This is a genomic window from Bacteroides helcogenes P 36-108, from assembly GCF_000186225.1.
Taxonomy (GTDB): domain Bacteria; phylum Bacteroidota; class Bacteroidia; order Bacteroidales; family Bacteroidaceae; genus Bacteroides; species Bacteroides helcogenes.
In genome coordinates this window covers 2,133,842-2,364,527 of the sequence record NC_014933.1, presented here as the reverse complement: position 1 = coordinate 2,364,527, position 230,686 = coordinate 2,133,842, and the positions used below count along the sequence as shown (strand labels likewise).

The 230,686-nt window shown below is 43.2% G+C and carries 199 protein-coding genes, 6 tRNA genes, 12 pseudogenes and 1 riboswitch (2 of these 218 cut by a window edge); of the genes and pseudogenes, 81 read left to right on the top strand and 136 right to left on the bottom strand.

Annotation, left to right across the window (positions count from 1 at the left end):
- The 4 genes from BACHE_RS09535 to BACHE_RS09515 all read left to right on the top strand — a co-directional run.
- Positions 1-324 carry the 3' portion of a FimB/Mfa2 family fimbrial subunit gene (locus tag BACHE_RS09535; protein ID WP_013547486.1) on the top strand. 699 nt of this gene lie to the left of the window's left edge, so 324 of the gene's 1,023 nt are visible here — the last part of the coding sequence; its start codon lies off the left edge, out of view; its stop codon occupies positions 322-324.
- Positions 325-346: 22 nt separating this feature from the next.
- Positions 347-3,166: a DUF4906 domain-containing protein gene (locus BACHE_RS09530; protein ID WP_013547485.1), complete on the top strand. Its 2,820-nt coding sequence runs from the start codon at positions 347-349 to the stop codon at positions 3,164-3,166.
- Between the two features lie 35 nt (positions 3,167-3,201).
- Positions 3,202-3,459 (top strand): hypothetical protein, encoded by a 258-nt coding sequence (locus tag BACHE_RS09525; protein WP_013547484.1) that lies wholly within the window; start codon positions 3,202-3,204, stop codon positions 3,457-3,459.
- Positions 3,460-3,729: 270 nt separating this feature from the next.
- A complete protein-coding gene (locus BACHE_RS09515; RefSeq protein WP_013547483.1) occupies positions 3,730-4,608 on the top strand; it encodes an Rpn family recombination-promoting nuclease/putative transposase in 879 nt (292 codons plus the stop codon).
- A gap of 362 nt (positions 4,609-4,970) precedes the next feature.
- On the opposite strand, the gene phoU is transcribed toward BACHE_RS09515, so the two are convergent.
- Genes phoU through pstC form a run of 4 tightly spaced genes read right to left on the bottom strand, consistent with a single transcriptional unit; the run spans position 4,971 to position 8,537 of the window.
- Complete coding sequence (phoU, locus tag BACHE_RS09510; RefSeq protein WP_013547482.1) at positions 4,971-5,666, bottom strand: phosphate signaling complex protein PhoU; 696 nt, start codon at positions 5,664-5,666, stop codon at positions 4,971-4,973.
- Between the two features lie 55 nt (positions 5,667-5,721).
- Positions 5,722-6,471: a phosphate ABC transporter ATP-binding protein PstB gene (gene pstB / locus BACHE_RS09505; RefSeq protein WP_041579309.1), complete on the bottom strand. Its 750-nt coding sequence runs from the start codon at positions 6,469-6,471 to the stop codon at positions 5,722-5,724.
- A gap of 18 nt (positions 6,472-6,489) precedes the next feature.
- Complete coding sequence (gene pstA / locus BACHE_RS09500; protein WP_041579307.1) at positions 6,490-7,350, bottom strand: phosphate ABC transporter permease PstA; 861 nt, start codon at positions 7,348-7,350, stop codon at positions 6,490-6,492.
- A 2-nt stretch (positions 7,351-7,352) separates the two neighbouring features.
- Entirely contained in the window at positions 7,353-8,537 is a 1,185-nt protein-coding gene (pstC, locus tag BACHE_RS09495; RefSeq protein ID WP_013547479.1) for a phosphate ABC transporter permease subunit PstC, read from the bottom strand.
- 205 nt (positions 8,538-8,742) lie between these two features.
- Here pstC and BACHE_RS09490 point away from each other — a divergent pair, with 205 nt between their 5' ends.
- The 4 genes from BACHE_RS09490 to BACHE_RS09475 are packed head-to-tail and all read left to right on the top strand — an operon-like array spanning position 8,743 to position 13,456.
- Positions 8,743-9,561: a PstS family phosphate ABC transporter substrate-binding protein gene (locus BACHE_RS09490; RefSeq protein ID WP_013547478.1), complete on the top strand. Its 819-nt coding sequence runs from the start codon at positions 8,743-8,745 to the stop codon at positions 9,559-9,561.
- A 56-nt stretch (positions 9,562-9,617) separates the two neighbouring features.
- Positions 9,618-11,357: a glutamine--tRNA ligase/YqeY domain fusion protein gene (locus BACHE_RS09485; RefSeq protein ID WP_013547477.1), complete on the top strand. Its 1,740-nt coding sequence runs from the start codon at positions 9,618-9,620 to the stop codon at positions 11,355-11,357.
- A gap of 16 nt (positions 11,358-11,373) precedes the next feature.
- Complete coding sequence (locus tag BACHE_RS09480; protein WP_013547476.1) at positions 11,374-12,789, top strand: tetratricopeptide repeat protein; 1,416 nt, start codon at positions 11,374-11,376, stop codon at positions 12,787-12,789.
- A 25-nt stretch (positions 12,790-12,814) separates the two neighbouring features.
- The gene (locus BACHE_RS09475; RefSeq protein ID WP_013547475.1) at positions 12,815-13,456 is read left to right on the top strand and encodes a DedA family protein; all 642 of its coding nucleotides are present in this window, start codon (positions 12,815-12,817) and stop codon (positions 13,454-13,456) included.
- Positions 13,457-13,545: 89 nt separating this feature from the next.
- Here BACHE_RS09475 and tpx read toward each other — a convergent pair whose 3' ends face one another.
- Positions 13,546-14,049, bottom strand: a complete 504-nt coding sequence (gene tpx, locus BACHE_RS09470; protein ID WP_013547474.1) for a thiol peroxidase — start codon at positions 14,047-14,049, stop codon at positions 13,546-13,548.
- A gap of 79 nt (positions 14,050-14,128) precedes the next feature.
- Positions 14,129-14,719 carry a master DNA invertase Mpi family serine-type recombinase gene (locus BACHE_RS09465; protein WP_013547473.1) on the bottom strand — a complete coding sequence of 197 codons (591 nt, stop codon included), beginning with the start codon at positions 14,717-14,719 and terminating at the stop codon, positions 14,129-14,131.
- Between the two features lie 249 nt (positions 14,720-14,968).
- On the opposite strand from BACHE_RS09465, the gene BACHE_RS09460 reads away from it, so the two are divergent.
- The 3 genes from BACHE_RS09460 to BACHE_RS09450 all read left to right on the top strand — a co-directional run bounded on the left by BACHE_RS09460 (position 14,969) and on the right by BACHE_RS09450 (position 17,352).
- Positions 14,969-15,433 carry a DUF4494 domain-containing protein gene (locus BACHE_RS09460; protein WP_013547472.1) on the top strand — a complete coding sequence of 155 codons (465 nt, stop codon included), beginning with the start codon at positions 14,969-14,971 and terminating at the stop codon, positions 15,431-15,433.
- Between the two features lie 257 nt (positions 15,434-15,690).
- Positions 15,691-16,362, top strand: coding sequence for a YggS family pyridoxal phosphate-dependent enzyme (locus BACHE_RS09455; RefSeq protein ID WP_041579306.1), 672 nt, complete (start codon positions 15,691-15,693; stop codon positions 16,360-16,362).
- A gap of 12 nt (positions 16,363-16,374) precedes the next feature.
- Positions 16,375-17,352, top strand: coding sequence for a dihydroorotate dehydrogenase-like protein (locus tag BACHE_RS09450; RefSeq protein WP_013547470.1), 978 nt, complete (start codon positions 16,375-16,377; stop codon positions 17,350-17,352).
- A gap of 52 nt (positions 17,353-17,404) precedes the next feature.
- Here the strand turns inward: BACHE_RS09450 and BACHE_RS09445 are convergent, their stop codons facing one another.
- Entirely contained in the window at positions 17,405-19,306 is a 1,902-nt protein-coding gene (locus BACHE_RS09445; RefSeq protein ID WP_013547469.1) for a polysaccharide biosynthesis protein, read from the bottom strand.
- 182 nt (positions 19,307-19,488) lie between these two features.
- Positions 19,489-20,814 carry a PhoH family protein gene (locus tag BACHE_RS09440; RefSeq protein ID WP_013547468.1) on the bottom strand — a complete coding sequence of 442 codons (1,326 nt, stop codon included), beginning with the start codon at positions 20,812-20,814 and terminating at the stop codon, positions 19,489-19,491.
- A gap of 127 nt (positions 20,815-20,941) precedes the next feature.
- Between BACHE_RS09440 and BACHE_RS09435 the strand changes: the two genes are divergently transcribed.
- Complete coding sequence (locus BACHE_RS09435; protein WP_013547467.1) at positions 20,942-22,195, top strand: bifunctional folylpolyglutamate synthase/dihydrofolate synthase; 1,254 nt, start codon at positions 20,942-20,944, stop codon at positions 22,193-22,195.
- Here the strand turns inward: BACHE_RS09435 and BACHE_RS09430 are convergent.
- The 7 genes from BACHE_RS09430 to dnaN form a co-directional block, all read right to left on the bottom strand.
- Positions 22,163-22,537 carry a RidA family protein gene (locus BACHE_RS09430; RefSeq protein ID WP_013547466.1) on the bottom strand — a complete coding sequence of 125 codons (375 nt, stop codon included), beginning with the start codon at positions 22,535-22,537 and terminating at the stop codon, positions 22,163-22,165. The genes BACHE_RS09435 and BACHE_RS09430 overlap by 33 nt on opposite strands.
- A gap of 235 nt (positions 22,538-22,772) precedes the next feature.
- Positions 22,773-24,473, bottom strand: a complete 1,701-nt coding sequence (locus BACHE_RS09425) for a S1 family peptidase (RefSeq protein ID WP_041579305.1) — start codon at positions 24,471-24,473, stop codon at positions 22,773-22,775.
- 3 nt (positions 24,474-24,476) lie between these two features.
- On the bottom strand, positions 24,477-25,217 hold the full coding sequence (gene rlmB, locus BACHE_RS09420) for a 23S rRNA (guanosine(2251)-2'-O)-methyltransferase RlmB (RefSeq protein WP_013547464.1): 741 nt from the start codon (positions 25,215-25,217) through the stop codon (positions 24,477-24,479).
- A gap of 49 nt (positions 25,218-25,266) precedes the next feature.
- The gene (gene recN, locus BACHE_RS09415) at positions 25,267-26,925 is read right to left on the bottom strand and encodes a DNA repair protein RecN (protein ID WP_041579304.1); all 1,659 of its coding nucleotides are present in this window, start codon (positions 26,923-26,925) and stop codon (positions 25,267-25,269) included.
- Between the two features lies 1 nt (position 26,926).
- A complete protein-coding gene (gene coaBC, locus BACHE_RS09410) occupies positions 26,927-28,156 on the bottom strand; it encodes a bifunctional phosphopantothenoylcysteine decarboxylase/phosphopantothenate--cysteine ligase CoaBC (protein WP_013547462.1) in 1,230 nt (409 codons plus the stop codon).
- Between the two features lie 10 nt (positions 28,157-28,166).
- Positions 28,167-28,937 carry a 3'-5' exonuclease gene (locus BACHE_RS09405; RefSeq protein ID WP_013547461.1) on the bottom strand — a complete coding sequence of 257 codons (771 nt, stop codon included), beginning with the start codon at positions 28,935-28,937 and terminating at the stop codon, positions 28,167-28,169.
- 153 nt (positions 28,938-29,090) lie between these two features.
- Positions 29,091-30,215, bottom strand: a complete 1,125-nt coding sequence (gene dnaN / locus BACHE_RS09400; RefSeq protein ID WP_013547460.1) for a DNA polymerase III subunit beta — start codon at positions 30,213-30,215, stop codon at positions 29,091-29,093.
- A gap of 164 nt (positions 30,216-30,379) precedes the next feature.
- On the opposite strand from dnaN, the gene BACHE_RS09395 reads away from it, so the two are divergent.
- Positions 30,380-30,748, top strand: coding sequence for a DUF3127 domain-containing protein (locus tag BACHE_RS09395; protein ID WP_013547459.1), 369 nt, complete (start codon positions 30,380-30,382; stop codon positions 30,746-30,748).
- A 99-nt stretch (positions 30,749-30,847) separates the two neighbouring features.
- Here BACHE_RS09395 and BACHE_RS09390 read toward each other — a convergent pair whose 3' ends face one another.
- The 5 genes from BACHE_RS09390 to BACHE_RS09370 form a co-directional block, all read right to left on the bottom strand.
- The gene (locus tag BACHE_RS09390) at positions 30,848-32,491 is read right to left on the bottom strand and encodes a hypothetical protein (protein ID WP_013547458.1); all 1,644 of its coding nucleotides are present in this window, start codon (positions 32,489-32,491) and stop codon (positions 30,848-30,850) included.
- 72 nt (positions 32,492-32,563) lie between these two features.
- Positions 32,564-33,328 carry an MBL fold metallo-hydrolase gene (locus BACHE_RS09385; RefSeq protein ID WP_013547457.1) on the bottom strand — a complete coding sequence of 255 codons (765 nt, stop codon included), beginning with the start codon at positions 33,326-33,328 and terminating at the stop codon, positions 32,564-32,566.
- Between the two features lie 16 nt (positions 33,329-33,344).
- Positions 33,345-34,328, bottom strand: a complete 984-nt coding sequence (murB, locus tag BACHE_RS09380; RefSeq protein WP_013547456.1) for a UDP-N-acetylmuramate dehydrogenase — start codon at positions 34,326-34,328, stop codon at positions 33,345-33,347.
- 18 nt (positions 34,329-34,346) lie between these two features.
- Entirely contained in the window at positions 34,347-35,195 is an 849-nt protein-coding gene (locus BACHE_RS09375; RefSeq protein WP_013547455.1) for a DUF4348 domain-containing protein, read from the bottom strand.
- 19 nt (positions 35,196-35,214) lie between these two features.
- Positions 35,215-36,171, bottom strand: coding sequence for an NAD-dependent epimerase/dehydratase family protein (locus BACHE_RS09370; protein WP_013547454.1), 957 nt, complete (start codon positions 36,169-36,171; stop codon positions 35,215-35,217).
- A gap of 156 nt (positions 36,172-36,327) precedes the next feature.
- Between BACHE_RS09370 and kbl the strand changes: the two genes are divergently transcribed.
- Positions 36,328-37,515 carry a glycine C-acetyltransferase gene (gene kbl / locus BACHE_RS09365; protein ID WP_013547453.1) on the top strand — a complete coding sequence of 396 codons (1,188 nt, stop codon included), beginning with the start codon at positions 36,328-36,330 and terminating at the stop codon, positions 37,513-37,515.
- Positions 37,516-37,595: 80 nt separating this feature from the next.
- On the opposite strand, the gene BACHE_RS09360 is transcribed toward kbl, so the two are convergent.
- The 9 genes from BACHE_RS09360 to purU all read right to left on the bottom strand — a co-directional run bounded on the left by BACHE_RS09360 (position 37,596) and on the right by purU (position 45,328).
- Entirely contained in the window at positions 37,596-38,078 is a 483-nt protein-coding gene (locus BACHE_RS09360) for a ferritin (protein WP_013547452.1), read from the bottom strand.
- 189 nt (positions 38,079-38,267) lie between these two features.
- Positions 38,268-39,428, bottom strand: a complete 1,161-nt coding sequence (gene lysA, locus BACHE_RS09355; protein WP_013547451.1) for a diaminopimelate decarboxylase — start codon at positions 39,426-39,428, stop codon at positions 38,268-38,270.
- 127 nt (positions 39,429-39,555) lie between these two features.
- Entirely contained in the window at positions 39,556-40,875 is a 1,320-nt protein-coding gene (locus BACHE_RS09350; RefSeq protein ID WP_013547450.1) for an aspartate kinase, read from the bottom strand.
- Between the two features lie 36 nt (positions 40,876-40,911).
- Positions 40,912-41,622, bottom strand: a complete 711-nt coding sequence (locus BACHE_RS09345) for a cell division ATP-binding protein FtsE (RefSeq protein ID WP_041579303.1) — start codon at positions 41,620-41,622, stop codon at positions 40,912-40,914.
- Positions 41,623-41,659: 37 nt separating this feature from the next.
- Complete coding sequence (hisIE, locus tag BACHE_RS09340; protein ID WP_013547448.1) at positions 41,660-42,268, bottom strand: bifunctional phosphoribosyl-AMP cyclohydrolase/phosphoribosyl-ATP diphosphatase HisIE; 609 nt, start codon at positions 42,266-42,268, stop codon at positions 41,660-41,662.
- A 28-nt stretch (positions 42,269-42,296) separates the two neighbouring features.
- Positions 42,297-43,058, bottom strand: coding sequence for an imidazole glycerol phosphate synthase subunit HisF (gene hisF / locus BACHE_RS09335; protein ID WP_013547447.1), 762 nt, complete (start codon positions 43,056-43,058; stop codon positions 42,297-42,299).
- Between the two features lie 18 nt (positions 43,059-43,076).
- Positions 43,077-43,799 carry a 1-(5-phosphoribosyl)-5-[(5-phosphoribosylamino)methylideneamino]imidazole-4-carboxamide isomerase gene (locus BACHE_RS09330; protein ID WP_013547446.1) on the bottom strand — a complete coding sequence of 241 codons (723 nt, stop codon included), beginning with the start codon at positions 43,797-43,799 and terminating at the stop codon, positions 43,077-43,079.
- A 36-nt stretch (positions 43,800-43,835) separates the two neighbouring features.
- On the bottom strand, positions 43,836-44,426 hold the full coding sequence (hisH, locus tag BACHE_RS09325) for an imidazole glycerol phosphate synthase subunit HisH (RefSeq protein WP_013547445.1): 591 nt from the start codon (positions 44,424-44,426) through the stop codon (positions 43,836-43,838).
- Between the two features lie 44 nt (positions 44,427-44,470).
- Positions 44,471-45,328, bottom strand: coding sequence for a formyltetrahydrofolate deformylase (purU, locus tag BACHE_RS09320; protein WP_013547444.1), 858 nt, complete (start codon positions 45,326-45,328; stop codon positions 44,471-44,473).
- A 370-nt stretch (positions 45,329-45,698) separates the two neighbouring features.
- On the opposite strand from purU, the gene BACHE_RS09315 reads away from it, so the two are divergent.
- Positions 45,699-45,772, top strand: a tRNA-Asp gene (locus BACHE_RS09315).
- A 560-nt stretch (positions 45,773-46,332) separates the two neighbouring features.
- On the opposite strand, the gene BACHE_RS09310 is transcribed toward BACHE_RS09315, so the two are convergent.
- The 7 genes from BACHE_RS09310 to BACHE_RS09280 form a co-directional block, all read right to left on the bottom strand.
- Positions 46,333-47,712, bottom strand: a complete 1,380-nt coding sequence (locus BACHE_RS09310; protein WP_013547442.1) for a discoidin domain-containing protein — start codon at positions 47,710-47,712, stop codon at positions 46,333-46,335.
- A 17-nt stretch (positions 47,713-47,729) separates the two neighbouring features.
- Positions 47,730-48,872, bottom strand: a complete 1,143-nt coding sequence (locus BACHE_RS09305) for a DUF1735 and LamG domain-containing protein (protein ID WP_013547441.1) — start codon at positions 48,870-48,872, stop codon at positions 47,730-47,732.
- 19 nt (positions 48,873-48,891) lie between these two features.
- Entirely contained in the window at positions 48,892-50,037 is a 1,146-nt protein-coding gene (locus tag BACHE_RS09300; RefSeq protein ID WP_013547440.1) for a glycoside hydrolase family 18, read from the bottom strand.
- A gap of 18 nt (positions 50,038-50,055) precedes the next feature.
- A complete protein-coding gene (locus BACHE_RS09295) occupies positions 50,056-51,648 on the bottom strand; it encodes a SusD/RagB family nutrient-binding outer membrane lipoprotein (RefSeq protein ID WP_013547439.1) in 1,593 nt (530 codons plus the stop codon).
- A 12-nt stretch (positions 51,649-51,660) separates the two neighbouring features.
- Positions 51,661-54,957: a SusC/RagA family TonB-linked outer membrane protein gene (locus BACHE_RS09290; RefSeq protein WP_013547438.1), complete on the bottom strand. Its 3,297-nt coding sequence runs from the start codon at positions 54,955-54,957 to the stop codon at positions 51,661-51,663.
- Positions 54,958-55,130: 173 nt separating this feature from the next.
- Positions 55,131-56,123, bottom strand: coding sequence for a FecR family protein (locus BACHE_RS09285; RefSeq protein ID WP_013547437.1), 993 nt, complete (start codon positions 56,121-56,123; stop codon positions 55,131-55,133).
- A 47-nt stretch (positions 56,124-56,170) separates the two neighbouring features.
- A complete protein-coding gene (locus tag BACHE_RS09280) occupies positions 56,171-56,710 on the bottom strand; it encodes an RNA polymerase sigma-70 factor (RefSeq protein WP_013547436.1) in 540 nt (179 codons plus the stop codon).
- Positions 56,711-56,982: 272 nt separating this feature from the next.
- Here BACHE_RS09280 and BACHE_RS09275 point away from each other — a divergent pair, with 272 nt between their 5' ends.
- The gene (locus tag BACHE_RS09275; protein ID WP_013547434.1) at positions 56,983-58,761 is read left to right on the top strand and encodes a 1-deoxy-D-xylulose-5-phosphate synthase; all 1,779 of its coding nucleotides are present in this window, start codon (positions 56,983-56,985) and stop codon (positions 58,759-58,761) included.
- Positions 58,762-58,865: 104 nt separating this feature from the next.
- Here the strand turns inward: BACHE_RS09275 and BACHE_RS09270 are convergent, their stop codons facing one another.
- Both BACHE_RS09270 and BACHE_RS09265 read right to left on the bottom strand, forming a co-directional pair.
- Complete coding sequence (locus BACHE_RS09270) at positions 58,866-59,384, bottom strand: hypothetical protein (protein WP_013547433.1); 519 nt, start codon at positions 59,382-59,384, stop codon at positions 58,866-58,868.
- 138 nt (positions 59,385-59,522) lie between these two features.
- On the bottom strand, positions 59,523-60,605 hold the full coding sequence (locus BACHE_RS09265; protein WP_013547432.1) for an MBL fold metallo-hydrolase: 1,083 nt from the start codon (positions 60,603-60,605) through the stop codon (positions 59,523-59,525).
- 155 nt (positions 60,606-60,760) lie between these two features.
- Here BACHE_RS09265 and BACHE_RS09260 point away from each other — a divergent pair, with 155 nt between their 5' ends.
- A complete protein-coding gene (locus BACHE_RS09260) occupies positions 60,761-61,639 on the top strand; it encodes a PfkB family carbohydrate kinase (RefSeq protein ID WP_013547431.1) in 879 nt (292 codons plus the stop codon).
- Between the two features lie 46 nt (positions 61,640-61,685).
- Here the strand turns inward: BACHE_RS09260 and hcp are convergent, their stop codons facing one another.
- Positions 61,686-63,341 (bottom strand): hydroxylamine reductase, encoded by a 1,656-nt coding sequence (gene hcp, locus BACHE_RS09255; protein ID WP_013547430.1) that lies wholly within the window; start codon positions 63,339-63,341, stop codon positions 61,686-61,688.
- 152 nt (positions 63,342-63,493) lie between these two features.
- Between hcp and BACHE_RS09250 the strand changes: the two genes are divergently transcribed.
- The 17 genes from BACHE_RS09250 to eno all read left to right on the top strand — a co-directional run bounded on the left by BACHE_RS09250 (position 63,494) and on the right by eno (position 86,274).
- Positions 63,494-64,132 carry a Crp/Fnr family transcriptional regulator gene (locus tag BACHE_RS09250; protein WP_013547429.1) on the top strand — a complete coding sequence of 213 codons (639 nt, stop codon included), beginning with the start codon at positions 63,494-63,496 and terminating at the stop codon, positions 64,130-64,132.
- Between the two features lie 414 nt (positions 64,133-64,546).
- Complete coding sequence (locus BACHE_RS09245; protein WP_013547427.1) at positions 64,547-66,913, top strand: efflux RND transporter permease subunit; 2,367 nt, start codon at positions 64,547-64,549, stop codon at positions 66,911-66,913.
- Positions 66,910-67,683 carry an outer membrane lipoprotein-sorting protein gene (locus BACHE_RS09240; RefSeq protein WP_013547426.1) on the top strand — a complete coding sequence of 258 codons (774 nt, stop codon included), beginning with the start codon at positions 66,910-66,912 and terminating at the stop codon, positions 67,681-67,683. Before BACHE_RS09245 ends, BACHE_RS09240 begins: the two co-directional genes overlap by 4 nt.
- Positions 67,680-68,918 (top strand): DUF1302 domain-containing protein, encoded by a 1,239-nt coding sequence (locus BACHE_RS09235; RefSeq protein ID WP_013547425.1) that lies wholly within the window; start codon positions 67,680-67,682, stop codon positions 68,916-68,918. The genes BACHE_RS09240 and BACHE_RS09235 overlap by 4 nt, the downstream gene beginning before the upstream one ends.
- Positions 68,919-68,932: 14 nt before the next feature.
- Positions 68,933-70,747 carry an ABC transporter ATP-binding protein gene (locus BACHE_RS09230; RefSeq protein WP_013547424.1) on the top strand — a complete coding sequence of 605 codons (1,815 nt, stop codon included), beginning with the start codon at positions 68,933-68,935 and terminating at the stop codon, positions 70,745-70,747.
- A 2-nt stretch (positions 70,748-70,749) separates the two neighbouring features.
- Positions 70,750-71,382, top strand: a complete 633-nt coding sequence (locus BACHE_RS09225; protein ID WP_041579778.1) for a class I SAM-dependent methyltransferase — start codon at positions 70,750-70,752, stop codon at positions 71,380-71,382.
- A 3-nt stretch (positions 71,383-71,385) separates the two neighbouring features.
- Positions 71,386-73,119, top strand: coding sequence for an ABC transporter ATP-binding protein (locus BACHE_RS09220; protein WP_013547422.1), 1,734 nt, complete (start codon positions 71,386-71,388; stop codon positions 73,117-73,119).
- Between the two features lie 88 nt (positions 73,120-73,207).
- Entirely contained in the window at positions 73,208-75,973 is a 2,766-nt protein-coding gene (locus BACHE_RS09215) for an outer membrane beta-barrel protein (RefSeq protein ID WP_041579299.1), read from the top strand.
- Between the two features lie 232 nt (positions 75,974-76,205).
- Positions 76,206-77,603, top strand: a complete 1,398-nt coding sequence (locus BACHE_RS09210) for a hypothetical protein (protein WP_013547420.1) — start codon at positions 76,206-76,208, stop codon at positions 77,601-77,603.
- A 53-nt stretch (positions 77,604-77,656) separates the two neighbouring features.
- Positions 77,657-78,151, top strand: coding sequence for a calycin-like domain-containing protein (locus tag BACHE_RS09205; RefSeq protein ID WP_013547419.1), 495 nt, complete (start codon positions 77,657-77,659; stop codon positions 78,149-78,151).
- A gap of 117 nt (positions 78,152-78,268) precedes the next feature.
- Positions 78,269-78,910: a DUF4903 domain-containing protein gene (locus BACHE_RS09200; protein ID WP_013547418.1), complete on the top strand. Its 642-nt coding sequence runs from the start codon at positions 78,269-78,271 to the stop codon at positions 78,908-78,910.
- A 15-nt stretch (positions 78,911-78,925) separates the two neighbouring features.
- A complete protein-coding gene (locus tag BACHE_RS09195) occupies positions 78,926-81,277 on the top strand; it encodes a TonB-dependent receptor (RefSeq protein WP_148229895.1) in 2,352 nt (783 codons plus the stop codon).
- Positions 81,274-82,035: an HmuY family protein gene (locus tag BACHE_RS09190; protein WP_013547416.1), complete on the top strand. Its 762-nt coding sequence runs from the start codon at positions 81,274-81,276 to the stop codon at positions 82,033-82,035. The genes BACHE_RS09195 and BACHE_RS09190 overlap by 4 nt, the downstream gene beginning before the upstream one ends.
- A gap of 54 nt (positions 82,036-82,089) precedes the next feature.
- Positions 82,090-82,989, top strand: coding sequence for a hypothetical protein (locus BACHE_RS09185; protein ID WP_013547415.1), 900 nt, complete (start codon positions 82,090-82,092; stop codon positions 82,987-82,989).
- A gap of 15 nt (positions 82,990-83,004) precedes the next feature.
- The gene (locus BACHE_RS09180; RefSeq protein WP_013547414.1) at positions 83,005-84,495 is read left to right on the top strand and encodes a PepSY-associated TM helix domain-containing protein; all 1,491 of its coding nucleotides are present in this window, start codon (positions 83,005-83,007) and stop codon (positions 84,493-84,495) included.
- 141 nt (positions 84,496-84,636) lie between these two features.
- Complete coding sequence (locus BACHE_RS17990; protein WP_013547413.1) at positions 84,637-84,975, top strand: DUF6686 family protein; 339 nt, start codon at positions 84,637-84,639, stop codon at positions 84,973-84,975.
- 18 nt (positions 84,976-84,993) lie between these two features.
- Entirely contained in the window at positions 84,994-86,274 is a 1,281-nt protein-coding gene (gene eno, locus BACHE_RS09170; protein ID WP_013547412.1) for a phosphopyruvate hydratase, read from the top strand.
- Positions 86,275-86,365: 91 nt separating this feature from the next.
- Here the strand turns inward: eno and queF are convergent, their stop codons facing one another.
- From queF to BACHE_RS09150, 4 genes are all read right to left on the bottom strand, one after another.
- A complete protein-coding gene (gene queF / locus BACHE_RS09165; RefSeq protein WP_013547411.1) occupies positions 86,366-86,821 on the bottom strand; it encodes a preQ(1) synthase in 456 nt (151 codons plus the stop codon).
- 20 nt (positions 86,822-86,841) lie between these two features.
- A complete protein-coding gene (gene queC / locus BACHE_RS09160) occupies positions 86,842-87,507 on the bottom strand; it encodes a 7-cyano-7-deazaguanine synthase QueC (RefSeq protein WP_013547410.1) in 666 nt (221 codons plus the stop codon).
- A gap of 35 nt (positions 87,508-87,542) precedes the next feature.
- Positions 87,543-88,223 carry a queuosine precursor transporter gene (locus BACHE_RS09155; protein WP_013547409.1) on the bottom strand — a complete coding sequence of 227 codons (681 nt, stop codon included), beginning with the start codon at positions 88,221-88,223 and terminating at the stop codon, positions 87,543-87,545.
- Positions 88,224-88,472: 249 nt separating this feature from the next.
- Positions 88,473-89,840, bottom strand: a complete 1,368-nt coding sequence (locus BACHE_RS09150; protein WP_013547408.1) for an OmpP1/FadL family transporter — start codon at positions 89,838-89,840, stop codon at positions 88,473-88,475.
- Between the two features lie 471 nt (positions 89,841-90,311).
- Between BACHE_RS09150 and BACHE_RS09145 the strand changes: the two genes are divergently transcribed.
- The 6 genes from BACHE_RS09145 (at position 90,312) to BACHE_RS09120 (ending at position 94,643) form a co-directional block, all read left to right on the top strand.
- The gene (locus BACHE_RS09145) at positions 90,312-91,316 is read left to right on the top strand and encodes a 2-hydroxyacid dehydrogenase (RefSeq protein WP_013547407.1); all 1,005 of its coding nucleotides are present in this window, start codon (positions 90,312-90,314) and stop codon (positions 91,314-91,316) included.
- Between the two features lie 86 nt (positions 91,317-91,402).
- Complete coding sequence (locus tag BACHE_RS09140; protein ID WP_013547406.1) at positions 91,403-92,134, top strand: MBL fold metallo-hydrolase; 732 nt, start codon at positions 91,403-91,405, stop codon at positions 92,132-92,134.
- A gap of 17 nt (positions 92,135-92,151) precedes the next feature.
- Positions 92,152-93,255, top strand: coding sequence for a DUF4468 domain-containing protein (locus BACHE_RS09135; protein ID WP_013547405.1), 1,104 nt, complete (start codon positions 92,152-92,154; stop codon positions 93,253-93,255).
- Between the two features lie 28 nt (positions 93,256-93,283).
- The gene (locus BACHE_RS09130; RefSeq protein ID WP_013547404.1) at positions 93,284-93,661 is read left to right on the top strand and encodes a VOC family protein; all 378 of its coding nucleotides are present in this window, start codon (positions 93,284-93,286) and stop codon (positions 93,659-93,661) included.
- Positions 93,662-93,717: 56 nt separating this feature from the next.
- Positions 93,718-93,903 (top strand): hypothetical protein, encoded by a 186-nt coding sequence (locus BACHE_RS09125; RefSeq protein WP_013547403.1) that lies wholly within the window; start codon positions 93,718-93,720, stop codon positions 93,901-93,903.
- Positions 93,904-93,911: 8 nt separating this feature from the next.
- Positions 93,912-94,643, top strand: coding sequence for a class I SAM-dependent methyltransferase (locus BACHE_RS09120; RefSeq protein ID WP_187289302.1), 732 nt, complete (start codon positions 93,912-93,914; stop codon positions 94,641-94,643).
- 12 nt (positions 94,644-94,655) lie between these two features.
- On the opposite strand, the gene BACHE_RS09115 is transcribed toward BACHE_RS09120, so the two are convergent.
- The 4 genes from BACHE_RS09115 to feoB form a co-directional block, all read right to left on the bottom strand.
- Positions 94,656-95,177 carry a TlpA family protein disulfide reductase gene (locus tag BACHE_RS09115; protein WP_483458382.1) on the bottom strand — a complete coding sequence of 174 codons (522 nt, stop codon included), beginning with the start codon at positions 95,175-95,177 and terminating at the stop codon, positions 94,656-94,658.
- 87 nt (positions 95,178-95,264) lie between these two features.
- Positions 95,265-95,336 (bottom strand) — tRNA-Cys (locus BACHE_RS09110).
- Positions 95,323-95,457, bottom strand: coding sequence for a hypothetical protein (locus tag BACHE_RS17930; protein WP_280956468.1), 135 nt, complete (start codon positions 95,455-95,457; stop codon positions 95,323-95,325). The genes BACHE_RS09110 and BACHE_RS17930 overlap by 14 nt, the downstream gene beginning before the upstream one ends.
- 147 nt (positions 95,458-95,604) lie before the next feature.
- The gene (gene feoB / locus BACHE_RS09105; protein ID WP_013547400.1) at positions 95,605-98,076 is read right to left on the bottom strand and encodes a ferrous iron transport protein B; all 2,472 of its coding nucleotides are present in this window, start codon (positions 98,074-98,076) and stop codon (positions 95,605-95,607) included.
- A gap of 155 nt (positions 98,077-98,231) precedes the next feature.
- Between feoB and tilS the strand changes: the two genes are divergently transcribed.
- On the top strand, positions 98,232-99,503 hold the full coding sequence (gene tilS, locus BACHE_RS09100) for a tRNA lysidine(34) synthetase TilS (RefSeq protein ID WP_013547399.1): 1,272 nt from the start codon (positions 98,232-98,234) through the stop codon (positions 99,501-99,503).
- A gap of 42 nt (positions 99,504-99,545) precedes the next feature.
- On the opposite strand, the gene BACHE_RS09095 is transcribed toward tilS, so the two are convergent.
- Positions 99,546-100,379, bottom strand: a complete 834-nt coding sequence (locus BACHE_RS09095) for a 4Fe-4S dicluster domain-containing protein (protein WP_041579297.1) — start codon at positions 100,377-100,379, stop codon at positions 99,546-99,548.
- A gap of 280 nt (positions 100,380-100,659) precedes the next feature.
- Between BACHE_RS09095 and rho the strand changes: the two genes are divergently transcribed.
- The 5 genes from rho to BACHE_RS09070 all read left to right on the top strand — a co-directional run bounded on the left by rho (position 100,660) and on the right by BACHE_RS09070 (position 106,350).
- On the top strand, positions 100,660-102,663 hold the full coding sequence (gene rho / locus BACHE_RS09090) for a transcription termination factor Rho (RefSeq protein ID WP_013547398.1): 2,004 nt from the start codon (positions 100,660-100,662) through the stop codon (positions 102,661-102,663).
- Between the two features lie 39 nt (positions 102,664-102,702).
- Positions 102,703-104,025, top strand: a complete 1,323-nt coding sequence (gene ffh / locus BACHE_RS09085) for a signal recognition particle protein (RefSeq protein ID WP_013547397.1) — start codon at positions 102,703-102,705, stop codon at positions 104,023-104,025.
- 128 nt (positions 104,026-104,153) lie between these two features.
- Entirely contained in the window at positions 104,154-105,035 is an 882-nt protein-coding gene (gene folD, locus BACHE_RS09080; protein WP_013547396.1) for a bifunctional methylenetetrahydrofolate dehydrogenase/methenyltetrahydrofolate cyclohydrolase FolD, read from the top strand.
- Positions 105,036-105,043: 8 nt separating this feature from the next.
- Positions 105,044-106,186, top strand: coding sequence for a CapA family protein (locus BACHE_RS09075; protein WP_013547395.1), 1,143 nt, complete (start codon positions 105,044-105,046; stop codon positions 106,184-106,186).
- Positions 106,187-106,276: 90 nt separating this feature from the next.
- Positions 106,277-106,350, top strand: a tRNA-His gene (locus BACHE_RS09070).
- A gap of 371 nt (positions 106,351-106,721) precedes the next feature.
- On the opposite strand, the gene BACHE_RS09065 is transcribed toward BACHE_RS09070, so the two are convergent.
- The 14 genes and pseudogenes from BACHE_RS09065 to BACHE_RS09010 form a co-directional block, all read right to left on the bottom strand.
- On the bottom strand, positions 106,722-108,476 hold the full coding sequence (locus BACHE_RS09065) for a DNA-methyltransferase (RefSeq protein WP_013547394.1): 1,755 nt from the start codon (positions 108,474-108,476) through the stop codon (positions 106,722-106,724).
- Positions 108,477-108,608 (bottom strand): hypothetical protein, encoded by a 132-nt coding sequence (locus BACHE_RS18075; protein WP_425358250.1) that lies wholly within the window; start codon positions 108,606-108,608, stop codon positions 108,477-108,479.
- 27 nt (positions 108,609-108,635) lie between these two features.
- On the bottom strand, positions 108,636-109,688 hold the full coding sequence (locus BACHE_RS09060) for a PDDEXK nuclease domain-containing protein (protein WP_013547393.1): 1,053 nt from the start codon (positions 109,686-109,688) through the stop codon (positions 108,636-108,638).
- A 97-nt stretch (positions 109,689-109,785) separates the two neighbouring features.
- Entirely contained in the window at positions 109,786-110,433 is a 648-nt protein-coding gene (locus BACHE_RS16665; RefSeq protein ID WP_013547392.1) for an RteC domain-containing protein, read from the bottom strand.
- 402 nt (positions 110,434-110,835) lie between these two features.
- Positions 110,836-112,290 (bottom strand): fimbrillin family protein, encoded by a 1,455-nt coding sequence (locus tag BACHE_RS09050; protein WP_013547390.1) that lies wholly within the window; start codon positions 112,288-112,290, stop codon positions 110,836-110,838.
- A gap of 137 nt (positions 112,291-112,427) precedes the next feature.
- A complete protein-coding gene (locus BACHE_RS09045) occupies positions 112,428-112,985 on the bottom strand; it encodes a protease inhibitor I42 family protein (protein ID WP_013547389.1) in 558 nt (185 codons plus the stop codon).
- 188 nt (positions 112,986-113,173) lie between these two features.
- A complete protein-coding gene (locus BACHE_RS09040) occupies positions 113,174-113,638 on the bottom strand; it encodes an HU family DNA-binding protein (protein WP_013547388.1) in 465 nt (154 codons plus the stop codon).
- A gap of 224 nt (positions 113,639-113,862) precedes the next feature.
- Positions 113,863-114,762, bottom strand: a complete 900-nt coding sequence (locus tag BACHE_RS09035) for a fimbrillin family protein (protein WP_013547387.1) — start codon at positions 114,760-114,762, stop codon at positions 113,863-113,865.
- A 45-nt stretch (positions 114,763-114,807) separates the two neighbouring features.
- A complete protein-coding gene (locus BACHE_RS09030) occupies positions 114,808-115,734 on the bottom strand; it encodes a fimbrillin family protein (RefSeq protein WP_013547386.1) in 927 nt (308 codons plus the stop codon).
- A gap of 89 nt (positions 115,735-115,823) precedes the next feature.
- Positions 115,824-116,789, bottom strand: a complete 966-nt coding sequence (locus tag BACHE_RS09025) for a FimB/Mfa2 family fimbrial subunit (protein ID WP_013547385.1) — start codon at positions 116,787-116,789, stop codon at positions 115,824-115,826.
- A gap of 14 nt (positions 116,790-116,803) precedes the next feature.
- Positions 116,804-117,835 carry a DUF3575 domain-containing protein gene (locus tag BACHE_RS09020; protein ID WP_013547384.1) on the bottom strand — a complete coding sequence of 344 codons (1,032 nt, stop codon included), beginning with the start codon at positions 117,833-117,835 and terminating at the stop codon, positions 116,804-116,806.
- Positions 117,836-118,701: 866 nt separating this feature from the next.
- Positions 118,702-118,818: pseudogene (locus tag BACHE_RS18070) on the bottom strand (site-specific integrase); the annotation flags it as partial.
- Positions 118,799-118,990 carry an Arm DNA-binding domain-containing protein gene (locus tag BACHE_RS17785; protein ID WP_041579296.1) on the bottom strand — a complete coding sequence of 64 codons (192 nt, stop codon included), beginning with the start codon at positions 118,988-118,990 and terminating at the stop codon, positions 118,799-118,801. The gene BACHE_RS17785 and the pseudogene BACHE_RS18070, both read right to left, overlap by 20 nt.
- 59 nt (positions 118,991-119,049) lie before the next feature.
- Positions 119,050-119,134 (bottom strand) — tRNA-Ser (locus BACHE_RS09010).
- Between the two features lie 273 nt (positions 119,135-119,407).
- Here BACHE_RS09010 and pflB point away from each other — a divergent pair.
- On the top strand, positions 119,408-121,636 hold the full coding sequence (gene pflB, locus BACHE_RS09005) for a formate C-acetyltransferase (protein WP_041579295.1): 2,229 nt from the start codon (positions 119,408-119,410) through the stop codon (positions 121,634-121,636).
- 113 nt (positions 121,637-121,749) lie between these two features.
- Complete coding sequence (gene pflA / locus BACHE_RS09000) at positions 121,750-122,475, top strand: pyruvate formate-lyase-activating protein (RefSeq protein ID WP_013547381.1); 726 nt, start codon at positions 121,750-121,752, stop codon at positions 122,473-122,475.
- 86 nt (positions 122,476-122,561) lie between these two features.
- Here the strand turns inward: pflA and BACHE_RS08995 are convergent, their stop codons facing one another.
- Both BACHE_RS08995 and BACHE_RS08990 read right to left on the bottom strand, forming a co-directional pair.
- Positions 122,562-123,833 (bottom strand): porin family protein, encoded by a 1,272-nt coding sequence (locus tag BACHE_RS08995; RefSeq protein WP_013547380.1) that lies wholly within the window; start codon positions 123,831-123,833, stop codon positions 122,562-122,564.
- Positions 123,834-123,845: 12 nt separating this feature from the next.
- On the bottom strand, positions 123,846-124,394 hold the full coding sequence (locus BACHE_RS08990; protein ID WP_013547379.1) for an RNA polymerase sigma factor: 549 nt from the start codon (positions 124,392-124,394) through the stop codon (positions 123,846-123,848).
- 170 nt (positions 124,395-124,564) lie between these two features.
- Here BACHE_RS08990 and BACHE_RS08985 point away from each other — a divergent pair, with 170 nt between their 5' ends.
- The gene (locus BACHE_RS08985; protein ID WP_041579772.1) at positions 124,565-125,269 is read left to right on the top strand and encodes a NigD1/NigD2 family lipoprotein; all 705 of its coding nucleotides are present in this window, start codon (positions 124,565-124,567) and stop codon (positions 125,267-125,269) included.
- Between the two features lie 927 nt (positions 125,270-126,196).
- Here the strand turns inward: BACHE_RS08985 and BACHE_RS08975 are convergent.
- The 10 genes from BACHE_RS08975 to BACHE_RS08930 all read right to left on the bottom strand — a co-directional run bounded on the left by BACHE_RS08975 (position 126,197) and on the right by BACHE_RS08930 (position 133,935).
- Positions 126,197-126,442, bottom strand: coding sequence for a hypothetical protein (locus tag BACHE_RS08975; protein WP_013547377.1), 246 nt, complete (start codon positions 126,440-126,442; stop codon positions 126,197-126,199).
- Entirely contained in the window at positions 126,439-126,657 is a 219-nt protein-coding gene (locus tag BACHE_RS08970; protein ID WP_041579293.1) for a hypothetical protein, read from the bottom strand. Before BACHE_RS08970 ends, BACHE_RS08975 begins: the two co-directional genes overlap by 4 nt.
- The gene (locus BACHE_RS08965) at positions 126,650-126,898 is read right to left on the bottom strand and encodes a hypothetical protein (RefSeq protein WP_013547376.1); all 249 of its coding nucleotides are present in this window, start codon (positions 126,896-126,898) and stop codon (positions 126,650-126,652) included. The genes BACHE_RS08970 and BACHE_RS08965 overlap by 8 nt, the downstream gene beginning before the upstream one ends.
- Before the next feature lie 42 nt (positions 126,899-126,940).
- Positions 126,941-127,348 (bottom strand): hypothetical protein, encoded by a 408-nt coding sequence (locus BACHE_RS08960; RefSeq protein WP_013547375.1) that lies wholly within the window; start codon positions 127,346-127,348, stop codon positions 126,941-126,943.
- A 60-nt stretch (positions 127,349-127,408) separates the two neighbouring features.
- Positions 127,409-127,777: a hypothetical protein gene (locus BACHE_RS08955; protein ID WP_187289262.1), complete on the bottom strand. Its 369-nt coding sequence runs from the start codon at positions 127,775-127,777 to the stop codon at positions 127,409-127,411.
- Between the two features lie 626 nt (positions 127,778-128,403).
- A complete protein-coding gene (locus BACHE_RS08950) occupies positions 128,404-130,173 on the bottom strand; it encodes an HsdM family class I SAM-dependent methyltransferase (protein ID WP_013547374.1) in 1,770 nt (589 codons plus the stop codon).
- 3 nt (positions 130,174-130,176) lie between these two features.
- On the bottom strand, positions 130,177-130,761 hold the full coding sequence (locus BACHE_RS08945; RefSeq protein ID WP_013547373.1) for an HNH endonuclease signature motif containing protein: 585 nt from the start codon (positions 130,759-130,761) through the stop codon (positions 130,177-130,179).
- A 3-nt stretch (positions 130,762-130,764) separates the two neighbouring features.
- The gene (locus BACHE_RS08940) at positions 130,765-131,397 is read right to left on the bottom strand and encodes a hypothetical protein (protein ID WP_013547372.1); all 633 of its coding nucleotides are present in this window, start codon (positions 131,395-131,397) and stop codon (positions 130,765-130,767) included.
- A 2-nt stretch (positions 131,398-131,399) separates the two neighbouring features.
- On the bottom strand, positions 131,400-133,703 hold the full coding sequence (locus tag BACHE_RS08935; protein WP_013547371.1) for an ATP-binding protein: 2,304 nt from the start codon (positions 133,701-133,703) through the stop codon (positions 131,400-131,402).
- A gap of 34 nt (positions 133,704-133,737) precedes the next feature.
- Entirely contained in the window at positions 133,738-133,935 is a 198-nt protein-coding gene (locus BACHE_RS08930) for a helix-turn-helix transcriptional regulator (protein WP_013547370.1), read from the bottom strand.
- Positions 133,936-134,654: 719 nt separating this feature from the next.
- Between BACHE_RS08930 and BACHE_RS08925 the strand changes: the two genes are divergently transcribed.
- The 5 genes from BACHE_RS08925 (at position 134,655) to BACHE_RS08905 (ending at position 136,977) form a co-directional block, all read left to right on the top strand.
- Positions 134,655-134,918, top strand: coding sequence for a hypothetical protein (locus tag BACHE_RS08925; protein ID WP_041579291.1), 264 nt, complete (start codon positions 134,655-134,657; stop codon positions 134,916-134,918).
- 11 nt (positions 134,919-134,929) lie between these two features.
- Entirely contained in the window at positions 134,930-135,421 is a 492-nt protein-coding gene (locus BACHE_RS08920; protein WP_013547368.1) for an SLOG family protein, read from the top strand.
- Between the two features lie 8 nt (positions 135,422-135,429).
- Positions 135,430-135,651, top strand: coding sequence for a hypothetical protein (locus BACHE_RS08915; protein WP_013547367.1), 222 nt, complete (start codon positions 135,430-135,432; stop codon positions 135,649-135,651).
- Between the two features lie 21 nt (positions 135,652-135,672).
- Complete coding sequence (locus BACHE_RS08910; protein ID WP_013547366.1) at positions 135,673-136,083, top strand: PcfK-like family protein; 411 nt, start codon at positions 135,673-135,675, stop codon at positions 136,081-136,083.
- Between the two features lie 378 nt (positions 136,084-136,461).
- Complete coding sequence (locus tag BACHE_RS08905; protein ID WP_013547364.1) at positions 136,462-136,977, top strand: HU family DNA-binding protein; 516 nt, start codon at positions 136,462-136,464, stop codon at positions 136,975-136,977.
- Between the two features lie 123 nt (positions 136,978-137,100).
- Here BACHE_RS08905 and BACHE_RS08900 read toward each other — a convergent pair.
- The 3 genes and pseudogenes from BACHE_RS08900 to BACHE_RS08890 all read right to left on the bottom strand — a co-directional run.
- Positions 137,101-137,310 (bottom strand): annotated as a pseudogene (locus BACHE_RS08900) (DUF4099 domain-containing protein); the annotation flags it as partial.
- Positions 137,311-137,430: 120 nt separating this feature from the next.
- Positions 137,431-137,763 carry a helix-turn-helix domain-containing protein gene (locus BACHE_RS08895; protein WP_013547362.1) on the bottom strand — a complete coding sequence of 111 codons (333 nt, stop codon included), beginning with the start codon at positions 137,761-137,763 and terminating at the stop codon, positions 137,431-137,433.
- Entirely contained in the window at positions 137,760-138,101 is a 342-nt protein-coding gene (locus tag BACHE_RS08890) for a helix-turn-helix domain-containing protein (protein ID WP_041579769.1), read from the bottom strand. Before BACHE_RS08890 ends, BACHE_RS08895 begins: the two co-directional genes overlap by 4 nt.
- 207 nt (positions 138,102-138,308) lie before the next feature.
- Here BACHE_RS08890 and BACHE_RS08885 point away from each other — a divergent pair, with 207 nt between their 5' ends.
- Entirely contained in the window at positions 138,309-139,496 is a 1,188-nt protein-coding gene (locus BACHE_RS08885; RefSeq protein ID WP_013547360.1) for a GIY-YIG nuclease family protein, read from the top strand.
- 21 nt (positions 139,497-139,517) lie between these two features.
- Here BACHE_RS08885 and BACHE_RS08880 read toward each other — a convergent pair whose 3' ends face one another.
- The 5 genes from BACHE_RS08880 to BACHE_RS08860 form a co-directional block, all read right to left on the bottom strand.
- Positions 139,518-140,471, bottom strand: a complete 954-nt coding sequence (locus BACHE_RS08880) for a ComF family protein (RefSeq protein ID WP_013547359.1) — start codon at positions 140,469-140,471, stop codon at positions 139,518-139,520.
- Positions 140,472-140,655: 184 nt separating this feature from the next.
- A complete protein-coding gene (locus BACHE_RS08875; RefSeq protein WP_013547358.1) occupies positions 140,656-141,057 on the bottom strand; it encodes a virulence RhuM family protein in 402 nt (133 codons plus the stop codon).
- 18 nt (positions 141,058-141,075) lie between these two features.
- Positions 141,076-142,299 (bottom strand): site-specific integrase, encoded by a 1,224-nt coding sequence (locus tag BACHE_RS08870; protein WP_013547357.1) that lies wholly within the window; start codon positions 142,297-142,299, stop codon positions 141,076-141,078.
- A 302-nt stretch (positions 142,300-142,601) separates the two neighbouring features.
- A tRNA-Ser gene (locus BACHE_RS08865) sits at positions 142,602-142,689 on the bottom strand.
- A 166-nt stretch (positions 142,690-142,855) separates the two neighbouring features.
- Positions 142,856-142,940, bottom strand: a tRNA-Ser gene (locus tag BACHE_RS08860).
- A 130-nt stretch (positions 142,941-143,070) separates the two neighbouring features.
- Between BACHE_RS08860 and BACHE_RS08855 the strand changes: the two genes are divergently transcribed.
- Together BACHE_RS08855 and BACHE_RS08850 are read left to right on the top strand one after the other, a co-directional pair.
- Positions 143,071-145,590, top strand: a complete 2,520-nt coding sequence (locus tag BACHE_RS08855) for an endonuclease MutS2 (RefSeq protein ID WP_013547356.1) — start codon at positions 143,071-143,073, stop codon at positions 145,588-145,590.
- Between the two features lie 54 nt (positions 145,591-145,644).
- Positions 145,645-146,856 carry an L-serine ammonia-lyase gene (locus tag BACHE_RS08850; protein WP_013547355.1) on the top strand — a complete coding sequence of 404 codons (1,212 nt, stop codon included), beginning with the start codon at positions 145,645-145,647 and terminating at the stop codon, positions 146,854-146,856.
- A gap of 216 nt (positions 146,857-147,072) precedes the next feature.
- Here BACHE_RS08850 and BACHE_RS08845 read toward each other — a convergent pair whose 3' ends face one another.
- The 6 genes from BACHE_RS08845 to BACHE_RS08820 all read right to left on the bottom strand — a co-directional run bounded on the left by BACHE_RS08845 (position 147,073) and on the right by BACHE_RS08820 (position 152,744).
- Positions 147,073-147,618: a DUF4738 domain-containing protein gene (locus BACHE_RS08845; protein WP_013547354.1), complete on the bottom strand. Its 546-nt coding sequence runs from the start codon at positions 147,616-147,618 to the stop codon at positions 147,073-147,075.
- Positions 147,619-147,778: 160 nt separating this feature from the next.
- Positions 147,779-148,252: a DUF4890 domain-containing protein gene (locus BACHE_RS08840; protein WP_013547352.1), complete on the bottom strand. Its 474-nt coding sequence runs from the start codon at positions 148,250-148,252 to the stop codon at positions 147,779-147,781.
- Positions 148,253-148,397: 145 nt separating this feature from the next.
- The gene (locus tag BACHE_RS08835; protein WP_013547351.1) at positions 148,398-148,883 is read right to left on the bottom strand and encodes an HU family DNA-binding protein; all 486 of its coding nucleotides are present in this window, start codon (positions 148,881-148,883) and stop codon (positions 148,398-148,400) included.
- Between the two features lie 386 nt (positions 148,884-149,269).
- Positions 149,270-149,881 (bottom strand): HU family DNA-binding protein, encoded by a 612-nt coding sequence (locus BACHE_RS08830; RefSeq protein WP_013547350.1) that lies wholly within the window; start codon positions 149,879-149,881, stop codon positions 149,270-149,272.
- A 330-nt stretch (positions 149,882-150,211) separates the two neighbouring features.
- The gene (locus tag BACHE_RS08825) at positions 150,212-150,898 is read right to left on the bottom strand and encodes a potassium channel family protein (RefSeq protein ID WP_013547349.1); all 687 of its coding nucleotides are present in this window, start codon (positions 150,896-150,898) and stop codon (positions 150,212-150,214) included.
- A gap of 16 nt (positions 150,899-150,914) precedes the next feature.
- Positions 150,915-152,744, bottom strand: coding sequence for a TrkH family potassium uptake protein (locus BACHE_RS08820; protein WP_013547348.1), 1,830 nt, complete (start codon positions 152,742-152,744; stop codon positions 150,915-150,917).
- Positions 152,745-152,877: 133 nt separating this feature from the next.
- On the opposite strand from BACHE_RS08820, the gene BACHE_RS08815 reads away from it, so the two are divergent.
- Positions 152,878-154,245: a TrpB-like pyridoxal phosphate-dependent enzyme gene (locus BACHE_RS08815; RefSeq protein ID WP_013547347.1), complete on the top strand. Its 1,368-nt coding sequence runs from the start codon at positions 152,878-152,880 to the stop codon at positions 154,243-154,245.
- A gap of 87 nt (positions 154,246-154,332) precedes the next feature.
- Here BACHE_RS08815 and BACHE_RS08810 read toward each other — a convergent pair whose 3' ends face one another.
- The 15 genes and pseudogenes from BACHE_RS08810 to BACHE_RS16645 form a co-directional block, all read right to left on the bottom strand.
- Entirely contained in the window at positions 154,333-154,509 is a 177-nt protein-coding gene (locus tag BACHE_RS08810) for a DUF4250 domain-containing protein (RefSeq protein WP_013547346.1), read from the bottom strand.
- 120 nt (positions 154,510-154,629) lie between these two features.
- Positions 154,630-156,177: a carboxypeptidase-like regulatory domain-containing protein gene (locus BACHE_RS08805; protein ID WP_013547345.1), complete on the bottom strand. Its 1,548-nt coding sequence runs from the start codon at positions 156,175-156,177 to the stop codon at positions 154,630-154,632.
- A 24-nt stretch (positions 156,178-156,201) separates the two neighbouring features.
- Entirely contained in the window at positions 156,202-157,062 is an 861-nt protein-coding gene (locus tag BACHE_RS08800) for a FecR family protein (RefSeq protein ID WP_013547344.1), read from the bottom strand.
- A 1-nt stretch (position 157,063) separates the two neighbouring features.
- Positions 157,064-157,615: an RNA polymerase sigma-70 factor gene (locus BACHE_RS08795; RefSeq protein ID WP_013547343.1), complete on the bottom strand. Its 552-nt coding sequence runs from the start codon at positions 157,613-157,615 to the stop codon at positions 157,064-157,066.
- Between the two features lie 50 nt (positions 157,616-157,665).
- Positions 157,666-158,925, bottom strand: coding sequence for a carboxypeptidase-like regulatory domain-containing protein (locus BACHE_RS08790; protein ID WP_013547342.1), 1,260 nt, complete (start codon positions 158,923-158,925; stop codon positions 157,666-157,668).
- Positions 158,926-158,991: 66 nt separating this feature from the next.
- Positions 158,992-159,303 carry a hypothetical protein gene (locus BACHE_RS17675; RefSeq protein ID WP_013547341.1) on the bottom strand — a complete coding sequence of 104 codons (312 nt, stop codon included), beginning with the start codon at positions 159,301-159,303 and terminating at the stop codon, positions 158,992-158,994.
- A 439-nt stretch (positions 159,304-159,742) separates the two neighbouring features.
- Positions 159,743-161,695, bottom strand: a complete 1,953-nt coding sequence (locus BACHE_RS16655; RefSeq protein WP_245530867.1) for a hypothetical protein — start codon at positions 161,693-161,695, stop codon at positions 159,743-159,745.
- A 44-nt stretch (positions 161,696-161,739) separates the two neighbouring features.
- The gene (locus tag BACHE_RS08770; protein WP_321074747.1) at positions 161,740-161,916 is read right to left on the bottom strand and encodes a hypothetical protein; all 177 of its coding nucleotides are present in this window, start codon (positions 161,914-161,916) and stop codon (positions 161,740-161,742) included.
- Between the two features lie 414 nt (positions 161,917-162,330).
- Positions 162,331-163,380 carry a tyrosine-type recombinase/integrase gene (locus tag BACHE_RS08765; protein WP_013547339.1) on the bottom strand — a complete coding sequence of 350 codons (1,050 nt, stop codon included), beginning with the start codon at positions 163,378-163,380 and terminating at the stop codon, positions 162,331-162,333.
- Positions 163,381-163,518: 138 nt separating this feature from the next.
- Positions 163,519-164,550, bottom strand: a complete 1,032-nt coding sequence (locus BACHE_RS08760) for an iron ABC transporter permease (protein WP_013547338.1) — start codon at positions 164,548-164,550, stop codon at positions 163,519-163,521.
- Positions 164,551-164,602: 52 nt separating this feature from the next.
- Positions 164,603-165,745 carry an ABC transporter substrate-binding protein gene (locus BACHE_RS08755; protein ID WP_013547337.1) on the bottom strand — a complete coding sequence of 381 codons (1,143 nt, stop codon included), beginning with the start codon at positions 165,743-165,745 and terminating at the stop codon, positions 164,603-164,605.
- A 6-nt stretch (positions 165,746-165,751) separates the two neighbouring features.
- Positions 165,752-166,834 (bottom strand): DUF5074 domain-containing protein, encoded by a 1,083-nt coding sequence (locus BACHE_RS08750; protein WP_013547336.1) that lies wholly within the window; start codon positions 166,832-166,834, stop codon positions 165,752-165,754.
- A gap of 13 nt (positions 166,835-166,847) precedes the next feature.
- On the bottom strand, positions 166,848-168,845 hold the full coding sequence (locus tag BACHE_RS08745) for a TonB-dependent receptor plug domain-containing protein (RefSeq protein WP_013547335.1): 1,998 nt from the start codon (positions 168,843-168,845) through the stop codon (positions 166,848-166,850).
- 64 nt (positions 168,846-168,909) lie between these two features.
- Positions 168,910-169,112, bottom strand: a riboswitch (cobalamin riboswitch).
- 42 nt (positions 169,113-169,154) lie between these two features.
- Positions 169,155-169,844: pseudogene (locus BACHE_RS18065) on the bottom strand (sensor histidine kinase); the annotation flags it as partial.
- On the bottom strand, positions 169,817-170,161 hold the full coding sequence (locus tag BACHE_RS16645; RefSeq protein ID WP_148229827.1) for a hypothetical protein: 345 nt from the start codon (positions 170,159-170,161) through the stop codon (positions 169,817-169,819). The pseudogene BACHE_RS18065 and the gene BACHE_RS16645, both read right to left, overlap by 28 nt.
- A gap of 177 nt (positions 170,162-170,338) precedes the next feature.
- On the opposite strand from BACHE_RS16645, the gene BACHE_RS08735 reads away from it, so the two are divergent.
- Together BACHE_RS08735 and BACHE_RS08730 are read left to right on the top strand one after the other, a co-directional pair.
- Positions 170,339-171,571 carry a Cof-type HAD-IIB family hydrolase gene (locus BACHE_RS08735; RefSeq protein ID WP_013547333.1) on the top strand — a complete coding sequence of 411 codons (1,233 nt, stop codon included), beginning with the start codon at positions 170,339-170,341 and terminating at the stop codon, positions 171,569-171,571.
- A 367-nt stretch (positions 171,572-171,938) separates the two neighbouring features.
- A pseudogene (locus tag BACHE_RS08730) lies at positions 171,939-172,238 on the top strand (AlbA family DNA-binding domain-containing protein); the annotation flags it as partial.
- Between the two features lie 208 nt (positions 172,239-172,446).
- Here the strand turns inward: BACHE_RS08730 and BACHE_RS08725 are convergent.
- The 3 genes and pseudogenes from BACHE_RS08725 to BACHE_RS08715 form a co-directional block, all read right to left on the bottom strand.
- Positions 172,447-172,659: a hypothetical protein gene (locus BACHE_RS08725; RefSeq protein ID WP_049778922.1), complete on the bottom strand. Its 213-nt coding sequence runs from the start codon at positions 172,657-172,659 to the stop codon at positions 172,447-172,449.
- 15 nt (positions 172,660-172,674) lie between these two features.
- A complete protein-coding gene (locus BACHE_RS08720) occupies positions 172,675-172,950 on the bottom strand; it encodes a hypothetical protein (protein ID WP_013547332.1) in 276 nt (91 codons plus the stop codon).
- A 460-nt stretch (positions 172,951-173,410) separates the two neighbouring features.
- Positions 173,411-175,127, bottom strand: a pseudogene (locus BACHE_RS08715) (ParB/RepB/Spo0J family partition protein).
- 552 nt (positions 175,128-175,679) lie between these two features.
- Here BACHE_RS08715 and BACHE_RS08705 point away from each other — a divergent pair.
- On the top strand, positions 175,680-176,999 hold the full coding sequence (locus tag BACHE_RS08705) for an ATP-binding protein (RefSeq protein ID WP_013547331.1): 1,320 nt from the start codon (positions 175,680-175,682) through the stop codon (positions 176,997-176,999).
- Positions 177,000-177,106: 107 nt separating this feature from the next.
- Here BACHE_RS08705 and BACHE_RS16995 read toward each other — a convergent pair.
- The 5 genes and pseudogenes from BACHE_RS16995 to BACHE_RS08685 form a co-directional block, all read right to left on the bottom strand.
- Positions 177,107-177,425, bottom strand: a pseudogene (locus BACHE_RS16995) (single stranded DNA-binding domain-containing protein).
- A gap of 673 nt (positions 177,426-178,098) precedes the next feature.
- Positions 178,099-178,838, bottom strand: a pseudogene (locus BACHE_RS08700) (TetR/AcrR family transcriptional regulator).
- A 444-nt stretch (positions 178,839-179,282) separates the two neighbouring features.
- Positions 179,283-179,741, bottom strand: a pseudogene (locus tag BACHE_RS17985) (hypothetical protein).
- A 180-nt stretch (positions 179,742-179,921) separates the two neighbouring features.
- Positions 179,922-180,503: pseudogene (locus tag BACHE_RS08690) on the bottom strand (hypothetical protein).
- Between the two features lie 12 nt (positions 180,504-180,515).
- Positions 180,516-180,737, bottom strand: coding sequence for a DUF7688 family protein (locus tag BACHE_RS08685; RefSeq protein ID WP_013547330.1), 222 nt, complete (start codon positions 180,735-180,737; stop codon positions 180,516-180,518).
- Between the two features lie 737 nt (positions 180,738-181,474).
- Between BACHE_RS08685 and BACHE_RS17765 the strand changes: the two genes are divergently transcribed.
- The 3 genes from BACHE_RS17765 (at position 181,475) to BACHE_RS08660 (ending at position 188,999) form a co-directional block, all read left to right on the top strand.
- Positions 181,475-181,951, top strand: coding sequence for a helix-turn-helix domain-containing protein (locus BACHE_RS17765; protein ID WP_049778921.1), 477 nt, complete (start codon positions 181,475-181,477; stop codon positions 181,949-181,951).
- Positions 181,952-182,282: 331 nt separating this feature from the next.
- Positions 182,283-184,922, top strand: coding sequence for a fimbrillin family protein (locus BACHE_RS08670; RefSeq protein WP_013547329.1), 2,640 nt, complete (start codon positions 182,283-182,285; stop codon positions 184,920-184,922).
- A gap of 2,874 nt (positions 184,923-187,796) precedes the next feature.
- A complete protein-coding gene (locus BACHE_RS08660) occupies positions 187,797-188,999 on the top strand; it encodes a site-specific integrase (RefSeq protein WP_013547326.1) in 1,203 nt (400 codons plus the stop codon).
- 215 nt (positions 189,000-189,214) lie between these two features.
- On the opposite strand, the gene BACHE_RS08655 is transcribed toward BACHE_RS08660, so the two are convergent.
- On the bottom strand, positions 189,215-190,096 hold the full coding sequence (locus BACHE_RS08655; RefSeq protein WP_013547325.1) for a helix-turn-helix domain-containing protein: 882 nt from the start codon (positions 190,094-190,096) through the stop codon (positions 189,215-189,217).
- Between the two features lie 260 nt (positions 190,097-190,356).
- Between BACHE_RS08655 and BACHE_RS08650 the strand changes: the two genes are divergently transcribed.
- The 3 genes from BACHE_RS08650 to BACHE_RS08640 all read left to right on the top strand — a co-directional run bounded on the left by BACHE_RS08650 (position 190,357) and on the right by BACHE_RS08640 (position 193,919).
- Positions 190,357-191,721: a DUF3575 domain-containing protein gene (locus BACHE_RS08650; RefSeq protein ID WP_013547324.1), complete on the top strand. Its 1,365-nt coding sequence runs from the start codon at positions 190,357-190,359 to the stop codon at positions 191,719-191,721.
- Positions 191,722-191,744: 23 nt separating this feature from the next.
- Complete coding sequence (locus BACHE_RS08645) at positions 191,745-192,677, top strand: DUF5119 domain-containing protein (protein WP_013547323.1); 933 nt, start codon at positions 191,745-191,747, stop codon at positions 192,675-192,677.
- A 72-nt stretch (positions 192,678-192,749) separates the two neighbouring features.
- Entirely contained in the window at positions 192,750-193,919 is a 1,170-nt protein-coding gene (locus tag BACHE_RS08640) for a fimbrillin family protein (RefSeq protein ID WP_013547322.1), read from the top strand.
- Between the two features lie 561 nt (positions 193,920-194,480).
- Here BACHE_RS08640 and BACHE_RS17980 read toward each other — a convergent pair.
- From BACHE_RS17980 to BACHE_RS08600, 8 genes and pseudogenes are all read right to left on the bottom strand, one after another.
- Positions 194,481-195,435, bottom strand: a pseudogene (locus BACHE_RS17980) (DDE transposase); the annotation flags it as partial.
- 299 nt (positions 195,436-195,734) lie between these two features.
- On the bottom strand, positions 195,735-196,877 hold the full coding sequence (locus BACHE_RS08630; protein ID WP_013547320.1) for a DUF1735 and LamG domain-containing protein: 1,143 nt from the start codon (positions 196,875-196,877) through the stop codon (positions 195,735-195,737).
- A gap of 32 nt (positions 196,878-196,909) precedes the next feature.
- Positions 196,910-198,031 (bottom strand): glycoside hydrolase family 18, encoded by a 1,122-nt coding sequence (locus tag BACHE_RS08625; RefSeq protein ID WP_013547319.1) that lies wholly within the window; start codon positions 198,029-198,031, stop codon positions 196,910-196,912.
- Positions 198,032-198,064: 33 nt separating this feature from the next.
- Complete coding sequence (locus BACHE_RS08620; RefSeq protein ID WP_013547318.1) at positions 198,065-199,705, bottom strand: SusD/RagB family nutrient-binding outer membrane lipoprotein; 1,641 nt, start codon at positions 199,703-199,705, stop codon at positions 198,065-198,067.
- Positions 199,706-199,720: 15 nt separating this feature from the next.
- The gene (locus BACHE_RS08615) at positions 199,721-203,044 is read right to left on the bottom strand and encodes a TonB-dependent receptor (RefSeq protein ID WP_013547317.1); all 3,324 of its coding nucleotides are present in this window, start codon (positions 203,042-203,044) and stop codon (positions 199,721-199,723) included.
- A gap of 162 nt (positions 203,045-203,206) precedes the next feature.
- The gene (locus BACHE_RS08610; RefSeq protein WP_041579763.1) at positions 203,207-204,193 is read right to left on the bottom strand and encodes a FecR family protein; all 987 of its coding nucleotides are present in this window, start codon (positions 204,191-204,193) and stop codon (positions 203,207-203,209) included.
- Positions 204,194-204,328: 135 nt separating this feature from the next.
- Positions 204,329-204,616: an IS110 family transposase gene (locus BACHE_RS08605; protein ID WP_013547315.1), complete on the bottom strand. Its 288-nt coding sequence runs from the start codon at positions 204,614-204,616 to the stop codon at positions 204,329-204,331.
- Positions 204,617-204,764: 148 nt separating this feature from the next.
- Positions 204,765-205,316 carry an RNA polymerase sigma-70 factor gene (locus tag BACHE_RS08600; RefSeq protein ID WP_013547314.1) on the bottom strand — a complete coding sequence of 184 codons (552 nt, stop codon included), beginning with the start codon at positions 205,314-205,316 and terminating at the stop codon, positions 204,765-204,767.
- Positions 205,317-205,390: 74 nt separating this feature from the next.
- On the opposite strand from BACHE_RS08600, the pseudogene BACHE_RS17760 reads away from it, so the two are divergent.
- Positions 205,391-205,665: pseudogene (locus BACHE_RS17760) on the top strand (transposase); the annotation flags it as partial.
- A gap of 45 nt (positions 205,666-205,710) precedes the next feature.
- Here the strand turns inward: BACHE_RS17760 and BACHE_RS08590 are convergent.
- The 3 genes and pseudogenes from BACHE_RS08590 to dnaK all read right to left on the bottom strand — a co-directional run.
- Positions 205,711-206,157: pseudogene (locus tag BACHE_RS08590) on the bottom strand (Arm DNA-binding domain-containing protein); the annotation flags it as partial.
- Positions 206,154-206,699 (bottom strand): helix-turn-helix domain-containing protein, encoded by a 546-nt coding sequence (locus BACHE_RS08585; protein WP_013547313.1) that lies wholly within the window; start codon positions 206,697-206,699, stop codon positions 206,154-206,156. The gene BACHE_RS08585 and the pseudogene BACHE_RS08590, both read right to left, overlap by 4 nt.
- Before the next feature lie 203 nt (positions 206,700-206,902).
- Entirely contained in the window at positions 206,903-208,822 is a 1,920-nt protein-coding gene (dnaK, locus tag BACHE_RS08580; RefSeq protein WP_013547312.1) for a molecular chaperone DnaK, read from the bottom strand.
- A 476-nt stretch (positions 208,823-209,298) separates the two neighbouring features.
- On the opposite strand from dnaK, the gene BACHE_RS08575 reads away from it, so the two are divergent.
- Both BACHE_RS08575 and BACHE_RS08570 read left to right on the top strand, forming a co-directional pair.
- Positions 209,299-210,714 carry an MATE family efflux transporter gene (locus tag BACHE_RS08575; RefSeq protein WP_013547311.1) on the top strand — a complete coding sequence of 472 codons (1,416 nt, stop codon included), beginning with the start codon at positions 209,299-209,301 and terminating at the stop codon, positions 210,712-210,714.
- Positions 210,677-211,252 carry a Crp/Fnr family transcriptional regulator gene (locus BACHE_RS08570; RefSeq protein ID WP_041579280.1) on the top strand — a complete coding sequence of 192 codons (576 nt, stop codon included), beginning with the start codon at positions 210,677-210,679 and terminating at the stop codon, positions 211,250-211,252. Before BACHE_RS08575 ends, BACHE_RS08570 begins: the two co-directional genes overlap by 38 nt.
- A gap of 6 nt (positions 211,253-211,258) precedes the next feature.
- Here BACHE_RS08570 and BACHE_RS08565 read toward each other — a convergent pair whose 3' ends face one another.
- Positions 211,259-212,050, bottom strand: coding sequence for an META domain-containing protein (locus tag BACHE_RS08565; RefSeq protein ID WP_013547309.1), 792 nt, complete (start codon positions 212,048-212,050; stop codon positions 211,259-211,261).
- 204 nt (positions 212,051-212,254) lie between these two features.
- On the opposite strand from BACHE_RS08565, the gene BACHE_RS08560 reads away from it, so the two are divergent.
- The 3 genes from BACHE_RS08560 to recA all read left to right on the top strand — a co-directional run bounded on the left by BACHE_RS08560 (position 212,255) and on the right by recA (position 215,043).
- Complete coding sequence (locus BACHE_RS08560; RefSeq protein ID WP_013547308.1) at positions 212,255-213,448, top strand: saccharopine dehydrogenase family protein; 1,194 nt, start codon at positions 212,255-212,257, stop codon at positions 213,446-213,448.
- A 78-nt stretch (positions 213,449-213,526) separates the two neighbouring features.
- On the top strand, positions 213,527-213,973 hold the full coding sequence (bcp, locus tag BACHE_RS08555; protein ID WP_013547307.1) for a thioredoxin-dependent thiol peroxidase: 447 nt from the start codon (positions 213,527-213,529) through the stop codon (positions 213,971-213,973).
- Positions 213,974-214,005: 32 nt separating this feature from the next.
- Positions 214,006-215,043: a recombinase RecA gene (gene recA / locus BACHE_RS08550; protein ID WP_013547306.1), complete on the top strand. Its 1,038-nt coding sequence runs from the start codon at positions 214,006-214,008 to the stop codon at positions 215,041-215,043.
- A 75-nt stretch (positions 215,044-215,118) separates the two neighbouring features.
- Here the strand turns inward: recA and BACHE_RS08545 are convergent, their stop codons facing one another.
- The 4 genes from BACHE_RS08545 to BACHE_RS08530 form a co-directional block, all read right to left on the bottom strand.
- Positions 215,119-215,784 (bottom strand): DUF4252 domain-containing protein, encoded by a 666-nt coding sequence (locus BACHE_RS08545; protein WP_041579278.1) that lies wholly within the window; start codon positions 215,782-215,784, stop codon positions 215,119-215,121.
- Between the two features lie 6 nt (positions 215,785-215,790).
- On the bottom strand, positions 215,791-216,321 hold the full coding sequence (locus BACHE_RS08540; protein ID WP_013547304.1) for a hypothetical protein: 531 nt from the start codon (positions 216,319-216,321) through the stop codon (positions 215,791-215,793).
- The gene (locus tag BACHE_RS08535; RefSeq protein ID WP_013547303.1) at positions 216,311-216,817 is read right to left on the bottom strand and encodes an RNA polymerase sigma factor; all 507 of its coding nucleotides are present in this window, start codon (positions 216,815-216,817) and stop codon (positions 216,311-216,313) included. The genes BACHE_RS08540 and BACHE_RS08535 overlap by 11 nt, the downstream gene beginning before the upstream one ends.
- 126 nt (positions 216,818-216,943) lie before the next feature.
- Entirely contained in the window at positions 216,944-217,288 is a 345-nt protein-coding gene (locus BACHE_RS08530; protein ID WP_041579759.1) for a helix-turn-helix domain-containing protein, read from the bottom strand.
- A 158-nt stretch (positions 217,289-217,446) separates the two neighbouring features.
- On the opposite strand from BACHE_RS08530, the gene BACHE_RS08525 reads away from it, so the two are divergent.
- Both BACHE_RS08525 and BACHE_RS08520 read left to right on the top strand, forming a co-directional pair.
- Entirely contained in the window at positions 217,447-218,043 is a 597-nt protein-coding gene (locus BACHE_RS08525) for a hypothetical protein (protein WP_013547301.1), read from the top strand.
- On the top strand, positions 218,040-218,342 hold the full coding sequence (locus BACHE_RS08520; RefSeq protein WP_013547300.1) for a UpxY family transcription antiterminator: 303 nt from the start codon (positions 218,040-218,042) through the stop codon (positions 218,340-218,342). The genes BACHE_RS08525 and BACHE_RS08520 overlap by 4 nt, the downstream gene beginning before the upstream one ends.
- On the opposite strand, the gene BACHE_RS08515 is transcribed toward BACHE_RS08520, so the two are convergent.
- The 3 genes from BACHE_RS08515 to BACHE_RS08505 form a co-directional block, all read right to left on the bottom strand.
- A complete protein-coding gene (locus BACHE_RS08515; RefSeq protein ID WP_013547299.1) occupies positions 218,327-219,352 on the bottom strand; it encodes a YeiH family protein in 1,026 nt (341 codons plus the stop codon). The two genes, BACHE_RS08520 and BACHE_RS08515, sit on opposite strands and share 16 nt — an antisense overlap.
- Positions 219,353-219,452: 100 nt before the next feature.
- The gene (locus BACHE_RS08510; protein ID WP_013547298.1) at positions 219,453-220,349 is read right to left on the bottom strand and encodes a LysR family transcriptional regulator; all 897 of its coding nucleotides are present in this window, start codon (positions 220,347-220,349) and stop codon (positions 219,453-219,455) included.
- A 7-nt stretch (positions 220,350-220,356) separates the two neighbouring features.
- Complete coding sequence (locus BACHE_RS08505; RefSeq protein WP_013547297.1) at positions 220,357-220,953, bottom strand: DUF6621 family protein; 597 nt, start codon at positions 220,951-220,953, stop codon at positions 220,357-220,359.
- Positions 220,954-221,383: 430 nt separating this feature from the next.
- Between BACHE_RS08505 and clpB the strand changes: the two genes are divergently transcribed.
- Complete coding sequence (gene clpB / locus BACHE_RS08500) at positions 221,384-223,978, top strand: ATP-dependent chaperone ClpB (RefSeq protein ID WP_013547296.1); 2,595 nt, start codon at positions 221,384-221,386, stop codon at positions 223,976-223,978.
- 109 nt (positions 223,979-224,087) lie between these two features.
- On the opposite strand, the gene BACHE_RS08495 is transcribed toward clpB, so the two are convergent.
- The 5 genes from BACHE_RS08495 to nusB form a co-directional block, all read right to left on the bottom strand.
- The gene (locus tag BACHE_RS08495) at positions 224,088-224,516 is read right to left on the bottom strand and encodes a DUF5606 family protein (protein WP_013547295.1); all 429 of its coding nucleotides are present in this window, start codon (positions 224,514-224,516) and stop codon (positions 224,088-224,090) included.
- Between the two features lie 109 nt (positions 224,517-224,625).
- A complete protein-coding gene (coaE, locus tag BACHE_RS08490) occupies positions 224,626-225,234 on the bottom strand; it encodes a dephospho-CoA kinase (protein ID WP_013547294.1) in 609 nt (202 codons plus the stop codon).
- Positions 225,224-226,240: a CdaR family protein gene (locus BACHE_RS08485; RefSeq protein WP_013547293.1), complete on the bottom strand. Its 1,017-nt coding sequence runs from the start codon at positions 226,238-226,240 to the stop codon at positions 225,224-225,226. Before BACHE_RS08485 ends, coaE begins: the two co-directional genes overlap by 11 nt.
- 15 nt (positions 226,241-226,255) lie before the next feature.
- Positions 226,256-226,585, bottom strand: a complete 330-nt coding sequence (gene yajC, locus BACHE_RS08480; RefSeq protein WP_013547292.1) for a preprotein translocase subunit YajC — start codon at positions 226,583-226,585, stop codon at positions 226,256-226,258.
- 39 nt (positions 226,586-226,624) lie between these two features.
- On the bottom strand, positions 226,625-227,551 hold the full coding sequence (nusB, locus tag BACHE_RS08475; protein ID WP_013547291.1) for a transcription antitermination factor NusB: 927 nt from the start codon (positions 227,549-227,551) through the stop codon (positions 226,625-226,627).
- Between the two features lie 173 nt (positions 227,552-227,724).
- Between nusB and BACHE_RS08470 the strand changes: the two genes are divergently transcribed.
- From BACHE_RS08470 to BACHE_RS08450, 5 genes are all read left to right on the top strand, one after another.
- On the top strand, positions 227,725-228,129 hold the full coding sequence (locus BACHE_RS08470; protein WP_013547289.1) for a PUR family DNA/RNA-binding protein: 405 nt from the start codon (positions 227,725-227,727) through the stop codon (positions 228,127-228,129).
- A gap of 139 nt (positions 228,130-228,268) precedes the next feature.
- The gene (locus BACHE_RS08465) at positions 228,269-228,859 is read left to right on the top strand and encodes a 50S ribosomal protein L25/general stress protein Ctc (protein ID WP_013547288.1); all 591 of its coding nucleotides are present in this window, start codon (positions 228,269-228,271) and stop codon (positions 228,857-228,859) included.
- 188 nt (positions 228,860-229,047) lie between these two features.
- A complete protein-coding gene (gene pth / locus BACHE_RS08460; protein WP_013547287.1) occupies positions 229,048-229,611 on the top strand; it encodes an aminoacyl-tRNA hydrolase in 564 nt (187 codons plus the stop codon).
- A gap of 9 nt (positions 229,612-229,620) precedes the next feature.
- On the top strand, positions 229,621-230,043 hold the full coding sequence (locus BACHE_RS08455; RefSeq protein ID WP_013547286.1) for an RNA-binding S4 domain-containing protein: 423 nt from the start codon (positions 229,621-229,623) through the stop codon (positions 230,041-230,043).
- Positions 230,044-230,067: 24 nt separating this feature from the next.
- Positions 230,068-230,686: the 5' portion of a Gfo/Idh/MocA family protein gene (locus BACHE_RS08450; protein ID WP_013547285.1), read on the top strand. It continues 368 nt past the right edge of the window; 619 of the gene's 987 nt are visible here — the first part of the coding sequence; it begins with the start codon at positions 230,068-230,070; its stop codon lies off the right edge, out of view.

The window sequence follows — 230,686 nt, the reverse complement described above, 5'->3', positions numbered from 1 at the left end:
ACAAACGCTGCTGCCCTGTTCCGACCGGATTATTCAACGCAGTTATACAGAATCTATATCCCGGAATTCGACAATTCGGGGGCGGAACATGCTCAAATAGAGTTGACCGGAAACCTGAAGGCGGCCGGCGACGCGACAGCGATCTCAAAGACTTATTATATGAACTTCAAATTCAACGACAAAGAGAATACTGATATAGTACGCAATAATCTGTACCGCTTTTTAATTACTAAGATTAATGATGAGATAACGGTAAACCAGTCACTTGTATATGAAGTAGAGAAATGGGGAACAGTAAGCGTAAATGTACCATCGTTTAACTAACGGATAAGAGGAGGAATTTTTCATGAAGAAACAAAACAACATATCAAGATTCATAAAGAAAGCATGCTATGCCACAATAGCCATACTTGGCTTTGCGGCCTGTGCCGATGATACATACCAGACAAATGAGGTAGAAGAAGGGACACCGGTAAGCGTAAGCTTCCAGTTTAACACCTCTGTCCTTGACGAAGTTGTGACACGCAGTCTGACCGATGCCGGGGAATTTCAGATGAATGACTTATATCTGCTCATTTTTGACTCCAAAGGAGACAGAAAAAAAGGATGTCAATATTATGACACAGATGCTTTAGCCGCATTCAATCACAAGAACGGTACACAAGATAATCCTACAAATGGTACTATCACGGACATCGAGACAACCAGTGGACAAAGCTACATTTACGGCATAGCCAATGTAGTGGGAAACGAACTGGACAATAAGAGTGATTTGAAAACCAAGCTGGACGGAGTAAAGAACGTTACCGAACTGAAAGCACTGGCGGCCACATTGAACAATCCGGGCAACATAGCCCGCAGCGTGGCATCCCTGCTTATGAGTGGTACTTTTCAGGCAACAAGTGCAACCGACGAACAAAAAGCGGAAGGATATTGTGTAATACCCGCCACAAACAGCACAATCAGTGGAAAATTGTATTTGAGACGCTTGGACTCTCACATTACATTCAAGATTCTATTAGGTTCCAAAATCAATAGTTTTGAATTCAAAAGCTGGCAGGTGTACAATATCCCCAACCAGTCTTACTTGATAGATCGGAGCACACAATATGCAGCAGCTACATACGACAATAGCGAGTTGCAAGCTACTTATACCAAGAGCGACAACACTTACTCCTTTGACTTCTATATGCAAGAGAATCTGAAAAAGGCGATAACGGCCGCTGACGGTACAGCACTCACCGCCTATAAAGACAGAGAAAAAGAGCTGAAAAACAGTGACTATACAAATACAGGAATCTATAAATACGTAGAGCCCTATGCCACTTTCGTAGAATTAAAAGCCAAAATGGAGATAAAGTTGGATGATGTTACCAGAATTGCCGACGTAAGATATGTCATTCATTTGGGTGGAGGAAAAGACGACTTTACGAACTTCAACAGCTTGCGCAACAAGAAATATACCTATAACGTGACGATTGAGGATGTAAACAGCATAATAGTAGAGGTGCAAAAGAGCGAAGATGACGCAGATGCCCGCCCCGGAGCAGAAGGCGATGTTGTAGATACTAACACGGAGGTTATAAACCTGGATGCACACTACAATTGCTTCAACATAGGTATTACAAAAGACGCAATGACGGATTTTTCTTTCATTATCCAGTCTCCTTTTGCCCCAGATGCCATTTATAACGTAAACGGAAAGATTGGAGGTATAAACAATACAGAGCAGGAGAATGGAGATTATAAATGGATAAAGCTACGCAGAACTACAAACGCCACTGCATTGGCACAATATAATTCTAAAAATACAATCACTCTATATGATTTGGCGGATGACATGAAGAAGTACGCTACCAGCACAAAGAAGAAAACTTATTATTACACCGTCTTCATCAATGAATACTTCTATGATGAAGCTCCTACTGCCGCCACAAAGAGTAGTTGGAAAACTCCGCTATGGCGAAACTTCGTAAACAAAGAAAACCGCAAGCTATTGCTATTCTTAGGCACACAATACAGTGCGGATAAAGAAAGCAGCTATTCCAATGCTAAATATCTGATCAGCCAAAAGTCTATACAGACATATTACAGTACAGAGACATTCAATAAACCACAGAATGCCTTGGGTATGGAACATGCCAATGAAACAGGAGCTCCTGCTTGGAAAGATATAACAGCAGATGACTGGGATACCGGCAACGGCTTTTATAACACCTACCGATATTTCTTTGATATTCTCGAAAGTGATAGAACATGGGGAAATTTTGTAAACTACACTGTTTCATCTTCTTTCCCCTATACATATAGCATGAAAGACGTGACTGCCATTGCCGAATGCTTGTCACGCAATAGAGACGAGAATGGAGACGGTACTATCGACCAAGAGGAATTGAAATGGTATTTGCCTTCCAGAGACCAACTTGTATCCATGTTTTTAGGAGCAAAGAGCCTGCCCACCCCGATGTTCGATGACAAATCCATTACACATGTAGATTATAATGACGGAGGAAATCATTATATCACCAGCGACAAGAATAAGATATGGGCAGAAGAAGGGTGCTCGTTCGGTTCTACTGATGATGTTGAAAAATTCCCTCGGCTGTTGAGATGCGTACGCAATCTGAACATCACCAATAAGGGAGTTAATACAGTGGCAGCTTCTCCCGCTTACGAATATTACTCAAGCAATAGAGTGTTTGCCATGAACCAATTGACAAGCCAAAACAAGAGAGCCGGAAAAGTAACGAGTGAGTTGGATTTCCATGATAACTTTAGTGATACGAATAGACCGTATAAAGCTTTCCAAATGGCCAATGAATTTATTACTGGAAGAAAGTGGACTTCTGATTGGAAAGATCTGTTTACTGTCAATAGCAGCAATGAGTCTTTATGCAAAGACTACACAGAAAATGGAAAGAAATGGAGAGCACCCAATCAGCGCGAATTCATGATAATGTTTCTTCAAAATGAAAGTAATGTAAAGGATGGCGGTTATGCCGCATTTTCAAGGACTCATTGGAAATATGATTCAGACAGACACTTCGGTCTGGACAGTAGACAGTTATTCTTAGATTGTCACGATAAAAATACAAAGTACAATCGTACCATCCGTTGTGTACGTGATGTTGACGTAGATGCCAACGGTAATATAATAAATGAGTAAAAAAATAAATATATAAAAAAACATACATATAAGTTATGAAAACGTCTAATTATGCCTCCGATACATCGGACAATGCACAGCAAATATGCATTTACGAAGAAAATGATTGTTGGTATGCCGACAAGCGTTCAGCAGATATTATAAAACAGGCCGCCGAAAAGGAAGTCGTGAAGAAGAGAACACAAAGATTCTTCGGCCTCCTCACCGACCGTGTGGAAGTAGATTTCAAAGCAATGATAGAAAAATTCAATGTTAAGATCTGCTCCGACAAAAAGATAATCTTGACTCTGTAAAACATAAAAACGGAACAGTCTTCACCAAGAAAGACGTCCGGAAGAATTATAAGAGAAAAACAAGATTTTCTTTTTAATAAGAAGATATTGTTTGTTTTGTTTGTGTTCCTCTTTCTGCTTATCAATGCCGTCTGTGAAGATAGCGATAAGCAGAAGGGGATTTTCTGCTCTATTACAATAAGATAAAAAAGGAATAAACAGAAACAGTTCCAATTAAAAATATTATCTTTGTAAACTGAAGAACCAAATAATCTTAGAGCAAGAATTATCATGAGCAGATTCATCAACCCATACTCAGACTACGGATTCAAACTTCTATTCGGACGGGAAGTGTCAAAAGACTTACTTATCGATTTCCTCAACGGATTGTTAGTAGGCGAGCGTGTAATTACAGACTTGACTTTTCTGAACAATGAACAACTACCCGAATATCAAGAAGGGCGCGGCATAATCTACGATGTATATTGCACCACAGATACCGGCGAAAAAATTATCGTAGAAATGCAGAACCGTTCGCAAGTAAACTTCAAAGACCGTGCGCTGTTCTATCTGAGTAAAGCGGTAGTGAACCAAGGGCTCACCGGTTCGGACTGGATGTTCGGAGTAAAAGCTGTCTATGGCGTGTTTTTTATGAATTTCTTGCTCGACGGCGAAGAACAAAAACTCCGTACAGACGTTATTCTTGCAGACCGTGAAACGGGAAAAATATTCTCGGACAAACTGAGGCAAATCTTCATCGCCCTCCCATTGTTCGACAAGGACGAGGAAGAATGCGAAAATGATTTTGAACGTTGGATTTATGTATTGAAGAATATGGAAACTCTGGAAAGAATGCCATTCAAGGCAAGAAAAGCTGTCTTCGAAAGACTCGAAGAATTGGCCGACGTGGGCGCCCTCTCCAAACATGAACGAGAGGTGTATGACAACAGCCTGAAAGTCTATCGTGACTATCTGGTAACTATGGAAGCCGCCAAAATAGAAGGACGTGAAGAAGGACGGGTAGAAGGACGGGTAGAAGGAATCGAGATAGGCATAAAAAAAAGTCAAACAGATACTGCACTCCGAATGAAATCGAAGGGAATGTCGGTAAGTGAAATTGCCGACATTACAGGTCTGACCCTGACGGAAATAGAAGCGTTGCAGGCTTAAAATAAGACTCGAAGAATTGCGGTATGGCCCCATAGGTGTGCATACCGCTAAAAGATTTATTCATAATGTCACTACGAACAAAAGAAAAATAAAAAAGGCAGCTTTTCACAAAGCCGCCTTTTTCAGTTTTCAATAGGTATTAGTTTTTTTTAAGGTAAAAAGATTGTTTTCAGGATAACGCTGCAAAGATAGCCGCTTTTCGTGATATCAACCAAATTAAAAAACATGTCTTATAACATCTTTTCGAGAATTCTTTTGGATTCGTTATCATTTCGAAGCACTTTTCTACACCTGCAATCGTTTTCAACGGACAAATATAAGGCAATTTTCCTTGAAACACTAAAATTATCCTAAATATTTACTCATTTGTTGTCATTTGGGTAGTGTTCGTCTATCCTACCGCCATGTTTCAGCACTTTTGCATCAATAAAGAACACTATTTCCTCGGCTATATTTGTGATATGATCGCCCGAACGCTCCAGCTTGCGGAAAACACTGACCATATTCAGGCAAGAAAGCGCACTCTCCGGATGTGCATTGATGTGCCCGGCAAGAATGGAGGTGGCTTCGGCATTTATCTCATCCAGCAGATTGTCTTTGGCAAATACAGCCGTAGCCTGTTCCAGATTCTCTTCTTTGAGGGCATTCTTAGTCAACTCAAGCATGGAGAGTACCTGCGAAATCATCTCTTCCAGACGAAGCTTCTTTATCAAGTCGGCATCCAAAGCCGGTTCAGTACAATTGATGACAAAACGGGCAATTCCCTCGGCAAAGTCACCCAAACGCTCCAGATTCGTGTTTATCTTCAGCATGGCAAGGACAAAACGCAAGTCGATGGCAACAGGATTATAAAGAGCTATGATATCCTCCACGTCACTGTCAATCTTCAGTTCAAAAGCATTGACACGACGCTCGCGCACCAGCACTTGCTGGGCCAGTTCACGGTCCAAAGTCAGCACAGCATCTCCTGCACGGTCGATCTGATTATAAACCAAGGTCCACATTTCGTCTATTTCCTTTTTCAGCAAGACGAGTTCCGATTCGATAAACTTTACCATAATATTGTTGTTTTCAAATTAATAATTACTTTTTCCGGGAATGACAAACAAAAACTCAGCCGAAACGCCCCGTGATATAATTCTGCGTCTCCACCTTTTCGGGATTGGTAAATATCTTTTTGGTATCACCGACCTCTATCATCTCACCCATATAGAAGAAGGCGGTACTGTCACTGACACGCGCCGCCTGCTGCATGTTGTGCGTCACGATAACGATGGTATATTGCTTCTTCAGCTCATGGATAAGCTCCTCTACCTTAGCGGTGGAAATAGGATCGAGGGCAGAAGCCGGCTCATCCATCAGCAATACGGAGGGAGACACGGCCATCGCACGGGCAATGCACAGGCGTTGCTGCTGTCCGCCCGAAAGAGCGTATGCGGAAACTTTCAGTTTGTCTTTCACTTCATCCCAAAGGGCTGCGCCTTTCAAGGTTTCTTCCACCCGCCGGCGGATAAAGGCGCTGTCGGTCACACCGTTTACACGGAGCCCGTAAGCCACATTCTCAAAAATGCTTTTCGGAAAAGGATTGGGGCGCTGGAATACCATACCCACATTCTTGCGAAGCTCATCCACCCGGACACCTTTTCCATAGATGTTTTGCCCGTCAATGCAAATTTCGCCGGACAACCGGGTAGCCGGTATCAAATCATTCATCCTGTTCAACAAACGGAGAAAAGTGGATTTTCCGCATCCCGAAGGACCGATAAAAGCCACAACCGACTTTTCTTCAATATCCATACTGATGCCCTTCAATGCATGGAAATCACCATACCAAAAGTTTACATCACGCGTCTCTATCTTCATGTGCACAATCTTTCAAAATTAGTTTGTCTTTATTCTTTTCTCAAAATATTTCCTCAAGGCGTTTGCCAGAAGGTTTACCAAAAGGATAATTACTATCAGCACCAATGCAGTGCCATAAGCTATGGGAAGCTGGGCTTCCATGTCAGTTCCGCTGGTAGAGATGACATACAAATGATAGGGCAATGCCATGCACTGGTCCAGAATGCCGGCAGGCAACTGCGGCAGAAAGTATGCGGCGCAGGTAAAGAGAATAGGCGCCGTCTCGCCGGAAACACGTCCCAAAGCCAGGATCAGCCCGGTGATGATATTGGGCATGCCCATAGGAAGGACAACATGCCAGATGGTCTGGAGCTTGGTTGCTCCCAAAGCACGGCTGCCCTCACGCAGACTGTCGGGAATGGTTTTCAGGGCCTCTTCCGTGGTGCGGATAACCAACGGCAGACTGAGCAGCCCCAAAGTAAGCGAACCTGCAAGAATACTGTCACCAAAATCCATGTAGTTGACAAACAGCGCCATGCCGAACAAACCGAACACAATGGAAGGGATGCCACTCAGATTGTTCGTCATCACACGGATAAGGCGTACAATCCAGCCCTTCGGAGCATACTCGTTCATATAGATACCACTCATCACTCCTACCGGAAAAGCGAACAGGGCACTGCCAGCCATCAGACAGAATGTTCCCACAATAGCGGGGAAAATGCCCCCGGCCGTCATACCGTCGGCAGGAGCAGTAGTAAGGAATTCCCAACTGATGACTCCTATGCCCTTATAGACTATAAAACCGAGAATAGCGAAAAGTATTACCACTACACCCAGACTGAGCATACGGAACAACCCGAATGCCATGTTCTGTGAAAATTGTTTCCTGTTCATCATATCTATTTCCGTCTCGCCGATACAGCTTCTACCGTAAAGTTTATCAATAAACTAATAAAGAACAAAACCACCCCTAAAAGAAACAGGGCCTCATAATGGGAACCGCCTGCAGGGGCTTCACCCAACTCGGCCGCAATGGTGGCCGGGATGGTACGCAAAGGCTCCAGAATGGTATGGGGAATAACAGCAGCATTGCCCGTCACCATCAGCACCGCCATCGTTTCGCCCACCGCACGGCCTATGCCCAGCACCACGCCCGATGTGATGCCCGATATGGAATAGGGTATCACCACCTTGTATATAGTCTGCCACTGCGAAGCGCCAAGTGCCAGACTTGCCTCACGCATGGCACGCGGGCAGTTGCGCAACGCATCTTCCGTAACCGTGATGATGGTAGGCAATGCCATTATCGCCAGTACAATGCTTCCCGCCAACCCACTTTCGCCCACAGGCAAATCGAATGTTTTCTGGATAAAGGGAACAATGACTATCAATCCGAAAAAGCCATATACCACGGAAGGAATTCCACTCAGCAGCTCTATCACCGGCTTCATCAGGTTACGAATCCCGGAGTTTGCCACTTCGGACATATATATAGCCACTGCCAGCCCGAACGGCAGTGCCATGAGTATGGCAAACAAACTTACCCACAAGGTCCCGGTTATCAACGGCAGAAAACCAAACTGCGGAGCAGGAGTTGCCGTAGGAAACCATTCGGAACCGGCAAATACATCTTTTACCGAAATAGTATTGTCTTTCAGCAAATGTACAGAGTCCGGATGCACGATAAACTGCGCGGGAACAAAAGCGATGATGCCCGGAGTATGCTCCACCAATTCGGTAATGCAGACACCTGCATTTTCATAGGCGCTCCCCAACTGCTCCTCGGTATAATATTTCGTGATATCCTCCAGACGGAAAAGGCGGATGGGAAGATCTTCCCCACCCACTTCGTCCCAATTCGTGATCTCCTCATCGAAGACGTCCTTTATCTGGGCAGGAGTAAGCCCTTTCACCCTGTTGGCTTTGTTCAGGGCCAGCACATATCCTTCTTCGATCACCTTGCCGCCAAAAAGCCCCAAGGCTTCAGAAAAGAGAAACAAGACGATAAGCACAATGGTGAGGCTTGTTACAAAACCGCTACAAGCCAATACACCTTCCACTATCTTTTCAAAAACCTTCTTCATATCACCCGTTGATTTTCCTGACGCAAAGAAACGTGCTGCGTATTAAGAGGATGTGACTAACGTTTGAAAGAAATGTTTCAAACCTGTTACAAAAGCGTTACAATAGACGGAAGCCGCACGCGTGTAACGGGATTGTAACATGCGTTGCTTTAATTTGCAGCAAAAGCAAATGGGGCTTTATCATTCTTAAACCAGTTTGAACATAATGAAAACCAAGAATCTCTTTCTAATCATTTCTTTCCTGCAATTTGCCGCAACAGGCATGCAGGCACAGCGCATCAAAGGCAGTGACACCGTGCTACCCATAGCACAACAAACTGCCGAACACTTCATGACATTGGTTCCCGGAGCCCGGATAACCGTCACCGGCGGCGGAACAGGAGTAGGCATTTCGGCACTGCTGGACGAAACGACAGATATTGCCATGGCTTCACGGGCCATCAAATTCAGCGAAAAGATGAAAGCGAAAGCCGCCGGCGAAGAACTGGAAGAAATACCCATAGCCTATGACGCCCTCGCCGTTGTGGTACACCCTTCCAATCCGGTGAAACAACTGACACGACGGCAACTGGAAGATATCTTCCGTGGCAAAATCACCAACTGGAAACAAGTGGGCGGAGATGACCGGAAAATCGTGGTTTACTCACGCGAAACGTCTTCGGGAACCTATGAATTCTTCAAAGAAAGCGTCTTGAAAAACAAGAATTATATGAGCAGCAGTCTTTCCATGCCCGCCACGGGAGCCATCATACAGTCTGTGAGCCAGACACGCGGCGCCATAGGATATGTAGGGCTTGCCTACGTATCGCCCCGCATCAAGACGCTTTCCGTATCTTACGACGGCAGACACTTCGCCACCCCCACCCTCGAAAATGCCGTCAACAAATCATACCCCATCGTACGTCCGCTATTCTACTACTACAATAAGAAAAACGCTGAAAAAATAGCTCCTCTACTGCAATTCATGCTATCACCCGCAGGGCAAGGAATCATTAAAAAGAGTGGATATATTCCCGTGAAATAACGATATACGGAAAAATAGTCGTATTTTTGCGCCACGATACGAAAATAGACAGCATTATGGCAGAAATGAAAAGCGAAGAAACAGGCGAAAAGAAGGGCCTGAACTTCATAGAGCAAATAGTAGAGAACGATTTGAAAGAAGGCAAAAACGGCGGAAAAGTACAGACACGTTTCCCGCCGGAACCCAACGGTTACCTCCATATCGGACATGCCAAGGCCATCTGCCTTGATTTCGGTATTGCCGCAGCACACGGTGGTGTCTGCAACCTGCGTTTCGACGACACCAACCCCACAAAAGAAGATGTGGAATATGTGGAAGCCATCAAGGAAGACATCAGATGGCTGGGCTATCAATGGGGTAACGAATATTATGCATCCGACTACTTCCAGCAACTCTGGGACTTCGCCATCCGCCTCATCAAAGAGGGCAAAGCGTATATAGACGAGCAGAGCGCCGAACAGATTGCCGCCCAAAAAGGCACTCCCACCCAACCGGGCGTGGAAAGCCCCTACCGCAACCGTTCCGTCGAAGAAAGCCTTGAACTGTTCATGAAGATGAACAGCGGTGAAATAGAAGAAGGAGCCATGGTGCTCCGTGCCAAGATAGATATGGCGAACCCCAACATGCACTTCCGCGACCCGATCATCTATCGTGTGGTGAAACATCCGCACCACCGTACAGGCACTGCATGGAAGGCTTATCCGATGTATGACTTCGCCCACGGAGAAAGTGATTTCTTTGAAGGCGTGACACACTCTTTATGTACGCTGGAATTTGTGGTTCACCGCCCGCTTTACGATCTCTTCATCGACTGGCTGAAGGAAGGCAAGGATCTGAACGACAACCGTCCGCGCCAGTACGAATTCAATAAACTGAACCTCAGCTACACACTGATGAGCAAACGTAACCTGCTTACACTGGTCAAGGAAGGGCTCGTCAATGGCTGGGACGATCCGCGTATGCCTACCATCTGCGGCTTCCGCCGTCGCGGTTATTCTCCGGAATCCATTCATAAGTTCATCGATAAAATCGGTTATACCACCTACGATGCACTCAACGAATTCGCACTGTTGGAAAGTGCCGTGCGCGAAGACCTGAACGGCCGTGCCACCCGCATCTCTGCTGTCCTGAACCCTGTAAAACTAATCATAACCAATTACCCAGAAGGACAGGTGGAGGAACTGGAGGCGGTCAACAATCCCGAAAGACCTGAGGACGGCAGCCACACCATTGAATTCAGCCGCGAATTGTGGATGGAGCGTGACGACTTCATGGAGGACGCCCCGAAGAAATACTTCCGCATGACACCCGGACAGGAGGTGCGTCTGAAGAGTGCATACATCGTAAAATGTACCGGTTGCAAGAAAAACGACGCCGGTGAAGTAGTGGAAGTATATTGTGAATATGATGCCAATACCAAAAGCGGAATGCCGGAAGCTAACCGCAAGGTTAAGGGCACACTCCACTGGGTAAGCTGCGGCCACTGCATTGAGGCCGAAGTACGCCTCTATGACCGCTTGTGGAAGGTGGAGAACCCCCGCGACGAACTTGCTGCCATCCGTGAAGAAAAGAACTGTGATGCACTGACAGCCATGAAGGAAATCATCAACCCCGACTCCCTTCACGTGTTGCCTTGCTGTTACATCGAAAAGTATGCGGCCGGCATGCAGCCCCTCACCTACCTGCAATTTCAGCGCATCGGCTACTTCAATGTAGATCGTGACTCCACACCTGAAAAAATGGTGTTCAACCGCACCGTAGGGCTGAAGGACAATTGGGGGAAAATCAACAAATAACAAGAGACCAAATGCAATGAGCAAAAAGAATCTCCTATCCGGAAGGGACAAAGAACTGCAACAACTGGCGGAACAATATGAGGCTGCGCAAGCTGAAAACAAGTCAATCTATATGGATGCGGATGACTTGGCCGACCTTGCAGACTGGTACGCCGTCCGTCATAAATACGAGATGGCTAACGAGGTGGTGGAACATGGCTTAAGCCTGCATCCCGAAAACACTGCCTTGCTGGTAGAGCAGGCCTACCTGTGCATGGATACCCGGAACAGAGAAAAAGCCCAGAAGATAGCAGAGAAAATCAGTGACAATTCTCCGGAAGTAAAAGTGCTGAAAGCCAGCCTCCTGCTGGAAGAAGGCAAATTAGACGATGCAGAGTTATTGATTGACAGCATAGAGGACAAGGAAGACCTTGCCAATATCGTCGATGTGGCCTACATGTATATTGACATGGACTATCCGGAAAAAGCATCGGTATGGATAGCACGCGGACTCGAACAATATGCCGAAGAAGAAGCATTTCTTGCCGTTACCGGTGACTGCCAATATGCCCAAGGCTTATATGAACAAGCTGCAACGATTTATAACAGACTGATAGACAAGAATCCATATTCAGCATCTTACTGGTTCGGACTGGCCCGTTGCCACTTTGACCGGCAAATGTTTGACAAAGCCATTGAAGCCTGCGACTTTGCCATCGTAGCCGATGAGGAATTTACCGATGCCTATATCATGAAAGGGCATGCTTTCTTCCAACTTGGCAATGAAGAAGGAGCTATGGAATGCTACCGACAGGCTGAAAAACTCGACGCCATCACTCCGGGATTCATACATACCTTCATCGGGCTGAATTGTGTCTCCAAAGAAGAATGGGCGGAAGGTTTGGAACATCTGGAACAGGCTATAAAGTCCAAAGACGAGGACGACATGCTGACCTTGACCTCTCTCTATGCCAATGCAGCGCTTTGCCTTCATAAATTGGGCAAAAAACGCAAAGCCCACCAGTATTGCAAAAAAGCATATACCCTGAATCCCAAAGACATAGATCCTTATCTCGTTGAAGGACGCATTTACATGGAAGAAGAAGAATACGAGAAGGGGATCAAACAGTGGGCCAAAGCCCTGGAATATGCCCCGTATGCCGAAACCTGGCACGAGATAGGTTTATGCAGCATGGAGATAGGCCAGTTGAGCTATGCCAAGCTTGCCTTTGAACGTGTCAAGGAGATGGAACCCGATTATGAAGGTATAAACGAGAAGTTGGTCTCCATATACATGCTGCTAAAAGATAAAGAAAACTTCATGAAATACAACCGGCTTTGTAAACAGCCTTTCAATCTGGATGAACTGGAAAAACTACAGCAAATGCTGGAAGATGAAAATCAGGATGACCTGGCCAAAGTAATGAAGAATATTTTTGAATCACTTAAATAACGTACGGTAAACCGCAAATCAAAAAATGGAATCATCTGCAGAACTCATCAAATGGGTATTAGAGAACCTGAACTACTGGGTAGTCACCATATTCATGGCTATTGAAAGTTCGTTCATCCCTTTCCCGTCGGAAGTCATTGTTCCGCCGGCCGCATGGAAATCCATGGCGGACGAAAGCATGAACATCTTCCTTGTCGTTGTCATTGCAACCGTCGGAGCAGATATAGGTGCATTAATCAACTACTATCTGGCACGCTGGCTGGGACGCCCCATCGTATATAAGTTTGCCAATAGCCGTTTCGGTCACATGTGCCTCATTGATGAAGAAAAAGTGCATCATGCAGAAGAATACTTCAGACAGCACGGTGCAGCGTCCACATTCTTCGGACGCCTCATTCCTGCCGTACGGCAGCTTATCAGCATTCCCGCAGGCTTGGCAGGCATGAAGCTGGGGCCGTTCCTGCTTTACACCACACTTGGCGCCGGAATATGGAACTCCATCCTTGCTCTGCTCGGTTACCTGATCTATCGCTTTACGGACATCAAGACTACGAATGACGTATATGTGATGGCTACAAAATACAGCCATGAAATCGGTTATGTCATTATGACAGTCGCTGTACTGGTGGCAGCTTTCCTTATTTATAAAGGCATGAAGAAAAAATAGGACGGTGTGTCCTGTTACGAATGGAAAGGCGGCGGACAAGTCCTTGACTTTGTCCGCCGCCTTTTTACCTGCATTTGCCCGAATCAGGCTCAATGCTTCACCGCTTCAATCGCTTTATCATAATCAGGTTCTTGGGTGATTTCAGGAACAAGTTCCGTATAGGCAATCTTTCCATCTTTGCCGATAACCACTATCGCACGTGCCAGCAAGCCCGCAAGCGGACCGTCTGCCATACGGACTCCATAATTCTCATCAAAATCAGAAAAACGAAAATCAGATAACGGGATTACATTCTCAATCCCTTCAGTGGTACAGAAACGTGCGTGTGCAAAGGGCAAATCCTTGGAAACGGCCAGCACTACCGTATCGGGCAAGCCGGCAGCCAACTTATTGAATTTGCGCACAGAAGCCGCGCATACACCGGTATCCAGACTTGGAAAGATGTTCAACACCACATGCTTTCCATTCAAATCTTTCAAAGAAAACGAGGATAAATCCGTCTTTACCAATTCAAAATCAGGGGCAACTGAACCCACTTTTATAAATTCACCGATAATCCTGACCGGTTGACCTTTAAAATTTGTTGTAGCCATAGTTTTATCAAATTATATATAGGCATAACAAATCAGATGTCGGAAAAGTTCAATGTCGGAAATATAAACCTCAGATGTGTCAACGATTTAAAAAGCGGGACATCGTGGTGCGTGAGACTCCCATTTCCCTGGCAAGCGATGCACAGGAAGCCCCTTTCTTGTGCGCCTTTAAAAGCTGCCTCTTATTTTCACAAAGCAGTTTGGTCTTAGGCATATCCCCCTTCTTACGTCCTAAATGTTTCCCCTCCTGCCTTCTCCTCGCAAGCGCTTCTTTTGTACGCATGGAAATCAGATTACGCTCAATCTCAGCCATCAGCCCAAAAGCAAACCCCAGCACTTTGCTGTTAATGTCATTTTGAAATACATATCCTTCTTTGGTGCTGTACAACACAACTTCTTTCTTGATGCATGAGTTAAGGATAGTCATAATCTCCAGCAAGGTACGGCTAAGGCGGGAGATTTCTGTCACAATCAGTGAATCTCCCGGCCTCATCCTCTCCAATAATCCCGACAACTTCCTTTCCTTTGTACTCACTTTTCCACTGACCGTTTCCATATACCACCGGTCAATTTTTAAACCATTTTTTTCAGCAAAGCGTACAATCTCCTCACGCTGATTTTCTAAAAACTGCTTTTCCGTACTCACTCTTAAATAAGCTACTACTGCCATAATTATTAAATGTTTATTAATTGGTTACGCCGCCAAAGAACGGCTATTCAAATAAGAGTGGCAACATACCGGTATGTCTCCCCGGAAATATACGCTTTATCTTCTGTCAGAAAAATCCCTTATTGCAGATTTATTCTACCACTTTTTGGTTATCTTTGTACTGCTTTTGAAAACTCCTCTATATGCAAAAATAGAAGAGGAATATAAATAACCAACAGTAATAACCACTAACTAAAAAATTGGAAAATTATGGCAATGCATACATGGTTTGAGTGCAAAATCCGTTACGAAAAGACAATGGATAACGGAATGAATAAGAAAGTGACCGAACCCTACCTTGTAGATGCACTCAGCTTTACAGAGGCGGAAGCACGCATCATTGAGGAAATGACTCCTTTTATTTCGGGAGAGTTTACCGTATCGGATATCAAACGAGCCAATTACAGCGAATTATTCCCAAGTGAGGAAGAAGCCGCCGACCGTTGGTTTAAATGCAAACTGGTATTCATCACGCTTGACGAAAAAAGCGGTGCTGAAAAGAAAACCTCCACTCAAGTATTGGTGCAGGCGGCAGACTTGCGAGACGCTGTGAAGAAACTGGACGAAGGCATGAAGGGAACAATGGCTGATTATCAGATTGCATCGGTAGCAGAAACAGCCATCATGGATGTATATCCGTATAGTGCAGAACCGAATGACAAACCGGAAGTATAAATATTTACAAACATTTCACAAGTCACGAGAATGCGATTAAAAAAGAATTGTCCTTCCCGCCCCAATAGTTTCTGAACGGGAAAAGAGATTCAGTATAACATCTTAGGATTTTTACTAAAACTTCGGGAGATTTTTAGTAAAAATCCTAAGAAGTTTTAGTAAAAACCTTAAGGCCATTTTCTCAATAACAAGGCAATGATTAATTATAATTCATAAGCCTTTTACAGAATGTGCGAAACTTCTTATTAAATGTTCAAATGATGATTGCAAAAAATTTAAAACAAATACTGAGCGAACTGCCAGAAGGAGTACAACTGGTAGCTGTTTCCAAATTTCACCCCAATGAGGCGATAGAAGAAGCATATCGCGCCGGCCAACGTGTGTTCGGAGAAAGTAAGGTGCAGGAGATGACCGCCAAGTATGAAAGCCTTCCTAAAGATATAGAATGGCATTTCATCGGACATCTGCAAAGCAATAAAATAAAATACATTGTTCCGTACGTAGCATTGATTCATGGGATAGACTCTTATAAACTGCTTGCTGAAGTCAACAAACAGGCAGCCAAGATGAACAGAACCGTGGATTGCCTGCTGCAACTGCACATTGCACGCGAAGAAACCAAGTTCGGATTCAGCTTTGACGAGTGCCGGGAGATGCTGTCATCCGGCGGATGGAAAAAACTGGGAAATATACGGATCTGCGGACTGATGGGAATGGCCACCAACACTGATAATGCCGAACAAATCAAAGCTGAATTTTGTTCATTAGAAAGCTTCTTCCATGAAGTGAAGTCCACTTGGTTTCCCGATGAAGGATCATTCCGGGAACTGTCCATGGGAATGTCTCATGACTATCATGAAGCCATTGCCGCCGGAAGTACCCTGATACGTGTGGGAAGCAAAATTTTTGGAGAGAGAAACTATCAATAAATAATCATTATCATGACAACATTAGAAACGAGTTTTGCCGGGTTAAAACTGAAAAACCCGATTATCGTCAGCAGTTCCGGACTGACAGACAGCGCCGCCAAAAACCAGAAATTGGCCGAATCAGGTGCAGGAGCCATTGTGCTCAAATCTCTTTTTGAAGAACAAATCATGATGGAGGCCGACTGGCTGGGAGATCCCAACATGTATCCCGAAGGCAGCGACTACCTTGTAGGCTACATCCGCCAACATAAATTGGGTGAATACTTGAACCTGATCAGAGACAGCAAGAAAAGCTGTAATATTCCGGTCATCGCCAGCATAAACTGTTATCAAAACGCGGATTGGGTTGACTTTGCAAAGCAAATAGAAGAAGCGGGTGCAGATGCACTGGAAATTAACATTCTTGCCCTGCAAACAGATGTGGAATATACTTATGGCTCCTTTGAACAACGGCACATTGACATCCTGAGCCATATTAAAAAAACTGTCAATATTCCGGTTATCATGAAGTTAGGTGATAATCTGACCAATCCCGTCGCTCTTATCAATCAATTATATGCCAATGGAGCCGCCGCAATAGTGCTGTTCAACCGTTTCTACCAGCCGGACATCAATATCGAGAAAATGACACAGGTTTCCGGCAATGTATTCAGTAGCGAGGCAGATCTGTCCAAAGCCTTACGATGGATCGGCATTGCTTCCGCATCCGTAGGCAATCTGGATTATGCGGCATCAGGCGGCATACATTCACCGGAAGGTGTTGTCAAGGCTATATTGGCGGGCGCTTCTGCCGTAGAAATATGCAGTGTACTTTACCAGAACTCCTATTCGACAATTGCCGAATTCACCCGTTTCCTTAACTCGTGGATGGATTTCAAGGGAATGAAAAGCATCAATCAGTTTAAAGGTATTCTGAATGTAAATGATCCGAAAGGCATCAACACATTTGAACGTACTCAGTTCTTGAAATACTTCACTTCACGCGATTAAACTTCCGCAGAATCATAAGAAATAGAAACGGGGTTCCTTATGAACCCCGTTTCTATTTCTTATCCAAAGCCTCAAAGCAAGAATTCTTGCTGACAAACTCCGGAACAATGTCCTTCATGGCGGCTACTATCTTCATCTGATCATAGGTATAGCTTACATCAATCAACTTCCGGATGCGTTCTTTCACATCATCATAATCATATTCGCGGACAGTGGCAATCATAATCTTCTCATGATAAGTAGGCTTTGTCAGCTCTTTTACATTCAAAAGTTCTTCATAAAGCTTTTCACCATGACGCAGACCTGTAAACTCGATCTTCACATCCGTACGGCCGGAAAGGCTGATCATACGCTTGGCAAGGTCAACAATCTTCACCGGCTTGCCCATATCGAAAATGTATATTTCTCCGCCATTACCCATACTTCCGGCTTCAAGCACCAGACGGCAGGCTTCAGGAATAGTCATGAAATAGCGTATAATTTCAGGATGGGTCACAGTAACAGGGCCTCCCCGCTGAATCTGGTCACGAAAGCGGGGAATCACAGAACCGTTGGAGCCTAAGACATTGCCAAAGCGGGTAGTAATAAATTGGGTAACATGCCCTCCCTCCTTTTGCAACTTCTTAGCCAAAGACTGTACATAAATCTCACAAATACGCTTGGAACAGCCCATCACATTGGTTGGGTTGACAGCTTTATCGGTAGAAATCATGACAAACTTCTCAGCACCGTATTTCACAGCCAGATCGGCCACCGTACGTGTTCCAAAGATGTTGACCTGAATGGATTCGGACACGTTATCTTCCATCATAGGCACATGCTTATAAGCAGCGGCATGGAAAATATACTGAGGCTTGAATTCCTGAAAAATAGCCTCCATACGGGTGACATTGGAAATATCGGCAATGATGGTCTCGGCATCTATATCACGCCAACGATCCTGAAGTTCCAAACGGATGTCATGCAAAGGAGTCTCCGCCTGATCTACCAAAATCAGCTTATAGGGATTGAAAGAAGCGACCTGACGCATTATTTCACTACCAATGGAACCGGCAGCACCGGTAATCATTACACGTTTGCCTTCCAAATGGGAAGCTACCTTATGAATATCAATCTCAATGGGATTTCGCTGCAGCAGGTCTTCAATCTGTATTTCCTTCAACTGGGTGCGGTTCAGCGTCTGTCCGTCCCACTCACTCAAGGGGGGAGCCGTCATCAGCTTAACGTTATGCGCCAGCAAGCGGTCAGTCATATCAGACTTTTTCAGTTCCTCCATCTTGGCAGGAGAAATGATGATGGTCTGTACATCACGGTCATTTAGAACGTCAATCAATGTATCGTCATTGGGGAATACTCTGACACCCATCATCACTTTGTTTATCAATTCAGGTTCATCCGCAATGAATCCGCGCAAACGGTAATGATTGCGCAAATTTACACGTAAGGCTTTAGCGATATTTACACCGGCTTCTTTAGCACCATAAATAAAAACATTTGCACTATGCGTGCCGTCAAAATTCAAGGCTTCAAAAAATGTCTTGACAACTACACGAGAACAGGACATCATGGCAAAACTGATAATATAAGACATGAACAACACACTGACCGGAGCCAGATTAAAGTTCATATAATTGCCGACCAGGACACTCGTAACCATCAACACCGCATACGATACCGTCAACGAAACAAAGATACGCATTATATCGACAAAGGAAGAAAAACGCAACACATTGGAATAGGTACGGAAAACCCTGAAAAACACAAGATTTACAATAACCGTCCATAAAATAGTCTTATCAATGGTAGATGATTCCAGAAAAACGCTCCTGAAGTCATATCGGAGTGCATAGGCCAAAAGACTGGATATGATGATGATAAACACATCAATCAACAGAATAGTCCATATCGGCAGTACTTTCGCGGAAAGATACCGATGAAAAAATTTTCGCTTCATTTCGCTTGACAGTTTTTGTTTTAGGCGAGGCAAAGATACACTATTTTAGCAAAAGGGAGTAACAAATAGATAAAAAAATGTTATAATTTAAAATTATCGTTCATTATAAAATTACCTCGCCTCCCTCCCAAAATATGGAAAGAGGCGAGATAAAAGCCTTCATGCCGCAAATTATATTTTGCCTACATCAAATTGCTTGCCAATTCACTTAACTGGCTGCGTTCGCCTTTAACCAAGTTGACATGGGCAAACAAACTTTGGTCACGCATACGATCTATCATATAAACAAGCCCGTTGGACTGGCTATCCAAATAAGGCTGGTCTATCTGCTGGATATCACCGGTAAATACCATTTTCGTGCCCTCTCCCGCACGGGTAATAACCGTCTTTATTTCATGAGGAGTCAAATTCTGAGCCTCATCGATAATACAATATGTCTCACTCAAGCTACGCCCGCGAATAAAAGCCAGAGCCTCGATTACCAACTGTTCACTTTTCTGCATGTCCTCAAGGCGTTTCACTTCACTGGAATTGGAAGCAAACTGATGCTTGATTACATTCAGATTATCAAACAAAGGCTGCATGTAGGGAGCCACCTTTTCATTCGCATCACCGGGAAGGAAGCCCAAATCCTTATTGGAGAGAGCCACGATAGGACGTGCCAGCAAAATCTGTTTATAGTCGGTCAGTTTGCCCAATGCAGCAGCCAATGCCAGCAGTGTTTTACCGGTTCCAGCCTTACCGGTCAAAGCAACCAGTTTGATGTTAGGATCGTTTAATACCTCGAACGCAAAGCTTTGTTCGGCATTACGCGGTTCAATGCCATAATTTTTAGTCTTATTTACCCGGCAGACAGAATGCGTGAAAGGATTATAACGCGCGAGCACACTGCTCCGGTCACTTTTCAAAACAAAGCAATCATTGGGATGGATAACATCCTTGAAATCGAATTCACTGATATCCAAGCCCTCTTTTGAAGAATAAATACGGTCTATCAGAGCAGGATCAATTCCTTCAAATATCTCATTTGATTTTTCGAATATATCTACGTTCAGCACTTTGTCGTTGATGTAATCTTCACACAACAAGCCGATAGAACGTGCTTTCATGCGCAGGTTAACGTCCTTCGTGACAAGAATGGATTTCACCTTCGGTTGCTTTTCAGTCAGCCAATCTGCAACCGATAAAATCTGGTGATCAGGGATACGTTCGGGAAAAGAATCTTGCACCCGCTTAGAATCAATTTTACCGGCTACCACAAACAAACGCCCCAAACCTTCACCCAACGGTGCACCCTTTGTGAAAAGATCGTCATCGGTAATTAAGTCAAGTTCACGGACAAACTCACGGGCATTAAAATTAATTTGTTCATTGCCTTTCTTGAATTTATCCAATTCCTCAAGAACCACAATGGGAAGATAGATGTCATTCTCTTGAAAATTCTTCAAACATTTATAATCGTGAAGGATTACATTCGTATCAATCACAAAGTTTTTCTTAGCTCCCATACTCGTTAGATTTAAATTGTTCATATCATTGACAAGACAAGCCGAATTTTACGCTATCTTTGTCGTCACTAAAGATAAACAAATAAACGGGTCGAAAGGATCGTTCCCTTGTTAAATATTATAAAAGATGGATTATCAGGACACTTTAACTTACTTATATAACAGCGCACCCATGTTCCAGCAAGTAGGCAGTTCGGCATATAAAGAAGGGCTGGAAAACACGTTAGCCTTGGATGAACACTTCGGGCATCCGCACCGGTCATTCCGCAGCATACACGTAGCCGGCACAAACGGAAAGGGGTCTTGCTCCCATACTCTTGCCGCCATATTGCAGGAAGCAGGCTATCGAGTCGGACTATATACTTCCCCACACCTGATAGATTTCCGTGAACGCATCCGCGTGAACGGCCGGCCTATACCAGAAGAATATGTCATTCATTTTGTGGAGAAAGAGCGCAATTTCTTCGAACCACTGCATCCCTCCTTCTTCGAACTGACCACTGCTATGGCATTCCGCTACTTTGCCGATGAAAAAGTAGATGTAGCTGTGATTGAGGTCGGCTTGGGAGGACGGTTGGATTGCACCAACATCATCCATCCGGACTTATGCCTCATAACTAATATAAGTTTTGACCACACTCAGTTTCTGGGGGATACATTAGCCAAAATAGCGGAAGAGAAAGCAGGCATAATAAAGAAAGATATCCCCGTTGTCATCGGAGAAACCATTCCTGAAACCAAACCCGTTTTTCTGAAAAAAGCATTGGAAACAGGAGCACCCGTCTATTTTGCGGAAGAAAATGACCGAGAGGATTATCCCGGAATAGAATGTGAACTGGAAGGAATCTATCAGAAAAAAAACACCCGCACTATCCTCACCGTTCTCCCGCTTTTGCAAGAAGCCGGATTTCGCTTGGACGAACAGTCCGTGCGCAGTGGCTTTGCCCATGTCACCGAATTGACGGGGCTGATGGGACGCTGGCAGAAATTACAGGATGCTCCTACCCTGATCTGTGACACCGGGCACAATGTAGGGGGCATCACTTACATTGTCAAACAACTTAAACAGCAAACATACCGCCGGCTGCATATTGTAATAGGCATGGTAAACGATAAGGATATCCGGGGGGTACTGGCATTACTGCCTCAAGAGGCTACTTACTATTTTACCAAAGCCAGCGTAAAGCGTGCATTGCCTGAAAGCGAATTAAAGGAACTTGCCTCCACTGCCGGCCTCCAAGGCTCTTGTTATCCTGATGTACCCAGTGCCGTGAGGGCCGCACAGAAAAAAAGCCTCCCGGAAGATTTCATCTTCGTAGGAGGCAGCAATTTCATTGTGGCGGATTTATTAGCGAACCGCAATGCACTCAATCTCCACTAAAGCATCTTTAGGCAGTGCTTTCACAGCAACAGCCGAACGTGCAGGAAAAGCACCGTCAAAATAAGTGGCATACACTTTATTCATGTCGGCAAACAGTGACATATCTTCCAGGAAAACCGTAGTTTTCACAACGTTTGCCATACTCACTCCCGCTTCTTCCAGAACATGTTTCACATTCTCCAATGATTGTCGGGTTTGGGCTTCAGTACCTTCTGCCATTGCTCCCGTAACAGCATCAATCGGCAATTGACCTGAAACAAATACTATCCCATTTGCTTCGATAGCCTGACTATAAGGCCCTATAGCTCCCGGAGCTTTTGGGCTGCAAATTACTTTTTTCATTGATTTACTATTTTATTAAATTAATAACCAGTATTCTATAACATCCGACACAAAAAATATCAGAAAACATGCAGTATTTCAAACTCCGATGCATTTATTCAATAAACAAATACACGAGAAAGAAATTCACTCATAACCTGTTTGTACCTAGACTTAACTTTAATTTTAACACGGAGGGGGAGATTTCCCCAAACAAGGGCTCTGCTTGGGAAAACAGAGCTCTTGTTTTTTATTTCTACTTACAATGTTTTTCAATCAATGCATCAGCATTCGGATCGCCCAATTCCTTAGCCTTGGCGAAACTGGCGCACGCCTCATTCTTCTTTTTCATCTGAACTTGTGCAATCCCCATCAAACGATAAGCTTCCGCATACTTCGGATCTATCTCCAAAGCTGCTTTCAATACATTGATAGCTTCTTCGTTCCGACCGACACGGATATTAACCACTGCCAACTCGGCACGGTAAGTCAAATCTTTATGATTCAGTTCAATAGCCTTTGCTAAATCATCAAGCGCACGTTGATACTGCTTCGCTTTCAAAGCTGCCTGTTCACGATAATAATAAAACACATCATTCACGTTGCCATTGACAGCCTTGAAATAGGCATCATAATCAAGCATGGCATTACGTGCCTGATTCGCATTCATCCGTACTTGGGCGCGTTCCAGCAGATAAGGAGCAGCCTCTTCCGTATAGGGCTCCGGAAAACGGGCCATGCAACTATCCATCAAAGCCAATATTTCTTCCACGGGTGACTGCATCATTTCTTTGGTTTTGGCAGCACTGAAAAAGGTTGCCGCAGACGCCAAGTTCGTTCTGTTCACCTTGTCGTAGCATGCATACGCAGCCGGATAATCCTGTTTGGCAAACAATATATCACCTTCCATTTGTACATAAACCGGTAATTCTTCAATGGAAATAGCCTTTTTTATTTCTTCCAAAGCCTTGTCAAAAGTCCAATCTTTATAAACCTTTTCCGGCTTTCCCAGTCGATAACCATAAATAATTTTGGCGCGGTTGAAGTAAGTATCGTCTTTTTTGGAAGCAACAGACAACGCTTTATCCATATCTGCCACAACCTTATCCATAGAGGCATCATCCGTTGACAGAGACAGCAGCAGAGAAGCACGACGGAGATAACCATCAGCACTGTTGGGATATCGGGATATGAAATCATTCAGAACTTCCATATATTTCTCGGATGAAAGCTGGGAAGAAACCATATAGAGGAACACCAATGCCTGTTCCTCTGTATCCGGCAATGCTTTCTTGATATCAATGCCTTTCAATGCCATATTTCCATAAGACAATGCACTGATATTTTGTTTTTGAGCAAAATTAGCATCAACCGCATAGCAAATGGTAGCCGTATCCTGACCGGATGATTTCTGTGCCAAACCAAATACCTGCCCATCCGCAGTCATTACAGGACAACTTACCATCTTGTCTTTCAAATGCATACCGAGGGTATAATATGAATATTCACCAGCAATCGCGGTAACCTCTTTCACCTTTCCTGCTGTATAGGAACGATCTTTCTGAGTGGAATATGGCAACAGATACACTTCATCACCTGCTGCAAGAGAGGTGGCAGATAAAGAAAGAGCAGGAACTTTTTTCCCGGAGATTCCTACACGGAACTTTACCACATCATACATATCATCGGCTCCCATAATAGCTTCAACCGGCATCTGCACACCATCAGAACTCATTATAACGGCACGCTTTGCACCCTTAAACAGACCATAGTCAGATAAGGCAATCCCGTCTTCGGTTATAAAAAAGCCATTTCCGGTATTCAGTATCTTATCGCTCTGATCATATGTTACCACTGAAAAGACAGCACGTTTGGCTTTTTCCACCCACTTGGGCGCTTGAGCTACACTCCACTGAGCCAACAAACAGAGAGTAAGCGTCAAAAGCATCTTTTTCATATTTTAGTTGTTTCTTTGTTTCACAGCTTCATAAATCAAAACCCCTGCGGCAACAGATACATTAAGTGATTCAATAGTCCCCAACATCGGAATTTTCACCCATTCGTCACACAAAGCCAGATTATCATAAGACACTCCCTTATCTTCAGCTCCCATAATGATACACATCGGCCCGGTATAATCGGCTTTAGTGTAGTCGTAATCTCCCTTCTCCGTAGCAGCTACAATATGGAAGCCACTGTTTTTGAGAAACTGCAAAGTTTCTTTCAGGTTCTGCTCCCGGCAAACGGGCAAGGTATGCAAAGCACCTGCAGAAGTCTTAACCGCATCGGCATTGACCGACACACTGTTTTTGGCAGGAATAATCACCGCATCTACAGCCGCACATTCACAAGTACGGGCAATAGCACCGAAATTGCGGACATCAGTTATGCCATCCAACATTACAAACAAGGGATTCTTTCCCTGCTCAAAAAGAAATGGCGTCAGATCCTCAGTCTTTTGGTATGTCACCGCCGAAACAAAGGCGATTACCCCCTGATGATTTTTACGTGTCATACGGTTGATCCGTTCTACCGGAACACGCTGCACAGGAATCAACGTCCCTTTCAAGGCAGCAAACAACTCCTTGGACAAGTCACTTTGGATATCCTTCTTCACCAGTATCTTGTCTATTTCCTTTCCTGCCTGAATGGCTTCTATCACGGCACGAACACCGAAAATCATTTCACTTTTATCAACCATATGTCTATTTACTGTTTTTACTATTCATTATTTTATTATTACCACCTAATCATCTCCCAAGCAATGCTTTTGCATTGTTCAAAGCCGCCTCAGTCAAGGTAGATCCACTCAGCATATGCGCTATCTCCTCTATCCTTTCATCATCTGTCAAACAACGGATATGGCTATTCGTCTCTGTTTCATTATCTTGTTTATAAACCTTATAATGAGCACATCCGCGAGCTGCGATCTGAGGTAAATGAGTGATACTGATAACTTGACGGTTGCTCTCCCCCATCTCCTGCATGATATCAGCCATCCGGTCCGCTATCTCACCGGAAACTCCGGTATCTATTTCATCGAACACAATGGTGGGAAGCTTCACTGCACCTGCTATCATTGCCTTGACAGACAGCATGACACGGGCAATTTCACCACCGGAAGCTACTGAGGATATGCTTTGTAAAGTTCCGTTTTTATTAGCGGAAAACAGGAAGTTGACCGTATCAGTACCATGTATGCCCGGCTCCTTACGAACTCCCATTTCCACCAGAAAACGCACATTGGGCATACCAAGCGGCATCAGGCGTGAGGCCATCTGCTTCTCCACCTCACGCGCTGCCGCAGTACGCGCCTTCGTAAGTACATCGGCCTGCTTTTTCACAGCATTATATAAGGTTTCACAACGCACCTTCAATTCTTCAATATTCTCTTCCGATGAAGTTATAGCCGAAAGCTTTTCAGAATACTCATTCTCAAGCGCCAAAAGCTCGTCAACCGTAGAGACACGATGCTTTTGCTGAAGTGTGTAAATTAAATTCAAGCGCCCGTTCACTTCTTTCAAACGAACAGGGTTAAACTCCACTCCCTCTTCTTTCCCGGAAATCTCCTGCGAAATATCTTTCAGTTCTATATAAGCACTTTCCAGACGTTCGGCAAGCTCACCGGCAACAGGAAAGACACTCTGCAATCCAAGCATGGTATTCAGACAATCTTTGAGTTCGGAAAGCAAACCACCTTCATCCGCATACAAAGTCTGTCCGGCACGATACAGCCCCGCTTTGATTTCCTCCGCATGACTCAAAGTCTCCGCTTCCTGCTCCAGTTCTTCCTGTTCGCCTGCCGACAAACGGGCATCTTCCAATTGCTCCAATTGGAAGCGGATATAATCTTCATCAGCTTTATCCTGTTTCGCACAGGCTATGAGGTGTTCCAAATCATGCGATGCCTGCCTCCATTCCTGATAAATTGTCCGATACGATGCCAGATTATCTTCATTGTGTGACAGGATATCCAGTACATTGAGCTGGAAACCTTCCTTATTCAATAGTAAATTTTGATGCTGGGAATGTACGTCGATCAATAATTCGCCCAATTCTTTCATTTGAGCCAATGAAGCAGGAGTATCATTAATAAATGCCCGGCTTTTGCCGGAAGCATACACTTCACGGCGTAGGATGCATTCGTCATCATATTCAAGCTCATTTTCTTCAAAAAAAGGCTGCATGCCGTAAGCGGATATGTCAAAACGAGCCTCAATAATACATTTTGACGCTCCTGTACGTATAGACTTCACGTCAGCACGCTGTCCGAGCAGCAAGCCTATTGCCCCCAGAATAATAGATTTTCCAGCGCCTGTCTCACCTGTTATCACGGAGAAACCACTACCAAACTTGATGTCAAGTTTCTCAATCAGCGCATAATTCTGTATATAAAGTGAACGCAACATACTAATTGACAATTGATAATATCTTTACCAGACGATCTACAATGTCTTTGGCAACTTCAACCTTGGACTTCAACGGATAATCAGTCGTTCCCTCCCGGTCGATAATACAGATTTTGTTCGTATCACAACGAAAGCCGGCCCCTTCATCATTCAAGGAATTCAGCACAATGAAATCCAGGTTCTTCCGATTAAGTTTACTCTCTGCATTATGCCGTTCATCATTGGTTTCAAGAGCAAAGCCCGCCAATATTTTCCGCTTTTCCGTAGCGTCCTTCAATTTCCCCAAAGCGGCAGCAATATCCTGCGTAGGTTTCAACCGCAAAGTCATGCCTCCTGTCTTTTCCCGTTTGATTTTCTCATCTGCTACTTCCTCCGGAGTATAATCGGCAACTGCAGCGGACAAGATTGCAGCATCTGCCTCTTTAAAGAGTGCATAGGCGACATCATACATCTGCCGGGCCGATTCCACCTCATGATATCGGTACATAGGAAAATGTGTAGTTTGCTGTACCGGTCCCGTAACCAATATTACCTTAGCTCCCCGACCGGCACATTCATCGGCAAGTGCAAATCCCATCTTTCCTGAAGAATAGTTACCGATAAAACGCACCGGATCTATCTTCTCGTAAGTAGGTCCTGTCGTTATCATAATGGTTTTGCCAACTAAGTCACCCTCCTTGAAAGCAAAATATTGTTCCAGATGAAGAATGATCTTTTCCGGTTCCTCCATGCGTCCCTTGCCTATCAGATGACTGGCAAGCTCTCCCGCACCAGGTTCTATAACATGATTGCCGTAAGAACGCAAAATCTCAAGATTCTTTTGGGTAGAAGGATGGGCATACATATCCAAGTCCATAGCAGGAGCTATAAACACAGGGGCTTTTGCCGAAAGATAAGTGGTTATCAGCATATTGTCAGCTATTCCATTTGCCATCTTGCCAATAGAAGAAGCTGTAGCCGGAGCTATCAGCATGGCATCAGCCCACAATCCCAAATCAACATGGCTGTTCCATGTTCCGTCACGCTGTGCAAAGAACTCACTGATGACCGGTTTTCCTGTCAATGCAGACAAAGTGATGGGAGTAATAAATTCTTTACCGGCAGGAGTTATGACCACCTGTACTTCGGCGTCCCGTTTTATCAAGCCACGGATGATATGGCATGCCTTATAAGCAGCGATGCTTCCAGTAATGCCTAATATTATTTTTTTCCCTTTCAGAATATTCGCCATTTTGCACTTGCTATTTCTGAGTCATTTCACGCAGGCGTATCTTTGTCAGCATAGCCTTGGTATTCAAGGTAAAATCACTGTTCAAAATCCAGCTATAATAACCCGGATCACGCTTCAGCACTTCCGAGACAGACATGCCTTTATACTTGCCGAAATTAAAAATCTCCACTCCATGCTCATCATAAACCATGCGCCCTGCAAAGTCCACATTTTTGTTGAAGCTGGAATAATCGGCAAGAAAAGCGACATCATTCTGCAAATCTTCATAACGATCCAACTGAGCCATCAGCACCTCGTACGTAGCACGGGTGTCAGCCTCGGCTGTATGTGCATCTTCCAGATTCTTACCGCAATAGAATTTATAAGCTGCGGACAAAGTACGCTGTTCCATCTTGTGAAAAATAACTTGTACATCCACGAATTTACGACGACTCATATCAATATCCACTCCAGCGCGCAGGAATTCTTCCGCCAGAACAGGTATATCAAAACGGTTGGAGTTAAAGCCAGCAAGATCACTTCCTTCAATATCATTGGCTATGTTACGAGCAACCTCCTTAAAAGTAGGGCATTTTGCCACATCTTCATCGTAAATGCCGTGAACAGCCGAAGCCTCGGCAGGAATATGCATTTCAGGATTGATACGCATTGTTTTCGCTTCTTCATTTCCGTTAGGATAAACCTTCAAATAACAGATTTCGACAATTCTATCCGAATTGATATTTGTACCGGTTGTCTCCAAATCGAAGAAAACAATCGGATTTTTCAAATTTAGTTTCATTGAATTTTATATTTACTATATTTTTCACAAATAGCCTGCCCCAGATTTATCTTTTTAGGCACGGATCACACGGATTGACACAGTTTATTTAACCTGAATCGTAAAATCCGCGTAATCCGTGCCTAAATCACAGATGACAGATTACTATTTCTTTCAGTCATTCAGCATCATCGGCATCAGCAACATCAGTAAATCTTCATTTTCTTCCTGCTCTACTGGAATGATGACACCGGCACGAGATGGATCAGCCAACTCAATAATCACCTCATCAGCAGAAATATTATTCAGAATGTCAATCAGAAAAGTAGATTTAAAACCAATGCTCATCGGATTACCGGCATATTGGCAAACCAGATTTTCTTCCGCAGAAGTGGAGAAATCTATATCCTGAGCAGAAATTACAATAAGATTCTCCTGCATACGCAACTTGATAAGGCTGCTTGCCTGTGATGAAAATATGGAAACACGGCGCAATGCACCGATCAACTGTTGGCGATCTACAGTAACCTTATACGGATTATTCTGCGGAATTACTGAGTTATAATTCGGATAACGCCCTTCGATCAGGCGGCATACCATACGGTAACTCTCCAAAGTAAACACCGCGTTACGCTCATCAAACTCGATGACAACATTGCCTTGTTCCTTTGGCAACAAATTTTTCATCAGAGAAGCCGGTTTTTTGGGCAGAATAAATGCAGCGCGTTCATTGCCTTTTGCAGCCAACGTCTTGCAACGTACCAGCTTATGACCGTCGGATGCGACCATCGTAATATCTTCGGTTGTGATGTCAAAATAGATACCGTTCATTACAGGACGAAGCTCATCATCGGCTGTCGCAAACACAGCACGGTTAATGCCACCAAGTAATACCTGCGCATCCATTTCCACCCGCACAGCATTATCGCCCAACATAGCCGACTGGGGAAACTCATCTGCGTTCTGCCCCACCAGACTGTATTTACCGTTCTGATACTGTACCGTAATCTCCAAAGAATCCGTATTAATCTCAAATGTCAGCGGTTGTTCCGGAATTTCTTTCAATGCGTCCAACAAAGTTTTGGCAATCACAGCAAAACGTCCGTCCATATCACTTTCATTTACTTCAACGGTAGTAACCATAGTCGTTTCACTGTCAGACACAGTTACAGTTAAAGTTCCGTCTTGCAGTTCAAAAAGGAAACAATCCAAAATAGGCAGCGCATTTTTCGAATTAATCACTCGACTGATAGCCTGCAAATGGCTTGAGAGCGCAGTGCTTGAAACGATAAATTTCATATAATCTATATATTTAAGTTTTTATTTTGTCTTCTTATTTAAGCAACGGACAAAGTTAAAAAAAGAATTCCCTACAACAAAGAAATAGAAAGAAAAAACGCCCGAATATTCGTCTCGTATTACTAAAAAATTGTAACTTCGCAGCATCATTTAAAAAGAGAACAATGGAATTTACAGGAAAAATCATCGCTATACTCCAGCCCAGAGGCGGAGTTTCTAAGTCCGGCAACGAATGGAAATCACAAGAATATGTGATCGAAGACCATGGCCAATATCCTCGCAAAATGTGCTTCGACGTTTTTGGAGCAGATAAAATAGAACAATTCAACATTCAAATGGGCGAGGAACTGACCGTTTCTTTCGATGTAGATGCACGCCAGTGGCAAGATCGCTGGTTCAACAGTATCCGTGCTTGGAAAGTAGAACGCGTGAGTGCTGCCGCATCTGCGCCGGGCGCCCCCGTACCCCCTCCCGCACCCAGCGCCGCACCGGAATTCCTTGCAGGAGACGCAAAGGATGACCTGCCTTTCTGAACAAAAATCATCAGGCTCGGATTATGCAGACATTAATATTCAAAATAAAGAATATTAATGTCTGCATAATTCGTGTCCGATATATATTAAGTATTTCTTTTAATTGGCTTTCTCGCCCTTATAAAGCAGTACAATATTGGGATATATCACTCCTTCCGCACATGTGAATTGTATAGCAAGCATAAAATTACGGAAAAATTTTGCCTGACGAAAAAAGAAATTTGGAATTAACCGTACATACGTTTCAGGCTGATTCAACATTTCCTCCATGTCCACCATCATTACAAAATTGTATATAGGAGATAAACTTCCTATCCCTTCTTCATATATCGGCATACCATCCAGCACATCTGCATTCTCCACCGCATCTATATATGCAGAAAGACTGGAAGCATCGGGGGCCAACAACAAGCTTCCCCGATAAAAACTGGCGTAAGTGTAAAGCGCAGACTCGGTAATGCCTGTAATCTGAGTAAGCAAAGTATTGCGGGGTAATATATATTGCCTGAACCTTCTTGCCTTAGGATATCGGGCATAATCGGGAGACAATCGCGGAACAGGTGGAGCGTCTTCTTCCCTCGGAGTGGCATGCAACAATGCTTGCAACCGACTTTCAGCAGCCAACTCATCTTTCACGGGAACACTCATTACAGCGCACGGCAACGTGTTTAGCGTATCTTTAGAATAAAAAAGACAAGACATCACACTTTCTCCTCCACAATCATTCAGATAAGCAATCCATTCTTCATCGCGCCTCTTGATATAGTCGGAATAGGTAGCCTTGGCATATTCCTGCCGGGCAGTAAAGCGGAATACTGCCTTTCTGTCTGAAAGTGCCCAACGGTCATAAAAAAATGTAGTGGACGGTAGGAATGCGCTCGGGAAACCTTCCACCGGTTTCTGATTACGTAAGACATTGATGAATGTCTGTGCAGAATCTGGCTCATGACTAAGACCTGAACAATAAATGGCATTTTCATTAAATTTCATATCAAACTCCACCCAGCTTCCCAAATGGGTCTGAGAACGGATGCCATCCGTAGGCTTTCCCATATCCACATTCTTCATACGCACATAAAGCGTAGCAGAGACTTTTTCGTGTTTATCGACATGCATTCGGGGAAAAGACCGGAGACTCATCAAGGATTTTTTTTCGCGGTATGCATCGATGACATGCTCAACAAGCCGTTTCTGAAAACTGACAACCAAAAAATCCGGAGTAAAGTAAACGGCCAGAAAGCGTCCGTCCTTCATCGGGTAAATTCTTATTTCCTCTCCCTTATAATCGAAGAATTTAGAAGGAAAGTTGCTGGAACAATATTTATGCACAAAAGATTCCACCAGTTCATAATCACCGGAGCCCAAGCTACAATATAACACCTGATTCATCGGAGTGTCTGGCTCATGAAAACTAATCAACATTTTATTCATCTGTTTGCTCAGTCCATGGGGAGTGTCTTCCACTAATGTATATAGGTACTTCTTGAGACAAACAAAAAGATCGGATATGTATAAAAAATGATTATCCTTACTGCAATCCAGTTGATTGACATCCTCCACCAAATCAGCCATGCGGTCTGTTTCAAGTACCGAGACAGCATCTTGAGGAACCAGCGCATAAAGATTGAAATCCTGCTGATTCTCCACTGCATTCAGGCGCAGAAAAGAGTACACGCCGAACCCCGTACATAGCATCACTACGGACAGAACAACAGCTATTCGTATAAGAAGTCGAGGCTTCATGGCATTCATTTATCAACTCTTGGCAAAAATAGTATTTCCTACTAATAAAACAAAACAAATGTTTCAAAAAGTTTAGAAAAGAATTTCTTGGCCGTCGTAAGCCAAATGCACATGTGGAGGAAGTTGTTCGCTGACTTCGGCATGCAGACCGATATGATGACTCATGTGAATGAGATAAGTTTCCTTAGCTCCGATACGGTTCGCTACTTTCAGTGCTTCGGAAAGGTTCTGATGAGTGGCATGAGGCTGTAAACGCAAAGCATTCATCACCAGAACATCTACCCCCTCCAACTGTTCATAAGAGGCTTCAGGCATTGTGAGCATATCCGTGACATATCCCAAACGTTGCCCGATGCGGTAGCCCAAAATCGGTAATTTTCCATGCATAATCCGGACTGGCATTATTTCGGTATGATGAACATAAAAAGGAATACCGGCTTCCACTTCCCAAAGGTAAATGCGGGGTACTCCCGGATAAACTTTATCCACAAAACAGTAAGGCATCCGTGCCCGCAAATGAGTAGCGGTATAAGTATCCGAATAAACAGGTATTTCGCCAAAACGGCAAAAAGGCCGCAAGTCGTCCAATCCCCCCACATGGTCATAATGCTCATGAGTTATCAGAACACCGTCAATCTTCTCAAAAGAAAGCATACGCAACATCTGCTCCCTGAAGTCAGGACCGCAGTCAATCAATATCACCGCATCGTCCGTATGTAGCAAAGATGACGCGCGCAGCCGATTGTCACGCGGATCGGCAGAAGCGCAGACAGAACAAGTACAACCAATTTCCGGCACTCCCGTGGAGGTTCCACTTCCCAATATCCTTAATTTCATATCTGTTTCCGCTTAATCATATAAAATTCACTTCCGGATGAATGTCAATACCAAACTTCTCAAAAACAGATGCTCTTACCGCATCGGACAGGGCGACAATGTCCGTTCCAGTAGCCCCTCCCAGATTGACCAGCACCAAGGCTTGCTTGTCGTACACGGCAGCGGCTCCCAATGCCTTACCTTTCCATCCACATTGGTCTATCATCCATCCGGCAGGTATCTTCACGCTGTCCGTATCCATGTCATAATGAGGAATAGAAGGATATTTGTCCTGCAACTCCTCAAACTTCACACGCGACACTACGGGGTTCATGAAGAAGCTTCCGGCGTTTCCCAATATATGGGGATCGGGTAACTTGCTTTCACGGATTTCGACGATCACCCGCCTCAAGGTTCTTAAATCCACCACCGGATATTTCATCAGTTCATTGCGTATAGAGCCATAGTCCAATGTAAAATGTTCTTTCTTGGACAGACAGAAGTTTACATAAGTCACAAACACAGACTTCATTTCCGGCAGTTTGAATATACTCTTCCGATAGACATAGCTGCACTCGTCAACCCTGAAAACTCGTTTCTCTCCCCGGATATTCATGGTTTCCACAGAAGAAACCAGATCTTTCACTTCCACTCCGTATGCCCCTATGTTCTGCACGGCACTTGCCCCGACTTCACCGGGTATCAATGAAAGGTTCTCGGCTCCATACCAGTTCCGTTCCACACAATATGCCGCAAAATCATCCCACACCACACCGGCTCCCACGCGAACCGAAACTTTATCCTCATCTTCCGCCGTCACCTCTATCCCGGTTATACGGGAATGAAGCACCGTACCTTCATAATCTTTGGTGAACAACAAGTTACTGCCGCTACCCATGTGCAGATAAGGCACAGTAATACCTCCCGCCATAATCAATTCCAGCAGCTCAGCTTCCGAGCCATACTCCAAGAACTTTGCAGCAGAGACATCAAGGCCGAATGTGTTAGAAATCTTTTTCACTTTCTACTAATCATAAAATCAAATACTGGTATCCTCATATTTGTACAGTTCCCACTCTCCTCCCCGTTTCCGGAAATAAAAGACATTTGAATATCCATTGCCAATGCCATTTACTTTCAGGATTTTAGAGTTCGACAAGTCTTCATTTTTCTGTCCGTAATTGATATTAGACAATTTATCTACAGGCAATACCGGACGGAAAGCATTCCACTGATTCACGTCAAGGGTCGTTTCCAGAATGGAAAATTCATCATCCGGATCAATAGTGATAAACTGCAACGGATTGCAAACATGACGGTTCTGATACAGACTGTCTGTAGCAAAACGGGTATAGAAGCTTACAAAGTCTTCATTTTCTCCCTTTTCAATATGCCTCAAATTAATGGCTTCGAGCATCCACATGCCTCTCCTACGCTCAAAATAATATTTTTTCACCATACGGGTTTTCAAGTAAATCCACTCCACCTGTACGGATTTCAGGGTAGTGTCCCCTACCATATCCATATCCTCCTCTTTGTCAAAAAGCAGAGTATAGTAACTCTGCTTAGTGAACAAATAATCATGTCTCCAAAACTTTTCTTCTATTTTAGAAGAAGTATCTCCGTTGTAATAAGGCAACGGAAATACTGTCCTTTGCTTCTGTAAGGCATCGTCCGAGGCATAATTGAAGATGAAATCATCAAATAGCTCGTCGGCTTCGGTCGGCTTCGGTTCTTCTTTTATCCCGGTCTGTTCCAGCGTATCCGCCTTATAACCGACCGAATCCACCATCTCGGTGATGGTAGCAAAGGGATCTATTTTCTTTTTCTTATTTCCACATGAAACAAAAAAAACAAGTAACAAGAATCCCAATAATAGCTTTTTCATCCTTTACGGACCCTTACGGTCACTTATTTAATTTAGCTCTTAACTTCTCAAGCATATCCACGGTCATGGATTCCAAATCATACTGAGGTTTCCAATCCCATTCTTCACGAGCACAAGTGTCATCCAAGGAATCAGGCCAGCTATCGGCAATGGCCTGCTTCAGCGGATCAATCTCATACAGCATTTCAAAGTCGGGCACATGCTTCTTTATTTCCCTGTAAATTTCTTCCGGATCAAAACTCATGGAAGCCACATTGAACGCGTTGCGGTGCTTCAGTCTTGCCGGGACTGCTTCCATTAGCGAAATGGCCGCATTCAGTGCATCAGGCATGTACATCATATCCATATATGTACCCGCTTTCACCGGGCAGACAAACTTTTCACCCTTTACCGCAGAGTAGTAGATATCTACTGCATAATCCGTTGTGCCGCCACCCGGAGGGGTTACATTAGAGATAATGCCAGGGAAACGTACGGCACGGGTATCCACTCCATATTTCGTATAATAATAGTCACTCAACAATTCAGTGGTCACTTTTGTCACGCCATACATCGTACGTGGACGCTGAATAGTGTCTTGCGGAGTTTTCACGTGAGGGGTGGCCTCTCCGAAAGAACCGATAGAACTCGGAGTGAACACAGCGCAATTATATTCGCGTGCCACCTCCAGCACATTCCACAATCCATCGATACCGATTTTCCAAGCCATCGCCGGACGGCTTTCGGCAACAACCGAAAGCAGGGCTGCAAGATTATAAATCGTATCAATCTTGAACTGGCGTACCACCACTTCAATAGACTGACGGTCGGTCACATCGGCAATAGCCGAAGGTCCTGACGCTTTCAGTTCACCCTTAGGCATAGCACTCGGAATGTATCCGGCTACAACATGGTCAGCACCATAACGTTTACGCAACTCCAATGTTAGTTCCGAACCAATCTGTCCGGTAGCTCCGATTACCAAAATATTCTTCATAAGACTTAATTATAAGGTGTTTGTTAATATTTAGGCGCAAATATACATACTTTTTTTTCATATTTCTATCATTTTGTTCTTGTTTATTCCAAGAAAAATTGTGTCCTTTGCAGAGCATGCCGTAGGGCATGCATCACCATTAAATATTAAATCGCTATGTACGGTAAAATGAAAGACCATCTCAGCCAGACTATCGCTGAGATTAAAGAAGCAGGACTCTACAAAGAGGAGCGCTTGATTGAAAGCGCGCAACAAGCTGCTATCACAGTAAAAGGCAAGGAAGTGCTGAACTTCTGCGCCAACAATTATTTGGGACTGTCCAATCACCCCCGGTTGATTACCGCCTCCCAAAAGATGATGGAACGCCGCGGCTACGGCATGTCATCCGTCCGCTTCATCTGCGGGACGCAGGATATACACAAAGAACTGGAAGTTGCCATCTCAGACTACTTCAAGACAGAGGACACTATCCTTTACGCGGCTTGCTTCGACGCCAATGGCGGTGTATTCGAGCCTTTGTTCACTGAAGAAGATGCCATCATCTCCGACTCTCTGAATCACGCTTCAATCATTGACGGCGTACGTCTCTGCAAAGCCAAACGTTACCGCTATGCAAATGCCGACATGGCCGATCTTGAAAGATGTTTGCAGGAAGCTCAGGCACAACGTTTCCGCATCATCGTTACAGACGGCGTCTTCTCCATGGATGGTAATGTAGCCCCGATGGACAAGATTTGTGACCTCGCCGAGAAGTACGATGCACTGGTCATGGTGGATGAATCGCACTCTGCCGGTGTGGTAGGTCCTACGGGGCATGGGGTAAGCGAACAATATAATACTTACGGACGCGTAGATATTTATACCGGCACTTTGGGCAAAGCCTTCGGAGGTGCATTGGGAGGTTTCACTACAGGACGTAAGGAAATCATCGACCTGCTCCGCCAGCGCAGTCGCCCATATTTGTTTTCCAATTCATTGGCTCCAGGCATCATTGGCGCCAGCCTTGAAGTATTCAGTATACTGAAAGAAAGCAATGCGCTGCACGACAAATTAGTGGACAACGTGAATTATTTCCGCAATAAGATGACCGCCGCCGGTTTCGACATTAAGCCAACGCAAAGTGCCATCTGTGCCGTGATGCTATACGATGCAAAGTTATCTCAGATTTATGCAGCCCGCATGCAGGAAGAAGGCATTTATGTAACTGGATTCTATTATCCCGTAGTTCCGAAAGACCAGGCTCGCATTCGCGTACAAATTTCAGCAGGACATGAAAAAGAGCATCTTGACAAATGCATCACCGCATTCATCAAGGTAGGAAAAGAACTTGATGTACTGAAATGATTTTAACAGCAAGTTATGAAATAAGAAAAGCCTTGTGGTAATTATCACAAGGCTTTTCTTATTTCATAACTTGCATTTTTCTATTTGCGCTCTCCCATTTTTGCATCCACAAAAAAGATTCCAGCATTGCCAGCTTTCTTAATCATATCCACAATGCCGGCAGAGGTCGCCTCTTCTTCTACCTGTTCGCGTACAAATCCCCATAAAAAATCCTGAGAAGCCTTATCCTTTTCGGAAGCAGCCACATCGACCAATTCGTCAACCATCTTGGATACCCGGCATTCATGCTCATATACCTGCTCGAACAGTTCCAACGGAGTGCCGAAGTCATTGGGAACAACATCGACTTTATCTAATTTAGCTTTTCCGCCACGCTTAATGACATAAGACGCCAATTCACAAGCATGTGCTTTCTCTTCAAAAGATTGTTTTTTCAACCAAGAAGCCATACCGCAATAGCCTTCTTTCTCCATATAGAAAGACATTGCCAAATAAAGGTTTGCAGACCACATTTCAGCCGTAATCTGTCCATTAATTGCATTTTGTAATTTTTCTGTTATCATAATCACATTTGTTAGTTAAATTGAAATTATTATAAATGTAACAAAAGCACATTTATTTTGTTCATCCAATAAAATTCTTTTCAGAATAAATCACAAGCAATACGAATTCAACAATAACAAATTTCTCCTTACTACATCAGCAAACAGACAGACACACATAAATAAAGCAATTAATCAAAAAAACATTTATCACGCCAGTTCTTCTGAGATATATCCCTGCGGCAATTCCCGGCAATTGTAACTTGACGCCATTATCTCACCATAAGCACCGGCAGAGCGGAGAGCGATGAAGTCACCGCGTTTTACGGTATTCAGGTCGATGGCCTTACCGAAGACATCAGAAGACTCGCAGATAGGTCCCACTACATCGTAAGTCTGCATGGGAGCATCCGAAGTTATGTTCTCTATCTTGTGGAACGCCTGATAAAGCGCCGGACGAATAAGGTCTGTCATACCAGCATCCAAGATAGCGAATTGTTTATTAGTACCTTGCTTCACATAAAGCACGCGCGAAATAAGAGAGCCACACTGTCCTACCACCGAACGTCCCAACTCGAAATGAAGCGTTTGGTAAGAGCGCAACTTCAGGTGTTCATCATAAGTAGTGAAGTACTTTTTGAAATCGGGAATAGCCTGGCGGTTGGGATGAGCATAGTCAATGCCCAGACCACCGCCCACATTGATGTGCTCGATACAAATACGGCGTGCTTCGAGCTTATCCTGCAATTCGTTGATGCGATTACACAATGCCACGAAATCTCCCATGTCCAGAATTTGCGAACCGATGTGGAAGTGCAGACCTATAAATTTGACATTCTTCATCTCCTGAGCAACATCAATCACATAATCCATATCCTGCATACTGATACCGAACTTGTTTTCTGCCAGTCCGGTAGTGATGTTGGCATGGGTATGTGCACCCACATTGGGGTTGATGCGGAAAGCTACATTAGCAACCTTGCCTTTGACAGCAGCCAATTCGTTGATGACTTCCAGCTCAGGAACGGACTCCACATTAAAACAGAAAATATTGTAATCCAATCCTATATTTATCTCCCAATCTGCCTTACCCACTCCAGCAAACACAATCCTGCCAGCGGGGAAACCGGCTTTGACGGCGGCACGAATTTCTCCACCGCTTACACAATCGGCTCCCAGACCATTCTCACGAATAATAGCGAGCACCTTGGGATTAGCGTTGGCTTTTACGGCATAATGCACCGAATAGTTGTCATACTTGGACACTTCGGTACGAATACCGGAAAGCGTGTCACGCAATACCTGTGTATCATAATAATAAAAAGGAGTGCGCAATTCGCTGAATTTATTAATAGGGAATATTCCTTTCATATAACAGTATATAATCTTTGTTTAGTGAAAAATGCGAAGAAAGTTCTTTTTATTTTACAGGCACGTACTTCACGGGTTCTCTATTCTTTAATCCGTGAAGTACGTGCCTGAAATTATCGAAAGTATTTTATTGCCCGTTGAACAGTTCATTGCTGAGGGCTTGCAATGCCGCTTTTTTATCACATTCACGGATAAGGAAAGAGATATTGTAATTACTACCACCGAATGAAATCATACGTACGGGAATATTACGCATGGCATCCAGAGCCTTTGCTTCAAAGCCCACATTCTCCCATTCGAGGTCGCCCACCACACAAATGATACACATATCCCTGTCCACTGTCACCGTACCGTATTTCTTCAAATCATCCAGAATTTCGTTCAGGTGCTTTACGTTGTCAATAGAGACAGATACTCCTACCTCAGAGGTACAAATCATGTCGATAGAGGTCTGATAGCTTTCAAATATCTCGAATACCTTACGCAAAAAGCCATGTGCAAGCAACATGCGGCTGGACTTAATCTTGATAGCCGTAATATTGTCTTTGGCAGCCACAGCCTTTATTTTCCCTTTCTCCGTATCATTGGAAATCAACGTACCCGGAGCATCAGGATCCATCGTATTGAGCAAACGTACGGGGATATTGGCATATTTGGCCGGCTGAATGCAAGTGGGGTGCAAAATCTTTGCACCAAAATATGCCAACTCAGCAGCTTCCTCAAAATGAAGATGACGCACCGGATCTGTTTTATCCACAATACGGGGATCATTATTATGCATACCGTCAATATCCGTCCAAATCTGAATCTCGGAAGCGTTGACAGCAGCGCCAATCAATGAAGCTGTATAATCGCTGCCGCCACGCTGCAAATTATCGATTTCTCCATAAGCATTGCGACAGATATATCCTTGTGTAATATAAATGTCAGCGCCGGGATGGAGTTCCAACTGCACCTGAAGCTTGTCTTTAATATAAACAGGATCGGGTTCGGCGTTCTTGTCCGTACGCATGTATTCCAAAGCAGGCAACAGAACTGAATTCACGCCACACTCCTGCAGATAATAATTCATCATGCCGGTGGAAATCAGTTCGCCTTGTGCCAATACGACCTTCTCCTCAAATAAAGTGAAAAGGTCTTTCGTGTAAGAACGGATATAGTCGAAGTGGGATTTGATAAGTTCCCCCCCCTTTTGTTTATACTCCGGCGTAGCAAAAAGTTCATCAATATGCTGACGGTATTTACGCTCCAGCTTGTTGATAATCTCGTTGGCCCCTTCCGGATTCTTCTTGTACAGATAGTCAGAAATCTCCACCAAAGTGTTTGTAGTACCCGACATGGCAGAAAGAACCACAATTTTACGTTCACCATCAGTGATTAATTTGGCCACCTCCTTTATCCGTTGAGCCGAACCTACTGAAGTACCTCCAAACTTTAAAACTTTCATTTTCGTTCCTGTATTAAGTTTATTATATAATTTTATTTATTTCACTTCTATAAGTGATGACGGCGTTGTGTATTCAACTGTAACGTCCGTCATGTGATGATCGGCGCAACGGTACACTCTTCCCGGAAACTCACGGAGCAATTGCAAGTTGTGCGTTGTCATTACCACCAAAGAGCCAGCTTCGCTGATATCATGCAAAAGTCCTGTAATAGCATGCCCTGTCTCTACATCCAGATTTCCCGTAGGCTCATCCGCCAGAATAATTTCTGGTGAATTGAGCATAGCACGCGCAATCACAATACGCTGCTGTTCCCCCCCCGACAATTCATTAGGCAATTTATATCCTTTATTGCTCATGCCCACCAATTTCAAGACTTCTTCTATACGATCTTTAATCTCTCCCTTGTTTTTCCATCCGGTAGCCCGAAGTACAAACTCAAGGTTATTATAAACCGTACGGTCAGTGAGCAACTGAAAATCCTGGAAGATAATTCCCAACTTACGACGCAACGGTGGAATATACTTGCGTCTGATATGGAGCATGTCATACCCCAGTACATCGGCTTCTCCCGCTGCAATATCCAACTCACCATAGAAAGTTTTCAGAAGGCTGGTTTTGCCTGAGCCTACCTTACCCACCAAATAGACGAACTCACTTTTATGAAGTTCCAGATTCACGTCATTCAATACGCACAACTCCTGCTGGTGTATTTCTACGTCTTTATATCGTATCAACGCCTCGCCCACTTTAACTTCTAATATTTAATTATTAATATTCAATTGCTTAGTGCTTCTTCCAGTTCACACTGTGGCGTTCTTCCAATTCACGGGCAAGATCCTCAATACGATATCCTTTGGAAGTAAGCAGCACAATAAGATGATACAACAAATCAGCTCCCTCATAGATCAGACGCTCGTCCACGCCGTTGCAGGCTTCAATAACAGTTTCCACTGCTTCTTCCCCTACCTTCTGAGCCATTTTATTAACGCCAGACTCAAATAAACTGGTTGTATAAGAACCTTCCGGCATTTCTGCATAACGTTTATCGATGAAGTCTTGAAGAAGCTTCAGGAACATGATCGGCTGCTCATTTTTCTCACCCCAGCAAGTGTCCATGCCGGTATGACAAACCGGACCTACAGGGTGAACCTGAACAAGTAGAGTATCTTTATCACAATCTTCTTTGACAGAAACCACATTCAGGAAATTGCCGCTTTCCTCACCTTTCGTCCAGAGACGTTTTTTAGTACGGCTGAAGAAAGTCACTTTTCCTGTTTCCAAAGTTTTGTCATACGCTTCCCGATTCATGAAGCCCAGCATCAATACCTTAGCGGTATCAGCATCCTGTATAATTGCCGGAACAAGTCCGTTCATCTTATCAAAATCCAACATCTTAATATTATTTATTAGGTACTAAATATTATCGCATCAAACGCATAGAAATTCCTTGGGCACAAAGATACGATTTTAAATCGGGAATTTTAACCTCCCCAAAGTGAAAAACACTGGCAGCCAATGCGGCATCCGCTTTTCCTTCCAAAAACACATCGCGAAAATGTTCTTTGGAACCTGCACCACCTGACGCAATGACGGGTATCGAAAGTTTATCTGCAAGGATGGCAAGAGCTTCATTGGCATACCCATTTTTCACACCATCATGATTCATACTGGTAAAAAGAATTTCCCCAGCCCCTCGTTCCCCGGCCTCTCTGGTCCATGAAAACAGTTCTCTATCCGTCTCCACACGACCACCGTTCAGATAGCACCACCATCCCTTTTCCGTGCGTTTGGCATCTACCGCCAACACGCACACTTGCGAGCCGAAATGCTTAGCTATCTCGTCTATCAACTCAGGACGGCGTATAGCTGAGGAATTGACGGAAATCTTATCTGCACCTGCATTCAGAAGGCGATCCACATCAGTCAACTCATGAATACCTCCACCCACTGTGAAAGGAATACTGATATTGGCAGCAATACGCTTCACTAATTCAACAAAGGTTTTCCGCCCTTCAAAACTGGCCGTAATATCCAAAAACACCAATTCATCAGCACCTTGCTCACTGTAAGCACGAGCCAACTCAACCGGATCACCGGCTTGACGCAGATTCACGAAATTGGTTCCTTTCACCGTCTGCCCGTCTTTGATATCAAGACAAGGAATAATTCTTTTCGCTAACACAATTATTTATTCTGAATTTTAAACAATGAATTTCTCCAAATCTTTAAGTGCAATGCGTCCTTCATAAAGCGCCTTTCCAAAAATAACGGCAGGCACACTGACAGACTCCAGCAAATAGACATCTTCAATACAACTTACCCCTCCACTGGCTATCAGATAAAGATCCGGATGCCGTTCCAATATTTCTTTGTATAAAGAGACCGAAGGTCCTTGCAACATTCCATCACATGTGATATCCGTACAAATCACCTTCCGAATACCATTCTTCACATATTCCTTGAGAAAAGGGAACAATTCGCAAGCACTCTCATCCTTCCAACCATTAACGGAAATCTTATAATCTTTCACATCTGCACCAAGAATGATCTTGCCCGGACCATACATCCCAAGCCAACGGCAAAACTGTTTAGGATTACTTACAGCAATGCTGCCCCCTGTCACCATCTGCGCGCCATTTTCAAAAGCGATGACCAAATCTTCATCGCTCTTTACTCCACCGCCAAAATCTATTATCAGGGAAGTGCGCGAAGCAATCTGTTCCAAGACACGGTAATTCACCACATGATGTGACGCCGCCCCATCCAGATCGACCACATGAAGCCTCCGGATGCCATGAGCCTCCAACTCTCTGGCAACTTCCACAGGATTCTCATTATATACTTTCTTACTGCCATAATCACCTTGAGAAAGGCGCACGCATTTTCCATCAATAATATCAATAGCGGGTATCAACTCAATCATAAAACCAATAATTTAAGTTATCAGGAAACATTTCCATCATAAATCCAAGAAGTTCTGCAAAATACGCTCTCCCACACTCCCACTCTTTTCCGGATGAAACTGGGTTGCATAATAATTATCTTTATGTAAAGCTGCGCTGAACGGAAAAATATAATCTGTTACAGCAGCAGTACAGTCATTAAGCGGTACATAGTAACTATGCACAAAATACACAAACTCTTCTTTCGTAAAGCCTTTGAATAAGGCACTTCCAGTATGCATAATCGTGTTCCAGCCCATGTGCGGAACTTTATCTTCATGCCTGCGGGAAACAAAGCGCTTCACATCGACATCAAAGATACCAAGACAATCTGTATTTCCTTCTTTCGAATGACGGCACATTAACTGCATACCCAAACAAATGCCCAGTACCGGTTGCCGCAGCTCTTTTATCAGCCTATCCATGCCTCCGACACGCAGAAAATCCATAGTGGTTTCAGCTTCGCCCACACCAGGAAAGATTACTTTATCAGCAGCACGCAGCACTGTCTCATCTGCCGTTATGACGGCCTCCACTCCTAAGCGTCTTAATGCATAATCCACAGAACGGATATTACCCGCATTATATTTAATGACTGCAACATTCATATTATCAACCTCTTATTACAAAATTACCAACCACGGAATATCCGTCAATTAAAAATTACCGTCTTATTCTTATAAGCCAGCACCTTACGTTCAATATGCTTTTGAACTGCACGAGAAAGAACAATTTTTTCCAGATCCTTACCCTTATTCACTAGATCAGTCACCGTATCCTTATGGGTGATACGGACTACATCCTGCTCTATAATGGGACCGGCATCCAGTTCGGTAGTGACATAATGGCTGGTAGCACCAATAATCTTCACTCCACGTTCAAACGCTGCATGATAAGGCTTTGCACCTACAAATGCCGGAAGAAAAGAATGGTGAATATTGATAATACGGTTAGGATAAGCATCAATCATCTGCTCGGAAATGACTTGCATATAACGCGCCAACACAATAAAATTCACTTTATGCTTGGCCAATAACTCCAATTCCCTTTCTTCTTGTCCCACCTTTGCCTCCTTTGTAATCGGAAAAAGATAAAAAGGAATGCCAAAGCGTTCAGCCACATGTTGCAAATCGGGATGGTTACTGATAATAAGAGGTATCTCCACATTCCATTCTCCCGCAGTATAACGCGCCAGCAAATCAAACAGGCAATGCGACATCTTTGAAACAAAGATAGCCATACGAGGCTTTACATCCGAGAAGTACAGACGGAAAACCATTTCATACTTTTGCGCATATAGAGTAGCAAAATAATCCTCTATTTTTTCTTGAGGCACTAAAAAATATGTCAACTCCCACTCAATACGCATAAAAAAAATATTCTCCACATGATCCACATATTGATCCAGATAGATAATATTGCCTTTATTCACCGTTATAAAGTCCGTTACTTCTGCCAAAATCCCCGGCTTATCGGGGCAGTGAAGCAACAGCTTGGCTGTTTTCATCATCCTAAAATATAGTTTTTACCATTATCTAATTTACAACATTCTCATTTTGACTTCGCAAAAATAACGATTTATTGCAAAATAACGAACTTTTCGAGCAAGAAGTTTAAAAGTAGGCTCAAAAAGTTTCGTTTTCTCCAGGATTTGCGTTTCAAACAGATACGAAAATCCAGATAAATGCTACACAATCACTTTTCTAAATTGTTGTTAAATTGAAACAATCCTGTTTTTTACAATATTCTCACTATGAGGATATAAAGCCGACGCATCCCAAAGCTCTCAAAAAAAGTTTATCACAGCTATTGCAGTTTTAAAAAAAACATCTACCTTTGCAACCGCAATCGAGAGAGACAGCTACAGAAAATGAAATTATGGTGCGTTAGTTCAGTTGGTTAGAATACATGCCTGTCACGCATGGGGTCACGGGTTCGAGTCCCGTACGCACCGCTTCTCAAAAAAGCAAAAATTAGTAAAAGTTTTGATTCCAAACAGAATCAAAACTTTTTTCTTGTTGGAAATGAAGCAAAATATAGCATTTTCTGCGAAGTATGACAATGCAAATAAGGTTACATCGATCATAGCTATGTCCGGTCACTTTGCAGAAGGCTGGTGATGACCTTTGCTATCTGATGCTTGAACGTGAACTTTTTCCGTTTGATCTGTATAAGCAGTTAGAAACTGGCCAGTTTTCAGTACATCACAATTCACGTATTTATCACTGCTGCTTTGGTCTTTCATTGACAGTTCTTACCTGATAAAAATAAACATCTGATTTTTAATTGAAAGAAACCAAAAGCATGTAATGCAGCCTGAAGAACTGGCAGGCTGCAATGGAATGTACAAAAAGAAAATATTCCGGTGGCTTGACTTTCTTATAACAACCGCTGCAAGACTGCATTACCCATTAAACATAATGAGTTCGGTACACAAATACCGAACTCATTACCAAGAGAATTTATAGTGTTATTATCAACCTACAACTTTCAAAAATATATCATCCGAACCTCCTATTTACCATAGACAGTTATTTCGGTAAGTCCCACGTAACTACCAGAAGAAGTAAGTTCGAACATCACATAACGAACACCATATTCATTTAAAATTTTAAATAAATAAGAGCCCTTGTCTGTCTTTGCCTTGATAATACCTGATATAGAAGTCCATTCCTTTCCGTCCTTACTGATGAAAAAACGATACGAGGAAGGTGAAGGATCCGCATATGATGTCGGCATATTGCAGAGCTTAAAACCTTGAATCAAGTGGTTCTTTTTCATGTCAACCACAATATTCATTTTTTTGCCGTTCGGAATATAAGCATACCAAGCACTTCCTTGCTCCACACCATCCAACAAAAGTGAAGTGCTATATGAATTAGGTATTGTACTGACGCTCCATCCCGACTTAGGCAAAGGAAGCCCCAACTCCTCTCCATTCCACACCGGCATTACATTGGATTCATAATACTCTATTTGTACAAGTACATCGCCTTTATTTTTCAACAATTCTATTTGCTTTCCAGTTTTATCGACAAGAACAATCTTTAAAGGGAGTACCACTTTTTTACCAGTTTTAAACTGACCGACATTTTGTATTTGAAATGATAAGTCAACCTTTTCAAGATTATCGAAAGAATGTGCCTCAAATTTAGGGAACATATTGTCCGGAGCTATTTCATAGCCTTTCAAACGATCGGAATAGTCTTTCACTATCTCGTCATCACGCACGATCTTCACTTGATAACCACTAAAAAGAAGTGAAGACAAAGCAGAAACTTCAATTTTCCCTTCTCCTTCCATCTTCACCCCCTCTTTGGTTATGGCAGCACTAAGCTCGAATATCTGTCGATTGGGGCTAACAATTTGCTGACCTTCCATTTTCACTATCTGCAAAGACCTGTTACTACTTACACGAACTTGAGAAGCTTCGTTTTGTCTGATTTTGACAGGTAAAATAGCATCATGTTTCAACCCATCCGTATTAATGAGCAATTTGGAAGTATTCATACTCTTTCCGGCAGCCAAAATCAAAGAAGATTCTTCGAACGACACTTTATCCGTGGCAACGAAGTCCATTTCTTTATAGGCTTCTAAGAGTTTATCATTTCTATCCGCCACTTCAAAAAATATTTTTTCATCATGAGACACTTCACGAGTTGCACGTACGGCCATTGAAATCTCCGCCTTCTCTTCCAGACAAACATTCCCGATAAAAGGAAGTGTAACAGTCTGCGTATTCTTATCAAACGAAAGAAGATTATCACGCGGATCAGAACCATTATAATAATTTTTGATATCATACTCACCTGTGTAGTCCAAATCCTGGCTACATGATATAACAAACATAGCACCAACAGCAGGAAGGATATATAATAATGTTTTTCTATTCATGATATTCTATTTTATTATTACTTTTCAGGGAAATAAAGCGGATATTCCCATTGGATTTTTTCTAAAGGATATGATTCTTCTCCACCTGTCTTATAAGCCTTAAAATCATACCCGTGTCCTGTCACATCTTTCAACGCCGATTCTTTTGTTAACGGGGCATAAACAATCAAATCCGGATTGGCAGGATCTTCTACATACAAGTTCTCGGTGATTTGAAATTCCGTCAATGCTTTTTTATACAAACGGATATCACGGAAGTGTCCTCTAAAGTTTCCAAAGCTGGCCTGTATCTTATAATATTCTTCATTTTGTGTAGGGACATCAAATTCAAACTCAAGCACTCCATTAATATACGCCTTCACATGCTGATTTTTATATGTATAAGTTACATGATACCACTTACCCGGCTGGATAGGCTGTTTTGAGAATCCTTTTGGATCATCCGAGCCTCCGGGTTTGTATTGCAATTTACCATTGGCTGTAATACGCGAATAGAACGACCCCATCACAGGCTGCTGATTTGCAAACCAAGATTCAATTTTCATACCATAATGCAGCGTCCATTCTTTCAATACCATAGGATTCTTATTATGAGGAAGTGGTACAAGATCACAGCGCATATAGAAACCATCTTGATGCATAGCAGAAGTTTCCAGCACGCGATCAAGTGCAAAAATCTCATAAGAATTAGAATCTAATATAGATAAAGGCGAAGTTGTATTGATTTTGACAGGAATGGCATATTTAAAAGAAGGATTTACTGTCAATGCATTCTTTTTAAGCACAAGGTTGACAGGCTCCGCACTTATAGTTCCCGATTTAATAGTCACTGCCATTTTTTCAATGTCATAATACTCAGTAGGAAGCACTCTATAAGAAGTGCCGTACTCTTTGTTGTAAAGAGCCAATGAAGCCGAATCAACCGTAATGTCAACAGTGACATCAGAAGTCAGCAGATTGGCTGCACGAGGTAAGAAAGTGGCTTCACCACCATTTGCATCTACAACGATTTTTTTCATCGGAGAAGATTGAACCCCATCAAGATAAATAGCATTCGGCAGATCGGTTTGGGCATTTACATCATCCACATCTACGCTAGTGCAGCTTGCTATAAAAAAAGCAAGCGCACCCGTCAACAAATATTTGAATGTCTTTTCCATATAAAAAACAAGTTAATGATTAATAAGTGGCAGGGTTCATAATTTGAATACCTTGCCTTAAGTATTTATACACTGGATTTGCGGCAAAATCTCTTTGCATGTGATAAGAGCCTATACCTCCTTTACGATATTTACCGCCCATGGGCTTCCATTCAGCCATGCCTATATAAGAAGGCACAACTTTTCCATTAGGTAAACTGAAATTGACACCGCCGGTAGTTCCAAACTGCTCAAACTCTTCAGTCACTATAAATTTATTTGCCACTTCTTCTTCGGTATGCACAGAAGCAAAATGCTTGACTAATCTCTGCAATCGGCCATCGAGAACAGCAAAAGAAGAACTTCTATATGCCTGATGTATAAAATAGTTCATATAAGGTCCATATTCAGCAGGAAACCATTCCGGCTCACCATCTACGACCAACAATTTCTTACGTCCTTCTTCTGTTTCAGCTTTAGGGCCGATGCGTTTAGCCATCGTCTCCAAAAATGTGTAAATACGTGAACGCTTTGTCCACAATTCTTTTTTGGTTTGGAATGGCTGCGGATAGCTGGGTTCGGCATCAAGGTCGAATCCATCATATCCAAATTTAAAAATAGTATCACAAAGGGCATTAGCATATTTCTCCACAGACTTAGTGATAGCCTCTTCATCACCATCAATCCAGCCCCAGTAACCCTTTGACCACGTTTCCCAATGTTTATCAGCAGGTATATCAGGGTTTTTCTCACCATAATCCGCAGGAATCGGCGGAGTAATGCCTTTTCCTATATCAAACAACAAGCAAGCAATCACTACTTTAGTCCCTTTCTTCTCTTGTACATTTTTTAAATCGGCTAGCATTTCCTGCGTTGGATGCGCCCAAAGGTTTTCTCCCCATAAAGCTACCAAATCAGTACTGTCGGGCAGTTGGGAAAGGAAAGTAGAACCTGATCCGTTTGCTGTCCATGCTGCAAACCATCCGAAAGTAATAGCATGATCAGACTTTTTATAAGCACGCAGGTTCTCAAGATACTTATTATGGGCATCTGCCATAGCACTATCAGCGCCTGCCAACAACTTATCTATGTTCTCATGCTCTACTTCAGTCCAATCCGAACATGAAGTTTGAAAGCATGCCAATACGCCGAACAAAAATAAAATCAATATATTTTTCTGTTTCATATCATAATCCTTTAAATATTATTTCTTGGATTTCTTATCCCACCATAAACGTGTAGCACCATTATCAGTACCACCCAACATTTCTACTGCTTTTTGGATATTTTCAAGATTATCAGTGTACTCTTTATTAGAATATGGTACTCGGGTCGGTCCTATCCTGCCATCTACATCACAGTCTGTTCTTACAAACTTAGCCTCGAAAATACGAGGATAACCGGTACGGCGGTATTCGCTCCATGCTTCCTGCCCGTCCGGATAAAGGGCGATGTACTTCTGTGTAATGATTCTTTCCAGCGAATTCTCAAAATCACTTCCTTCCCATTTCACTGTAATGGTACTCACTGGTTCAAGGTTGTTAGCAGTGTTGGCATTGTCTATAAACTTTACAGGCTTTCCTTCTCCATTCATATATGTATTCAACTTACTGTCTGCTACACCGTTTTCTTTGAATGACAATGATATGCCATCTTTATAGTATTGTTCTGCTGTCCTTCCTCCCATTTCCCATCCACGCAAAACTCCTTCCGCACGCAAGAAAGCCACTTCAGAAGCTTTTAAGATATAGATGGGAGTTTCATTCTCTACTTTCAACACTGAAAACATATTTCTATCCAAATAAGAATCAACTTTGTCAAGGCTCTTGAAAACAGGATAGAAATCCTGTACATCTCCTTGTTTTCCTTTGAGAAAATAAGTTTCAATGCGCGGATCATTGTATCCTTTCATGTATGAATAAATTTCCGCACCCATACGCACATCATTATAGGAACCATTGATAATGACCAAAGGATTGTTCAGAGTAATACCCGCACCACGACTCAACTGTGCAATATCCTCAGTACTTTCAATTACACCAAAAGGATTTTTGATAGCCTTTTCGGCATACTGTCTGGCCAAATCCGGAGCAGCATATACTACCCGCATGGCAAGGCGTAACATTAAAGAATTAGCTAATCTACCCCATTTCATATAATTACCACCATAAATCATGTCATAATTGGGCAAAATATCATGGCTCTGTCTGTAGAGAGCATCAACCGCCTCATCCAGTTCTTTGAGCATGGAACGATATACACTTTCTTGTGAATCGTATATCGCTTGTATCGAACCTTCACCAGACTGCTGTGAATAGGGAATGGGACCAAAAGTATCGGTAGCCTTATGCACAGTGGCTATCTTAATGATATTGATCATTGCATATGCGGACAGATCACCTTCGGTTCTTTGTTTCAACTCCATATAATTTCCGAAAGCTTTCTTATACATAATGTTAAATGTATAATCACTCCATCCTTTCAGTGCATATGAAGGAAAACCTCTGCCTACCCACTTATTTTGTGCAGGTGACATATAACCTATCCAACAAGCACCTGCCAGCGTATAGGGAATTTGGTAATCATTCACGTAATCTGTTCCTGTTGTACCCACAGGAAAGATATTCTGCTGGAAACTGGTTAAAAAGCCTCCCACTTTCAATCCATCTAATCGCAAGTGTTCTTCTTTCGGATGGCGGAAATCTGTGTTGATTTTCTCAAAATCCGTTTGGCAAGCAGTGAAACCTACCATTCCTGCCGACAACAATATGATATATTTGATAAATATTTTTTTCATTTCTGTGCTGATTTAAAACTGTACTTTTAAACTGAATCCGATATTACGCAGGCTAGGTGCGCCGAAGTACTCGCTTCCTTGCCCATAAGTACCTGTCGTAGCCGTCAGTTCGGGATCAAATGGCGCTTTGTTATAAATCATCCAAAGGTTACGTCCTATAAACGACAAGGAAATATCCGGCCACTTCATACCCAACATATTTTTAGGAAACTTGTAGCCAAGAGTCAGCTCTTGCAGCCGTACGTTTGTTGCACTGTAATAATAATAAGCACCCAATTGCTGCCCCCCCACTACGGAATAGTATTCTTTGGCATCAACAATTTTACCGCCTGCCACCATGACACCACCTCTATCACGAGCCTCAGCCGATGCCTTAGATACACCGTACTGATCCATCAACGCTTGTGTATTCGAAGTAACAATACCACCTACACGGGCATTGATAAGAAACGACAGGCTGAAATTTTTGTAAACGACATCATTTCTCCAGCCCATAGTAAAATCTGGATTAGCACTGCCTATTTTCAAACGTTGCCCATTCGGAAGCTCCATTGTGGATATTTTGCCTTCAGCATCCACTTCTACATTTCCCGACTTGTCACGTTTAAGTATTTTAGTAACATATACGTCACCAATAGCATCGCCTTCGCGAATATACCCGCCACCAGCAGTTGTTTCCTTAAAGCTGACAGTTTTACCGTCCTCACCCGTAGAATAGTCGTGCACAAGTTCTTTTACTCGGTTCACATTACGCGAATAAGTCAGGTTAGATGAAAAATCCACAGTTCCAAACTTATTACGATATCCCAATGCCACTTCAAAGCCATAGTTGCGGATATTACCCGCTTGGATAATGAAATGTGAATAAGGCGAAGAAGCCGGAAGCGAGTTGAGGAATGTTTGATTGTATGTGTTAGACAAATAGTATGTAAAGTCAAAATTCAACTTGCTATCAAACATGCGTAAATTCAATCCCAACTCATATGAACGGGTACGTTCCGCTTTAAAATCGTAAAACGGACGAATAGTTTTTGTAGACGGTAATCCGTTTTTCATCGGAAATGTGACAGTGCCACGTGTCATACCACGGTATCTGTCGGGGATAGGTGATCCGACCTCCGTGTATGAACCTCTTACTTTCAGGAAAGTAATAGCTTCAGGCAGTTTCACCATATTGGAAATGATACCGGAAAGTCCCACTGAAGGATAGAAAAATGAAGGTTCCTCTGCATTCACCAATAGTGAACTCCAATCATTACGCCCTGTAAGTGTCAGATAAATCGTACTCCTCCAGCCCAACTCGGTGCTTGCAAAAATAGCTGTACTACGTTTCCGAAAATTACTATCACTACCATGATTGAAATTAGGATCAAGAGCATCTGACGAAAAAATATTCGGTACTTTCAATATCGGACCGGAAAAGGCCACACTGCTTGTGTAATAATCCTCCATACTGGTTCCTAAATTACCTGTAAGAATGAAATCTCCGAATGTTTTGTTTACTCCGAAAATAAGATCCATATAGGCTTGCTGTTCCAGCGACTGTGAATGTCCATAAATACCATTACCATGCGTATTGGCATAGAGCATCCCCTGCCCTGAAGCATGGTAGCGATTTTCGCTCTCTGTGTTGGTATTATCCACACGCACACGCCCGGTGACATTCAGCCAATCCCAAATGTCATACTTCAGGCTCGCCATGAACATGTAGCGTTTACGGTGCTGAGGAGTAATCATGTCATTTACTATAAAATAAGGATTCTGCATCTGCATGCCATTGTCACCATAAGCCCAATTCTGTACAGGAAATTTACGAACCGGATCATAACGTTTATAGAGTTTTACAGTCTCCCAATCCTCACCTCTCGGAAAGAGATAAACAGCAGGAATCGGGTTATAATATTCGCCCGGACGATACATGTTCTGAGTCTTTTGAATGATGTAATTACCACTTACGTCAAAATGCAGTCTGTCATCGCAGAAACTGGCAGTATTACGTACCGTAAAGTTGTAGCGATCATACTTATTGTTGGGGATTATGCCCTTTGAATTGGTAGTTGCCACAGATACGAATGTCTGGTTAGTCTTTGTTCCTGTAGTCAAGGTCAGCGAATTCATAATATTATGTCCCGTTTGAAAAAAGCTCATCGGATCGAAAGAAGATGGGGTATTCATCTTTTCTCCCCAACTTTCGAAAGAGCCTTTTACATTTCCATACGTATTTTGAAACTCAGGTTTCACAAAGGGAGAAGAAAAATCAACACTTGAGGAAAAGCCCACTTTAACCTTTCCTTCCTGTCCTTTTTTCGTATTGATAAGGATAACGCCATTAGCTGCCGAAGACCCGTAGAGAGCTGCTGCCGAAGGACCGGTCAAAACAGAAAGACTTTCGATGTCTTCAGGATTAACATCAGCAATGCTTTCTCCTCTCGGTTGTGCAGCAAAACGAAGATCAGTACCTATGTCTCCACCATTAATATTGTTCATCGGCACACCATCAATGACATACAATACATTATTTCCTCCAGTGATGGATTTCGCACCACGCATTACTACGCGTGTAGCACCTCCCACTCCGGCTGAGGATGCATTGATATTCACACCTGCAACCTTACCGCTGAGCGAATTTACAAAATTGATATCCTTTACTGAAGTCAGTTCTTTATTATCAACTTTCTGTACATTATAACTTAATGCCTTCTCAGAGCGCTTGATACCAAGTGCAGTAACTACCACCTCGTCCAATGTTTTGGAATCTTCTTGGAGTACAACATCCAATACTGTTACATCGCCCAAGGTTATGGTCTTGGGCATATAACCTATATATGAGAACTCTAAAACTTCACCTTTGATAGCCTCCAAAGAAAAGCAACCCTCCATATCAGTAATTGCTCCAGCAGAACGGCCTTTCACAGAAACATTTACTCCAATAAGTTCTTCCCCTTTCTCATCTTTTACCGTGCCGATCACCTTTTTCTTCTCACCTACAGATTTACTTTTGGGAACAATCATTATGTAATTGTCTTTGATTTTATAAGAAAATCCTGTTCCGGCCAATATGACGGAAAGAGCTTTATCAAGTGGTTCTGCATTAATGTCCAAGTCAATCCGTTTCATTTTTTCCAACTTGGATTCATTAAAAGCGATCAAATAAGTAGATTGTTTTTCTATTTGTTGTAAAGCCTCCTGCAACAAAATTTTCCTCTTTTTTATAGTTATTTTGGTGTTGCTTTGGGCTAAAAGCACTGTTTGCATAAGAAAACAGCTAAAAAAAACAAAAATAAAAGCTTTAAATCGATAATAATTCATAGATTAGAGCAGTTTTTTTAGTGTTAAATCATAATTTTTCTATCTCACAAAGGATTAAGCATTTGTTTTTAATGCTAAAAATACGATTTCACATCCGGAACAAGAGTGTCGCCTTGTTCCGGATATTTTTTTTCATACACGTTTCTATTAAAAGGTTAACAAATCATTTATATTTATTTTTTTCTGGTACTTTTTATATAACAAATATCTCCTTCTATTTTATAAGTAAATCCTCCAACGACAGCTTCAATAATTGTCATAACATCGGTAATCTCTGACTTTTCACGAAAGCGAAAATTATATTTATCCTCATTGAAAGAACTTGCATTGTACTGGAACGTAACTGCATAGCGCCGTTCCAAAGCTGAAAAAATGTCTTTAATAGTGCTTCCTCTAAATACATACATCCCCCTTTGCCAAGCTGTTACATCCTCCAAATCCGTTTCCCCCAATGTGCTCTGTTTACTTCCCAAATGATATATCACCTGCTGGGCCGGATTCAGGATATAGCTTTCTGCTCCATTATTGCAATCAACCTTTACCTTTCCATGAATCAATGTGGCAATCATTTTATCATTTTCGGGATAGGCAAAGATATTAAACTCTGTTCCCAATGCGGTTACTGCCATCGTACCAGACCTCACAATAAAAGGTTGCCTCGAATTCTTCTTGACCTTAAAATTCGCTTCTCCCATCAGATATACAGTACGCGTATCTCCTTTAAAAGTTTCGGGATAGAGCAACAAAGTTCCCGAATTAGTCTGCACAATACTTCCATCAGGCAGTTCTATTGTTTTCATATCACCAGCCGATGTAAAACACTCCACCATTGCAACTTCGGAATACGCATTTTTAGTTAGGAAAAACGTAGTCGAAACAGAAACAATCAACAACACAACAGCCGCGGCATATTTCCAAAGTCTCCTCAAGACAGGAGCCGCAGTATGACGTTTTTTATATTCCAACCGTCCATATACTTTAGAAAGAGAGAGCCAAGTACTCTCATCCGCTTTTTCTTCTGTTTTCTCCCATAAATCGGACAAAGCCGCTTCTTTTTCATCCGCATGCCTCGCATCCACCAACCACCAGTGAATCTCCTCATTCAACTTCCGGCCGTGCCGGGAAGCAGCAAACAAATATATTATTTTCCGAACGTAATCTTTCATTTTTAATTTGTTCTACAATATAAAGACAACTATCCAAAAACAACTACTCAACGAAAAAATAAAAAAAGTGCTATTAAAATGATTTTCTTCAAATCCTGAAGCGCCAAATAAATATGGCGTTCTACCGTGCGCACAGAAAGTTTAAGTCGTTCAGCTATCTCCTGATTGCTCATTCCACCTTTCCGGCTCATAACAAAAACCCTTTTCCGTTGTCTGGGCATATCATTTAAAGCTAACTTAACGAGAAGCCCTATCTCTTTTGCATATATCTGCTCATGAATATCTATTTCAAAAATAGAAATATTTTCCTGTGCTACCAGTTCCCGATAGTTGCATTCTACTGACTTATGCTTTAAAAAATTAAAAATGGCATTACGAACCATCGCATAAACATAACTGCTCCACAATTCTCGATGCTCCCATATCTCCGGATTATCCCATAGCTTGACGAACACATCTTGTACGATATCTTCCGCATCTTCCTCAGACTTCAGAATTTTCCACGCAAATGCTTTAGCTTTCGGAAAATTAGCAATAAAGAACTGTTCGAATTTCTTTTTCTTTTCTTGTTCGTTAAGAGAGTTCATTAGAAAATTATGAAATTATTTTGTTGAAATGAAAGGCAAATATATTTTTTATAAATATAAAAATCAAAAAAAAGAGGTAAAATCACCTTGCGACACCTCATACTTACTTTCAATATCTCCTTTCTCCTCCAAATTATCTCTCAAACAGCTTTTCCTCATAATCATAAAAAGTAATATGGGTTATACAATCAGTAATACATATACAAGCCAGTTGCCCAATCGACTGTATCTTTGCAACTATAATCAAAAATAATCATTAAAAAACAATTAATATGTATTTGGAAAATATTTACTCACCTGCCGACGTAAAGAAACTATCGTTTGGAGAATTAAATGAACTAAGTTGTGAAATCCGCACATTCCTGCTACAAAAATTAAGCAAACATGGCGGACACTTCGGCCCAAACTTTGGAATGGTAGAAGCAACTATCGCTCTACATTATGTATTCGATTCACCAAATGATAAAATAGTATTCGATGTTTCGCACCAAAGCTATGTGCACAAAATGCTGACCGGGCGTAAAGATGCATTCATCTACCCCAATAGATACGATGAAGTATCCGGATACTCCGAACCGCAAGAAAGCGAACACGACTTCTTTGTCATCGGACATACTTCCACTTCTGTCAGTCTGGCAAGCGGATTGGCCAAGGGACGAGATCTAAATGGAGAAAATGAAAATATCATAGCCGTGATAGGTGACGGCTCACTAAGTGGCGGTGAAGCATTTGAAGCTCTGGACTATGTAGCAGAACTCGGCACGAATATGATTATCATCATCAATGACAATCAAATGTCCATTGCCGAAAATCACGGCGGCTTATATCGCAATTTGCAAGAATTGCGCGAAAGTAACGGAAAGTGTGAATGCAACTTTTTCCGTGCCATGGGGCTGGATTATATGTATGTGGCAGAAGGGAACAATGTGGAAACTTTAGTCAAAGCTTTTTCTGCCGTAAAAGACATCAGTCATCCCATAGTAGTGCACATCAATACACTGAAAGGCAAGGGATATAAACCTGCTGAGAAGGATAAAGAGGCTTATCACTGGCGCGCTCCGTTCAATACAGAAACAGGAAAGCTAAAGGAAGATTATGGTGATGTGGAAGACTATGCAGATATAACAGCCCGTTACTTATTGGAAAAGATGCAAGAAGACCGGCGTATTGTAGGCATCACCTCCGGCACTCCCACCGTTATGGGCTTCACGCTCGACCGTCGCCAAAAAGCAGGTAAACAGTTCGTTGATGTCGGCATTGCCGAAGAACATGCCGTGGCACTGGCTTCTGGTATCGCTGCCAATGGAGGAAAGCCTGTTTATGGGGTATATAGCACTTTTATCCAGCGCGCATACGATCAGCTTTCACAAGATCTTTGCATCAACAACAACCCGGCAGTTCTATTGATTTTTTGGGGCTCTTTATCTTCCATGAATGATGTCACTCACCTCTGCTTCTTCGATATTCCACTCATAAGCAACATCCCCAATATGGTTTATCTGGCGCCGACCTGCAAAGAAGAATATCTTGCCATGCTGGAATGGAGTATCCGGCAAAATGAGCACCCTGTTGCCATCCGTGTACCTGCTATGGAGGTTATCTTCTGCAACGAGCCAGTGGACACTGATTATAGTGAACTCAACCGTTACAAAGTAGTTCATCGCGGTTCCAAAGTGGCCGTCGTAGCTTTAGGTTCATTCTTTGGATTAGGGCAATCTGTCATATCGCTGCTGAAGGAAAAAACAGGCATTGACGCTACACTCATTAACCCGCGCTACATTACTGGAGTAGACAATGAACTCATGGACAGATTGAAGACAGATCATCAACTGGTCATCACTTTGGAAGACGGTGTGTTGGATGGAGGCTTCGGCGAAAAGATTGCCCGCCATTATGCCGCCACTGACATGAAAGTTCTCAATTACGGGGCCAGTAAAAAGTTTGTAGACCGCTATGATGTACAAGAATTACTCCGTGCCAACAGACTGACAGACGAGCAAATAGTAGAAGATATTCGGAAAATTGGGAACTTCGCACAAATCGTGCAATAAGATACAGTCACAAAGAAATATACAAAGCAATTAGGCCCTGGAATCTTTAGGACTTCAGAGCCTGATTGCTTTTTTATTACCGGCAAGACAAAAAAGAAATCAAATCACTCTTCAGAAGCCGGTATAATATAATCTTCTTTAATGAACTCGTCATACACCTTTTTGGGGTGATCAAACGAAGCCACTCCGGTACGGTTTTCATTAAAATTCTCACGACGGAATTTCTTCAGTTTCACATTATCCTCTGCATATTCCCTAAGCTTTTTCTTTTCATGACCGTATAATGAACTGTCCAGCACTTCGGAGTTCAATAAACTTTCTTTCGGAGTAATGGCAGGCAACAGCTTTTGTTCCAACAATCCACGATAAGCACCATTATATTCGCACCAAACGCTGTCTCCTACTATAAACAACCGATAAGAATAACTGGACCATGCCGTTTTAATGCTAACTTCACGAGCATAAATTTCTATCGTTGCTTCCGAATCATAATTCCGGTCACGAATCACAACCAACTTTCTACCTGATATGTCTTCCTTGACAATAGTCACCCACCTCTCACTATTCAAGATTTCACTGATAATCTCTGATAAGTTTTCTTTAATTTCAAATTGTATTCTCATATTCTTTGCCTGTGGGTCAGGACTTATTACTACCCCAATTAGAATTACGATTCTAAGATAGCAAATATGAGGAGAAAAAGCAACTAAAAAGAAATATTTTCAAAGTGCTCCGATAGAATTCACCATATTGGACTTAACTTACAGATGAACCACCTCTCCTATCATTGGCATCAAAATATCAAGTGAATTTTTACCTCTCAATTTCTTTACATTCTCTAATGGCTCATTCCAAAGATGTTTTGCCAATGCATATTTAGAATGATGGACCGTCAGATACCTGCTTGCACGTAAATCTTTGACAACCTGTTCCAAGTACATGGGCATGGTATGAATATATTTCCAATCTTCATCATATTGCCCGTTTTCCAGAATAGCCAAATCTATCTGCGGATAATCTCTGCCAATTTTAGAGAAATGTGTATCATATCCGCCATCACCTCCCATGAATATATTCTGCGAAGGAGCCTCAATAAGGAAAGATGCCCAAAGCGACTGATTGCCATTCAGAAAACGTCCGGAAAAATGGCGGGCTGGCAAGCAATGAATCACAAAAACTTCATCCAACAAAGCATCTTCAAACCAGTCCAATTCCACCAAACGCCTTTTATCAAATCCCCAATATTCAAAATGCTCGCCCACTCCTAAAGGACAAATGACTTTGCCAATCCTATCCTTTAGTTGTACAACAGTCTGATAATCCAAATGATCCCAATGGTCATGCGTAATCACGAGATAATCAACATCCGGCATATCCTCCGGTTTGTAAACTTCCGTTCCCCTAAACGGTTTGTTGACAAATGAAACCGGAGAGGCCATGCAAAACACGGGATCTACCAAAATACGTTTTCCATCCAACTGAATGAAGTATGAAGAATGACCAAACCACACCAACACATTTTCGTGCCTTTTTATATCCTTCAGATTCGTTTTTATGACCGGCATTTCCTTTTCAGGGCGTAAACCTTCCCGTTTCTCAAACAGAAAATCCCACAGTGCCATCAACCGACCTTTCCTGGCAGTCATCGTCAATGTATTATGCAGGTTGTGAAACTGTCCGTCTCTATAATTAGGTGATTTTTTGATACGTTCCAGACGTTCTCCACGAGGCGTCCTCCCAAAATCAGGCCGATTGATAAATATAATTCCCACAATAGCCGCGACGGCTATAACACTCACTACAATACCTGTTACCACAACTATTCTTCTCCTTTTCAAATTCATTGTCACACATTATATTAATTTATGCGAAGATACCACATTCTTCTCAACTTAAACTTATACGAATTACAGATATTATTACCTCAACCACAGTTTCAAATTAAATGACTATCTTTGCAGCAAATATCAAGAATTTACAAACGAATATATAATAAAATATGAGTACGCATAGCTTATGTTGCATCGGATACATCACTCAAGATAAAATAGTCACCCCTCACAATTCCGTATATATGCCTGGAGGCACATCTTTTTATTTCGCCCATGCCATCAAGCATTTGAATGCCGACGGCTTTCTGTTGGTAACGGCTTTGGCTGATTCCGACATGAATGTTGTAGAAGAAATAAGAAAAGAAGGTATTGATGTAAAAGTGCTGCCAAGTGCCCGTTCCGTCTGCTTTGAAAACATTTACGGGGAAAACCAGAATGAACGGATACAGCGTGTCACAGCAAAAGCCGATCCATTCACTATAGAAGGATTGCGAGACATCGATGCACGGATAATCCATTTGGGCAGCTTGCTTGCCGATGATTTCTCTTTGGATATTATTAAGTATCTGTCCGGTAAAGCACTCCTTTCCGTAGATGTGCAGGGATTTCTCAGAAAAGTAGATAATGAGCAGGTATTGCCGATAGATTGGCAAGAAAAAAGAGAGGCATTGAAATACATCCACATACTGAAAGCCAATGAAGCAGAGATGGAAGTTCTCACCGGATGTACAGAACCGTATGAAGCCGCACTTCTGATCGCGGACTGGGGAGTAAAAGAAGTGCTTTTGACATTGGGAGACAAAGGTTCGCTGATTTACTCAAAAGGACAATTCCATGAAATTCCCGCCTATCCTGCACTCCAGATTGTGGATGCTACCGGATGTGGTGATACTTATATGGTAGGATACCTGTACATGCGCAACCAAGGCGCTTCTTACCGGGAAGCCGGATGTTATGCGGCCGCCATGTGCACCATCAAGCTGCAATTGCACGGACCTTTCTGCGGAACGAAAGAAACCATAAAAGAAGTAATCGGCAATTTGTGAAAGCACAAACTGCCGATTACATACTCTAAAGGATATTTCTGTCAGTTCAGGAAGCAAGCCCGAATTTCTTCAAGTCATCTTCTACACTGCCGATACCGGCAATATGGAATGTTTCGACCAATACTTTGGCCACATTGGGAGATAGAAAGGCAGGCAATGTGGGACCTAAATGAATTTCCTTCACCCCCAGGCTTAACAGAGCCAGCAAAACAATCACAGCCTTCTGCTCATACCAGGCAATGTTATATACGATGGGCAACTCATTTATATCATTCAAACGGAATACTTCTTTCAGTTTCAAAGCAATCACCGCCAATGAATAACTGTCATTGCACTGTCCGGCATCCAGCACACGCGGAATACCATTGATATCTCCCAGTCCAAGTTTGTTATAGCGGTATTTGGCACAGCCGGCAGTCAGTATTACAGTATCATGAGGCAATTTCCTCGCAAATTCCGCATAATAGTCACGGTTCTTCATCCGCCCATCGCAGCCCGCCATTACGATAAAACGGCTGATAGCCCCGGTTTTCACCGCATCGACAATCTTATCGGCAAGCAGCAAAACCTGATTGTGCGCAAAACCACCGACAATTTCCCCACGTTCAATTTCCGTAGGCGGCTGGCATTGTCTGGCCATTTCTATGATTCCGGAAAAATCTTTTTTACCTTCCGCATCCTTTTCAATATGCTTACATCCCGGATAGCCGGCAGAGTTTGTAGTGAACATTCTTTCTTTATATACGGCATTTGTCAAAGGAGGAACAATGCAATTGGTTGTAAACAGGATAGGGCCATTGAAAGAAGTAAATTCTTCACGCTGTTTCCACCAGGCATTGCCATAGTTACCCACGAAATGGGGATACTTCTTGAATGCGGGATAATAGTGAGCGGGCAGCATCTCACCATGTGTATAGACATCCACTCCCGTACCTTCCGTTTGTTTCAGCAGTTCCTCCATATCTTTCAAGTCGTGTCCGCTAATCAAAATACCCGGGCGATTTTTCACACCTATGTTTACTTTCGTAATCTCAGGATTGCCATAAGTCCGAGTATTCGCAGCATCCAGTAATGACATAGTCTTTACGCCATACTCTCCGGTTTCAAGTACCAGCCGCACCCACTCATCTGCGGAGAGGGAGCCACAAGCAACAGCAGCCAATGCATGCTGTACAAATGCATGGATACCGTCATCATTGAATCCCAGCCGCATGGCATGTTCCAGATAGGCCGCCAAACCTTTCAACCCATAAGTCAACAATTCTTTCAATGACCTGAGGTCTTCATCCGGCTCGCGCATTATCCCCACAGTCGCAGCTTTTTCGGCATATTCATCACGTGTACCCTGCCAAACCAGTTCATCCGATTCAGGCAGAAATATCCGGTTCTTTTTCGCCTCTTCAATTAACCGGTTGCGCAGAACAATGCCTTTATCCACCCGCTTCAAAATGCTTTCATCATCAAAATTGGCATTTGTAATGGTGCAGAACAATGCGTCAACCACAAAGCCGTTCACCTCCTCCGGAACCGGATAGTCCGCTTTGCGCATGGCATCGGCTACGACGGAAATTCCCCTCACTACAAACAATAACAAGTCCATGGCTTGTGCCGTATGACTTTCTTTTCCACATACTCCCTTCAGCGTACAGCCTATTCCCTTTGCCGTTTCCTGACATTGATAACAAAACATGTTCTTTTCCATATTCATTTCCATTTATAAAGTTTATATTTGTCTGCTGTCAACCTTTTTAGCCCTATCCAGGTTATATAAAAAGTGTTTGTGCAAAGGTGGAAGTTCTGCGCTGTGCAAACTGTCACGTATGTTACACCGAATCGAAAAAAAACAAAAAGAGAATGGAAATCCACGTATTACTGAAAATGCCTCCCTTCCGGGGGATTACCGAACAAGAATTATTGCCCCTCATTCTAACACCGGAGCATGCGTGCAGACTATACAAACCTTCGGACTTGATAGCTTTACAAGGAGAAGTATATCGTTCTTTATTCATATTATGCAGTGGAAGTGTCCGCACTCAGATGGTGAATGCCGAAGGCAAACAGTTGACCATCGAGACACTGAAAGCTCCCGAACTGCTTGCACCTGCATTCGTGTTCTCATCCGAGAACCGTTTTCCTGTCAACATCGAGGCCAAAGAGAGATGCGAGATTCTGGTTATAAACAAAAAGGGTTTTCTGGAATTCCTGCACCAACATCCCGTTGTGATGCATAATTTTCTGCAACTGGTATCAGACAGAACTCTGTTTCTTTCCAAGAAGCTGAATTCTTTTGCTCTACAAAGCTTAAAATCACGCATATTAAATTATCTGCGCATACATGGCGCCATAGTCAACCAGCAAGAAGTAGCGCAGATTCTCGGAGTGGCCCGCCCATCATTGGCACGTGCCCTGTCGGAACTAATAAACGAAAACTGCATCCGGACGGAAGGGAAAGAAATACGGATTGACGAAGCCAATTCCAAAAGATATCTGTAACGCAAGATATTGACAATACGCAGGCAAGACATTAACAGAAGCATCGATATACATATACATTCCTCATTCGGGACAATATTTATAGTGAGGAACTAAATGGCACAAAGCGTTTCAGAAACATCATTGTTTTCCGGAAAATCATCATTTTTAGGTATTGACGATTTTACATGAATACCCTTACTTTGCAAACAGAAAACATCGTTCATCATGAAACAATATATCCAACAGAAATACATGGATAAAAAAGATAATTAGGTATATGATAAGATTCAGGAAGACAGAAAACTCATATCGGTCACACAGATCGGTTGGCAAGCGGAAATCTATAACGGATTTCCGCTTTTTTTATGAACGATTCGAAACATCGTTCTCTTTTCAAAGCTCAAGACCATATCCATTAAATAGAAACAAAATATGAAAATAGAAAAAATCAATGCCCGCTTCAGAACATTTTCCGGGCATCTGTTGCAGAACCGTTGGCCGGTTCTGCTGGTCATTGCAACAGCCATAGGGCTGTCCGTATTCGGAATCAGAAAATTGGTTGTACAAACCTCTTTCGATGATTATTTCATCGAAGGAGATCCGATGCTGGTAAAGACCAATGAATTCAAGTCCCATTTCGGAAACGATTATTTTGTGGGCGTGCTTACCCGCTGTGACAATCTTTTTTCCAAAAAGAATCTGGAAACCCTTCGCAACCTGTCCAATGAACTGCTCGACAGCCTTTCATACGCTGACAAGATTACTTCGCTGACCGACATCGAGTTCCTGGCCGGGAACAACGAGGGGATGACCATCGAACAAATCGTTCCCGAAGATATACCCGGTGATGCGGCAGGAATGGATTCCATCCGTACACGTGCATACAGCAAACCGGAGGTGGCACGGAAGTTAGTATCAAAAGACGGAACCCTTTCATGGATTGTCGTCAAACTGCGTCCATTCCCTGCCGACTCGGTATGGAAAAAGACAACGACCGTCTCTCCCGACATACAGACCGGAACGGAAGTGGAACGCATTATTTCCAAACCGCAATATGCCTCGCTGCATCCCGAAGCTACGGGCATGCCGTTCGTCAGCCAGCAGAAAGTAAAGTATATAAGTACGGAAATGTCCCGGTTGGTAAAGTTCGCCATTCTGATTTCCATTGTGGTGATGTGGCTGATGACCCGATCCGTCAAAGGAGTGATTGCACCGTTTATAGCCACATTCGGGGGACTTTTGTTTACCTACGGCATTGCCGGGCAATTTAATCTGTATGTAGATTCCGCCACTTCCATCATTCCTGTGATTATGGCATTCGCCGTATCTATCGCCTACAATATCCACCTATTCGCGTTCTTCAACAAGAGAATGCTGATTCACGGGAGGCGGCAGCAGGCAATTATAGAAACCGTTTCGGAAACAGGCTGGCCCATCCTTTTCTGCGGGCTGACGACCATTGTCTCTCTACTTTCCTTTTTAGCGGTTGCCATACGTCCTGTGGCATTCATCGGCATCAATACCTCCCTTTGCGTTTTCTTCGTACTGCTTACCACACTGGTTGTCACTCCTATCATCCTCTCTTTCGGCAAGGACAAGAAACCGCGTGATGGATTTACGGAAAACAGCGACACACGCTGGTCACACATCATGGTGCGGCTGGGTGAATTCGACCGCCATCACCCCAAGGGAATATGCACAGTGTTCATCCTCCTTTGCATTCCACTCGTCATAGGCATCTCCAAGGTGGAACCGGCTTTTGACATGGAGCGCACAATGGGCAGCAAAGTTCCTTACGTCAACCGACTGCTGAACGTAAGCCGTTCCGAACTGGGCTCTCTCTACTCCTATGACATTATGATAGACTTCCCCGAGGACGGACAGGCAAAACTCCCAGCCAACCTGAAAAAGCTGGAAGAAATGACGCACATAGCCAAAGAATACGAACAGACCAAACGCACCACCTCTATTCTCGACATTCTGAAGGACCTGAACCAGACACTCAACGGCAATGATGCCCGTTTCTACCGCATCCCCGATAAAGAAGAAGAGGTGGCGCAACTGCTCTTGCTTTACGAGAATGCCGGTGGAACGGAATCGGAATACTGGATGGATTATGACTATAAACGTTTGAGGCTGATGGTGGAAATGGGCTATTACAACTCTGCCGAAGCAGAACGGGAACTTGCCGATATAGAGCAGAGGGCGGCACAACTGTTTCCTGGAGCCAAAGTGACGGCGGTAGGTAACGTGCCACAGTTCACCACCATGATGCAATACTTAGTGCGCGGACAAATGCAATCATTCCTCATCTCCGTACTGATTATCGGCATTATTCTGATGATCGTGTTCCAAAGCGTCCGTGTAGGACTGATAGGATTAATCCCCAACATTTTTCCTGCATTGGTCGTTGGCGGATATATGGGCTGGACCGGTATTCCACTGGATATGATGACCGCCACCATTATCCCCATGATGCTGGGAATGGCAGTGGACGATACCATTCATTTCATTGCACATGCCAATCTGGAGTACGATCGCACTTCACATTACCACACTGCCATCCGCCGTACTTTCCGTGTTGTCGGGGTGGCAATAGTGACGACTTCCATCATCACCATCGCCGTGTTTGCCGAATTTATGAGTTCGGGAAGCCTGCAACTCTTCAATTTTGGCCTGCTTGCCATCATCGGCATTTTTTCAGCTCTGTTGGCCGACTTATTCATCACTCCCATACTGGTGACAAAATGCAAAGTGTTTGGAAAAAAACTGATCAATAAAACAAATAGAAACAAATGAAAAAGACTTTATTCTTGCTGGTGGGGTTAGTAATCTCGGCAGCAGTCAATGCACAAGCTTTGACAGGACGCACCATTATGCAACAAGTAAAAGACCGCCCCGACGGTGATACCCGCTACGCACAGATAGAACTGACACTCCGGAAGAAGAACGGTACTACCCGCCAGCGAAAGCTTGACTCGTGGGCAATGGATATAGGAAAAGATGTAAAGAAACTGATGTATTTCACCTATCCGGGCGATGTGAAAGGCACGGGCTTCCTCACTTGGGATTATGATGCCGTGGGCAAGGACGATGACAAATGGCTCTACCTGCCCGCTATGAAGAAAACGCGCCGCATCAGTGGTTCGTCCTCCAAGGCGGATTACTTCATGGGTACGGACTTCACCTACGACGATATGGGAGACCGCAATGTGGATGAGGACAAACACAACCTGCTGCGTGAAGAAACCTACGACGGGCACAGATGCTGGGTAGTGGAATCTGTTCCGGTGGACAAACGGGAAATCTATTCGCGCAAGATGACATGGATACGTCAAGACTGCCTGACGGGTGTCAAGGTGGAATACTACGACAAGCTGAATGTTCTTCACCGTGTACTGAAAATTTCCGAAATCTCCCAAGTACAGGGCTTCTGGACAAAGCACCGCATGGAAATGGAAAACGTGCAAACCGGACACAAAACCATCTTACTCATTAAAAACCCGAAATATGACGTAAAGATTGATGCCAACCTGTTTACCGTTGCCAAATTGGAGAAAGGATTATGAGAAAATACTCTTTGACCCTTACGCTTCTTTACTGCATCCTCTCCGCCACCTTTGCGCAAGGCGACGGAGACGGAAAACCAACAATCCGCATCAAAGGCTTTGTAGATACCTATCATGCCATACGAACAGAAAAGTCCAATGACTGGATGTCGTCACGTTCCCGTGTACGTGGCGAACTGACGCTTGAAAAGGGAAACGCCGGAATGTTTGTTTCTATGAATGCGGTCTATAACTCTATCCTCAACAACCAAAGCGGATTGTACCTGCGTGAATCGTATGCCTATTATGCGCCCGAAGGCTGGGACATCCGTGCCGGAAGACAAATCATTACATGGGGCGTGGCGGACGCCATGCGGCTGACGGACATCATTTCACCGATGGACTATACAGAATTTCTGGCACAGGACTATGATGATATCCGCATTCCCGTAAACGGACTGCGCCTGCGGTATATCCGCCCGAAGTGGAGCATGGAAGCCGTAATAATTCCCGTCAGTTCCTTTTACGAACTGACGGTGGACAAAGACAATCCGTGGGCAATATCACTGCCGGGTGTCGGCCTTCCTTATACCATAAATCTGGGCAGGAAGCCGGGACAGACACTCACCAATATTGAATACGGAGGGCGCATTGGCTTCTATCTGTCTGGCGTAGACTTCTCCGTTTCCGCCTTACAGACTTGGAACAAAATGCCGGTTTTCCGCAAGAGGATCGGCCAGAACGGAAATCTGCTGTGCGAAGGAGAATATGCACGGATGACGATGCTCGGAACCGATTTGTCTGTCCCCATAGGCAAATTTGTGATACGTGCGGAGATGGCTGAATATTTTAACGAGGCACAAGAACCTGTAGTGGGAGGAGATGTGCGGCGGTGTAATTCCACCAATGCTTTGGTGGGCATCGACTTTTATCCCGGCAACGACTGGACATTAGGCGTGCAGTATTTCCACAAGTACATCAACCGTTGTGACAGCAGTATTTCCTCTTACCGGAACGCCGGAATATCCACGCTCCGCATATCGAAAGATCTGCTACACAATACATTGAATATATCCACCTTTGCCTATATCGATGTGTCCAATGGAGCAATTTACAACCGCCTGAGCGCCGATTATGCCATAACCGACCAAATACATGCCATGCTGGGCTATGACCTCTTCCATGCCGATGCAGGCATGTTTGCCATGTACAAGCAAAATTCGGAGATGTGGATGAAGCTAAAATATAGTTTTTAATAATACATAGAACAATGAAAGAAAAACAAAAGAAGAAAGGCATTGCCCGCCTGTTTCAGATAGCGGGTGAACGTAAAGGACTTCTTGTACTGGCAAGTACGTTGTCTGCGTTGAGTGCTGCATGCATGCTGGTTCCCTATTGGGCAATCTACGAAATTCTGAAAGAACTGCTTTGCCACAGCTCCGACCTGTCTGCCGTGGACGGCACGTGGATGATTCATTGGGGATGGATGGCTTTCATCGGACTGATTGGTGGACTGCTGTTTCTGTACGCCGCCCTGATGTCCTCGCACGTGGCAGCATTCCGCATTCTCTACGGGCTGCGCGTCCGCCTGTCCGAACACATCGGCAAACTGCCTCTCGGCTACCTGAACGGAACATCTACCGGAGCCATCAAGAAGACGATGGAACAAAACATCGAGAAAATAGAAACATTCATAGCCCACACCATTCCCGACTTGGTGAATGTGGTGGCAACCGTAGTCGTCACATTTGTCATTTTCTTCTCGCTCAACGGCTGGCTGGCAGTAGTCTGTCTGACTGTGGTGGCGGTGAGCCTCTTCCTACAATTCACCAACTTCATGGGGAAGAAAGCACAAGAGTTCACCCGTATCTACTTCGATGCGCAGGAGCAGATGAGCGCTTCGGCGGTGCAGTATGTGCGCGGAATGCCTGTGGTCAAGATATTCGGGCAGAGCGTCCGTTCTTTCCGCCGCTTTAATGCCGAGATTGAGGCGTACAAAACCTACGCACTGAAAGTATGCGACACCTACCAGTCCGGCATGATGATGTTCACCGTGCTACTCAATTCAATGGTAACATTCATTCTTCCCGTCGGCATACTGATGATACAGGGCACGTCCGGAAGCATTGCGCTGGCAGTAGTATGGCTGTTCTTCATCATTCTCGGTCCGGGCATGGCGTCTCCTGTTTATAAACTGATGTATTTAGGGGGAAGCACACGGGAGATAGACGAAGGAGTGGAACGCATCGACCGCATTTTCGACCGTGAGCCGATACCCGAACCCACCTGTCCGAAAATCCCCGAAAAATATGACATCGAGTTCCGCAACGTGTCGTTTGCTTACAAAGATTCGAAGGCAACTACCCGCACCGAAGCCCTCCGTAATGTTTCGTTCACCGCCGGGCAGAGAGAAATTACCGCCCTTGTAGGTCCTTCGGGCAGCGGCAAGTCCACGGTGGCAAACCTTATTCCCCGCTTTTGGGACATTGACAGCGGAGAAATACGGATTGGCGGCATCAACATTAAGGACATCGCCACGGAGCAACTGATGAATCTGGTATCTTTCGTGTTTCAGGACACATTCTTGTTTTACGATACGCTCTATGAGAACATTGCCGTGGGCAATCCCTCAGCCACCCGTGAAGACGTGACGGCTGCCGCACGTGCCGCCCAGTGCCACGACTTTATCAGCAACCTGCCCGACGGTTACAATACCCGTATCGGAGATAAGGGCATATACTTGTCAGGTGGCGAGGCACAGCGGGTATGCGTGGCGCGTGCCATCCTGAAGAATGCGCCTATTCTGGTCTTGGATGAGGCTACCGCCTTTGCCGACCCCGAAAACGAGTACAAGATGCAGCAGGCATTGCAGCAGCTCATCAAGGACAAGACGGTCATCATCATCGCCCATCGCCTATCGTCCATCATTTCCGCCAATCAGATTATCGTGCTGAAAGAGGGCGAAATCGTGCAGCGTGGCAGGCATGAGACGCTCAGCACCACGGAGGGAGTTTATAAGAAGATGTGGGATGCCTATACCAGTGCATTCCGCTGGCAGTTGAATACTAAAAATAAGGAGGTATGATTATGGGAAAGAAAGGTCTTATAGACAGGATATTTCAGAATACAAGTCACCCGAAAGGCTTTTGGGGACGTATGATTCTGCGTGGAATGAATCGGTTTCATGCACCACTGGCACAGTGGGCAATGTCCTATCTGATGTGGAAACCGGACGGAAATGTATTGGATATAGGGTGTGGCGGCGGAGCCAACCTTGCCTGTATGCTGCAAAAATGTCCGCATGGAAAGGTTTACGGTATCGACATCTCAGAGGAAAGTGTGACCTTTGCCTGCAAGAGAAACCGAAAACAGATGAATACACGTTGCTTCATACGTCAGGGCGACGTTACAGAACTTCCCTATAATGACGGACAGTTTGATGCAGTAACGGCCTTCGAGACTATCTACTTCTGGAAAGATCTGCCCGCCGCATTCGCCGAAATAAAGAGAGTGCTGCACCAAAACGGAAGTCTGCTGATATGCTGTGAGGCAAGTGATCCCGGCAACACGAAATGGACAAGCAGAATAGAAGGAATGACCGTTTACCCCGCCAATCAACTGGAAGCCCTGCTTGCAGCAGCCGGCTTCGGAGAAATAGAGATTCATCAGCGCAAGAAAGAGAACCTATGCATCATAGCGCATAATAATAAAGAAAAATAAATCATGGATAATACAATCAAAAATATCACCATCGGGCATACCGAACGCCTGAACAAGCCGGTGGGCTATACCATGCTCGCCAATCTGGTGAACATTGTCCCCTTCTGCCTCTCCATCGAGGCGATCAACATCATCTTCCGTTCTTTCGACGGCAGCGGAACAGCATTGGACACTTCACGCTTATGGCTGTTATCCGCCGTACTCGTCGTCTATATGGCAGTTATGGCAGTGGCAGAACGTGCCGCTTATCGTGCTAACTTCCGAGGAGCCTACGAAATGAGTGCCGCCGGACGTATCAGCCTTGCCGAACATCTGCGCAAGCTGTCACTCGGCTTCCTCTCCCGCCACGATCCCGGCGACCTCTCATCCATGCTCATCACGGACTTCACGATGGCAGAGACCGGTATCTCCCACCATCTGCCACAACTGATGGGCGCATTGGTCATGCCTGTTCTCGCCTTTCTGTCACTACTGTTTATCGACTGGCGGATGTCCATAGCCATGTTTGTGGCATTGCCGATGGCGGTGCTGATACTGTGGTGCAGTACCTACGTGCAGACAAGGTTGAGTGGCAAGCAGATAGCAGCGAAAATCAATGCTGGAAACCGGTTGGAAGAATACCTTCAGGGCATCCGTGTGATGAAAGCCTACAATCTGCTGGGCCCCCGCTTCGTCCGTCTGCGCAATGCTTTCGCCGACTTACGCCGAGCATGTATCCGTCAAGAAACGTTGCTCGGTCCTTTCGTCCTGCTCAGCATTACATTGGTGCGTGCCGGACTGACGCTGATGGTGCTGTGCGGCACTTACTTACTGCTGGGCGGCAATCTTTCCGTGCTGACGTTTGTCATGTTTCTGGTGGTAGGCTCCCGCGTGTTCGACCCGCTGACTTCCGCACTGACCAACTTCGCCGAGTTCCGCTACTTCTCCATTGCCGGAGGACGCATCCTCTCCCTGATGAACATACCCGAAATGAGAGGCAGCCGCAAGGCTCCACAAAGCGGTGACATTATTTTCGAGCATGTGTCGTTCGGATATCAGGACAAGATGGTGCTGAATGACATCTCTCTGACGCTTTCCTGCAACTCACTCACAGCATTGGTCGGGCCTTCAGGCAGTGGAAAAAGTACGTTGATGAAACTTTGCGCCCGTTTCTACGACCCTTACAAGGGACGTGTGCTGTTTGACGGTGTACCGATGTCAGAGATAGAGCCGGAGTTACTGATGGAACGCATCTCAATGGTTTTTCAGGACGTCTATCTATTTCAAGATACCATCCGCAACAATATCCGTTTCGGACGTTCCGATGCCACAGATGAAGATATTGTAACCGCTGCCCAAAAAGCCTGCTGCCACGACTTCATCATGCGCCTGCCCAACGGCTATGATAGCATGGTGGGTGAAGGTGGATGCACTTTATCCGGGGGTGAGAAGCAACGTCTTTCCATTGCCCGTGCCATACTGAAAAATGCACAAATTGTATTGCTGGACGAAGCCACTGCCTCCCTTGACCCAGAAAACGAAGTGGAAGTGCAACAAGCCATCGATATGCTAATAAAAGGACGTACTGTCATCGTGATAGCCCACCGCCTGAAGACCGTCTGCAATGCCGACAATATCGTGGTGCTGAATGGTGGAAGCATTGTCGAACAAGGGAGACATGAGGCACTGCTGGCCAATGAAGGACTTTATGCACGTTTGTGGAACATTCAGCAAGAAACCGCCGGATGGACCTTATAGCGGCAAAACGAAAAATATACCTACTATTAGCTATTGTGCATTCCACCTAAACGACTTAATTTTGCCTTCACCCTTTAGTGCAGTGCGAATGAATATCATACAGATTTTTTTCATTCTTATTTTAGTTGTGTTCCCTGCGCTCTTGCCTGCCCAACAACAGGCAAGAGTTGTCAGTGGACATATCTGTATTGTAACGGAAACTTCCGTAGGCTGGCAATCCTTACCTTATGCCAGTATTGTGCTGCTTTGCGAACAGGACTCCACTTTCGTCAAGGGAGTGGTGAGTGACACAAAAGGAAACTTCAAACTGAGATACACTCCGCAAAGCTCCACTGCCTATTTGCTGAAAGTGTCCTATACAGGAATGCGAACCTTTTACTGCAAATTAAATGGCAATGCACCGGAAATCAATTTGGGAAATATTCTGTTAGAAGACGGCGTGGAGCTGGATGAAGTCGTGGTAACTGCCGTCATGCCCGACGTGGAACAGAAGGGTGATACCACCGTTATCAACGCCGAAGCCTACCATACCCCCGAAGGTTCTTATCTTGAAACACTCGTCAAGCGAATTCCGGGACTAGAATATGACATGCAGAACAAGCTACTCACCTACAACGGGCAACCCATCAACGAAATTAACGTGAACGGAGAAACCTACTTCGGAGGTAATATCAATATGGCCTTGGAGAACCTGCCCGTGGAGCTGATAAGCAAGATAAAGGTCTATAACAAAAAGAGTGAGCTGGAAAAGATAACCGGTGTAGGCTCCGGACACGATAACTTCGTACTCGACCTTCGGACAAAGCAGGAATTCAACGGAACCATTCTTGCATCGGGCAAGGTAGGACGAGGAAATCATGGAAAAAAAGAGTTGGAACTAATAGGAAACTACTTCAAGACAGAAGGAGAGAACTTTTCGCTGATAGCTCGTTCGAATAACCGAGATATGACGACTGACTACAAAGGCAATACACAGGACAACATTTCACTGAATATCACGAAAAAACTCGGTAAGAGACTCACATTGAACGGAAACATAATGTATAACAATAATAATACAGGCAACGAATCAAGCGGGTATTACGAACAATACCTCACCACAGGCAACCGTTATCAATATTCCGACGGAAGCACTGTAAACCGAAACCGCATGACGGCAGCAATGCTGATGTCACGCTGGCAGATAACCCCCGATACTTATCTGAACTTTTCGGGCAACCTGAGCTTTACACAAGGAGAAAATACCCGTAACAACCGTCAGGCAACTTACAGCAGCAATCCCGGCTTGGATATACTGCATCCCTTCGACAAAACAGAAGACATAGCGGACAGCATACGGGTAAATTCCACCTCGATGAATTCATTTACCTCCGACCACCGCCATCAATACTCCTTCAATACCGACTTCACACGCCTACTGAATGACAAAGGAACGAGTCTCACTCTCACCGCCCGATACAGCGATGGTGAAGGCAAGGGCAAGAGTTTTTCCCTTTCTTCCACTACCTACCATCAGATATCCTCCGATGTGGGCACAGACTCAATACTTCAACGCAACCAATACTTGTCCACACCTATAAAAAACCGTGACATGGGAGTAGGATTGATATTCACTCATCCCTTCACCCCGAAACTACGTCTGCAACTATCTTACAATCTAAATTACACCTATATGCGGAATGACCGCAGTACCTATGACCTTTCCCCTTTCGCTACCAAAGGGGAAGAAAAACCTTCCGGTAATCTACCCGCAGGTTACGAAACCGGCTATACCGACAGCCTGAGCAACCATAGCCACAGTAGCACCGTAGGGCACGAAATGGCGTTGCGGCTGAATTATAGCAGCAAAGCATGGAACATCAATGCCGGACTTTCCGTACAGCCCGACCGCCGCAGACTCGATCAAAAGACAGGACTGGTGAAAGCAGATACACTGTTGCGATCAATCAATTTCCATCCCTCGCTCATAGCGATATGGCGCAAAGGCAAGACACTTGTCCGCTTCCATTATCAAGGCAGCACACGCCAGCCTAATTTGCAGGACCTACTCTCACTGATGGACAACAGCAATCCATTGAACATCACCCGTGGCAATCCTAACCTGACGCCCTCCTACAACCAATCTGCACGCTTAGAGATACAAAACACCCGAGCAGGTATCTTCGCTGCCGCCGACTGGCGTAATGAACTGAACAGCACCACCCGTGCCGTCATCTATCACCCGCAAACAGGATCGCGCGAAAGTTACCCCGTGAACATCAATGGGAACTGGAGTGCACGTACCACTCTACGCTATCAAAAACGCATCTGCCAGTTTGGTATCTCCGCCAAATCCGGCGGTTCTTTCACCCGCAACGTAGGCCTCATCAACGAAGGACAAAGTGAACGCCTCAACCGCAGTGTCACCTATAACATTTGGTGGGACAGTGAGCTGAACCTGAGCTGGCAACCCCAATGGGGAGCTTTCGATCTATCAGGGAAATACCGCTTAGCCCATTCTTCTAACTCTCTACGACATACCGACACCTATACACGAGACTATACTCTCGGTGTGAATGCTTACGCCGACTTGCCCTACGGATTGCAACTAAGAAGTGAGACCACCTATACTTTCCGCAACGGAACCAACATCATTCCCGGTGAAGACGACCAAATGGTGTGGAACACAGGTATCAACTGGCACTTCCTAAAAAAAAAGAAAGCCGAGCTGTCTGCCTATTGGGCAGACATACTCAACCAGAAAAAAAATTATATCCGCACCACCACCTCCAGTGGATTCAGCGAACGACACACAAGACAGATAGGAGGCTATTTTATGATATCAGTGAAATATAAATTCAATAAGCAGAGATAAGCAACATACCTACTTATGCTGAGTAATATATCTTCCTCTTCTCCCTCTAAATACCGCATAGCATAATGAATAAGCCTCTCTTTACGAAAAAAAAGATGTGATGCAGACTGTTTAAACAGAGTAATTCAGACAGCAAAAACCATAATTAATAGGTATTGTGAAACTTAAACAACATCGGTAACTTTGCAACAAAAGACAATATTATTAATAATTTCAAAAAAAGAACAGAACAATGAACAAGACTCAACGTTTCGCGGTAATAGCAATCATTGCGGCAGGAATATGTTCCGCATCATGCAGCAATGAGGACAGCGTATCATACAGCAAGACAGTCCTGACTAACACCGAGCTGAAAACTATTTTAACAAATAAAGGATATACTTTCAACGAACAGGGCAATCTGGAACTTAATGACTTTGCCAACAACACGACAACTCTTGACCTTTCGGGAACAAAACTCCCTGACTTATCAGGACTCAATATTTTCCCAAACCTCAAAGAAGTGAAACTTTCCAACAACGGTTATGGTCCCATATTCGATTTTTCTAAACTACCTTCACAAATTACAGGTGTGGATCTGACGGGAAATGAAATCTATGATTTTGAAGGACTGGTAAATGTTACAATCAAGAATGACGAACGCCAAACCACCATTCTGCATACTTTCACAAAACTCTATCTACCCGTTACTGCCAAATATAATATAGAAGACCTGATGCCTTATTATGAAAAGGCAGGAAGCAGTACCGACATGCAGATGCAGAATGCAAGCGGAACTTTGGAGAAATACACGACTTTAAGAGAAATTCCCGATAAATATTTTCTTAAATTTTTAAAATATAAATTTGCAAGCCTTTTTCCGAATGACGGTAACCAAATGGATATCAGTAAGCAAATGGCATTAAAAGAACAGGGAGAACATGTAATGATGGGATATATGACACCTTATGAAGATATTGACAAGGTGCTGTCTGTGGAAGGGGTGGAGTATTTCATCAATAATCCATTCTATAAGCCTTTCATTGTAGCTCTAAATTGCAGCAATGCCTGTAACATTTCTTACCTTACTCCACGAAATAACATTAAAGCTGTTATACTGAAAAATGCAGCCACTCCTGCCGGAATTGATTTTTCTAAAGCCACAGCCTTGTCTCACTTACAGTTATCCAATAATAGCGGAGTAACAATGTTAAATTTGTCAAACACACTGATTGCAAATCAAGAGATTAAGGATTTTGATGTATTGGTAAAAAATGGCTTATCAATCAACCATTGCAAAAATCTAAAAGAAATACAGTTTCCTTTATCCAATAAAGGATATCTTAGCATATTGAACTTGGCAGATTTGCCTGCACTAACCTCTTTAGACATAAGCTTTATAGCAGGTATTTCAGACTTGTCATTATTACAATTGAATAATTGCAAGATAACCTATCCTATGGAAAAGTTGAAATACTCTTTTGACGGCGAAACATTGTCTGAACTATCTAAAAGTGACTGTATATACTTTTCCGTTTCAAAAGATGTTTTTGATATGAAATCAACAACTGAATTCATATCAAAATTCAAAACTTACATGGAAGATTCGTACAGTGATTATGAGGAATTCGGAGGATATAGGTGGAAATAAAATAAGACCGCGTTTTTTAAAATCATTATTAACTTCAAATTAATCAATCAACTATGTTAAGAAAATTATTTTTTATTACTTTGGCTTTGTTCGGAATGACAGCCATTTCAAGCAGTGTATCTGCCAATGAAGCAACCGATATCTATGAATCTGTTATGACTGATTCTTATGCAGGGATTTACAATGGCTCATTGATTCGGGTTTATATGAACGGAGAGAAGAATCCTGTCTCTGGCATAAACACTATCGTTACAGATAACGGTGATGGAACAGTAAACCTCTTAATCAATGCTTTCCAGGTTGGAAAAATGCCCGGTACTATTACCGTTGACGCAAAAAATGTGGCAGTAGATGAAAATGGACATTTTGATATGCCGAAAATGGCAAAGATTGTTATTCTTAGAATTCTGGGTATTCCAAGTCGTTTCAATGCAAACCTCAACGGAGACTTTTCCGGTAATTCGTTGACTTTCTCTGTAGAGACTGTCGGTGCAAAATATCTTGGAATTGGCTTTGAAGCAGCCGTAACCTTTCAGGGTACAAAATAGTTAAAAGCATGCATTAGGCATGCTTAAAGCATCAGAGCTATATTAGGTTCTTTTCTGTTCTTCCGAAACATGAAAAGAACCTATATTTACATATATAATATATTCAAACTCACAATTATGATAAAAACATTAAGACTTATATACCTCCTATTATTGTTCTGCATCGGTATGTGTATCACTTCTTGCTCTTCGGATGAGAAAATCACTAAGGCAGGAGCATCTGACGAACTTGTGGCAAGTGCCAAAAGTTATCTGAACGGTGAAATTGTTCTAAGTACCCAAGCCACTATGAACGGAGTGAACAAAACACTGCTCGAAACAGGATGTCCCACTAAATTCAAGTTTGAATGGAGCAATACCGACACGCAGACATTCACCGTAGCATTGCTTAACTTCACCGTAGGCAAGATGGGCATGATCATCAACTTCAAATGTGACGTGAAGACCATGCAACTCAACACGTGGGAGAAGGATGAGTACAAGGGAGACAGTTGGATTAAGTTCTATGGCGAGAATGGTTCATGCTGGGGAGTGGACACCACCGATGGTACTGCCTCTACTGCGCAAGGCAGCAGTGTGAAAGGCTACTACAATGTGGCAACTCATGAAATAAACTTCATTGTAGATTATAACATGATGAATGTTCGCTCTGAATGCTTCCTACAAACCATAGACAAGAGCCGACTTGACAATTACGAAGCAGAAAAGGCGCAGTATGAGAAAGATTTGGCTGCCTATAAAAAAGAACATGGACTATAATAGAATAAGGTGAAAATAAAAAGATCGACAGTAGCAATATTATGCTTATTGCTACTCCTTTCGGTTGACACCTCAGCTCAAAGGAGATTGGTGTTCTCCGTCCTCGAAAAAGGGACGGAGCAACCTATGATAGCGGCTAACATTAAATATGCCGACAACGAGAGAATGGAAAAGCCCGGACACGTCATTACAGACATCAATGGTCGGGCAGTGATTAACCTGCCACATGGCAGAACAATATGCTACTATTATATTACTTCAATGGGGTATATTCCTTTGCAAGGGAAAATATCCATATCCAGCGGAATACAAACCACCACCCTATACATGGAGGAGGATATAATGAAAATGAATGAAGTAGTAATCACCGGAAGCCGTGCCGCACGCCCCATAAAGCTGAGTCCTGTCACCACTCAGGTACTGGGTGGAAAAGCACTGGTAGATGCCGGATATGGCAACCTACAGCAAGCCTTGCAGCAAGAAACTCCTGGGCTGAATATCCAAAAAGTGGGCTTCGGCAATGAAATCTCCATGCAGGGACTTGACGCACGCCATGTCCTCTTCCTGATGGATGGTGAACGCCTCACGGGAGATATGGCAGGAAACCTCGACTACGAGCGTTTCAATCTTCATGCCATAGACCGCATCGAGATAGTAAAAGGAGCCAGCAGCACACTCTACGGAAGCCGTGCCGCAGGTGCAGTAATCAACCTTATTACCAAGAAGACCACCAAACCCATAGATATACAGGCAGGCATACGCTGGGGACAAATGAATGAACGCAATTACAAAAATCCTTCAAAAAGTGACTTCCTATACATGTTTGAAAAAAACTCTGACCGCCCCAACTTGCAAGGGTGGGTATCTGCCGGAACAAAAATGGGGAAAGTGACTTCGCAGACTGATGTATGGTACAGTGAAAGTGACGCTTTCTACATGTATCAGGCAGAAAATGACAAAAAAGTATATACCGCCGAAGCGAATCCTTTCCTAAAAGAAAACGTAACTGTGACCAGCATAGCCTCACGACCACCAATGGGTATAGAAGGCACAGAACACTTATCCGCTTCGCAGAAGTTTTTTTATGATCCCAACAAGAACCTCTCCGTCCTGGTTTACGGAAGCGCATTCTTCATGAACACCTACGATCTTATCCAGGACATGACTTTCAGCCAGGCACGTGACTGGACAACGGGGATGAAGGTGACATATCATGTAAAAAACTGGTTCAGCGTGACAGGAAGCATGCATGGTGATTTCTACGACCGGTTCAAACGCCATGAGCGTCGAGACGAACGGCAAAAGGTCTATAAAAGCCGCATCCTGCAACCCCGCCTTACGGTCAGCAGCAACTATTTCAAGGGACACAGCCTCATCTTCGGGGTAGAACATATCAGTGACGATTTGACAAGTGACCGCTTCGTGAACCGTAAGATGACCACCCGGTCGCTGAAGGAGACAGAATACTTCTTGCAGGATGAATGGACGGTCAATTCCCAATGGATGCTGTCGGCAGGTCTGCGTACCAATTTCTCGCACGCTTTCGGTTTCATGGGTATGCCCAAAGTAGCCGCCAAATATTCGCCTGACGAGCATTGGAGCTTTCGTGCCAACTACTCCATGGGCTACCGTTCCCCCAGCATCAAGGAACTCTTCTTCAATTGGGACCACCTCGGCATGTTCCAAATAAAAGGCAATGAATATCTGCAACCGGAAAAGAATAACTATGTGTCAATAGGAGCCGAATACTCCAACGACCGCTTGTTCCTGTCCGGCACGGCTTACGGTAACTTTTTCAGAAATAAGATAGAAGGTGTATGGAAGATATACGACATGCAATATAACTTTGAATATACTAACCTCAGCAGCCAGACCTTGCTTGGCCTGGAGGCATTGGCGCGCTGGCGATTCACCGATCGCTTCACACTGAATGCCACATACAGTTACGTGAATGTGAGCAAACTGGAAGGTGTGCAGATCAACACCACATCACCCCATGCCGCCACAGGCAGTTTGGAATACAAATGGATCCGAAAAAACTATCGTTTGAATACTGTCTTCAGCACTTCCTTCATGGGCAGCAAGAAGTTTGACGTGCAAGACCGCCTCTCAGTGGATGGAAAAAGCTATGATGCTTACTTTCGTTGCAACCTCCCTGCTTATGTGCTGTGCAATCTTTCCCTGTCACAAACCTTTTATAACAAGGTGAAGATAACACTCGGCATAGACAATCTCTTCAACTATGTCCCAAGAACTCTCGGCTCCGGTATCACCATGTTCAACGTACCTGCCACAGCAGGTACACGCGGGCACGTGCAAGTAGAGTTCCTGATAGATGACATTATTAATTCTTTAAAGAAGAAATGATGAAAAAGCTCAATATAAAACAAATTGGAAAAGGACTGGAGAACTATATACTATTTCGTTCGGTCTGCATATTTACCCTTTTATTCTGCATATCATGCCTCTCGTCCTGCGTGGATTACGATGCAGAACCTTTCACGGGCAAAACTCTGCCCCGAGTAACAGGCTACAGCACCGGAGTAACTAATGACTGGCTTTACTTCAACCTCCGTACAGGCGAACGTTTTAACGTAGATTCTCCCAATCAAGATATTTCCGAAGGAAAACAAAAGAACCGTATCGACTGGGATCTGGCATTTTGCGGCTATCGCTTGCGTACCAACTGCGGTACAAGCGGCATAGGTATAGGCGGTGCAGCCGACCTTGGCTACGGCAACTATGACAAATGGACGAGCTTCTCACAATTACCGTCCGACTTGAACTGGGTGGTGGATGACTCGGCTTCGGTCTATGTCACCATGTCGCAAAATGATTGGAACAAGTATCTGATAGCACACAATCTGGACTTCAACCAGCATCCCTGGTTCGACCCCAACAAAGGCCCTGCCAAGCAAGTGGTCAGTGCCAATCCCGTGTTGGCGAATGCCATGAGCTTCGCCGGGCCACCACCTGTTTACACACCATCTTTCCACACCTATGTGGTGCGCACAGCCGATGGAAAGCGTTACTTCAAGCTGCAAATTATCAGTTGGTATAATGCTGACGTAGAAATAGGAGGCAACGGCGGTGAAGTAAGCTATTACATTGACGAGCTGAATTAAGGAGATAATATGATATGCAATAGCTATTGACAAATAACAAAAGATAAAGCAGAAATGGAACAAAAAATAAAAAAATATTGGTGGAAGACGATTGCATCTTTCCTGGTGGTACTATTTACCATGCCATTGGGACATGCGTTAATGATAGTCATGGAGCATCTGATGAGCCCCACAGCACTCCACTATTCGGCATTCATTATGGGAGCCGTCGGTTTGGTAATGGTTATCATAGGTGTATTTGCCAAAGGAGACACAAAACAAACTCTTTGGGGACTTTTCGGAGGATTACTCTTTTGGACAGGATGGGTAGAGTTTCTTTTCATGTACTATGCTAACCGCTACGGCACACAGCCGGAATTGAGCGTATCGGGCGAAGTGGTAACGAAACCGGAATATCTGATACTGCCCGCCACCTTCGGACTATGGGCCATGATGATGGTAGTCTATCTGTTCTGTACCAAAACCGGATGCAACTTCATCAACTGGTGGCAGAATGTACTGCTACGTGACAAGAAAGATGCCATTACCGTCCGCCCCATGACGCGTCATACCTCAATAACCACCTTCATGGAACTGAATATGATGTTATGGACATGCTATCTGGTTCTGATGTTCTGCTATGACAAGAATTTCCTGGGCGACCACCATCCAGTGACATTCCTTGTCGGGCTGGGCTGTCTCATAGGAGCATTCTTCATGTTTCTGCGCCAACTGAAACTCGCAGCATGGGGAGCAAACATACGCATGGCAATAGCCACAGTAATTGTATTCTGGACTCCTGTCGAAATATTGGGACGGATGGACCTTTTTAGTGAAATATGGATAGCCCCGATGGAGCACAAAGCGGAAATGCTGATTACACTGGGGGTATTTATCGTACTTGCCGTCTATCTGTGGTACGTGGCATACAAGAAAAAGAGCAAATCAGCAATTGTTTCCGACAAGACATCTTAAAAAACACGTACACTGATGAAGAAAATCACTTGGAGAAAACATCATAAATGGCTGGGATTACTGTTCTGCTTCTTCATGCTGATGTTTTGTCTGTCCGGCATTGTGCTGAACCACCGTTCCACGGTAGCGGAAATGAACATCAGCCGAAAGTGGCTGCCCGCAAGCTACCATTTCAAAAACTGGAACGGAGGGTTGTTGCGTGGTACACTCTGCTACCGGGAAACGAATTCCAGATCCGGCATATTGCTTTACGGAAATAGCGGAATCTGGAAAACAGATTCTTGTGCCTCTACCTTTACAGACTTCAACAACGGCTTGCCCGAAGGTATGGACTTCCGCAATATACGAGGAATTGTACAGACACCTACAGGTGAATTGTTTGCAGCAGGAGCTTTCGGGCTTTTCCGTTATGGCATGCACAACAGTTGGCAAGCAATCCCTCTCGCATTGGAAGAAGGCGAACGGCTGACAGACATCATCTGCAAAGGAGACACACTGATAGTGGCAGGACGTTCCCGCCTTTACTCTGCCATGCCACCTTACAATAACTTCTGTCCGCTGCAAATAAAAGCTCCTGAAGGCTACAGCGGCAAGGTGTCGCTCTTCCGTACTATCTGGATGCTGCATAGTGGTGAATTATTCGGCATTTTCGGTAAGTTGCTGATGGACACCGTAGCTGTGATACTCATCATGCTCTGCCTCACGGGTGTACTCTATTGGCTGCTCCCCAGATATATCCACAGACTCCGGAAAGCCGGGTACAATGTGACCGGAAGTATGCATCTTTTAAGGTCCTCACTTGCATGGCACGATAAGATAGGACGAACCACTATTATCCTAACTCTTTTCATCTGCATTACAGGTTGGTGTCTGCGCCCACCCCTGCTGATAGCATTGGCACAAAGCAGTATCCCCGCCATTCCGGGCACTTCAATCCACAGCTCCAATGCATGGCATGATAAACTCCGTATGTTGCGGTATGACGACCTTCAGGGAGACTGGCTACTCTCCACCTCAGAGGGTTTCTATGCACTGAATACACTTAACAGTATTCCCGTCAAAGTGAAGAAAGCCCCTCCGGTCAGCGTAATGGGCATGAATGTATGGCAACGGGATGCCCGCGGCAACTGGCTGTGCGGTTCATTCAGCGGTATGTACGTATGGAACAGGCAATCAGCCTCCTCTACCGATTACTTCACCGGAGCGCCTGCACCCGAAAAAGCGGGAGCACCCTTCGGACAAAAAGCAATTACGGGATATAGTGCTGATTTCCCCCTCAGAGAGTGCATTGCCGAATACTATACCGGTACACCGTTTGCCCCCATGCCGAAGCAACTGTCATATCTACCCATGTCTCTCTGGAATCTGGCTTTGGAAATACACACGGGACGCATTTACACTTTCTTGGGACAAGGTACGTTGATATTCATCTTCTTTGCAGGAGGGCTTGCGGTGTGGTGTCTGTGGAGTGGATACAAGATAAGAAAGCGCAAATTTGCCAACTGACTCAAAGAATCTTATAAAAAAGAATGCACAATCACTTTATGTAGGTAGCAGCGCACCTCCTTTTCCTGACAATACTCCTATTTGTAGGTATTGCCTGCCATCACAAATAACGCGATCTTTGCAACAACCAAAGATGAAACAATGGATAGCATATTGAAACAAACCTCGAACGGCTTTATCTCTTTTTGCAGCAAATGCAATGCCTACAATCTGGAATTCGGGAATTTATTCTTCAGGTTTACCGAAGACGAATTCCAACATTTCTGTCGGTATATCTCATCCATAGACGGTGAATATTATCAAAGGATGAATCAGAATATGAGGAATGCTCGCAAAATTTTCTTACGGATGCCCTTACAAGGTTTTTATTGCGCCCTTCATCGAGAAGAATTAGAAGAATTGAAACGTTTGGTAGATTATACAAATATAGAGGAGGAAGTAAATTCTTTCCAGAATTTAGAACATTACTCTTTAAACTAAATGAATTATTGATCAAGTATGAAAATTGAAAAAATCGTAGCCCGTGAGATTCTTGATTCACGCGGCAACCCCACAGTAGAGGTGGACGTAATTTTGGAATGTGGCATTATGGGGCGCGCAGCAGTACCTTCCGGAGCTTCAACCGGTGAGCATGAGGCATTGGAACTCCGTGACGGTGACAAGAAACGCTACGGTGGAAAAGGTACACTGAAAGCCGTAGAAAATGTAAATAAGATTATCGCTCCCACCCTAATCGGCCGGTCGGTTTTGGAGCAACGTGGCATTGACCACAAAATGCTGGAGCTGGATGGCACGCCTACCAAGTCCCAATTAGGCGCCAATGCCATTCTGGGAGTTTCATTGGCAGTAGCCAAGGCAGCGGCCGCTTATCTCGACATACCTTTATACAGATACATCGGGGGTGTAAACACATATGTGATGCCTGTCCCTATGATGAACATCATCAACGGAGGTTCCCACAGTGATGCGCCCATCGCTTTTCAAGAATTCATGATTCGCCCTGTGGGTGCTTCTTCTTTCCGCGAGGGATTACGCATGGGAGCCGAAGTTTTCCATGCTTTGAAGAAAGTGTTGCATGACCGTGGCCTCAGCACTGCTGTAGGCGATGAAGGCGGCTTTGCTCCCGCATTGGCAGGCACAGAAGACGCTTTGGACTCTATCATGAGCGCCATCAAGGCCGCCGGCTATGAACCGGGCAAAGATGTAAAAATCGGCATGGATTGCGCTTCATCCGAATTCTTCAGAAACGGTATCTATGACTATACAATCTTTGAAGGTGAAAACGGAAAGAAACGTACTGCCGACGAACAGATAACTTATCTGGAGGAATTAATCAACAAATACCCGATTGATTCTATCGAAGACGGTATGAGTGAAAACGATTGGGAAGGCTGGAAGAAGTTGACTGAGCGCATAGGTAATCGTTGCCAACTGGTTGGAGATGATCTGTTTGTGACCAATGTGGAATTCCTTGAAAAAGGTATCGCCATGGGTTGTGCCAACTCGATCCTTATCAAAGTCAACCAAATCGGTTCACTCAGTGAAACACTGGATGCCATTGAAATGGCACATCGTCACGGTTACACCACCGTAACCTCACATCGTTCCGGTGAAACCGAAGATGCCACTATCGCAGACATTGCCGTTGCTACCAACAGCGGTCAGATCAAAACCGGCTCATTAAGCCGTTCCGACCGTATGGCCAAGTATAATCAATTGCTACGCATCGAAGAAGAATTGGGAGAACTTGCTGTCTATGGCTACAAAAGAATAAAATAACCATTTGTAGTGAATAAGTCATAAAAGGAAATAGCGTCTTTGGGAAAAGGCGCTATTTTTTCTTTATATTCACTTCATAAACAAGAAAGTATCATCCACGAGTCATAAGACGATGTCCGGCCATTTTTTCATATTTCGTACCGGGACGGCCATAGTTGGCATAAGGATAGATAGAGATACCGCCACGGGGAGTAAAGATACCTGTCACTTCAATATATTTGGGGTTCATCAAGTGAATGAGATCTTTCATTATGATGTTCACACAATCTTCATGAAAAGCTCCATGATTACGGAAGCTGAAAAGATACAGCTTCAAACTCTTACTTTCCACCATTTTGATATCAGGAATGTAACTGATTCGTATTTCCGCAAAATCGGGCTGTCCGGTAATGGGACAAAGGCTGGTGAACTCAGGACAGTTGAAACGCACCCAATAATCATTGTCCGGATGTTTATTGTCAAAAGCCTCCAACACCTCAGGAGCATAGTCCTGTTTGTACTCCGTCCGTCTTCCCAATAAGGAAAGCTGGTCTTTTAATTCTGTCATCACTTTATAGTTTTTATGATTTATGATTTGCCTGCCAAATATTTATCCAATCCTTCCTTGCGCAATTTACAAGCGGGACAATGCCCACAGCCATCACCCTGAACACCATTATAGCACGTAAGTGTTTCATGGCGAACCAAGTCAAGCACTCCCAATTCATCGGCCAACGCCCAAGTTTCAGCCTTGTCAATCCACATCAACGGAGTATGAAGTACGAACTGTTCGTCCATCGCAAGGTTTAACGTTACATTAAGTGACTTGACAAAGACATCCCTACAATCTGGATAGCCACTAAAGTCTGTCTGTGAAACTCCGGTCACAATATGGCTAATGCCCCGTTCGCGGGCATAAACAGCAGCCACACTCAGAAAAAAAAGATTACGCCCCGGCACAAAAGTATTCGGAAAACCATCCTTCGGCTTCTCCTGATCCATTGCCATATTCATATCTGTCAGTGAATTATGCCCCAACTTACCAATAAAAGACACATCCATCACTTCAAATTCCACTTTGGCCCTATGGGCTATCTCACGCGCCAGCTCCACCTCTTTCTGATGCTTCTGACCATATAGAAAACTCAACGCATACACCTTCTTGAACTCACGTTTTGCCCAGAACAGGCAGGTGGTTGAATCCTGTCCGCCACTGAAAACCACCAAGGCGGCATCTTTATTTACTTTATTCATATATCAAGTGTTTATCGATTTACAATTGAGGCTGCTCAAAGATCTCCAATCTTCCATATTTTATAAGAGATCCCGTCATCATAGACATCGCTCCCGTCTATCCGTTTGATGGCCTTTACCACGCGGATCGTCACAGGCAGAATCACTACCTCATACATGGATTTCAGTATCACCTGCACGCACATCATCAGCAGCAACTCTCTCCAGGCTATAATGCCACCAAAGGCCACCGGGAAGAATATCAGAGAATCTGCCGTCTCTCCCACCACCGTTGACCAAATGGCACGAGCGGAAAAGTTACGTCCTCCGCTTGCCAGCTTCATCCGGCTCATCACATAGGCATTAAGGAAGGAGCCGGCCAGAAATGCCATCAGGCTGGCTGCCACGATACGAGGCGCCATACCGAACACAAAGTTGAAATGGGGGGCTCCTTCCCAAAACGGGGCGGCCGGCAAAGCCACGGCTATCAGCCCCAGCATCACTACAAAGAAATTCATGGCAAAGCCACTCCAGATGATCAGACGGGCTTTACGGAAGCCCCAGACTTCGGCTATGCAATCATTGATAATATAAGAAATAGGAAAAACCAATAGTCCTGCGGTTACGGTAATGCCGTAAACCTGAATGACTTTTGTTTCAAGAAGATTGGCTGCAATCAGGCAGACATTAAACAGAATGCCCAGCAGCATAAAGGGTACAGATACTTTTTGCTTCATACTCCTGTTTTTTACGTGGTGTTCTGGAATACACGACCGCTATTCACGGCATCATACATAATTAAGTTAATGATTTCACTCCAGTTAAATCGGGGACAAAGATACGCTTTCTTTCGCTTTCTTCAAAACCATTATTTGATTAAGTTGCCAAGTTTGCCCACCGACTGCAAGCTTCCATTGACATCAGAAAACTATAAATCCGTCCCAATGCTACGTTTGGGACGGATTTATAGCATGTGACGACAAGAATCAGAACTTATAGTCAAGACTCACTCCAAACACCTTATTGGTGCGGCTATACACATTTGTACCACTCAATCCAGTACCGTTATAGCTTTGGGAAGTCTTGGTATAATCTTCATAGTTGGTCCACATATAGCCGATATTCAGATTGGCTTTCGCAGTCAGCTTCAACTTCGCCCCTACACCCAAAGTATAAGAATCGCAAGAGAAGCTGGTATCGCCCTGATAATTGTCAGACAATCCATAGTCCGTAATCTGACCTCCGCAACTCAGCGTCAACTGCTTGGTTACGTCCCATTCGATACCCGCCAGATATTCGTTCGTTCCTTTTGTCAGATATTTCTGTTTGCCACCCGCCATGCCAGCACTCTTATCATCGTAGAAGTGATACTCCACAGATGCGCGCAGCACAGGAAGGAACTCGTATGCAGCCGCCACGGAAAGCATTGAAGGTATGTCATTCGGAGTATTCACACCGTGCTTGAAGGCGGCCAGCGCACCATCCTGATCCGAATTCTCTTTCGTATTGTTTTCAATATTCAGGCTGGTCATAAACTCATATTTGGCTCCGAAATTAAATTTGCCTAATTTGGCATCCACACCGATGACCGGTGTAAATCCCCAGCCGGTCTGGTCACAATCCAATGCCAGGTGCATCAATTCAGCACCACCGAACTGCTCTTTCAGATCAGCATTCACATAGCCCTTATATCCGCCTGTGAAATAATTCATACGGCCACCCGCAAATGCCGAAAGCCATTCATTGACCTTATAGGTCAGCCCCAACTGCACGGAGTAAATGTATTGCTTGCCATCCATGGCACTATTGATGTTGTACATGCCGGGAGTGACAACAGGAGTCTTTCCATTGTTGGCAATATACCTATCCAAAGAGGACTTAAAAATACCTGCCATAACCTGTGATTCGAACATAGGCAGACCATCGTCGAACGATGCCTTTCCGCCTCCACCCGTGATTGCAAAGAACCCGGAAATGGTCCAATCACCTTTCTTATAAGCCGCAAACACACTGGGAATGACAGGCGCAGCGGCCTTTCCCTCATAATATTTGGAAAAAGGTGCAACAGAAGGCTTACCTGTGGCAGCATCAATGCCACTGTATGTCAAATAGTCGGCATTAATATTTCTCGTTTGAAATGCACTCTGAATGCTCAGCGACATATAGAAGCCGTCTTTCGGCAAAAAGGCCAGACCGGCGGGATTGGATAAAGCGCCGTCTATTTCGGTAGTAGCACCACGAGACAGCATACGAAGAAAAGCAGCATGTTGATTTGTATTAGTCAGGAGACCTCCTGCAAAAGTTGAAATTGAAACGATCAGCATCACAATGCCAATCAATAAGAATTTTCTCATCTAAATCTTTTTTAATTGTTTTCGGGCGCAAAGGTACAACAATATGGCACAAAAAAAAGCTTTTTGTGCAGAAATCATAAAGCAGAAATGTTTTAATTGAGAAAATCAATTGTTTCTATTGAAACAAAATCCGGCAGATGCCCCATCCCAAGGGAGAAGCTTATTATAAGCGATTTCACTGCTATCCCTAAGTTTCCTCCTTGCCACGATTAAGAAAAAAGGCAGGCAACCTTTATTCTTTCCGCCATGGTGTTCTTTGCTTTCCACCACGGTGGAAAGCAAAGAACACCATGGCGGAAAGAAAAGAACTCCACGGTGGAAAGAGTAACCACCGGGCAGCAAACAAATTAATGTTCGGCAAGAAAAACAATAATCCATGCCATGACAAAGCTTATCTTGCACCTCAAGTGAACTTTATAAGCCCTGCACTTGTTTTTCATTCATCCAGCAATACTTTAAAATTATTTATTTATGGCATCATATACCATCGCATTTTTTGGAAGCAAACCCTATGACGAAGCATCATTCAACGAAAAAAACAAAGAATTCGATTTTGAGCTCCGGTATTATAAAGGTCATCTCAACAAGCATAACGTCATATTGACTCAAGGTGTACATGCCGTTTGCATCTTCGTAAACGATACGGCCGACGCTGAAGTAATCCGGCTTATGGCGGCCAACGGTGTGAAACTTCTGGCACTGCGATGTGCAGGATATAATAATGTAGATCTGAAAGCAGCAGCCGAAAACGGCATCACCGTGGTCCGTGTTCCGGCCTATTCTCCCTATGCCGTAGCAGAATATACCGTCGCCCTGATGCTGTCACTCAACCGGAAGATTCCACGTGCCACATGGAGAACCCGTGACGGAAATTTCTCACTTCACGGATTATCAGGCTTTGACATGCATGGTAAAACAGCAGGCATCATCGGAACCGGAAAAATAGCCAAGAAACTAATCAGCATCCTGAGGGGATTCGGAATGAACATCCTGGCCTACGACTTATATCCGGACTATAATTTTGCCCGCGAGCACCAAGTGGTTTACACCAGCCTCGACGAACTTTACCATAATTCGGACATCATATCCCTGCACTGCCCGCTGACCGAACAGACCAAATACCTGATCAATGACTATTCCATCGGAAAAATGAAGGACGGTGTAATGATCATCAATACCGGACGAGGACAGCTTATTCACACCAATGCCTTGATAGAGGGACTGAAAAACAAAAAAATCGGATCGGCAGGATTGGACGTGTACGAGGAAGAAAGCGAATACTTCTACGAAGACCAGTCAGATAAAATCATTGATGACGACACATTGGCACGCCTGCTTTCATTCAATAATGTGATTGTCACATCCCATCAGGCTTTCTTTACGCAAGAAGCATTGAGCAATATCGCTCAGACAACATTGCAAAACATCAAAGATTTCATAAATCACAAGCCATTGGATAATGAAGTGAAGCTATGAGTATGACACTTTTACATAAAATAACAACCTGAACCGAAGCTTTGTGCTGCGTTTTTCGTAATATTGCGCTATAATTGAACTCATGCATGAAACTTGATTACATTTATCACAGTGGCTTCGCCATTGAAACGGACGGGGTGACAGTTATCATCGACTATTACAAAGACTCTTCGGAAGAAAGCTATAATAAAGGTATCGTCCACGATCGCCTCTTGGAAAGACCGGGTGTAATCTATGTGCTTTGCTCACATTTCCATCCCGACCACTTTAACCGCGAGATTCTTTCATGGAAAACAGCGCGCCCCGACCTCCGTTACGTTTTTTCCAAAGATATTCTGAAACACCGGCGCGCTTCGGCCGAAGATGCCACATACCTCAACAAAGGTGATATTTATGAAGACGAGAATATCCGCATCGAGGCTTTCGGCTCCACCGACGTCGGCATTTCATTTCTGATAGACCTGCAGGGCAAACGTTTTTTCCATGCCGGCGATTTAAACAATTGGCATTGGAGCGAAGAATCAACCCCGCAGGAAATACGCAAGGCCGAAGGAGATTTTCTTGCCGAAATAAACAAACTGCAGCAAGCCACCTCTTCGATAGATGTAACCATGTTTCCGGTGGACAGCCGTATAGGAAAAGATTACATGCGAGGAGCAGAACAATTCGTAGAACGAATAAAAACCACTATCTTTGCGCCCATGCACTTCAGTGAAGATTATCAGGGCGGCAACGCTTTCAGGCAGTTTGCCGAACGCAAAGGATGCCGATTCCTGACCATCACGCACCGAGGACAAAGATTTGATATTGAAAATTAAAACAAACAGATACTATTATGAGAAATTTCGCACAACTTCTTTTTACGTTATTCTGCTTCTGTCTTCCGGCAATCTTAAATGCACAAGACAAAGACGACAGTAAATATCTGGCCGGAGCCGTTCCTGAAGTTGACGGCAAAGTCGTATTCACCAAAGAATTCAGCATTCCGGGAATGTCTCAGGATGAAATCTTTGACCGCATGTCCAATTGGATGGATGCCCGTTTAAAGAAGAACGGCAATAATAGCCGAATCGTTCTTGCAAACAAGGAAAAAGGGCAGATTGTAGGTATAGGCGATGAATGGATTGTGTTCAGCTCAAGTGCCTTGTCATTAGACCGTACCAAGATCTTTTATCAACTGATAGTGACCTGCCAACCGGAAAAATGTACGTTTGGTGTAGAAAAAATACGATTCAACTACCGCGAAGGCAAAGAAAAATACACCGCTGAAGAATGGATTACCGACAAGTATGCAATGAACAAGTCGCAGACCAAGTTAGTGCGCGGACTTGCCAAATGGCGCAGAAAGACAGTGGACTTCGTCGATGACCTTTGCTCAGGCGTGGCCGAATCACTCAGTGCCGCCGATGGTGCTCAAGAGAAAAAGGAAGAAAAGAAAGAGGAAAAAAGCGTGGCCAACACCGGGCCAATGATTATTATGCCCAAGAAACAGGTAATACCCGCCACCCCATCGGCTCCGCAAACTTCCGTTACTCCGGCAGAATCTGCTACTCAGCCTGCTGCCACTTCAGCATCAGGCCAAGCATCGGACTATAAGGAAATAGCTCCAAGTCAACTGCAAGCCGATGCCATCCAGACCGGAGCCGGCAGACTGGTTATCGTCATAGGAGAAGACCCTTTCAATATGACTATGATGACAGCAAATTCCGGCGGTTCATTAGGTAAAGTAAATGGCAAGCCTGTCATATTCAGTATCTTGTCGCCCGACCAACCTTATGAACAAGTGGAAAAAGCAAAGAATTATATAATCCGCTTCTACCCCATGGGCAAAACAGAACCTACCGTTATATTAGAATGCAAAAAACTGCCTTCGCCTGCAACAATGGAAGGTATGCCACGTACATACATAGGAGAAATTTTAAAAGCAATGATTAAATAAGTCAAATGATAAAACCATATAAACAGAAATGGAAATAAAAAGTAAATTCGATCACTTCAATATCAATGTCACCAACCTGGAACGTAGCATCGCATTCTATGAAAAGGCATTAGGACTGAAAGAGCATCACAGGAAAGAGTCGTCTGACGGCTCTTTCACTTTGGTGTATCTCACAGATGGAAGCACAGGTTTTCTGTTGGAACTGACTTGCCTGAAAGAACATCCGCAAGCCTATGAACTCGGAGAAAATGAAAGCCACCTTTGTTTCCGTGTGACCGGTGACTATGATGCCATACGCCAGTATCACAAGGAAAACGGCTGGGTATGCTTCGAAAACACAGCAATGGGGTTGTATTTCATCAACGATCCTGATGATTATTGGATTGAAGTACTTCCGGTAAAATGATATTTTCCCCTATTTTAATTCTCCATTGAGTATAAACACCCCAAAATAACAGCATCATGAGTATAGAAGAAGCAATGATGGGCGGTATTGTTTTCAAAGGCAAGAAAGACAAGCCCAAAGAAGAAAACAAAGTAAAAACCAAAGCCAAAAAGAAAACTTATATTACCGGACTGCATGGTTCCGGTGCAGCAAAAATGAAAGCAGATATCCGCCGTAAACGTGCCAACAGGCATAAGAAATAAAAACAATGATCAATACCAATCTCCTGTCCGCCGGCAAAGATCCGATGGGCGCAGCCATAGCCGATTATCACAAACACCACAAGGCCGGACGCTTACGTGTATTTTCCTCGCTGTTCGATGAAGATGAAATCCCTGTAAAAGAATTATTCCGTACAGAGAAACAAATGCCAATACTGGAACGCACAGCTCTGGAGATGGCAAGTGGCAAGATTCTGGATGTAGGCGCAGGAAGTGGATGTCACAGTCTGGCTTTGCAAGAAGCCGGAAAAAACGTACATGCCATAGACATCTCTCCGCTTTCCGTAGAAGTGATGCAACAACGTGGAGTACACACTGTTACACAAACCAACTTATTTGACAAGTGCTTTTGCAATTCGTATGACACCATCCTGATGCTGATGAACGGTTCGGGTATTATCGGAAAATTAGAAAATCTGCCGGAATTCTTTCTGAAAATGAAGCTATTGCTCCACCCTGATGGTTGCATACTCATGGACTCCAGTGACCTAAGGTATCTGTTTGAAGAAGAAGACGGAAGTATTGTAATAGACCTTGCCGGAGATTATTATGGTGAAATAGATTTTCGGATGCAATACAAAGACATACAAGGAGATTCATTCGACTGGTTGTACATCGACTTCGAGACTCTCAGCCATTATGCAGCAGAAAACGGCTTCAAAACAGAACTCATCAAAGAGGGCAAGCACTATGATTATCTCGCCAGATTATCTTTCCAATAAAACAAATATGGATTACATGGAAAGCATCTCATCAATCTTTGCCACCAAAGAGGAAAACTCTTCCGGATTGTATAAACGCGTCAACATCACGATACGCCCTTCCCTATCAATCAATACATTACGAGTAATTCCTGCCTGACGAAACGCATAATTGGCAAAAATATCCGCACCGGGATCTAATCCCAAAGGGTAAGTAATCCCTATTGACTTGCCGAAAGCAATCACTTTATCCAAAGGTTCATCACGATCAATACCGATCAATATAAATTCCGGATCGGACTTATGTTTCGACCAGATATCCCTTTCTATGAAAGGCATTTCCTTGCGGCACACGCCACACCAACTCGCTGTAAACTGCAACATCACCACTTTGCCACGAAGTTCCGACAAAGTGACACTCTTTCCATCCGTCAACCGTACCGTAAAATCGGGAGCCACATCCCCCACTTTCACTATGTAACCGGTATCATCAGCCGCAACATCCTGTGCCCTGCCTGCCACAAAACAGACCATAAACAGGCAGAAAAACAACATTTTTACTTTTTTCATCTTATTCAGTCTTAATAATGCATATAAATTGAAAAAGCTCCGACCATTGCTGACCGAAGCTTTTATGCTGCGAGGTACCTGGCAGATTCGAACTGCCGTACACGGTTTTGCAGACCGCTGACTAAGCCACTCATCCAAGGTACCAATTGTTTTCTCTTGATTGCGGATGCAAAGGTAGTACATTTTTTGAAACTACCAAACTATCCACAGCAACTTTTCTTCTTTTTTTTCCCTGTACAACTGCATCCACCATGCTTTTCATCATACAACTTCTTTAATTCACAGCCATTTGTACAACCATTACACGGATTGGAATTTTCTTTGATCCGATGAAAAAAAGAATAGATATTCATGCCAATCCGTATGGAACAAAACAATAATAATAGAGCTACTACCCATTCCTGCCAATTATTCATACAAACAAACCTCCTATCTGATAAATAACAAAAGATATACCCCATGCCAAGACTGTGGTATAAAATGCCGCAAACCAAGCCCATTTCCAGCTACCTGACTCCGATTTGATAGCTGCCAACGTAGCAATACATGGAAAGTATATCAGTACAAATATCATGTAACCGAAAGCAACTAAAGGCGTAATCGGAATGCGCTCCCCCAAACTTACAGCGTCTGCATCAGCATCATCAGCATACAGTACCCCCAAAGTACTCACCACTAATTCTTTAGCACCTACACCTGAGAGAATGCCAATGCCCAGCTTCCAATCAAATCCCAAAGGCGCAATAATCGGTTCCATCGCTTTGCCAATCCGTCCGATATAAGAATTTTCCTGTTGTTCCGTTACACTTTTGTAGGCATTATGATCAGGATAATATCCTAAAGCCCATATCACGATGGAGGCGACCATAATAATCCCCCCCATCTTACGTAGATACTGCGCCCCTTTCTCCCAAGTATGACGAAAAATAGTTTTTGTTGTCGGCATGCGATAAGGCGGAAGCTCCATAACAAACGGGGTGTCGTCTCCTTTCACCAGGAAACGACAGAAAAGACGCGCCATAACCACCGCCAACAATATACCGGTAACATAAATCAGTAACAATACAAGGCTGGCATTATTAGGAAAAAAAGCTCCTACCAACAATAAATAAATAGGCAGCCGAGCACTGCATGACATCAAAGGATTAATAAGCATGGTAACCAAACGACTCTTACGATTTTCAATAGTACGTGAAGCCATGATTGCCGGAACATTGCAGCCGAATCCCATAATCAATGGAATGAAAGATTTTCCATGCAAACCCATCTTGTGCATAATCTTATCCATAATAAAAGCGGCACGTGCCATATAACCGGAATCTTCCATCAAGGAAATGAAGAAATAAAGCAAAAGAATATTCGGAAGAAAAACAATGACACCTCCCACACCACCGATAATCCCATCTATCAACAGATCTTTCAGAGGTCCTTCACCCATATTATTGCGTATCAGGTCGCCTAAAATCCCAACCATCCACTCAATACCCTGCATAGGATAGTCTCCCAACACAAAGGTTCCTTCAAACATCAGATATAAAAACAGGAAAAAAATAGGGTATCCCCAGACACGATGAGTCACAATCGAATCTATGATATGAGTAGCACGCGATGTATCCTCGTGGTTATCCACATAAGTCTCACGCAATGCACCGGCAATAAAACCATATTTAGCATCGGTTATCGCCTGTTCACTCTCCTCATTGACCACATCACGAATGCGTTGTTCTTCCCGGTCACGTACCTCAAGTATTTCCTTACCATTGGGAAGCTCCCGAACAATTCTTTCCAAGTCGTTATCATTCTCCAATAATTTGATAGCCAAAAAACGCGTAGAATATTTATGACGGATATTTTCATTGGTACTGATAACATGCTTCACCTCTTCAATACTCCGTTCCAATTCCGGACCATGGTTAATATGAATGTGGCGATAGAAACCATGCGGACGTTCACCTTCCTCCTTGTGGCTACCGAATCCATGATCAGAAACGTGCTCCTCATGCCAATTACGCAAATCATTCAAAATATCGGCATGTATCTTACCTTTTTTATCAAGGAAATCTCCCCCCTCATAGATATTAATGATGAGATGGAACAATTGCTCAATGCCCTTTCCTGAACGACTGACAGTAGGAAGCATCGGAACGCCGAAAAGTTGTCCCAACTTCATATAATCGAGTGTATTGCCACTGGCTTCCAATTCATCGTACATATTAAGTGCAATTACCATACGCACATTCATATCTATCAATTGTGTCGTAAGATAAAGATTACGCTCCAAATTGGAAGAATCCACTACATTAACAATAATATCAGGTGTCTCATTAATAATATGCCGACGGACATATATTTCTTCAGGCGAATAGGCTGAAAGAGAATAAGTACCGGGAAGATCAACGATGCGAAAATGATATCCTTGAAAATCAAAATATCCTTCTTTAGCATCTACAGTCACGCCACTATAGTTTCCTACATGCTCATGCGACCCGGAAGCGATATTAAAAAGAGATGTCTTACCGCAATTGGGATTTCCTACTAAAGCCACGTTTATGGTGCGGCGCTTGCCAAGAGCGAGGCGCTTCAGACATTCTTCATCCAAATGAATATCTTCACTCAGACCTTTATGAAAATCAGGCTGTATCTGCCGTTCCCCTACTTCTTGCTCACCGATAATCTCTATCATCTCGGCTTCCTGTCTCCGCAAGGAAATGTCATACCCCATCACTTTGTATTTAATCGGATCTTTCAATGGGGCATTCAGCAAAACTTCTACCGTCTTTCCTTTTATAAATCCCATTTCCACAATCCGCTTACGGAAACCGCCGTGTCCCAACACTTTTACGATTACCCCTTTTTCACCGGTCTTCAACTCGGACAAACGCATAGTCTCTGCCTTTCTTTGTTATTTTGGGTACAAAGATAACGTTTATGGCCACACGTCACAAACAATTTAGAATGTTTTTAAATAAGAGAACATCAAAGCCTGTATTTGCTTCAATAAATCAATGGAAAAAAAGAAACTTATCGTATCTTTGCATCATGAACATGCAGAAGATAACACAATTCATCAACCGTAACAAGCTCTTCTCCCAGAAAGACAAGATACTTGTAGCATTAAGCGGTGGAGCTGATTCTGTAGCTTTGTTGCGTTTGCTCCTGGCTTTAGGTTACACTTGCGAAGCCGCCCACTGCAACTTTCATCTCCGCGGTACGGAATCCGATCGGGATGAAACATTTGTTCGCAATCTATGCAAAACACTTCAGATTCCCTTATATATCATTCATTTTTCTACGGAAAAAGAAGCTAAAAAGAGACATGTTTCCATCGAAATGGCAGCACGAACACTGCGGTACGAATGGTTTGAAAAAATGCGTAAAGAATGCGATGCCGGTGTTATTGCCATTGCACACCATCAAGATGATAGCGTGGAGACACTCTTACTTAACCTGATCAGGGGAACCGGTATCAATGGTTTACAGGGAATACGCCCCATAAACGGGAAAATAGTACGCCCCCTACTCTGCCTTGGCCGGAAAGAAATCATAGAATATCTTGAAAGCATAGGACAAGAATATGTCACGGACAGCACTAATTTCCAAGATGAATACACCCGGAATAAAATACGGCTGAATCTTTTGCCAATGATGCAGGAAATCAATCCTTCCATAAAAGAGAGTATCCTCAGGACAGCCGGATACCTGAATGATGTATCTATCATATACAACAAGGGAATAGAAGAAGCCAAACGCCACATATTGACAGAGAAAGGAATAGATATCAACTTACTATTACAGGAACCCGCACCGGAAACTTTATTGTTTGAAATATTATATCCATTAGGATTCAATACTTCCCAAATAAAAGACATATATCAGGCATTGGACAGCCAATCCGGAAAAATATTCACCAGTGCCGAATGGCGGATTGCTAAAGATAGAAAGTTGCTGTTGATACAATCAAAACAAGAACCTCACAAACCAATATTGGAAATGAGAGAATATAACTATACTCCTGAATTCATTATCCCTCAAGATAAAAAGACTGCTTGTTTTGACGCAGATAAGATAAGCAATCCACTGTCTTTACGCCTTTGGAAACAAGGGGATTCATTTATTCCTTTCGGCATGACAGGAAGAAAAAAGATAAGCGATTATCTGACCAACTGCAAATACTCGATTTTCCAAAAAGAGGAGCAATGGGTATTATGCTGTGGTGAAGACATTATCTGGTTGGTAGAAGAAAGGACTGATAACCGCTTTCGAATAGATGAAAAAACCAAAAAAGTTCTGATAGTAACCTGCAAACGATGACAGTGTACTCACTACAAATAGTCCAGATTAACAGACCTTTCGCTAAATGATGATTCTATTTTCTTTTTGTTTCTGAAAACAATCGGCAAGCAATGCAGCAAAAGGCGTATTGTAAGAACGCGCTTTCTGTGGGCAACCTTTCACACAGGCACAGCACTTAATACATTTCTCTACAATCGTATCACATTCATTCCCTTTCAATATAGCCTCTGCCGGACAGTGGCTCGCACAATATCCACAATGTGTACAATGTTCTGCATCAACCTCCGGAACATACGGTAAAGAAACACCATTTTTTTTCAGCTTAACAAGCCGCCGCAAGAATCGAAGTAATGGAAGTAAAGGCTGGTGCGGACGCTGAATTCGCGTAACATCCACACCATACACTTTCTCCATATCGATTGCAGCAAGAATCTTAGCATAAATTTTCTCACCAAAAAATTCTGCGAACTTCAAATCCCTCGCATCCGGACGTCCAACAGCTATGGGATTACTCTCGTTACTATAAGAATGCTCACCAATAAAAGTACCTCCGGCAACCACTTTGAATCCCAATTCTGAAACAAAAACATCTAAATCAGTCAAAGCCTTTTCATAAGCCCGATTCCCATAAACAACCACAACGACTGCCGGTGAGCCATTCGCACGAATATTTTTCATACGTTCCAAAGCTAATGGAGATACATGTCCTCTGTAAACCGGAACCGTAATAACCACCAATGTTTTTTGTGGGATTTCGAACTTTTCAGCAGTATGTAACGTTAAATCTGTAATTGTCACTCTTGAACAACCTGTACCTCGAACAATCGCTTCACCTACTTGCTTGGAGGTATGAGTAGGTGAAAAAGTAATCAGATGTGCATCATATATATCCATAATCTATATCTATAATAAAGCAAAGATAAAGTTTTAATTTCAAAAAAAAGACAATTTATTCATGAAACCAAAAATATTTATTACCTTTGCACGGTTGAAACATTCTGAGACTCCTTATTGAGGTGAGGATAGTAAATCAGATTTCCGGTTCAATAATAAATATCCCAATTAAATCATAAATTACAAGGTAAACTTGCCAAAGTTGCTTCAGCCAACAATTGCAACAATGCATTTGTGCCTTTTCAATAAACAAATATTAAACCATTCACACATATACTGTATGTATAACATCATTCAATTAAACGACAAAAATCTGTCGGAGTTGCAAACTATTGCCCAAGAACTGGGTATAAAAAAAACAGACTCTCTCAAGAAAGAGGAACTTGTTTATAAAATACTTGATGAACAAGCCATAGCCGGTGCTACCAAAAAAGTAGCCGCAGAAAAATTAAAGGATGAACGTAAGGGAGACAGACAAAAACGCTCGCGCGTTACCCTCAAAACAGAAAGTTCCGACAAAGTTTTCACTGCCAACAAAAATGGTAACCTCACAAAGCCTAAAACAGAAGCAGTGCCCACAACCAAAGAACAACCGAAAGCAGCCGAAACGGTAAAACCGGCAACCACGCCTGCTGCCACGACATCACCTGTTGAAACTTCCACCACTCCCAAACGCAAACCGGGACGCCCTCGCAAGGTAAAGGAAGACACAATTGCCCCCCAAACGACAGAAACAGTAAAAGATTCCCAAACAGCAGAAGCGAAACCGAGTTTCGAACCGAAAGCACCTGCTGCCGAAACAAAAGTTGAGAAAAAAAATGTACCGGATGAAAATCCTATTCTGGCAGAAGCAGAAGATGACTTCATCCCCATAGAAGATCTCCCCACAGAAAAAATAGAATTACCTTCTGAACTTATCGGGAAATTTGAAGCAACCAAGGCAGAGATTTCTGTTCTTGCAGAGCAACCACAACAACCACAGCCACAGCGTCCACGTCTTCGCCCCCGCGACAATAATAATCCCCCCTACAGCAACAATAATAATCGTAACGGTTCTCAACAACGTCCCGTACAGCAACAGCGTTCTGTACAACAACCATACAACAACAGTGACTATGCAGTTCCCGAACGGAAGCCTGTGGAACGTGAAAAAGCCTACGAATTTGATGATATCCTTACCGGAACCGGTGTACTGGAAATCATGCAAGATGGTTACGGTTTCCTCCGTTCTTCCGATTACAACTACCTTTCTTCACCGGACGACATTTATGTTTCACAATCCCAGATCAAACTTTTCGGTCTAAAAACCGGTGATGTAGTAGAAGGCGTAATCCGTCCGCCCAAAGAAGGAGAAAAATATTTCCCGTTGGTAAAAGTTTCCAAAATCAACGGGCGCGATCCAGCTTTCGTACGTGATCGTGTGCCATTCGAACATCTCACTCCACTATTTCCGGATGAGAAATTCAGACTCTGCAAAGGAGGATATTCCGATTCCATGTCAGCACGCGTTGTCGATCTTTTTGCTCCTATCGGTAAAGGCCAACGCGCACTGATTGTGGCACAACCCAAAACAGGTAAGACTATTTTGATGAAAGATATAGCCAATGCCATTGCCGCCAATCACCCGGAAGTTTACATGATTATGCTACTTATAGACGAACGTCCTGAGGAAGTGACCGACATGGCACGCACAGTTAATGCCGAAGTGATAGCTTCAACTTTCGACGAACCGGCAGAACGTCACGTAAAGATTGCCGGCATCGTTCTGGAAAAAGCAAAGCGCATGGTAGAATGCGGACATGACGTTGTTATCTTCCTCGACTCTATCACCCGCCTGGCTCGTGCTTACAACACAGTATCCCCCGCATCAGGCAAGGTCCTTTCCGGTGGCGTGGACGCCAATGCGCTCCACAAGCCCAAACGTTTCTTCGGTGCTGCCCGAAACATCGAAGGAGGTGGTTCACTGACTATTCTGGCTACCGCATTGATAGATACTGGTTCCAAAATGGACGAAGTGATCTTCGAAGAATTTAAGGGTACTGGCAACATGGAGTTACAACTTGACCGCAACCTATCCAACAAGCGTATTTTCCCTGCTGTCAATATTGTTGCTTCCAGTACTCGCCGCGATGACCTGTTGCAAGATAAGCAGACTTTAGATCGCATGTGGATTCTCCGTAAATATTTGTCCGACATGAATCCGATAGAAGCCATGGACTTCGTGAAAGATCGTCTGGAAAAAACCAAAGATAACGATGAGTTTCTGCTGAGTATGAACAGCTAAACAGAATAAAATTAATTTAGTAATTGTAAATTAGATACTATGTTTGATAATTTAAGCGAAAGACTTGAGAGGTCGTTTAAAATTCTAAAAGGTGAAGGAAAAATCACCGAAATCAATGTAGCAGAAACCTTGAAAGATGTACGTAAAGCACTTTTAGATGCTGACGTGAATTACAAGGTTGCCAAAAATTTTACAGATACCGTTAAAGAAAAGGCATTGGGGCAAAATGTGCTGACAGCCGTAAAGCCCAGCCAATTGATGGTAAAGATTGTGCATGATGAGTTAACCCAACTCATGGGGGGAGAGACAGCCGAGATCAACATTGATTCCAAGCCTTCGGTTATCCTAATGTCCGGATTACAAGGTTCGGGTAAGACCACATTCTCCGGAAAATTGGCACGTATGCTGAAAGCCAAGAAAAACCGTAAGCCTCTATTGGTAGCTTGTGACGTTTACCGTCCTGCCGCCATTGAGCAATTACGTGTATTGGCAGAGCAGATTGAAGTGCCAATGTACTCCGAACCGGACAGCAAAGATCCGGTAACCATTGCCCAAAATGCCATTCAAGAAGCCAAAGAGAAAGGATATGACCTCGTAATCGTCGATACAGCCGGTCGTCTGGCCGTGGACGAAGAGATGATGAATGAAATCGCTGCTATCAAAAAAGCCATCGACCCGAATGAGATTCTGTTCGTAGTGGATTCCATGACCGGTCAAGATGCTGTAAATACCGCCAAAGAATTTAACGAACGTCTTGATTTCAACGGCGTAATATTGACAAAGCTGGATGGTGACACTCGTGGAGGTGCAGCTCTTTCCATTCGTTCGGTGGTCAATAAACCTATCAAATTTGTGGGTACAGGTGAAAAGTTGGACGCCATCGACCAGTTCCACCCTGCCCGTATGGCCGACCGTATTCTTGGAATGGGCGATATCGTATCATTGGTAGAGCGTGCACAAGAACAATATGACGAAGAAGAAGCCAAACGCCTACAAAAGAAAATCGCCAAGAATCAGTTTGACTTCAACGATTTCTTGAACCAGATTGCCCAAATCAAAAAAATGGGTAATTTGAAAGAACTTGCATCCATGATACCAGGGGTAGGTAAAGCAATTAAGGATATTGATATTGATGATAATGCTTTCAAAAGTATTGAAGCCATCATCCATTCAATGACTCCTGCTGAACGCTCTAACCCCGAAATTCTGAACGGTTCACGCCGCCAGCGTATTGCCAAAGGTAGCGGTACAAACATTCAGGAAGTAAACCGCCTCTTGAAACAGTTTGACCAGACTCGCAAAATGATGAAGATGGTGACAGGCAGTAAAATGGGCAAGATGATGCCTAAAATGAAGAAATAAAGAATTTAAATATAAATCCCGCTAATTTCATGAATGGAATGAAGTCAGCGGGATTTTTGCTTTATTCGGTTATTTGCTCTACATTTGTCAACTACGTACGATAATAATAACTTAAAATAATACTGAATATGACATTAATTGACGGAAAAGCAATCTCAGAACAAGTGAAACAGGAGATTGCAGCAGAAGTGTCTGAGATTGTGGCTCGTGGCGGTAAACGTCCGCATTTGGCAGCCATTCTTGTAGGACATGACGGTGGTAGCGAAACATACGTTGCAGCCAAAGTAAAAGCATGCGAAGTTTGTGGATTCAAATCATCCCTTATCCGCTATGAAGCGGATGTAACGGAAGAAGAACTGCTTGCCAAAGTACGTGAGTTGAATGAGGATGCAGACGTTGATGGCTTTATTGTACAATTACCTTTGCCTAAACACATCTCGGAGCAGAAAGTGATTGAAACAATTGATTATCGCAAAGATGTTGATGGTTTCCACCCTATCAATGTAGGTCGAATGTCTATCGGACTCCCTTGCTATGCATCTGCTACTCCCAATGGTATTCTTGAGCTATTGAAGCGCTACCAAATAGAAACCTCCGGAAAGAAGTGCGTTGTGTTGGGACGCAGTAATATCGTTGGTAAGCCTATGGCAGCCTTAATGATGCAAAAAGCATATCCTGGTGACGCAACTGTAACCGTTTGTCATAGCCGTAGCAGGGACTTGGTTAAAGAATGCCAAGAAGCAGACATCATCATCGCAGCTTTGGGACAACCCAATTTTGTAAAAGAAGAAATGGTGAAAGAGGGTGCCGTTGTTATCGACGTAGGTACTACTCGCGTACCGGATGCCAGCAAAAAGTCAGGCTTCAAGTTAACCGGTGATGTGAAATTTGACGAAGTTGCTCCGAAGTGTTCATTTATCACTCCTGTACCGGGCGGCGTAGGTCCAATGACTATTGTTTCTTTAATGAAGAACACCTTGTTAGCCGGCAAAAAAGCTATTTATCAATAACAAATGTAATGAAAACGCTCATTGCATTTATCACCTTATTATATAGCGTAAACCTTTCCGCTCAGGAAAGGATTACGCTATTATTTGTTGGTGACTTAATGCAACATCAAGCCCAAATAGATGCGGCACGTACACCTGATGGCAAATATGATTATTCCCCCTGCTTTTCGCTTGTCAAAAAGCAAATAGCCCGTGCTGATATTGCTATCGGTAACTTAGAAGTAACGTTAGGCGGCAAACCTTATCAAGGCTATCCGGCTTTCAGTGCCCCCGATGAATATCTTCAATCTATCAAAAACGCAGGTTTCGATGTATTACTGACTGCGAATAATCATTGTTTGGATCGCGGCAAAAAAGGATTAGAGCGTACAATATTAATGTTAGATTCCTTATCAATTCCTCATGCCGGTACTTATAGAAATATCACCGAACGTAAACAACACTATCCTCTATTCATCCATAAGAACGGATTCAGAATTGCATTACTTAACTATACTTACGGCACAAATGGTATAAAACCGAGTTCTGCTAATATTGTAAACTACATTGATAAAGACATCATTTCGCAAGATATTCTCAGTGCTAAAGCCCGCCGTCCCGATGCTATCATTGCTTGTATGCATTGGGGTATAGAATATCAATCATTGCCCAATAAGGAACAACGCGAACTTGCAGATTGGCTGCTTCAACAGGGAGTGACGCATATTATCGGCTCACACCCTCATGTCATACAACCAATGGAATTGCGTAAAGAAGGTAACCAGAAACATGTTGTGATATATTCTTTAGGTAATTTCATCTCCAATATGCAATTACCCAATACGGATGGCGGACTCATCTTCACTTTACAACTGGAGAAATCACCTTTACCCAAACCTATTCCTCCGAGATTTCATAGCTACAGTTACTCCCCATCATTTGAACCATCTACTATCCTCTCACCTTATTGCCATATATTCGATTGCAGCTATAATCTTATATGGACTGCACGCCCTGATCTGACCGGAGAAAAAAATTACATTATTCATCCCGTCTCACATCCATCGGATAGTATACCTCCAAATGCCTATAACCGTCTGAATATCTTTACTAAAAACTCACGAAAGTTCCTTCAACAGTATAATATAAGTATCTTTGAGAATAAAAAATAATGCAGAAATCACAAAAATATTCACCCGATTCTTTGCTATATCAAAGATTATCCATATCTTTGCACCGCATTTAAGAAATGCATAAACATGGTGACTGTAGTTCAGTTGGTTAGAGCGTCAGATTGTGGTTCTGAATGTCGAGGGTTCGAGTCCCTTCAGTCACCCTAATAAATCCTTATAGGTCAAGAACTTATGAGGATTTTCTCTTTATATAAGTCTATTGTATTACTACTAAATTTTGAGATAAATCCCTCCTAAATCTGTAGTTGTTGGCCTAATGTTGTTCCCAAACACAGGAGTTGACATGCTGACATTCAAAGTAGAAATATTAAAAAGCAAACAAAAATCTGATAAATGAGGATAAAATGAAATTTGATATATTATGTGTAAGAATAGTTACTGTAGCGTTGGTATAGTGTGTTAGAAAATAAACATGTTTTTTTACATCGGCTTAAATCGCAGTAATCTTGATACACTTTACATATATTGAATTATAAAGAAACAGGGAGTGAATAAATATTCACTCCCTGTTTCTTTATAATGTCTTTTTATTAATAATAAAGTCATAATCTTTTTTATTTTCGACATTTTGCATACCTGTAGTTCGTATCGCAGCAGTAACTTCTCCCCAATTAATAAAATAATCATCATAATATTTTATAGGATAGTCACTATAAGTTATTACACCATCTCTTGTAGGTGTCCTGTTTACCAATTGTGATATGCGTTTAACTTCTAATTGGAGAGTTTTTTTCTCCACTTCATATTTTTGTTTTTTTAATCGTTTGACTAAACTATTTTTTGCTTTTGGAGTTTCGGAATGTTTCCCGAAAGGATTGATACCGGCTTGTAAATCAACATGTCTTTTAATTGCTATATCGTAGTATTTTGATGACAATTCAATGCCAAAATATTTACGTCCCAGCATTTCTGCACATAAAGAAGTAGTTCCTGAACCATTAAAAGGATCAAGAACCAAATCACCTTCATTTGTGAAAATAGAAATTAATCTTTCCATGAACATAGGGGGAAGTTGGGTTGGGTGATCTACTCTTTGGCTATTATGTTTTAGCCGATGAATATCCCACCATAAATTTGTTACTTGTACTTTATCAATTATATTTTCTTTTGCTCGTTTTTTTATACATGAATTTCTTATACAATAAAATTCTTTATACGTGTTAATACTATTAATCTCTAAAGGTGAATGCTTTAAGTGGTAAAAAGGTAAATCATTAGCTTCTCCTTTAGTAAAACATATAACAGAGTAGTGAGCAGGCATAATCATTCTTACTGGGACACTTAATCCTTCCCAAATAATCCAATCTTGGAATTTTAATAATTTATTTAAGCATTGGAAATGCCTGATAGCCCATTGAGGTATATTTAAGATAGCGACAGTCTTACCCGGCTTAATGATACGAGCTAATTCCATAATCCACTTATCACACCATTGGAAATATTCAATAATATCTATGTCATCATTGCAGTTGTCGTATTTTTTATTAACATTGTATGGTGGATCTGCAAAGCAAAAATCCACACTGTTTGATGGTAATTCTTTTAGAATTTTCAAACAGTCATCGTTGATTATGACAGAATTAGTATTCCCTTTATAATTAAATGTTTCTATTTCACCAACAGGAATATTTATACTTTTATCAATAGTACAATCTGTATGCAAATATTTATTTGTCAGATCAAGGTATTTTAAATTTTTATATGGTGAAATACCAAAAATGTCTCTTAATCTATCTATAATTAATGTGTCATTTTCGTAATCTATTGCAATGTCACGCCATACATCAGACATTATCGTCCCATATTCATGATAAAGGTGCTTTTTACCACCATAATCCTTTGTTGTTTTTTCACAAAATGGACAAAACGTATAAGCAATACGTGTTTTAGCATGCTTTAACATTCCCTTATAACGTGTTATAACAGCTAATGCAGCGTGATGTTGTGGTAATTGTCCTTTCGTTGTATTAACTGGCTTTATCAATTTAACCCCTACCCATAATTTAATATAGGCTTTATTTGTTAGTTTAGACAAAAACTCTGCTATAAATAAAGGAGATGATAATATTGATATAGTGGCATTTTCTCCTAAATGTTCAATAAAAAAATTCAAGTCACTTATCATAGTATCCAAAGTGGAAATGTTTTTTAAAGAAGTATAATAAGGATACTTAATATAATACACATCTTCTATTGACTCAGCAGGATTGGATAAACTTTCTATAGTATTGAGAGAAAGTCTATTTTCTAATTCACTTAAATGGGACATTTATTCATCAAGGCTTTTTAAAAATTCAATCAATTTATCTAACTCACTGTCACGAAATGAAACGGTACAATCACTGTATTGACAAATAGTTTTTAGCGCAGATTGTCGAGCAAAGTTTCCTGCGCCATCCAAATAAAGAATTACTGCCGTTGCTATTTATTATTTAATCTCCTTCTCCGTATGTTGCAGCCGGTAAAACTCTTTCTGCCTTTCAATTTCATTGCGCAACTCCTCCTCCGTAGGCATATACAGCATATATTTGGAAGCGAAAAGTTGGTTATTGTCATGCAGCACGGAATATCGGGCAATATCCTCGTCCGTTTCGGAGCAGAGAACGATGCCGATGGTCGGATTGTCACCTTCACCACGCACACGCTCGTCGTACATCCGCACGTACATATCCATTTGTCCCACGTCCTGATGGGTGATAGGATTTGTTTTGAGGTCGATTAAAACGAAACATTTCAATAAATAATTATAAAAAACAAGGTCGATAAAGTAGTCTTTCTTTTCGATACGCACCAACTTCTGGCGCGTTACATACGAGAAACCCTTTCCCAATTCAAGTAAAAAACGCTGCAAGTTATCGATAATGGCCGACTCCAATTTGGACTCGGTAAAGTCTGTATTGGGGGATAGTCCGATAAACTCCGCTACGGTCGGGTTCTTGATGAACTCCAATTTGTCCTGCTGGTACGGACGTGTGAGCGACTTCATTTCCGTTTCTACTTTCCCCTTATCATGCGAGAGTAGCAGCCGCTCGTAATACTGCGAGCCAATGTTGCGGTCGAGGGTGCGGTAACTCCACATCTGCTCCTGCGCTTCTTTCAGATACCATGCACGGGCTTCGGAGTTGGGAACCTGAATCAGTCGCTTGTAATGAGACCAACTCAATATTCGCCACGGTGTAGCGAATATCTCAGGGAAGGTGTTATAGAATTGTCTATAATAGTATAGGGAACCGGTAGAGAATCCCTTACCAAACTCCTTTGTCAATTCCGTAGAAAGTTCCTTGAGTAGTTGCGCCCCGTAATCCGCCCGTTCCTTTCCCTGCTGTTCCTCTTCCACGATGCGCTTGCCCATCTGCCAGTAGGCTTCCACCATTGCCGAGTTGATGGCGGTATAGGCTTTTTGTCGGGCTTCGGTTACAATTTGCTTGATTTCATGAATGAAATTCGCGCTATGTAAAGCTATATGGTTGTCTTTTCCCATTGTCTATAAATGATTTAACGGCAAAGTTAGAAAAAAGTGGGACAAATGCGAAACAACCTGTTTCGTATTTTAGGCTGTATCAGAAAATATTTGGATGTTATCTCTTCCGCCCCCGTTCCTTCTCATCATCCTGCTGCATCCGCTTGTTCAGCCGTTCCCGCATCTTGTCCAGAAAATACGTGCGGCTCTCGTTCTTGCGTCGTTTCATATCCGTGTAGGTGCTGTAACAATCCCGGATGTCGATGTCCAGCAGCATCCCTACAAAGGCGGCCAATTCATGTATCGGGGGTTCGCCGTTGTTGATGCTTTTCATTTCATCCAGCCCGTACACAATCTCCATCAGCTCGATGGCGCTCCCCGTCCACTTGTAGGAACCTTTGACCTTCAGCAGTTCGGGGGACAACCCGTTATCGCTGTTTAGCAGGCACGCGCGTCTCATCGACAGAAAGGCGTACAGCATCTCCATTGCGAGGATGCGGGCCACAAGGTGGTCATAGCCCGTACTGAACTCCAAGTCATCCATCACCAAGTTATTATGGGAAACCAGCGTCATTATGGGCACTTCGAGTTCACGGCCTCCAATCTGCACTCTTTTAGTGACAAGCCTGCCGTCTTTCGTCCAGAAATGGGAAAGGTTATCCATCTGCTGAGCTTGGAGCATACTTGTGGCACTGCTGACAGCTTGTTGCAGTCCTTTCAGTATTTCTGATAGTGCGTATCTCGGTTTCTTACTGAATATTCCCATTGCTTATTATTGTTATTATTTTCTTCATTTATATCTCAAAGGACTTTGCCCTGTTTGGTTTCCCATCTATCGGGGTACAAACCCTGATACCCATGACTGGCAGATTACAAATCTGCCGGGACGGGTAAAAAAACTGCATTATAAGTAGGTGGATATATCGAATTCTGCTCCATTATAATCGTTTTCACTTCTTTAATGTTAATTCCTCCAGTAATACCCGAAGAAGGCAATGGAAAATTGAAGCCATCGGGAGGAGTTGTTTGCCTACAATCTCCTGAGGATGATTGGTATAATTGTGAAAAATAGTTCTCCAGCATATTGTTATTCCTAATTTTTTATTGTTTTTTTCTATTAGTTGTCTATTTAATGAGCATTATATTCCAATTTTGATAAAAACAGTATTTATTTCAGCGTCACATCAGCTTTAGCATCAATTTCAATTGTGCCACATCTTCCTCCGACACCTGCCCCAATTGACACTTCTTGGGTGTACGGACCATTGTTGCCTCCCTTTATAGCAGTGATAGTGCCTCCCTGAATATTAATATTTCCACAAGTTGAGCCATACCCACTACCGATGCCAGGAGCTACCGTTATTGCTTTAGCAGTGATATTGCCTCCCAAAATCGTAATATTTCCACACATACCTCCTATTCCGGCACTAGGATACCCACCCCAAGTACCTGAATTGGCAATGATAGTACCGCTTTCTATGATAATATCTCCACACTTAGCATAGTATCCACCTCCGATGCCAGGAGCAGCGGTTCCCCCAGTAGCCGTCAACTTTCCACTGCCTTTAATAGTGATACATGTTGCTGCATGTACGCCTGCCATGTAGTCTCCATTACCCTCCACAGTATTCTCTCCTGCCAGAACTAAAATAGCATTACCTTCTCCAGAAATAGCATGGTTGGTTCCATTAGGCTTTATGTTTACATTATTTATAGTGACAGTTACTCCTTCTTTGATAACAATATTTTTAGCCAATTGGGTATTCGCATCTCCATTAATGGTGCAATCCCATTTGGCAGTATAGGTATCTCCGGTTATTTTTGCTAAATCAACAACAACAGGTCCTTCGTTTACCGTTATCTCATAGACATGCAGATTTCCTGCGGTTAGCGTTACTGTGGTAGTATAATAATATTCTTTTTCATTCTTAAGGAGAATACGGACAAATTTGGTTTCATTTATCTGTTGCGGTACAAGCAAGGCTTCGTAGGTAGCATCTTCTCCATTTCCTTCTTTGTAAGTTGGAAGATAACTGTTTGTTCCATTGCCGGTAATGACTCCTTCGCTGTAATTGCACATAGTGTTCCCCCAAAGGCTGACTTGGGCATCTTCCAGATTGGTTATGCTATTTGTCGTTTTCAATTTTATTTTAACCTTTGCCAAAAGGTGTTTGAAGTCCAGCGTTGCGGAGGTAAGATAGGAACAATTCTTGGCTTCCGCTTTTAGAAAGTCAATATCAGCAAATCCTCCCGATTGATTGTTTAGGGACACATTGTTTTTTGAATCTTTCGGATACCAAGCCGTAACGGTAGTCGGGGAGGTATTCAGCCAATAAACAGGCTCGATATTTTCCATTTGCTTACCATCCGTGGACTTTATTCTATATGTGCCTTTTGTCCCGGTACCTATTCTTGCGCCAATTTCATCATTTACACTCCAAGCATCTTTACCTGCGGCGCGAGTATTTGTCGCTCCATCGTCTTTGGTGGCGATAAATGTCAGCGGATACATGCCTTCGGGCAAGACTTCCACGAGGTTGTCCGTCGTGTCTTCGCTGCTGCACGAAGCGAAGAGGGATGTGCCTGCCAACAGGCAATAGATGAATAATCGTTCTATTTTCATAACTGTTCTGCTTTTATTGTTTCTTTCGTGCCACCGGCAGCGGCGAAGCTGCCCGTGTGCTACCTTTTAGGGTTGCTCGCTCCGGGCTTACGCACTGTGATGTGCCCGGCGATGGCTGTTCTCTTTCTTTATCGGAATCAATATTCCACAATACTCTCCAATACGGGCTCGCCCTTCAGCGGTGCATAAATAGTCACTTTGGCGAAGCCGAACTTCGGTTCGCGGGTGACGCTCTTTGTCATACAGAAGTAGCGGTAGTTGTATCCTGCTACCAATTGCTTGGCCACCAGCATCGGGGTGTAATCCACACCTTTCAGCGTCATGCAAGTTTGGAAGATGGACTTCTCTTCGTCCGTCAGCGGTTCGTATTCGCCCCATCCACCCACTTTGAGGGCATCGGCGGCTGCTTCTTCCGCAGTCACTACGGTGTAGGGGAACACGTCCTCATAAAGCACTTCCTTTGTGTCACGATAGTAGGCGAACTGTATTTCCGCCTGTCCCGGATTCAGGAACTGGAAAGTGAAGGACTGCACGGTCATTCCGCCGGGTTGGTTCACGTCAGCAGTTTCCACACTCTCGTCCAGCAGGGCGACTCCTCCGCTCAGGCGAACCAGAGCGTAACGATAACCTGTACCTGCGTGTGAGGTACGCTTGATGGTGATGGTATCACCTACCTTGAATGCTTTTCTAATCATAACAATACGTGTTTTAAGAATATAAAATCTGTAATGTTCTAATGACCGGGCTTTCACCACCCGACTTTGATTAAGAGAGAGTTTTCGGAAGGTTCGGCTTCCGAAAACCGTAACGGTTCAAATATATTTTCATCCATTGCCGTTTCTGCTGTGCAGAATGGCAACAGAGGATTTCACTTGATGCTGCTTTATCCTAACGGGTTCTCGTTCTCGTCGCCGTCACTGCCGCCTTGTGCGGGGTCTTGGTCTTTGGTGTCGGGCGAGAGTTCTATCCACTCCAACTGGTCGCTGTCCACGAGGGCGCGGGTGTAAGTGCCGTTACTCAGCTTGGCGCGTTCGGGCACGAACTGCACGCGCACGGCCTGCACCTGTTTGTCGAAATTGAAGTCTTCGAGCTTCGCCACGCCTTTCGTGTCGAGCACGTAGCGGAAGTAGCCCAAGCCCTTGATGTGGACGCTCTTGCCTTGCATCATGCGGGTGTGCATCACGCCGGAGATGTCGCCCAGTACGGCTTGCACGTCACTGTTACTCACTGTGGAAATCTTCGCCAGGTCTTTGGCGATGGTTTCCGTTTCTACGGGTTTGCCCTGCACGATGGCTTGGGGATAGTAAACTTCGGTTCTTTTGCTGAATGCTTTTTTCCAGAATGGCATGATGTGTTTCCTTTCTTTGTCTTTAGATTTGTTGATTATTTTAATTAGTCCGTCTCTTCTCCCCGAAGGCCGCTACAAGGGGCTGTGGAGGGGTTTCTACCTTCGGCTTGCCGAGGTAGCTACCTTTAGGGTATCGAGGTAGCTACCAAGTGGTGGTCGAGGTAGCTACCTTGACAATGCCTCGGTAGCTGGCTTTTCGGGGAAGAGTGGATTGTTTACTTTTATTATTGCATTTCAGCCGTTCCTGTGGTGGGGTCGCCTTCAATGCCTTGCCACGGTGTAATTGTGGATGTGACCGTCAGCCCGGTGGCGGTTACCGTGATTTCATATTGATAGATGTTGCCGCTATCAAACGTGGTTTTTGCTTTCGTTGTATAGTAGAATACACCGCTTCCGGCATCCGCAGAGAGTGTTATCTTAAGAAGTTGCGTACTATTGGCAATTTCTTGCGGAGCGATGATGGCACCGTATGTTCCCAATTTCACATCGCCTTTAGTAGATGTCGCGGCAGTGTTTACATCACCCGTCTTTCTGTTGAAATTCGCAGCTTTCTCTGCACTTAACACTTCTATGGTGGCTCCACCTACGGTAGATACTCCATCACCTGCTGTCAATGTACAAAAAATCTTGGCGAGCTTATGTGTAAAGGTCAGGGAATGTGCTGTTTTGCTACGTGCAATGGTAGTTTCTCCGGAATAAAGCAGGTCGGATTTATAGTAATTAGCATCTACCGATTGGTCTGCTTCTACAGTAAAATCGTATGTATCATCTGCTCCATCGTTATAAGGATGGTAGGCTTTGATTTTCACGTCCTTGCCGCTTTGCGGATAGTACATGGTGGCGCTATAAGTGCCGAAATTGCCGCTGCCGTCGGCTTTGGCGGAAACATTGGAGTAACCGTAAGTAGTAATGGGTTCACCGTCCACTCCAGATACATAGATGCCGATTAGCTCATCTGCTGCTATCTGCGTGTCGGGTGCTGTGGGTGTGTATGCACGTGTCTGCACAGACACTCCACTGCTCAGGCGGATTTCGCCCGCCCAGTTGTCTGTCTCATTGTCGTTGCTGCACGCTGCCAGCACCGTTGCGGCAGCAGCCATCATCATCATAAATTTTGCTTTCATTGTCTTTTTACATTTAAAAATTAGGGAAAATATTATTTGGTAGTATTATTCGGCACTGCCGTTTTCACCTTTTTCGCCGTTGCCGAGATTCCAGTTCTCGATGGTAGCGGTCACTTCAAGACCACTGCGGTTGATGGTGATGTTGTAGATGTTACGGTCTCCGGCTATGAAGTCTTTTTCGCCGGAAATAGTCCAGCGGAACTTCTCACCCGTTTTATCCAACGTGAAGACCAGTTCACGGTCGGTACTTGGGTTGAACTCGTCGCTGTTGGGCAGCAGGATGGCTTCGGCGGCCGTGCCGTCGGCGGCGGTGTTCAAGGTCACATCTTTCTTGTCCCCGGTTGTGAGTGCCAAAGTCTCTGTCAGCGGAGTATAGGTGGCTGCGGTGCACTGCTTGGTGATTTCCACTGTCAGCTCTGCAAGGTCGGAAGGAGTAAGTCCCGTTCCGTTTGTAATATTCAGTTCTATCTTTGTCAGCTTGTGAGAGAAATTGAAAGCTACATTTGGCTGGCTCTTGTTGTACTTCTTAGAATCTGCGCTCTGCACTTTGGCTGTCATTAAGTCTATTTTGGGCAAGCTCTCCTGACTGCTTACATCGATTGTCATACTTCCGTCGGTTAGTGTCTGCTGCGGATAGTAGGCGATGAAATCCACATCCGAGCCGTCCACAGGGAAGTAGATGGTTTGGTCGGCAGTGGCAGTGAAACCACCGTTGCTACCGTCAACGGCTGTGGTGTAGAGGCGGTTTTCAGCCGCTTCGGTGATGGTACTCGTTCCGGTTTTCAACATATAGATGCCGATGCCGTCACCTGCTTGCCAATCGCTACCGATGGCACGCGATTGGATGCCGCTGGTTACTTGCAATGCCACACGGTCGCTACCGTCCGGTGTTGCGGTCTCATTGTCGTTGCCGCAACCTGCCAACAGCAAGAGGGCGGCTGCCATAAAGATGTTCTGTCTATTCCTTCTCATATCTTTTATTATTTGGTTTCTACTCTTTGTTATTTGATTTCTATCCTTTATTATTTGATTTCTAACTATCAACTATCACCTATCAACTATCAATTAACAGTAATGTCTCCGTTGTTCACCGTGTTCCAGTTGCCGATGATGGCACTGATTCCCGCTTCGGCGGGCAGCGTCAGCGTGGCATCCAATGTCAACGGCTCTATCTCTCCGCTACCGAAGTTCTTCAGGGCTTCGGTGAGGTCGGTCTTGATGGTCTGCACCGTGCCGTTAGTCAATGCCACGGTGATGCTCAATTCCTGTTTTTCACCCGTCATCACGCCGAGCAGTCGCAGCGAAGCGGCCAATACCGGATTTCCCGTAGCGCGGGTTGCTTTGCAGGCGGCAGACGGCGATGCCGAAGTCCCTGCACGTGCCTTTCCGTAGGCGGCAGTCCCCAATGTGAATACGGGAACAACCGCCTTTCCTTCCGTTGCTGCCACGTTTCCCGTAATCAAATCCACAGACGGGGCAATGCCCGTCAGCGTGGCGGTGGTTCCGGCTATGCGCTGCTCGTCGCCGTTGTTCAGCTTCAGCGTTAATGCCAATGTGCGGATGTGCTGCATCATGGGCACGGTCACTTTCAGCGTGTCATCCTTCGGTACGTCCAGCTCTTTGGCTGCCGAGAACAGAAAGCCCGGCATGGGGTTCAATGTTCCGTCTTCCAATGTGTTCACTGTGGCAGTAGTCCCGCTGATGGTGATGCCGTCGGCTTGGTGATAGACTAACAGGCTTTGCGTGCCCGGCACGAGCAGCGACTTGAAAGCGTTGGTCTCGCTGTTTACCGTCTGTTCCTCGCCGCCCGTGCTTCTTGTGGCAGGCTCCACGCTGCCGATGCGCAGGATATAGCTTTCCGGCAGCACGGCATCCGAGGATCGTCCCGTCCAGTCGGTGGTAATCTGCACCGCACCCTTGTCGGGATGCGGGGTGTTATATAAGGTGTCTTTTACGCAACTGCCCAACATCAACGTGGAGCATAGGAAAAGACCTGTTACTATCTTGGAATAATTCTTCATTTTCATTCTTCTGTTCCTCCTTATTTAAGATTCCATACGAGGGTAATTCCTAAATCGGTAACGCCCCATACATTCTTGGTGCAATCGCCGTCTTTCACACGCACGCCGTCTGTTACATGATAGGTCTCATAGTCGGCGTGCAGACAACCTGCTCCTACATTGAAATCCAACGCAAACGATTTACCGAGTGGCAACTTGCAGCCCACTGTAATGCCTCCACCTTGCAAATCGCCCTGCTTCCCTGTGTCGGACAACTTATAGTTGAATTGACCAATTTTGTATTGTGCACCGAGATAGAATTTATTATTTTGAGCGAAGTAGTAACGCACTTCGGGCGATACTTCCCAAAGGGCATAGCGACGGTTCTTATTGTCCCAGCTCCACGAAGTCCAAGAGCCATCTACTGCAACGCTCCACTTGTTTGCAAACCGCCATTCTATACCGAGGTCGGGCGTAAGTGTAGCCCAACGAAGCAGGTTGGCACGAAGTAAAAAACTCTGTGAGGTGGTCTTATCGACTGTTTGAATGGGTGTTTCTTCGATTTGGTTAGTTGGGGCTTGCGTGGTTTCTTCTTTGGGCGTTGCAACAACAGGTTGTTCAACGATTTTTTCCTCTTTGATTTCCGGCTCGTCTTCTTCCACTTCAACGGCAACGGCAGCCGGAATAAACAGACGCACCGTCACAAAATCGCCCTTGTCGGTGTGATTCTTGGTGATGAAGCAATCTTCAGTGAGTCCGGCATTGGTAATCATATAAGATTTTACCCGGCTGGAACGTATTTTGGCAGTATTCAGTCTTGCCTGTGTGGTAGATAGTGAGTTGCAGTAACCATCCACATGGATTTTTTCCTGCGTGATAGACTCTTTGTGAAGCTCTATGCACTTCATCAGTCGAGCCAATTCCATTTCATTATCCTTGTAAGGCGAAAAGAACCGGTTATTACCTGATACGAAGCGAAACTCATACACGCTGTCCGCTTTCTCCTGCGAATAGGATGGAAGGAGCAGCATCAGTGCCGCAATGGCTGTAAAAATTCGTTTTATATTTTTCATGTTATACATATGATTTTATTGGATATAAAGGATGTCTGCAACCGTCAACCTTGAATGAGGATACGGAGGCATATTGTTGTGTCCGTAAGAAGTTAGCCTTATTACGGAATATTTTTTGTCGATAAATGGGAAGTCAGAAGAAGCGGAAATAAAATGCGGAAGATGCTTGCAGAAAGCAAAACATCTGTATATTGGCGCGTGTGTGCGTTTCTTATATATAGGTCTGGCTTGTGTGTGTGTGTGTGTGTGTGTGTGTGTGTGTGTGTTTACACAAAAAACCGAGACCGCCAAATCTTTAAGAATAAATGTTGCGATAATAGCGCAAAATAGATACTGACAAACTGCCAGATAATCTAATGTGCTATATGATAAATCGTAACCGTCCATTTATTCTTAATTTAATAGTTAAACTATACGTTCGCCAAAAATAGCAAAAAATCCGCCTTTCTGACGAACAAATTCCCAACTATTTTGTTTTTAATCTTTATTTTCTTTCCATTTTATCGAAAAATGCCATGTCTGACTGATATTTTATCCAAAATCAATCCATCCAATCCCTTTTAATTCTTCTTTTTCGTTTACTCTACTCTTTTACAAGCTTTTCGATTACGCCTCCGATTTACTCTTTTTGAATAATCTTCGGGTGCAAATATCCTATAATAATTCTTCGCAAGAAAGGAATTTGCTACGGAGTTGGTACGGAGCAAATGCGTCCCAACCCCAGTCTTGGTCTCTATCTTTATATTATATGGGGAAATGATAGAGCAGAACAAAGCGAAGTAGTAAAGTTCGCTCGTTTCTAAATCGTTACCTATCAAGCAATATTCTTTTGCAATCTATTGAAATTCTATTAATAAGAAAACTTAATAAAACTGCATGAACTTGGCGGTGGTGTTATAACCGCATTTGCAGGCTGTACGCAAATACAACCCAAAATCGGTAATGAACATCGAAGTAATCTGCTTAATGGATAGATCTGATACGGTTTATGCGGCCGGCTTCTGAAGTACGTCCGGTAGCCTTGCCCATTTTACCGTCCCAAATAGATGGCAACACGTCCAGCTTGGTGTTAAAACGGCTTGCCACACCGTCCACTGTGATGCGGGCGAAAAGGTGTACTTTAAGGCAGACACAAGGGGATAAAAAAAGTCCCACAAATCATTGAATTTGTGGGACTTGCCTGCTTGCTGCCCGGTTTTGTCCGGTTAGTTCAGCGGAGAGACAGGGATTCGAACCCCGGGTGCCTTGCAGCACAACGGTTTTCAAGACCGCCGCAATCGACCACTCTGCCACCTCTCCAAAACTTCTTTTTCAAGAAGCCTTTTCTATTAAAGCGGTGCAAAGGTATAACTTTTTTTTTATTTGCAAATAGAATGACTTATTTTAATTACAAAAACAGAAAAAGAATGCCTGAAATGTGAAAGTACATCAGAATCACTACCTAATAATAGTTATTTTATGCCGTACAACACAAAAAGGCATATATACACTATACAATTAAGGAAATAATCCCGTAATTTTGCACTCTCTAAAGGATTATAATTAGATAACCCACTTAACAAAATGAATTTTATGGAATTGAACAAAACCTTTATTGACGGGCTTTGGAGTAAAGAAATCAATGTTAGTGATTTCATTAGTAGAAACATTACCCCCTATATTGGGGATGCCTCTTTCTTACAAGGGCCTACCGAACGTACTAAGCATATTTGGAATCTTTGTCTGAAGTCACTCGAAGAAGAAAGAAATAATAATGGTGTACGTGCATTAGATAATGTTACTATATCCACAATTACCTCACATAAAGCAGGTTATATTGATAAAGAAAACGAACTTATCGTCGGTTTGCAGACAGACGAACTGCTGAAGCGTTCCATCAAGCCATTTGGTGGCATCAATGTAGTAGCTAAGGCGTGTCGTGAGAATGGTGTTGAAGTAGATGATAGGGTAAAAGATATTTTTACTCATTATCGCAAAACACATAACGACGGTGTGTTCGATGTATATACTGAGGAAATCCGTTCATTTCGTTCATTAGGTTTCCTTACCGGATTACCCGACAACTATGCACGTGGACGCATCATCGGTGATTATCGACGTTTGGCCCTTTACGGTATAGACCGTCTGGTTGAAGCCAAGATAGAAGATCTGCACAATCTCACAGGACCAATGACCGAATCCCGTATCCGGTTACGCGAGGAAGTAGCCGAACAGATCAAAGCTTTAAAGGATATCAAAACCATGGGCGAATATTATGGCCTTGATCTCAGCCATCCGGCTACAACAGCGCAAGAAGCCGTACAATGGGTGTACATGGCATATCTCGCTGCGGTCAAAGAACAGGATGGTGCAGCTATGTCATTGGGCAATGTATCCTCTTTCCTTGATATCTATATTGAATATGACTTGGCTCATGGAAATATAGATGAGACCTTTGCACAGGAATTAGTTGACCAATTTGTCATCAAGCTTCGTATGGTTCGTCACTTGCGCATGCAGTCTTACAATGATATCTTTGCCGGCGACCCGACTTGGGTTACAGAATCCATAGGCGGACGTTTCAACGATGGACGTGTAAAAGTAACCAAGACCTCTTTCCGTTTCCTTCAGACTTTATACAACCTCGGTCCTTCTCCGGAGCCAAACATGACTGTACTATGGAGTCCTGAACTGCCGGAAGGTTTCAAAGAATTCTGTGCACAAGTTTCAGTTGATACAAGTTCTATCCAATATGAAAACGATAATCTGATGCGCGAAGTACGTAATTGCGACGATTATGGCATTGCCTGCTGTGTATCTTACCAAGCCATCGGCAAACAAATTCAGTTCTTCGGTGCGCGCGCCAACCTTGCCAAAGCATTATTGCTCGCCATTAACGGCGGACGTTGCGAAAACACCGGAACTGTAATGGTAAAAGGTATTCCTGTACTGACCAGTGACACCCTGAACTTTGAGGAAGTAATGTCCAATTACAAGAAAGTTCTGACCGAAATAGCCCGTGTTTACAATGAGGCAATGAACATCATCCATTATATGCACGACAAGTATTATTATGAAAAGGCTCAAATGGCCTTCATAGATACCGATCCCCGCATCAATCTGGCGTATGGCGTTGCCGGTCTCTCTATTGCAGTGGATTCATTGTCTGCCATCAAGAATGCCAAAGTGGTTGCACGCCGCAATGAGATAGGTTTGACAGAAGGCTTTGATATTGAGGGAACTTTCCCCTGTTTTGGCAACAATGATGACCGAGTGGACCATCTTGGTGTAGATCTGGTTTATTATTTCAGTGAAGAATTGAAGAAACTGCCGGTTTACAAGAACGCCCGTCCTACCCTTTCACTTCTGACCATTACCTCTAACGTAATGTACGGCAAAAAGACCGGTGCTACCCCTGACGGACGCGCCAAAGGAGTTGCTTTTGCTCCCGGAGCCAATCCGATGCATGGCCGCGACAAAAACGGTGCTATCGCCTCTTTGAGTTCCGTTGCCAAATTGCGTTATCGAGATTCCCAAGATGGTATCAGCAATACATTCTCCGTTATTCCCAAATCATTAGGCCCTACACCGGAAGAGCGTGTAGAAAACTTAGTGACAATGATGGACGGTTATTTCACCAAAGGTGCACACCACTTGAATGTAAACGTACTGAACCGCGAAATGCTGGAAGATGCCATGGAACATCCCGAAAAGTATCCTCAGCTCACTATCCGTGTTTCCGGTTACGCCGTGAACTTTGTGAAACTGAGCCGTGAACATCAGTTGGAAGTTATCAGTCGTTCTTTCCACGAAAGAATGTAATATATTCAATTTCAAATATAATTTTCAGGCACGGATTATGCGGTTCTTGCGGATTAAACAATAACTCCGCAGCAGATCGTGTAATCTGTGTTTTTTTACTCTGTTATACAATTATGATTAATGTTCATTCTTATGAAAGTATGGGTACTTTTGATGGTCCGGGATTGCGACTTGTCGTTTTCCTCCAAGGTTGTCCCTTCCGCTGTCTTTATTGCGCCAATCCAGATACAATAGAGATAAAAGGCGGTACTCCCACCTCGTCTGAAGAAATCCTGCAAATGGCAATCAGCCAGAAAGCCTTTTTCGGCAAGAAAGGGGGAATAACCTTTTCAGGCGGAGAACCTACTTTACAGGCAGAAGCTTTAATTCCTCTTCTCAAAGACCTGAAAAAAAACGGTATTCACATCTGTTTAGATAGTAACGGTGGCATTTGGAATGAGAAAATAGAAGAGCTATTCAGTTTGACCGATCTGGTACTACTCGACATCAAGCAATTCAATCTGGAACGCCATCGCACATTGACAGGACGTAGTAACGAGCAAACATTGCGCACGGCCTTTTGGCTTGAAAAGCATGAGCAACCATTTTGGTTACGCTACGTACTGGTTCCCGGATATAGCGATTCAGAAGAAGATATCCGAAGTCTTGGTGAAAGTTTAGGAAAATATAAGAACATCGAACGCGTAGAAATTCTCCCATACCACCGCTTAGGCGTACATAAGTACGAGGCCATGGGATGGGAATACCAGTTGAAAGAGGTAAAAGAGAATACACCCGACCAATTGGTTCGGGCAGAAAGACTATTCAGAGAGTATTTTCCCAATATAGTGATTAACTAAAGAAGTTAAATCCGATTTTAAAGAAAAAACATCAAATCAAGAAGAGCGACACATCCGTTTTATCAGACAGCAATTGAGTAGAAAACTTAATATGTCAGACGTATTCCAGCCTGCAATGTAAAATTACACGGATTCTCCTTACGTATCGTCTGCACATCAGAACCGTCATCAAAGAAATAAGACACTCCAGGTTCCATATACAATCCGACTCTATTGTTCACATTATATTGTACTCCCACAGCACCCATCACTGAAAACTGCAAAGGCTTTACTGTTGCATTATCACTCCCAATCTTACCATACACACACTTCTCAACAGCACCTCCGGCAGAGACATACATCGTAAAAGGATTCTTTTCTACAAAATTCCAGTTAACGCGTACGGGAATACCGATATAATGCAATTTCTGTCCAACTTTCTCCAGACTGTCGTCAAACTTCACATCCGAAGCAAGATAAGTATAAGTCAATCCTGTTTCCAAAGAAAAGCTCTTTTTCAGATTCTTTCGTAAAGAAAGGCCAAAACTCAAGGGCTGTTTATGATTTATAGATTCTATGCTCCTTACCTGTTTTTTCAAATAAGGAAGACCATCCTTAAAGAATACCTCCTGCCCCTCAGGAATGGCAACAATACCGTCAGCCGTAGCCATCAAATCAAGTTTACCGGAATTAAATGCAGAACCGTGCTGATTTACACCATTGACAAGTCCACCGGCATTACCTACTCCCATCCCCACAGACCATCCTCTTGATCGGCTATCAGATTCACGTTCTATGGGAAGCTGCAATTTATCTTTTCCTGATGGCCAACGCTGCCCGGTTTGTGTCTTTTCACTCTCATTAACTTTCTTAGTATCAATATTTTCCTTATGCGAAACGACAGGCTCTGCTACTTGACAGATATCAGTAACATCTTCTTCCAAAGCAGCACCTTTCAATTCCTTGCGGCCAGAAGTCCCTACTTGCTGTGCAACCAATGAACGCCCCGAAATGCCAACTGCCGCAGAGTTACCATGGGGCTTATAAAAAGGCTCTGCTACGCCAGCGTGTCCCGAAGAAGCCGGCTGTTCGGGCAGAACATCCGGAACCACAGCCAAAGCAGGCACATTGGTATGCCGCACTTCATCGCCTACCGAACTTTGTAATAACCATAAACTGACGGACGACACAGCTATCAACAGTGAAGCGGCCGCAACCGCTGCCCAACGACGGAAAGAGATAGCCCGCCGCCCATCTATAACCGGAGAATCAGAAGCAGACAATTCCTTCTCCAACCGCTTCCAACCGAAAGAAGGCATCGGTTCGGAATAATCTTCCAACTGTTCCTTTATCTTTTTTATCCACAGTTCATCTTCCATATATTCTTTCGTTTACATATTTTTTTTCATCCATTCGCGCACTTTTGTAGCTAAAGCCGCTTTAGCACGTACTAATTGTGAAGCGGATGATTTTTCATTAATACCCAATATCTGAGCTATCTCTTTATGAGTCTTATCTTCTAAAACATATAAGTTAAATACAGTGCGGTAACCGACAGGCAATTCACAGATAAATTGCATCAATACCCTTTTGGGAATAACATCCATTGTTGAAGCATCCGGCTCTTCATACGTTTCAGGCATATTGTCCAATGCTGCCGACTGGCGCATAACATCATTCTTCCGTAAATACTGCAATACCGTATTCACCATTACACGCTCCATCCATGCACGCAAGGACCCTTTTCCCCACCATGTAAATTTATCAAAAGAGTTAAAAAGCTTCAGGAAACCATCGTGCATTAAATCCTGCGCAGTCTCCCTGTCTCCGGCATAACGAAGGCATACGCTAAGCATACGTCCTGCATAGTGCTCATACAGTTCTTTGCGAGCAAGATTATCTCCTAACCTGCAACGTTCTGCCAGTTCCTGTTCTTCCATTCTTCCTTTTAACACGTGTTTATCTTCTAAATGCAATTAGTGCAAAAATACTGCATCAAACAGAGATGAAAGACACTCTTTTACTTCTTTAACACTTTACTATGCAGTATATAATGCATAAATGTATTTTTTAAACAGAATTAGATAAAAAAAGAAAAATGACCTATTTTATGAAGAAACCGAGCATTACACTCATCACATCCATTCTCCTACTCCTTAATACTTTTATGTTGCAATCATGTTTGGACAATGATTGGGATAACCAATATCCCTCTTTATTTGCGACAGGCACTCTAAAACTAATTAAGGGGAACGATTATTATTTTGCATTGGATGAAGGCAGCAGACTTTATCCTGGAGATACTACCGCCCTCCATAATTATACTATAATCGACGGGCAACGTGCTTTTGTCTATTTCGACAAGCTAAATGAGAATAAAGAAGGATATGAATATAATGCCCAAATAAAACACATAGAGAATATTCTTACCAAAGATATCTATTTCATGACTGCCGACAAAATAGACAGTATAGGTAGTGATCGTATCAATATTATTGAGCCAATATGGATTACAGGAAATTATATCAATATTAAGTTCCAGATTTATAACAGTAACAACCAAGCCAAAAAGCATCTGCTGAATTTAGTCATAAATGAAAGCTCCGCCAGTGAAAAGCCCCAATCAGACTATGTCAATCTTGAATTCCGGCATAATGCCTATGATGATAATCCGATAGCGTTAGGAACCGGACTTGTTTCTTTTAAACTGGATAATATAGCAGATTTATTAAAAGATAAAAAAGGATTGAGAATTCACGTCAAGAGCCTATATGACGGTGAGAAGTATATAACCCTCGATTTTCAGAAAAAATAAAAAACATATAGAAGCAGAAGCCAGCTTAAGGAAAAAAAGTCCTACAAACGTTGAGTTTGTAGGACTTATCCATTTAACGGACTATAATCAGTCCTGCGGAGAGACAGGGTTATGAACCTTTTCTCTCCAAGTTCCTTATTTACAAGGTTATAATAATGTCAATTTTTCTCTTAGTAATGTTTTAGTAACCGAAGTTTGTCTGATTCAGTCACAAAATGTCCTTATGATGTCAATTCATACAACATTACTATACAAAGGTAGAAATATTTTTAGAAACGACAAACTCCCCCTCATTTTTTCATAATCTACATATAAAATTTAAAGTTCAATCACCTCATCAGCATTACTTTCTATCTAATGATTCATATCTTTTTGCTCTTGTTTTAAAGCCCCCCCTTCCATAACTTCGCAAATTTCATTTTTAACCTCATTTTTTCAACCGTACCTTGTGCCTGTATTTTTAGATTGTGAGTATCTGATGACATAGAAATCACATATTCGGCATCACCATTCACTGTTATGTTGGCATTATGGGTTACTATAACTACTAGCCTCGACTCCTTTATCTGTCGGATTCTATCAACGATAAGGTCATAAACAAGCCTATTATCAAGATCATCCTCTGGTTGGTCAAGAATGAGTGGATTATCACCAAACGAAAGAATGAATGTCAAGATAGCAGTAGTCTTTTATCCCGCTGATGCTACAGCTAAAGGTTTGAAATTACCATCACGATTTTATACTTCATCTCAATCTCATCTTCAGGATATAGTAAGTCTATCCTATCCATTTGGGTTGAATTGAGTTCTTGAATCATTCGAGTAAAATGTCCATCATACGCATCTCCTGTATAAACATTGTAATGTATATCATACATCGTTTTCTTGAGATCTCTCAGTCCAGCTAGTATATCTCTACTAGAATAAACTACACCAAGAACCGTTTCCATTCCTTTCTCATAACTTCCAGTTTTTGAATAATCCGACGAAACTTCTGCTCAAAATCAATTTGATCAGCATATGGCTTTATCTTGTCAGAGTTAATACGTGCATTAATAAACTCATCACGCATATCCGTTAGCTTAGTTCGCTTTTCTGCAAATTTCTTAAATGTGATACCGATACGTTCATCTATTGACTGCAATTTTGCTTCTTTTTGAGCAATCTTATTCAATTCTTCATTTTTTTCGCTATTTGTTTTGTGAATTTTTCAATATTAGATATATCCGTAACGCCTTTATCTTCAAGTTCTTTCTTTTTCTGAACAAATAATTGCTCACTAGTTTCTGCATTGAAGAACAAAGAAGTTTCTTTCAAGTTCTCAGTTGCCTTATGTAATAGAGTATTAAGTTCAACAACCTTTGCGCCAAATATTTTCCCTCTACACAATCGACTCTGTCAAAACTCCCAGTAAAGCATTAATTTCGTCTTGATAAATCTCTTCAAGGGGACTCACATCGAATGGTTGAAAATCATTAAATGTAGGCAAGATAGATTGCATATCCCCAATAGTATCATTTACAGTTTCAAGATACAATTGCAACAGATGCTTCTGACGAATAAAATTTTGTTGTTTTGATATTACATCAGAAATACCACTTTGTTTTAAAAGCTGTATTTTACTTTCCAAGTCTTTTATCTCGGTATTTAACTTACCTTTCGTTTGTATAGCTTACTGCAGAGCACGTTTATTAGCCATTAGACTTTGATAATCTTCACGTAACTGGCTACACGCTACTATAATTTCTCCAACTTCTGGCATAACATTATCTATACGATTACGCAGTGAAGTTGGTTTCTGTGCTATAGAAAATATCTGTTTCTGAGAATATTGCTCAAATCGAAAAAAATCAATAAATCCTTCGCCATTCACTTGTTCGTATTCATTCGTCTTTACATTTAGACGTTCTACAATGATATGTGGATTATTAGAATAGACATAAACAATCCTATACTCCAGTTCATCACGTACGAAGTAAACCTCTATTCGTGTATACTTGGTCAACACATCACATCCATCAGCATCAATAAGTTTGAAAAACTCTCTGTGATCTTCTGAAATATCAGACAGTTCTTTCAAATCATCCTCTTTTTCAAATACGGCACGTATAAAACGTAAAATACTTGATTTTCCACTACCTCAACCTCCTATAATGGTGGTCAGTTGTGGATTAAAGTCCATACTGAACACAAAGTCATTCTTTGTGAGTGAAGTATTCTGAATTGTAATCTTATGTATCCACAATGAGGGCAATTTGTATTGAGATAGAAGGCTCTTGAAACAATGAACTGTGCGTTCCGGCATCATGAGTGCTCGGCATAAGCTTTCGAAAGTAGGTTTTCCATCCATCTTTATCCATGTATAACGCTTGCCTATGCCAGCCAGACCATGTTTAGCTGGATTTACTGCATCTGGATTATCAGAGAATGTGAGTAGTTTCTTGTTAGTCACTTTTGCCACTGTCATACCATCGTATGCTGCTTTTATGCTATCTGCACCTATTGCCACAGGGGGATTGTTATAGTAAGCGTTTATTGCATCTACAATATCTTGATTTTCCTTCACTTTCAGCGAAGGATCAAGCAGTTCTTGATGTACAACTGTACAGCATGAATAAATGGCAAATTTAAAAACTCTTTTACAGAAGCAGAACTTGCGCAATATTCTAAACCATTGAACTCGTCAATATGTGCAGGAATAACAATAGCACCTTTTTCCTATGCAAGCTTTGCAATTTCAATGACTGTCTTTTGTGAGTGAGCTTCTGCTTTAGCAAACATGTCACGTGTGATACAACACACTAACAGAAAATCCTCTACATCTTGCTTGGTCTTATCTAAGTTGTATATTGATGACAGAGAAAATCAGAAACAGACAGGATAAAGCTACGTGACATGAAGCTATAATCTAAAATAGAAACGCCTATGGAGTGCTCTTGAAACGTCATGACAATACAGAGTTATTTGGAATATCTAAGGAAGAAAAGGATAATGGAAATAGCATGTGAAATGAAAAAATAGTCATTTCCACATGCTGCTAATTATTGAGGAGGAACATTTACTGAATATCCCTACAATAGATTGGTTATAGAAGCCTATTAGAGCTTTTTATTCTATGACACATTTTCCTTTCTTCTATTTTATAGTGGGCATACCAAAATTCTTAATATCAACTCCACTAAGCGAATAATATCCCGTTGAGTATGGTTTTGCGTTCTTGACAAGATAGTTCCAAAAGACATTACTATCAAGAATGCTTTTCAGGACTTGCAGTTTTTCAAGGTCGTCGCTAACAAATGCAACGCCATTGTATAGCATCAGGTCTGCATCGTCTCTCAAAACACAATGAAGAGGTTTGTTTGCGAACTTCGGGAAGAATAATTTATATCTTGGCATTATGAGCGACTGAGTTCTGCCGTATGCATACCATGTGGGATACTTGTCTGTCTTGCCTTTGTCACGCTCAGCGAGTTGCTTGCGCTGGGAAGAGAGGTAAGCATAAGTATAAGGGAAAGTGGTCTTCATAACTGACTCCTCAATAATTGTGGCTCGCCCTTCGTTGATGTAGTACGGAAAAATCAGTTTCTCGATAATGCTTTCAAAAGAAACTTTTGAGTTGAGTTTGTTGGAGTTGACGACATTTCTGCATATTGCCTTTTCTATAGGGAAGCGTTTATCTTTAGATTCCAGATAATAATAGTTGTCATCCTCCGCGACAGGCTTGAATATGTAAGTCTTGTTGCTGAGTGTTGCTATACCGTGACGGGACTGACAATATTCGCCAATAGGAATTCCAGCAGACTCTATTTGGCGTACTGCTTCAAAATCATTGAGACTCCATCCTTTTTTGTTATCAAGTTGGTTATATAAGATATTAGTAAATTCTAGCATTGCGTTTAAATCTCCATTCTCATTAACGGCGTAATGTAGTGTATCTGACGCTTGATTCTTTGTGAGGAAGAAAAGACATGTATATGTACTTTTCTTTTGGAAAACCTGATAGCCACGAAAATCCAATATTGAAATATCATGAATGCCACGAGAAAAATAATTCCGCACAGCTCTGCCATTAACCGAACGAATAAAGCTATTCATTGTGATGAATCCCAATCTTCCACCGTCATTCAGCATTTCAGTTGCTATTTGGAAAAAAGGAATATACAAATCGGGATGTCCTGACAGACAAACTTCATATTGCAACATCTTTTCCTTTGTGGTAGCATCTACATTGCGCGAACAGACATACGGTGGATTGCCGACAATAACATCAAAATGTTTGTAATCCTGGTTCCATTCTGCAGTGTTAAAATCTAATGTATTTGCTTGAAGAACATTGAAATCAAAGTCCAAGTCTTCTCCATGAAGCAAAGCCAAAAGTGAAAGTAGAATTTTTGTTCTTTCCACAGAATACTCTTGGATATCAATCCCATATACTGATTTTTGGTAGATGTCATAAAATGCCCTCCCTGTGTTGTTGTGCAAAAATAATGCAACATCCATCAAGAAACCACCACAACCACAAGCAATATCTGCCACACGAATATGTTGTATATGTTCATTGGGTATTGTGTTTAAGCAAGTTTCAATGATGTTCTCCCTTACGTATTTAGGTGTATAGACGGCTCCAGTCACTATGCGATCGGCCGGCGAAATGACAAATTCGAAAAGGCTAATCATGTCTTCTATTGTCATCGGTGCAGGATGGAAATGATGAATCTTTGACACAAACTCCTGCAACAAGTCAAAATCTTCATCTTCTTTGTCTATGAGTAAACTCTTAATGACATAATTATTCTCAATTTTCAAATCACTAAGCAACACAAAAGAAGACACGAACAGGCGATTTACTGTTCGTGTATCTGTAAGTTGTTTTCGTTTGAGATATGCAAAGATTTGAGAGTTCATTGATTAGGCAAAGTTTGGTTTTCCCCTAAACTGTTCTTCTAACTCGCGGTATAATCTGTTCAGTTCGTCTTTAGTTTTCAGTTCCTCTAGCGAATCAATGCTCACTTCATCTAGCTCTTTGAGCAGAATCTTGACTTCTTCCAACCTCCACTTCACACGATGGACAGGATTTCCGAAGTTAAGTGCAGACCACATCCAATCACCAAGATCAGTTGTTGAATGAATAGATCCATCTGCCAGTCTTTCAAATTGCTCTGCATAAGCAGCATCACAAGGATCTATGAAGCCTTGCTTTCCATCATTATGGATATTCTCATCCTTCGTCGGCCACTTTGCGCGTTTAGAATTATTGCAAGAACGGCATGAATAGATCAAATTAGAATACTCTGTGGGAGATATATTTACAAGATGCTTCTTGGGAACAAAGTGGTCAACTTCGTAATAAGTGTCCCTAAAGAATTCATGATCTCCGCAATAACCGCAGCGTTGATGAAAATCTTCGCACAACAATGACTTGTATTCGTTATAAGTCTTATATACCGGCACTGATGTCCGACGAGCGGGGGTTGTTTTTCTGAAATCTGTCATAGCCTACTTCTTGTGCAAATCAACAATGCTTTGTGCAACTTTCAGCAATTCCTCCAATGTATCATTTGATTTGCTTGTAATCAAATCAGAGCGAACGCTATTGTCCAAATCCAACTCGGACAAGTAAAGTTCAGCCTCAAATTTAGTTGCCGACTCTTCATTTGTCAAGTTCTCCCCCTTGGAAACTTTATCTTGGAACTTTTTGACCATATTTTCAGCCGATGCTTTACGGCTGTTATAGTTATTTACATTTGCCGTAATGATGCTTTTTAGCTTTTCGTATTGCTTTGCGTCGGTAAACAATTCTTTACCACGGATAATTTGGGCTTCTTTACACTCTATCAGTGCATTGTCCTCATACGATGTTATAATAAACATTGGTAGATGTTTATTGTGCCGATGAAGTTCACGTATAACGTCATCGCCAGTATACGATACATTGCCGGTATCATTCAAGCGATAATCAATTAATACAGCCTGAGCATCGAATTCGCATACATCCCGCCAAATGTCCTCTATATTATGAGGCATATATTGTGGAATGTGAAGTTGAAAGTCATTCTTCAGTACAGAATGGGCTTGTGATTGCCAACTTTCTTCTTCATCTAAATAGACTAATCTAATTTTATCACTCATAATCATTTGATTTTAAATATTGTTCTTATTCCAAACCCTGTCTCCACAGGCAGCAATGCAATCATAGCATCTGGATATTTGCTGATAATGCCTTTCACGATAAACAATCCCATGCCAGTACCAATCTTATTGTTCTGATTATCCACTGTAGATGTCTCAAAAGCATTAAAAATAACATCAGGATTATTCCTATATTCTTGAGAAAGCCCAATACCATTATCAACAAAGTCTATTACAGCATATCCATGGTCATTACTCACACTTACTGAAATCTTTTTTTTCTTTTCATTTGAAGTGAGGAATGCGGATATGGAATTTGTTACAAAATTGTTGAATATACTATCCAAATCCATTTCGAATCCTTTGAGTAATATGCCATCCATGTTTGTTATTTGGAGGTCTATATGTATCAATTTTCTTAATAGAATAGGTCTCCAGGATTCGATAAACAAAGTAAGGTAGTTCGACAAGTCAATATCTACCCAATCCCTTTTACTTCGACGTATTGAATTTAAAGAATAAAGAAGCCAATTATAAAGCCTCTCGTCTTCTTCTTTCATGTTTCTTAACTCCTGATAAGGATTGTCAAATCGCATTCCTTCAAACTGTTTTTCTGGTAGATATTGCAGAAGAATATTCTTAAGTAACTCGTTTCTCGGTAAAAGGCGAATCATCACGCTTCGGAGCTCATGAGTAAATGTTGCAGAAGATATTCCCATACTCGCCAGTCCGCGAAGCATTGAGAGTTCAACCTCCTTGTCATTGAGTTCTGTTTCCAAAGATTTATAGTCTGCAGCAAGAACCTTTAAATCTTCTGCTTCTTTAGACAGATTTTCTGCCTTAGAATCAAGAGCTTTATATGCAATCTCCTTTGCCCGTGTTGTCTGTGGATGTTCTCCTTTGTACAATTTCGACAGATTGTACATGACGGTATTGCGGTCAAGTTCAAAAACCGAGATTATCTGCAATAATAGGTTTTTGAACAAAGCGAAAGCCTCGTTTTCCTGAATGCCTTCTCGACTTGACTTATCCTCAAAAGCCGCATTAGTCAATCTCGAAATCTTGACGATACCAGCAATCTGATTTGGACGGATTCTATAGCCACCCATTTTCTGACCGGCACCGCCAGGACTCTTTGCCTGCCTGCGACCTAAACCTAACCAGTCATCCCCATTCTCTCCGTACGGACGGACACGGAATTCATCGCGATAGATACGCACACCGCCAAACCTGTCAAGCCAATGAGTACGGGCTGATTCGTCAAATAAATTGTATGGATATTTTTGATTTCCATCCTTGTCTCGATCATCCTTTAATGTGTTTTTTAGAAAAAAGAACGTAAATCCAAATTTTCCGACCTGTTCTAGCAAATCGGCATCAACCTTTTTGTTTATTTGAATAGTTTGAGAGACTTCTCTTTTCCGGAAATCCTCCAAACGAAACGGTGCAGCTTTCATCGCATCTCGTAGAAATACTTTGCTGTAAAGTGTTTCAAGTTTAGACAAATTCAATTCATTCCTCTCAATTTTTATCTGTATTTCGCGTCCTCCTTCATACTGAGCAGAAATTTTATAGTCATAATCCTCATACTCCATTGGATTGACCTTTCCACTCCACTGCAAGTCATGCATTTTGTACAGATATAATCCAAAAGATGTCTGCAATTCAGCAGGAATGAGCATCTCAAGATTCTTTAACAATCCATTCAGCGCATCGTCATTCCAATCGTCATTCAGATGGGATATACAAAGAATTGTTCCGTGAAAATTTTCAGATACTAATTTGTCATATATCGGCAATTTGTCAATGCCATATTCATTAAGCCTATCTACCAAATAGTCTGCAGTAATTTCTTCTAAATTTGCTTCTACATCCGAAAGCACACGCGCTTTGTCAAACTTTTTCCAATCAACACTCCATACATAACCTTTGCCAAACTCACTACTAACAAAAGACAACATCTCTGCAGAAGTCCCTAATCTGTTCAAGGCAAATCGGCCAATACCTTTTGCTCCACTTTTTACACGCTTTTTATTTGAAGAACGGGTATTGAGAAGTTTATCATCCGTACCAATCGTCATCCAATGCTTGATGATGATTTCATCAGTCATTCCTGAACCATTATCAATTATGAACAGTTTGGATTCAGCCTTATTTTCTCGGACATCTGCCACTACCACGCAAATATCTGCGTCCGCATCATAAGCATTTTTTACCAGTTCTACAATAGCCCCTTCTGCATTGGCAAAGTTCTCCATGCCAATAAGATGTGCTGTTCTTGCTGATATTGCAAATGGAATTTTCATTGTTATACGTTAAATCAACTTGAAAAGATATCTTTCAATCCACAATAAGTTCGCTCAATTTTACGTCAAGCAGGATTGCAATTTGGTTCATGGTCTGCAAATCTGGCTGCGACTTTTGAGAGCACCACTTGCTCACAGTACAAGTTGACTTGCCCAATTTCTCCGCAAGCCATTTGCTTGTCAAGTGCTTCTCCACCAAGACGACTTTAATCCTATTCAAGTCTTTATTCATAGCTGCAAATCTAATAAATTAAACTATCACGCAAATTTAATAAATTATTTTTGCTTCTCAAAGTATTACTATATTTTAACTCAATTTATTTGCTAAAGGGAGAATCTTCACTTAACACAATTCAATATAAGTTCGGGATAACCTTAAAACAATACCATTTGTTTTGTATGTTCTATGGTGTATCCTTGTAATGCTTCGAGTTTATTGTCATAAGAAACACTATACAGTCAGTATTACAATCAGATTCATCAAGAAATTATTGATAGATTCGTGCTTTGAAATTGGCGATTTCCGGATTGCAGTAAACGAACAAATGTATCACGATGCTATCTGCACCGTTGCCTGCAAAGACAGGAAAAAGAGTAGGATATTCTTCTATTCATGTCATCGGTTTCTCTTTAAATGGTTCACAAATCAATAATCCAGAGCGATTAAAAGCCCCTATTTACTTCGGAAATTTCTCTTGCTGCTTTCATCGCCATCACTCCACAATCAAAGCAAAGAAACGAATTAACCTAACTTATTCAAGTGCAAAGGTACTCCGGGCTCTTAACAGGGAAACAAGGTCAAGCCGTTCCGGTTTTGGCAAAAATCTTCCCTGTGCCATGAATGTCACGAGGTATTTTTCCCAAAAACCTTGTTTCCCCTAAGCCCTACCTTTTGATGCACATGAAATAAGTCAGCTCAACTCGTCAATGCATAAAAAAAATGTCGTGATTATGAAAACAGCAAAAGAAATAATTAATCGAAATAAGTACAGACTCAATCTGCCCCTGCATATGTTGATTGGCTGGACGGTTTGGCTCGGACTTTCGGGTATCGGTTGGGGATTGTACGGTGGTTACTTCCTTGTATGGATGATTGACTTATGGCTTGCAAAGGAGCTGATAATTAGTGTACTTTGCTTTGTATGGGGTTGCCTTGTCGCCATTTTATCTATGGCTGTTGTAATCGGCATTATCGTTTGGCTATTAACAATCTAAACTTCTTCACCATGACAACAAATTCCCCCTTCGCAGTTTCTTTCACGGGACATCGGAAAGAGCGCATCTTACAAGACAGCACCATCGAAAACGTGCGATTTCATCTGACCATGCAGGTTGCCAAGCTGTATATGCAGGGTTATAGAACCTTTTACAGCGGAATGGCTAACGGCTTCGACTTGTCGGCAGCAGCGGTCATTATGCACATGAAGCGGGTATATAATGACATTCGGTTGGTGGCGGTCGTTCCCTTTGCCAATCAGTCGGCACGGTATAGCGAGCAAGACAAACTCCAATATGCAGCCATTCTCAAACAAGCGGACGAGGTGGTCACCATCTCCCTGCATTACTACACAGGTTGTTTCCATCATCGGAATGACTATCTGATAAGCCACGCCAATGTTGTGGTGGCATATTGGGACAATGCGCCCAAAGGCGGCACTTACTACACAGTGAGCAAAGCCAAGCAAATGAATAAAGAAATTATCAACCTATATAAATAATCTATCTTATGGGAACAAGATATAGCAAATCAGCAGCGCAGCAATGCAGATATTACGAGGTGGATAACATTTACGAGTACATGGTATCAACCTACATAAACGGCAATATCAGCCAGTTCCGAGAACTATACAAGGAGTTATGCACCGATGCACGAAAAGAGTTCATAACATATCTGTTTGACGAAGTAATCCCTGCATGGCGGATAGAGATAATTCAAGCAACCATTTAACGCCCCCTAAAAACAAGAAATATGAAAGTATCAGTATCTTTTAAGAACGCTATCCAATCCTATTTGGAGCAGAGAGCCGAGTATGACGAACTATTCGCCCATTCATACCGCAACCCATTGAAGAACATAGAAGATTGTATAACCTATATTTTGAACTATGTTCAGAAAAGCGGTTGTAACGGCTTTGATGACGATGAAATATTCGGGCAAGCCGTGCACTATTACGATGAAGCCGACATAGAGGTGGGCAACCCGACAGACTGCAAGGTGGTGGTCAATCATCACGTGGAACTTACTGAAGAAGAAAAGGCGCAGGCACGCAAGGATGCTATCAAACGAGCCGAAGACGAGGCTTACAGCAGAATGACACAGCGTAAATCCGCCCCCAAGAAAGAGAGCAGCAACCATGAACAAATGACACTTTTATTCTAACGATTATGAAACCGAGAAATAAATTCCAACAGCACGTTTTAGAGTTAAGCAGACGTTTGTCCCGAATCACCGAACCCCAAAAACGCTGGGCGTATAAGCATTACTTCGACCATATCGCCAAGCGGAACGGCTCCATTTTCGAAGACGGCCCCATGTAGCTTTCAATTACATACGTATCCAGCCATTTGCTACATACGTATGTAGTCGACCGTTACATACGTATGTAGTGCCATGCTACATACGTATGTCGTGACCTGCTACATACGTATGTAGCAACCCATGAGATAGGTATGTAATATTCCGCCCGAAACCTTTGCCGTCCCGAAAGAATTGCTAACTTTGCGGATGCAGTACCAACAACCAAAAAAGGAGGTAGTTATGTATAAATACAAACTCGTCAAGAAAGTCAATCCGCAGGATAGAAAAGCAGCCAAGAAATGGTATGCAATCCCGGTCAGCGAAGTTTCCCAAACTGTGAAGGCAATGACACGTGCCGCTACGGAAAACACCACGACCGCTCCCATCGAAATGGAGGCCGCGCTGGACTTGCTGGGCAAACATGCCCGCCAACAGTTGCAACAAGGCCACACCGTCCGTGTGGGCGACCTGGGTACCATCCGTGTCACCTTTAAGAGCGAGGGCGTGGAAGATGTCACGAAGTTCAATGCCGGGGCGATGATAAAGAACCCGCGCATCATCTTCACTCCCAGCAAGGAGTTCCGCGAGAGCGTGCTTCAAGGCATCCAGTTCCAGAACGGCGGCGTGCTGGATGAAGGCGTGAGCTATGCCAGCCTTACCGACTACCGAACGGCCAAAGGCCTCTCCGGCGGCGGAAACACGGGCGGTTCGTCCGGCAGCGGCAGGGAAGGTCAGGAAGAAAACCCGTTGGGCTGAGAACGCCCCAACGCTGTTATATAAACTCCCGCCCCTCTCTCGGAAAACTTAATTCGGAACTGCTACGAGAAAGAGGCGGGACTTTATGTATAAGACTTCTTTGTAGTTATACACCTTCGGCTTCGGCTCCTTGCACTGGCGGAAGAAGTTGTCCAAGAAACTGTCCAACGGGTTGCTGTTCTTGTCGAACAGCAGAAAATCTTTCCGGTTCGCCCCGTCAGCGGCGGTGGTTTTCGGTGTGCCGTCCTTTTTCAGTCCGGCGACGACGCTGATTTCTCCCGTCTTCTCGTCCCGGACAATCAGCACGTCCTTTTTCTCTTTTTTCTGTTCCATACGTTTCTGTCTAATTAAACATGAATTTGTTTCGGGGGCGAAAATAGCTGCCCCAAGCCGTTCCGCAATGGATGGCGGGGCGCGTGGCAGCTTGTGGCATCCGTCTGGCAGCTTGTGGCTTCACGGCCTCTTCCTTTTTGCCTCGTTTTTCTCCTCGAACTCCCTGAAATGGTTTTTCAGAAAGTCCTGCACGTCCGACTCCTTGTAGTACACCTTGTGCCACAGCATCCGGTATTTCAGCGTGCCCGAACTGCGGTAACGCTGGATGGAGCGCTTGCTCGTGTTCAGCAGCTCGCACAAGTCCTGATTGTCCAGCAGCCGTTCCCCGTCGAGGTACTTGGTCTCCTTGTACTCCTTGCCCGCGAGGGAGGTGAGCAGCCGTTCGTTCCGGTCGAAACGCTCCATGATTTGCCGCATCCAATCCTCGAAGGTATCCAAGTCCAGCGTGCTCATAAAGAAAGAGTTTCATGTGTAGTCCAATAACCTTTTCTGAACTCATCCAACGTCTTTGGGTTACAGGTCACAATACGTTGAGCGATACATTTTTCCACATCCGACAGTCGGTACAAACATTTGCTGCGTATCATACAAAAAGGAATCACCCGTTCTTTCCGCATACGTTGAAGAGTCCTCGTGCTTATTTTAAGTAAGTCCGCCAGCTCTTCACTTGTCAGCCAAATTTCCGGTTCCAACAAGGGTGCGACCTCTTTTTTGAACACATAATCGGAAATCCGATTAATCTTTTCCACCAAATCCTGATAGGCTTGATGATCCATTGTTATTATTTCCATGCTTTTACGTTTTTGGATTATGTCGCAAAATTGAGAAGAGAAAAAGGGATACATCCACAGGTAGGTAACGACCTATGAAAGATTTTTATAGTATTTAGTCCACATCATGACCTTTATTCCAAATCTCCAATGCCAAAGCACAGGGCCGTGTCAATTCTTTGCCTATATTTGCAATACAAATGAAGCCAACAATTATACTTAAAGCCGATGAGCTACCTAATATACATTTATACATTAGCACTGGAGGATAATTTTTACTATGTAGGGAAAACCACCGACCCCGACAGAAGATTCAATGAACATTTCAATGATAATGGAGCCGTATGGACTAAACTACACCCTCCCGTCAGTGTCATTGAAAAAGAATCCTTTCTTGTCTCTTCACCAGAAGAAGAAGATCGTTGGGAGAATCACCAGACCATAAAAATGATGAAAGCCAAAGGTTGGCAGAGAGTCAGGGGTGGTTTCTGGTGCAATGTGGGTGAAATCGAAACGATTAAAAGCTTGCAGCATCACAGATATTTTTTAGATATAGACATGGAGGATATTTCATTTAATAAAAGAGAGCAATTCATATATCTTCTTGAATTGGAAAACGGCAAATACTATGTTGGTTATTCACGTTCTCTGCAAGCCGCCCTCAAAAAGCATGAAAAAGGCATTGCCTCCTATTGGACCCGGATTAATAAACCTATACGGTTATTAAAGTATCAGGAAGTCGTTTTTGAGAACGGTATTCCCAATATAAATAAGGTCAATGAGTGGGTACTTCAATGCGGTGCTGAACATGGCTATGAAAATGTTCGCGGAGGGAGTTTTACACTTTGGGACTCAGAACGTCATTTGGGACTCATCCAATCCTTCTTGCGTAAAAGAGGAGACCATAAACCCCTTGCCGACCTTAGCACACGTAGCAAATTCATAGAAGAATACGAAGAAAAGAATTCCATGATTGATTATGATTTACCGCTGAAAGATAGTGAGAGAGTCATGGTTGTTTATGTTCTGGCATTAGAAGACGGCTGCTTCCATGTGAGTTATAGCAGCGATCTGTCTGCGCTTATGCAAAAGTACGAGAGAGGAAAATATGGCGAATGGTGCAAGCTCCATACTCCTATAGAATTATTAGAAGTTATTCCCGTTATATGCCCCAAAGATTATTTGGAGATTATCGAAGAACTTAATCCCATTGTTGAGAAATACTTCAATAAATATGGAGCAGAGAAAGTCAGAGGTGGCAGGTTCCCTATTGTAGATGAAAATCTACACATGAAAAAGGTTTTTGAAAGGTACAAGATAGAAGGAGGCAAATATATTGAATATACCAAGAAAGAAATGAATCATCTGAAATATGAACGCAAGAAGCAGCGGAAAACGAATTTTTCAAATGAATGAATATTGACAAGAAACTCCCTATTACTCACGTAAACCAACCGTCTTGCCAAGAAAAATCCCAATCACGGATTTTGCCCCCAACTCCATCATCTTTTGTCGGAGTTGCCGGAAACTCTGTCCACTGGTCAGCACGTCATCAAATAAGATTACATTCATACCCCGAACATCCCGTTTTCTAATACTCAGATTAGACACAACCTCTTTGCGCGAGTTTCCTTTCATCTGCTCCCGTTCCTGCTCAATCCATATCGTCTGAAATCCATCCCGTACATTCAACCATTTAGATAAATGGTAACAGAGAACCGGAAACCTTTTCCGTTGCCGCTCCCGTGTCGAAGCCGGAATAGGAATTAAAATCGTTTGTTGGGGAGAATTGCAGTAGGAAATATTTTTCATGCAAAGAGAAACAATCTTTGCGACCAGCATACCGCAATGGCCGCCCTCTTTAAAGCGGAATATCAAATTACTGATACGCTTCTGATGTACATCAACTTTTTGAACTCGCGTGGGATAATAGTCATGTACATAGTAGCAAAGACTTCCATCTATCTCAAAATATCCCTTGAAAGTCGTATCATACGGATAAAAATCCGTTTCTACGCCACAGTCATAAGAAAACACCAGAATATCTTTATACATGCTCAACCGTTCGGAATGCTCCGCCCGTCCAATCCATCCGGCCGAGCCTCCGGTATTCATCATCCCGATACCGATTTCAAGTTGCTTATTGAATGGTTGATGTGAAATGACATACCAGTCATATTTTTTACAGACCTCCGTAAAGTCACAGAAATTATCCGAAAGAAAATAGAACAAGCCGCCTTCCTTCAGCACAATTACAAACTCACCTAATGGCTGCCGCTTCAAATAGAAAAACTCTTCAAAGTCCCTTAGGTCATACCCCATTGGAACCTTATAATCCTCGAATACCATTCCCGAATCATATTCGACGAGCATATCAAAAGCCTCAACCATAATCTCTTTGTTCAAATTCAATAACATGCACAAAGATAGCCACTTGACATTCAGAGGTAAAATTCAGCCATCCTCTTTTATATTCTTTTATAGATAGAAATGACAATCGGACAGAGATTGGCAAGAAAGCGGCTTAATCCGCTTCATACGATAGCAAATTAAGCCGCATTAATGGCATTGACAATCAGTTTACCCCCTGTTCCTTGCCTATCTGCAAGAAAATAGGGATTTTTTGTTCGCTGACCTTCTGTGTAAGTCGCCGGCATATCCATTCCCTGAACATGGAGCAGAACGGACTATTCATGCGAAAGGCAAGCATTATAATCATATTGAGATTATAATAATCCAGCTTTCCATATTTACCGGGAGCATATTCGATTGGCTTTTCTTTTTTCACTGCATACTCCTGTAAATCCCCTTCTGCAAAAATCTTTTTAACTTGACGTTCCACAGAAGCACCGCCAACAAAGAATATATCCGCAATTTCTGCTATACTCATCCAAATACTGCCATCCTCGGCAGGCTTGAGAGATATACGAACACCGCCGGAATCTCCGGCCTCTATAATTACCTTACCTTCTTCCATATATCAAATATTACAATTTTAATTCCATTGATCCAAATCATCCAATTTCCCAGCCAACTGTTGCATATCTTTCCGTATTTTATCATTAGTTATACGAGCATAAATCTGTGTCGTTTCAATATTCGTATGTCCCAACATTTTCGATACAGTTTCAATCGGAACACCCTTCGCAAGCGTCGTCGTTGTGGCGAAAGTATGCCGGGCAAAATGGAAGGTGATATTCTTATTTATTCCGCACAAATCGCCAATTTCTTTCAAATACGAATTTAATTTCTGATTGCTCAATACAGGCAGCAATTCTCCTTTGGGTAGCTGTCCTTCGTACTTCTTCAATATAGCCAACGGTATCTTCAGCAGAGGAACATTCACCGGAGTATCCGTTTTCTGCCGATGCTTCATAATCCACGGCTTACCATCAAAAGAAATACTAATCTCACTCGCTTTTAATGTTTTCAAATCAATATACGCCAAGCCCGTAAAACATGAAAAAATGAAAACATCCCGCACCTGTTCCAATCGTTTCGTGGGAAACTTCTTCTTCATTATCTTTTGCAGTTCCGCATCCGTCAAATATCCTCTATCCACACGCTTCAAACGAATTTTATAATTCACGAATGGATCAGTAAAAATCCAGCCATTATTTTTCGCCATAATCACAATCATCCGAAAAGTCTGCATAAATTTAGCAGTTGTATTTTCATTACATAGACTAACGGTACGTAAATACGTCTCAAAGTCCGTGATGAACATATGATTAATCTCTTTCAGAGCGATGTCCGTGATATTATACTTAGCCTTCATAAATTCCTCCATCCTACGATAACATCTATCATACTTAGCTAATGTAGCTGCACTCTTACTGATACCTACTAACTTTTGTGCATCATCATTATGTTTTCTGAATAGCTCCAATAATGTTTGTTGTTTAATAGTATATCCTAAGAAAGCATTTCTTACTTTCTCCGCAGTGACAAACGATTCATGCATTTCAATATCACGATAGTGATTTTTCAAGGAAGTACGTATATCCTCCAACAAGTCATTCAACTGGCGTGCCTTTACGGAGTTACCTGCCGCTTTACCTTGTTTAACGTCCCATGCCTTAGGATTAATATTCAATTTAGAACTAAATTGAGATACCTCACCGCTTACTGTCAGTCTGACCATTATGCAGACTGTACCATCTTTGTTCACTTGATTTTTTCTAATGTAGAAAAGAATCTTAAAAGTACTTTTGCTCATATACGTTGTTCTTTTTATGTCCGTTACAATAGGAATCTTACTTCCCGTTGCAAAGGAACGATTAACAATTCGTGTATGAACAGACATCCAAGAGACAACAAGCGACAAATCAGTAATTTACAGTTAAAATCGTTACTATTTTCATTGGCTGATTTTCAGTAACGATTTAGTAACACTACTTTGTCCAAACAGGGCATTTTCATGTCTTTCACTTGTCACAGCACAAACATAAAAAAGTCCCGTAAAACCTTGATTTTACAGGACTTGTCTTAGCTTTTCCGTCATTCGTCTTTGACGCTCAGCGGAGAGACGGGGATTCGAACCCCGGATACCCTTTAGGAGTATACACGCTTTCCAGGCGTGCCTCTTCAACCACTCGAGCATCTCTCCTCTTTTTCGGAGCGCAAAAATAGAAGAAATTTTCGGAATTACCAAATGTTTTATATAAATATTCCGACTGGCAAAAAACTTCTTTTCAATAATAAAAAACATCCGATTTTACTTGTATAAAATCGGATGTTAAATTTTCAAGCTATCAGTTTTCAATAGTTTTCAGCGGAGAGACAGGGATTCGAACCCCGGGTGCCTTGCAGCACAACGGTTTTCAAGACCGCCGCAATCGACCACTCTGCCACCTCTCCAAAAACTTCTTTTTAAGAAGCTTTTCTTCTAAAGCGGTGCAAAGTTACAAATCATTTTTAAATCTGCAAACATTTTTCTCTTTTTTCGCGAATTAATCGTACTTTTGCCCCCTGAAAACAGGCTGAACCCATGATATACCCACAAAACTTTGAACAAAAGATAGGTTTCGACCAAATTCGCCAACTACTGAAAGAGAAATGTCTCAGTACCCTTGGTGAAGAGCGAGTGACCAATATGACATTTTCTGACCGCTTCGGTGAAGTGGAAGAACGTCTGGAGCAAGTTACAGAATTTATCCGCATAATCAGGGAAGAAGATAACTTTCCCGCACAATATTTTTTTGATGTCCGTCCGTCACTCAAAAGAATACGGGTGGAAGGCATGTATTTAGACGAACAGGAGCTTTTTGATTTGCGTCGTTCGTTGGAAACGATACGGGACATTGTACGCTTTTTACAAAAGGAGAACGAAGAGGATAACAATTCTCCCTACCCTTGCCTGAAACGGCTTGCTGGAGACATCATGGCATTTCCTCAGCTTATTGGAAAAATAAATAATATCCTGTCTCCCTATGGGAAGATTAAAGACAATGCCTCAAGCGAACTGGCACGCATACGTCGAGAGTTGGCGAGTACCATGGGAAGCATTTCCCGTTCCTTGAACAATATATTGCGAAATGCACAATCAGAAGGAATTGTGGATAAAGATGTAACTCCCACGATACGTGACGGACGCTTGGTTATCCCTGTAGTACCAGCCTTGAAACGAAAGCTAAAGGGTATCGTGCACGATGAGTCGGCCAGTGGAAAAACAGTTTTCATCGAACCCGCCGAGGTAGTGGAAGCCAATAACCGCATCAGAGAACTGGAGGGGGATGAGCGACGTGAGATTATCCGCATCCTGACAGATTTCTCCGGACAACTCCGACCATCCATTCCAGATGTATTACTTTCATACGAATTTCTTGCCGAAATAGACTTCATACGTGCCAAAGCTATGTTTGCCGAGCAAATATCAGGACTGAAACCGGCTCTTGAAAACAAACAGATCTTAGACTGGACTATGGCAGTGCATCCACTGTTGCAACTGTCTCTCGCCAAACACGGGAAAAAAGTAGTACCACTTGATATCGAACTGAATGAAAAACAACGTATCCTTGTCATTTCGGGTCCGAATGCCGGTGGAAAATCAGTTTGTCTGAAAACAGTAGGAATCCTTCAATATATGCTGCAATGCGGGCTGCTTATCCCGATGCACGAACGCAGCCATGCCGGAATATTCAGTAACATCTTTATCGACATAGGTGACGAACAATCCCTCGAAGACGATTTGAGCACTTACTCTTCCCACCTCACAAACATGAAAATCATGATGAAGCATTGTAATGAATGCAGCCTCATCCTTATTGATGAATTCGGTGGAGGAACCGAACCGCAGATTGGAGGAGCCATTGCCGAAGCCGTACTGAAACGCTTCAACGAAAAGCTTACGTTTGGTATCATTACCACACATTACCAAAATCTGAAGCATTTTGCCGAAGACCATGAAGGAGTGGTAAATGGGGCTATGCTGTATGACCGCCACCTGATGCAAGCCTTGTTCCAACTTCAGATAGGCAATCCCGGAAGTTCATTTGCCGTGGAGATTGCACGTAAAATCGGTTTACCTGAGGATGTGATAGCCGATGCGTCAGAAATCGTTGGCAGCGAATACATCAATGCCGACAAATACCTGCAGGACATTGTACGTGACAAGCGGTACTGGGAAGGAAAACGCCAGACTATCCGCCAGCGTGAAAAGCAAATGGAAGAAACCATCGAACGCTATCAGACCGAAATTGAGGATCTGCGGAAATCACGCAAAGAAATCCTGCGAAAAGCTAAGGAAGATGCAGATATATTGATGCAAGAAGCCAATGCACGTATTGAAAATACCATACGGACCATCAAGGAAGTACAAGCCGAAAAAGAGAAGACACGTCAGGTACGTAAGGAATTAGCCGACTTCCGCGAATCGATGGAAACCCTTGCCAACAAGGAACAAGAAGAAAAAATAGTCCGCCAAATGGAAAGGCTGGCGGAGAAGCAAAACCGGAAAAAAGAGAAGAAAAACCGAAAAGAACAAAATCCGCAAACTTTGGCAGCACAACAAACACGGAAAGAAACCGAACGCACGGCTGTTATCACTCCCGGTTGCCATGTCAAGATGAAAGGGCAGGCTTCCGTAGGAGAAGTTATGGAAGTGAATGGAAAAAACGCTACGGTTGCCTTCGGAAATATAAAGACCACCGTCAAACTGGAGAGGCTGGAGTGTACCAATGCACAGCCCAAGCAAGCAGATACCTCTACTAAAAGCACATACATCAGCACTCAGACACAAGACAGCATGTATGAGAAAAAGCTGAACTTCAAGCAAGACATCGATGTTCGTGGCATGCGTGGCGATGAAGCTCTGCAAGCCGTCACTTATTTCATAGATGATGCCATTCTCATAGGCATGTCACGTGTACGCATTCTTCACGGAACGGGTACGGGTATTTTACGCACCTTGATCCGTCAATACCTGCAAACAGTACCGGGCGTACGCCAATTTGCCGACGAACATATCCAATTTGGAGGTGCGGGTATCACAGTAGTGGACTTGAACTGAAAATTCCAAAAACAAACAACTTCAATCGCAAATCTTTAAATCGTAAATAAACAGATGAAATCAATCAAAGAACTCTACCGTATCGGTACAGGCCCTTCAAGCAGTCACACTATGGGACCGCGCAAAGCGGCCGAGATTTTTCTGGAAAGACATCCGGAAGCTGCTGCATTCAAAGTAACATTATACGGAAGCCTGGCAGCAACTGGCAAGGGACACATGACCAATATTGCCATCACCGAAACGCTGCAGCCGGCAGCACCGGTAGAAATAATCTGGGAGCCCAAAATATTCCTGCCCTTCCATCCCAACGGTATGAAGTTTGTTTCCGTGGACAACGAAGGCAGGACGACAGACCAATGGACTGTATTCAGTGTCGGAGGCGGCGCTTTGGCTGAAGAAAATGACGGCGCTTCTTCCATAAACACCCCGGACGTATATGAAATGAACCGTATGACCGAAATTCTACAGTGGTGTGAGCGTACCGGAAAAAGCTATTGGGAATACGTCAAGGAATGTGAAGAAAGTGATATATGGGACTATCTGCAAGAAGTATGGAGAACCATGCAAGCTGCCGTCAAACGGGGGCTGGAGCAAGAAGGTGTCCTACCTGGCCCATTGAATCTGCGCCGTAAAGCATCTACCTATTACATACGTGCCAGCGGATATAAGCAATCCCTCCAGTCCCGTGGCTTGGTATTCTCGTATGCACTTGCCGTAAGTGAAGAGAATGCTTCGGGAGGTACAATCGTTACTGCCCCCACTTGCGGTTCATGCGGAGTAGTGCCTGCCGTGCTTTATCATTTGGCAAAAAGCCGTGACTTCAGTGAAATACGCATTCTTCGCGCCCTTGCCACAGCCGGACTGGTAGGAAACATAGTAAAAACCAACGCTTCTATTTCAGGAGCAGAAGCCGGATGCCAGGCAGAGGTAGGAGTGGCTTGTTCCATGGCTTCGGCTGCCGCCAATCAGTTGTTCGGAGGAAGCCCGTCACAAATAGAATATGCGGCGGAAATGGGATTGGAACATCACTTGGGCATGACCTGCGACCCGGTATGCGGACTGGTACAAATACCATGCATAGAACGTAATGCATATGCTGCGGCCCGTGCCTTGGATGCGAATCTTTATTCTTCCTTCACAGACGGCATGCACCGTGTATCCTTCGATAAGGTAGTTGAAGTGATGAAAGAAACCGGTAACGACCTGCCGTCACTTTACAAAGAAACAAGTGAAGGAGGATTGGCAAAGGATTACAAACCAATGTGATAAAACGAGAAGAGTCTCTCACTGATGCGTGAGAGACTCTCTCATAAACAATATCAATCGTCTATATATCGACCATTCTCCTCTTTAATTAAATTTCAAAGAACAATCATTTCCTACACCACTGCGCCTGCGCTCGATCTTAGTAACTATCTCTCCCTGAAAATACTGATTGAAGAAATTATGTGCAGTCAAAGGCAACCAGTTGCCAATAACCTGTCAACTGATGCTGTCTGTCCGGTAATCTTCCATCAACTCTTCTTTTGTCATGGAAATATTACCTTCGGCCGTTACAGTCAGTCTGATAGGAACGTAAAGATCCGACTGCGGATAACACACACTGGCCGCATATATCATTCCCTGAGGAGTCACCCGGTCAAATACCAATCCTTCAAGAATAGCATATTTCATAAACTTCGCATCGATCAATGAGGCAAAACTCTCTTTTGTAAATACCTTATCCACTACTTGCTTGCCACCACAGGTTATATGCAAAGTAATGTGGTTATCAACGAATTTTTCACCTTGCTCGTTCGTTACTATGGGCAGGCTCTCATCCGGTTTGCGCACTACGGACGATTCATAATCTTTTCCTTTATAAGCAAAAACCGTCTTCACATCAGATACCTGCATACGCTGCGGACCGGCACTTTCTGTGCTATCCTGCATCAATACCTGCATGTCATTTCCATTTTTACTCTTTGATGAACAAGCTGAAAGGCAGATAACAGATACACACGCCAATGCATAAACTATATTCTTCATTGTTTCGTTTTTTTGTAAGTTGGATAGCGCAAAGAAACAAAAAGAGCAGCAAAAACACAAGGAAAAGCCGGAAAACAATAAAGAGACCGATGAAAACAGGGTAAACAAAGGGGATTACCATGTTCTCGTCGGTCTCTTTTTACACCAACACCTTGAATACTCAATTCTTTGCGGCCTCTTTTCCCTTAGATTCCATTTTATCTTTTCTATCCTGCATTTTCTTATTATAAGCTGCATATTGGTCTTTTGTCAGGATCTTCTGAAGCTGTGCATCATAAGCAGAACGGGCGTCCTTCATTTCTTTATGTTTCTTTTCCATTCCAGCCTTTCTATCAGCCTGATGCCGCTTTCCTGTCCGGGCACAGCAGCATGAATCACACGCATTCTTACCTTTTCCCGCATCCGGTCTGCGGTGCATCGGTCTGCCACCCATTTTATCCACAAATACCAGGTTGGCTTCCAGCAGTTGTTTCTTCTGGGTATCATTCAAAGAGTATTCCTTTGCCATCCGTTCTGTCATGCGTTCGGCACGCACTTTCGGGTCAGGCATTCTGTCACCGCGACGGGCATGCTGCGCCATCGCCGCACTGCCCATAAAGAAGGCAGCCACTAATATCAAAATAATCTTTCTCATCATTCCATTTCTTTTTAAGTTAATACTTTATATGGTTTATACCTATTGTGTTGCAACGATTATAAGACCATAAGAAAAGCGGAAAGTTTAATCACAACTTTCCGCTTTAACATAAAAAAGGAATTAAAACCTTATTGCACTGACATTATCCTAATGGATTTTCATTTTCATCTCCACCAGTTCCTCCCGTTTCCGTTCCGTCTCCCGTGCCAGATGTGCTACCGGCAGAGCCCACGTTGTCTTTTCCAAGCACCAGTTTCTCTACGGTGGCTTTAGTCAACATATTCTTGAAATAGCTTCCCGGATAAAAGATGATTTTCCGGCGATACACCGTGTTGGCATCCACTGTTTCTGCTCCCGTCTGGCTTTTTGCATTCAATCCGGGACGGAAACAACCGAAGTCTCCCAACTGCACGGAGTACCCCTTATCCAAATCCATATTCAGTGTATCAATCAGCCCGTCAATCACCATTTTCACAACACCACGCGGCGCCATGCTCACCTTCTGCACTTCCTCGCACAACTTATCAAATTTAACCAATCCCAATACCTTTGTCTGCGCTACGTACTTTTCTGTCTTTGTCTCGTCAAAACCGAATACTTTCTTCTTTACTTCATACTTAATTGCCATAATGCTTTTAGTTTTAAATGTTACTAATGTATATATAAACCTTCTATCTTATTCTACTAAAACAAGAAGCATTTACCGTGAGGCCTCAACAGTCAAGCTTTCTGTTTTCTCAAATTCGATACCGCAAAGTTAGGGTGAGAAACAAGCGAAAGCAAGAAAACGGCATCTACAGCCAAAAGTCTTAAAACATTAATAAACAGAAAGATAGAAAAAGGCCATCTCTACAAGTGAAGAAAAAACTGAAAGGAAGAAAATACAAAAGAAAGCAGAATATGCCTGTAATCTCTACAGGCGGAGAGACTAAACGACTGATAATGAGAGATAGCGTCAGAAGCAATCTCTACAAGCAAACTTATCACTCTCTCTTGGGCAGTTTTTACCCGATTTTACTTTTTCTTGGCATACACCACACTCTTTCCCTCACCGTGCCTCATCAGCACACCATCTTCAATGAGCCGGTTCAAGTCGTTGACAGCCTGCCGCACGCTACGTCCGGTCAGACGGCTATATTGGGCACGATTGATGCAAGGGTATTGTTCAAGATAAGTTTCGAGCAGTTGGAAACGCTGTTCCTGGGACAAGGCACTTTGCGATTCATCTTTTTTGGACTGAGGTCGGCGTTCCAATTGCATTTTCTTGTCGAGTGCCCGATAAAAAGCTTTTCCCAAGCGGAAGTTCAAGCCTCGGAGACTGACGGAAGCCGCACGCAGCTCTTTCTTGTCCATCACCTCCCGACGGCAGCTCAAAGAGGGAGTAAAATAGCCAAGCTCTCCCAGTTCCACTGTCCAGCCATCGGCAAGGCAGTCGCGCAGCTCGTCCATAAAGGCTGCCATAGCGCCCTCAAGCATACTACGGCTGATGCCGGTAAAAAGGTGCACACGATCCAGAAACTCTTTCTGTTCAATGGTTCCTTTGGGGATAAAACGGGCGTAAAGAGGTTGCTGTTCACCGGTTTGGCGAACATCAGGTTTTTCAAAAAGGTCGTAATATGCACTCATCTGCTTCTGTTCTTTTTTTCGACGCTCCGCAAGATTAGTGTGAAGTGCCGGGATTAAACTGTTATATCGCTTTATTTAGCCATCTTCCTTGCGATAATTAAGGAAGAGGATGCCTAAAGTCAATTCTTTCCACCACGGTGTTCTTTGCTTTCCACCGTGGTGCTCTTTGCTTTCCACCGTGGCGTTCTTTGCTTTCCACCATGGTGGAAAGAATTAGTCTTAGGCTGCGAAGATACTAATCTTAGGCACGGAAAACAATAAAAGTACCTGAAAAGAATACTAATCCCTGACAGAAAAAAAATCCTGAGAAGTTGTCTATATAAGATTTCGTCACAGCGCCTTCCAGAATCTCTGGAAATCTCGGTAGCGTCCGTAGCACACCAACCTGTCGCCACTCTGTATCTGCTCATTGTCCGCAAATTCATTGACAACGTTGTGCTCCGTGAAGGATATGCCCAGACTGTTCGTCAAGGTTCCGGCACGCTTTAAGGCAAGCATTTTCAGCCCGAACTCCTTATCCAAGTTCAACTCGTTCACACAGTAGCCCACCAACTTTTCCGGAACGGTAAACTTGACGACATAATAATCCGGATCGACCCGGAATGTCTCCATATCAGCGCCAAACTCCAGTAAGCGAACCAGACCGTGTGCGGCATCTTCTTCCGGAGTAAGAATGCGCTCCAGCCCGAAAGCTTGAAGTACGGAACAGTGAACGGCGTCGATGGCACGGGCATAGATGCGTTTCACCTTTCTCTGTTTCAGCAGAGCCGCAACCCGAATAGATGCGCCGAAATTCTCTCCAATGGCTACAATCACCACATCCACAGTGTTCAGGGGCAGAACAGACAAAGCCTGCTCGTCCGTGGCATCGATGACAAAAGCCGTGGCGATCTTGTCTTTCAGGCTATCTACACGGCCGGAACTGATATCAGCCCCTATCACTTCGTGCCCCAAAGCAGAAAGTTCTTCGGCAAGCACGTGTCCGTAATTTCCCAAACCGATAATAATATACTTCATAATATACTGATGTTTCTTAATTTATAATGATCTGACCGCTTGGATATTGATATTTCGTATGCTTCTTCTGCCTGATGATGCCGAGCATCAGAGTAATCAGCCCCACACGGCCGATAAACATCAATGCGGCAAGCAGCAGCTTGCTGTCACCGCCCAACGTCGGGGTAAAATTGAGGCTTGAGCCTACCGTGCTCAACGCCGATACACACTCGAAGGTGATTGCCGTCAGTGAGGCCCCGGGCTCCAAAATGCTGATGACAAACACGGACAGGAACAAGATTCCGAACGACATCACCACCGTGGCATTGGAACGGCGGATGGAATCGTGCGACAGTTCACGGCCGAACGCTTCCACCCTCTCCGTACCCCGCAACACGGCCACCAGATTAAGCACCACCACCGCAAAAGCATTGACCTTGATACCACCTGCCGTAGATTGGGAGCCGCCGCCCACCCACATCAGGAAAAGATAAATCAATAGCGTCTGCACACCTAAGCCCGTCAGGTCCACACTGGAGAAACCGGCCGTACGGGGACATGCCGCATTGAAAAAAGCCTGTGTCCACTTATCCGCAACCGACATTCCGGCAAAGACGCCATTCCACTCGATAGCCGCAATGCCCACAGTGCCCCCAAGCAGAAGCATAAATGTAACGATCAGCACAATCTTCGTGTTGAGGTTGTACAGATGGGAAAAACGGTTTCTATCCCAATGCCATGTGCGCAGAAAGCCCCACAGGCGGCGCAAATGATAAAGTACGATATCCTTGAAGTTGACCAAGATGGGAAAGCCTATACCTCCTAAGATAATCAGCAGGGAAATATAGATATAGAAAGGATTGTGCCCTGCCATCACCAACGGATTTCCCAGATTTCCCGGCAATGTGGAAAATCCGGCGTTGCAGAATGCAGAAATGGAATGGAAAGCGGAAAAAGCCAGTTCTTCCTGAATATTCATGCCCATTGTTCCGTGGATATCTCCCCAGATAGCCAGTGTCCCCGCCCCTTCAATCGCCAGCGTGAAAGCCAAGATATATACCAAAGTGGAAAGCAATGAATTCAGCGAATTGGAACTGACCATATCACGCACCACCAACTGATTGTACAACGATGTATTGCCCATAAAGAACATCGCAAAGAAACTTGTAAGCGTCATTACGCCCAGCCCCCCGATCTGAATCAGCAGGATGATTACCGCGAAGCCGGTCGGAGTAAAAGTGGAAGCCACGTCCACAGAGGTCAGTCCCGTGACACATACCGCGCTCGTAGATATAAACAGTGAATCAATCCACGAAATGCCCGCCACCGTGCAGCGCGGAAGCATCAGCAGTCCCGTACCCACAAGAATGATTATCAAGAAACTGACAGCTAAAATAAGTGAAGGATTTGTCCGCCTTCCCAACAAGCGGACCATTCCGTTGGAAAGGCTCAGAAAAGAAAAGATCAGCAACAAGACAAGATGATAAGGCTTGCCATGCAAAAACTCCCAAAACTGCAGGACGGCCCCCTCTTGTTCCGGACGATGGAAAACAACCGGAACAAGAGTGAGATACAGCAAGGCGGTCAGTATCCATGCCACCCTGCCGAAAGTACGCCGGGTATCTTTGTACCGCAACAAGATACGCAGAGTGACAGCCGCCAGAAAAACAATCCATACTCCATGATACAGACGTTGAAGCTGACGGGCTTCGGCCGCCGATACTGTGAAGCCATGCTCATAAACCACTCCTGCAATCAGTAGGATGGATGCCAAATAGGTGATGAAAGCCATTACCCCTCCTGCCATCCGTACATAAGGATCAATCCATTTATTTTGATACAAAAGGAATTTATGGTAGATTTTCATAAATACATCAATTAACAAGACGCGGCAAACTTAGCTAAAGTTGCTTTTATATACAAAAAACAACTGCAAAAAGAAATTGGTTTAAAAATTATGGCTACATTTGAACCTCAAATCATTATTTTTTTTAACCACTATGAGCAACAAGACAAAAAGATTTATTCTCCCGGAAGATGAAATTCCACGTTATTGGTATAACATACAGGCCGATATGGTGAACAAACCCATGCCACCGCTTCACCCCGGCACTAAACAACCCCTGAAAGCCGAAGATTTATATCCTATCTTTGCCGAAGAACTCTGCCGCCAGGAATTGAACCAGACAGATGCCTGGATTGAAATTCCCGAAGAAGTGCGCGACATGTACAAATATTACCGCAGCACTCCTCTGGTGCGTGCCTATGGGCTGGAAAAAGCACTCGGCACTCCGGCACATATCTACTTCAAGAACGAGAGCGTCAGCCCTATGGGGTCACACAAGCTCAATTCGGCCATACCGCAGGCATATTACTGCAAGAAGGAGGGAGTTACCAACGTCACCACCGAAACCGGAGCCGGACAATGGGGTGCTTCTTTGGCCTATGCCGCACGCCTTTTCGGACTGGAAGCCGCCGTTTATCAGGTGAAAATCAGTTATGAACAGAAGCCCTACCGACGCAGTGTGATGCAGACGTTCGGTGCACAGGTCACTCCTTCACCCTCCATGTCCACCCGTGCCGGAAAAGACATCCTGACCGCGCACCCCAATCATCAGGGTTCATTGGGCACAGCCATATCCGAGGCTATCGAACTGGCACAAAACACTCCTAACTGCAAATATACCCTCGGCTCCGTGCTGAGCCATGTGACGTTGCATCAAACCGTTATCGGGCTTGAAGCTGAAAAGCAAATGGCCATGGCAGGCGAGTATCCGGATGTGGTGATAGCATGCTTCGGCGGCGGCTCCAACTTCGGCGGTATTTCTTTCCCCTTCATGCGCCATAAAATCCTTGAAGGGAAAAAGACACGCTTTGTTGCCGCCGAACCTGCCTCGTGCCCGAAACTGACGCGCGGCAAATTCCAGTACGATTTCGGTGATGAAGCCGGATATACGCCATTGCTGCCCATGTTTACATTGGGACACAATTTTGCGCCGGCCAATATACACGCCGGTGGTCTGCGCTATCATGGCGCAGGTGTCATTGTCTCGCAATTGCTGAAAGACGGCCTGATGGAAGCTGTGGACATCAAGCAACTGGAATCATTCGACGCAGGAGTTCTGTTTGCACAGGCAGAAGGCATCATCCCAGCGCCCGAATCGTGCCATGCCATTGCGGCGGCTGTGCGCGAGGCAAACGCATGCAAAGAAACCGGTGAGGAAAAGGTAATCTTGTTCAACCTATCCGGACACGGGCTTATCGATATGGCATCGTATGACAAGTATCTATCCGGCGACTTGGTGAACTATGAATTGACCGACAAGGACATTCAGGAAAATCTGGATGAAATCGGGAATCTGGCCTGAAGCCCCCTATAATAAGACAACTCCCGTCTGCTTGTGCCGTATGGCAATAAGCGGGCGGGAGTCGTTCTATAATCCTAAGACAATTGATTACCAGAATCTGTTTTTCGCAGGGTTATATTCAAACCCCACCATTTTCAACTTCTGCAAAATGTCCTCTTTTTCAACATTCATATCCTCGCAGAGAGCATCCAACGAAGGATAAAAATCACGTAGTTTCATATTGATGAAACTGTAAAGCATTACCGCATCTTCAGGCAATTTCATAGTTACAATCATTTAGTTAAAACTAATACCGGCGGCAAAAGTACGAAAATACTCCCACATATTCAATTGATATAAATCAATTCCCATGATAAAGCCCGGCGCAAACGTTGACGGAAGGGCTTATTCTTCAGTCTTTTCTATCTTTAGCGCTACTTTTTCTATGATTTTGCCCAACTCGTCTTCCAAAGGAATCACGTTGAAGTCTCCCCAGAATTTCTCATCGTATTTGAAATCCGTATCGGCAAAGACAGTACGCGTAGGCAATCTTTCCGCACGGGGAAAACGGGTGACATCCTTATCGTCAATGCGGCAAGTCACCATCTCAAACCAAGTATGCACGATAGGATTGCCGAGTGACAGAAGCTTTCTTTTCATCTTCAGATACAAGTCTCCCCGGATATGATGCATGTAATAAGTCCCGTTCCAAGGTTTATAAGAGACAGTATATACAATCTTCTGTGTAGTCAGCCTTATCTTCTGCGCCTGGCGTATCACAAAGAAACGGGTTGCTTTTTTCACATACCGGGGATTGACTTCAAAACGTGCCTGCAACAGTGCATTGTTCTCGGAATCAATGTACAATTCACCGCAAAACAATGGTTCATTCACTCCTTTTTTCTGCTCGAAATAAACCACATTGGCAGTCCGGCTGTCTATCGACACAATATCACCGGAGGTATATGTATAAAGCTCTCCACTCAAGTCAAGCAAAAGAAAGTCGGGAACATTCTTTACTATGTCCAATTGCAGGCAAGCCTCGACACCCGACCGTATTTTGGTTACCAGACTGTCCGCCCTGTCGCGTTTATCAATCCTGCTCATTTTGAGAAGTTTCACCTGATCATTGGCGTCAGGTTTCATTACAGAAGATTTATAGACTTTAAAAACAGCCTCGGTCAGACTTTGAAACTTATTTTTCAACTGTACTCCCTCCCTATAAAAAGTGGTCAGGTAAACAGGTGCGGAAGAATAGTTTCTGTTTCTGTGCTCCATCATCTCACGCAGTAATTTCTTAGGCTCCACCAACCTGATCAGTACCTCTTGCAGAGGAATGACTTTAGGCTCAAGGCTCAAGATGTTGTTACGGCCTGCCAGTGCGGGCGCTCCAATGCTTTGTCCTACATAACCCAGATGAGAAAAAGAAAGTATGCTGTTTCTTAAAGAGTCGGGCAGATGAAGCCGGAACTCCCCGTTCTGATTGGTGATGTTGCCAAGCGATGTTCCCTGCACCAGAACCGATGCATTGGTCACAGGCTCTCCCGTTTCTTTATCCAGAAGTTTGCCGGTGACCGTGCGATGCGCCTGTATGGCAACTTCCTTGGAAGCATCTCCCACAGAGACTTCCGCTACAGTCGGTGCAATCAGTATATGCTTTCCCAGAACCTTCAGTTCCAAATGCCTGTTGCCCGTTATTTCATAAATAGCCTGCCTCACCGTACAGTCTTTCTTCCTGATCTTTACAATGGAATCGTTGCTGATGACCCTGCTGTCGTAAATGAAAAGACAGCCGGATTGCTCCGATATTTTACCCAGCAAGGCATAAACCGTCCCCTTGGCATGAGGCAACCGGATTATACGTTCCAGTATATCTTCCCCGTCCGCCCTCGCTATGACAGTGGTAAGGAGAAGAAGAAAAAAAAGTAATGTCCTTATATCGGCTTTATTCATCATCTGCAGGAGAATATAGGTTTATTAATGCGTAGGAGCAGGCTCCAGTATCAACCGGTTTCCCCGACGGACACAGTTCAGGCCGTAAGTCCAGCAAATCAGTTCTGCCACAGACTCCGGTGAGTAATCGGAAAACTCAACGGTCAGCCGCTTCTTGTTCAGGACAGCAGAGTTTGTCACAACCTGCGTGCCAGCCGATTCCCGATTCACTGCACGCAGCACGTTTTCAAGAAGTTCGTCTTTGAAGCGTATATTCTTTGTATAGCGATCAAAATAACCGGAGGACACCGTTTCTCCCCGGTGAAGTTCTCCATCCTGCAAAAAGATGGTTTCACCTGCTCTTGCCAGCAAAGTATGCCCGTCCTGCCTCAACATAACCTTTACCATCCCCCTTTGCACAGACAGGCTGAAAGATGTGCTTTCATTGCTCCTCACATCGAAGGCGGTTCCCAACACTTCTACACGTACTTTCCCGGTTTCGATCAGAAAGGACTGCTCTTTTTGGGGAGCAATATCAAAGAAGGCCTCCCCCTGCAAGTTTACTTCTCGCTTATCCGCAGCAAAATGTTCAGGATAAAGCAAAGTGCTTCTTTGTGCCAAATAAACGATGGAGCCGTCTTCAAGCGTCTTTACCAAGGTGGCTTTCTCGCTGTTTTGCTGCATTATCAGATTTCGGGCATTCTTTTGCGGCGAGGGTGTCATCCACAATGCGGCACAATAAATCATTCCCAAGAAGACCGCCGCTACCGCCCCCCACTTCAGAAGCAACTTACCATGCACGATGCCGCCGTTTTCTGTCCGTGGCAACAGATGTTCTTCTTCAAGCCGGGCATGGAGACGGCTCCACGCTTCATCGGTTTTTATAGTATTCTTTTTCTGTTCCATATTATTTTGTACGGATATAATTATCTATTTCACCACGCAAGGTCCGTAGTACCTTTGTCATTTCAGCTTCCACTGTCTTGACGGACAGAGAAAGCGACCGTGCTATTTCCGCATATTTCAGTCCCTGCATACGGTGCATGTTGAATATCAGTCTCCTGCGGGCAGGCAATCGACCAAGTGCACGACTTATCAACGCATGAAGCTCTTTATATTCCATTTGCCGTTGGGGATCGGATGAGAATTCATCCCCATCCGGAGACATGAGGGAAGAGCCGTAACGTTCCTTGACTTCACGATGCTCGCAATACTGCACTGCTTCGTTTCGAACGGCCCTGTATAAATAGCTTTTGAGCGACCGGAAAACCTGTATCTTTTCCCTGTCTTTCCACAAGACATAGAACAGTTGTTCAACAATCTCCTCGGCCGCCTCCGCCTCACCCGTAATGCCTGTCGCATACCAGCAGAGAGGGGAATAATAACGGCGGAAGATTCCCTCAAACGCCTTTATGTCACCCTCTTTTATCCTTGCAAGTATGATGAGTTCGTTCAGCATGCCATATCTGTTTTTAGTAGCTTTCAAATATACGGAAAACTATTTGATAGTCAACGTGCTTGTTTCTTCAATTTATCTACGGCATGCTCCAAGGATTCCGTCGGTTCTATGATATTATAGTTTTCCCAAAAGTCCTCGTTCCAATACTCATCCACGAGGTCGTAAAATATCTGTCCGGACTTGAATGTATTCTTACCCGAAATGCCCGTCAGTGGATGTTCTGTCCTGTCTGTCACCACCATTTCCGAAAAAGCGGTATAGCCTGAGGAAAAGAGCCGCTTCTTCCAGTCACACTTGAAGCGGATAACATTTCGGATGTAGTTGAGGTAGGTCTTTGCACCTTGCTGGTGGTAGGTCACCAGATAGCTGACCTCCTGCGGTCGAAATCTCAGTCCGACCGGTTTCTTGTGGAGGATGGCCTCCACCGCTTTCACTCGGTTGGCCATATCCAGCCCAAACTCAGCGCGGGTGAAGAAAAGACGTTCGCGGTCTATGTAGAGTTTTCCAATAAACAGGGCGTACATCAGGCTGACGCGCGGACGGAAACTGACGACATATTGCATACGGTTGTCCAGATTGACAGGCTCTTCCATCCGGAAGTCGTAATAGTTGAGGTTATCCGCACTGAGCAGCGCGTCACCGTTCTTCACGATGTCAAGATAGAGGGAAAGATTGGGTCCTCCTACCACTTTCACTGACAACGTATCATTCTGCCTTTGGCTCATCAACCGACGTCCTTTAAGGAGTTGCACACGGTCACGGCCGCTGTCCCTATCGCGGTATGCAGTCTTGTAAACATCCATCACGGCCTCGGACACGCTGATGTAGCGACGGCGTTTCTGCACAGTTTCCCGATAGAAAGCAGTCAGCATATTGTCGGTTGCAGAATAGTTGTCCGGTATTTTCCGGATAGCTTCCTCCACAATGGCGCGAGGATTACCGAAAACCACTATTTCACTCAGGAGATTTGGGGCAGGTATCATCCAAACAGTCAGTTCGTCGAGCTTTTCGAGTTCTTGGAGCGAGAGACGTGTGTTGAGAAATCCGATATGCGAGAATTCCACTCCCCGGAAAGCGGCGGTAGTGGTTACTTTCAGAGAGAATGTGCCATCGGCATTGGTCACAGTACCGATGTTAGTGCCGACGATGGAAACGTTGACGTTCTCCAGCCTCTTGCGGCTATCCTTGTTCTTCACTACACCGGTAATGATGAGATCGGTCACGGCGGCATCCTGTGCCGACAGTGGGGCGATGCCTGCAAAGAGGAAAACGGCCAGGCATACAAGTGCAAATCTTGTCAAGCTTTTCATAAGGCATGTTCTTTTTTAAGGGGTTCTATTAATAAGAGCACCCGGAAAGGAAATACCCTACGGATTTCATGTTTTTTTTTGGCACAACTTCAACAAATTCCTGTCAAAACACCCCATCCATCCCCACTCGGCAGATTCGGGCTGCAACAGGCGTTTGCGAATTCTGTAAGTGGCATAATGCCCCATCAGTCCAAGCAACGAATTGACTCGTTGCCGTTTCTGCTTAGGACAGGACGCCATTCGTCGCGTTTCCTGCAAATGTACTCCTACACGCTTCAATGTAGAGTTGCGGAGGTAGATACGATGGTGTTTCGCGTCACGGCGCGGCACACGGTGTTCGTGTTCAGTCGGTTGGTCACTACGGGCGAGGCGTACCATTTGCCCGGTTCATTCTTCTTCTGAAGGTTTTTTCTTTTTACAAATTTAAATTTAGCCATGTGGTCTTAAATTTAGGGTTAATACTATGTTTTTGTTCGCTATACCCCCGTCAGAACTACTTTTAGGAGGGGTGAAAAATGGAAGCGCAAGGAGTCAAAAATGGAAGCGCAAGGAGTTGAAAATGGAAGCGCAAGGAGTTTGAACTGCATGCGCATGTATTTTTAGCTCCTTGCGCTTCTGTTTTTCAGGGCTGCCCGATGCGGCGAAAATTGTTTACTTCCGCCGCGGGCGGGGCTGCTGCCTTTCTGTTCATCAGGTTTTTTGCGTTGCTTTGCTTCTGCTTTCTGCTCATCGGGCTTGCTACACTGTTTCGCTTCTGTCTGCTGCCTTTCTGCTCATCGGGCTTGCGGGCGGGGCAGGCATCTGCCGGGGCTTCGCTTTATTCTGAGACGGAGCACACCCCAAAGCCGTGGTAACGACCGTAGTTGTACCAGATGGCGTTGCCCGTGTAGAAGTTCAAGTAGTACGCGAAGTCCGCACCGTCGGCCGTACCACTCCAGTAGTCGTCGTTACTGCCACGGTGGTACGCAGTAGCCCCGTTGCGATAGCCCGCAGCGGGAAACGAGAGCGTGTTGGAGATAGTATTGCCCGTACTGCCGGCATTGCTGATGGTGTAGGTGTAGCGGCGGCCTGTGTACGTTTCACCTGTCTTCCAGTCAATACCGTCAGGAGACAGAGAAGAAAAATCGCCATCGGCAAATGCCGCTATTTCGGTAGCTTGACTGTCACCGCCTGTGGGAAGCCGCCAACTGCCGCCAAGCTGCTTGCGGGCGATGTCGTAAGCGGCATTGCCGCAGATACTTGTACCGTTGGTAGTGGTGAGGGTGGGAGCGTAATTACTGCTGGATGTACTTGTTATCAAGCCCGTAACGTCAGCCCATCCGAACATGTTCCACTGCGTGCCTTGGGCGCAGGCCTGATAGCCGTCGGCAGCGCTTTCGCTGATACCGATGGGGGTATTATAGGGGCTTGTGGCGGATGCTTGCGCCAGGGTCTCCTCCGGCGTGGCTATATGGAAAGCGGTGGTGGTGGCGCCACTGTTGGCGGTATTGGTCTTGGTGGCGATGAGGTTGCCCGTGGCCCAATAGAGGGGCGTGGCATCGGGGGCTGTGCTTCCGCCCTTGTTGATGCCCATGTAGAGGGCCACTATCCAGTCGTTCTCATACGGATTGCCGCCTGCGGTGGGCGTGGCTTTCAGCGTGCTGCCCGCGTCCTTGTCGGGCAAGGTCAGGGTGTGGCTGCTTATCTCCTCCGCCGTCAGCGTGTGGAAGAACTTCACCACGCCGGGGATGCACACCCAGATGGGTTTGTCTGCGTAGGGCGTGAGGTCGGTTGTTATGGTAGCTTTGCCATCGGCAATGGTGGTGCTGCAGAGGGTCACCTGCTCGGCGGAGTTCGCCTCGCTGAAAGCGCCGAGTTGCAGGGGAAGGCCGTTGTAATTGTAACCGGCGGCTGTGCCGAGGGTGGTGCGGATGGTGACTGGTGGCGCTTGCCATTCGGCGGTGGAGGCGGTTCCGTCTATCGCGGCGGTGTATCGCAGGCCTGCGGCGTAGGTCTTCCCGTCGGTGGCGGTCATTTCTGCCTTATAGTTCATGTCGCCCGTCAGTGTCACGGTGAACTTGCCGCCCGCTTTCAGCGTCATGTCACCGGGGAGGAAGGCAAGGTAGGCGGTGAGGTCGCTCTTCGTGCCATCGAAGGTCACGGCGTTGTCGGCATCCGTGGCGAAGTTCAACGTCATCGTCCGGTCTCCGGCTGTGGTTTCTGCCGTCCATGTCAGGCTTTTCAGCGTGCCCACTGCGGCGGGGATGCCGCCGAGGGAGAACTTCATGATGCTGCTCTGCATCTGTAGCTCGATGTTGCCGAGGTCGGTCACTCCGGTGGCTTGCAGCAGGATGTTGCCGCGCAGGTGGGCGGTGCTGTTGTCACCCTCCTGCACCTGTGTGCCGAGGGCGAGGGTGGCTGCGCCGGTGGTGGCATCTATGCTCACCGTGGCGGGGTAATAGACGTTGAAGGTGGTGGCATCCGTTATCTCCGTGCCCGTGAAGGGGGCTTTGACCTTGCCCGCATCTTCGGCGGCTATGGTGTAGTCCTCGCTGCCTTTGTAGGCATCGGCTTCGCCAAAGCCTGCTACTTTCAGTTGGTCTCCGGCCTGCCAGGTCAGTGCGCCGTTGTCAGCAGAGCCTGCTTTGTCGTCATCGTATGCCACGCGGGTGCTTGTGCCTGCGGCAGTGCCCACGGTGATAGTCACCTGCTTGCCGGTTCCGGCGTTGCTGCCGTTGGCGGTTCCGTCCGTCAGTGCGTCGTCGGCGGCACAGCCTGCGGCGAGTGCCACCAATGCGCTCGCGAGGAGCGCGTTCATCAGTTTCGGTGTTTTCATCATTGCTCAATGGTTAGGATGTCGTTAATCAGGTCTTCAATCTCACTGCTGCCGGCGCTGTTGTAGCTGCGGGTAGAACCGCCGCGATAAGTACCGGACACTGCGTTTCCACCATCGCCCACTCCGGGCAGGATGCCGCTTGCAGCAATCACACCTTCATTCTCTACTTGTATCACTTCAATCAGAGGGGATACGTACTGTTCTTTTTCATACTCTTTACTTAATTAATTGGTAAATATTTTAGATATACAATATCCGATAAGACATTACTTAACGAGTAACGGCAAATTATTATTAGGTGCAAGCAGAAAAGGAGTTTTCCGGCTGCATCTTTTCAAGGTAGAAAGAGCTTTTCTAAAGAATAAGGCACAATAAGGATGCACTCCGCTTATGGGTAAAAAAGTGGGGATGGCATTTCTTATACCTGCAGGATAAGAGATTAAGAATAATTATATGCTTTTGTTAATCTATGTGTTGTTTTTATTTAGTCAACATGAAATTAGTTCTTGTTTTTATTAAGTATTATTTGCTTTTCTATCCGAGAAGCCATAAATTTGCACATTCAATTAGCCGTTACTCGTTAAGTAATGTCAGCCTAAAAACGTACCGTATAGCATGTTGTATTCCTGTTTCTTCCACTTTTTGCACTTTCTCACAAAAGAGATCACCTGTTTGTTTACTTTATCTATCACTTCCCGATCGAAAGGTTTCAGGTAGGCCATCGTTACTTGGATGGACGAATGCCCTAAAGATTCACTGATAAGCCCGACAGATACTCCCATATGATAAGCAGTCGTAGCCCATGTATGACGGGCGGTGTACGAACTGACCTTCACACCGGGAAGAAGCAGTCTCATCAATCCGGTCAATTCACGATTGAAACGGAGCAAGGCAACCTGATAGCACCGGTACAGTTCTTCGGCATCGTGCAGCCCGCCGTCAAGTAGTGGAAACAGATAAACGGAATCTGTCTTATCTCGGAACTTCTGTATCAGCCGGAGAGATTCGGGAAGTAAGTCCACTACCATAGGCTTGCCGGTCTTATGGCGTTGATAGACGATGCGCCCGTCCTGCAAGTCCGTTTTTCGCAGATGTGCAAGATCTATGAAAGGCATGCCACGCAACATAAACATCAGCAGAAAATAGGCAAGCGCTCGCTGGTGCTTCGGGGACAGTGAGGAAAAATCTGTAGAAGCCAGCCGACTTATCTGCTGCACGGTCAGCGCACGCTTGGTGGGCGCCTCCACCCTGGTACGGACATCTTTGAAAAGCACCGGATTATAGCCTGAGGCCCCCGGTGGCAGCCAGCGGTGGTACACCGCCTGCAAAACACGCATGTAGGTGGAAATGGTATTGGAACTGCATCGCCGGGAAACCAGCCACGATTCATATTTCTTCAGTGCACCGGAACTGAACACCTCAACCATCGGTAAAGTAGGACTTCCCAACGGTACAGATACATCTGATGCCGGCAATTCCCTGTCGCCCCAAAAACGAATAAAAGAGCACAGAGTACTGAGATAATTGTGGGCCGCCGCGTATTTCTTCTCTTCTTTCAAAGCAGCAATTACATCGGCTACATAGTCGGACAAGTCACTTGACACCACTGATTCCTTTCTATACAATGCTTTATCTTCCATTAAATCACGAATTTAAAATGTGCACAATATCATACATCAATCTACAAACGAACACAAGCACGCAAAGTTCGTAAGAACAAATTTAAAGAATATAAAGAAAAGAACATCTTAACAGGAAGACATAAAAGGAACTTTGATTCAACTGAAATGCCTGGGATTCCTCTGGCTGAGAATAACGTAAATGATGACCGGCGCTCCAATTATAGGTGTGACCGCATTCAGAGGAATAATACCTGCCTCACCGGGCAACACGCAAATCAGGTTGCAAAGCAGTGCCACCGCGCCTCCGCAGAGGATAGTGACGGGTAGCAGTGAATTGTGATTGGCCGTTCCCAAGATCATACGTGCCACATGGGGCACAGCCAGTCCGATGAAAGCCACCGGACCGCAGAAAGCCGTGGTGACGGCGGTAAGCAGCCCCGTTATCACCAACAGCCAGTTGCGCACCCGGCGCAGGTTCACGCCCAAATTCTCCGCATAGCGCTCGCCAAGCAGCAAGGCGTTCAGAGGCTTAATCAAGAGCAGTGAACCGAACAAACCGAAAACCGTGACCAATGCAAATGCAGGCATCTGCCGCAAGGACACTCCCCCGAAATTGCCCATTCCCCAAATCATATAGGACTGCACCCCCTCGGCCGTGGCGAAGAAATTGAGCAATGAGATGGCCGACGAGGCGATGTACCCTATCATAATGCCGGTAATCAGCAACATGACGTTGCTTCTTATCAAGGTGGAAAAGAAAAGAATCAGTGCCATAATCAACATGGCGCCAATGAAAGCCCCAGTCAATACGGAAAAGAAGCCAGGCAAACTGAAAGTGCCCGCCGTGATGCTTCCGCCAAAAAGAAGCATCACAAATGCCACCCCCAAACTGGCTCCGGAATTAATGCCGAGAATGGACGGCCCGGCAAGCGGATTCTTGAACGCGGTCTGCAACATCAGTCCACAGACGGAAAGCGCACCACCGCAAAGCAATGCCGTCAACGCCTGCGGAAGCCTGGATTCCCAAAGAATAAAGCTCCAGCTTGCCTTCTGTCCTTCACTGCCAAGGAGCAGGATGCGGAATACGTCAGCAGGCGGAATGGCAACAGACCCCGCCAACAGATTGGCGATGAAAAGCAGGAGGATAACTGCTCCCAAAGCGATACCGTATTTACAGCCTTTGTTCATTAATTATCAGTTTATAAATGGATATTCGGCAAAGCGGCACTTCGCCAAATCCTCATTCTTCGTTCAGCTTGCAAAAATAGCGCAAACCGCCCAAATCTCCTATTTCGGGATGCAGAATCTGTATCAGGTCCGCCAACAGGTAGTCGGGGCGGAAAGGCGTCTCTTCATAAAACGGTACTTTCGCCGTATTACAGCCGTAAATATTCCGTGTCTTGAATGCCTTGAAACCTGTATAGCCAATATAATCAGCCTGCAAATCGGAATAGGTCATATCACGGTCACGATTGTATTTGATAGTCCACACATCGGCATCGGCAGCCTTATCAAAAACTGTTTCAAACGCCAAAGGGACGGAGCCGCTATGCCTGTCCTCGGCAAAGACATAGCGTCCGCAGGCATCATTGAACAGACCTCCCATAGTGCTACGTCCACCCGGCACATACCATGCCGAACCACTTTTCAGTTCGCTGACTACGGAAAGGGATACGGACGAAAGCGCGGCACGCTTCTTCAGTTGCCCATACCGGCTATCCACCTCGGCAAAGAGGCTGTCGGCCTTCGGGACAACGCCAAACAGCAGCCCATAAAAGCGCATCCATTCGGCACGCCCCAAAGCGGATGTTTCCATGTAATCAGCACACTCTATAATGGGAACGTTCAGTTTTTCAATACGCCCGTAGCCACCACTATTCTCGAACGGAGAAAGCAGAATGGCATCGGGATGCAGGTCAATAATCTTCTCCATATCAGGATTCATGCCATCTCCACAATCGGCAATAGTGCCTTTGGCAACACCATCTTGCACGGCAGGCAGCTTGATGTACTTCAAATCGCAAACTCCGCCTATACTGCCGAAAGCACCAAGTTTATCCATCAATCCGCAATGTACGGACGAGTAGATGACTGATTTGGAAAGTGGAGTACGTACGACAGTACCTTCGGGAAGTTCTTCCGGTAAAGGGGTCTCTTTGGGTACTAATATATAAGTATGCAGAATCTTCAAGGTATCCCAGGGGTTGCGCAGAGTGGCAACGGTATAATCGGGATAAGCCACTAATGTCAGATTCTCGGCATAGCGCAAGGGAATGGTATCTCCTGTTTGGGAAGACGTACTCAAAGTTTGCCTATGAGAACAAGAAATACCTGTCAGCCACAAGGCCAACAGGTATATCAATGGACAAATGAATTTCTTCATCACAAATTATTGTTGCAAGAAACGAACACCGGCAACATAATAGCCAGCTTCCAAAGTCTTCTTTGAAACACCATTTTTATCAAATACATAAACAGATCCGGGAGCACCGGTATAATCGGGAGATGATATATAAATATCTCCATTACTCGGATCAACATTTATTTCTGCGGGATTCTGTATAGCGGATATGTTGACTGAAGATAGAGAAGTCTTCTCGCCAGTGTTCAAATCGTAAGTGAATATTGCTTGCTTGTCGGGTGTATAGTAATCTGCATAGATGCAATACATTTTATTATCATAGTAAGATATGAAACTGGCCTGGCAAATGTTTGTAACCTTATCCGTTGCCGAATCGATACATTGCAATGTTTGCAAAATACGGTTCTCAGCCGGAATATCCGGATTATCGTAAGTGCCACAAGACACAAAGTAAACCTTTCCACCCACAGTCAGTGACTGATTATAAGGATTCAGCAGCACCTCTATATCTTTGCTTTTTGTAAAAGTCACCAAATCGACTACAGCCACCTGACTGCCTTTACCATAATTGGAAATATTAATGTATAGTTTATTATTGGCAGATGTTAATGCCTCCGGATAGGGACCTACCACAACCGAGCCTTCCACAGCCAATGAAAGCGTGTCTAACTTGGACACTGTACCATCGTAAGAAGTAAAATACACCTTTCCACCGGTAGCTGTCATATAACGCGGTTTCATAGGTTGGGCCGATGCAGTAGTCAATGGAATCGTTTTGATAATCCTTCCTTTCAAGTCCAACACTTCCAGCTTGGAAGACGTAGTACATGTCACATACAGCTTCGAACCGTACACACACAAATCCTGAGTATCTCCTATCCCTTTTCCATTGGCAAGCCGATATAAGTCTTCACTCACCGCCCCCGTTTCATAGTCATAAAACTGAATGGAGCCATTATTGGCTCCCCACTTACCATTGTTCACAAAGTAAGCTCCAACACTCTTTACCTCAACCACTGCAGGTTGTTGAGGTTCATTGCTGTCATCACAAGCAGCAAACGTTCCTACCAGCACAGCCAATAGGCAAGCTTCGATTAAACTCTTTTTCATCTTTTCTTATTATTTAAAATTGATAATTAATAGTTGCTTTATAGTTACGTCCAGACATTGGATAAAAGCGGACGATTTCATAATTTTTATTACCCAAATTAAGAGCATCCAACTGGATACGCAGTTTCTGGTTATCTTTCAACATAATCTGCTTAGAGAGAGAAATTCCATGATCCACGTACGAATCAATCCTATTATCATTGCTATTATAAGTACTGCTATATCTTCTTGAAGAATACAGTATATTATATGAAACGTTCAGCCAGGGAGTAACCAGCGTACAATTTCCTGACCCTGAATGTTTCGGTGTATAGGCAATCTGATTTCTCCAAACTTTAGAATTACGATCTGTAATGTCTTCTGCCTGCATAAAATTATACGATACAGACAAGTTGGCTTTCCACTTTTCCGCCAAGTTCAAGTCCGAGGTCAGATTAACATCCATACCCACTGTTTCAACTTTACCTACATTCATCATTCTCCAGACAAACATGGTGGGAACCGCCACTATCTTGTCTTTTACAGTTCCATAATATCCATCGATGCTGAAACCTACATATTCTATCAGAGAAGACAAAGAACGGTTCCATGTGATTCCGGCATTCCATTGCTTCGTGGATTCGGGCCGTAAATTGGCATTACCAATCAACAGATAATACAAATCATTGAATGTCGGCACACGAAATATATCCTTATATGAAAACCGGAAACGCAAGTTCCCATCCCAAGGTTTCCACGACAAACTGGCGGCAGGCGACAAACGCCTAAAGCCATCCGAAGCCTCACCTGTCTTTACTCTTTCCGTAATGTAAGTATTCAGCAGGGAGGCGGTTATTACCACATTAGGTAAGGCATAATGGGCGGCCAATGACGTCAGATAACTGAACCGCTGGGGATACTGGCAATTTCTCAGAGTAGTGGACAAGTCATTATAGCTGAAATCTTGCGCTAATGAAAAAGAGAGATTGCGTATGGGGCTTGTCCATAAGGTTGCAGTCAGATATGTTTCCGTCTGGCGAAAACGGTCATCTGTAATACCGGACGCTTCATTATTGTAGTCTTTGTTCCAAGTATAATTAAACTTCCCACCCACTTTCAGCTTCCAATGATCAGAGAAACGGTTTTCATAGGCTGCTTGCGCAAAATAATTACGATCATATAACCGTTCCGCAGCATAAATATTGTCATAAACCACACCACCGGGAAGCCCTCGTTCCGAATCAAACAAATAAAGTTTCACGCTCAGATCCTGCTTAGCATTTAAACTCAGATAAGAGTTTAGTTCTGCACGCCAAGAACTTATATCGCTATTGTTGCGTTTTTCATTAATCAAAGCCGTGCCGTTCCATAATTTAAAAGGATAATTTCCATCGGCTCTCAGATAATCAACGTATGCAGACAGACTGAGCTTTCCGTTTAGACGCTGCGCATAAAGCAAAGAAGGATTGACCAATCCAAAGGAACCCGCTTTTAAATTAGTCGTCAGTTGACGTGATTTTTCGGATAGTCCGGGACGGAGTGTCTCAATATTCAAAGTACCTGCAGAAGCAAACGTTTTGGCAGATTGATATATATCATCAGATTGACCGATCGTCAAATAGAGCAAAGAAACATTGTCCAAAGAGAAACGGGATATATCAACTTGACCGGACTGACAATCGCTTATTGCCACACCGTCATAATTCACTCCCGTATGCTGTGCACCAAGACTACGCACAGAAATAGTTTTTAAGCCGCCAATCCCTCCATAATCTTTTACGCTGACTCCCGTAAAGTGCTTCACTGCTTCTGCAACTCCTTGTACACCTATTCTCTCCATCTGTTCCCTTCTCATAATCTGGATTGGAGCAGCAGTTGTCATATTGGAAATTATTTTTGGGGCACGCACAATTACTTCATCAATAGAATGTACTCTATTCGTAACTGTATCCGGAACAGCATCTTGAGCAGTAAGACAAAAGATATTCATACTACATAAGAATATGCAAGTATTCAATATTCTATATTTCATACCACAAAATACCTGTGACTATTTTAAACTATCTTACACACTGCCCGCTTTCCTCGAACGGACAATTTTTTGACTGTGTTTTGCAGGTCTTCTGACTTACTCCGGACTTTCCGCCTTCCCACCGTATAAATATCGGCAGTGGCACAGGTAGTTGGCAAATCCTTCAATATGAGTTCACAGCAGCGGGACTGTCCGGGACTTGCACCCGATTCCCTTTTCATCCTTTCCCCGAATGGAGAACACGGAACAAAACACTGGCAAATATAGGAATAATATCTAAAACAAAAATATCTTAAGCTCTGATCTCCATTATTTTTTGAATACAATTGCAGCCTTTGTGGGGATCCATGCCCAAAAGCAGGAGCCATGTCCTTCCTCTGAGGTGAAATTTATCCTTCCATCACAAACCTCAATGATGGTCTTACAGATGGAAAGTCCAAGTCCCGTGCCCTGCACAAACGGATTCAGCTTCTCAAAACGCCAGAAAACGAGATACTGTTTGTCAGTAGGAATACCTGCCCCGGCATCTTTCACATAAATGCGAATGCCGTCTCCATCCCATATATATTCCATTTTGATATACCCCTTTTGCGTGTGCTTAATGGAATTGGTCACAAAATTGGTAAGAATCTGTGCTATGCGTGACCAGTCAAGATAAATCCAGCAACTGCTGTATGGATTTTGTATGATGAACCGCACTTCCGGGCTCTACAAACGTTGCTGCAATGATACTCCTAAATAATCGAAATAACCGGCCATATCAAAATATTCGCGATGAAATGACATCGCTCCCGACTCTATGCGCGAAAGGTCAAGAATATCATTAATCAGATTCAATAGCAACTCATTGTTCGTATTGATAATCTATATTTCCTGCAGATCCTCCGTAGTTTGAAATAAACCGGAAAAACCGACAATAGCATTAAGCGGAGTACGGATTTCATGGCTCATATTAGCCAAAAACACAGATTTCATTTTGTCTGACTGTAAAGCTCGTTCTGTCTCATGCTCCAACCGATGCTGCGTGAGAATAAGGTCTGGATGTCACGCAGCAGCCCGGAGTAAGCCGTAATCTTTCCCGAATTGTTCCGTAGTGGCATTCCATTGACCATCACATATTGTGCTTCTTGGCTGCCATCTTCCAAAATAGAGAGTAACTCCCATTCCTCTGAAAAATTTTCTTCTTCTCCTGCGGACAAACGGTCAAAGGATTTATTCACACTGCCATACTTTAATGGCGGAATCCGCTTCTTCAAAAATTCATCCCTCGTCATCCGTTCTTTCAAGGCTGTGTCACTGTAATCCAATGTTATCATTTGTGTGACTATGTCATAGTCCCAAACTAAGATATTACTTTGAGAAAGCACGTAGCGCATTTTTTCGGCATACTCATTCTATATGAAAAAAATAACTCTCGCAAATAATAAACCTGATATTGCCATTTATGCTGTCATTTTTCTAACTTTGTGGCATAAACTCCAAAAATAATTGCCATGAAATATAAATTGTTAGTCCTTGACGTGGACGGAACACTACTCAACAACGCAAGGGAAGTCAGCAAACGGACATTAACCGCCATACTGAAAGTTCAACAAATGGGAGTACGCATAGTGTTGGCATCCGGTCGGCCCACATACGGATTAATCTCATTGGCCAAAACTCTTGAATTAGGCAACTACGGAGGGTTCATCATCTCCTATAACGGTTGTCAAATTATAAAAGCCCAAAACGGAGAAATCCTGTTCGAACGACGAATCAATCCTGAAATGCTGCCTTATCTGGAAATGAAAGCCCGAAAAAACGGCTGCGCCATATTCACTTATCACGATGACGAACTTATAGCGGACAATCCGGCAAATGAATATATACAAAATGAAGCGCAACTGAATAGCTTAAAAATAATCAAAGAAGAAGAGTTCTCTACCGCAATAGATTTCGCCCCTTGCAAATGCATGTTGGTAAGTGACGACAAGAAGGTACTGGCCAGTTTGGAAGAACATTGGAGAAAACGTCTGAACGGTACTCTGGATGTTTTTCGTTCTGAGCCTTATTTTCTGGAAGTAGTTCCTTGTGGAATTGATAAAGCAAACACTTTGGGAGTCTTATTGGAACATCTGAGCGTAAAACGCGAAGAAGTGATTGCCGTCGGAGATGGTGTATGCGACGTGACGATGCTCCAATTAGCGGGGTTAGGTGTAGCAATGGGACATGCCCAAAATTCAGTAAAGATCTGTGCTGACTATGTGACAACTTCCAACGAAGAAGACGGTGTCGCCCAAGCCATAGAAAAAATAATTCTGGCAGAAGTCCATGCGGGAGAAATTCCTCTTGATCTGCTGAACGAACAAGCGCGCCATGCATTGATGGGAAATTTGGGAATCCAATATACCTACGCTTCGGAGGAACGCATAGAAGCAACCATGCCCGTAGATGAACGTACCCGCCAGCCATTTGGTATCCTACATGGCGGCGCCACCCTCGCATTGGCGGAAACCGTCGCCGGACTGGGCTCCATGATTATCTGCCGTCCAGATGAGATTGTTGTAGGGATGCAAGTCAGCGGCAATCATATATCCTCTGCACATGAGGGGGATACAGTACGTGCTGTGGGAACCATTGTACACAAGGGACGCTCATCTCATGTATGGAATGTAGATGTATTTACATCAACCAATAAGTTAGTATCTTCTATACGGGTGGTGAACAGTGTCATAAAAAAAGGATAAGAAAGAAACCATTAATAAAAAAGAGGTTTCATCAGCTATACCGTTATAAAAAAAACGTTGCAGGCAATTGTGTCTGCAACGTTTTTTTATTACAATAGTTAGAAACTTACTTCACTTCCTCAAAATCAACGTGATATATCTATCAGCGACTTGCGTACACGTGTTGCAAATATAACACAAATCTGAAAATAAGCATCTATAAGCAACCACAGCTCTTGTTCACAAAAGTACGATTTTTATTCATAAATAACGAGATGTAAACGCATAAAAATCAAAAGAAAGCGATGTTTTTAACAGATTCTTCGGTTTTATCCTTACCTTTGTGTATGACATTGGGGTGTTACACCCAAACAACAATAAGGAAACTATGCAAATACATAACAATACATTGATAGCGGAATGCTCAGCTTACGATTTCAAGGAAATGCTGGAGCGTAAGAAAGTGAAGTCGTGGCTTAAATCCGTGTCGGCTTTTGCCAATACGGACGGTGGCAGTTTGTTTTATGGAGTGAATGATGACGGTGTAATTGTAGGTTTGGAGAATCCACAAGCCGATGCTGATTTTATCAGTGAAATGATAAAGGCAAGACTTGACCCTGTTCCGGAAGTTCAACTTATTCCGATAGAACACGAAGGGCATACTTTGCTTGAAATGAAAGTAAAGGCAGATCTTTGAAGATGGTGGCTGCAAACTCTGCGATACCCCATGACATGAGGACGGGCATAGGGGTAAACTGCTCTTTAATGGTCTGTGCTATTTGCATTACATACTCTTTTTCCATAACTGTGCTATTTTTAAGATGATTATTGTTTTTTTATTCGAACCATTCCGGGTTGTCCTTTTTCAGTTCGGCAACCAATTCTACGTCTTTAAGTCATAAGTTTGCCATATCGGTAAAGAAGAAAACCTCGTTGTAGATTCTTTCGGCTTCCTTGCTTGCGAAGCCTTCGTTTTCATCGTTGAAACTACCGGGCTGAAGGGCATCGAGCAAGGTAGTCGAGCCGATAAGGAGTTCTTCGCCCTCGTTGGATTCCACCACACGGCAAGGATAGTTATTGCCGCCAAATTGTACTTCTTGTGTTTTCATACGCTTGTTATTTTATTATTTTAATGGGATATGCTTTCCGTTTGTCTTGAGGTATTCCATAAGACACTTTGCTTCTTCATGTGATGCATGATTGCGGTCATCATAGCGACGTGCCTCGTCCGCCATCACAATGATGCACTCCTTAAACAACCTATAGAGGCTCTGTTGCAGTGTAGGGTGCATATCAGGTATAGCGGCTGCAAAACGCTTGGGATTGAAACTAAAACTATTCACTGCCATTTCCCATTCTTTGGCAAGTTTGTACTCTTTGCTTTCTTTGATGTTGTCCATTGTCGTGAAATTTTAATGATTTATTTTTCTTCCCTCTGTTCGGTTCTATATTCTGCCTGAACCGCTTGGGATTTACAGATGCTTTACAAGGACTGACGAATAAGCTACTTCCAACGCTTTTTTTGGAAAATTATTCTTTCGCAGAAAGGCAGAATTTTATAAAAATGCACTTCAAAGCGATGGAATCAAGCGCGGCAGTCCACCTTTGCGTCTGGAAAACCAACCGGTGAGGACAGGAATGGACCGGATAAGGAATAAGATGAAAAGATAAAAAGGAGGAAACTGATAGGTATAAATGGAATAGAAAAGGCATAATCGCGCGGATGGCGGGTTTGCCCGACAGACGCGCCGCCCGGCAACAGCTTGGAGCAGTTGTCCGTGAACATCTTCACTTTAATCTAATTAGGAACGAATAGAGGACAGATTACTCTACCCCCTATTCGTTGGTTAGTGATTATGGTTAAGCTGCAATATCTTCCTCTTGTGGCTGTTCTTCGGTCTGCATCCCTACTTCGGATTGCTGTTTGTCAGGTTGCTCCGCTTCCTGCTTTGCTTGTTCCTGCACCAAAAGAACGGCTTTTTTCTCTTCGATACGTTGATGACGCTTCTCATACACTTCATTATGTCCATTCTTGATGTCTGCCAACAGGTCAGGCATATGTTTTTGTGCGAAGTCAAGCAAGAGGGATGCAATGGCATTGTTGCCGTATGCGTTCTTGAAATTAGCAATTAGAAAATCCCTGCGGATAATCGCTTTCTGCTTGCTCGTGAGGTTGGCAATGATGTTTATCTTTTCTTCATCCGTAAGGTGGCAATAAGTTTTTTTTCTCCGATACCTACCACTTCAAAATGCTCATTGCGGAGGGATGATAGCAAAAAGAAATAAATCATCTTATCCTCGTCTTGCCCAAACTTGCACTCGGACATATCAACTTCCAAAATCCGTTTTTTGGTGTCCTCTACAGTCTTTTCAAGAACAATTTCCTTGTTACGCTTGTCTTGTTTCTCCACTTTCTCCATTGGAGAAAGTGTCTGCTCTTGATTTGTACTATTAGAGTCATAGGTGACTTTGGTCATATAACAAAGTACAATATCCTTGCTCTCAACACGGAAATAGAGAGTAATTTCACCTGCTTCACATCGGGTGCGGATTTCCTCGCATTCCTCCGTGTAATCGTTCAACTCCTGCTCGTATTCTTCGGCAGTATCGTAATCATCTTTTAGGGGTGCTTCGGGCTGTTCGGGATATGCTTTCGCATAGCAATTAAGACGTTCCACTTCGTACCCCATAGCAGTAAGGCGTTCTACTACGATTTCATTGTAGTTAGCATTTTCATGACAGAGGGGAACATCGGGACGTTCTTCCATAAGGCGCACGGCTTTCTCTGTGAGGTATGCCGCATTCATTTCAGCAAGGCAAGTACGATTGGCGCAATTTCCACAACCGCCTTCGCAGAACAGCACCATATTATTTGTATTGTGGGGACAGGACAGACAGAGGGTCTTATCAAATGCATACCGCTCCAAATCGGTGGTATATTGCCGTTCGATGTTCCGTGCGACTTCGGTAGCTTTCATCCCTCGCCAACTATGATGCAGTGCATCTTCTTTGAGGTGTTTGTCATACACATCTTTCTGAATATCTTCACCGTAACGGCAGATTTCGCTCGCTACGCTGATTGTGATTTCGTCATGCTCCAAAAGCTGTGCGATTTCGGGTATTAGGGAAACGAATTTAAGGCGTGTGCGGATATAGTTCTCGTTCTTGCCGAACTGCACTGCCAAAGACTGCACATCGTGACGACCACTATCTATGAGCTTTTGGTAAGCATTGGCTTCCTCAATCGGGGTGACATCCTTACGTTGGAGGTTTTCAGTGACAGCCATTTCTTCGGCTACCTCGTCTGAAATTTCCATAACGATAGCTGGAATTTCTTCCAATTTTGCCATTAGGGAGGCTCGGTATCGACGTTCCCAAAAATAATCTCAAAACGATTGTCTTCTATCGGGCGTACTCCAATTGGCTGTAACACACCCTGCTGACGGATGCTTTCGGAAAGCTCCACAAGACTCGTTTCGTCAAAATTCTTGCGTGGATTGTAATTGCTCGGTTGCACGTTTGCCAATGCTACCATTGTGATGTTTTTCTCTACTGATTGAATTGCTGTTGCTTCCATAATCATAAAAATTTAATTGGTTTATATTTGATTTTTTATTTTCCCTTTGTTCGGTTCTCTTTTCTGCCTGAACCGCTTGGGATTTACAGATGCTTTACAAGGACTGACGAATAAGCGATTTCCGACGCTTTTTCCGGAAAATTACTCTTTCGCAGAAAGGAAGAATTTTATAGGAAATGCACTTCAAAGCGACGGAATCAAGCGCGGTAGTCCACCTTTGCGTCTGGAAAACCAACCGGCGATGGCAGGAATGGACCGGATGAGTGGCATTAAAAGAATATAGAAAAGGAAGAATACACCGAAAGGCGGATGGTAAAACCGATGGGACTATAAAGGGATGATAAACGATACAACGGGACAAGCGGAAGGGCGTAAGACCAGACGGTGTAAAACAGGAATGGAGCTTACCAGACAAAAATCCTTTGAGCCATTTTACTAAATAAATCTGTATCAATTGCCTGTTTTACCGGAAATTTGCATTACTTTTGTAGTATCGAAACAGCCGTTTCGGAAACAGCCGTTTCGGAAACAGCAATAAAAAAGGATAAGAATATGAGATTTTTCGACAGGACAGAAGAAATAGCCTCTCTTCGCAAGATTCGCGAAATGGCCCAAGACAATGCTCAGTTTACAGTGGTAACGGGACGTCGCCGTATCGGTAAGACATCACTCGTGTGGAAGGCATACGAGGACGAACCGATTCTCTATTTTTTTGTTGCCCGGAAAGCCGAAGGCGATTTGTGTGAGGACTACCGGCTTGAGATAGAGAACAAGTTGGGTGTCCCAACCATGGGACGGGCCGAACACTTCACCGATGTGTTCGAGTTCTTGATGAAACTTTCGGCAGAACGTCCCATCACGCTCTTTATCGACGAGTTCCAGGAGTTTTTCCGTGTGAACAAATCGGTGTTCAGCGATATGCAGCGCATCTGGGACCTATACAGCCCGAAGTCCCACATCAACCTGATTGTCTGTGGTTCGATTTATTCCATGATGACAAAGATATTCAAGGATAAGAAAGAACCGTTGTATAACCGGCAGTCGCGCTTTATGACTGTGCGTCCGTTTACTCCAACTGTTCTGAAAGATATTCTTTCGGAATACAACTCCGGCTACACGGCGGAAGATCTGCTGGCCTTGTACGCTTTCACGGGCGGCGTGGCGAAGTATGTACAACTACTCGTGGATGCAGGAGCAACAACTAAAACGGCTATGCTCGACCAGATTATAAAGGCCGACTCCATATTTTTGGGGGAGGGTAAAGCGATTCTTATCGAAGAGTTCGGCAAGGATTACGGAATATATTTTTCCATACTATCGGCCATTGCACGAGGAAAAACATCCCGTTCGGAAATCGAGAATGTGGTAGGCAAGGAAATCGGCGGTTATCTTACCAAGCTGGAGAAAGAATACGAAATCATATCGAAGAAGCAACCGTTGTTCGAGAAGAGTTCCGCCAAGAATGTCCGGTATATCATCGAGGACAATTTCTTCACGTTCTGGTTCCGCTTCATCTATAAGTACAGCTATATGCTGGAGATAGAGAATTATGGGAGTGTTAAGATGATTATAGGCCGGGATTATGAAACTTTCAGCGGTCTGATGCTTGAACGTTACTTTAAGCGTGTGCTGATAGAACGGCAAGTCTATACGCGCATCGGTGGCTGGTGGGACCGCAAGGGTGAGAACGAAATAGACATAGTAGCTGAAAACGAACTGGACGATACAGCGACATTTTTCGAAGTCAAGCGCAAAGCCGAAAATATCGACATGGAAAAACTGGAAGCGAAAGCAGCCGCTTTCATGCGTGCAACGGGAGAGTTCAAAGGTTATTCCTTGTCATACAAAGGGCTGTCAATGACTGATATGTAGCAACACATATCAGCATAACGTACTAACAAAGACCACAGACTTAAAAGAACGAGAAGCGAGGAACATACCTCACTTCTCGTTTTTTTCCAAACATTATATGCACATCATCAGAAAGGCAAATCCTCCTTGTCCTCTTGCGGCATAGCTACCGATGGTACAGGTACATCGCTTGCGGCATCCGTTGGACTACCTGCTTCTGAAGTTGTTCCCTCCCGCTTTCCGGTATTGATGAACTCCAATGCGTCTGCCGTAATGGATAGTTGAATCTGGTTCTCTTTTTTTACTCCGTACCCTTATCCAAGTAGTGACGCTGTTTCCGGGTGAATAGTCATCTACCGCCATATCAAATGCGATGAATGAACCGTGTGTTCCAGTAATAACCTGGCAATCCTTGCCAATGCGACCAATTGTGTGAACGTATAACATAATAAATTCTTTTTGTGGCAGGTGGTTAGTCCTACCGTTACCTTATTTATTTTCCCTCTATTCGGCCTGTTTGCGACTTCCGGGATGATTTTTTCTGCATCCAAAGGTGGCAGGAACAATCTGGCAAGGCTGAAGAGGAAAAATACGCTCACCAGCGGAGAGGAAGATTTTTGCACTTCACTCGCAGCGGAATGCCGGTATTGACACGACTGGGACTGGCGATTACCTTTGCGGAAAAATTCAATCCACGGCAGGTTGTACGGCAGCAGAAAGCGATAAATGGAAGTATATAAAAAAGGAATAGAAAAACGCTGAAGCAGGGAATAATAAAAAAGGAGAACGGATAGCTGGACTAAGATACAAAGACTACCTTGAAACTGTGAATAGTGATATACTTATATCATTATCCGCAATTTCAAGTCTGTTCGTGTTTGTCCTTTGAAAAAACAACTTGACGCACTTTATGTAACACGCTACACAAAGCGTGTCAGATTTTTCTTGTAGCAGGCTGTCGGTCCTTATACAAAGGGATATATAGAAAAAAATTATAAAAGAACCTACAACAGCTAACGTCAAATATCCCTTGCTCTAATGATCTGATTAAACTATTAAGTCCATAATCACTTATATGTACTTTTTAGACTCTTTTGAAAGCTCTCGTGAATTTCTATGGTTATTTTGAAAGCAGTATTCTCAAGTCATTTTTATTGACACCCATGTATTTGCATATTTTAAACTCACTTATACCGTCAGATAACATTTCTTGAGCTGCTTTTCTGTTCCTTTCATACGCTTCCAGTTTGTCAAAAATGACATCTGTTAGAAAGTCTATCCATTCAAAAAAGACCTTTTCCCCTTCTTGAGTAGTAAAATCTATTGTACAAGTTTTCGCGCACCTCCTATGAAGTATCAGATAATAAATTCCGCCAATCAGATTTGCCATAATAGCTTTAATATTGATTTTCGCCGGTTTAAACAGATTGTCATAAAACGCAATCAAATTTAGATTCATAATATCCCGTGTTTCTGCTGTTCTCTTTGTCGTTTCATTGATAACCGACATTTCATAAAGCAACAACTTTTGCATTACAGTGTTATCAGACAAGCTCCTATAAAGGGGCTTGAATGTTTCCGCAAAAAACTTTTAGGTCCCAATATGTTCAGGCTGGAAACGTCAATAGCATCATTGATCTATAAATCATACTGCTTAGCAAGCCTGTCGTAAAGGTTTTCCATTGAGCCGTATCTTCTATAAAACACATTGGCTTCTATGTTTGCAGCTTTCATCAATGCACTCAAATTGACATTGCCAAAACCATATTCAGCTACAAGCTTTTCAAGTTCGGATATTACATCCTTGTCTATTTGTTCATTTGTCCTCCTATTTCGAGCTTTCTTTTCTTTCTGTTTCACTATTATATAGTATGTTATAAAAATAAATCTGCAAAAATCAGTAAAAGGGAATATTTTTATTTTAGCTTTCGATAAACTTCTTCTTTTCTGAATTGACGATAATATCCCAAGGTAGGCTGTAAGTATTTATACAGCTATTCCATTCTCTTTTATTTTGTTTTGAAATAGAGCAATTGGGACTGTTGCAAATATACATTTTTATGCTTTACAAACAATAGACAGAATATAAAAACTACGTTGCCAATAAATTTGCATTTCTATACCGGACGTATTAATTTGCTTATTTATTGCTATATTATGGGAAAAATCTCCAATTTGAAAAAAGAACACTTACTACACGAAGAAAACTTGCTGCACATCTACATCAAATCCCTGATAGTTTCCGGTTGCGATAAGAGAAGTCAATTTAAATGAGACCCTAATGATTTCATATAAAAGAAAACTTCATGTTAGATTATTCATATGAGAATTATAAGAATAAAGAAGCATTATATCAACTAATATAACTAATATGGTAGTCAACAAGAAAAGAAAAAAAATATAAAAATATTATTTTCTTTGTGGAACAGACATCAGCCTAAAGCCATGTTCCAATTTTTGATATTTTTTCTCATCATATATTTTTAAATTGATAAAAGATAATATTATCAACAATATAAGCATGGGAATAGCTATAGGTTCTGGTTTGTCATATATGCAAAGTTGAACTTGGTCATCAAATAGAGTCAACAAAATAGAAACAAAAAGCAACACATAAGAAAATTGACATACCGTAACAACTACAAAAGAACGGTCAGGAAATCCCTTTGACGGTACAGTAGTACAAATCCAATAAAATATATTATCGAAAAATGAAACTCCATTTTTTTCTTTGAAAATGTGAATCTTACAAATCGTGTAGATCCGGACGTGCTTAATGACTGGATGATAAGTCAGCGATTATTTGACTAGTTTTCCATACAGAAAAATACATAAGTCTCCAGTCGTAATTGGGAACTTATGTATTTAGTAGGTCAAATGCTGATGCCGTCCTATAAAACGACTGGAGTTATCATTGTAAGTGATAACTTCTTCAGACATCATTCATCTCCACTTTCCAATCTTATACATATTATCACGGGAGTCAAACCGCACACCGCAAAAAATGTAGTCAAATGTACGCACTGCTCTTGCCGTGTATATATCCTTGCAGTTGCATTCTTCAAGGTATCCTGCCAAACTATCCACCATAATAGCGTAACTTAACTCTGCTGTTCGATGCTTGAACCACCTGCCGTTTATTTCGACTAACACATAAGGGGCGAAAAAATCAAACGGGCTATTGCTTTCGGGGGATAAGATGCCGATGTCTATCAGTCTGACAGGATTTAATTTTTCGTCCTTTGCCTTGTCGTTGTCCTTTTCAATTTGTTCACGTAGCAAACGGAGGTAGCAATCTTTCTTCGCCCCAAAAGTATGTATCGACTTAATTCACTCACGAATCCGTTTCTCAAAGTATGCCATACCATTGGAAACAAAGAGCGTTATCCGTCCGCCTATGACAAAACCGTAATCGGTCATACCACTACTCCATTTACCCATACATTTATGGCGTACAGGCTCCCATGTCTTGCCTCCTACAAGGGCGATAAATTCATCTACTGCTGCTTTCTCTTTCCTTTTCATTGTATATAATTTTTAAAATTCAGGAATAGTTGCTTTCTCAATCAAAACGTTATAGGCATAATACTCAATCGCACCAGTCGTAACACCAATATCCCGACAAACTGTTCTGAGATAGTTTCGATACTCGTCTCCAGAAAAGTTCTTACCACATAAGTTTTTGAAAATCATCGGAATAGATATATCGTCTGTACTCGATAGTATCACTTTGCCATTCTGCCTAATTTCTGTTTTCATAATGTTATTTTTGTTTTTACTGTTACTATTTCCCTTTGTTCAACCTGTTTGCGACCACCGGGATGATTTTTTCTGCATTCAAAGGTGACAAGAGCAACCGGACAAGGCTGGGTCAGAAAAATACTCTCTCCAGCGGAGAGGAAGATTTTACGGCTCACTCACGGCGGAATGCCGGCATTGGCAAGGTTGGGACTGGCGATTACCTTTGCGGAAAAATAAGTCCACGAGGGGTCGCGAAGAAGAAGAGTAAAGAGGAATACTAAAAAAGGGAGGGAAAGACATAAGGAGGATGAAGCCTCCGAAGATATAAACGTACAGCATACCAACTAAACTGGCACATAGGTAAAACTGGTCAATACATCAGAACCAGTAGTGTACTTTGATATCACGCTATAGCTGACAAAACAGCCTTTACATGAATGGCAAAGGAGTTACCGCTACGGCTTGGAATATGCGAAAACAAGATGTCTGTTATACGATTGAGCTGCCATAGAGATTTATATAACTTTTAGCCCATCTGCTGTAGCCTTACAATAAGTATAAAACGTACCACGAGCCTTTTTTTGATAATTACAGTAATAAGATGCTCCGTGCCGGTGCTTTTTTTATATACTAATAGAAGCAGGAACGGCAGAATTTGTAGTTGACTGTCATTGCTATAGGAAAGAGGGATATGCTTCTTGCCGCTCCAAGGATGTCGGTAGAGTTAGTGAAAAAAAGTTCTGACCTCAGTTCATGTGGGCTATGCATGGAACCCTTTTTTAGACTCCCTTTCCGCAGGGAAGTATGTATACAAGCGGCTTTATAACAGCAGTTATACGACATTCGCCTTACGGTTGGATGATGATGCCGGACATATACGTAAGACACTGGAACTGACATACCACTACCTCACTTCTGACCATTCTGCGGAAATGCCCCGTTCTTTAGGAAACTTCCTGTTATTGCAAATAACAGAAATCTTCCATATCCGGAACCTACATTCTCCGGTCAGGTCAGCCGTGCCGATACGATATTCCGTCTTTTTAGAAAGTTACTGGCTGAAGATTATGATTTTTACGGTTCTGACCGTAAAGGAGATTGCGGAAAAATTAGGATTTTCGGACCAGTCATCTTTCGGAAAATTCTTCAAGAAGGAGTCAGGGACATCTCCCACAAACTTTCGTGACGGATATAAAAAGATTCCACAACTTATAAAAAAGGTTGCAATATAAATGCTATATAGAGTGCGACTAATCCACACAATATAGATAATACAAGTAAGGAGACGAATGCTGCCACGGACAGGTATGAGTTGTAAAAGGGCCTGTCGCTATACAGACTGATATGACCGGAAGTCGTTTCCGGGGAGCTTCCGCCCAGCTATATCAATATTATATGCAAGCAAAAAGACATGTATATCAGTACTGAAATTATTTATCTTGCAATAATACATAATTATAAAAAATAACCAAAAAGATAAAAAAAAGAATCGAAAAGATAATTATCTAAAATGTATTACGCTTTAACTTTGTCCTTCGAAAAATAACTTTATATTAAAATAACATGTACTTGAAATTTAGATTTTGCAGACATCTTTTAAAAGCATTATTGTGTTGTTTTTTTGGGGGAATCATATTCCTGTCCTCCTGTGATGACAGGTTTGAAGATTCTTCTTATGATAGATTATATTTCACAGCCTATGTGGATACTTTGGCATCCGGCGCACAAAGTCGTGGAGGTTTAGTTTCAGACAGCCTTTCCCATATAGTTACCGCACTTGAGGACGGGATGGAAAAAACTTTATATCTGCATACCGAATACACGGATGGCATTCCTTCCTTTCCTTTTGACGGTGAGACAGAGAATCTCGCTTCTACGCGTGGGATCCGTAGAAGTAGCAACACCATGTACGACAGTTTCGGCGTCTCCGCCTACTCGTACACCGATTCCTGGAGTGAAAGTAAAACTCCCAACTACTTCTACAATGCCACTGCCAGCAAGTCCGGCAGTAACTATACCCTTTCCTCCACTTATTATTGGCCCGGTGCTTCATACAAGATGAAGTTCTTCGCCTACGCTCCGAAAGACAACGGGAATTATGTCCTTTCGGCCAACACACAGGCTGGTTCTCCTACCATCAGCGTCACTATCCCGGACAATGTCGATGACCAAAAGGATCTTCTCGTAGCAAAGACAGATGAAGTGGATGGCAATACCAACACGGCCGTGCCACTTACTTTCAGTCATGCCCTTACCGCCATCAGATTCGTGTGCGGTGATGACATGCAGGGAGGCACAGTGAAAAGTATCAGTTTGAAAAATGTATATTCCAAGGGGACTTACAACATGGAAACAGAGTCATGGAGTTCAGTGAATACACCTGCCACTTTCTCCCAGACTTTGAATAAATCCACTGCAGGAACCGCAAATGATCCTCTTGTTACGGAAAATCAGACTTTTATGATGGTTCCGCAGACTCTTCCTGACGGTGCACAGCTTGAAGTCGTATTTACTGACAATGCCAACACCGATCACACTCTGAGTGCTGATATCAGAGGCCAAGCATGGCCTATGGGAAAGACTGTCACTTATAAAATTTCCAACAGCTCTATCAACTGGACCTACACGCTTACCGTTTCCCAGCCGGCCGACTTTACTTATACCGGCAGTACACAACAATACAATGTTACCAGCTACCGAGAGAACACTAAAGGCATTAAGGAAGCTGTCCGATGGACCACACTGTATTCCACAGATAACGGGGCATCTTGGACAGACATCCAGCCAGATTGGTTGACTGCTTTCACGGTATCAGGAAGTGGTGGAGAAGTTACACATTCATATAATGCGACTGTCGGTCCACAGATCGGTATTGACAATAGTTCCCATACAACTGCTTTACAGAATACTCCAACCAAAGGTAGTGTAAATATCCCGTATAACCTTGCCAACCAAACTAATGGTGATTCAGATAATGAAAATACTGCCAACTGTTATGTTGTCAATGCTCCGGGATACTATTCTTTCCCTTTGGTATATGGAAATGCCATCAAAAATAGTATAGCCAATGCTTCTGCATATACCTCTACTGCTTCAGGAACCAACATACTGAGTCCTTTCATCAATCATACTGGAAATGGTATCACTGATCCCTATATAAACAAGAATGCTAATTGCACTCCTTCTAAAGCCGAGCTGGTATGGCAGGACGCACAGAATTTAGTTACCGACGTTAAATACAACAGTACAGGTAACGGCAATATATCCTTCAAGGTAGACAAAAGTACGATCCGACAGGGTAATGCTGTCATCTCCATTAAGGACGCAAGTGATGAAGTGCTTTGGTCTTGGCATATCTGGGTTACCGATGAGGACATAAGCCAGACTATTGCCGTGACTAATCACCAAAAGGTACAATATAATTTAATGTCTGTCAATCTCGGCTGGTGTGATGGCAGTAACACGATTTATGCTGAACGAAGTTGCAAGGTAAAATTCACTGCTGGAAAAATAAGTCAAATAATAATCATCAGACAAGCTTCGAATTCAATCACTACGGGTGGTAACCACCCTTTCTATCAATGGGGGCGTAAAGATCCTTTCTTACCTTCGAACGGATTAAGCGACACCAACAAAACTTGGTACGGCAAAGACGGTAGCTCCGTAACTGTCAACCCTACACAAGAGAACTTTTCTGACGGTGTTAATTGTATTAAGAATTATATTCTTCATCCCAATGTGATGCAGAATCAATGGCAAGGAGATAATCGCTATTACAATCTATGGAGTGCTGATAATACCACAATCTCCCCCAATGACAATCTTGTCAAGAAAACCATTTATGATCCCTGTCCCGTTGGCTTCAAACTTCCTGCCAGTAATGCTTTCACGGGATTCACTATCACAGGAGTAAGTGTATCTACTGGTTCTCAAATAAATGGTGCTTGGAATAATTCTAAAAAAGGTTGGAATTTTTACACTGATTCCTCAAAAGGCCAAACCATCTTCTTTCCGGCATCTGGGTGGCGTAATTATTCAGGTGGTGGGATGAGTGGTTGGGGTGGCTATGGCTGCTGTTGGTCTGCACTTCCGGTCTATCCGGTTTACGGTCAGCATTTGTACTTTAACTGGTCGAATGTGAATCCGCTGAGCGACTATAATCGACCATACGGCTTTGGGGTGCGTCCTTCCCGAGACTTATAGTGGAGCATAGCTCTTTGTTTTGCAGGGATTTTCTGGAAAGTCCTGCCTATGTCTCTGTGAAGATCAAGCTTTTGAAGGCGATAAACAGGATTTAAAGTTAATCTATGGCGATGAGAATATTTTAATGAAAATATAAACATAAACAGAAATCTATCACCTTTTGCTCTTCATGGTCGGATGTCCAGTATCCCAAGTCTCTCTTACCTGAATGTTCTTATACATTCCGTTACCGTTTTTAAGGAGCTAACAAAGGATACACTATGTCTGAAATAGAAGATACAGAGGTGATATATTTTCCTAATAGGCAGAAAAGTGGAAGATTTTCATTCCAACACATGCTACCCGTATAAATAAAGTGGTGTATGTATGGTTGTTTGGAAATTTCCGCTTGCTTCCGGTTCTTGGAAGCTCCCTGATTCTTCCGGATGTTACAGTCTGTAAGTGGAAAATTAAAAACTGGAATTGCGGTCGTAGATCAAAATATGGAGACATACCTGCCAGATATTGCTTAACGCAGTGAGTGGAGGTGGATAGTGACAGGATGTTTGGAGGATTGTATTGTTTTAATGTAACATAAATATGAGCTGTTTGAACACTGATTCATCCAATGAAAAAGCCGGTATGTGGCATATGGAACCGCCAGCAGTTTTTATGCCAGTCTATAAATGTATTGTGGAGGAAATGGCCGGACTAATAGATAATGAACAAGTGCGGAAAGTCTTTTATTCTTTCATGATGGGAGAAAGATAGATGTAGTTTCCGAAAGAACTGGCATAGCGACCAAGAAACTGACATATATGTATAAAAAGGGGGTGCGCCAAGTCCTCTCAGAATGGAAATCCACTTCAGAATGGAAGCGGGAGCTATATGTTATGCAGATTAAATGTCGTAATTACGAATCACTCCTGAAGTAGCCCCAAATGTTGCCCGAATGGGATTTTAACAGTATCGTGACAGTTCTCAGTCAGCAGTGTATTCCACTTGAATATGCTGATTTGCTGGCCACTCCTTTGGGAAAGCTGGAGCTAAATTTCCGATCCCTGCATGCACTCAGAAAATATAATATTTATTCTTTGGAGGATCTCTTGCGCTTTATAAAAGTGAACGGATTGATTCTTTGTATAAAATCCCCGGAATTGGAAACAGAACCATAGAACATATATATGCCAGGCTGGAGGAAAAGGATATTCTTCTGAATAAGAATACTTGCCCGTTATTTCCTTACCTTCTGGTATGAATATTTCTCTATAGTAAATATTTTCCATAAGATACTATTGATTTTCAGGTTTCCTTACTTTGTTCTTTGATTTCCCGAACTTATTTCGTATACTGTGTAAACGGAGAATGACGTGAGGTAAGCCCATGACTGTTTTAATATGTATTTTTGAATAGTAAAAGGGATTTCTTTGTTCGCTCTGAGTCCTCAAAAAAGAAAGACATAGACTTTTACTTTTCACGCAAAATTCATAGCTATGTGCTCACCGTAAGTCAGCAATGTGGCATCCTTGGCTTTTACCACATTCCTAATTCTTCTTAATGAAAAATACTATTAAGTATCTTTCATTAAGTAATATGAATCCAATACCTTCTTTCGAGGAATAGCGATGGGGCAAGAACATGGGACTCAGAGTTAAACAAAGGTCTGAAGCGCCCAATCTAGGGTTAGGGATGCATGAGATACGTGCTTACATGTAGAGAATACTCCATTATGCGTGGACTAAATTCCATACGGTCCGACCTTTCACTCTTACTGAAACGCAGAAATAATATGCTCTGATTCACAGACAATAGTCGGATATGAACCTCAAATTGTCCGGAAGCATTTTGGGGGACAAGATATTTTATTATATGCATTTTCATAAAATGATTAATATATTGAAAACCGCTTCAAAGACACGTAACTTTCGTGAGTATTTTATTTTTTGAAAAGTCAAAGTTGTTCGAAGCAAATGGAAAATGCAGTTAGATTCAACTTCTCAGTATAGCTTTTTACCGATATGACAGATTGTCTCTAATTATTTTATACTGGTCACTTATTTTTTACTGTTTTTAATATAATTGTAATTTATGACGTTTGATATTGCTTCTGTAAATCAACAATATCCAGGCACTTAATCCTAATTCCTGCACTTTTGCCAACTTTGGTGGAATAGAGACCTGAATATTTGTTTTCTATTTGAAGTTTTATACACTTGTCAAATAATATAGTTATCATAGGATGGGAACAAGCATTGCCCACATAAAGACATATACAGAAAACGTCCGTGTGTCCCTATACTCCAGAGGAATTATTTTGTATAGTATATTAACCTATACTCTATTCTTCTTTCACAAGTTTCATCCGGATTTATCCCGTTTTTTAAAGAAAGGGGTATGATGAACCGGAACAGGCAGAATATTGTTATTTATTTGTATTATATTAAGGAATAATTATTTTTATAAAGACAAATAAGACGCATACTATCAGAATAAGAGGAGATATGCTTTGATTCGTTTGGCAAGGAAACAAGCTTTGCTGTCATAGGTATGCAGGATAAATTGTTATAAGGATTATTGGAGAAAAAGAGGATTTTCAAATCTCTTCATTCGAAGTAAGAGTATGCCATAAGGGCTGATAATTTGCCACTGTAAAGCTTCCGATAAATTTGGAGTTGTATAGGGACACAGTGTAGTTGTTCCTTGTGGTGGCTTAAGACTGATGGTTTATTGTCTGCAATATAACTATGACAAAATAAAAATAAACGTTAACAAAGCGTTAAAGGATATCAGAAAACGATCAGATACAAAAAACATTGAAGAGAAGCTCAATGAAAACTCTGTTCCGAAAGTATGCCGCCCCAGATGCTGGTATTATTTTATAACTAAATTTAGAGAATGGCAACAGTAAAGACAGTATTGGTAAAAGGTCGGTGTAACAGTCGTGGCGCTTTTCCGTTGGTCGTGCAAGTTCTTCACAGGAGGAAGAAAAAGGTCGTTTATACTGGATACAGCATTGAGCCGAGCTTGTTCGATTCCCTGAACGGCCGGGTGCTTGCTGGCGGCGCATATACGCAGGAGACTGTCCGGCGGATGAACCGTGTATGCAGGAAAATCAGTAAGGCGTTGGACAAGGCCATAGATATATTAGAAAGAAGAGGAGTTGAATACGGGATGTGTGACATATATAGGATGTATGAAACCATGACCGGCGAGAAGGGATTCTACAGTTTCTTTAAGGAAAGAATCCTCGTGCTTTCCGAAACCGGACACGAAGGGACGGCAAAAGCCTACGAGGCGACTCTGAATTCGATGCAGAAGCATCTGTGCGGGTCCGATTTTCCGTTCGCCCGTCTTTCTCCCCTCCTTGTAATCAAGTATCGGGACAGTCTTTTGGAAGCCGGAATCAGCAAGAATACTGTTGGCTTTTATCTGCACAATATGAAGACTGTGTATAGAAGAGGATGTGTCGAGTTGAATCTGTCACTTCCTTCGCCGTTTCGCAATATCAGAATAAGGACGGAAAAAACTGCCAAGCGGGGCATACCGATCAAGCTGGTGAGAACTCTTGCCCGTCTGCCGCTTCCACTCGGAACCCCTGAATGCCTGGCCAGAGATGTCTTCATGTTCAGTATCTATACTCGGGGAATGTCGTTCGTGGATATTGCACTGCTGAAAAAGGAAAATGTTTTTCAACAGGAAATCCGTTACAAGCGGCATAAGACCAGGCAATTTCTGGAAATCGGGATAAACCGTCAGATACAGAGTCTGTTGGAAAGGTACGGGAATACTCCCGGAGAGTATCTGTTCCCCCTTCTTGAAGGGATGGAAGACCCTTATTCAAGCTATAAGAAAGCTTATGGTAAGATAAGGTACGCACTAAAAAAGGTTGCGAGGAGGGTTGGACTGGAGGGGGCTTTGCGCCTGCATGCCGCGCGCCATTGCTGGGCCACAATGGCGCTTGACAACGGTACACCGATCCATACCATCAGCGAGTGTTTGGGACATTCTTCCGAAAAGGTGACCAAAATTTACCTGAAAGAACTTGACCGGTCTGTACTTGATGAAGTGAATGACCATATAGCTGATAATATTTGCTAAACAAATTGTCCATAACGGTTGTTTTATTACAAACTTAAGACTGTTTTGAATATACTTTCTTTCATTCTCTATGACAGAGAGTGAAAAAGCCTTTTCCACCCTAAGTTTAACCATATGAAAAGACAATAAATTCACCCTCTTAATTCGGCTGCAAAAATACCAAAGAACAAATTAATTTTAATTATCAATTACTGCTTTTTTTTTATCTTTTTAAGTCAATCCACCTTCTCCTCCGGCTTTTTCATATCTTTATTCTTGTTTCTCAGAAGTTTCCTCCACTCTCCGGGAGTATATCCCAAATTCTTTTTGCAGTATCTACAGAATTGAGGCTGTGAAGAAAAATTCAGTTCCATAGCTATGATTCCTATGGGTATATTTTCGTCTGCCAATTTATATTTGATCATGCCGTTTATCTGTTTCTGCAGCCAGCTACCTGCAGGCTCCCTGAATTCTTTCAGGAATCTTCTTTGGAAGGAGGAAAGCGAGCTGCCACATAAACCTGCCAATTCTTTTATGGTTCTGGCTTTCTTATAATTGTTAAAAACCTTTTTTTTGAAGTCATTGTCTTTTCCTAATATGGGATAGAAAAAAGAAACTTGCTCCATTTTTGTATAATAAAACCGTATGTTCCAGAATAATTCTCTAAGTTTTATTTCATGAAAATGGACACATCCGGCTCCATCTTCCAAATATCCGGTCAAAAGTTCAAGAAACAATTTCATGCTTTGTCTGATTTCCAGCGGACGCATCCCATCTCCAGCCTTGGAGGCCAGATCATACAACTGCGAGAATGAAATCTTCTCACACCCCTGTATCGTATTGTCAAACTGCGCAATGATTACGCTGCTTCTCACTAACGAATGTATCTTGCATACACTTCCCCTGCTGAAGCAGCCCATGTTGCCGGAAGTGAGACTAACAGCTTTCCCATTGCAAAAGATCTCCAGCTCGCCTTCCAGAATGAAGAAGATGCAGTCAGCTTCATTGGTTTCTTCATTTAATTCCCCGGCCTGGAATTGATGGTATAAAAATCCTTCCCGAACACAACTTATGTAATTATAACAGGTTGTGTGTTCTTTCAGATACAATATTCCCATAGTTTCTGTAATTATATAAAATATATTAAGGTTATATCACTGTATATCTGCAAATTCATGATCATAAATGTGTTTTTATAAAACAATTTCTGCAAGGATAGGCCGTATGAGAGCCTTTATATTCCTTTTAAGCCCTATTTCTTTATATTTTTCACTCTCTGTCATAGAGAGTGAAAAAAAACAAACCTTTCGAGGCGGTTGTATGTTTGCTTTTTTTCTTAAAAAAAAATGTATTCTAAAATCAGATTATAATAATTATAATGAAAATTAAAGCTTTGGTATTTTCCCTGTTTTTCATTTTGTTCCACTTGTTGGGCATTTCTGTCTTTGCAGGGGATGTCGTGTATAGAGTTTACTTCCCGGTTGGGCGTTCCACCGTTGATTTGTCTTACAAAGACAACAAGCCCTCTTTGGATTCGCTTTTGTCTTACATTAGGGGGATGCGTGAGAAAAAAAATATATTCCGTGTTGTCATAGAGGCCGGAGCATCACCGGAAGGCGGTACAAAGCTGAATAAGTCTCTTTCGGACCGGAGGTGTGAATCCTTGCGTTCCTATATTCAGCAACGGCTTTCGTTGCCCGATTCGATTTTCAGTCTTGTTTCCTTGGGACAGGACTGGCATGGATTGGCTTCCCTGGTCGAGGACTCGGAAATGCCGTATCGGGAAGAGGCACTTCGTATAATTCGGGACACCCCTGAATGGGTTATCCGTGGAGGTGTCGTGGTTGATTCACGTAAACGGCGGCTTATGAATCTCCATGGTGGTCGGGTATGGCATTATATGTCTGAACATTTCTTCCCATCTTTGCGTAATAGTACTGTGGTTCGGTGCGAATTGAAAACGGTTCCGGTAAAGTTATCGCAAGAAGAGAAAAATATTGTCTCAGCAGAGGTAAAGGAGATACAAAAAGAGGGAGCGCAAGCAGGAGAGTTGGCAGCAGATACGACTGTCTCAATGATTCCGTCTGCCGGTCCAGTCTTGCGTGATACCGTCGAAAGGACTGTCGCTATTTGCGACACGGTAATGTTGGGTGCTTTGGTCCCAAACCTCTCCAAACCTTTTTATATGGGGCTTAAGACGAACCTGCTCTATGATGCCCTTTTAGTCCCGAATATCGGTCTTGAGTTTTATCTGGGTGGCGGGTGGTCTGTCGGCGGCAACTGGATGTATGCATGGTGGGACAATGACAGCCGCCACCGTTATTGGCGTGTGTATGGCGGTGAGATTGACGTTCGCAGGTATTTTGGCCAACGCGCCGCAAAAAAGCCTTTGACAGGTCACCATGTAGGTGTTTACGGACAAATGATTACCTATGATTTTGAAGCGGGAGGACGCGGTTATATCGGAGGGCGTCCGGGTGGAACACTTTGGGAGAAGGCGCATTACGGTGCAGGTGTTGAGTATGGTTACTCCTTTCCTGTAGGAAAGCGGCTGAATCTTGATCTCTCCATTGGCTTGGGCTATTTGGGTGGTGTTTATTACGAGTACATCCCCTCTGGAGGACATTACGTGTGGGAACGCACCAGACACCGACATTGGTTCGGCCCTACAAAAGCGGAAGTTTCCCTCGTGTGGCTTTTGGGGCGTGGAAACTATAATAAAAAGAAAGGAGGTACACGATGAATAATATAAAGCCTTATATGAAGATGAACAATTATATACTGCAAGTTCTCATACTTTTTACATCCTGTATGCAGTTTGCTTCCTGTGAGCACAAGGATTTGTGTTATGAGCACTCGCATGCCGTCAAGGTTAAGGTGGTTTTTGACTGGAGCAAGGCTCCGGGTGTTACTCCGGAAACAATGCGCTTATATATGTTTACCCAGGATGGTAACAGGCCCGAGTTATACGAATTTACCGATTACCGTGGAGGATATATCAACATTCCTGCAGGCCGTTACAAGGCATTGTGCATTAACTCCGATACGGAGTCCATACTTTATCGAAATATAGAGAGGTTCGGCAGTTTCGAGGCTTATACACCTGACGCTATTCTTAGTGTGCGGTCATTTCGGATTTCGCGTGTCAAGGGAAGTTCGGAAGAGCACGTTGTCAACGCTCCCGACATTCTCTATAGCGACCGCCTTGATGACATCACGGTTGAATTGAAGGAAGACCAGACGATAACCATGTTTCCCGAACTGTCAGTATACCGTTACCATGTTAAAATAAAGAATGTGTCAAACCTTAAATATATCTCTCAGGATGGAATCTCAGGCGCAATTACGAGTATGTCCGGGAGTTTTCTGGTAGGGCTTAATGAACTTACGAACGTGCCTGTGACCATACCTTTTGAAGTGAATTCTGACGGGGTATCTGTCCTAAAAACAGATTTTCTTGTGTTTGGGTCCGTAGGCTCTTCCCAACAATTGGTGGTTTATGTAATCATGACCGATGGCAGCAAACTTTCCTACACCTTTGACGTAGGTGGAATAATCAAAAGTCAGCTCAATTCTGGTAATCGTGACATATATATTGAGTTGGACGGTCTTCGTCTGCCCAAGCCGATTGTGAATGGTGGAGGTTTTCATCCCGCAGTTGATGATTGGGAAAATATAGAGATAGATATTCCTATGTGACTTTTAAGATGATAATTTAATAGTCTATTCCTTAATATATGTTTTTTATTAATCATGTTTAAAATTAAATTTATGAAGAATTATTTATTGTTTGGAGCTTTGGCTTTATCAGTTTTAGGCTCTTGTTCTAACAATGATGTCGTTGATATCAACAAAGGTTCCGGTATTTCTTTCCGAGCATCCCTGGATAAGGCTGTTGCATCCCGGGCTACCGGTACCATTGACAATGTAACAACCTTGCAGAATTTGCAAGCATTTAATGTGACCGCCATTGGCAACTCTGCCAATTATTTCACAAATCTGGCAGTGACCTCTGCTGATCTTGGCGTAAATTGGACTACTGCTTCAACTTATTATTGGCCGGGTTACAGACTTAACTTTTATGCTTATGCCCCTCAAAGTATTACTGGTGCTACAGTGAATATCACCAATACTGAACAGAAAATAACATCTTTTGCTCCGGAGCAAAATGTTGCTGATCAAAAAGATCTTTTGATTGCTACCAATATAGGTGATAAACTCACCAATGAGGGTATTGGGGTATCACTCAATTTTAAGCATATACTTTCCCAAATAGCCGTACAGGCCAAATGTTCTAATGATAAAGTTAAAATAGAGGTTTTGGGTGTTAAATTGGTGAATATGGCAACAAAAGCAGATTTCACTTTTCCAACCGATGTTAGTAAGTTAGATATGGTTATCGAACAGGATAAATGGACTAATTTGAAAGATGCCAACGATCATAGCAAAGCTTACATGATTAAGGGAGATTCCCCTGTAACTCTAACAAATCAGTCTCAATCTATTATGTTTGGTTCTAAAAACTTCATGCTTATTCCCCAAAAACTGACAGCATGGGATAATAACCAGCCACAAACGGCAAATGCATATTTGGCTGTACTCTGCCGTATTTCAAGCCTCAATGGAAGTACGTCTACATTACTCTATCCTCAGCCTACAAACACCGATAAGAAGGATGGTAAATATGCATTCGCAGCTGTAGGAATTGATACGAATTGGGAACCGGGCAAGAGATACACTTATACTCTGAACTTTTGTGGTCCAAACGGAGGAGCCGGTTTTATAGATCCGAATCCATCTAATCCTAAGGATGGAAATGACCCAAAGGTTGATTCAAATCCTGTGCCTGATGGAGAAGCAGGTGATCCTATCCTCGGGCCTATCACATTTAATGTTACAGTAGATCCTTGGACTGAGGTCCCTGTAGATATAAACCTGTAAATCGGGTTATTTCATTTCTATTGTATTCCTGGATAGGATTGGGTAGGTTGACTCCTTTTACGAGGAAGTGCTTAGCCAATCCTGTCTCAAATTTTAGGGATATGAAAAGATAAATTTTATCTTTTGTCTTTTTTGATGTTATTTTTCTAATTATAATGTCATGAAACTTTATATTGAAAATTTTTCATTTGCCAGGAGGATTGTGTTCGACCTTGAATTTTGTTATTTCTTTTAGTTATCCTCTGTATCAACTCTTTTGCAGACTGAGATTGAACGTCCTTCTGCTTCTTCGGGTATCTCGTTTATAATTAGGGATATTTAGTAAATATCATAAAAAAGAAAGATAGTATATGCAGATGATTTACTACTACCATCTCATATGCCATTTTTATTGTACTTTTTCTCTCTCTGACCTAAAATCTTATCCGTTTAGGCATAATGTTCCGGAAGAAGCCTGACAACTTCCTCTAATAGACTCTTTATAATCCCTGTGCGGCTTTCTTCTGTCTGTTTTTGATTTGTCAATCATCAATATGGCGTTTGCCGTCTGTATTCCAAAGAGAAAGAGGTCTGCTCGATGAACGAGATCCCGTCTATCTGTATATTGCCCACCTTTGCACCGAACTCGACAGATTTTGTCTCCTCGCCCTTTACGATTGGCCGTACGTAATGACGGTCAATACTGATAATACGGTCACTGACCTTCCTGCTTTCAAAGAGTGCCTTTTCCTGTACAAGAACCTTTCTGATTATGGAAAGCCGTTTCTGATAATCCTGTGTATATTTGAGTAAAAAGCCGTATTCTTTGTGAATGTCATCCCGTTGTATGATGAGTTTTTCCAGAAGTCTGATCATGCGACGTCTCAGCATCCTTGTCTTCGAAACTTTCCCCTTTCTTTTCTTGCAATAGGACAGATAGGATGCCGCAACGTCCGTATATTTGTTACGGGGACGTCTTATACCAAGTTTCCTGCAATGTATGCAGATATGCCGGTAGAGCTATTCGAGACTTTTCCAAAGGAGATTCATGTTCGTAGGAAAACACATATGACTTTCATAACATGTGGCATCGGTCATACATACGTGAAGATTTTCAAGATAAGGCTTCCAGTGTGAGGCAAGAGTCTTCTGAAGGGAGTCAATTTCAAGAAGGGATGAAATCTCATTACGGATAGCACTGATAATCTTGTAGTTGGTTATAGGGAGGAACGGGTCTATCACGATACCGCAGAACAACTGATAGTTCCGTTAAGATGTTCTACCAGCAGTCTGTCAGAGAATCTGGTGCAGGCTTTCATGACCATAAAGGCTATCTTTACGGAAGAACTGAAACACTTCCTGCACCCTAGTCGGTGTTCTGACAAGCTGTCTCTCTTGCTATGCTCTCAAACGGAAACACGGAATGAAGGTTACCAAGTTCACTCTCATGAAAACTCTTACGATATTTCTCCAGAGTATCGAATTTTGTAAATCCTAAAGTATGATGAATATCTGAAATATTTTGTATCTTCTCGATATCTTGGTTTGGATATTTCCCCCGTTTTGGCCGTCAAACCTTATTTTAGGGGGAATACCTAAAGACACAAAAACAACTAATTCAAAAGACTTTAAGTACGAATTAGTTGGCTAATTTTATAGGATTTACTGAATATCCCCTTTTAAAGTTCCGGTAAAAATTTACCGAAGTATTGTCATAAAACAAACATAAATAAAGGAAACCTGCTTACCAAAAGAATATTATCTTTTCAGTAAGCAGGCTTTCACTCATATTCAAAAATGCAAAGAGCAAAAACTCTCACAGATTTGTGTGTTCCATTAATTGATAGCTATCGGAGCATCCAACGTCTTAATAGTAATTCCATTTGTAGTACCGTTTATACGCCCTGTGGCATCTTTGATAACTCCACCTTCCTGAGTCTCCGATCCGTCTAGTTTATAATAAAGTGCCAAGCCTTCTGAAGCAGGGTCAACACCCAGCATATTCTGCTTAAGTTGATTTTCCGTACGGGCTACACTCCAAACACGGACTTCACTCATTTTACCATGGAATGGACGTTCACCCCATTTGAAACCATAGATTCTACCAATATAAAAACCCACATCCGAATTCGGATCAAAACCGTCAATACCCCAATCTGAACCAGCCCATTTCTCACCATTTACATAAATGCCAGTTTTTCCTGTCGGTCGATCATAAGTCAACGCTACATGATACCAACGATTTGTTAACAACGGTTTCGTTACACGATAGTTCTGTCCTCCGGCCACTTCCAAATAATCTTTAGGAGTAATTCCTCCTCCCGCATCACCGATACGGAGAATCATCACACCTTCGGTTCCCATAATCGTATTATTATCGAGGAAATAATCCACATTAATCAATGCTTCGTAAGTGAATGACGAGAAGAAAGTACCGACAGGGAACTTCACAGAAACATAGTGATTACTGAAGTTACCAGCTTTGGTAATTTTCAACGGTTTGGAGAAAAAGAAATATGCAATGTTTGTTCCGGAAAGAGTCGACACCGAAGACGAATGCACCCGCATAGGCAAAACATATGAGTTCCCGGCTTTCAAGGCTTCTAACCCGGAAAGTTCGACTTCTACATTATCCGCATACAATTTTCCACTCGAAATAGAAGATGTCGTACTGCTTAGCTTTACCTGAGAAACATCAAGCATCTCATAATTTGTGCCATACTTTGCATTGTATTCGTCTACTACACTTGGTTCGGCTACACTATATGATACGTCTACCTGAGAGGAAGTTGCTGACGAGAGTCTTGAAACCAGATCAAATGTCATTACATCCATTTCATCTTCCACCGAGAAATTATATTCCTTGCTTTCGAAATAAACCTTAGGCTCCAACAGGTCATTCATGCTGTCGTTGCAAGCGCCCAGCAATAATGCCATACTACCTACCATCAAATAATAGAATATATGTTTATTCATCATCTTTTTACTGTTTTAGAATTTTATAAGTCCACTTATTCCTGCGGTTTATTTTCCGCTTCGTTTTGTTTCGCTTTCCATTCATTGAAAACCCGCTGATTGATTTGAATAGCCTGACGCATCCATTTATAATTTGGCGTATTGTCATAATCATTATCGAAGCGATAAGCTCCTACTCCACCTTTATAACCTTCTCGCGGCATAGCAGCAGCCTGCTTCAGCAATTGACCTCCATTAGTGGCATACTTTTCAAAGTTCTCTGTGCAGATTATTTTCTTAGGATCAACGCCATAACCATCAAAACCGGGATTGGACCTACCATAACTTTGTATAATCCAATAATCGACATACTCATCCAATTCACGGGTAAGCCCATAAATATTTCCATCAATACAGATCATTTTATGTCCTTTACCTTCCGGATCGCTTTTCGGGCCAATGTAATTGTTCATCTCTTTAACCAAATGAATCAAATGCTTATTCTGACTCAATGTGCCATCCATATCAAACACACCACTACCGATTTCCCAGTCTACATCATAACCGTCCCATTCGTTTGCATACAAAGAATCGCACAGAGCTTTGGCAAACTTCGCCAGACATGCATAATGGTTTTCACTTTCAAACTGACCTTCAAATCCCCAATATTTCCAACGGGCTTGTTTCTTCGCCGTTTCCAATTGAGCCGCCGACCAGCTTTCTTCCTCCGCTTGTTTTTCCACTTCGAGGTATACCGAACTTGGTGTCGCACCCTTACCAAGATAAGAAAGCAGACTTACCTGCAACAGTTTCGTTCCTTTCACCTTTTGCACAAACTCTTTATCTGCCTTCTCCTCCGGAGTGATTTCATAACGTCCTGGAGCGCCACTCCACATAGAAACAAAATCCATACTATCGGGCATAGCAGAGAGATATCCTCTTCGATAAGCTCCAGCAGGCGCCCAATTAGAATACCATCCGAAAGCTACGGGACGATTGTAATTCCAAGCAGTCGCCTTATAAGCGCGCAGATTGGCATAATATGCCTCACTCTCCGCATTGTTCATTGTGGCATACCCACCTATATGGTCTATCTCAATATTCTCCACATCCATGCAAGAAGTTACCATCATGCCTGTCAATGGAATAATATGTAACAATTTTCTTAATGATTTCATATTCTTCATCTGTATTAAAATGATACATGTAGGTTATCTCTTACAATCCCACCACAAACGGGTAGAAGACTTATCTTCGTCACCTGCACCGTTATTGAACAACTTCAAGGCTGCTTCATAAATAGCCTTTCCCTCGTTAGTCTGAGAAAAACTGGTGGGATAAATCATACGGCGAATGCCGCCCTCAAGAGTTGCGCCTTGCACTGCTCCTTTCAAAGTCTTAATGACATTCAACTTCGGATAACCGGTTCTTCTCCATTCCGTCCACGCTTCCTGTCCGTTAGGAAACAAAGCAATCCACTTCTGAATCATAATTTTTTCCAACTTCTGCTCAGTTGTTCCTTCAAACTTGACAGTCGTCTCACACGGAGCAGAAAGTGTTTGCCCATACTGATAATGGGAAAGAGCATATGCCCGAGGTGGCAAATTGGAATCCATATAATCATCTACAGGATAGGTCACGCCATTCTCCTGAAAAGACATATCAATGCCCTGTTTATACCATGAATCCGCACTGCCGAAACCTTCCCACACTAAAGCTGCTTCCGCACGCAAAAAATAAACTTCCGATGCACGCAGCCAATATGTAGGAGTTCCACTTTGAATATTGGGCTTTGAACAAGATTTGTAGATATCATTCTGCGCATTGGCATGCCCTGCCGGCACCGCTTGATATATTTTTCCGTCGAAAGCCTCAACACCATAAGAGGTATTACCATCCATCGGCAAAAAATAAACGCTCAAACGCGGGTCTTCATATCCCATCAGATAAGAAAAAATGGAAGAGCCCATACGAGCTTCATTATAGTTGCCTGCCAGCCATTCAATGTTGTTGCGGAAAGTCATGCCTGCTCCTTGACTCATTTGAGCCGCATCATCCTTAGCCGTCATCACACCGATAGAATGATTTACTGCTTGAGTAGCATATTTTTTCGCCAGTTCCGCATTAGCGAAGCGGACACGCATAGCCAAACGAAGCATCAGCGAATTGCCGTATTTCACCCATTTGGTAGCATCTCCGGCATATACCGCATCATAAGCCCCCATCACATTCACCCCATTTTCCGCCTTTTCTGTTAATTCTTCAATGGCAGCGGTCAATTCTTCAAACATAGCCGTATACACCTCTTTCTCCGAATCGAACGGAATGTTCATTGTAGCGTCCGCCGCATGAGAATAAGGCATCGGACCGAAACTTTCAAGTGTCTTGTGCCAAGCGGAAATCTTCAGAATTTGAGCCAAAGCAAAGACTTCGGGCGTACCATTTTTCTCAGCCGCTATTTTCAATTTCTTCCAAGGATCAAGAGCATTGGTATAGGACTGTGTATAGGTCGCTTTTATCCAATTGTCCAACAAATAATAAGTAGTATTATTACTACCTGCGTTCCAACCGTTACTGTTGTTCTCGCCAAAAAATCCACTCCAATTATCGGCCGATAGATGATAAGCTATTTGATATTCATTGATAACATCCGTATCATCAGCCTGTGTGCCTACGGGAATCACTGTCCGTTGCATAGCTGTAATCAATCCTCCGACTTCAAAACCATCCATCGCACCTTCTCCATCGCTCATCTCAAATTGGTTGGTATTGATTTCTTCAAAATTGCATGAGGCAAATAGCGCCATTGCGCATATCACCGCTAATAGTTTAAACAGATTCATTTTTCTCATAATAAAGAAGGTATATTATAATTTAAATTTAATACCGAAGCCAAAGCTACGAACACTCGGTTGCATAAAATAATCATTACCTTGTCCGTAAGTACTGGTGGAAGGAGTCAGTTCCGGGTCGAACGGAGCTTCGCAATACAACATCCAAGGATTGTTGGCTATAAACGAAACTGTAACATCTTTCAACACGTTACCAAACCACTTATTAGGCATTGTATAGCTAAAAGTAAGTTCTTGCAAACGAATATTGGTGGCACTGTATACATAGTAACCGGAGGTTTCATAATTTCCCGTACCTATCATCTGATAATAAGACTTCGCGTCTACCAGACCTTGTCCCTTCAACAATACGCCTCCCGCTTCACGAGCCTCAGCCGAACGTTTGGACACACCGAAACGATCGAGCAATGCCTCTGTAGAAGAGGTCACCACGCCACCAAAACGTCCGTTGATCTGGAATCCGAGTCCAAAGCCTTTGTATGTCAACATATTGTTCCATCCCATATTGAAATCGGGAGAAGTTTTTCCCAAATAAACGGGTTCACCCTTTTCCATTCCAAAGGTTCCATCGCTCTTTACCTCAACATATCCCAAGTGGTCTTTCTTTAAGAAAGTGTTGGCATAAATATCGTGGATACTTCCGCCTTCTTTCAAGATGACACGACCACCATCCTTCAAAACCTCCGGAATATTAATCGGCTCATCCATCAAATCTGTATGATAGTTCTCAACCATCTCCTTAATCTCATTTATATTACGAGAGAATGTCAATGTTGAAGAGATTCCCAGTCCGCATTTAAATTGATCGGAATAGCTTAATGAAGCCTCCCAACCACGATTCTCTACATTACCGGCTTGCAAATAAATCTGTTTGTATCCGGTAAACTCGGGAAGATCACCCAAGAAGGTCTGATTGTATGTATTAGAATGATAGTAAGTTACCTCCGCACTTAATTTATTCCACAACTTCAGACTTAATCCAAATTCGTATGACTTTGTACGCTCTGCCTTGAAATCAGTAAACGGATAGATACCGGTAGGATCTAATGCACCACCCACAATAGGGGTAGTTACCGTACCTGGAGTCAGTCCCGAACGGGATATAGGCGCACCGACTTCCGTATACGAACCGCGAACTTTCAAATAAGAAATAAATTCAGGCAGTTTAACCATCTCGGAAATAATTCCGGACAAACCGATAGAAGGATAGAAGAAAGATTCTTCATCGGTATTCACCAAACGTGAATTCCAGTCATTACGTCCGGTCAACGTCAAATACAGCATGCTCTTCCAACCGAGTTCCAAATTGGCAAAAACAGCATGATTACGTACACGACTATCACCACCCTTTTCTGAGATACGGCCATTAGCCGGATCGATATTGGAAGCCGCAAATTTATTAGGAACCCCTAATAATGTGCCTTTGTATCCTCTATCCAATGCCCAATAGTTAGAATAGTTCCAACCCGCATTAGCAGCAATACTGAAATCAGCTATATGCTTATTGACGTTCAACATAAAGTCAGCATATTCCTGGCGGTCTTCATAGTTATTGTATCCATACAGTCCTTTCTTTCCTTCCGCAAATTTATCGTCAGATGAAGCGTAAATCTTGCGTTCAAACAATACATGTGTGTCATCCATTCTGAAACGGGCTGCCGCATTCAACCAATCGGTAATATTATAAGTCAACCCTACGTTGAACATATAACGACTCTTTTCATTCGTAGCTACATTGCGATAAGCAGTCCAGTAAGGGTTCTGTGAAGCATATACCGGATCTGCCACCGGCCAATACTGGACCGGAAGTTGGCGGCTTTCATCGAAATGTTCGAATGACTTAATTCCATCAAAGTCTTCACCACGAGGGAACAAATAGGCGGCCATCACCGGATTCCAATATTGTCCTTGCGATACCATATTCTTGTCTTTCTGTTTCACATACGACGCACCTAAATCTAGTTGTAATTTATCATTAAGGAAAGTTGCCGTATTACGGATTGTGAAATTCAAACGTTCATATTCATTATTAGGCACAATACCTTTGGAATTGGTAGAAGAAACAGAAGCAAAAGTCTGATTCGATTTCGTACCGGTGGTCAACGTAACCGAATTAATAAAGTTTGTTCCGGTATTAAAGAAATCCTTCTTAGGATCATAACTTGTAGGAGTCAACAGTTTCTCACCCCAGCTTTCATACATATCTTTTTTGTTACCATACGTATTTTGAAACTCAGGAGTCATATAAGCTTTGCTGAACTCTGAAGAAGAAGAGAACTGCACTGAAAGTTTTCCTTCTTTTCCTTTTTTAGTGGTAATCAAAATTACACCGTTAGCGGCACTACTACCATACAACGCAGCAGCCGAAGGACCACTCAAAACAGAAAGACTTTCAATATCTTCGGGATTGAAGTCGGCAATTCCTTCTGTTCCGGCCTTACCTTCACCCATAATACCACTGTCAGTATTTCCCATATTGGTATTGAACAAAGGAATACCGTCCACCACATACAAAGCATTGTTATCACCTTCGATAGATTTTGCACCACGCATTACAACACGTGTCGCACCACCAACTCCACTAGCACTTTTGTTAATACTCACTCCGGCTATCTTACCGTTCAGCGAGTTTACGAAGTTAGCATCTTTTACCGTAGTCAGAGCATCTCCCTTGACTTGTTGTACATTGTAAGACAACGCCTTTTCTGCACGTTTGATACCCAATGCCGTTACAACAACTTCATCGAGCACTTCTGTATCCTGCTTCATTACAACCGGATAGAAATCTTTCTTGGAAATAGGAATTATCTGTGCAGCATATCCGATATAAGATACTTTGAGAATAGATTTCTCTGCCGCCTTGATCGTAAAGTTACCATCGAAATCGGTAATCGTACCTGTAGAACTACCATCCACAGATATATTTACTCCAATCAACGGTTCACCGCTTTCATCGGTAACCTTTCCTTTGATATTTTTAAGGATTTTCGTAACTACAGGCTTCTTTTCAGTTATTATGATGTAGTTACCTTGAATCTGGAATGAAAAGCCTGTCCCTTTTAAGATGGCATCAAGTGCGGTTTCGAGGGATGCGTTCTGCAAGTTTAACTGGGCTATTACTTTTCCTTTCAATTCGGAATCACTATAATTTATAGACATTTTAGACTGTTTTTCCACAGTCTTTAAGGCATCAATGACAGTGATATTCTTCTGCTGGATAGTTATTTTACTATCATTCTGAGCCAAAGCGAAAGTCTGTATAAGAATAAGACTTAAAAAAGTGAGAAAAACCCTCTTATGAGCTATTTTTTCTGCTATTTTTTCGTAGATTTGTAGCATCTTTAGTATTAGTTAATTAGTTATTATTCTAGGAGTATTCAGAATAGCGTCAATATTACGCTAATATTAAAAGAGATTGATTTCATATCCGGAAGGAACGGCCATTCCTTCCGGGTATTTTTTTGCATTACGTATTAAATTAAGAAAGGTTCTACAATATATTTATTCTTTGCTAGTTACATAGCACTTATTTCCCTTGACAACATAGTTTACATTTCCTACAACTTGCGATATAATCTTCATAACTTCCTCCAGATTAGCCTGTTTGGGGAAACGGAAACTATATGTATTCTTTTTCAGACTATGAAGGCTATATACAAAGGCATAAGGAAATTTACGTTCAAGATTTGTAAAAATATCCTCCAGATGCATATTACTAAAAACCAATTCCCCACGTTGCCATGCCGTCACATCATCTATCTCAGGCATCCGCAGATTGTGCGCTTTCGTATATTTGTCATAGACCAACTGTTCATTAGGCTTTAAAATAATATTGGACAGCAAGTTATTGAATTCAACTTTCACACTACCTTCCAACAAAGTAGCCATCAGTTCGCTATTTTCCGGATAAGCATTTACATTAAATTCAGTACCTAAAGCAGTAACTTGATAATCATTGGCCTTTACAATGAAAGGATGCTTCTTATCCGGTTTCACTTTAAAGTTGGCCTCACCAATCAAATATACACTTCTAGTCTCTCCTGTAAATTGTTTTGGATATAGTAGTGTACTCTTCGAATTCAGCATGACATGGGTACCATCCGGTAATGTAAGTTCATGAATTTCCGCTGTCGGTATATAGCATTCAACCAAATCTTTTTCCGGTCGGTCCTTTTCCAACATCAAATAAATAGAAACGGATGAAACAGTTAACAAGAAAATAGCTGCAGCTCTCCACATGAGCAACTGGTAATTTCTACGCGAAGTGATAGACTTCATTCCCAAATTTTGCCGCATTCGTAGTATTGATTGTTGCATGCCATCAGGCACTTTCTGTTCTCCTGCTTGTTTCCAAAGCTCACGAAGAGCCTCATCCTTTTCATCAACATGCTCCTCATTAGCCAACCACTGCTGCATTTTCTGCTGTGTATCGGCTGAATAGTTATTATGACCGAACAATTCTATGAGTTGTTGAATATAATCTTTCATACGTAAATAAATTGTGCTCTCCATCGTAAAGAGAGCCGTTTTTAACTATTAATAAATTGATTTGTACAGTTCGGACACAACAAAAGAAAGCACTTGCAGAGATACAAATGCGCCTGGCTATTATCTTTTGGCATTTTATTGTTTTACAAAGCTAAGAAAAATCATACACGAGTTAAAGGACTTGCAGCATTCAAGAACCTTGTAGACCGGTTTCCAGTAAACACCGGTGCTTTCCATCGCCACATGGGTGATACCGTTGGATAATAACCATTCTTTTAATTCTGTCAAAGAACTACTGAAAGTCTTGTAACTGCGGGTTTCAGTTTTAAGACCCTCACCACTTATCGTGGCAACGACTACGTCCTTGTGGACATCTATTCCACAACCCCGGAGAATCATTTGTTCGAAAGGTACTGTACTCATAACATTCTGGCTTTTGATGAATAATTCTAAGATAGGCAATACCAACCAATCTACATGATCTTGGACGAAATTTATTTTTATGGGTGTTTCATGAATCTTTTTCTTTCTTTTTGAACTTTATGTGCTAAATACAACTACCACGTACATACTACTTAAAAATATTAGAGAAAAAAACAAAAAAGAGGAATACCTTCTTTAATTCGATCAATGCCAAATAAACTTGATGCTCTATTGTTCGGATAGAAACATCGAGTTTATCAGCTATTTCTTTATGGCTTAATCCTCGAAAACGACTAAGTTCGAATATCAACCGACGACGCTTCGGCATCTTCTCCAGTGTCAACTGAATAATCAATAGCATCTCCTTATAATATACACTATTCAAGATCTCTTCCTTTTCTGTCAGTTCATAAAGAAAAGTTTTTTTAATCTCCGTCTGATATTCTTGTTCTACCTGTCGATGTTTAAAGATGTTCAGAACTATATTTCTAGTCATTATGAAAATGTAATTGTCTAGTTCTTTATCATTATCCAGCCATAATTCCGGCTGCATCCAAAGCTTACAGAAAACATCTTGAGCCACATCTTCTGCATCACTTTCAGATTTAAGCAGCATTTGAGCAAAGTTCTTTACTTTAGGAAAATTCACAGTAAAAAACCTCGAAAACTTTAATTCAATCTGCTTGGCGTTATTTTCCATCTCTCTAGTATTTTTCAGCGTTAACGGTTAAATTAAATGTACCATGTATAAGGTTAAAGATATGGTAATATAATAAATCTGTCGTAAATATAGGCAAATCTTCTGAAAAAACTTTCATGGATACTATGAAATTATTCATGGCTATACCGGTTCGTATAAACTTCCTCCAATTGGGCAGGCATGGATGTTTTTCGGAACAGACATACCGTAACCTTTTCGAGAATGAAACATTCGACTGGTTTGCATTCAACGGTTCTATCATCAGCAAGCATCTCACAGATAGAAGGAAAGCCATCGCCCCTCCTATATCCCCAAGTCCGATCATAAGACACCTTGGATCGGTTACTTCTGATCAGGCAGTGCTGGGGATTATAAGCGTGAATTGGAAATCATGGGCATCGGAACTATTGGGATGACGTGTGCTTATAATACTATTGAAATACTTGATAAAGTCCTGTTCGCTTCGCTCATTCTGTGCAGCGATTTCATTTTCCTTATCAGTATAGAGGATGGCACTATCGTATTCATGCTGCCGTAACTTCCGCACATTGTCGGCATAGATACAAGCCTCTTGGTCTATCGTTGAACGGCATTGGATAATTCCATTCAAATCGCACTTAGGCTTATAGTTGAATGTTCCATCCGGCAAAATACGTGCAATGGACGACTTGTCCCAAACAGGTGTAGATATAGTTCGGTTAATGGATTCCACCACACGACTTGCCCGTTTAGAACCTCGCTTATAAACTGGGTATGATTCTATAATCAGATACCACTCTTCTTTATAATTTGACCTTCTGAGCTTGACGGTCACTTTGGTATTAGGCAATGCTTTCTTCATAACGACTTATATAATTTATCAATTTCAGATTTGGGAACATAAACATAGTTACCGATTTGACGTGTAGGAATAGAATGACGGCGTATGTGCTTAAATACACTGCTGTCATTGATATGGAACTTCTTTGCGATCTCTCCGATGGTGTAACAATCTTTGGGTTCAAAGGACAATGCTTCCTTTTTTCTCTTTCTACTCCCTGCCTTTGTTTTGAAGTGTTCATCCATATATTGCCGGCTAAGACGTGTTAGACGTCGACCAAAATTGTATGACGGTATCAAGCCTTGCCGTATCATACGATAAAGAACGTCTTTACTAATTCCGTAAATCAGCATAGCCTCTTTTACGGTTAGATACCCCTTGCTGGATGGCATTCGTCTAATCAGTGCTTGGCGTATCGCTTCTTTCTCTTTTGCGATTTGTCTTTTCTTATATACTCTCTTGGAACAAGCAGGGCAACAATACTTCGACACTAATGTGGGAGGAGTAAAGATTTTACCACACTCCTCGCAACTTCTTTGAATGGTGTAATTTCCTCTTGGCATATTCTTCTCGTTTTAAATGGTTTATATCAATCTAAGTTGTACCTTATCGCCAAATAAGACGTGTCGCAAACATGTCGCAAATAAGAGATAAAAAAGCCCATAGAAAACACATAGCAACCATGAATCCCATAAACGCAAAAAGCGTGCAACTCATTGAGCTGCACGCTTTTGCTTATTGTTTATTATCTGTATCCTTATCGGAATCATTTAACTTCCTCGAAATCTGCATCCTGCACATTATCTCCGTGCTTGCCATTATCCTGCGCACCGCCTTGCTGTCCGCCATTCATATCCGGACCGGTCTGTGCACCACCTTGTGCACCGCTTTGAGCATACATTTCAGCACTGGCAGCTTGGAAAGCCGTATTCAACTCTGCCATGGCAGTGTCAATAGCTGCCAAATCCTGGGCTTTGTGAGCATCTTTCAGTTTTTGCAAAGCAGCTTCAATCGGAGCCTTCTTGTCAGCCGGCAATTTGTCTCCCAACTCTTTCAACTGATTTTCAGTAGTGAAGATCATAGAGTCAGCCTGATTCAGCTTGTCAATTTTCTCACGTTCTTTTTTATCTGCTTCGGCATTGGCTTCGGCTTCTGCCTTCATCTTCTCGATTTCTTCTTTGCTCAAACCACTGGAAGCCTCAATACGGATAGCTTGTTCCTTACCGGTAGCCTTATCTTTGGCAGATACCTTCAGAATACCGTTGGCATCAATGTCGAATGTCACTTCAATCTGAGGAACTCCACGACGTGCCGGAGCAATACCTGTCAAGTTAAACTGGCCGATTGACTTATTCTGCGCAGCCATCGGACGTTCACCTTGCAATACGTGAATAGTAACCTCCGTCTGATTGTCTGCAGCAGTGGAGAAGACTTCACTCTTCTTACAAGGAATTGTCGTATTGGCATCAATCAACTTAGTCATTACCCCACCCATGGTTTCGATACCCATTGACAGGGGAGTAACATCCAACAGTACCACGCCCTTGATTTCATCCGTCAAGACTGCACCTTGCACAGCAGCACCCACAGCTACTACTTCATCGGGATTTACACCCTTAGAAGGAACTTTGCCAAAGAAGTCTTCCACCAACTTCTGTACGGCAGGGATACGTGAAGAACCACCCACAAGGATTACTTCATCAATATCCGAATTGCCCAGACCTGCATCGCTCATAGCCTTCTTGCATGGTTCAAGACAAGCCTGAATCAGATTATGAGACAAAGCCTCAAATTTGGCACGAGTCAAGGTCTTTACCAGATGCTTGGGCACGCCACCCACCGGCATGATGTACGGCAAGTTAATTTCCGTAGTGGTAGAAGAGGACAACTCAATCTTAGCCTTTTCGGCAGCTTCTTTCAAACGCTGCATAGCCATCGGATCCTGTGTAAGATCAGCGCCTTCATCATTCTTGAATTCCTGAACCAGCCAGTCGATGATTACTTGATCGAAATCGTCACCACCCAAGTGAGTATCACCATTGGTTGATAACACTTCGAATACACCGCCACCGAATTCGAGGATAGAGATATCGAACGTACCACCACCAAGGTCGAATACAGCAACTTTCATATCTTTATGAGCCTTATCGATACCGTATGCAAGGGCAGCGGCAGTCGGCTCGTTCACAATACGTTTTACTTCAAGACCTGCAATCTGGCCAGCTTCTTTGGTTGCCTGCCGCTGAGAATCGGAAAAGTAAGCCGGAACAGTAATCACAGCTTCCGTTACTTCCTGACCCAAATAGTCTTCGGCAGTCTTCTTCATTTTCTGCAGAATCATTGCAGAGATTTCCTGCGGAGTATAAAGACGTCCGTCGATATCCACACGCGGAGTATTGTTGTCACCTTTCACTACTTTGTAAGGCATGCGTGACACTTCTTTCTGCACTTGATCCCAGTTTTCGCCCATAAGACGTTTGATAGAAGATACCGTGCGGGTAGGGTTCGTGATTGCCTGACGTTTGGCAGGATCACCGATTTTACGCTCACCACCGTCAACAAATGCCACTACGGAGGGAGTAGTGCGTTTACCCTCACTGTTTGCAATTACTACGGGTTCGTTGCCTTCGAATACGGCAACACAAGAATTCGTAGTTCCTAAATCAATACCAATAATTTTTCCCATGATCGTTATTATTTTATTTGTTATTATTCTATTTCCGTGTCCACCTCACAAGCAGACGCCTATAAAAAAACAAACCTTATGCCAAATTGCCCTGAGCAGTTGCCAATCTTTGTTTATGACAGTTTGTCTGTCAGTTTGGCAGAATCACAGCCACTTTTCCTGTCGGAAATTACCATTTGTTAATTTCTATCCAATCCGGAAGTCGTACTTTTGTCGACTGAAAAGATGATAAAAGTACGATTCCCGGAAGTACCTACAAGAGACAGACAAGATTAATCTGCAGAGAATATGGCTGACTATAAAGATGAGCCGAAATGCCTCGACGGTTGAGATTATATTAATAGACTTTCTATTAGCATACAGAAGAGGTATATAGCCCCAGCTAAAAAGGTATGATCCGTCAGCCACCAGGCATCATCCGGTTATACATCAAAGAGATATTAGCATTTACCAAATTAGCAACTAAAGAAAAGATTATGGAAAAGATGAGAGACAGCATCGACTTCAAAAACACAAACGTTGTCACATTATTCAGGAAATTATTGCTTCCCACGGTAATGGGAATGATTTTCTCGGCGCTATTCGTCATTACAGACGGCATTTTCGTCGGGAAGGGTATCGGAAGCGATGCTTTAGCGGCTGTCAACATCGTAGCACCATTGTGGCTGTTTTCTACGGGCATCGGGCTGATGTTCGGTGTAGGTGCATCCGTAGTGGCATCCATACATCTGTCACACGATAAAATAAAAACTGCGCGTATCAATATCACGCAGTCAATAGCTGTGTCTTCTTTATTATTGGTATGCACTTCTGTCATATTCTGCCTTTTTGCTCCGCAAGTAGTGCTTTTGTTAGGCAGTTCGGAACGTCTCATGCCATTAGCTGTGGAATATATGCGCTGGTTTGTACCCTTCTCCGCATTCACGGCATTACTCAATTCGGGCATGTTCTTCGTACGTCTGGACGGTTCGCCCAACTATGCCATGATGTGCAATATTATTGCAGCCGTACTAAACATTCTGTTGGATTATCTTTTCATTTTCCCCTTTGGCTGGGGAATGTTTGGCGCGGCATTGGCCAGTGCCATAGGCACTACGGTAGGAGCGTTGATGATTATCTTCTACCTGATGCGCCACCGGTGTGCACTGCGTTTCTATCCAGTAAAACTGAGCCTGAAGAGTATGCTGCTGACATTCCGCAACATAGGCTACATGTGCCGTCTGGGCTCGTCTGCCTTTCTGTGCGAAGTAGCCATCGCGTGCATGATGTTTGTAGGCAACCGAGTGTTCATACATTATCTGAAAGAAGATGGAGTGGCTGCCTTCAGCATTGCCTGTTATTTTTTCCCTATCATATTTATGGTATATAATGCCATCGCCCAGTCGGCACAACCCATCATCAGTTACAATCATGGTTTACAAGAAAGCCAGCGGGTTCGCCACACTTACCTGCTGGCACTGAAGACAGCTTTGGCCTGCGGTGTCATATTTGCAGCGGTCACCGCACTGTGCAGCCGGGAGATTGTCGGCATGTTCATATCCCGCAGCTATCCCGCGTATGACATAGCCGTAAAAGGCCTGCCACTGTACGCCTCCGGTTTCGTGTTTTTTGCAGTCAACATCATCTCCATCGGTTTCTTTCAGAGTGTGGAACGAGCAAAATATGCCACCTTCATCACCTTGCTGCGTGGATTCATCCTATTAACTGCATGTTTCTTTGGACTGCCCTTAGTATTAGGAAATCCGGGAATCTGGCTTGCCACTCCACTTGCAGAACTGTTAACCACACTTTTCATAATCATAATTTATATAAGCGGGAAAAAGAAGCGCAAGGAAAATTCCATATCTTTGCCACATGGAAATAATGATCAAGAAATTCTGCAAAAAATATAGGCTTCCTGAGAAAAGTTTATCCGAACTTCTATCATACATGACAGAAATCCACTTCGCCAAGGGAACATCCATCGTCAAAGAAGGAGAACGAAACACGAATTTCTATCTCCTGAAGCGAGGGATATGGCGGGCTTATTATCTAAAAGATGGGACGGAGAATTCCTTATGGTTCGCCGGTCCGGGAGATACCGCTTTTTCTTCATGGGGCTATGTGGACGGAGAAGCTTCACCGATCAACATAGAATCCATAAATGACAGCATAGCCTACCGCATATCCAAGTCTGATCTGGAAACACTTTTTTCCAAATCCATAGACATGGCAAACTTTGGCAGAAAGATTTTTGAACATGAAATCTTATCCGTCGATATGGCTTCAGTAGCCTACGGCACTCCTCCCACGGCCAAAGAAAGGTATCTGGCATTGATGGAGGATAACCCGGAACTGCTGCAAGATGTGCCTCTCAAACATCTGGCATCCTATCTATACATCACACCGCAATCTTTGAGCCGCATCCGGGCAGGGCTAAAGAAGAAGTAACGTTTGTCACTTCCTTAGCAACACCATTACCAGATTATTATCCGCATCATAAAATCCGATGCCCCCACCAGTCAATCTGCCAAAAGAACGAACAGCATTCAAAGCTTTCAGCACACGTCCTTCCATTGCCTGATCGGGACACGCCATCATTGTGCTGACAACCTGCAGAAAAGAAATGGACGCCGCGCTTTCTTCTTCGATACGGAAAGTGCCATTAATTATGTTGCAACCGGCATTTCCATTCAACCTTTTTTCAGCAATATTGAATTCGATGAACGGCTGGCTTTCCAATGCTTCGGGAACTGCTTCTCCGGCAACCTCGCCAATCATCCATTTACCTGCCAGATCAGCCAACTTAACTGTGGCTTCTTTCCTTTGTAAAACAAGGATGGGACGGTTGGACGGTCCGCACAGAGCCATGTTGTCCCTTCCCAGCTTCTTATACTTCTTTACCTGCGACAAGGCAGACAAAACATTCTGTTCGACAGTCATATCAGGACATGCCATACGGGTACTACCCAGAGCTCCCAAGCTGATTGTGCCGGGCTTGGAATTTACATCGAACGATCCCATCATACGGTTACATCCGCTATTACCATAAACTTTTCCGTTCTTCGTATCAAAACCGATAAAAGGAAACTCCTGATCCGGGGCAGGAACCACAACCACACCATTGATTTCTATTATATTCCACTCGCCACTAATGGAAGGAAGAGTAGCCGCATTCTTGGTTGAACCGCAAGACGACAAGCCTACCAATATGCCTGCCATGCAAAAAGAAACAAATACCTTTTTCATATCTACTTATTGTTTAAGTTAAATCTACGGTGCAAAGATATATGAAAAAAACGAGTTAAGGTAGTTATGGCAAAGGTTTTCGTAACGGCAAAATGCATTTCATACGAAGTATTTAGCAGGATTTTAATGCTTATCTAAGAATTAACTCTTATATTTGCTCTCCATATTTTTATGAACCTAATATAATAATGTAAAAAAGAAGAAATGGGTAAAGTTCTTATTATCGGTGCAGGCGGTGTAGGTACCGTTGTTGCGCACAAAGTGGCTCAGAATCCTGACATATTTACTGAAATCATGATTGCCAGCCGCACAAAGTCCAAATGTGACGCCGTTGTAAAAGCGATTGGCAACCCTAACATCAAAACCGCCCAAGTCAATGCAGACAACGTGGACGAACTGGTGACACTCTTCAATAGCTTCAAACCTGAAATCGTCATAAACGTAGCCCTCCCCTATCAAGATCTCACCATCATGGAGGCTTGCCTGAAGGCCGGTGTAAACTATTTGGATACGGCAAATTATGAGCCGAAAGATGTAGCCCACTTTGAATACAGTTGGCAATGGGCCTACAAGAAACGTTTTGAAGACGCTGGGCTGACTGCCATCCTGGGCTGTGGTTTTGATCCGGGCGTAAGCGGTATTTATACTGCATACGCAGCCAAGCATCACTTTGACGAAATACAATATCTGGATATCGTGGATTGCAATGCTGGTAATCACCACAAAGCATTTGCCACCAATTTCAATCCTGAAATCAATATCCGCGAAATCACCCAGAATGGACGTTACTACGAAAACGGCGAATGGGTAACCACCAAACCTCTGGAAATCCACAAAGATCTGACCTATCCCAACATCGGCCCACGCGACTCCTACTTGCTTTATCACGAAGAGTTGGAATCTCTTGTAAAGAATTTCCCAACCATTAAACGCGCACGCTTCTGGATGACATTCGGCCAAGAGTATCTGACACATTTACGTGTCATCCAAAATATCGGCATGGCACGGATTGACGAAGTAGAATACAACGGCATGAAGATTGTTCCGTTACAGTTCCTAAAAGCCGTACTTCCCAATCCGCAGGATTTGGGAGAAAACTACGAAGGAGAAACCTCCATCGGCTGCCGTATTCGTGGGTTGAAGGACGGAAAAGAACGTACCTACTATGTATATAACAATTGCAGCCATCAGGAAGCCTATAAAGAAACCGGCATGCAAGGAGTAAGCTATACCACAGGTGTTCCTGCAATGATCGGGGCCATGATGTTCCTCAAAGGCCTCTGGAAAAAACCGGGTGTATGGAATGTAGAAGAGTTTAATCCTGACCCGTTCATGGAACAACTCAACAAACAAGGCTTACCTTGGCACGAAGTAATTGACGGAGATTTGGAAGTTTAAATTAGCAATCAACGGCCGACAGCCTGTGCCAATCTTTCTACTGCGCAACGACTGCCGGCCTCTAAATACTGGATAAACGTGAAAGTTGGAGACAAAGCACCTGAAGTATTGGGTGTCAATGAAAAAGGAGAGGAAATTCGCCTGAATGATTATAGAGGAAAGAAGATAGTGCTCTATTTCTATCCCAAAGATATGACTTCCGGTTGCACCGCACAAGCTTGCAACCTACGTGACAACTATTCCGAACTGCGCAAAGCCGGATACGAAGTTATCGGTGTAAGTGTGGACAACGAGAAGTCACACCAGAAGTTTATTGAAAAAAACAATCTCCCCTTTACCTTGATTGCGGACACCGACAAGAAACTTGTAGAACAGTTTGGTGTGTGGGGAGAAAAAAGCATGTATGGACGTAAATATATGGGAACCTTCCGCACAACCTTCATTATCAATGAAGAAGGAGTGATTGAGCGCATCATTGCCCCCAAGGAAGTAAAGACCAAAGAGCACGCCGCACAAATCTTGTGACGGTAATCATCAATAACTAATGACCAATTAAGATGGCAAAAAAAGACGAACTTAATTTTGAAAATGGAAACAACATGGCATCAGGCGAAAAACTGAAAGCTCTACAAGCTGCCATGGACAAGATAGAAAAGAGCTTTGGCAAAGGTTCTATCATGAAAATGGGCGATGAGAACATCGAACAAATAGAAGTGATCCCCACCGGCTCCATCGGACTGAATGTCGCCTTGGGTGTGGGAGGATATCCACGCGGACGCATCATCGAAATCTATGGTCCGGAATCTTCCGGTAAAACAACTCTGGCAATCCATGCCATAGCCGAAGCACAAAAGGCGGGCGGAATTGCCGCATTCATCGATGCGGAACATGCTTTTGACCGTTTCTATGCTTCCAAACTTGGCGTGGATGTGGATAACCTGCTGATCTCACAACCCGACAACGGCGAACAGGCATTGGAAATAGCCGAGCAGTTAATACGTTCTTCTGCCATTGACATTATCGTAGTGGACTCTGTGGCAGCATTGACTCCGAAAGCTGAAATCGAAGGAGATATGGGTGACAACAAAGTAGGATTGCAAGCCCGGCTCATGTCACAGGCCTTGCGCAAACTGACGTCTGCTGTCAGCAAGACACGCACCACATGCGTCTTCATCAACCAGTTGCGCGAAAAGATCGGTGTCATGTTCGGCAACCCTGAAACAACAACCGGCGGTAATGCATTGAAATTCTATGCATCTGTACGCCTCGATATCCGCGGTGGCCAAGCCATCAAGAATGGTGAAGAGGTCATAGGCAAACAAACCAAGGTGAAGGTAGTGAAGAATAAAGTGGCTCCCCCATTCCGCAGAGCAGAATTCGACATCATGTTCGGTGAAGGTATCTCTCGTGCCGGTGAAATCATCGATTTGGGTGCGGATTTGGGCATCATCAAGAAAAGTGGCTCCTGGTTCAGCTACAACGACACCAAAATCGCCCAAGGACGTGATGCTGCAAAACAAGTGATTCTTGACAACCCGGAACTGGCGGAAGAACTGGAAGGTCTTATCTTTGATGCGCTGAATAAGAAAGATTAATAATCAAATAGATATAACGAATAGAAAGGGGAAGATTCAATAATCTTCCCCTTTCTATTCGTTATATAAGCCTCGTCACTCCAATTCTATCACTGTCAAGCCTTCTATATTCTTCAAATCTTTCAGATTCTTCAATTCCTTCAGACTCTTCAAGCCCTCCAAGTCCTTTAAAGCCTCCAAATCCCCCAAGCCTTTCAACCAATTCTTATTACTGATATTCACATCCGCCAAATCAAGTCCGGCAATCTGCACATTAAACACACTACCGTTCCAGCTTGTATTCTGATACATCATTATATTCTGGATATCCTTTAGGGTCATATCACCCTCCAGATATACAAATTTCAAAGTTGCCGCACCATCTACAATCATAATAAGTTCCTTCACTTTATCCCCTTTACGGCTCATATAAAACTCTGAACTGGAGACTACTCCTTTCTGCTTCATCAAGAGTTCATATTTGGACGACTGTACCAAAGAACGAAGGTCTTTACGCATCTCTTTCTTCACATTATTATCCATTGTAGAAATTACCTGAACAGAATTCAACTGTCCGGACACCTTTCCAATATAAATATCCTTAGTAAAGAGATTAGAGTTCGTTTCTATCATCGCCCTGGATATATAAACCGAGGATACCCCTTTCATATCTCCATACTTGTTGAATAGGTTCTTCTGTGCCTGGCACAGTAAAGGCAGCATCAACAATATGCCTGCTAAAATCATTCTGCTTGTTTTCATTGTATATTATCTTTGAATTTCATTTCTCACTTCCTGATTCGCCATTGACACATCTTTCTGAGTTGCCTCCACTTGCTTAATCCCTTTATTCAGATTCGTAGAAACCTCTATCAATGTAGCTTGTAGCACTTTATATGCGGCTTCCGGATCAGAAAAAGTATCTTGAGGAGTGGGTGGCCGCATGTATTCTCCTCTATTTGAGATGGCATAGCCAACTCCCAGCAAAAGCATAACTGTAGCTGCTACCCCCCCTATCCAGCGCCAATTGCGCCGCGCCTTGTTACGACGGAAGAAAGATTGTTCTTCTTCGGCTTTTCTTTCAATCAATCTACTCAATTTATCCTCCAACTCACCGGACACACTGTCTTCCTCCACATCTTCAGGACTAAAAAGGCATAGAAAAAGCTTCTTGTCTTTCTGCAAGTATCCGGGCACTTCTTCTGTCTTGAAAGCCTCCTTCAGCAATTCCTCCTCCTGCTCGTCCGTGTTCCCATTGTAAAACTCAGCAAGCAATCTTTCTATTTCCTCAACCTTCATAGTTATTCCATTTATTAAATTCCTCACGTATCCTTTTTCTTGCCCGGGACAACAGTACACGGACATTTGTTGCATTCAATCCTGTGATCTGTTCTATTTCTTCATAAGAACAACCTTTCACATCCCTCAATGTTACAATACACCGTTGTTGCTCAGGCAGATGAGAGATAATATTTTTCACTTGCCGCACTTCATCACGCGCCTCCAGATTATCAGTGGAAGAAACATCATGCACTTCCTTCAGCTCCACCACTTGTTTACTCAATGTATATTTCCCGGAACGAAGCAGATCAAAGCACATGTTCTTCACCAAAGTAACGCTGAAAGCTTCAGGATTGCTGATTACCGTCAATCCCTCTCTTTTGTCCCACAGCTTCAGATAAGCCTCCTGTACCAGATCTTCAGCGTCAGCCGTATTCTCCAATAGCTTACAGGCTATGCAGTACAGCTTGTGATGATATGGCAGAAACTCTTTCTTAAAACTTTCAACGTCCATGGGCCCTATTAATTCTATATTTCTGTTTATACACTTTAGACGTCAAAAAAAGGATTTTGTTACGCGACAAGAAAGAAAAAAATAAGAAAGGACAGAATATGGATAATATTTTTCAGAGTTTTACATTTACTTCAATATATCCGCGATTCTTCTTTTGAGATTCAATTTTACAATATCTTCCGGTTTCAATTCCAACTCCACCAGCACTTTAGCAGAAGAAAGCCTGTATTCCTGCTCCTTTTCATCAAAATTTGTCTGTTCGCGATGAATAGAATACAACAGAGCAAAATCATAATCCAATGCCTTTGACACATTATACAACGTATCTGTATCAATGCTTTTCCGAGTCAACATATAGTCAACGCTTTGAGGCTTAACATTCAGTCTCCGTGCAAGTTCCGCTTTCGTCACCTGCCTTTCAATCATCACGTCCTTTATAATCTCGCCAATATATATATTACTCTTTTCCATTTGTATGAAGGTACACATAATCATTCAGCATGAAAGATTATAGAACAACAATTCATCTGATAAACTCATCGCATTTATTCATAATTTATTTGTTTTATAAAACGTTTTATGATAACTTTGCTGCGTATTCATAATAAACAAACAAATAATATCTGATTATGACACTGCTGATTTTTATTCTGATAGCTTTCTCTGTTAGTGCATTAACCTTTCTGATATGGATATACAATGATTATCGGAAATACAAGAAACAAAATAATCTGATAATCATATTGTTACTTTTATTTCCGACAAGCTTATCCGCCCAATATACAGATGGCGGCTGTCGCATTTCCTTCAAATGGCATGACAATCAAGCCGGAAAACTGGAACAGAACAAGGATGGGTTAACTTATCGATTTATCCCCGGCAGTACACATTGGAAAATAACCATTAAAAACAATGCTTCTGAGGAGGCCCGGATTAACTGGACCAATGCACAGTTGATTATAAATGGACAAGTGTCGGGCATTTATTGGGAGACACATACTCCAGAGACTTCTTCCCCATCAATAATCAAAAGTCAATCAGAATTGAGCCAGACAATCGCCATCGCTCCTTCTTCGACAAGCAAAGCCAATTTAAAATTATATGACAAGAAGAGTATCGGCAAAGGTAATAAAGCGGCAGTCACTATAATCTTGCCTGTATCTGTCGGCAACCAACCGCAGTTTTTCAATACATTCGATTTTATTGTAACACAAGTACATCAATGACGGCTTTTCAACAAATAAAAGAACGGCTGGAAAAAAAACGTTCCTGGTACATGATATTAACCAGCTTGCGCGCTGAACTCAAAATTAAAGCAAGATTAGAAGATATGGGTATCATGACTTACCTTCCTTTTACTTCAGTGAAGCGTCATTGGGACGGTAAAACAAAAGAAATACGCACCCCGGCAATAGCGAGATGCGTATTCATATATGCTTCGAATGAGGAAATTGAGTCATTACAAGACCAAGTTCCCATACTTTGTACAACAGATGTGCTCGGTGAGCATCAAGACCACCAATAAATATAAGCCAATGTACTCAGGCTGATCACCACCCACAGCAAGACACCTTGAATAAGCGGTTTTATTCCTACAGCTTTCAGAACATCACGTGACAGAGACGCGCCAATAAAGAACAGAGTAATAGTCAGAGTTTTGCGAGCAAAGTTATTAATGCCTGCCCCGATAAGAGCCCCCGTTTCGGAAACATCCAATACATAGGTATTGAAAATCATTGCCAACACGAAGAAGAAGATGAACCAGGGAATACTGATTTTCTGTCCCTTGCTCTTAAAGATAAAAGAGGTGGCAAATGCCAAAGGTATAATCCATAATGCGCGAGTCAACTTAATAGTGGTGGCTACTTTCAGAGCTTCTTCCCCATAAGCTGCTCCTGCTCCCACTACCGAACTGGTATCATGGATGGCAATGGCCGCCCAAGTTCCAAACTCATGCTGGCTCATGTTCAAGGCATGCCCCACCATCGGAAATACGAACAGCGCAATAGCATTCAATATAAAAATAGTGCCCAGCGCCACTGACATTTCACTGTCGTTGGCCTTCAATACCGGTCCCACGGCCGCAATGGCACTACCGCCGCAAATGGCGGTTCCGGAACTGATAAGGTAAGATGTGTCACGATCCACTTTCAAGCATTTACGTCCTATAATCCAACCGATGAGCAATGTCCCTACCACGGAAACGACAGTAAACTCCATTCCTTCTCTGCCGGAAGCCAATGACGCCTGCAAATTCATGCCGAAACCTAAACCTACCACAGAATATTGTAACAGATATTTGGAAGTTTTCTTATTGAACTTAGGATGAGCCTGACCGCACAACAAGGCAAATGCCAGTCCCAGAAACAACGCCACCGGAGGAGTAACCCACGCCGAGTAAACATGCATACCGGGAATATAATCCAGAAACAAGAAAAAGGAGAGAATGATCAGGAGAGAAACATAAATAATCTTTTTATTACTTTGAAGAAAAGATAAGCCGATACTTTTTGCCAATACTTGATTTGAAGCCATACTCTTTGTTTTTACTATATCATTAATGTTTGTTCTTAATTTTTCCGGGCACAAAGTTAGGCTTCTTTTCTCAAACGCGCCAATCGTTTCTACTTATAAGCTATAACTTATGATTATGGTTTATGGCAAATTGCATAAAAACCTGCGCCAAACCACTCTCCTGTCCCTGAGGCTGTGCAAAACTAAACTCACGCAGCATAGGCAATCCTTTTATTTCAACGACACGCAGTTGTCCGGAATAGAGTTCACGGCTGATGGAACGTACAGAAACGATTCCCAGACAATCAGTATGCTCCAAAAAGAGTTTGATACTCTCCGTACTGCCCAAATACATCAAAACCTTCAAGGATGATAACTTTATATTATGCTGATGCAACGCCCTTTCAAAAACATCCAAAGTGCCCGACCCCCTTTCACGAAGCACCAAAGGCAAATTCAACAAATCCTCCGGAGTAATTTCATCCCCTAACGCCAATTTGGAATTGGTACGGACTACGGCTACAAGTTCATCTGCCAGAAAAGTAGTATATTTAAGGTTAGGCAGCCGGAATACGCCTTCCACCAGCCCCAGATCAATGCGGTGTTCTTGCAGTGCGGCCTCAATCTCCCTGGAATTACCGTTCATCAATGACAGGCTGACCTGGGGAAATTTCCCAATGAAGCTGCCCAGCATTGCAGGTAGCACATACTGCGCAATGGTAGTGCTGGCGCCCAATTTCAATTCCCCGGTATATTCATTGTGTAGCAAATGCATTTCATATTCCAGCCGCTTGTAATCCTCTAAAATCCGGTCACAATGCTCCAAGAGCAACTTCCCCGATTCTGTCAGGCTAATCTTGCTTCCCTGCCGGTCAAACAGCCGTGTCTGGTAAGAAGTCTCCAATTCCTGCACATGCTTGGTTATGGCAGGCTGGCTGATAAACAATTCTTGCGAAGCTTTTGTAAAACTCAGGTTCTTCGCAACGGACTGAAACACTTTTAAACGGAAATCACTCATATTGTTTTTACAGCTCATCTGATTTAATGCCGAAAGCCTGCGCCAAGGAGTAAAGGACAAAGTCCCAGCGGGCAAAAATCGGCTGCAACGGCTCCTCCATTGCAAAATAGACAGCCTTTCCGCGTTCTTCCTCACTCTTTCCCTCGAAATACTTACGCAAAGCATCCTCCACACGATTTCCATACACGGAATGGGCAGGAACCAGCATCAAATGTTTTACATCAGCAGCGTCCAATGTCAGGTTCAGCAAATCAAGATACATTTCTTCGGAAGTGGTAATCCCCGCCGCATTCACACACGAGAATGCGAACTCTCCCAATGGAGTGCGGCACGCCATACCATTGAGGCTATCCAAATCGGAAGGCACACAACATTGCAGTGCATGAGTGTCCTCGCCATGCAGCAGCAGTACCTGTATCTCATTGGTATCTTCTCTTAGCCCGGCATCCAAAGACAAATAACTAAGCCATACAGGCAAATCTATATTTTGCAATTCACGTCCCAGCTTCATACCCAGAAACTCTTTAACGCTGCATGCCATTTCATTCAAAAATGCAACGTCTATCAATATCACGTTTTCCGAGAACCTCACCTTGTCTTCCATTATTCTTTTCTTTTAATGTTCAGGCTGTAAAGATAAGAAAAGTTTCATTGTTTCCGGACGCTCCGCCGCAATTACTTTATAAAGGGCTACGCAGCCTGATTTACTTTTCTGCCTTGCGAGGATTAAGAAAGGCAGTGCCTAATATTTATTCTTTCCACCACGGTGTACTTTGCTTTCCACCGTGGTGGAAAGCAAAGTACACCGTGGTGGAAAGAAAAGAACTCCATGATGGAAAGAATTAGTCTTAGTATGCGTGGTCACTAATCTTAGGCAGGAAAAATAATAAAGATGCCTAAGAGACAGTTTATCAGTCATTTTGGCATGAGAACTATCCAAAAAGCTGAAATTCTGTCCGGAATATGCCATTGGCAAATCTTTTGCGCCTGCCCAAGCGTTATGAAACTGATAAAAAAAGAAAGGAGAACGATATATGAACTTTAACAATTTTACCATTAAAGCGCAAGAGGCCGTGCAGGAAGCCGTAAATCTGGTTCAAAGCCGGGGGCAACAAGCCATTGAGCCTGTACACTTGCTTCAAAGTGTGATGAAAGCAGGCGAAAATGTAACCAATTTCATCTTCCAGAAGCTGGCGTTGAACGGGCAACAAATCGCCCTCGTCATCGACAAACAGATAGAATCACTTCCCAAAGTATCGGGTGGAGAAGCTTACCTCAGCCGTGAGGCTAATGAAGTGTTGCAAAAAGCCACACAATATTCCAAAGAAATGGGCGATGAATTTGTTTCATTGGAACCGATTCTGCTGGCATTGCTGAACGTCAGGAGTACCGCTTCCAACATCCTGAAAGATGCCGGAATGACGGAAAAAGAACTGCGTAGCGCTATCACCGAGTTGCGAAAAGGCGAAAAAGTGACTTCCCAATCCAGCGAAGACACCTATCAGTCTTTGGAGAAGTATGCCGTCAACCTGAACGAAGCGGCACGAAGCGGCAAGCTTGACCCTGTCATCGGACGTGATGAGGAAATCCGCCGGGTACTGCAGATTCTGAGCCGCCGTACCAAAAACAACCCTATATTAATAGGTGAACCGGGTACAGGTAAAACAGCCATCGTAGAAGGTCTGGCTCATCGTATCTTGCGGGGAGATGTGCCCGAAAACCTTAAAAACAAACAGGTTTATTCACTGGACATGGGTGCACTGGTTGCCGGAGCCAAGTATAAAGGCGAATTTGAAGAACGCCTGAAAGCCGTCATCAATGAAGTAAAGAAATCCGAAGGAGACATCATCTTGTTTATAGATGAAATCCATACCTTGGTGGGGGCCGGTAAAGGAGAAGGGGCCATGGACGCAGCCAATATCTTAAAGCCTGCGCTGGCGCGTGGCGAACTCAGGAGCATAGGGGCTACCACATTGGACGAATACCAGAAATATTTTGAAAAAGATAAGGCATTGGAACGTCGTTTCCAAATTGTCATGGTGAACGAGCCTGATACGCTGAGTACCATCTCTATCTTGAGGGGGCTGAAAGAACGTTATGAAAACCACCACCATGTCCGGATCAAAGACGACGCCATCATTGCCGCCGTAGAACTGAGCAACCGCTACATCACCGACCGTTTCTTGCCGGACAAGGCCATCGACCTGATGGACGAAGCCGCCGCCAAACTTCGCATGGAAGTGGACTCGGTTCCGGAGGAGCTGGATGAGATATCCCGTAAGATCAAGCAATTGGAGATTGAACGTGAAGCCATCAAACGTGAAAATGATAAGCTCAAACTGGAACAGATAGGCAAAGAACTGGCCGAACTGAAGGAACAGGAAAATTCCTACAAGGCTAAATGGCAAAGTGAAAAGACCCTGGTCAACAAAATTCAGCAGAATAAAATCGAAATCGAGAATTTGAAGTTCGAAGCTGACAAGGCTGAGCGTGAGGGTGATTATGGCAAGGTGGCCGAAATCCGCTACGGCAAGCTGCAAGCATTGAACAAGGAAATCGAAGATACACAGCAGAAACTGCACGAGATGCAGGGTGACAAGGCCATGATTAAAGAAGAAGTAGATGCCGAAGATATTGCAGACGTAGTATCCCGCTGGACGGGCATACCGGTGAGCAAGATGCTGCAAAGTGAAAAGGACAAGCTGCTGTGTCTGGAAGAAGAACTGCACCAACGTGTGATCGGGCAGGAAGAAGCCATCGAAGCAGTCAGTGACGCCGTACGGCGCAGCCGTGCCGGATTGCAGGACCCGAAGCGTCCCATCGGCTCATTTCTTTTCTTAGGAACCACCGGTGTCGGCAAAACAGAACTGGCAAAGGCGTTGGCGGAATTCCTTTTCGATGACGAAACGATGATGACCCGTATCGATATGAGTGAGTATCAGGAGAAGCACAGTGTCTCCCGTCTGGTCGGAGCGCCTCCGGGATATGTAGGTTATGATGAAGGCGGCCAGTTGACGGAAGCCGTGCGGCGCAAGCCCTACTCTGTAATATTGTTCGATGAGATTGAGAAGGCCCATCCGGATGTATTCAATATCCTGCTGCAAGTGCTCGATGACGGGCGTTTGACGGACAATAAAGGCCGTACGGTGAACTTCAAGAATACAATCATCATTATGACCTCCAACATGGGTAGTGGCTACATCCAAAGCCAGATGGAGAAACTGAACGGCTCCAATAAAGAAGAAGTGACGGAAGAGACAAAAAAGGAAGTGATGAATATGTTGAAGAAGACCATTCGCCCTGAGTTTCTGAACCGTATCGACGAGACAATCATGTTCTTGCCGCTGACGGAAAAGGAAATCAGACAAATAGTGGTTCTTCAGATCAAAAGTGTGCAGAATATGCTTTCCGGCAATGGGGTGGATCTGGCTTTGACTGACAGTGCCATAGATTTTCTTGCCAACACAGGATATGACCCTGAATTCGGGGCACGTCCGGTAAAACGTGCCATCCAGCACTACTTACTGAATGATTTGTCCAAAAAGCTATTGGCGCAGGAAGTTGACCGCAGCAAACCGATCCTCATAGACGCAAATGCCACCAATGATGGACTGCAATTCAAAAACTGAACCTTAACTTATTTAAAACAGAAAGCAGCTTTGAAATAATATGTTCCAAAGCTGCTTTTTTTATGTATTCTCCGGGTAAATCACATTTACCCCTCAGGAAGTTTCAGACTTATTCTGCCTTTTCTTCTTTCTCCTCTTCCTCCGGAGTGTCTTCAAAGTCAGTTATCCCACTTTTTACCAACAGGTTATACCAGGAAATCAGTTTCTTGATATCCGAAGGATATACACGGTCACGGTCAAACGTCGGCAATACTTCTTCCAAATATGCCTGAAGCTCTCCTACGGTGGCTTTTTTCACATCCATTACCACCGCCTCTCCATTTTCCTTCTTCTTCATGGCAAGCAGCACTTCCTTCAAAGGAACGTCCTCGGTATCTGTGTACATGGCAATATCACCCAACGAAATAATTTTCTCATTACCATAAGCAGGAAAGCGCTTCTTGTCAGCAAGTGATTCCACAATCAGCATATTCTTACCCTGAGAGATGAGCTTATACAATCCCGGTTTACCGGAAATAGACAAAATAGTCTTCAACATAGTATATTCTGTTTTTGATTATTAGTTGTTCTTTTTTTCGGTTGGCAAAGATAGTGCAAGCCAAAGACAATACAAAATAAGCAAGCTTCTTTTTGGAAAGGAACCATGCCTATTTTTCCGAAACAGAACCGTTTTTCTCAGACAAAGAGGCGATCAAAGCCAAAACCTGTGGCATTAACGGAGCTTCTCCGTCATTTACAATTACAAAATCCGCCTGTTTACGTTTCTCTTCATCACTCATCTGACTGCGTATGCGCTTCCTTATCAATTCGTGCGAAGACGAATCACGTCTGACAGCACGTTCAATACGAACCTCCTCCGGCGCATAAACCATGACAACCACATCCACTTCGCCTGCAAATCCGGCTTCAATCAATATGGCCGACTCAATGGCTACCACCGAAAAGGAGGCATGAAATTGCACCCACCGCCTGAAGTCATCTTTCACACGAGGATGAATAATGCCATTCACTTGTTTTGCATGCTCAGGCCCACTGAAAAGATAGGATGCCAACAAAGATTTATTCAACACTCCACCCGCATATACATCTTCACCGAGCAATGTAACCAGTTCTTTATGTATAAAAGGATCTGCAAGCATTAATTTCTTGGTTTCCACGTCTGATATGTAAACAGGAATCCCCATCGTTTCCAGCAGCCGGCATACTAAACTTTTGCCACTGCCGATACCACCTGTTATACCCAATCTAATTGCCATAATTAGATGATACTTGCTCTATCAGGAAATCAACCTGCTCCGGATTGAAGCGTACATGGCTTACACCTTTCGGGATATTCTTCAACTTCACCGTATATTTATCGGAGCCCAAACGAATCAAGTCTTCGTAGGAAACATAAACGTGAAAATCATTCGCATCAATCCTACGAAAACGACTCAATCCAACCTGAAAAGTGATCTGAACCTTAGAGGGGAATGCACGCAGCACCTTGTCCGCCGGAAAGTTCACGCCTCTTAACGGCACTTCCACCGTCTTCTCCGTATAAATATCTACCGGAAGCATCATTTCAATGGAAGCAGGAACAAACTTTACCCCTTTCTGACTGACCAAAGGCACTTGCTGCTTCAAACTATCAGAGATATCCTCCAGTTTGACGCGCTGGGTATAAGCAACGGTTATAGTGTCCAGAACATTTGCCGGAGCATATACCAGAACAGAATCAGGGTGGAATATCGTATCGGAAAGATAATATTGCCTACCTGCGCTCACTGTCCCTTGAAGCTTTACGGGAACCAGTTTGGACGCCCCCGTCGAATAGTAATATTCCAATGTATCCGGCTTCATCGAAAGCAAACGGGTAGAGACGTTCAACTGCCCCAGAATTTTCTTCTCATACTGTGAAGAAAGCACTCTTACATAATTGTCTAATCCCTTATAGTCTGAAAAATCCAAAGTAACGGGATAGAAACTCTTTCCCAACATATAGTTGAGAAGCACCGTACCTTTATCTTTCACCTTAATACGCAGTTCGGAAGCAGGCTCGGAAGTGATAACTATGTTATTGGGGATTCCCTTCAACTTTACGGGCACAGAAAATTCCGCTTCATAATCATTGTTCAGAGTTTGCAACAACCAGAAGCCGCCGGCAATAAAGAAGAAAAATAAAAAAATGAAGAACTCCCTGCTCTTGTCACTGAGCAGGAAGTCCTTCACTTGTCTGACAATCTTTAAATATATTCTTTGTATGTTCCTACGCTCAAACATAGGCTCACATTCTCATTATTTAGCAACCTGACTGCTGTTGGCATCGGCAGCCGCAGCAAAAATAGAATTCTTATCAATACGGATCTTAACATTAGAGGCTATTTCAAGAACTATATCATTGTCATTGATCTCCTTGATAACGCCATGAATGCCACCGGCAGTAATTACTTTCTGATTTACCTGTAATGATTTACGGAAATTCGCTATCTCCTTCTGTTTCTTGTTCTGCGGGCGAATCATAAAGAAATACATGATAACAAACATAGCTATCAGCATAATCCACATCATGCTGCCACCGGCGCCTGCCGCAGGAGCTTGCAAGAAAAATACGGTCATTAAGTTCATAAATACTCAGTTTTAGTTTTTACTTATTCAACAAAGGTATCAGTTTTTCGTTAACTTACCTTCTTTTTTTAATTGATTAACTATCCCATCCAAAGTACCGTTGACAAAACTGCCACTCTTAGCTGTGCTATATACTTTTGCAATGTCCACATATTCATTCAGCGAAACGCTTACCGGAATATTCGGAAAACTCAAAATTTCAGCCAATGCACACTGCATAATTATAACGTCCATAAAAGCCACACGATCCAAATCCCAATTACGGGTATTTTCACTGATAAGATGACGATAGTAGTCACAGTTCAAAATAGTACGGCGGAACAAACGACGGGCGAATTCCTGGTCTTCATCATCCTTGAATTCGGGCAGTAACTCTTGGTTAGCACCGTTTTTTTCTTCAAAACGCTTGATCGTCTTCAATACAAACGTATCAACTATTTCCTTATCGTCATTCCAATAGAGGCTTTGATCTTCAAGTAAGGTATCCAGGGCTTCGTCATTGAAAACAAATGTCTTGTAGAGCTTTCTCCACAATTCACGATCGTCATCGTAAGAGCTATCCGAAGAAGCCATGTATTCTTTATAGATATCTGAAGCAATTATTTTTTCATATAATCCTTTGATAAAATCTTCGTCACTCGTCCAAGTGCGCTTTTGATTAGAGATGAACTCCATCAACTGTTTGTTCACTTCCAACTGGGCGATAAACTTATTTTCCACGAATTTCATGTTGGGATATAGCTCCTCGGCCGTAGGAGCCAGCTTGGACTTTGCCGCATCAATGCGCTTTTGTGCGTAGTTCGTCAGAGCTATCATCAGCATCAGTAAGTAATTGTAAAGGTCATAAGCCTTGGAAAGGCTAAAGAACAATTCTTTCTCCGCTGAGTCTAAATTTTTACTGCCGTTCTGATAGTAAGCATATACAATCTGTATAATCTTAAGACGAATAAGAACTCTGTTAATCATAATTCTAAAGTAAATACTGGTGTTTTAACGAGCTGCAAAAGTAGGCATTTTTAATGAGTTTACACAAATAAATCACATTTTTTAATGCAGATGTTGAATATCCGTCCTTTTTCTTTTGACAGTTTAAAAAAAATCGTCAATTTTGACCCCGATTACAACAAGAAACCTAAAATATGGAAGACTTAAAAAAGAAAAATGCTACGGATATGAACGACAAGGAAATTGTATTTTCCCAATCCATCAAGGCAGGTAAGCGCATCTACTATTTAGACGTCAAGAAAAACAGGAAAGACGAAATGTTTCTCGCCATAACCGAGAGCAAGAAAGTAATAATGGGTGAGGGTGAAGATTCACAAGTGAGCTTTGAAAAGCACAAAATCTTTTTATATAAAGAAGATTTTGAAAAATTCATGAATGGTTTGCAGGAAGCAGTAAAATTCATTCAGGCACAACAGGGATGCTATACAAAATCTGCCAATGATGCCGGAACAACCGACATGGAGGTTTCCAAGACAGAAATACAGACAGAAGAAGCATCTTCTTTGAATGATGAAATTAAGATAGACATTGATTTTTAGGGCATAATCTTTGATAATTCAAAAAGAAGCCGTACTTTTGCACTGCTTTTTTGCAACATCGTGTGGTGAGCTCCACATCGTGTGATGGTGAATTAGGCAAAATAACTACTTAATTTAGAGTAACACAAAAATTTAAAAAATGAAATCAATTGAAGTAAAAGGAACTGCAAGAACCATTGCAGAGCGTTCTTCGGAACAGGCAAGAGCTTTGAAAGCTATTCGCAAAGACAACGGCGTACCCTGCGTATTATATGGTGGTGGCGAGAATATCCACTTTACCGTACCCGCAGAAGGTTTGCGTAACTTGGTTTACACTCCGCACATTTATGTAGTCGATCTGATTATTGATGGCAAAAAAGTAAATGCCATTCTGAAAGACATCCAATTCCATCCGGTAAAGGATACCATTCTGCATGTTGACTTTTATCAGATTGATGAAGCCAAACCTATTGTCATGGAAGTTCCGGTGCAATTGGAAGGTCTTGCCGAAGGTGTGAAAGCCGGTGGTAAACTGACTTTGCAAATGCGTAAACTGAAAGTTAAAGCTCTCTTTAACTTAATCCCTGAGAAACTGGTTGTAAACGTCGCTCACTTAGGACTGGGCAAAACAGTCAAAGTAGGTGAATTGAACTACGAGAACCTGGAATTGCTGAATGCCAAAGAAGCTGTTGTATGCGCCGTTAAGCTGACACGTGCCGCAAGAGGTGCTGCCGCTGCCGCAGGCAACTAACAGCCGTTCTTTAGAAAAGATTCCGGAACGCGGATTAACGCAGATTACGCAGATTGTACAAATAATCCGCGGACAACTGCGATAATCCGCGTTCCCTTTTTCTACCGTCTGATGATCAGCCATTGATCAGTGCAGAATCAATCTATATATCTCTCCGAATATATAAACCAACTTTATTTGCTTAATTAATGAAATACTTGATTGTAGGGTTGGGCAATATAGGCCCCGAATATCACGAGACTCGCCACAACATAGGATTCATGGCAGTCGATGCTCTGGCAAAGGATGCAGGTGTATCCTTTACTGATGGACGCTATGGTTTCACCGCTACCCTTTCCGTAAAAGGACGCCAGTTACTACTGTTAAAGCCATCCACATATATGAATCTCAGTGGAAATGCAGTACGCTATTGGATGCAAAAGGAAAACATTCCATTGGAAAACGTGTTGATAGTAGTGGATGACCTTGCCTTGCCGTTCGGCACATTACGCCTGAAAGGTAAAGGCAGCGATGCCGGACACAACGGATTAAAGCACATAGCCGCTACTTTGGGCACTCAGAATTACGCCCGCCTGCGTTTTGGCATCGGCAATGAATTCCCCCGTGGCGGACAGGTTGATTTCGTATTAGGGCACTTCACTGACGAAGACCGTAAAACAATGGACGAAAAATTAAAGACTGCCGGAGAAATCATCAAGAGTTTCTGCCTGGCAGGAATCGACATAACCATGAATCAGTTTAATAAAAAGTAGAGAGCAGAGATGAGTGAAGCCAGAATAGACAAATGGATGTGGGCCGTACGCATCTTCAAGACACGCACTATTGCAGCCGAAGCCTGCAAGAAGGGGCGCATCAGTATCAACGGGGCATTGGCCAAAGCTGCCCGTACAGTAAAATCGGGAGATGTCATCCAAGTACGCAAACCTCCTGTCACCTATTCCTTTAAAGTATTGCAACCCATTGAAAAACGTGTTGGCGCAAAACTCGTTTTTGAGATGATGGAAAATGTGACTGCTCCGGAGCAATACGAACTACTGGAAATGAGCCGCATCAGCGGTTTCGTAAATCGTGCTAAAGGAACAGGACGCCCTACCAAGAAAGACCGCCGCAACCTTGAAGACTTCACTACGCCCGAATTTACGGATGACTTTGATTTCGATTTCGACTTTGAAGATAAAGAATAAAAGAAATAACACATTATTGATATTATGAGCGAGAAAAAGATAAAATGGGGATTCATTGGTTGCGGCGAAGTGACCAAGTATAAAAGCGGGCCTGCTTTTCAAAAGATTGAAGATTCTGAAGTCGTAGCGGTCATGAGCCGGAACGGAGAAAAGGCCAAAACCTATGCGGAGGAAAGAGGAATACCCAAATGGTATGATGACGCTCAGGAACTAATTGATGACGAAGAAGTAAATGCCGTATATATAGCTACCCCTCCTTCTTCTCACGCCACCTATGCCATCATGTCCATGAAGGCGGGAAAACCGGTTTATATAGAGAAGCCGATGGCTGTGACCTACGAAGAATGCTGCCGCATCAACCGCATTTCCAAGGAGACGGGAGTTCCTTGTTTCGTTGCCTACTACCGCCGCTACCTCCCGTACTTCCGGAAAGTGAAATCACTGGTAGATAACGGCACTATCGGCAACGTCATCAACATTCAGGTCCGCTTTGCCCAGCCACCGCGTGATCTGGACTACAACAAAGGCAATCTGCCCTGGCGCGTACAACCGGATATCGCCGGTGGAGGTTACTTCTATGACCTCGCCCCTCACCAGATCGACCTGCTACAAGAAATATTCGGCTGTATCCTCGAAGCCAGCG

What these genes read in the sequence shown, in the direction of transcription:
- BACHE_RS09530 (WP_013547485.1), top strand. Translation starts at nt 347, where the DNA reads ATGAAGAAACAAAACAACATATCAAGATTCATAAAGAAAGCATGCTAT.
- BACHE_RS09525 (WP_013547484.1), top strand. Translation starts at nt 3,202, where the DNA reads ATGAAAACGTCTAATTATGCCTCCGATACATCGGACAATGCACAGCAA.
- BACHE_RS09515 (WP_013547483.1), top strand. Translation starts at nt 3,730, where the DNA reads ATGAGCAGATTCATCAACCCATACTCAGACTACGGATTCAAACTTCTA.
- phoU (WP_013547482.1), bottom strand. Translation starts at nt 5,666, where the DNA reads ATGGTAAAGTTTATCGAATCGGAACTCGTCTTGCTGAAAAAGGAAATA.
- pstB (WP_041579309.1), bottom strand. Translation starts at nt 6,471, where the DNA reads ATGAAGATAGAGACGCGTGATGTAAACTTTTGGTATGGTGATTTCCAT.
- pstA (WP_041579307.1), bottom strand. Translation starts at nt 7,350, where the DNA reads ATGATGAACAGGAAACAATTTTCACAGAACATGGCATTCGGGTTGTTC.
- pstC (WP_013547479.1), bottom strand. Translation starts at nt 8,537, where the DNA reads ATGAAGAAGGTTTTTGAAAAGATAGTGGAAGGTGTATTGGCTTGTAGC.
- BACHE_RS09490 (WP_013547478.1), top strand. Translation starts at nt 8,743, where the DNA reads ATGAAAACCAAGAATCTCTTTCTAATCATTTCTTTCCTGCAATTTGCC.
- BACHE_RS09485 (WP_013547477.1), top strand. Translation starts at nt 9,618, where the DNA reads ATGGCAGAAATGAAAAGCGAAGAAACAGGCGAAAAGAAGGGCCTGAAC.
- BACHE_RS09480 (WP_013547476.1), top strand. Translation starts at nt 11,374, where the DNA reads ATGAGCAAAAAGAATCTCCTATCCGGAAGGGACAAAGAACTGCAACAA.
- BACHE_RS09475 (WP_013547475.1), top strand. Translation starts at nt 12,815, where the DNA reads ATGGAATCATCTGCAGAACTCATCAAATGGGTATTAGAGAACCTGAAC.
- tpx (WP_013547474.1), bottom strand. Translation starts at nt 14,049, where the DNA reads ATGGCTACAACAAATTTTAAAGGTCAACCGGTCAGGATTATCGGTGAA.
- BACHE_RS09465 (WP_013547473.1), bottom strand. Translation starts at nt 14,719, where the DNA reads ATGGCAGTAGTAGCTTATTTAAGAGTGAGTACGGAAAAGCAGTTTTTA.
- BACHE_RS09460 (WP_013547472.1), top strand. Translation starts at nt 14,969, where the DNA reads ATGGCAATGCATACATGGTTTGAGTGCAAAATCCGTTACGAAAAGACA.
- BACHE_RS09455 (WP_041579306.1), top strand. Translation starts at nt 15,691, where the DNA reads ATGATGATTGCAAAAAATTTAAAACAAATACTGAGCGAACTGCCAGAA.
- BACHE_RS09450 (WP_013547470.1), top strand. Translation starts at nt 16,375, where the DNA reads ATGACAACATTAGAAACGAGTTTTGCCGGGTTAAAACTGAAAAACCCG.
- BACHE_RS09445 (WP_013547469.1), bottom strand. Translation starts at nt 19,306, where the DNA reads ATGAAGCGAAAATTTTTTCATCGGTATCTTTCCGCGAAAGTACTGCCG.
- BACHE_RS09440 (WP_013547468.1), bottom strand. Translation starts at nt 20,814, where the DNA reads ATGGGAGCTAAGAAAAACTTTGTGATTGATACGAATGTAATCCTTCAC.
- BACHE_RS09435 (WP_013547467.1), top strand. Translation starts at nt 20,942, where the DNA reads ATGGATTATCAGGACACTTTAACTTACTTATATAACAGCGCACCCATG.
- BACHE_RS09430 (WP_013547466.1), bottom strand. Translation starts at nt 22,537, where the DNA reads ATGAAAAAAGTAATTTGCAGCCCAAAAGCTCCGGGAGCTATAGGGCCT.
- BACHE_RS09425 (WP_041579305.1), bottom strand. Translation starts at nt 24,473, where the DNA reads ATGAAAAAGATGCTTTTGACGCTTACTCTCTGTTTGTTGGCTCAGTGG.
- rlmB (WP_013547464.1), bottom strand. Translation starts at nt 25,217, where the DNA reads ATGGTTGATAAAAGTGAAATGATTTTCGGTGTTCGTGCCGTGATAGAA.
- recN (WP_041579304.1), bottom strand. Translation starts at nt 26,925, where the DNA reads ATGTTGCGTTCACTTTATATACAGAATTATGCGCTGATTGAGAAACTT.
- coaBC (WP_013547462.1), bottom strand. Translation starts at nt 28,156, where the DNA reads ATGGCGAATATTCTGAAAGGGAAAAAAATAATATTAGGCATTACTGGA.
- BACHE_RS09405 (WP_013547461.1), bottom strand. Translation starts at nt 28,937, where the DNA reads ATGAAACTAAATTTGAAAAATCCGATTGTTTTCTTCGATTTGGAGACA.
- dnaN (WP_013547460.1), bottom strand. Translation starts at nt 30,215, where the DNA reads ATGAAATTTATCGTTTCAAGCACTGCGCTCTCAAGCCATTTGCAGGCT.
- BACHE_RS09395 (WP_013547459.1), top strand. Translation starts at nt 30,380, where the DNA reads ATGGAATTTACAGGAAAAATCATCGCTATACTCCAGCCCAGAGGCGGA.
- BACHE_RS09390 (WP_013547458.1), bottom strand. Translation starts at nt 32,491, where the DNA reads ATGAAGCCTCGACTTCTTATACGAATAGCTGTTGTTCTGTCCGTAGTG.
- BACHE_RS09385 (WP_013547457.1), bottom strand. Translation starts at nt 33,328, where the DNA reads ATGAAATTAAGGATATTGGGAAGTGGAACCTCCACGGGAGTGCCGGAA.
- BACHE_RS09375 (WP_013547455.1), bottom strand. Translation starts at nt 35,195, where the DNA reads ATGAAAAAGCTATTATTGGGATTCTTGTTACTTGTTTTTTTTGTTTCA.
- BACHE_RS09370 (WP_013547454.1), bottom strand. Translation starts at nt 36,171, where the DNA reads ATGAAGAATATTTTGGTAATCGGAGCTACCGGACAGATTGGTTCGGAA.
- kbl (WP_013547453.1), top strand. Translation starts at nt 36,328, where the DNA reads ATGTACGGTAAAATGAAAGACCATCTCAGCCAGACTATCGCTGAGATT.
- BACHE_RS09360 (WP_013547452.1), bottom strand. Translation starts at nt 38,078, where the DNA reads ATGATAACAGAAAAATTACAAAATGCAATTAATGGACAGATTACGGCT.
- lysA (WP_013547451.1), bottom strand. Translation starts at nt 39,428, where the DNA reads ATGAAAGGAATATTCCCTATTAATAAATTCAGCGAATTGCGCACTCCT.
- BACHE_RS09350 (WP_013547450.1), bottom strand. Translation starts at nt 40,875, where the DNA reads ATGAAAGTTTTAAAGTTTGGAGGTACTTCAGTAGGTTCGGCTCAACGG.
- hisIE (WP_013547448.1), bottom strand. Translation starts at nt 42,268, where the DNA reads ATGTTGGATTTTGATAAGATGAACGGACTTGTTCCGGCAATTATACAG.
- BACHE_RS09330 (WP_013547446.1), bottom strand. Translation starts at nt 43,799, where the DNA reads ATGATTGAGTTGATACCCGCTATTGATATTATTGATGGAAAATGCGTG.
- hisH (WP_013547445.1), bottom strand. Translation starts at nt 44,426, where the DNA reads ATGAATGTTGCAGTCATTAAATATAATGCGGGTAATATCCGTTCTGTG.
- purU (WP_013547444.1), bottom strand. Translation starts at nt 45,328, where the DNA reads ATGATGAAAACAGCCAAGCTGTTGCTTCACTGCCCCGATAAGCCGGGG.
- BACHE_RS09310 (WP_013547442.1), bottom strand. Translation starts at nt 47,712, where the DNA reads ATGAATAGAAAAACATTATTATATATCCTTCCTGCTGTTGGTGCTATG.
- BACHE_RS09305 (WP_013547441.1), bottom strand. Translation starts at nt 48,872, where the DNA reads ATGGAAAAGACATTCAAATATTTGTTGACGGGTGCGCTTGCTTTTTTT.
- BACHE_RS09300 (WP_013547440.1), bottom strand. Translation starts at nt 50,037, where the DNA reads ATGAAACAGAAAAATATATTGATTTTATTTTTGTTCGGCGTATTGGCA.
- BACHE_RS09295 (WP_013547439.1), bottom strand. Translation starts at nt 51,648, where the DNA reads ATGAAAAAAATATTTATCAAATATATCATATTGTTGTCGGCAGGAATG.
- BACHE_RS09290 (WP_013547438.1), bottom strand. Translation starts at nt 54,957, where the DNA reads ATGAATTATTATCGATTTAAAGCTTTTATTTTTGTTTTTTTTAGCTGT.
- BACHE_RS09285 (WP_013547437.1), bottom strand. Translation starts at nt 56,123, where the DNA reads ATGAAAGATTACGTTCGGAAAATAATATATTTGTTTGCTGCTTCCCGG.
- BACHE_RS09280 (WP_013547436.1), bottom strand. Translation starts at nt 56,710, where the DNA reads ATGAACTCTCTTAACGAACAAGAAAAGAAAAAGAAATTCGAACAGTTC.
- BACHE_RS09275 (WP_013547434.1), top strand. Translation starts at nt 56,983, where the DNA reads ATGTATTTGGAAAATATTTACTCACCTGCCGACGTAAAGAAACTATCG.
- BACHE_RS09270 (WP_013547433.1), bottom strand. Translation starts at nt 59,384, where the DNA reads ATGAGAATACAATTTGAAATTAAAGAAAACTTATCAGAGATTATCAGT.
- BACHE_RS09265 (WP_013547432.1), bottom strand. Translation starts at nt 60,605, where the DNA reads ATGAATTTGAAAAGGAGAAGAATAGTTGTGGTAACAGGTATTGTAGTG.
- BACHE_RS09260 (WP_013547431.1), top strand. Translation starts at nt 60,761, where the DNA reads ATGAGTACGCATAGCTTATGTTGCATCGGATACATCACTCAAGATAAA.
- hcp (WP_013547430.1), bottom strand. Translation starts at nt 63,341, where the DNA reads ATGGAAAAGAACATGTTTTGTTATCAATGTCAGGAAACGGCAAAGGGA.
- BACHE_RS09250 (WP_013547429.1), top strand. Translation starts at nt 63,494, where the DNA reads ATGGAAATCCACGTATTACTGAAAATGCCTCCCTTCCGGGGGATTACC.
- BACHE_RS09245 (WP_013547427.1), top strand. Translation starts at nt 64,547, where the DNA reads ATGAAAATAGAAAAAATCAATGCCCGCTTCAGAACATTTTCCGGGCAT.
- BACHE_RS09240 (WP_013547426.1), top strand. Translation starts at nt 66,910, where the DNA reads ATGAAAAAGACTTTATTCTTGCTGGTGGGGTTAGTAATCTCGGCAGCA.
- BACHE_RS09235 (WP_013547425.1), top strand. Translation starts at nt 67,680, where the DNA reads ATGAGAAAATACTCTTTGACCCTTACGCTTCTTTACTGCATCCTCTCC.
- BACHE_RS09230 (WP_013547424.1), top strand. Translation starts at nt 68,933, where the DNA reads ATGAAAGAAAAACAAAAGAAGAAAGGCATTGCCCGCCTGTTTCAGATA.
- BACHE_RS09225 (WP_041579778.1), top strand. Translation starts at nt 70,750, where the DNA reads ATGGGAAAGAAAGGTCTTATAGACAGGATATTTCAGAATACAAGTCAC.
- BACHE_RS09220 (WP_013547422.1), top strand. Translation starts at nt 71,386, where the DNA reads ATGGATAATACAATCAAAAATATCACCATCGGGCATACCGAACGCCTG.
- BACHE_RS09215 (WP_041579299.1), top strand. Translation starts at nt 73,208, where the DNA reads ATGAATATCATACAGATTTTTTTCATTCTTATTTTAGTTGTGTTCCCT.
- BACHE_RS09210 (WP_013547420.1), top strand. Translation starts at nt 76,206, where the DNA reads ATGAACAAGACTCAACGTTTCGCGGTAATAGCAATCATTGCGGCAGGA.
- BACHE_RS09205 (WP_013547419.1), top strand. Translation starts at nt 77,657, where the DNA reads ATGTTAAGAAAATTATTTTTTATTACTTTGGCTTTGTTCGGAATGACA.
- BACHE_RS09200 (WP_013547418.1), top strand. Translation starts at nt 78,269, where the DNA reads ATGATAAAAACATTAAGACTTATATACCTCCTATTATTGTTCTGCATC.
- BACHE_RS09190 (WP_013547416.1), top strand. Translation starts at nt 81,274, where the DNA reads ATGATGAAAAAGCTCAATATAAAACAAATTGGAAAAGGACTGGAGAAC.
- BACHE_RS09185 (WP_013547415.1), top strand. Translation starts at nt 82,090, where the DNA reads ATGGAACAAAAAATAAAAAAATATTGGTGGAAGACGATTGCATCTTTC.
- BACHE_RS09180 (WP_013547414.1), top strand. Translation starts at nt 83,005, where the DNA reads ATGAAGAAAATCACTTGGAGAAAACATCATAAATGGCTGGGATTACTG.
- BACHE_RS17990 (WP_013547413.1), top strand. Translation starts at nt 84,637, where the DNA reads ATGGATAGCATATTGAAACAAACCTCGAACGGCTTTATCTCTTTTTGC.
- eno (WP_013547412.1), top strand. Translation starts at nt 84,994, where the DNA reads ATGAAAATTGAAAAAATCGTAGCCCGTGAGATTCTTGATTCACGCGGC.
- queF (WP_013547411.1), bottom strand. Translation starts at nt 86,821, where the DNA reads ATGACAGAATTAAAAGACCAGCTTTCCTTATTGGGAAGACGGACGGAG.
- queC (WP_013547410.1), bottom strand. Translation starts at nt 87,507, where the DNA reads ATGAATAAAGTAAATAAAGATGCCGCCTTGGTGGTTTTCAGTGGCGGA.
- BACHE_RS09155 (WP_013547409.1), bottom strand. Translation starts at nt 88,223, where the DNA reads ATGAAGCAAAAAGTATCTGTACCCTTTATGCTGCTGGGCATTCTGTTT.
- BACHE_RS09150 (WP_013547408.1), bottom strand. Translation starts at nt 89,840, where the DNA reads ATGAGAAAATTCTTATTGATTGGCATTGTGATGCTGATCGTTTCAATT.
- BACHE_RS09145 (WP_013547407.1), top strand. Translation starts at nt 90,312, where the DNA reads ATGGCATCATATACCATCGCATTTTTTGGAAGCAAACCCTATGACGAA.
- BACHE_RS09140 (WP_013547406.1), top strand. Translation starts at nt 91,403, where the DNA reads ATGAAACTTGATTACATTTATCACAGTGGCTTCGCCATTGAAACGGAC.
- BACHE_RS09135 (WP_013547405.1), top strand. Translation starts at nt 92,152, where the DNA reads ATGAGAAATTTCGCACAACTTCTTTTTACGTTATTCTGCTTCTGTCTT.
- BACHE_RS09130 (WP_013547404.1), top strand. Translation starts at nt 93,284, where the DNA reads ATGGAAATAAAAAGTAAATTCGATCACTTCAATATCAATGTCACCAAC.
- BACHE_RS09125 (WP_013547403.1), top strand. Translation starts at nt 93,718, where the DNA reads ATGAGTATAGAAGAAGCAATGATGGGCGGTATTGTTTTCAAAGGCAAG.
- BACHE_RS09115 (WP_483458382.1), bottom strand. Translation starts at nt 95,177, where the DNA reads ATGTTGTTTTTCTGCCTGTTTATGGTCTGTTTTGTGGCAGGCAGGGCA.
- BACHE_RS17930 (WP_280956468.1), bottom strand. Translation starts at nt 95,457, where the DNA reads ATGATGAAAAGCATGGTGGATGCAGTTGTACAGGGAAAAAAAAGAAGA.
- feoB (WP_013547400.1), bottom strand. Translation starts at nt 98,076, where the DNA reads ATGCGTTTGTCCGAGTTGAAGACCGGTGAAAAAGGGGTAATCGTAAAA.
- tilS (WP_013547399.1), top strand. Translation starts at nt 98,232, where the DNA reads ATGAACATGCAGAAGATAACACAATTCATCAACCGTAACAAGCTCTTC.
- BACHE_RS09095 (WP_041579297.1), bottom strand. Translation starts at nt 100,379, where the DNA reads ATGGATATATATGATGCACATCTGATTACTTTTTCACCTACTCATACC.
- rho (WP_013547398.1), top strand. Translation starts at nt 100,660, where the DNA reads ATGTATAACATCATTCAATTAAACGACAAAAATCTGTCGGAGTTGCAA.
- ffh (WP_013547397.1), top strand. Translation starts at nt 102,703, where the DNA reads ATGTTTGATAATTTAAGCGAAAGACTTGAGAGGTCGTTTAAAATTCTA.
- folD (WP_013547396.1), top strand. Translation starts at nt 104,154, where the DNA reads ATGACATTAATTGACGGAAAAGCAATCTCAGAACAAGTGAAACAGGAG.
- BACHE_RS09075 (WP_013547395.1), top strand. Translation starts at nt 105,044, where the DNA reads ATGAAAACGCTCATTGCATTTATCACCTTATTATATAGCGTAAACCTT.
- BACHE_RS09065 (WP_013547394.1), bottom strand. Translation starts at nt 108,476, where the DNA reads ATGTCCCATTTAAGTGAATTAGAAAATAGACTTTCTCTCAATACTATA.
- BACHE_RS09060 (WP_013547393.1), bottom strand. Translation starts at nt 109,688, where the DNA reads ATGGGAAAAGACAACCATATAGCTTTACATAGCGCGAATTTCATTCAT.
- BACHE_RS16665 (WP_013547392.1), bottom strand. Translation starts at nt 110,433, where the DNA reads ATGGGAATATTCAGTAAGAAACCGAGATACGCACTATCAGAAATACTG.
- BACHE_RS09050 (WP_013547390.1), bottom strand. Translation starts at nt 112,290, where the DNA reads ATGAAAATAGAACGATTATTCATCTATTGCCTGTTGGCAGGCACATCC.
- BACHE_RS09045 (WP_013547389.1), bottom strand. Translation starts at nt 112,985, where the DNA reads ATGATTAGAAAAGCATTCAAGGTAGGTGATACCATCACCATCAAGCGT.
- BACHE_RS09040 (WP_013547388.1), bottom strand. Translation starts at nt 113,638, where the DNA reads ATGCCATTCTGGAAAAAAGCATTCAGCAAAAGAACCGAAGTTTACTAT.
- BACHE_RS09035 (WP_013547387.1), bottom strand. Translation starts at nt 114,762, where the DNA reads ATGAAAGCAAAATTTATGATGATGATGGCTGCTGCCGCAACGGTGCTG.
- BACHE_RS09030 (WP_013547386.1), bottom strand. Translation starts at nt 115,734, where the DNA reads ATGAGAAGGAATAGACAGAACATCTTTATGGCAGCCGCCCTCTTGCTG.
- BACHE_RS09025 (WP_013547385.1), bottom strand. Translation starts at nt 116,789, where the DNA reads ATGAAAATGAAGAATTATTCCAAGATAGTAACAGGTCTTTTCCTATGC.
- BACHE_RS09020 (WP_013547384.1), bottom strand. Translation starts at nt 117,835, where the DNA reads ATGAAAAATATAAAACGAATTTTTACAGCCATTGCGGCACTGATGCTG.
- pflB (WP_041579295.1), top strand. Translation starts at nt 119,408, where the DNA reads ATGGAATTGAACAAAACCTTTATTGACGGGCTTTGGAGTAAAGAAATC.
- pflA (WP_013547381.1), top strand. Translation starts at nt 121,750, where the DNA reads ATGATTAATGTTCATTCTTATGAAAGTATGGGTACTTTTGATGGTCCG.
- BACHE_RS08995 (WP_013547380.1), bottom strand. Translation starts at nt 123,833, where the DNA reads ATGGAAGATGAACTGTGGATAAAAAAGATAAAGGAACAGTTGGAAGAT.
- BACHE_RS08990 (WP_013547379.1), bottom strand. Translation starts at nt 124,394, where the DNA reads ATGGAAGAACAGGAACTGGCAGAACGTTGCAGGTTAGGAGATAATCTT.
- BACHE_RS08985 (WP_041579772.1), top strand. Translation starts at nt 124,565, where the DNA reads ATGAAGAAACCGAGCATTACACTCATCACATCCATTCTCCTACTCCTT.
- BACHE_RS08950 (WP_013547374.1), bottom strand. Translation starts at nt 130,173, where the DNA reads ATGAACTCTCAAATCTTTGCATATCTCAAACGAAAACAACTTACAGAT.
- BACHE_RS08945 (WP_013547373.1), bottom strand. Translation starts at nt 130,761, where the DNA reads ATGACAGATTTCAGAAAAACAACCCCCGCTCGTCGGACATCAGTGCCG.
- BACHE_RS08940 (WP_013547372.1), bottom strand. Translation starts at nt 131,397, where the DNA reads ATGAGTGATAAAATTAGATTAGTCTATTTAGATGAAGAAGAAAGTTGG.
- BACHE_RS08935 (WP_013547371.1), bottom strand. Translation starts at nt 133,703, where the DNA reads ATGAAAATTCCATTTGCAATATCAGCAAGAACAGCACATCTTATTGGC.
- BACHE_RS08930 (WP_013547370.1), bottom strand. Translation starts at nt 133,935, where the DNA reads ATGAATAAAGACTTGAATAGGATTAAAGTCGTCTTGGTGGAGAAGCAC.
- BACHE_RS08925 (WP_041579291.1), top strand. Translation starts at nt 134,655, where the DNA reads ATGAAAACAGCAAAAGAAATAATTAATCGAAATAAGTACAGACTCAAT.
- BACHE_RS08920 (WP_013547368.1), top strand. Translation starts at nt 134,930, where the DNA reads ATGACAACAAATTCCCCCTTCGCAGTTTCTTTCACGGGACATCGGAAA.
- BACHE_RS08915 (WP_013547367.1), top strand. Translation starts at nt 135,430, where the DNA reads ATGGGAACAAGATATAGCAAATCAGCAGCGCAGCAATGCAGATATTAC.
- BACHE_RS08910 (WP_013547366.1), top strand. Translation starts at nt 135,673, where the DNA reads ATGAAAGTATCAGTATCTTTTAAGAACGCTATCCAATCCTATTTGGAG.
- BACHE_RS08905 (WP_013547364.1), top strand. Translation starts at nt 136,462, where the DNA reads ATGTATAAATACAAACTCGTCAAGAAAGTCAATCCGCAGGATAGAAAA.
- BACHE_RS08895 (WP_013547362.1), bottom strand. Translation starts at nt 137,763, where the DNA reads ATGAGCACGCTGGACTTGGATACCTTCGAGGATTGGATGCGGCAAATC.
- BACHE_RS08890 (WP_041579769.1), bottom strand. Translation starts at nt 138,101, where the DNA reads ATGGAAATAATAACAATGGATCATCAAGCCTATCAGGATTTGGTGGAA.
- BACHE_RS08885 (WP_013547360.1), top strand. Translation starts at nt 138,309, where the DNA reads ATGAGCTACCTAATATACATTTATACATTAGCACTGGAGGATAATTTT.
- BACHE_RS08880 (WP_013547359.1), bottom strand. Translation starts at nt 140,471, where the DNA reads ATGGTTGAGGCTTTTGATATGCTCGTCGAATATGATTCGGGAATGGTA.
- BACHE_RS08875 (WP_013547358.1), bottom strand. Translation starts at nt 141,057, where the DNA reads ATGGAAGAAGGTAAGGTAATTATAGAGGCCGGAGATTCCGGCGGTGTT.
- BACHE_RS08870 (WP_013547357.1), bottom strand. Translation starts at nt 142,299, where the DNA reads ATGAGCAAAAGTACTTTTAAGATTCTTTTCTACATTAGAAAAAATCAA.
- BACHE_RS08855 (WP_013547356.1), top strand. Translation starts at nt 143,071, where the DNA reads ATGATATACCCACAAAACTTTGAACAAAAGATAGGTTTCGACCAAATT.
- BACHE_RS08850 (WP_013547355.1), top strand. Translation starts at nt 145,645, where the DNA reads ATGAAATCAATCAAAGAACTCTACCGTATCGGTACAGGCCCTTCAAGC.
- BACHE_RS08845 (WP_013547354.1), bottom strand. Translation starts at nt 147,618, where the DNA reads ATGAAGAATATAGTTTATGCATTGGCGTGTGTATCTGTTATCTGCCTT.
- BACHE_RS08840 (WP_013547352.1), bottom strand. Translation starts at nt 148,252, where the DNA reads ATGAGAAAGATTATTTTGATATTAGTGGCTGCCTTCTTTATGGGCAGT.
- BACHE_RS08835 (WP_013547351.1), bottom strand. Translation starts at nt 148,883, where the DNA reads ATGGCAATTAAGTATGAAGTAAAGAAGAAAGTATTCGGTTTTGACGAG.
- BACHE_RS08830 (WP_013547350.1), bottom strand. Translation starts at nt 149,881, where the DNA reads ATGAGTGCATATTACGACCTTTTTGAAAAACCTGATGTTCGCCAAACC.
- BACHE_RS08825 (WP_013547349.1), bottom strand. Translation starts at nt 150,898, where the DNA reads ATGAAGTATATTATTATCGGTTTGGGAAATTACGGACACGTGCTTGCC.
- BACHE_RS08820 (WP_013547348.1), bottom strand. Translation starts at nt 152,744, where the DNA reads ATGAAAATCTACCATAAATTCCTTTTGTATCAAAATAAATGGATTGAT.
- BACHE_RS08815 (WP_013547347.1), top strand. Translation starts at nt 152,878, where the DNA reads ATGAGCAACAAGACAAAAAGATTTATTCTCCCGGAAGATGAAATTCCA.
- BACHE_RS08810 (WP_013547346.1), bottom strand. Translation starts at nt 154,509, where the DNA reads ATGAAATTGCCTGAAGATGCGGTAATGCTTTACAGTTTCATCAATATG.
- BACHE_RS08805 (WP_013547345.1), bottom strand. Translation starts at nt 156,177, where the DNA reads ATGAATAAAGCCGATATAAGGACATTACTTTTTTTTCTTCTTCTCCTT.
- BACHE_RS08800 (WP_013547344.1), bottom strand. Translation starts at nt 157,062, where the DNA reads ATGGAACAGAAAAAGAATACTATAAAAACCGATGAAGCGTGGAGCCGT.
- BACHE_RS08795 (WP_013547343.1), bottom strand. Translation starts at nt 157,615, where the DNA reads ATGCTGAACGAACTCATCATACTTGCAAGGATAAAAGAGGGTGACATA.
- BACHE_RS08790 (WP_013547342.1), bottom strand. Translation starts at nt 158,925, where the DNA reads ATGAAAAGCTTGACAAGATTTGCACTTGTATGCCTGGCCGTTTTCCTC.
- BACHE_RS17675 (WP_013547341.1), bottom strand. Translation starts at nt 159,303, where the DNA reads ATGGTACGCCTCGCCCGTAGTGACCAACCGACTGAACACGAACACCGT.
- BACHE_RS08765 (WP_013547339.1), bottom strand. Translation starts at nt 163,380, where the DNA reads ATGGAAGATAAAGCATTGTATAGAAAGGAATCAGTGGTGTCAAGTGAC.
- BACHE_RS08760 (WP_013547338.1), bottom strand. Translation starts at nt 164,550, where the DNA reads ATGAACAAAGGCTGTAAATACGGTATCGCTTTGGGAGCAGTTATCCTC.
- BACHE_RS08755 (WP_013547337.1), bottom strand. Translation starts at nt 165,745, where the DNA reads ATGAAGAAATTCATTTGTCCATTGATATACCTGTTGGCCTTGTGGCTG.
- BACHE_RS08750 (WP_013547336.1), bottom strand. Translation starts at nt 166,834, where the DNA reads ATGAAAAAGAGTTTAATCGAAGCTTGCCTATTGGCTGTGCTGGTAGGA.
- BACHE_RS08745 (WP_013547335.1), bottom strand. Translation starts at nt 168,845, where the DNA reads ATGAAATATAGAATATTGAATACTTGCATATTCTTATGTAGTATGAAT.
- BACHE_RS16645 (WP_148229827.1), bottom strand. Translation starts at nt 170,161, where the DNA reads ATGATAACATTGGATTACAGTGACACAGCCTTGAAAGAACGGATGACG.
- BACHE_RS08735 (WP_013547333.1), top strand. Translation starts at nt 170,339, where the DNA reads ATGAAATATAAATTGTTAGTCCTTGACGTGGACGGAACACTACTCAAC.
- BACHE_RS08725 (WP_049778922.1), bottom strand. Translation starts at nt 172,659, where the DNA reads ATGAAAACACAAGAAGTACAATTTGGCGGCAATAACTATCCTTGCCGT.
- BACHE_RS08720 (WP_013547332.1), bottom strand. Translation starts at nt 172,950, where the DNA reads ATGGACAACATCAAAGAAAGCAAAGAGTACAAACTTGCCAAAGAATGG.
- BACHE_RS08705 (WP_013547331.1), top strand. Translation starts at nt 175,680, where the DNA reads ATGAGATTTTTCGACAGGACAGAAGAAATAGCCTCTCTTCGCAAGATT.
- BACHE_RS08685 (WP_013547330.1), bottom strand. Translation starts at nt 180,737, where the DNA reads ATGAAAACAGAAATTAGGCAGAATGGCAAAGTGATACTATCGAGTACA.
- BACHE_RS08670 (WP_013547329.1), top strand. Translation starts at nt 182,283, where the DNA reads ATGTACTTGAAATTTAGATTTTGCAGACATCTTTTAAAAGCATTATTG.
- BACHE_RS08660 (WP_013547326.1), top strand. Translation starts at nt 187,797, where the DNA reads ATGGCAACAGTAAAGACAGTATTGGTAAAAGGTCGGTGTAACAGTCGT.
- BACHE_RS08655 (WP_013547325.1), bottom strand. Translation starts at nt 190,096, where the DNA reads ATGGGAATATTGTATCTGAAAGAACACACAACCTGTTATAATTACATA.
- BACHE_RS08650 (WP_013547324.1), top strand. Translation starts at nt 190,357, where the DNA reads ATGAAAATTAAAGCTTTGGTATTTTCCCTGTTTTTCATTTTGTTCCAC.
- BACHE_RS08645 (WP_013547323.1), top strand. Translation starts at nt 191,745, where the DNA reads ATGAACAATTATATACTGCAAGTTCTCATACTTTTTACATCCTGTATG.
- BACHE_RS08640 (WP_013547322.1), top strand. Translation starts at nt 192,750, where the DNA reads ATGAAGAATTATTTATTGTTTGGAGCTTTGGCTTTATCAGTTTTAGGC.
- BACHE_RS08630 (WP_013547320.1), bottom strand. Translation starts at nt 196,877, where the DNA reads ATGATGAATAAACATATATTCTATTATTTGATGGTAGGTAGTATGGCA.
- BACHE_RS08625 (WP_013547319.1), bottom strand. Translation starts at nt 198,031, where the DNA reads ATGAAATCATTAAGAAAATTGTTACATATTATTCCATTGACAGGCATG.
- BACHE_RS08620 (WP_013547318.1), bottom strand. Translation starts at nt 199,705, where the DNA reads ATGAGAAAAATGAATCTGTTTAAACTATTAGCGGTGATATGCGCAATG.
- BACHE_RS08615 (WP_013547317.1), bottom strand. Translation starts at nt 203,044, where the DNA reads ATGCTACAAATCTACGAAAAAATAGCAGAAAAAATAGCTCATAAGAGG.
- BACHE_RS08610 (WP_041579763.1), bottom strand. Translation starts at nt 204,193, where the DNA reads ATGAAAGATTATATTCAACAACTCATAGAATTGTTCGGTCATAATAAC.
- BACHE_RS08605 (WP_013547315.1), bottom strand. Translation starts at nt 204,616, where the DNA reads ATGAGTACAGTACCTTTCGAACAAATGATTCTCCGGGGTTGTGGAATA.
- BACHE_RS08600 (WP_013547314.1), bottom strand. Translation starts at nt 205,316, where the DNA reads ATGGAAAATAACGCCAAGCAGATTGAATTAAAGTTTTCGAGGTTTTTT.
- BACHE_RS08585 (WP_013547313.1), bottom strand. Translation starts at nt 206,699, where the DNA reads ATGCCAAGAGGAAATTACACCATTCAAAGAAGTTGCGAGGAGTGTGGT.
- dnaK (WP_013547312.1), bottom strand. Translation starts at nt 208,822, where the DNA reads ATGGGAAAAATTATTGGTATTGATTTAGGAACTACGAATTCTTGTGTT.
- BACHE_RS08575 (WP_013547311.1), top strand. Translation starts at nt 209,299, where the DNA reads ATGGAAAAGATGAGAGACAGCATCGACTTCAAAAACACAAACGTTGTC.
- BACHE_RS08570 (WP_041579280.1), top strand. Translation starts at nt 210,677, where the DNA reads ATGGAAATAATGATCAAGAAATTCTGCAAAAAATATAGGCTTCCTGAG.
- BACHE_RS08565 (WP_013547309.1), bottom strand. Translation starts at nt 212,050, where the DNA reads ATGAAAAAGGTATTTGTTTCTTTTTGCATGGCAGGCATATTGGTAGGC.
- BACHE_RS08560 (WP_013547308.1), top strand. Translation starts at nt 212,255, where the DNA reads ATGGGTAAAGTTCTTATTATCGGTGCAGGCGGTGTAGGTACCGTTGTT.
- recA (WP_013547306.1), top strand. Translation starts at nt 214,006, where the DNA reads ATGGCAAAAAAAGACGAACTTAATTTTGAAAATGGAAACAACATGGCA.
- BACHE_RS08545 (WP_041579278.1), bottom strand. Translation starts at nt 215,784, where the DNA reads ATGAAAACAAGCAGAATGATTTTAGCAGGCATATTGTTGATGCTGCCT.
- BACHE_RS08540 (WP_013547304.1), bottom strand. Translation starts at nt 216,321, where the DNA reads ATGAAGGTTGAGGAAATAGAAAGATTGCTTGCTGAGTTTTACAATGGG.
- BACHE_RS08535 (WP_013547303.1), bottom strand. Translation starts at nt 216,817, where the DNA reads ATGGACGTTGAAAGTTTTAAGAAAGAGTTTCTGCCATATCATCACAAG.
- BACHE_RS08530 (WP_041579759.1), bottom strand. Translation starts at nt 217,288, where the DNA reads ATGGAAAAGAGTAATATATATATTGGCGAGATTATAAAGGACGTGATG.
- BACHE_RS08525 (WP_013547301.1), top strand. Translation starts at nt 217,447, where the DNA reads ATGACACTGCTGATTTTTATTCTGATAGCTTTCTCTGTTAGTGCATTA.
- BACHE_RS08520 (WP_013547300.1), top strand. Translation starts at nt 218,040, where the DNA reads ATGACGGCTTTTCAACAAATAAAAGAACGGCTGGAAAAAAAACGTTCC.
- BACHE_RS08515 (WP_013547299.1), bottom strand. Translation starts at nt 219,352, where the DNA reads ATGGCTTCAAATCAAGTATTGGCAAAAAGTATCGGCTTATCTTTTCTT.
- BACHE_RS08510 (WP_013547298.1), bottom strand. Translation starts at nt 220,349, where the DNA reads ATGAGTGATTTCCGTTTAAAAGTGTTTCAGTCCGTTGCGAAGAACCTG.
- BACHE_RS08505 (WP_013547297.1), bottom strand. Translation starts at nt 220,953, where the DNA reads ATGGAAGACAAGGTGAGGTTCTCGGAAAACGTGATATTGATAGACGTT.
- clpB (WP_013547296.1), top strand. Translation starts at nt 221,384, where the DNA reads ATGAACTTTAACAATTTTACCATTAAAGCGCAAGAGGCCGTGCAGGAA.
- BACHE_RS08495 (WP_013547295.1), bottom strand. Translation starts at nt 224,516, where the DNA reads ATGTTGAAGACTATTTTGTCTATTTCCGGTAAACCGGGATTGTATAAG.
- coaE (WP_013547294.1), bottom strand. Translation starts at nt 225,234, where the DNA reads ATGGCAATTAGATTGGGTATAACAGGTGGTATCGGCAGTGGCAAAAGT.
- BACHE_RS08485 (WP_013547293.1), bottom strand. Translation starts at nt 226,240, where the DNA reads ATGTTTGAGCGTAGGAACATACAAAGAATATATTTAAAGATTGTCAGA.
- yajC (WP_013547292.1), bottom strand. Translation starts at nt 226,585, where the DNA reads ATGAACTTAATGACCGTATTTTTCTTGCAAGCTCCTGCGGCAGGCGCC.
- nusB (WP_013547291.1), bottom strand. Translation starts at nt 227,551, where the DNA reads ATGATTAACAGAGTTCTTATTCGTCTTAAGATTATACAGATTGTATAT.
- BACHE_RS08470 (WP_013547289.1), top strand. Translation starts at nt 227,725, where the DNA reads ATGGAAGACTTAAAAAAGAAAAATGCTACGGATATGAACGACAAGGAA.
- BACHE_RS08465 (WP_013547288.1), top strand. Translation starts at nt 228,269, where the DNA reads ATGAAATCAATTGAAGTAAAAGGAACTGCAAGAACCATTGCAGAGCGT.
- pth (WP_013547287.1), top strand. Translation starts at nt 229,048, where the DNA reads ATGAAATACTTGATTGTAGGGTTGGGCAATATAGGCCCCGAATATCAC.
- BACHE_RS08455 (WP_013547286.1), top strand. Translation starts at nt 229,621, where the DNA reads ATGAGTGAAGCCAGAATAGACAAATGGATGTGGGCCGTACGCATCTTC.